At 45.0% G+C, this 203,018-nt stretch carries 188 protein-coding genes, 4 tRNA genes and 2 pseudogenes; 77 read left to right on the top strand and 117 right to left on the bottom strand.

Translation table 11 applies throughout. The features are described from left to right. The 6 genes from CVP04_RS03505 to CVP04_RS03480 form a co-directional block, all read left to right on the top strand. Window positions 1-906: TRAP transporter large permease subunit (locus CVP04_RS03505; protein WP_133118471.1), on the top strand; the 906-nt coding region annotated here is incomplete at its 5' end. 113 nt (window positions 907-1,019) lie between these two features. Continuing rightward, complete coding sequence (locus CVP04_RS03500) at window positions 1,020-2,165, top strand: N-acetylneuraminate epimerase (protein ID WP_100296125.1); 1,146 nt, start codon at window positions 1,020-1,022, stop codon at window positions 2,163-2,165. A gap of 164 nt (window positions 2,166-2,329) precedes the next feature. Continuing rightward, window positions 2,330-2,929 (top strand): GDSL-type esterase/lipase family protein, encoded by a 600-nt coding sequence (locus CVP04_RS03495; protein WP_100296141.1) that lies wholly within the window; start codon window positions 2,330-2,332, stop codon window positions 2,927-2,929. Window positions 2,930-3,082: 153 nt separating this feature from the next. After that, complete coding sequence (gene ftsB / locus CVP04_RS03490; RefSeq protein ID WP_100296124.1) at window positions 3,083-3,361, top strand: cell division protein FtsB; 279 nt, start codon at window positions 3,083-3,085, stop codon at window positions 3,359-3,361. Beyond that, window positions 3,361-4,071 carry a 2-C-methyl-D-erythritol 4-phosphate cytidylyltransferase gene (gene ispD, locus CVP04_RS03485; RefSeq protein ID WP_100296123.1) on the top strand — a complete coding sequence of 237 codons (711 nt, stop codon included), beginning with the start codon at window positions 3,361-3,363 and terminating at the stop codon, window positions 4,069-4,071. Before ftsB ends, ispD begins: the two co-directional genes overlap by 1 nt. Before the next feature lie 13 nt (window positions 4,072-4,084). Next, on the top strand, window positions 4,085-5,896 hold the full coding sequence (locus CVP04_RS03480) for a monovalent cation:proton antiporter-2 (CPA2) family protein (RefSeq protein WP_100296122.1): 1,812 nt from the start codon (window positions 4,085-4,087) through the stop codon (window positions 5,894-5,896). Between the two features lie 48 nt (window positions 5,897-5,944). On the opposite strand, the gene hslU is transcribed toward CVP04_RS03480, so the two are convergent. The 7 genes from hslU to CVP04_RS03445 all read right to left on the bottom strand — a co-directional run bounded on the left by hslU (window position 5,945) and on the right by CVP04_RS03445 (window position 13,561). Further along, window positions 5,945-7,276 carry an HslU--HslV peptidase ATPase subunit gene (gene hslU, locus CVP04_RS03475; protein WP_100296121.1) on the bottom strand — a complete coding sequence of 444 codons (1,332 nt, stop codon included), beginning with the start codon at window positions 7,274-7,276 and terminating at the stop codon, window positions 5,945-5,947. A 26-nt stretch (window positions 7,277-7,302) separates the two neighbouring features. Beyond that, complete coding sequence (gene hslV / locus CVP04_RS03470) at window positions 7,303-7,827, bottom strand: ATP-dependent protease subunit HslV (RefSeq protein WP_100296120.1); 525 nt, start codon at window positions 7,825-7,827, stop codon at window positions 7,303-7,305. Between the two features lie 100 nt (window positions 7,828-7,927). Then, window positions 7,928-8,794 carry a 4-hydroxybenzoate octaprenyltransferase gene (gene ubiA / locus CVP04_RS03465; RefSeq protein ID WP_100296119.1) on the bottom strand — a complete coding sequence of 289 codons (867 nt, stop codon included), beginning with the start codon at window positions 8,792-8,794 and terminating at the stop codon, window positions 7,928-7,930. A 49-nt stretch (window positions 8,795-8,843) separates the two neighbouring features. Beyond that, window positions 8,844-10,250, bottom strand: a complete 1,407-nt coding sequence (locus CVP04_RS03460) for an ABC transporter ATP-binding protein (RefSeq protein ID WP_100296118.1) — start codon at window positions 10,248-10,250, stop codon at window positions 8,844-8,846. After that, window positions 10,250-11,038, bottom strand: a complete 789-nt coding sequence (locus CVP04_RS03455; RefSeq protein WP_243385076.1) for an ABC transporter permease — start codon at window positions 11,036-11,038, stop codon at window positions 10,250-10,252. Before CVP04_RS03455 ends, CVP04_RS03460 begins: the two co-directional genes overlap by 1 nt. Beyond that, window positions 11,038-11,985, bottom strand: coding sequence for an ABC transporter permease (locus CVP04_RS03450; protein ID WP_100296117.1), 948 nt, complete (start codon window positions 11,983-11,985; stop codon window positions 11,038-11,040). Before CVP04_RS03450 ends, CVP04_RS03455 begins: the two co-directional genes overlap by 1 nt. Before the next feature lie 16 nt (window positions 11,986-12,001). Beyond that, window positions 12,002-13,561: an ABC transporter substrate-binding protein gene (locus CVP04_RS03445; protein WP_100296116.1), complete on the bottom strand. Its 1,560-nt coding sequence runs from the start codon at window positions 13,559-13,561 to the stop codon at window positions 12,002-12,004. A 184-nt stretch (window positions 13,562-13,745) separates the two neighbouring features. Here CVP04_RS03445 and glpE point away from each other — a divergent pair, with 184 nt between their 5' ends. Continuing rightward, window positions 13,746-14,078 (top strand): thiosulfate sulfurtransferase GlpE, encoded by a 333-nt coding sequence (gene glpE, locus CVP04_RS03440; RefSeq protein WP_100296115.1) that lies wholly within the window; start codon window positions 13,746-13,748, stop codon window positions 14,076-14,078. A 45-nt stretch (window positions 14,079-14,123) separates the two neighbouring features. Here glpE and CVP04_RS03435 read toward each other — a convergent pair whose 3' ends face one another. Continuing rightward, entirely contained in the window at window positions 14,124-14,438 is a 315-nt protein-coding gene (locus CVP04_RS03435; RefSeq protein ID WP_100296114.1) for a DUF5389 domain-containing protein, read from the bottom strand. 52 nt (window positions 14,439-14,490) lie between these two features. Here CVP04_RS03435 and CVP04_RS03430 point away from each other — a divergent pair, with 52 nt between their 5' ends. Together CVP04_RS03430 and CVP04_RS03425 are read left to right on the top strand one after the other, a co-directional pair. After that, window positions 14,491-15,357 (top strand): rhomboid family intramembrane serine protease, encoded by an 867-nt coding sequence (locus tag CVP04_RS03430; RefSeq protein ID WP_100296113.1) that lies wholly within the window; start codon window positions 14,491-14,493, stop codon window positions 15,355-15,357. Window positions 15,358-15,473: 116 nt separating this feature from the next. Beyond that, entirely contained in the window at window positions 15,474-16,232 is a 759-nt protein-coding gene (locus CVP04_RS03425; protein WP_100296112.1) for a DeoR/GlpR family transcriptional regulator, read from the top strand. A gap of 57 nt (window positions 16,233-16,289) precedes the next feature. On the opposite strand, the gene glpC is transcribed toward CVP04_RS03425, so the two are convergent. The 3 genes from glpC to glpA are packed head-to-tail and all read right to left on the bottom strand — an operon-like array spanning window position 16,290 to window position 20,545. Further along, window positions 16,290-17,561: an anaerobic glycerol-3-phosphate dehydrogenase subunit GlpC gene (gene glpC / locus CVP04_RS03420; protein ID WP_100296111.1), complete on the bottom strand. Its 1,272-nt coding sequence runs from the start codon at window positions 17,559-17,561 to the stop codon at window positions 16,290-16,292. Window positions 17,562-17,571: 10 nt separating this feature from the next. After that, on the bottom strand, window positions 17,572-18,864 hold the full coding sequence (gene glpB, locus CVP04_RS03415; protein ID WP_100296110.1) for a glycerol-3-phosphate dehydrogenase subunit GlpB: 1,293 nt from the start codon (window positions 18,862-18,864) through the stop codon (window positions 17,572-17,574). Continuing rightward, window positions 18,854-20,545, bottom strand: a complete 1,692-nt coding sequence (gene glpA / locus CVP04_RS03410; protein WP_100296109.1) for an anaerobic glycerol-3-phosphate dehydrogenase subunit A — start codon at window positions 20,543-20,545, stop codon at window positions 18,854-18,856. Before glpA ends, glpB begins: the two co-directional genes overlap by 11 nt. Before the next feature lie 293 nt (window positions 20,546-20,838). Between glpA and glpT the strand changes: the two genes are divergently transcribed. Continuing rightward, window positions 20,839-22,284 carry a glycerol-3-phosphate transporter gene (gene glpT, locus CVP04_RS03405; RefSeq protein WP_100296108.1) on the top strand — a complete coding sequence of 482 codons (1,446 nt, stop codon included), beginning with the start codon at window positions 20,839-20,841 and terminating at the stop codon, window positions 22,282-22,284. 139 nt (window positions 22,285-22,423) lie between these two features. Here glpT and uhpC read toward each other — a convergent pair whose 3' ends face one another. The 5 genes and pseudogenes from uhpC to rhlB form a co-directional block, all read right to left on the bottom strand. After that, window positions 22,424-23,695 carry an MFS transporter gene (gene uhpC, locus CVP04_RS03400; RefSeq protein ID WP_100296107.1) on the bottom strand — a complete coding sequence of 424 codons (1,272 nt, stop codon included), beginning with the start codon at window positions 23,693-23,695 and terminating at the stop codon, window positions 22,424-22,426. Between the two features lie 2 nt (window positions 23,696-23,697). Continuing rightward, window positions 23,698-25,227 (bottom strand): signal transduction histidine-protein kinase/phosphatase UhpB, encoded by a 1,530-nt coding sequence (gene uhpB / locus CVP04_RS03395; RefSeq protein ID WP_423738288.1) that lies wholly within the window; start codon window positions 25,225-25,227, stop codon window positions 23,698-23,700. Window positions 25,228-25,356: 129 nt separating this feature from the next. Then, window positions 25,357-25,683, bottom strand: a pseudogene (locus tag CVP04_RS12475) (response regulator); the annotation flags it as partial. Window positions 25,684-25,775: 92 nt separating this feature from the next. Continuing rightward, window positions 25,776-27,158, bottom strand: coding sequence for a hexose-6-phosphate:phosphate antiporter (uhpT, locus tag CVP04_RS03390; RefSeq protein ID WP_100296105.1), 1,383 nt, complete (start codon window positions 27,156-27,158; stop codon window positions 25,776-25,778). A gap of 209 nt (window positions 27,159-27,367) precedes the next feature. Further along, window positions 27,368-28,606 (bottom strand): ATP-dependent RNA helicase RhlB, encoded by a 1,239-nt coding sequence (gene rhlB / locus CVP04_RS03385; RefSeq protein WP_100296139.1) that lies wholly within the window; start codon window positions 28,604-28,606, stop codon window positions 27,368-27,370. A gap of 241 nt (window positions 28,607-28,847) precedes the next feature. Between rhlB and rho the strand changes: the two genes are divergently transcribed. Continuing rightward, entirely contained in the window at window positions 28,848-30,110 is a 1,263-nt protein-coding gene (gene rho / locus CVP04_RS03380) for a transcription termination factor Rho (RefSeq protein WP_100296104.1), read from the top strand. Between the two features lie 152 nt (window positions 30,111-30,262). On the opposite strand, the gene CVP04_RS03375 is transcribed toward rho, so the two are convergent. From CVP04_RS03375 to bioA, 19 genes are all read right to left on the bottom strand, one after another. Further along, the gene (locus CVP04_RS03375; protein ID WP_100296103.1) at window positions 30,263-31,612 is read right to left on the bottom strand and encodes an anaerobic C4-dicarboxylate transporter; all 1,350 of its coding nucleotides are present in this window, start codon (window positions 31,610-31,612) and stop codon (window positions 30,263-30,265) included. 204 nt (window positions 31,613-31,816) lie between these two features. Further along, window positions 31,817-32,047: an acyl carrier protein gene (gene acpP, locus CVP04_RS03370; protein WP_005627318.1), complete on the bottom strand. Its 231-nt coding sequence runs from the start codon at window positions 32,045-32,047 to the stop codon at window positions 31,817-31,819. Between the two features lie 234 nt (window positions 32,048-32,281). Beyond that, window positions 32,282-32,785, bottom strand: a complete 504-nt coding sequence (gene hybE / locus CVP04_RS03365; RefSeq protein WP_100296102.1) for a hydrogenase-2 assembly chaperone — start codon at window positions 32,783-32,785, stop codon at window positions 32,282-32,284. Further along, the gene (locus tag CVP04_RS03360) at window positions 32,782-33,273 is read right to left on the bottom strand and encodes a HyaD/HybD family hydrogenase maturation endopeptidase (protein ID WP_100296101.1); all 492 of its coding nucleotides are present in this window, start codon (window positions 33,271-33,273) and stop codon (window positions 32,782-32,784) included. Before CVP04_RS03360 ends, hybE begins: the two co-directional genes overlap by 4 nt. Further along, window positions 33,273-34,982, bottom strand: a complete 1,710-nt coding sequence (gene hybC, locus CVP04_RS03355) for a hydrogenase 2 large subunit (RefSeq protein ID WP_100296100.1) — start codon at window positions 34,980-34,982, stop codon at window positions 33,273-33,275. Before hybC ends, CVP04_RS03360 begins: the two co-directional genes overlap by 1 nt. Next, a complete protein-coding gene (gene hybB, locus CVP04_RS03350) occupies window positions 34,979-36,175 on the bottom strand; it encodes a Ni/Fe-hydrogenase cytochrome b subunit (protein WP_100296099.1) in 1,197 nt (398 codons plus the stop codon). Before hybB ends, hybC begins: the two co-directional genes overlap by 4 nt. Beyond that, window positions 36,168-37,217, bottom strand: a complete 1,050-nt coding sequence (hybA, locus tag CVP04_RS03345; protein WP_100296098.1) for a hydrogenase 2 operon protein HybA — start codon at window positions 37,215-37,217, stop codon at window positions 36,168-36,170. The genes hybB and hybA overlap by 8 nt, the downstream gene beginning before the upstream one ends. A 5-nt stretch (window positions 37,218-37,222) precedes the next feature. After that, entirely contained in the window at window positions 37,223-38,350 is a 1,128-nt protein-coding gene (hybO, locus tag CVP04_RS03340; RefSeq protein ID WP_100296097.1) for a hydrogenase 2 small subunit, read from the bottom strand. 251 nt (window positions 38,351-38,601) lie between these two features. After that, a complete protein-coding gene (fabG, locus tag CVP04_RS03335) occupies window positions 38,602-39,330 on the bottom strand; it encodes a 3-oxoacyl-ACP reductase FabG (RefSeq protein ID WP_100296096.1) in 729 nt (242 codons plus the stop codon). A gap of 85 nt (window positions 39,331-39,415) precedes the next feature. Continuing rightward, window positions 39,416-40,354, bottom strand: a complete 939-nt coding sequence (gene fabD, locus CVP04_RS03330; protein WP_100296095.1) for an ACP S-malonyltransferase — start codon at window positions 40,352-40,354, stop codon at window positions 39,416-39,418. A gap of 28 nt (window positions 40,355-40,382) precedes the next feature. Continuing rightward, window positions 40,383-41,333 (bottom strand): beta-ketoacyl-ACP synthase III, encoded by a 951-nt coding sequence (locus tag CVP04_RS03325; RefSeq protein WP_100296094.1) that lies wholly within the window; start codon window positions 41,331-41,333, stop codon window positions 40,383-40,385. Window positions 41,334-41,362: 29 nt separating this feature from the next. Then, entirely contained in the window at window positions 41,363-42,397 is a 1,035-nt protein-coding gene (gene plsX / locus CVP04_RS03320) for a phosphate acyltransferase PlsX (protein WP_100296093.1), read from the bottom strand. A gap of 23 nt (window positions 42,398-42,420) precedes the next feature. After that, on the bottom strand, window positions 42,421-42,591 hold the full coding sequence (gene rpmF / locus CVP04_RS03315) for a 50S ribosomal protein L32 (RefSeq protein WP_005544470.1): 171 nt from the start codon (window positions 42,589-42,591) through the stop codon (window positions 42,421-42,423). Between the two features lie 20 nt (window positions 42,592-42,611). Next, window positions 42,612-43,133 (bottom strand): 23S rRNA accumulation protein YceD, encoded by a 522-nt coding sequence (gene yceD, locus CVP04_RS03310; protein ID WP_100296092.1) that lies wholly within the window; start codon window positions 43,131-43,133, stop codon window positions 42,612-42,614. A gap of 84 nt (window positions 43,134-43,217) precedes the next feature. Next, the gene (gene bioD, locus CVP04_RS03305) at window positions 43,218-43,862 is read right to left on the bottom strand and encodes a dethiobiotin synthase (protein ID WP_100296091.1); all 645 of its coding nucleotides are present in this window, start codon (window positions 43,860-43,862) and stop codon (window positions 43,218-43,220) included. Next, the gene (gene bioC / locus CVP04_RS03300) at window positions 43,828-44,631 is read right to left on the bottom strand and encodes a malonyl-ACP O-methyltransferase BioC (RefSeq protein ID WP_100296090.1); all 804 of its coding nucleotides are present in this window, start codon (window positions 44,629-44,631) and stop codon (window positions 43,828-43,830) included. The genes bioD and bioC overlap by 35 nt, the downstream gene beginning before the upstream one ends. Further along, window positions 44,625-45,281: a DUF452 family protein gene (locus CVP04_RS03295; RefSeq protein ID WP_100296089.1), complete on the bottom strand. Its 657-nt coding sequence runs from the start codon at window positions 45,279-45,281 to the stop codon at window positions 44,625-44,627. The genes bioC and CVP04_RS03295 overlap by 7 nt, the downstream gene beginning before the upstream one ends. A gap of 11 nt (window positions 45,282-45,292) precedes the next feature. Then, window positions 45,293-46,465 (bottom strand): 8-amino-7-oxononanoate synthase, encoded by a 1,173-nt coding sequence (gene bioF, locus CVP04_RS03290; RefSeq protein WP_100296088.1) that lies wholly within the window; start codon window positions 46,463-46,465, stop codon window positions 45,293-45,295. Then, entirely contained in the window at window positions 46,449-47,747 is a 1,299-nt protein-coding gene (gene bioA, locus CVP04_RS03285) for an adenosylmethionine--8-amino-7-oxononanoate transaminase (RefSeq protein WP_100296087.1), read from the bottom strand. Before bioA ends, bioF begins: the two co-directional genes overlap by 17 nt. A 139-nt stretch (window positions 47,748-47,886) precedes the next feature. Between bioA and asd (CVP04_RS03280) the strand changes: the two genes are divergently transcribed. The 3 genes from asd (CVP04_RS03280) to CVP04_RS12420 all read left to right on the top strand — a co-directional run bounded on the left by asd (CVP04_RS03280) (window position 47,887) and on the right by CVP04_RS12420 (window position 52,436). Continuing rightward, entirely contained in the window at window positions 47,887-48,771 is an 885-nt protein-coding gene (asd, locus tag CVP04_RS03280) for an archaetidylserine decarboxylase (RefSeq protein ID WP_100296086.1), read from the top strand. Between the two features lie 23 nt (window positions 48,772-48,794). Continuing rightward, window positions 48,795-49,427, top strand: a complete 633-nt coding sequence (gene bamJ, locus CVP04_RS03275; RefSeq protein ID WP_100296085.1) for a BamJ family beta-barrel-assembly machinery protein — start codon at window positions 48,795-48,797, stop codon at window positions 49,425-49,427. A 264-nt stretch (window positions 49,428-49,691) separates the two neighbouring features. After that, on the top strand, window positions 49,692-52,436 hold the full coding sequence (locus CVP04_RS12420; protein ID WP_100296084.1) for a YadA-like family protein: 2,745 nt from the start codon (window positions 49,692-49,694) through the stop codon (window positions 52,434-52,436). 83 nt (window positions 52,437-52,519) lie between these two features. Here the strand turns inward: CVP04_RS12420 and proB are convergent, their stop codons facing one another. Further along, complete coding sequence (gene proB / locus CVP04_RS03265; protein ID WP_100296138.1) at window positions 52,520-53,632, bottom strand: glutamate 5-kinase; 1,113 nt, start codon at window positions 53,630-53,632, stop codon at window positions 52,520-52,522. Between the two features lie 158 nt (window positions 53,633-53,790). Between proB and CVP04_RS03260 the strand changes: the two genes are divergently transcribed. Genes CVP04_RS03260 through CVP04_RS03245 form a run of 4 tightly spaced genes read left to right on the top strand, consistent with a single transcriptional unit; the run spans window position 53,791 to window position 55,957 of the window. Continuing rightward, complete coding sequence (locus tag CVP04_RS03260; protein WP_100296137.1) at window positions 53,791-54,573, top strand: threonine/serine exporter family protein; 783 nt, start codon at window positions 53,791-53,793, stop codon at window positions 54,571-54,573. Between the two features lie 3 nt (window positions 54,574-54,576). Next, window positions 54,577-55,041: a threonine/serine exporter family protein gene (locus tag CVP04_RS03255; protein ID WP_100296136.1), complete on the top strand. Its 465-nt coding sequence runs from the start codon at window positions 54,577-54,579 to the stop codon at window positions 55,039-55,041. Between the two features lie 35 nt (window positions 55,042-55,076). After that, window positions 55,077-55,568 (top strand): type 3 dihydrofolate reductase, encoded by a 492-nt coding sequence (gene folA / locus CVP04_RS03250; RefSeq protein ID WP_100296083.1) that lies wholly within the window; start codon window positions 55,077-55,079, stop codon window positions 55,566-55,568. 23 nt (window positions 55,569-55,591) lie between these two features. Then, window positions 55,592-55,957, top strand: coding sequence for a helix-turn-helix domain-containing protein (locus CVP04_RS03245; RefSeq protein ID WP_100296082.1), 366 nt, complete (start codon window positions 55,592-55,594; stop codon window positions 55,955-55,957). A 15-nt stretch (window positions 55,958-55,972) separates the two neighbouring features. Here the strand turns inward: CVP04_RS03245 and mutM are convergent, their stop codons facing one another. The 4 genes from mutM to radC all read right to left on the bottom strand — a co-directional run bounded on the left by mutM (window position 55,973) and on the right by radC (window position 58,171). Continuing rightward, window positions 55,973-56,785, bottom strand: a complete 813-nt coding sequence (gene mutM, locus CVP04_RS03240; RefSeq protein ID WP_100296081.1) for a bifunctional DNA-formamidopyrimidine glycosylase/DNA-(apurinic or apyrimidinic site) lyase — start codon at window positions 56,783-56,785, stop codon at window positions 55,973-55,975. Between the two features lie 87 nt (window positions 56,786-56,872). Next, window positions 56,873-57,043, bottom strand: coding sequence for a 50S ribosomal protein L33 (gene rpmG / locus CVP04_RS03235; protein ID WP_005542835.1), 171 nt, complete (start codon window positions 57,041-57,043; stop codon window positions 56,873-56,875). Window positions 57,044-57,054: 11 nt separating this feature from the next. Next, complete coding sequence (gene rpmB, locus CVP04_RS03230; RefSeq protein ID WP_005599762.1) at window positions 57,055-57,291, bottom strand: 50S ribosomal protein L28; 237 nt, start codon at window positions 57,289-57,291, stop codon at window positions 57,055-57,057. Window positions 57,292-57,514: 223 nt separating this feature from the next. Then, window positions 57,515-58,171: a RadC family protein gene (radC, locus tag CVP04_RS03225; protein ID WP_100296135.1), complete on the bottom strand. Its 657-nt coding sequence runs from the start codon at window positions 58,169-58,171 to the stop codon at window positions 57,515-57,517. A gap of 160 nt (window positions 58,172-58,331) precedes the next feature. Here radC and coaBC point away from each other — a divergent pair, with 160 nt between their 5' ends. The 5 genes from coaBC to crp are packed head-to-tail and all read left to right on the top strand — an operon-like array spanning window position 58,332 to window position 61,526. Beyond that, window positions 58,332-59,558, top strand: coding sequence for a bifunctional phosphopantothenoylcysteine decarboxylase/phosphopantothenate--cysteine ligase CoaBC (coaBC, locus tag CVP04_RS03220; RefSeq protein WP_100296080.1), 1,227 nt, complete (start codon window positions 58,332-58,334; stop codon window positions 59,556-59,558). Between the two features lie 9 nt (window positions 59,559-59,567). After that, window positions 59,568-60,023 carry a dUTP diphosphatase gene (gene dut / locus CVP04_RS03215; protein ID WP_100296079.1) on the top strand — a complete coding sequence of 152 codons (456 nt, stop codon included), beginning with the start codon at window positions 59,568-59,570 and terminating at the stop codon, window positions 60,021-60,023. Next, the gene (gene slmA, locus CVP04_RS03210; RefSeq protein WP_100296078.1) at window positions 60,023-60,622 is read left to right on the top strand and encodes a nucleoid occlusion factor SlmA; all 600 of its coding nucleotides are present in this window, start codon (window positions 60,023-60,025) and stop codon (window positions 60,620-60,622) included. Before dut ends, slmA begins: the two co-directional genes overlap by 1 nt. 21 nt (window positions 60,623-60,643) lie before the next feature. Continuing rightward, a complete protein-coding gene (locus CVP04_RS03205; protein ID WP_100296077.1) occupies window positions 60,644-60,862 on the top strand; it encodes a YheU family protein in 219 nt (72 codons plus the stop codon). 19 nt (window positions 60,863-60,881) lie between these two features. Further along, window positions 60,882-61,526: a cAMP-activated global transcriptional regulator CRP gene (crp, locus tag CVP04_RS03200; protein WP_100296076.1), complete on the top strand. Its 645-nt coding sequence runs from the start codon at window positions 60,882-60,884 to the stop codon at window positions 61,524-61,526. A gap of 94 nt (window positions 61,527-61,620) precedes the next feature. Here the strand turns inward: crp and ligA are convergent, their stop codons facing one another. Next, complete coding sequence (gene ligA / locus CVP04_RS03195; RefSeq protein ID WP_100296075.1) at window positions 61,621-63,642, bottom strand: NAD-dependent DNA ligase LigA; 2,022 nt, start codon at window positions 63,640-63,642, stop codon at window positions 61,621-61,623. A 160-nt stretch (window positions 63,643-63,802) separates the two neighbouring features. Further along, the gene (locus CVP04_RS03190; RefSeq protein WP_100296074.1) at window positions 63,803-65,185 is read right to left on the bottom strand and encodes a GntP family permease; all 1,383 of its coding nucleotides are present in this window, start codon (window positions 65,183-65,185) and stop codon (window positions 63,803-63,805) included. Window positions 65,186-65,476: 291 nt separating this feature from the next. Between CVP04_RS03190 and CVP04_RS03185 the strand changes: the two genes are divergently transcribed. Genes CVP04_RS03185 through CVP04_RS03175 form a run of 3 tightly spaced genes read left to right on the top strand, consistent with a single transcriptional unit; the run spans window position 65,477 to window position 68,466 of the window. Then, the gene (locus CVP04_RS03185; protein ID WP_100296134.1) at window positions 65,477-65,998 is read left to right on the top strand and encodes a gluconokinase; all 522 of its coding nucleotides are present in this window, start codon (window positions 65,477-65,479) and stop codon (window positions 65,996-65,998) included. A 9-nt stretch (window positions 65,999-66,007) separates the two neighbouring features. Continuing rightward, window positions 66,008-67,804 (top strand): phosphogluconate dehydratase, encoded by a 1,797-nt coding sequence (gene edd, locus CVP04_RS03180; protein WP_100296073.1) that lies wholly within the window; start codon window positions 66,008-66,010, stop codon window positions 67,802-67,804. Window positions 67,805-67,815: 11 nt separating this feature from the next. Continuing rightward, window positions 67,816-68,466 (top strand): bifunctional 4-hydroxy-2-oxoglutarate aldolase/2-dehydro-3-deoxy-phosphogluconate aldolase, encoded by a 651-nt coding sequence (locus CVP04_RS03175; RefSeq protein ID WP_100296072.1) that lies wholly within the window; start codon window positions 67,816-67,818, stop codon window positions 68,464-68,466. 80 nt (window positions 68,467-68,546) lie between these two features. On the opposite strand, the gene zipA is transcribed toward CVP04_RS03175, so the two are convergent. Then, window positions 68,547-69,533, bottom strand: coding sequence for a cell division protein ZipA (gene zipA / locus CVP04_RS03170; protein ID WP_100296071.1), 987 nt, complete (start codon window positions 69,531-69,533; stop codon window positions 68,547-68,549). 146 nt (window positions 69,534-69,679) lie between these two features. On the opposite strand from zipA, the gene cysZ reads away from it, so the two are divergent. Both cysZ and cysK read left to right on the top strand, forming a co-directional pair. Then, window positions 69,680-70,510, top strand: a complete 831-nt coding sequence (gene cysZ / locus CVP04_RS03165; protein WP_100296133.1) for a sulfate transporter CysZ — start codon at window positions 69,680-69,682, stop codon at window positions 70,508-70,510. A 105-nt stretch (window positions 70,511-70,615) separates the two neighbouring features. Then, window positions 70,616-71,563 (top strand): cysteine synthase A, encoded by a 948-nt coding sequence (gene cysK / locus CVP04_RS03160; protein WP_100296070.1) that lies wholly within the window; start codon window positions 70,616-70,618, stop codon window positions 71,561-71,563. Between the two features lie 207 nt (window positions 71,564-71,770). Here the strand turns inward: cysK and glyS are convergent, their stop codons facing one another. The 5 genes from glyS to polA form a co-directional block, all read right to left on the bottom strand. Continuing rightward, entirely contained in the window at window positions 71,771-73,840 is a 2,070-nt protein-coding gene (glyS, locus tag CVP04_RS03155) for a glycine--tRNA ligase subunit beta (RefSeq protein ID WP_100296069.1), read from the bottom strand. 208 nt (window positions 73,841-74,048) lie between these two features. Next, window positions 74,049-75,068: a PDDEXK nuclease domain-containing protein gene (locus tag CVP04_RS03150; RefSeq protein WP_341476047.1), complete on the bottom strand. Its 1,020-nt coding sequence runs from the start codon at window positions 75,066-75,068 to the stop codon at window positions 74,049-74,051. A gap of 218 nt (window positions 75,069-75,286) precedes the next feature. Next, window positions 75,287-75,541 carry a hypothetical protein gene (locus CVP04_RS03145; protein ID WP_100296068.1) on the bottom strand — a complete coding sequence of 85 codons (255 nt, stop codon included), beginning with the start codon at window positions 75,539-75,541 and terminating at the stop codon, window positions 75,287-75,289. A gap of 117 nt (window positions 75,542-75,658) precedes the next feature. Beyond that, complete coding sequence (gene glyQ, locus CVP04_RS03140) at window positions 75,659-76,567, bottom strand: glycine--tRNA ligase subunit alpha (protein WP_100296067.1); 909 nt, start codon at window positions 76,565-76,567, stop codon at window positions 75,659-75,661. A gap of 103 nt (window positions 76,568-76,670) precedes the next feature. Continuing rightward, window positions 76,671-79,547 (bottom strand): DNA polymerase I, encoded by a 2,877-nt coding sequence (gene polA / locus CVP04_RS03135; protein ID WP_100296066.1) that lies wholly within the window; start codon window positions 79,545-79,547, stop codon window positions 76,671-76,673. Between the two features lie 205 nt (window positions 79,548-79,752). On the opposite strand from polA, the gene CVP04_RS03130 reads away from it, so the two are divergent. The 6 genes from CVP04_RS03130 (at window position 79,753) to CVP04_RS03105 (ending at window position 84,402) form a co-directional block, all read left to right on the top strand. Further along, window positions 79,753-79,968 (top strand): YceK/YidQ family lipoprotein, encoded by a 216-nt coding sequence (locus tag CVP04_RS03130; protein WP_100296065.1) that lies wholly within the window; start codon window positions 79,753-79,755, stop codon window positions 79,966-79,968. Window positions 79,969-79,974: 6 nt separating this feature from the next. After that, window positions 79,975-81,996 (top strand): DNA helicase Rep, encoded by a 2,022-nt coding sequence (rep, locus tag CVP04_RS03125; RefSeq protein ID WP_100296064.1) that lies wholly within the window; start codon window positions 79,975-79,977, stop codon window positions 81,994-81,996. Window positions 81,997-82,099: 103 nt separating this feature from the next. After that, window positions 82,100-82,190: transfer RNA gene (locus CVP04_RS03120), tRNA-Ser, on the top strand. Window positions 82,191-82,200: 10 nt separating this feature from the next. Next, window positions 82,201-82,277 (top strand) — tRNA-Arg (locus CVP04_RS03115). Window positions 82,278-82,339: 62 nt separating this feature from the next. Continuing rightward, window positions 82,340-82,416: transfer RNA gene (locus tag CVP04_RS03110), tRNA-Arg, on the top strand. A 270-nt stretch (window positions 82,417-82,686) separates the two neighbouring features. Continuing rightward, window positions 82,687-84,402 (top strand): SWIM zinc finger family protein, encoded by a 1,716-nt coding sequence (locus CVP04_RS03105; RefSeq protein WP_100296063.1) that lies wholly within the window; start codon window positions 82,687-82,689, stop codon window positions 84,400-84,402. Window positions 84,403-85,069: 667 nt separating this feature from the next. Here CVP04_RS03105 and CVP04_RS12305 read toward each other — a convergent pair. From CVP04_RS12305 to CVP04_RS03080, 4 genes are all read right to left on the bottom strand, one after another. Continuing rightward, on the bottom strand, window positions 85,070-86,623 hold the full coding sequence (locus tag CVP04_RS12305) for a lysogenic conversion protein (protein WP_207761607.1): 1,554 nt from the start codon (window positions 86,621-86,623) through the stop codon (window positions 85,070-85,072). 52 nt (window positions 86,624-86,675) lie between these two features. Next, the gene (metH, locus tag CVP04_RS03090) at window positions 86,676-90,359 is read right to left on the bottom strand and encodes a methionine synthase (RefSeq protein ID WP_100296062.1); all 3,684 of its coding nucleotides are present in this window, start codon (window positions 90,357-90,359) and stop codon (window positions 86,676-86,678) included. A gap of 124 nt (window positions 90,360-90,483) precedes the next feature. Then, window positions 90,484-91,356, bottom strand: coding sequence for a DMT family transporter (locus tag CVP04_RS03085; protein WP_100296061.1), 873 nt, complete (start codon window positions 91,354-91,356; stop codon window positions 90,484-90,486). A 112-nt stretch (window positions 91,357-91,468) separates the two neighbouring features. Further along, window positions 91,469-91,843 (bottom strand): hypothetical protein, encoded by a 375-nt coding sequence (locus CVP04_RS03080; protein WP_100296060.1) that lies wholly within the window; start codon window positions 91,841-91,843, stop codon window positions 91,469-91,471. A 207-nt stretch (window positions 91,844-92,050) separates the two neighbouring features. Here CVP04_RS03080 and CVP04_RS03075 point away from each other — a divergent pair, with 207 nt between their 5' ends. The 5 genes from CVP04_RS03075 to purT all read left to right on the top strand — a co-directional run bounded on the left by CVP04_RS03075 (window position 92,051) and on the right by purT (window position 95,779). Next, on the top strand, window positions 92,051-92,650 hold the full coding sequence (locus tag CVP04_RS03075) for a beta-phosphoglucomutase family hydrolase (RefSeq protein WP_100296059.1): 600 nt from the start codon (window positions 92,051-92,053) through the stop codon (window positions 92,648-92,650). Window positions 92,651-92,652: 2 nt separating this feature from the next. Further along, on the top strand, window positions 92,653-93,258 hold the full coding sequence (locus CVP04_RS03070; RefSeq protein WP_100296058.1) for a sugar O-acetyltransferase: 606 nt from the start codon (window positions 92,653-92,655) through the stop codon (window positions 93,256-93,258). Next, window positions 93,259-93,714 carry a YqaA family protein gene (locus CVP04_RS03065; RefSeq protein ID WP_100296057.1) on the top strand — a complete coding sequence of 152 codons (456 nt, stop codon included), beginning with the start codon at window positions 93,259-93,261 and terminating at the stop codon, window positions 93,712-93,714. A gap of 360 nt (window positions 93,715-94,074) precedes the next feature. After that, window positions 94,075-94,581: an S-ribosylhomocysteine lyase gene (gene luxS / locus CVP04_RS03060; protein ID WP_100296056.1), complete on the top strand. Its 507-nt coding sequence runs from the start codon at window positions 94,075-94,077 to the stop codon at window positions 94,579-94,581. A 16-nt stretch (window positions 94,582-94,597) separates the two neighbouring features. Continuing rightward, complete coding sequence (gene purT / locus CVP04_RS03055) at window positions 94,598-95,779, top strand: formate-dependent phosphoribosylglycinamide formyltransferase (protein ID WP_100296055.1); 1,182 nt, start codon at window positions 94,598-94,600, stop codon at window positions 95,777-95,779. Window positions 95,780-95,907: 128 nt separating this feature from the next. Here the strand turns inward: purT and ilvA are convergent, their stop codons facing one another. The 4 genes from ilvA to ilvG all read right to left on the bottom strand — a co-directional run bounded on the left by ilvA (window position 95,908) and on the right by ilvG (window position 101,302). After that, window positions 95,908-97,443 (bottom strand): threonine ammonia-lyase, biosynthetic, encoded by a 1,536-nt coding sequence (ilvA, locus tag CVP04_RS03050; RefSeq protein WP_100296054.1) that lies wholly within the window; start codon window positions 97,441-97,443, stop codon window positions 95,908-95,910. Between the two features lie 56 nt (window positions 97,444-97,499). Next, the gene (ilvD, locus tag CVP04_RS03045) at window positions 97,500-99,335 is read right to left on the bottom strand and encodes a dihydroxy-acid dehydratase (RefSeq protein ID WP_100296053.1); all 1,836 of its coding nucleotides are present in this window, start codon (window positions 99,333-99,335) and stop codon (window positions 97,500-97,502) included. Between the two features lie 85 nt (window positions 99,336-99,420). After that, entirely contained in the window at window positions 99,421-99,642 is a 222-nt protein-coding gene (gene ilvM / locus CVP04_RS03040; RefSeq protein WP_100296052.1) for an acetolactate synthase 2 small subunit, read from the bottom strand. Between the two features lie 13 nt (window positions 99,643-99,655). Further along, window positions 99,656-101,302 (bottom strand): acetolactate synthase 2 catalytic subunit, encoded by a 1,647-nt coding sequence (ilvG, locus tag CVP04_RS03035; protein WP_100296051.1) that lies wholly within the window; start codon window positions 101,300-101,302, stop codon window positions 99,656-99,658. 369 nt (window positions 101,303-101,671) lie between these two features. Between ilvG and CVP04_RS03030 the strand changes: the two genes are divergently transcribed. Both CVP04_RS03030 and crcB read left to right on the top strand, forming a co-directional pair. After that, window positions 101,672-102,490, top strand: a complete 819-nt coding sequence (locus CVP04_RS03030) for a Cof-type HAD-IIB family hydrolase (protein ID WP_100296050.1) — start codon at window positions 101,672-101,674, stop codon at window positions 102,488-102,490. Beyond that, window positions 102,490-102,873 carry a fluoride efflux transporter CrcB gene (gene crcB / locus CVP04_RS03025; protein WP_100296131.1) on the top strand — a complete coding sequence of 128 codons (384 nt, stop codon included), beginning with the start codon at window positions 102,490-102,492 and terminating at the stop codon, window positions 102,871-102,873. Before CVP04_RS03030 ends, crcB begins: the two co-directional genes overlap by 1 nt. Here the strand turns inward: crcB and CVP04_RS03020 are convergent. The 5 genes from CVP04_RS03020 to ftsY form a co-directional block, all read right to left on the bottom strand. Continuing rightward, on the bottom strand, window positions 102,866-103,810 hold the full coding sequence (locus CVP04_RS03020; RefSeq protein WP_100296049.1) for an alpha/beta fold hydrolase: 945 nt from the start codon (window positions 103,808-103,810) through the stop codon (window positions 102,866-102,868). The two genes, crcB and CVP04_RS03020, sit on opposite strands and share 8 nt — an antisense overlap. A 47-nt stretch (window positions 103,811-103,857) precedes the next feature. After that, on the bottom strand, window positions 103,858-104,973 hold the full coding sequence (asd, locus tag CVP04_RS03015) for an aspartate-semialdehyde dehydrogenase (RefSeq protein ID WP_100296048.1): 1,116 nt from the start codon (window positions 104,971-104,973) through the stop codon (window positions 103,858-103,860). Window positions 104,974-105,120: 147 nt separating this feature from the next. Then, the gene (gene ftsX / locus CVP04_RS03010; protein ID WP_100296047.1) at window positions 105,121-106,056 is read right to left on the bottom strand and encodes a permease-like cell division protein FtsX; all 936 of its coding nucleotides are present in this window, start codon (window positions 106,054-106,056) and stop codon (window positions 105,121-105,123) included. A gap of 10 nt (window positions 106,057-106,066) precedes the next feature. Then, a complete protein-coding gene (gene ftsE, locus CVP04_RS03005; RefSeq protein WP_100296046.1) occupies window positions 106,067-106,717 on the bottom strand; it encodes a cell division ATP-binding protein FtsE in 651 nt (216 codons plus the stop codon). Window positions 106,718-106,734: 17 nt separating this feature from the next. Further along, on the bottom strand, window positions 106,735-108,183 hold the full coding sequence (ftsY, locus tag CVP04_RS03000) for a signal recognition particle-docking protein FtsY (protein ID WP_100296045.1): 1,449 nt from the start codon (window positions 108,181-108,183) through the stop codon (window positions 106,735-106,737). A 97-nt stretch (window positions 108,184-108,280) separates the two neighbouring features. On the opposite strand from ftsY, the gene rsmD reads away from it, so the two are divergent. Further along, entirely contained in the window at window positions 108,281-108,895 is a 615-nt protein-coding gene (gene rsmD / locus CVP04_RS02995) for a 16S rRNA (guanine(966)-N(2))-methyltransferase RsmD (protein ID WP_100296044.1), read from the top strand. Here rsmD and dprA read toward each other — a convergent pair. The 12 genes from dprA to CVP04_RS02935 form a co-directional block, all read right to left on the bottom strand. Continuing rightward, the gene (dprA, locus tag CVP04_RS02990) at window positions 108,878-109,978 is read right to left on the bottom strand and encodes a DNA-processing protein DprA (RefSeq protein ID WP_100296043.1); all 1,101 of its coding nucleotides are present in this window, start codon (window positions 109,976-109,978) and stop codon (window positions 108,878-108,880) included. The genes rsmD and dprA overlap by 18 nt on opposite strands. Window positions 109,979-110,167: 189 nt before the next feature. After that, window positions 110,168-110,533, bottom strand: a complete 366-nt coding sequence (locus CVP04_RS02985; RefSeq protein ID WP_100296042.1) for a DUF4870 family protein — start codon at window positions 110,531-110,533, stop codon at window positions 110,168-110,170. Window positions 110,534-110,542: 9 nt separating this feature from the next. Further along, window positions 110,543-111,565 (bottom strand): porphobilinogen synthase, encoded by a 1,023-nt coding sequence (gene hemB, locus CVP04_RS02980; protein WP_100296041.1) that lies wholly within the window; start codon window positions 111,563-111,565, stop codon window positions 110,543-110,545. Between the two features lie 47 nt (window positions 111,566-111,612). Continuing rightward, a complete protein-coding gene (gene tatC / locus CVP04_RS02975) occupies window positions 111,613-112,362 on the bottom strand; it encodes a twin-arginine translocase subunit TatC (protein ID WP_100296040.1) in 750 nt (249 codons plus the stop codon). Between the two features lie 2 nt (window positions 112,363-112,364). Then, window positions 112,365-112,910 carry a Sec-independent protein translocase protein TatB gene (gene tatB, locus CVP04_RS02970; protein ID WP_100296039.1) on the bottom strand — a complete coding sequence of 182 codons (546 nt, stop codon included), beginning with the start codon at window positions 112,908-112,910 and terminating at the stop codon, window positions 112,365-112,367. A 3-nt stretch (window positions 112,911-112,913) separates the two neighbouring features. After that, on the bottom strand, window positions 112,914-113,141 hold the full coding sequence (gene tatA / locus CVP04_RS02965; protein ID WP_100296038.1) for a Sec-independent protein translocase subunit TatA: 228 nt from the start codon (window positions 113,139-113,141) through the stop codon (window positions 112,914-112,916). Between the two features lie 94 nt (window positions 113,142-113,235). Next, the gene (gene ubiB / locus CVP04_RS02960; RefSeq protein WP_100296037.1) at window positions 113,236-114,873 is read right to left on the bottom strand and encodes a ubiquinone biosynthesis regulatory protein kinase UbiB; all 1,638 of its coding nucleotides are present in this window, start codon (window positions 114,871-114,873) and stop codon (window positions 113,236-113,238) included. Further along, entirely contained in the window at window positions 114,870-115,505 is a 636-nt protein-coding gene (locus tag CVP04_RS02955) for a ubiquinone biosynthesis accessory factor UbiJ (RefSeq protein ID WP_243385073.1), read from the bottom strand. Before CVP04_RS02955 ends, ubiB begins: the two co-directional genes overlap by 4 nt. Before the next feature lie 8 nt (window positions 115,506-115,513). After that, a complete protein-coding gene (gene ubiE, locus CVP04_RS02950; RefSeq protein ID WP_100296036.1) occupies window positions 115,514-116,311 on the bottom strand; it encodes a bifunctional demethylmenaquinone methyltransferase/2-methoxy-6-polyprenyl-1,4-benzoquinol methylase UbiE in 798 nt (265 codons plus the stop codon). 96 nt (window positions 116,312-116,407) lie between these two features. After that, window positions 116,408-117,796, bottom strand: a complete 1,389-nt coding sequence (locus tag CVP04_RS02945; protein WP_100296035.1) for a DASS family sodium-coupled anion symporter — start codon at window positions 117,794-117,796, stop codon at window positions 116,408-116,410. A 256-nt stretch (window positions 117,797-118,052) separates the two neighbouring features. Beyond that, complete coding sequence (gene rraA / locus CVP04_RS02940; RefSeq protein ID WP_100296034.1) at window positions 118,053-118,550, bottom strand: ribonuclease E activity regulator RraA; 498 nt, start codon at window positions 118,548-118,550, stop codon at window positions 118,053-118,055. Between the two features lie 50 nt (window positions 118,551-118,600). After that, window positions 118,601-119,506, bottom strand: coding sequence for a 1,4-dihydroxy-2-naphthoate polyprenyltransferase (locus CVP04_RS02935; RefSeq protein WP_100296033.1), 906 nt, complete (start codon window positions 119,504-119,506; stop codon window positions 118,601-118,603). Between the two features lie 108 nt (window positions 119,507-119,614). On the opposite strand from CVP04_RS02935, the gene tsaA reads away from it, so the two are divergent. The 4 genes and pseudogenes from tsaA (at window position 119,615) to CVP04_RS12500 (ending at window position 122,388) form a co-directional block, all read left to right on the top strand. Continuing rightward, a complete protein-coding gene (tsaA, locus tag CVP04_RS02930) occupies window positions 119,615-120,352 on the top strand; it encodes a tRNA (N6-threonylcarbamoyladenosine(37)-N6)-methyltransferase TrmO (RefSeq protein WP_100296032.1) in 738 nt (245 codons plus the stop codon). 410 nt (window positions 120,353-120,762) lie between these two features. Continuing rightward, window positions 120,763-121,797: a porin gene (locus CVP04_RS02925; protein WP_100296031.1), complete on the top strand. Its 1,035-nt coding sequence runs from the start codon at window positions 120,763-120,765 to the stop codon at window positions 121,795-121,797. 213 nt (window positions 121,798-122,010) lie between these two features. Continuing rightward, window positions 122,011-122,133, top strand: a pseudogene (locus tag CVP04_RS12505) (type II toxin-antitoxin system HigB family toxin); the annotation flags it as partial. Window positions 122,134-122,226: 93 nt separating this feature from the next. After that, on the top strand, window positions 122,227-122,388 hold the full coding sequence (locus tag CVP04_RS12500; RefSeq protein ID WP_243385071.1) for a helix-turn-helix domain-containing protein: 162 nt from the start codon (window positions 122,227-122,229) through the stop codon (window positions 122,386-122,388). 51 nt (window positions 122,389-122,439) lie between these two features. Here CVP04_RS12500 and kdgR read toward each other — a convergent pair whose 3' ends face one another. Further along, complete coding sequence (kdgR, locus tag CVP04_RS02915; RefSeq protein ID WP_100296029.1) at window positions 122,440-123,228, bottom strand: DNA-binding transcriptional regulator KdgR; 789 nt, start codon at window positions 123,226-123,228, stop codon at window positions 122,440-122,442. 232 nt (window positions 123,229-123,460) lie between these two features. Between kdgR and kduD the strand changes: the two genes are divergently transcribed. The 8 genes from kduD (at window position 123,461) to CVP04_RS02875 (ending at window position 132,563) form a co-directional block, all read left to right on the top strand. Beyond that, the gene (gene kduD, locus CVP04_RS02910) at window positions 123,461-124,216 is read left to right on the top strand and encodes a 2-dehydro-3-deoxy-D-gluconate 5-dehydrogenase KduD (RefSeq protein WP_100296028.1); all 756 of its coding nucleotides are present in this window, start codon (window positions 123,461-123,463) and stop codon (window positions 124,214-124,216) included. Window positions 124,217-124,263: 47 nt separating this feature from the next. Then, on the top strand, window positions 124,264-124,905 hold the full coding sequence (locus CVP04_RS02905; RefSeq protein WP_100296027.1) for an RpiB/LacA/LacB family sugar-phosphate isomerase: 642 nt from the start codon (window positions 124,264-124,266) through the stop codon (window positions 124,903-124,905). 61 nt (window positions 124,906-124,966) lie between these two features. Beyond that, window positions 124,967-125,908 (top strand): sugar kinase, encoded by a 942-nt coding sequence (locus CVP04_RS02900; RefSeq protein WP_100296026.1) that lies wholly within the window; start codon window positions 124,967-124,969, stop codon window positions 125,906-125,908. Between the two features lie 9 nt (window positions 125,909-125,917). After that, window positions 125,918-126,562: a bifunctional 4-hydroxy-2-oxoglutarate aldolase/2-dehydro-3-deoxy-phosphogluconate aldolase gene (locus CVP04_RS02895; RefSeq protein ID WP_100296025.1), complete on the top strand. Its 645-nt coding sequence runs from the start codon at window positions 125,918-125,920 to the stop codon at window positions 126,560-126,562. A 4-nt stretch (window positions 126,563-126,566) separates the two neighbouring features. After that, window positions 126,567-126,896 (top strand): cupin domain-containing protein, encoded by a 330-nt coding sequence (locus CVP04_RS02890; RefSeq protein ID WP_100296024.1) that lies wholly within the window; start codon window positions 126,567-126,569, stop codon window positions 126,894-126,896. A gap of 182 nt (window positions 126,897-127,078) precedes the next feature. After that, on the top strand, window positions 127,079-129,304 hold the full coding sequence (locus CVP04_RS02885) for a right-handed parallel beta-helix repeat-containing protein (RefSeq protein ID WP_100296023.1): 2,226 nt from the start codon (window positions 127,079-127,081) through the stop codon (window positions 129,302-129,304). Window positions 129,305-129,591: 287 nt separating this feature from the next. Further along, a complete protein-coding gene (locus CVP04_RS02880) occupies window positions 129,592-131,328 on the top strand; it encodes a sodium:solute symporter family protein (protein WP_100296022.1) in 1,737 nt (578 codons plus the stop codon). A 71-nt stretch (window positions 131,329-131,399) separates the two neighbouring features. Continuing rightward, window positions 131,400-132,563: an oligogalacturonate lyase family protein gene (locus tag CVP04_RS02875; protein ID WP_100296021.1), complete on the top strand. Its 1,164-nt coding sequence runs from the start codon at window positions 131,400-131,402 to the stop codon at window positions 132,561-132,563. A 139-nt stretch (window positions 132,564-132,702) separates the two neighbouring features. On the opposite strand, the gene clpB is transcribed toward CVP04_RS02875, so the two are convergent. Then, a complete protein-coding gene (clpB, locus tag CVP04_RS02870) occupies window positions 132,703-135,273 on the bottom strand; it encodes an ATP-dependent chaperone ClpB (protein WP_100296020.1) in 2,571 nt (856 codons plus the stop codon). Window positions 135,274-135,496: 223 nt separating this feature from the next. On the opposite strand from clpB, the gene dapF reads away from it, so the two are divergent. The 4 genes from dapF (at window position 135,497) to CVP04_RS02850 (ending at window position 138,777) form a co-directional block, all read left to right on the top strand. Then, complete coding sequence (dapF, locus tag CVP04_RS02865; protein ID WP_100296019.1) at window positions 135,497-136,321, top strand: diaminopimelate epimerase; 825 nt, start codon at window positions 135,497-135,499, stop codon at window positions 136,319-136,321. Window positions 136,322-136,433: 112 nt separating this feature from the next. Continuing rightward, the gene (locus tag CVP04_RS02860; protein WP_100296018.1) at window positions 136,434-137,147 is read left to right on the top strand and encodes a DUF484 family protein; all 714 of its coding nucleotides are present in this window, start codon (window positions 136,434-136,436) and stop codon (window positions 137,145-137,147) included. Next, window positions 137,147-138,034, top strand: a complete 888-nt coding sequence (gene xerC / locus CVP04_RS02855) for a tyrosine recombinase XerC (RefSeq protein ID WP_100296017.1) — start codon at window positions 137,147-137,149, stop codon at window positions 138,032-138,034. Before CVP04_RS02860 ends, xerC begins: the two co-directional genes overlap by 1 nt. Before the next feature lie 8 nt (window positions 138,035-138,042). Then, window positions 138,043-138,777: an HAD-IA family hydrolase gene (locus tag CVP04_RS02850; RefSeq protein ID WP_100296016.1), complete on the top strand. Its 735-nt coding sequence runs from the start codon at window positions 138,043-138,045 to the stop codon at window positions 138,775-138,777. Here CVP04_RS02850 and CVP04_RS02845 read toward each other — a convergent pair. Both CVP04_RS02845 and folB read right to left on the bottom strand, forming a co-directional pair. Then, window positions 138,736-139,629: a DMT family transporter gene (locus CVP04_RS02845; RefSeq protein WP_100296129.1), complete on the bottom strand. Its 894-nt coding sequence runs from the start codon at window positions 139,627-139,629 to the stop codon at window positions 138,736-138,738. The genes CVP04_RS02850 and CVP04_RS02845 overlap by 42 nt on opposite strands. Next, the gene (folB, locus tag CVP04_RS02840) at window positions 139,626-139,982 is read right to left on the bottom strand and encodes a dihydroneopterin aldolase (RefSeq protein WP_100296015.1); all 357 of its coding nucleotides are present in this window, start codon (window positions 139,980-139,982) and stop codon (window positions 139,626-139,628) included. The genes CVP04_RS02845 and folB overlap by 4 nt, the downstream gene beginning before the upstream one ends. 100 nt (window positions 139,983-140,082) lie before the next feature. Here folB and plsY point away from each other — a divergent pair, with 100 nt between their 5' ends. Continuing rightward, window positions 140,083-140,682: a glycerol-3-phosphate 1-O-acyltransferase PlsY gene (plsY, locus tag CVP04_RS02835; protein ID WP_100296014.1), complete on the top strand. Its 600-nt coding sequence runs from the start codon at window positions 140,083-140,085 to the stop codon at window positions 140,680-140,682. Window positions 140,683-140,686: 4 nt separating this feature from the next. On the opposite strand, the gene pgeF is transcribed toward plsY, so the two are convergent. Next, window positions 140,687-141,424: a peptidoglycan editing factor PgeF gene (gene pgeF / locus CVP04_RS02830; protein ID WP_100296013.1), complete on the bottom strand. Its 738-nt coding sequence runs from the start codon at window positions 141,422-141,424 to the stop codon at window positions 140,687-140,689. A gap of 1 nt (window position 141,425) precedes the next feature. Then, on the bottom strand, window positions 141,426-142,400 hold the full coding sequence (gene rluD, locus CVP04_RS02825; protein ID WP_100296012.1) for a 23S rRNA pseudouridine(1911/1915/1917) synthase RluD: 975 nt from the start codon (window positions 142,398-142,400) through the stop codon (window positions 141,426-141,428). Between the two features lie 101 nt (window positions 142,401-142,501). On the opposite strand from rluD, the gene CVP04_RS02820 reads away from it, so the two are divergent. Beyond that, the gene (locus CVP04_RS02820; RefSeq protein WP_100296011.1) at window positions 142,502-143,290 is read left to right on the top strand and encodes an outer membrane protein assembly factor BamD; all 789 of its coding nucleotides are present in this window, start codon (window positions 142,502-142,504) and stop codon (window positions 143,288-143,290) included. Window positions 143,291-143,712: 422 nt separating this feature from the next. On the opposite strand, the gene CVP04_RS02815 is transcribed toward CVP04_RS02820, so the two are convergent. The 6 genes from CVP04_RS02815 to rpsU all read right to left on the bottom strand — a co-directional run bounded on the left by CVP04_RS02815 (window position 143,713) and on the right by rpsU (window position 149,195). Beyond that, complete coding sequence (locus tag CVP04_RS02815; protein ID WP_100296010.1) at window positions 143,713-144,279, bottom strand: hypothetical protein; 567 nt, start codon at window positions 144,277-144,279, stop codon at window positions 143,713-143,715. A 2-nt stretch (window positions 144,280-144,281) separates the two neighbouring features. Further along, window positions 144,282-144,461 (bottom strand): hypothetical protein, encoded by a 180-nt coding sequence (locus CVP04_RS02810; RefSeq protein ID WP_100296009.1) that lies wholly within the window; start codon window positions 144,459-144,461, stop codon window positions 144,282-144,284. A 486-nt stretch (window positions 144,462-144,947) separates the two neighbouring features. Then, window positions 144,948-145,024: transfer RNA gene (locus tag CVP04_RS02805), tRNA-Ile, on the bottom strand. A 122-nt stretch (window positions 145,025-145,146) separates the two neighbouring features. Then, window positions 145,147-147,015, bottom strand: coding sequence for an RNA polymerase sigma factor RpoD (gene rpoD, locus CVP04_RS02800; RefSeq protein ID WP_100296008.1), 1,869 nt, complete (start codon window positions 147,013-147,015; stop codon window positions 145,147-145,149). A 74-nt stretch (window positions 147,016-147,089) separates the two neighbouring features. Next, window positions 147,090-148,844 (bottom strand): DNA primase, encoded by a 1,755-nt coding sequence (gene dnaG, locus CVP04_RS02795; protein ID WP_100296007.1) that lies wholly within the window; start codon window positions 148,842-148,844, stop codon window positions 147,090-147,092. Window positions 148,845-148,979: 135 nt separating this feature from the next. Continuing rightward, window positions 148,980-149,195 carry a 30S ribosomal protein S21 gene (gene rpsU, locus CVP04_RS02790; protein WP_005717672.1) on the bottom strand — a complete coding sequence of 72 codons (216 nt, stop codon included), beginning with the start codon at window positions 149,193-149,195 and terminating at the stop codon, window positions 148,980-148,982. A 218-nt stretch (window positions 149,196-149,413) separates the two neighbouring features. Here rpsU and tsaD point away from each other — a divergent pair, with 218 nt between their 5' ends. Both tsaD and CVP04_RS02780 read left to right on the top strand, forming a co-directional pair. Next, window positions 149,414-150,448, top strand: a complete 1,035-nt coding sequence (gene tsaD, locus CVP04_RS02785; RefSeq protein ID WP_100296006.1) for a tRNA (adenosine(37)-N6)-threonylcarbamoyltransferase complex transferase subunit TsaD — start codon at window positions 149,414-149,416, stop codon at window positions 150,446-150,448. A gap of 31 nt (window positions 150,449-150,479) precedes the next feature. Further along, window positions 150,480-151,064 (top strand): thymidine kinase, encoded by a 585-nt coding sequence (locus CVP04_RS02780; RefSeq protein ID WP_100296005.1) that lies wholly within the window; start codon window positions 150,480-150,482, stop codon window positions 151,062-151,064. 74 nt (window positions 151,065-151,138) lie between these two features. On the opposite strand, the gene CVP04_RS02775 is transcribed toward CVP04_RS02780, so the two are convergent. From CVP04_RS02775 to napF, 11 genes are all read right to left on the bottom strand, one after another. Continuing rightward, window positions 151,139-151,843, bottom strand: coding sequence for a DUF6882 domain-containing protein (locus CVP04_RS02775; RefSeq protein ID WP_100296004.1), 705 nt, complete (start codon window positions 151,841-151,843; stop codon window positions 151,139-151,141). 122 nt (window positions 151,844-151,965) lie between these two features. Further along, window positions 151,966-153,801, bottom strand: a complete 1,836-nt coding sequence (locus tag CVP04_RS02770) for a DEAD/DEAH box helicase (RefSeq protein ID WP_100296003.1) — start codon at window positions 153,799-153,801, stop codon at window positions 151,966-151,968. Between the two features lie 189 nt (window positions 153,802-153,990). Then, window positions 153,991-154,893: a lipoprotein NlpI gene (gene nlpI, locus CVP04_RS02765; protein ID WP_100296002.1), complete on the bottom strand. Its 903-nt coding sequence runs from the start codon at window positions 154,891-154,893 to the stop codon at window positions 153,991-153,993. Between the two features lie 110 nt (window positions 154,894-155,003). Beyond that, window positions 155,004-157,127 (bottom strand): polyribonucleotide nucleotidyltransferase, encoded by a 2,124-nt coding sequence (pnp, locus tag CVP04_RS02760; RefSeq protein ID WP_100296001.1) that lies wholly within the window; start codon window positions 157,125-157,127, stop codon window positions 155,004-155,006. A gap of 261 nt (window positions 157,128-157,388) precedes the next feature. Further along, window positions 157,389-157,976: a NapC/NirT family cytochrome c gene (locus CVP04_RS02755; RefSeq protein WP_100296000.1), complete on the bottom strand. Its 588-nt coding sequence runs from the start codon at window positions 157,974-157,976 to the stop codon at window positions 157,389-157,391. Between the two features lie 12 nt (window positions 157,977-157,988). Then, on the bottom strand, window positions 157,989-158,417 hold the full coding sequence (locus tag CVP04_RS02750) for a nitrate reductase cytochrome c-type subunit (RefSeq protein ID WP_100295999.1): 429 nt from the start codon (window positions 158,415-158,417) through the stop codon (window positions 157,989-157,991). A gap of 1 nt (window position 158,418) precedes the next feature. Continuing rightward, the gene (gene napH, locus CVP04_RS02745) at window positions 158,419-159,282 is read right to left on the bottom strand and encodes a quinol dehydrogenase ferredoxin subunit NapH (protein ID WP_100295998.1); all 864 of its coding nucleotides are present in this window, start codon (window positions 159,280-159,282) and stop codon (window positions 158,419-158,421) included. Beyond that, the gene (gene napG, locus CVP04_RS02740) at window positions 159,282-160,034 is read right to left on the bottom strand and encodes a ferredoxin-type protein NapG (protein ID WP_100295997.1); all 753 of its coding nucleotides are present in this window, start codon (window positions 160,032-160,034) and stop codon (window positions 159,282-159,284) included. The genes napH and napG overlap by 1 nt, the downstream gene beginning before the upstream one ends. A gap of 43 nt (window positions 160,035-160,077) precedes the next feature. Next, on the bottom strand, window positions 160,078-162,561 hold the full coding sequence (gene napA / locus CVP04_RS02735; RefSeq protein ID WP_100295996.1) for a nitrate reductase catalytic subunit NapA: 2,484 nt from the start codon (window positions 162,559-162,561) through the stop codon (window positions 160,078-160,080). A gap of 45 nt (window positions 162,562-162,606) precedes the next feature. After that, window positions 162,607-162,897: a chaperone NapD gene (locus tag CVP04_RS02730; RefSeq protein WP_165772765.1), complete on the bottom strand. Its 291-nt coding sequence runs from the start codon at window positions 162,895-162,897 to the stop codon at window positions 162,607-162,609. A 2-nt stretch (window positions 162,898-162,899) separates the two neighbouring features. After that, window positions 162,900-163,424: a ferredoxin-type protein NapF gene (gene napF / locus CVP04_RS02725; RefSeq protein ID WP_100295995.1), complete on the bottom strand. Its 525-nt coding sequence runs from the start codon at window positions 163,422-163,424 to the stop codon at window positions 162,900-162,902. Between the two features lie 209 nt (window positions 163,425-163,633). On the opposite strand from napF, the gene narQ reads away from it, so the two are divergent. From narQ to CVP04_RS02690, 7 genes are all read left to right on the top strand, one after another. Continuing rightward, window positions 163,634-165,337 carry a nitrate/nitrite two-component system sensor histidine kinase NarQ gene (narQ, locus tag CVP04_RS02720; protein WP_100295994.1) on the top strand — a complete coding sequence of 568 codons (1,704 nt, stop codon included), beginning with the start codon at window positions 163,634-163,636 and terminating at the stop codon, window positions 165,335-165,337. A 15-nt stretch (window positions 165,338-165,352) separates the two neighbouring features. Then, window positions 165,353-166,378 (top strand): UDP-N-acetylmuramate dehydrogenase, encoded by a 1,026-nt coding sequence (gene murB, locus CVP04_RS02715; RefSeq protein WP_100295993.1) that lies wholly within the window; start codon window positions 165,353-165,355, stop codon window positions 166,376-166,378. A gap of 29 nt (window positions 166,379-166,407) precedes the next feature. Beyond that, window positions 166,408-166,722, top strand: a complete 315-nt coding sequence (locus CVP04_RS02710) for a DUF2322 family protein (RefSeq protein WP_100295992.1) — start codon at window positions 166,408-166,410, stop codon at window positions 166,720-166,722. 131 nt (window positions 166,723-166,853) lie between these two features. Then, window positions 166,854-167,699 (top strand): RNA polymerase sigma factor RpoH, encoded by an 846-nt coding sequence (gene rpoH / locus CVP04_RS02705; RefSeq protein ID WP_100295991.1) that lies wholly within the window; start codon window positions 166,854-166,856, stop codon window positions 167,697-167,699. Window positions 167,700-167,966: 267 nt separating this feature from the next. Next, window positions 167,967-169,973, top strand: a complete 2,007-nt coding sequence (tkt, locus tag CVP04_RS02700; protein WP_100295990.1) for a transketolase — start codon at window positions 167,967-167,969, stop codon at window positions 169,971-169,973. A 122-nt stretch (window positions 169,974-170,095) separates the two neighbouring features. Continuing rightward, window positions 170,096-171,562 carry an McrB family protein gene (locus CVP04_RS02695; RefSeq protein ID WP_100295989.1) on the top strand — a complete coding sequence of 489 codons (1,467 nt, stop codon included), beginning with the start codon at window positions 170,096-170,098 and terminating at the stop codon, window positions 171,560-171,562. Further along, on the top strand, window positions 171,562-172,881 hold the full coding sequence (locus tag CVP04_RS02690) for an McrC family protein (RefSeq protein WP_100295988.1): 1,320 nt from the start codon (window positions 171,562-171,564) through the stop codon (window positions 172,879-172,881). Before CVP04_RS02695 ends, CVP04_RS02690 begins: the two co-directional genes overlap by 1 nt. 160 nt (window positions 172,882-173,041) lie before the next feature. Here CVP04_RS02690 and CVP04_RS02685 read toward each other — a convergent pair whose 3' ends face one another. The 9 genes from CVP04_RS02685 to CVP04_RS02645 all read right to left on the bottom strand — a co-directional run bounded on the left by CVP04_RS02685 (window position 173,042) and on the right by CVP04_RS02645 (window position 182,110). Continuing rightward, window positions 173,042-174,022 carry a peptide ABC transporter ATP-binding protein gene (locus CVP04_RS02685; RefSeq protein ID WP_100295987.1) on the bottom strand — a complete coding sequence of 327 codons (981 nt, stop codon included), beginning with the start codon at window positions 174,020-174,022 and terminating at the stop codon, window positions 173,042-173,044. After that, window positions 174,007-174,996, bottom strand: a complete 990-nt coding sequence (dppD, locus tag CVP04_RS02680) for a dipeptide ABC transporter ATP-binding protein (protein WP_100295986.1) — start codon at window positions 174,994-174,996, stop codon at window positions 174,007-174,009. The genes CVP04_RS02685 and dppD overlap by 16 nt, the downstream gene beginning before the upstream one ends. 9 nt (window positions 174,997-175,005) lie before the next feature. Further along, window positions 175,006-175,905: a dipeptide ABC transporter permease DppC gene (gene dppC, locus CVP04_RS02675; RefSeq protein ID WP_100295985.1), complete on the bottom strand. Its 900-nt coding sequence runs from the start codon at window positions 175,903-175,905 to the stop codon at window positions 175,006-175,008. Between the two features lie 12 nt (window positions 175,906-175,917). Beyond that, window positions 175,918-176,928 (bottom strand): ABC transporter permease subunit, encoded by a 1,011-nt coding sequence (locus CVP04_RS02670; protein WP_100295984.1) that lies wholly within the window; start codon window positions 176,926-176,928, stop codon window positions 175,918-175,920. Window positions 176,929-177,083: 155 nt separating this feature from the next. After that, window positions 177,084-178,685, bottom strand: coding sequence for an ABC transporter substrate-binding protein (locus tag CVP04_RS02665; protein ID WP_100295983.1), 1,602 nt, complete (start codon window positions 178,683-178,685; stop codon window positions 177,084-177,086). Window positions 178,686-178,949: 264 nt separating this feature from the next. Continuing rightward, a complete protein-coding gene (gltS, locus tag CVP04_RS02660) occupies window positions 178,950-180,158 on the bottom strand; it encodes a sodium/glutamate symporter (protein ID WP_100295982.1) in 1,209 nt (402 codons plus the stop codon). Between the two features lie 181 nt (window positions 180,159-180,339). Continuing rightward, window positions 180,340-180,774: a D-aminoacyl-tRNA deacylase gene (gene dtd / locus CVP04_RS02655; RefSeq protein ID WP_100295981.1), complete on the bottom strand. Its 435-nt coding sequence runs from the start codon at window positions 180,772-180,774 to the stop codon at window positions 180,340-180,342. After that, a complete protein-coding gene (locus CVP04_RS02650; RefSeq protein WP_100295980.1) occupies window positions 180,771-181,637 on the bottom strand; it encodes a virulence factor BrkB family protein in 867 nt (288 codons plus the stop codon). The genes dtd and CVP04_RS02650 overlap by 4 nt, the downstream gene beginning before the upstream one ends. Further along, window positions 181,628-182,110, bottom strand: a complete 483-nt coding sequence (locus CVP04_RS02645; protein ID WP_100296127.1) for a YchJ family protein — start codon at window positions 182,108-182,110, stop codon at window positions 181,628-181,630. Before CVP04_RS02645 ends, CVP04_RS02650 begins: the two co-directional genes overlap by 10 nt. A gap of 123 nt (window positions 182,111-182,233) precedes the next feature. On the opposite strand from CVP04_RS02645, the gene CVP04_RS02640 reads away from it, so the two are divergent. Continuing rightward, window positions 182,234-183,733, top strand: coding sequence for a helicase HerA-like C-terminal domain-containing protein (locus CVP04_RS02640; protein WP_100295979.1), 1,500 nt, complete (start codon window positions 182,234-182,236; stop codon window positions 183,731-183,733). A 68-nt stretch (window positions 183,734-183,801) separates the two neighbouring features. Here CVP04_RS02640 and hemN read toward each other — a convergent pair whose 3' ends face one another. The 5 genes from hemN to rapA all read right to left on the bottom strand — a co-directional run bounded on the left by hemN (window position 183,802) and on the right by rapA (window position 189,868). Further along, complete coding sequence (hemN, locus tag CVP04_RS02635) at window positions 183,802-185,169, bottom strand: oxygen-independent coproporphyrinogen III oxidase (RefSeq protein WP_100295978.1); 1,368 nt, start codon at window positions 185,167-185,169, stop codon at window positions 183,802-183,804. Between the two features lie 10 nt (window positions 185,170-185,179). Beyond that, on the bottom strand, window positions 185,180-185,611 hold the full coding sequence (locus CVP04_RS02630) for a DUF2489 domain-containing protein (protein WP_100295977.1): 432 nt from the start codon (window positions 185,609-185,611) through the stop codon (window positions 185,180-185,182). Between the two features lie 3 nt (window positions 185,612-185,614). Beyond that, window positions 185,615-186,184, bottom strand: a complete 570-nt coding sequence (yihI, locus tag CVP04_RS02625) for a Der GTPase-activating protein YihI (protein WP_100295976.1) — start codon at window positions 186,182-186,184, stop codon at window positions 185,615-185,617. Window positions 186,185-186,280: 96 nt separating this feature from the next. Beyond that, entirely contained in the window at window positions 186,281-186,940 is a 660-nt protein-coding gene (gene rluA, locus CVP04_RS02620) for a bifunctional tRNA pseudouridine(32) synthase/23S rRNA pseudouridine(746) synthase RluA (RefSeq protein ID WP_100295975.1), read from the bottom strand. 24 nt (window positions 186,941-186,964) lie between these two features. Then, window positions 186,965-189,868, bottom strand: coding sequence for an RNA polymerase-associated protein RapA (gene rapA / locus CVP04_RS02615; protein ID WP_100295974.1), 2,904 nt, complete (start codon window positions 189,866-189,868; stop codon window positions 186,965-186,967). A 199-nt stretch (window positions 189,869-190,067) separates the two neighbouring features. Between rapA and pnuC the strand changes: the two genes are divergently transcribed. Next, complete coding sequence (pnuC, locus tag CVP04_RS02610) at window positions 190,068-190,754, top strand: nicotinamide riboside transporter PnuC (RefSeq protein WP_100295973.1); 687 nt, start codon at window positions 190,068-190,070, stop codon at window positions 190,752-190,754. 104 nt (window positions 190,755-190,858) lie between these two features. On the opposite strand, the gene rplS is transcribed toward pnuC, so the two are convergent. The 4 genes from rplS to rpsP are packed head-to-tail and all read right to left on the bottom strand — an operon-like array spanning window position 190,859 to window position 192,849. Beyond that, window positions 190,859-191,209 carry a 50S ribosomal protein L19 gene (gene rplS / locus CVP04_RS02605; RefSeq protein ID WP_100295972.1) on the bottom strand — a complete coding sequence of 117 codons (351 nt, stop codon included), beginning with the start codon at window positions 191,207-191,209 and terminating at the stop codon, window positions 190,859-190,861. Window positions 191,210-191,238: 29 nt separating this feature from the next. Further along, on the bottom strand, window positions 191,239-191,985 hold the full coding sequence (trmD, locus tag CVP04_RS02600) for a tRNA (guanosine(37)-N1)-methyltransferase TrmD (protein WP_100295971.1): 747 nt from the start codon (window positions 191,983-191,985) through the stop codon (window positions 191,239-191,241). Between the two features lie 55 nt (window positions 191,986-192,040). Then, window positions 192,041-192,568: a ribosome maturation factor RimM gene (gene rimM, locus CVP04_RS02595; protein ID WP_100295970.1), complete on the bottom strand. Its 528-nt coding sequence runs from the start codon at window positions 192,566-192,568 to the stop codon at window positions 192,041-192,043. A gap of 32 nt (window positions 192,569-192,600) precedes the next feature. Continuing rightward, the gene (rpsP, locus tag CVP04_RS02590) at window positions 192,601-192,849 is read right to left on the bottom strand and encodes a 30S ribosomal protein S16 (RefSeq protein ID WP_100295969.1); all 249 of its coding nucleotides are present in this window, start codon (window positions 192,847-192,849) and stop codon (window positions 192,601-192,603) included. Window positions 192,850-193,065: 216 nt separating this feature from the next. Here rpsP and CVP04_RS02585 point away from each other — a divergent pair, with 216 nt between their 5' ends. After that, window positions 193,066-194,091 carry a glycosyltransferase family 9 protein gene (locus CVP04_RS02585; protein WP_100295968.1) on the top strand — a complete coding sequence of 342 codons (1,026 nt, stop codon included), beginning with the start codon at window positions 193,066-193,068 and terminating at the stop codon, window positions 194,089-194,091. A 30-nt stretch (window positions 194,092-194,121) separates the two neighbouring features. Here CVP04_RS02585 and CVP04_RS02580 read toward each other — a convergent pair whose 3' ends face one another. Together CVP04_RS02580 and yczE are read right to left on the bottom strand one after the other, a co-directional pair. Further along, window positions 194,122-194,883, bottom strand: a complete 762-nt coding sequence (locus CVP04_RS02580; protein ID WP_100295967.1) for a glycosyltransferase family 2 protein — start codon at window positions 194,881-194,883, stop codon at window positions 194,122-194,124. Window positions 194,884-194,966: 83 nt separating this feature from the next. Next, the gene (gene yczE / locus CVP04_RS02575) at window positions 194,967-195,629 is read right to left on the bottom strand and encodes a membrane protein YczE (protein WP_100296126.1); all 663 of its coding nucleotides are present in this window, start codon (window positions 195,627-195,629) and stop codon (window positions 194,967-194,969) included. Window positions 195,630-195,867: 238 nt separating this feature from the next. Here yczE and CVP04_RS02570 point away from each other — a divergent pair, with 238 nt between their 5' ends. The 5 genes from CVP04_RS02570 (at window position 195,868) to dusA (ending at window position 201,725) form a co-directional block, all read left to right on the top strand. Continuing rightward, a complete protein-coding gene (locus tag CVP04_RS02570; protein ID WP_100295966.1) occupies window positions 195,868-197,112 on the top strand; it encodes a NupC/NupG family nucleoside CNT transporter in 1,245 nt (414 codons plus the stop codon). 107 nt (window positions 197,113-197,219) lie between these two features. After that, window positions 197,220-198,461, top strand: a complete 1,242-nt coding sequence (locus tag CVP04_RS02565) for a phosphopentomutase (protein WP_100295965.1) — start codon at window positions 197,220-197,222, stop codon at window positions 198,459-198,461. Between the two features lie 2 nt (window positions 198,462-198,463). Next, complete coding sequence (gene deoD, locus CVP04_RS02560) at window positions 198,464-199,174, top strand: purine-nucleoside phosphorylase (protein ID WP_100295964.1); 711 nt, start codon at window positions 198,464-198,466, stop codon at window positions 199,172-199,174. Between the two features lie 188 nt (window positions 199,175-199,362). After that, a complete protein-coding gene (locus CVP04_RS02555) occupies window positions 199,363-200,733 on the top strand; it encodes a chloride channel protein (RefSeq protein WP_100295963.1) in 1,371 nt (456 codons plus the stop codon). Beyond that, on the top strand, window positions 200,730-201,725 hold the full coding sequence (dusA, locus tag CVP04_RS02550; RefSeq protein ID WP_100295962.1) for a tRNA dihydrouridine(20/20a) synthase DusA: 996 nt from the start codon (window positions 200,730-200,732) through the stop codon (window positions 201,723-201,725). The genes CVP04_RS02555 and dusA overlap by 4 nt, the downstream gene beginning before the upstream one ends. Window positions 201,726-201,785: 60 nt before the next feature. On the opposite strand, the gene CVP04_RS02545 is transcribed toward dusA, so the two are convergent. Beyond that, a complete protein-coding gene (locus CVP04_RS02545) occupies window positions 201,786-202,880 on the bottom strand; it encodes an ISAs1 family transposase (RefSeq protein ID WP_100295961.1) in 1,095 nt (364 codons plus the stop codon). Between the last annotated feature and the right edge of the window lie 138 nt (window positions 202,881-203,018).

The following is a 203,018-nucleotide window of genomic DNA, read 5'->3' as shown; positions in this document are numbered from 1 at the left end:
ATGCGCGACGCCGGTTATGACGATGATATTTGTGGCGGTATTACGGCGGCATCTTGTATTATCGGACCGTTAGTTCCACCAAGCATTGCGATGATCATCTACGGTGTTATCGCTAACGAATCCATTGCCAAATTATTCGTGGCAGGTTTCGTACCGGGTGTGTTAGTCACCATCGCGTTAATGATTATGAACTACTTCGTATCGAAAAAACGCGGCTATCCGAGAACTCCGAAAGCCTCTTTGCAAGAACGTTGCGACGCTTTCAAAAAAGCCATTTGGGCGGTTTTCACCCCGATTTTAATTATCGGTGGGATCTTCTCAGGTTTATTCACCCCGACCGAAGCAGCGGTAATTGCAGCGGCATATTCCATCATTATCGGAATGTTCGTCTATAAAGAACTCACCGTCAAAATGTTATTCCAAAGCTGTGTGGAAGCAATGGCAATTACCGGCGTAACTGCGTTAATGGTAATGACCGTAACCTTCTTCGGCGATATGATTGCGCGCGAACAAGTAGCAATGCGCATTGCGGAACTCTTTATGGCGGTTGCAGACACTCAAATTATGGTGTTGGTGATGATCAACTTACTCCTCCTATTCTTGGGTATGTTTATCGACGCCTTGGCATTGCAATTCTTAGTGTTACCGATGTTAATTCCGATTGCCGTTCACTTCGGTATCGACTTAGTATTCTTCGGCGTAATGACCACCTTAAATATGATGATTGGTATCTTAACTCCACCTATGGGTATGGCATTATTCGTAGTGGCTCGTGTGGGTAATATGTCGGTAAGTACCGTAACTAAAGGCGTACTACCGTTCTTGGTACCGATTTTCTTAACACTCGTATTAATTACTATCTTCCCGGAAATTATTACGTTTATTCCGAATCTTCTAATGCCATAGGCAAAGAAGAAAAAAATTCCGGAACCGGAAAGTGCGATACATACCGGTTCCTATAAACAACCGTGAATAAAAACGGAAAACAACACTTAAACCTAACTACAATAGAGGTGAATATGAAAAAAACAGCTTTACACAGTGCATTATTCGCAGCAATCGCAATGACCGCATTCGCAGCACAAGCAAGCCAATATCCTGATTTACCGGTAGGCATTACCAGCGGTGCCGGTGCATTAATCGGTGATACCGTTTATGTTGGTTTGGGTACCGGCGGTGACAAATTCTATTCTCTAAACTTAAAAGATAAAGACGCGCAATGGCAAGAAATCGCCGCATTCCCGGGCGGTCCGCGTAACCAACCGGTTGCAGCAGCCGTTGACGGTAAACTTTATGTATTCGGCGGTTTCACCAATACCGACGTTGCAGATAACCAATTAATCAACGACGCATACAGCTATAACCCTGCGGATAACACTTGGACTAAACTTGAAACTCGTTCTCCACGCGCGGCAACCGGTGCGACAGGTGTTGCAGACAAAAATAAAGTTTATTTTGTCGGCGGTGTAAACGAAGAAATCTGGAACGGCTTATTCCAAGACGTAAAAGCAGCCGGTGAAGACGAAGCGAAGAAAAAAGCAGTGTTTGACGCATATTTCAACTTACGTTATCAAGATTTCTTCTTCTCATCCGATATCGTCAGTTATGAACCGGCAACCAACACGTGGCGCAACGAAGGTCACTTCCCGTATTCCGGTCGTGCTGGTGCAGCGGTTGAATTAAAAGACAATAAAATTTTAGTCGTAAACGGCGAACTTAAAGCCGGCTTGCGTACCGCTTCAACCGAATTAGGTACTATCGGTAAAAACGGTATCACTTGGAAAAAACTCGGCGATTTACCGGCACCTAAAGGCGCGGCACAACAAGACGGTATTGCGGGCGGTATGGGCGGTTACACCTTCGGTAACTACATCGTTACCGGCGGTACAAACTTCCCGGGTGCACGCGCGAACTATGAAAAAGGTATCACCGATGCACACCGTACCGGCGGCTTGAAAAAAACTTGGCATAGCGAAGTTTACGCTTTAGACGCGAAAAAAGGTACTTGGAAAATCATCGGTAACTTACCGCAAAACTTAGGTCACGGTGTTGCCGTTACTTATAACAACAAAGTATTGCTTATCGGCGGTCAAACCGAAGGTAACAAACCTGTTGCATCCGTCACTACAATGAGCTACGACGGTAAACGTTTAGTGATTGAATAATCAATCCGCATAAAAAGTCTCGTCTCGTGCGGGACTTTTTTATTAAAATGCGAAAAAAAATCACCGCACTTTTTTGCTTATAACACATTTAATTTAGCGGAAGAAAAAATATGCCGATGACACAAGACATTCCACCACGGGTTTTACATATTCAAAAACTCAATATGCTTAGCGATCAAGATATGTTTAACCGTTACAAAGCCAAACAATTTGAATTCGAACAAGACGCCGACGTTTCGCTGCTCGGTCATTCCTTATTTGATATGTGGTCGGATCTTCCGAACTATCAACCGATTTTAGCCGGTCAACGGGTTGCCAATATGGGCTTATCCGGCGTCAGCACCTATCAATATTTGGATATTATCGTCAGACCGCAACGCATTCGCAAACTCGGCAAAACGGTTTTTGTTTTTCTGGGCGTCAACGATATTTTAAAAGAAATCGACTATTCGCCACGCCAAGTGACAGAATGGTTGGCGGAAATTTTTGCCTTACTACAACAACAATCGCCCGACTCCCGTTATTTTCTGCTGGAAACTGCGCCGGTCGCCGCAACCGTTAATATCGATAACCGTGAAATTCGTGCCTTAAACGACTATGTAAAAAATCACTTACCGCCGAACGTCACCTTTATCGAAACCTACCAAGCTTTTAGCGACGCCGAGCAAAATCTGGCAGCTAACTTAACCACCGACGGAGTGCATTTCACTGCGGTAGGTTATGATATTTTAAGCAAATTATTGACCGCACATTTAACACCGTAATCCTTTCTCACGAAAAACCGGTACGCCGAAAAAGCGCCGTACCGGTTTCATAAAAAGTCAAAAAGTGCGGTATTTTTCTTGTCATTTTTCTTCTCATTTTCCGCCGTTTCGCGTTAAACTAAGGATCCTAATCCTATTATAGATAATGACTTTATGCGTTTACTGATTTTTATTTTGATTACTTTATTATTTCTCTTTCAATACGATTTTTGGTTCGGTAAAAACGGTTACACGGATTATAAAAATACCGCCAAAGAAATCGCCGTTCGCCAACAAGAAAACGAAAAATTATCCCAACGTAATCAGGTTATCGCCGCCGAAATCAAAGACTTAAAAGAAGGTGTTGATGCCATTGAAGAACGCGCAAGATTACAACACGAAATGATTAAATCCGACGAAACCTTTTACCGCATCGTGAAAGAGCATAAATAATGACGAATTCCGACTATCAACTCATCGCCGTCGTACCTGCCGCCGGCATCGGTAGCCGTATGCAAGCGGATAAACCGAAACAATATCTTGAAATTCAAGGGAAAACCATTTTAGCCCATACGCTCGGCGTGCTGTTCGCTTATCCGGCGATCAGCGAGATTATCGTTGCCGTCGCACCGAATGATCCCTATTTGCCGCAACTAAAGTTCGATAATGCGGAAAAAATTCGTTTCGTACACGGCGGCGCAACCCGCGCGGAATCGGTGCTAAACGGCTTGCATCATATTAACGCCAAACAACGCTGTCGCGTGCTGGTGCACGATGCCGCGCGCCCTTGCTTGACTCATCAAGATTTGGATCGCTTGTTACAAATCGACGACGATAACGGCGCAATTTTAGCCATTCCCGCAACGGATACAATAAAACGCGCGGACGCGGCGCAACAAATTCATCACACGGAAGATCGCGCAGGCTTATGGCTGGCGCAAACGCCGCAATATTTCCGTGCCGATTTATTACAAAACGCCTTAGAACAAGCGCTTGCCCAAGGTTTAGCCGTCACCGACGAAGCCTCGGCAATGGAATTTGCCGGATTTCGACCGCACTTAGTGCCCGGTCGCAGCGATAATTTGAAAATTACTCGTCCGGAAGATTTAGCGCTGGCGGAATTTTATTTAAACCGAAAAAACACTACAACCTCACAAATCTAAAGGACATTACAATATGGCAGCAGAAGGTGCAAACCAACTTGTCAGCGTCGTTACGCTATTAGCCGCGGCAGTCGTCGCCGTACCGTTATTCAAAAGGCTCGGCTTAGGCTCCGTACTCGGTTATCTCGCCGCCGGTTTGGTCATCGGCCCGTTCGGATTCGGCTGGTTCACCGATTCGCAAGGCATTATTCATATCGCCGAACTCGGCGTGGTAATGTTCTTATTTATCATCGGGTTAGAAATGAAACCTTCGCATATTTGGGGCTTGCGTAATCACATTTTCTGCTTGGGTGCATTTCAAATCGGCTTGTGTACTGCCGCGTTAACGGCTGTGGGTTTAGCCTACGGTTTCGATTGGAAAGTTGCCTTTGTCGGCGCGGCGGGATTCGTATTAACCTCCACCGCTATCGTAATGCAAGAACTCAGCGAACGCGGCGATATTGCCGCACCGCGCGGACAACGCATCGTGTCAATTCTGTTGTTCGAAGATTTGCTTATCGTGCCGTTATTGGCATTCGTCACTTTCTTGGCACCGACCAATCCCGATCTTGCCGCAGCCGAACCTTTATGGCAAAAAATCGCCATTGCCGGCGTCTCCGTCGCCGTACTCGTCGGTGCGGGATTATGGCTACTAAATCCGCTATTTAAAATGTTAGCCAAAACCCATATTCGCGAAGTAATGACCGCCGCCGCATTATTGGTGGTGTTGGGTTCCGCCTTGCTAATGGAAGAAGGCGGTTTGTCAATGGCAATGGGCGCTTTTGTTGCCGGCGTATTGCTGTCCGAATCCAGCTTCCGCCATCAACTCGAAGCGGACATCGAACCCTTCCGCGGCTTATTGCTCGGTTTATTCTTCCTCGGCGTGGGAATGTCTTTGGATCTTTCCGTGGTCGCGCAAAACTGGCTGTTGATTTTATCCGGCGTGATCGCCTTTATGCTGGTGAAAGGTTTGTGCATTTATTTTGTCGCCCGCGTTACGCGCAATAATAATGCCGATTCCATTGATCGTGCGATTATTATGGCGCAAGGCGGTGAATTTGCTTTCGTGCTTTTTTCCGCCGCAACGGTGCAAGGCGTGATCAGCGCAGAAGTGCAAGCCAATATGACGGCGATCGTCGTGCTTTCAATGGTGTTGACGCCGTTATTTATTATTCTGCATAAGAAATATATTATTCCGCGCCTATCGCACAAAAATGACGAACGCGTCGCCGATCATATCGATGAACAACATCCGATCGTTCTCATCGGTTTAGGTCGTTCGGGACAAATTATTAACCGCCTATTAGTGATGACGGGACACCACCCGACCGTGATCGATAAAGATGCAGCGCTTATCGCCGGAATGAAAAAAATCGGTATTAAAAGCTATTACGACGACGCCACCCGACCGGAATTATTGCACGCCGCCGGTGTGGATAGCGCGGAATTATTGATCATCGCCATCGACGATAAAAAGCAAGCCACGCACATTGTGGAAATGGCACGAAAGCTGAATCCGCAAATCAAAATTATCGCGCGCGCCTACGATCGCGTCCACGTTTACGATCTATATCGTGCCGGTGCGGATATTCAAGTGCGCGAAACCTTCGACTCCTCCGTGCGAATGGCGAAAAAAGCCCTACGTCTGTTAGGAATGCATCCGGAAACGGCGGAAGAAGTGACCCGAACCTATTTCTACAAAGATCGTCATAGTTTGAAATTAATGGCGGAAGTCTATGATCCGAATATCGACCGCTTTGAAAACAAACAGTTGATTCAAATCGCCTTGGACGTCAACCAAGAAATTATGGCGGAAGTGCAACAAATTCTAAATAAAGAGCGTTAAAAGCAAAAAAGTGCGGTAAAAATCACCGCACTTTTCCGTTTTTCCCGATTATAAAATAAACCGACTTAAATCTTCGTTTTCAACAACATCGCCCAAGGCGTCGGCAACGTAAGCGCCGTCAATAACGACTTTTTGTCCGTTCATATCGCTGGCGTTAAAGGAGATTTTATCCATTAAACGTTCCATTACCGTATGCAAACGGCGGGCGCCGATATTTTCGGTTTTTTCGTTTACACGGAAGGCGGCTTCGGCGATTTTCTTCACGGAATCCGCAGCAAATTCGATTTCTACGCCTTCCGTCGCCATTAAGGCTTTATATTGCTCGGTGAGCGAGGCGTTCGGTTCGGTCAGAATACGTTCGAAATCATTTGCTGTTAATGCGGATAATTCCACGCGGATCGGTAAACGACCTTGCAATTCAGGGATCAAATCGGACGGACGCGCCACTTGGAATGCGCCGGACGCGATAAACAGAATATGATCGGTTTTAACCATTCCGTGCTTGGTATTGACGGTGGAACCTTCCACTAACGGTAACAAATCCCGTTGAACGCCTTCGCGCGAAACGTCGGCGCCGCTATATTCGCCTTTCTTACAAATTTTATCAATTTCATCGATAAACACGATGCCGTTTTGTTCCACGGCCTCAATGGCTTTTTGCTTTAATTCTTCCGGATTAATCAATTTCGCCGCTTCGTCATCCACCAACACTTTCAACGCATCTTTGATTTTCATTTTGCGCTTTTTGGTTTGTCCACCGGATAAATTTTGGAACATCGATTGTAATTGATTGGTCATTTCTTCCATTCCCGGCGGCGCCATAATTTCTACGCCTACCGACGGCGCAAGCACATCGATTTCGATTTCGCGATCGTCCAGTTGCCCTTCGCGTAATTTTTTACGAAAAATTTGACGGGTATTACTGTTGGAGTCGTGTTCTTCCACTTGTCCCCATTGATTTTTCGCCGGCGGCAATAAGGCGTCTAAAATGCGATCTTCCGCCGCTTCTTCGGCACGAAAACGATTTTTCTCGATTTCCGTTTGACGCACTAATTTCATTGCACTGTCGGTCAAATCGCGAATAATGGAATCCACTTCTTTACCCACATAGCCGACTTCGGTAAATTTGGTCGCTTCCACTTTGATAAAAGGCGCATTGGCAAGTTTTGCCAAGCGGCGCGCAATTTCAGTTTTACCCACACCGGTCGGGCCGATCATTAAAATATTTTTTGGTGTTACTTCGTGGCGTAATGGTTCTTGCAGCTGCATTCTGCGCCAACGATTTCTCAAGGCAATCGCCACCGCCCGTTTGGCGTCCGCTTGCCCGATAATATGTTGATCCAATTCGGAAACTATCTCGCGAGGTGTCATTTCAGACATAATTTATTCCTTACAATAATGCTAAATTAAGGTAATTCTTCGATAGTGAAATTCGTGTTGGTGAACACGCAAATATCACCGGCGATTTTGAGGGATTTTTCAACGATTTCGCGCGCCGAAAGCTCGGTATTTTCCACCAATGCGCGCGCGGCGGATAAGGCGTAATTGCCGCCGGAGCCAATCGCTAAAATTTGATCTTCCTCCGGTTGCACCACATCGCCGATACCGGTGATAATCAAGCTTTCTTTTTCGTCCGCGACGATTAACATCGCTTCCAATTTGCGTAATGCGCGATCGGTTCGCCAATCTTTGGCTAATTCCACCGCACTTTTTAATAAATGTCCTTGGTGCATTTCCAATTTACGTTCGAACAATTCGAATAGCGTAAAGGCATCCGCCGTGCCGCCGGCAAAGCCTGCCAACACTTTTCCGTTGTATAAACGGCGCACTTTGCGCGCGTTACCTTTCATTACGGTATTTCCGAGAGAAACTTGTCCGTCGCCGCCGACAACCACTTTGCCGTTGCGACGAACGCTGACTATCGTCGTCATATTTTTTCCTTATTCTAACTCAAGACTTATGACGATATATTGGGATAGGCGCCTTGATTTCAAGGCAAGTGCGGTGAATATTTTGCGCGAAATGCGCGTTTTAGCGCAGGAAAATTCCGGCTAAAAACGCGATAAAGACACTTAATCCGAAGTAATTATTGTTTAAAAACGCCTTAAAACAATCTTCGCGCGTGCGATGTTTGGTAAGTTTGCATTGATAGATAAAAAACAAGGCGGCAAAAAATAGCAGAATAAAATATGCCTGTCCGAGTGCGGCGAGATGCCCCACGGCGATTAAAAATAACAAGGCGATAAATTGTAATAGCGCAATGATTTTATTGTCGTATTGTGCAAATAAAATCGCGGTGGATTTTACTCCGATGCGTAAATCGTCGTCGCGATCCACCATTGCATATTGCGTATCATACGCCACCGTCCAAGCTAAGTTCGCGATAAAAAGCAACCAACATTCCAAGGGTAATTGTGCAATTAACGCACCGTATGCCATCGGAATCGACCAACCGAACGCCGCGCCGAGAAAAAACTGCGGCAAATGGGTATAACGTTTCATAAACGGGTAAACAAACGCCAAGCCCACCGCGACGAAGGATAGAATCACGGCGTAATAATTCAGAAATAGCACTAAAATAAAGGAGCAGAAAATCAAGCCGGCAAATAAGATTTTCGCTTCTTTTTCCGTCGCTCGACCGGTCGCCAGCGGACGCTGAGAAGTGCGCTTAACTTGCCCGTCGATATGGCGATCGGCGTAATCGTTAATCACGCAACCTGCCGCCCGCATAAAAATTACGCCTAAGACGAACACCGCCAGCACCTTCAAATCCGGCACGCCTTTCGCGGCTAAAAATAACGCCCAAAGGGTCGGCCACAGCAATAACAGTGTGCCGATAGGCTTATCTAAGCGCATCAGTTGGGCATAAGCGATCAGTTTTTCTTTTGATAACGGCATAGTCTTATCGATGAAACATAAAAGATATGCCATTTTACTGCAATTTCGCTTAAATTGCCTCAGAAAATTGCGCTAGATCAATAATCTGATGACAATAATGCCGGATTAAATCAAGATCGTGACTGACAATCACCAACGCACAGCGATATTGACGACATTGTTCGGTCAATAAATCCAAGGTTTCTTTCTGCGTGATCGGATCCAACCTTGAAGTCACTTCATCGGCGAATAGCAATACCGGTTCGAATAATAACGCGCGCAAAATCGCCACCCGCTGCAATTCGCCGCCGGACACATTTTCCGCACTACGTTGTAATAACTCGGGTGATAATTTCAGCTGTTCGAGTAAATACGGTAATTTGCTGCGATCCAAATTGTGCCGTTCAATCACATCATTCAATAAAGTTTGTAACGGAATGTGCGGCGCAAACGCGGAAGGCGGATCTTGATACAGTTTCAGCACTTGATGACGTTTTGTTTTAATTTGCCATGAAATTTGACCGCACTTGGGCTTCAATAAGCCGCATAAAGCATCGCCCAAGGAGCTTTTACCAATACCGCTGTCGCCGACAAGCCCCAACACCTCGCCTTGATGTAAAGAAAAATTGACGTCAGAAAATAAAGTGCGTTTTCCTCGCGCTAAACTTAATTGTTCCGCCTTACACAACAACGGCGTCATTAATTTTGCTTTAGGTTGCGGCAGCCAATTCGCCGGTGCGGCGGCGATTAGTTGACGAGCATAATCGGAACTCGGTGCAGTTAACAAATTCTGCGCGCAACCTTGTTCAAGTAAACGCCCTTTTTTCATCACCATAATTTCGCCGCCAAGCTGCTTCGCCACGTCGATATCGTGCGTAATGGTTAACAGCGCGCCGCCTTGCTGTGAAATTTGTTGTAATTGCCGAATGACGATTTGCTTATTTTTTTCATCCAATCCTTTGGTCGGTTCGTCGGCGATAACCGTTAACGCACCGCCGGAAAACGCCACGGCAAACGCTACGCGCTGTGCCATTCCACCCGATAGTTGATGCGGATAATAAGCGCCGAAAGATTGCAAGCCAAGTGCGGTCAATTTTTCTTGTGTTTTTTGCCGCGCCGCCGATTTTGTCTCGCCGCCGACAAAATACAGAGTTTCGCAAATTTGATTAAAGATATTCATTGTCGGGTCGAGCGATTGACTCGGTTCTTGCGGCAACATCGTCAAGTGCTTTCCCCAAAGCGCACGGCGCTGATTTTCATCACGTTCTTCGCCTTCCCATAAAACGCGGCCTTGCGCACATAATTCCACCGGCAGCGCGCCCATTATGGCTTGCGCTAGCAAACTTTTGCCCGATCCGGTTTCGCCTAAAATGGTTAAATTTTGCCCGCGACATAATTGCAAACTCACCGGCTCGACCAAGACTTCGCCTTGTCGGGTTTTCACGCAAAGCGCTTCCGTTTCAATAAATACGCACATTATTTCATTCTCCCCGACATCAACTGAAAACTGAATACCAATAAACACACTACGATAATCGGCAACATAAAAATATAAGGCGCTTCGTAATAATAAGGGAAAAGTTCGGTCATCATTAAGCCTAATTCCGGTGTCGGCGGACGCAAACCGACATTAATAAATCCCAAAGTCGCCAATGCTAACACGGCATTCGCCGCCGCAAAGGCGCTTAAGGTTAAAATAACCGGTGCAAGTCTTGGGAAAAAATGACGCTTAAAACAATAGAAAAACGACATTCCCATTAAACGAGACGATTGAATTTCATTACTGCCGGCAAGCGTTTGCGTCATTGCGCGCACCACGCGGAAAAATTCCACCCACATCACTAAGGAAATACCCAAATATAACGTCCAAAACGCACCAGGCGATAATGCCGCAAACAGCAGTACAAACAACAAGCCGGGCAACGCCATAATAATGTGGCAAACAAAACTGAAAATTCGGTCGATCCAACCGCCGAATGCGCCCGCCAATACACCGAACAGCAATCCGAACAACAAAGCGCAGCCCACCGACAGCACGATCAGCGAAAAAGAAAGACGCACAGCGGATGCCAAACGCGCTAGCATATCGCGCCCCAGATGATCCGTTCCTAGCCAATAAAGTGCGGAAGGTTTTTGTAAGATTTTGTTGAGGTTTTGAAACGCTTCGTCCATCGGATAATAGTAAGGTTGAAGATAGGCAGCGAGTAATAAAAAAATCAATAAAAAAGCACCGCACTTTTGCGCGCGTGAAAAACCATTCAACATTATTCGTTTCCTCTTGCGGTTTTTATACGCGGATCGATAACGCCGCTTAACAAATCGACAAGCGTATTTAATAAAACAAAAATTCCGCCCATTATTAACGCGGTGCCTTGAATCATCGGCACATCACGTGCAATAACCGCGTGGACTAAGGCGTGTCCGCTGCCCGGCCAAGCAAATAAGGTTTCGACAATTACTACACCTTCAATCAAATACACCAGTTGAACAGAATGATATGCCAGAATCGGGATCGCCGCGTTGCGTAATCCGTGGCGAACAAAGGTCATCGCGGCGCCAAGCCCTTTCAAGCGAGAAAAGCGATAATATTCCGCCTCGGCAACGCTCACCATCGCTTGCCGACTAACGCGAACGGATACCGCGCTCAAGCCTAAGGCTAAGGTCAATGCCGGCAAAATAAAATAAGACCAATTACCATATCCCGCCGCCGGCAACCATTTCAATTTCACCGCAAAGAGGCTAATCAACCCGATACCGATGACAAACGCCGGTAACGAGCGCAAAAAAGTGCTGCCGACCAAGGTGAAACGATCCAAAAGACCGTTCGGTTTACGCGCGGCAAGCAAGCCGAGCGGCGGGCCGATAAGCAGCGCAAAAACTAATGCGACGAATGCTAAGGCTAGTGTATGTCCGAATTGATGACTAATTTCGTGCCAAACGGTTTCTCCGCTGACAAGCGAATGCCCTAAATTGAATTGCAGCAAATCCGCTAACCAATTCGCATAACTTTGCCACCAAGATTGATCCAATGCTAGTTCGCTACGCACGAATTCTGCCGCTGCAGTATCGGTTTGATCATAACCATAACGGCTCGCGGCGATACGATATGCCATATCGCCGGGTAAATTGCGGGTTAAAATAAACGTTAGGGTACCGACCGACCAAATGACCAAAAAGATTTGCCCCAATCGTTTTAAAAGAATATGTAACACGCTCGATTCCTATGATTTATTCTTGCCAAGATAATTTACTCAAGCCGAAATTACGTTCAAAAGGATCGATTTCCAAGCCTTGCAACGTCTTATGCGCGACAGCATTTTGTTGATAATAAACCACCGGAATAATCGGTTTTTCCCGATAAATAATCTCGGCAATTTGCTGTTTGAGCGGATATTGTTGTTTCGGATCCGTCGTTTTCTCCAACTGGGCTAATGCTTGCGTCAAGTTTTCACTTTGCCAATTCATTACGCCCCAATCGCCGCCTTGCGGTGCGAAATCCTGTAATAACGCACCGATCGGATCAGGCACTAAGGCATAATTACGCGCATATAATCCCATTTCCAACGAGCCGTCTTGATGACCGGCGGGAATCTCGGAGAAGTTTCCGACGGAAACAGCAACATCCATTCCGATTTGGCGCCATTGATTTTGCAATGCGGTGGCAATAATCGGCAATTCGGGACGATCGGAGAAAGTTCGCAAAGTAAATTTCACCGGTTTTCCGTCTTTCAATAGCATTCCTTGTTCGTCCGTTTGAAAACCTAAGCGCAGCAATCTTGATTTAATGTCGGCATAATCCGGCGCACTTTGCGTAACATTCAAACGCCAATCGGAAAACGCTTGCGGAAATAATTGATCCGCCGCGCCGTTTTCAATGCGCAAAACGGATTCCGCGATACCGCGACGATCAATGGCGTCGCTTAATGCCTGACGAACTTCCATATCGGCAAATAACGGATGCGTGCCGTTTAGCTTAAATTGAATGGTGCGCGCAATGGAATTCGATTTTAGTTGTAAATTCGGATCCTGACGCAACCGGTTTAAACTCGCCGGTTCAAGATTAAACACCAAATAATTCGGCTCGCTTTGTGCCAATAATGTGCGCATTTCGCTACGACTGTTAGCTAAATAGGACACGTGTTTGATTTTGGCTTTTTCACCCCAATAATCGGCGAAAGCCTCTTGCTCGATTTTTTGCGGCGGCTCGATTTTAAGCGCGCGATAAGGTCCGCTACCGATCAATTTCACCACATTACCTTGTTCGTCAAAGGCGGAATTCGCCAAAATTAAAGCGGAATAATGGGCTAAATAAGCGGGAAAGGCAGCGAGAGGTTTTTCCAGTTCGAATTCAACTTGAAAATCTTCAAGTGCGGTGATTTTTTTAATCAATTTTGCATTTAACACGCTCGGTTTGCTCATTGCCGTCTGTAAACTGTGTAACACGTTATCCGCCGTAAATCGGCTACCGTCGTGAAAAATCACATCACGGCGCAAATTGAATACCCATTTGTCCGCATTTTCATTTGCCTGCCAACTTTCTGCCAAGGAAGGCAATAATTTCCCGTGGCTATCGGTTTCCACCAAGGTTTCCGCTAATTGCAAGCGTTGAAATAAATAGCCCGACTTGCCGGGATCAAGCGAGGTAATCTCCCAAGGCGTTACCACAATCAAAGGTTGTTGTTCGATATTCGCTTGGTTTTCTACCGCACTTTTCGCCCCGTTTTCCGAAAAGAAAAAATATCCGCCGACCGCCAACATTAATAAAAGCAGTAAAATAAGCTTCTTCATTTTGCCAAAATCTCCGTTTTTTTCGCGCTTAAATAAAAATTAGGTCGCTAAATTTAGCATAAATGAGAACTTATTGCATTTATTATTTTTCATTGAAAAACAAGATAACCAATTAATACCATCGCTTTATCTCATATACGAATAATGCTATATTACCATTAAATTCATTAACAAATTTTTAACAATGGAACAATTTACCGAAATCACCGCACAACGTGCGTGGCAAATGATGTGCGAAGAAAACGCCAAGCTGCTGGATGTACGCGATATGCAACGCTTTGTTTATAGTCATCCGAAAGGTGCCTTTCACCTGACCAATCAAAGCTACGGCGAGTTTCAAAAACAAGCGGATTACGAACAACCGATTATCGTCAGTTGTTATCACGGTATCAGTAGCCGTAACGTCGCGGCGTTTTTAGTCGAACAGGGTTATGATAATGTCTATAGCGTGATCGGCGGATTCGAGGCGTGGGTTAAATCAGCATTGCCGCTTGAAACGGCTTATTGCGTCGAGTAAAAAGCGCCTTCACGGCGCTTTTTTATCGGTGAATTTTAAGTTTGATCAATTAAATCCGACGACGGCGACATAACATAAAACCGCATAAAAAATCACCGCACTTATGCCCAAAAGGCGCTTTCCGCTTTGCGGAGCAGTTTGATGTACTTTATAAATGACTCGCGCCATTATTCCCAAAACAAAAGGATACACCCATAAAAAAATCGACATCGCCGTAACTTGAAAATCGGTTAAATTCGTATTTTTCAATAAGTTAGGCGAAATTAACAGCGCCAACGGCCACAGAAAGACCGGTAAGCAAAATCCCATTAGCGCCCAAAAGAAGCCGCTGAATTCCTTCGGCATACTTTGTCTTTTCATTTTTACCACCATTTAGTTAAAATACATAAAATTTATCATAGGAATATAACAAATGGCGTATTTATTTGGTAGCGAAATCCCATTATTAGCGCTACGTTTTCGCGATTATATTCGCGGAAAATACCGGATCGAGCTGGAAATCAAATCGATCCGAGATCAAGCCGGCAACACATTAACAACGGCATTTTTGCCGGAAAATTGCGCTTATCAAGCGGAAATTACGGCGGAAAAAGATCGCTTTTTGACGGAACCTTTCCATTCTCGTTATGAACAAGCCAGCTGGCAAAACGGCGATTTGACGCCGCGCAATCAAGCGCCCGATACGGTTTTTGCCGTCAAACAATGGCTAAGCGCTATAACGAATCAAGGAAAATTCACCTTATTTTTGACCGCACTTTGCGTAACGATTTATGCCTTTCAACTGGTCGGAGCAGAAGATTCGATAATACAAATAATGCATTTCCCCGTAGATAATGAGCAGGCTTGGCAGTTGTGGCGTTACTTTTCGCATACCTTAGTTCATCTTTCGCCTTGGCATTTGGCGTTTAACTTATTGTGGTGGTGGATTTTTGCCGACGCGATCGAGCGTTATTGCGGTGTGAAAAAACTGATTGCACTTTATTTTTGTTCGGCAATTATCAGCGGTGTCGCGCAAAATATTGCCTCCGGCCCGGCGTTTTTCGGCTTGTCCGGCGTGGTGTATGCCGTGCTCGGTTATGTATTTGTGTTGGATAAATTTGATCCGCAACATCGTTTTAATTTGCCGCAAGGCTTTTTTAATGTGCTTTTGGTCGGTATCGGACTAGGTTTTATCAGCCCGTTAATCGGTATTCAAACGGGCAATACTGCGCACATTACCGGCTTGATCGTCGGGTTATCGTTCGGTGTCATTGAAACGAAATTTCGCGCAAACGGATGATTTGAAACAAAAAATACGCTAAAGTAGCCATAGATTGCTCTAAATAAGAAAAAATTATATCTCTCGATTACATTATCCGCCCTAAACGGCGGGTTTTAAGCATAAGGTAGATTTCGATGAAACAATCTATTCGTCATAAAAAAATTATTGAGTTGGTTAAACAGCGCGGTTATTTAAGCACCGACGATTTAGTCAACTTATTGGGTGTCAGCCCGCAAACCATTCGCCGCGATTTAAACGAATTGGCGGAAAATAACCTTATCAGCCGTCATCACGGCGGTGCTGCCTCGCCTTCCACCTCGGAAAACAGCGATTATATCGAACGTAAACAATTCTTTTCTTTAGAAAAACGATTGATTGCGCAAGCAGTGGCAAAAACCATTCCGAACGGTTCCTCATTATTTATCGACATCGGAACCACGCCGGAAGCCGTGGCAAGCGCCTTGTTAGAACATCAAAATTTGCGCATTGTGACCAATAATTTAAATGCCGCTTATATTTTAATGCAAAATAAAACCTTCGATATTACCTTGGCGGGCGGTTCGCTGCGCCAAGACGGTGGCATTATCGGCGAAGCGACCGTCGCCTTTATCGGGCAATTCCGTTTGGATTACGGCATTTTGGGCATTAGCAGTATTGATACGGACGGTTCGTTATTAGATTATGACTATCACGAAGTGCAGGTAAAACGCGCGATTATCGAAAGCTCGCGCAATACGATTTTAGTCACCGACCATTCAAAATTCTCGCGCCGCGCAATGGTGCGTTTGGGTTCGCTCACCGAAGTGGAGTATCTCTTTACCGACAGCGCCCCGCCGCCGGCGATTACGGAATTAATGCAAGGCAGCAACCTGAAGATTCAGATTTGTCGATAAATGCGAAATAAAAAAGCGTGCAGTTTTCAAATGCACGCTTTTCGTTTATTTGATAGCTTATTTCAACGCCATTGCCAACAACGTGATCGGATGCAAACAGGTGGCATTTGTTGACATATCGATTTGCCATTTACAAGTTTCGCACTCGGAAATTACATAATCGAAACCGCCTTGTTCGATATTATCAAATAAGGTCTTACCGATCGCCTGCGCAACGTCGTAGTTTTCCGATTTAAATCCGTAGGTTCCCGCAATTCCGCAACATTGCGACGGCAACATCACGATTTCCAAATCCGGAATTTGTTTCAATACTTCTAACGTATAAGGCGCCCAGCCGGCTTTGTCCACGTGGCAGGCGGTATGATACGCGACGCGCAGCGGCATTGATTTAAAGTGCGGTGCTTTTCCGTCATTAAATAATTGATAAAGATAGCGGGTAACGATATTCACGTGCGGACGAATTTTCGCCGTATCCATTCCCAAAATATGCTGATATTCGTCACGCAGATTCATCGTACAACTGGATGACGTGCCGATGACATCCAAGGTTTTTTGTTCGATCACTTTTTCAATTTGCGCGATATTAAATTGCGCTTGTTTCTTCGCCCGTTCCGGAAATCCGTTCACCATTAACGGCAAACCGCAGCATTTTTCTTTATCCAATAACAGCACGCCGATATCCATCGCATTGAGCAAACGAATCAAATCTTTGCCGAGTTGCGGATTATTGTAATTCACATAGCAACCGTGATAATACACCACTTTCTCACGATAATAGATTTGGCGTTCGAGGGCGTTTTTGTCATACCATTGACGAAACGAACCGAAGGAATATTTCGGTAGGCTACGATGTTGACTGACGTTTAAAGTTTTTTCCAATAAAAAACGCGTGGCTTTTAAGCCGGTGACGGCATTGACGATCGGCGCGAAAGGCGTGTTCATTTTACCCATAATATCGGTGTTGCTTAACACTGCGTCGCGGAGTTTATGCATTAACGGTTTGCGCTGTTGCTCCACATATTTATTGCGTGCCCGAATAATAATGTCACCGATTTTCACATCGGACGGGCACGCGACTTCGCAACGTTTGCAATTCGTGCAGTATTTTAAAGCCTCATCGTATAAAGAAGCGCTTTTTAAGCGCAAACGTTCGCCGTCCGGCCCGGCTTGTTTCGGGCCCGGATAAAACGGATTTTGACGCGAAACCGGACAAACCGCCGTGCACGCGGTACATTTTATGCAACTTTCGAAACTGCTGTCGAACCCGCCGTGGGAAATCGGCAGTCCGGCATTTTGTTTTGCATTTTCAATGAGTTCTTGAATATTCATCCTTTCCCCCTTAGCCTTGCGCCGCCGCAATATTTTCGGCGACCACAAGCGCGGTAATCACGGAGACACCGGAGCTACAACCCAATTCAAGCCCGTTATAACCGCCGATAACATTACCGATCGCATATAAATTTTCAATAAATCGACCGCACTTTTGCACCTGACAAGCCGAATTAATCGCCACGCCCGCCGATTGATAAGGCTGCGGTGCGGCGAAACGATGTGCCGTCCAAGACAAACGTTCGTCTTGTTTAAATTGCGGCGCGCCGATAATATCCGCTTCGAACACCGGTTCGTAAATACGATCGAAATCCGACACCAATCCGTTACTGAAAAAACTGCCCGATGCCAAGACAAAATGATCGGCGAAAATAGCGTCTTTGCGGTGTAAGCGCGTGAAAATTCGGCTGACGCGATTTCCGTCGAATTCCGCACTTTGCGCTTTATCACCGTTAAGCATTAAACCGCCCGCTTGTTCGAAATGCGAACGCAAGGTTTTGTGCTGGCGAATACCCAGTAAAGACGGCGGTAACGTCGGCAATTCATATAAATTCAAGCCGCTCGCTTGCTTTAAGTTATTGAAAAACACAGCGTCGTCAATGCCGAAACAGGCAGGCAAAAAGACCGCTTGCGCACCTGCCGCCGCTTGTTTTATTTCGCGCACCAAATCGCCGAACGCTAATTTGTGTTCCAATAATTGCGAAATATTCACGCTACGAAATTCGCGTGCATTGGTGCGTAAATGATCCAACTCAGGGATATGCAAATACGCGGTGGTGACGCGACAATGCGCAAATTGCGGATTTTGTACCAAATTATCCGCCAATAATTGCGGTTGGAAATCGTGATAACCTTCAATCCCAAGCACGGCAATATGTTGATACGGAAACGCGCTTTCCGTCTCCGCCAACACTGGTAAACTTGCGGCGGATAACCACGCACCGCGCAAACCGCCTAGTGGTGTGACGCGCAGATGATTATGTTCGCTGTCGCCCGCCAAACCTAATTTAATTTGTTGTGCTAATTGTTCGAATCGGCGTGCTTTTTCCAGTACGCGCGCTTTTCCGATTAATGCGTAAGGATGTTGCGGCAGTTGTCGTTCCAACTGCTCGTAAGCCTGTTCAAAGCTTTCGGCTTTTTTTCCGTCGGGCAACTGTGTAAGTAAATCCATCGAACCGGAAGAAAAATCAATCGCCGCCTGACCGTTATTTACAATCACACAACGTTTACCTTGCTGTTGCAGCGCGATCCCACAAGTTAATCCTGCAAGTCCGCCGCCAATAATCGCTACATCAAACTTCATTGCTATCCGTCCCTTGTTGAGCTTGCTCTGCAAGCGGTTGAACATCATTTAATCCCAATAAACCGTAATAAATCCAGCTGCTAAATTCCGCCTCGCGAATGGCGTCGCCCCACGCAATCGGTTCGATACCGCGCCAACGTTCTTCCATAAAGGAAGCCAGTTGCAAAGTGGATTGTCGCGGTGTCGCCACCTTAAAGCGCGACATTAAGCCCGCCGCGCGGCAAGCGCAAAGTTCCGCTTGGCAAGTCCCCATTCCCACACGGGTACGACGGCGTAAATCCACTAAATTATTCACTTTTAGTTCATCGACGGCATAACGCACTTCGCCCGCCGTCACAGCTTCACATTCGCAAACTAAAGAACAATCCAACCGCTCTTTTTCTAATAATCGGGTTGCACGCTGTCCGTGGCGATAAACGGCAGAAATACGAATCGGTGTCGGCAATGAAATAGTTTGGCGATGAACTTCTTCAACGGAACTGCCGGAACCCGGCAACGGTTTTTCCGCCGTGACGCAGCGCGCGGATTTATTTAATTTCTTGCATACCAAATCCGTCGCCCATTCCGCCATTAAGCGATAAGTCATTAATTTACCGCCGGTAATGGTAATAAAACCGTCCAAGCCATCGCGTTCGGCGTGATCTAACAACACGATTCCGCGGCTCACATTACGACCGGAAGGATCGTCATCCGTCGCCACCAACGGGCGAACACCCGCATAGGCGCGCAATACCCGCGTATGACGCAAACTCGGCGCTAATTTTTCCCCTTCGCGGAATAAAATATCCACTTCTTCCGCCGTCACCGTCATATTATCGATTTGATCATAAGGAATGCGGCTGGAAGTCGTTCCGATTACGCAAATGGTGTCGCCGGGCACTAAAATATCCGCATCTGCCGGTTTGCGGCAGCGATTAATCACCAAATTATTAATTCGATGACCCATAATCAACAACGCTCCTTTTGCCGGGAACATTCTGATTTTTAAATCGACGTATTCCGCAATGCCTTGTCCCCAAATACCGCCCGCATTCACGACAATAGGCGCGAAAAATTGCCGTTCGATTTTATTTTTATGATCATAAACGCGCGTACCAATCACACGTCCGCCCTCGCGAATCAGCCCTTTTACTTCGCAATAAGTGAAAATTTTCGCTCCGTGTTCGCCGGCATCCAACATATTCGCCGCCGTTAAACGAAACGGATCGATCGAGCCGTCCGGCACTACGACCGCGCCGACCAAATCAGGATTAACCGAAGGCTCCATTCGTTTCGCCAATGCGGGATCAATGGCGACGGCTTCAATGCCGGAGGCGGTACAAGAATCGATAAACGTCTTTTGAAATGCCATATCGTCTTCCGGCAAGGTGATAAATAAGCCTTTGGTATCTTCGATACAATGCCGTGCGATTCGTTTCAAAATCAAATTTTCTTGAATACATTCGCGCGCCGATTCTTGATCGTTAACCGCATAACGCGCACCGCTATGTAATAATCCGTGATTACGCCCCGTAGCACCCGTGGCGATATCACGGCGCTCCAACAACACGCAATCCAAACCGCGCAACGCACAATCGCGCGCAATACCCGCACCGGTCGCACCGCCGCCGATAATAATGACATCCGTGTGAATAGGAGAGAAATCCGAAGTTTGTTGATAAATCTGAGGTGATATAGGCATAGCTTTTCCCCCACTTTAAATTGAAAAATAAAATCACGATAACTGCTAAACAATTATTATCATAGCTTAAATGTTCGTTTTAGAAAATAAAATGAGTGATTTCATATAAAATATTGTGATATAGATCACTTTATTTTTTCGATTTAATGCCTAACGAAAAATATATTGTGACTTACATCACAATATAACCGAAATAAACTGCAGAGTTTTTTCTTTTGCTATATTATCGCCGCCTAATGTTCGAAAAAGAACATTATTACTGTAAAAAAATAACAACATTTATTGGAGGATTTATGTTTGGTCCATTTAAACCGGCTCCTTATATTGCGGAGCTACCAAAAGACAAAATCGATCCGACTTACAAACGTTTACGTTGGCAAGTCTTTATGGGGATCTTTTTCGGCTATGCCGCTTATTATTTTGTGCGTGCCAATTTCGACTTAGCACAAAAAGGCTTAATTGAAGCAGGTTTATATAACAAAGCTGAATTAGGTATTATCGGTACCGGTGCCGGTCTTGCCTATGGTTTATCAAAATTTGTTATGGCAAGTATTTCCGACCGCTCTAACCCGAAAGTATTTTTACCTTTCGGTCTGTTATTATCCGGTCTGTGTATGACAATGATGGGCTTAATGCCTTGGGCGACTTCAGGCATTGCCGTAATGTTCGTGATGATCTTCTTAAACGGCTGGTTCCAAGGTATGGGTTGGCCTCCGTGCGGTAGAACAATGGTGCATTGGTGGTCAAAATCCGAACGCGGAACCATCGTTTCCATTTGGAACTGTGCTCATAATATCGGCGGAATGATGCCGGGCGTAATGGTTCTACTTGCCAGCGCGATTTATTTTAGTAATACCGGCGTTGAAGCTACGGCGAAAGACGTGTGGCAACAAGCGTTGTACTATCCGGGTATTGCCGCAATGCTTTGTGCAATTCCGGTTTATTTCGTAATGAAAGATACACCACAATCTTGCGGTTTACCGTCGATTGAAAAATGGCGTAACGATTATCCTGACGACTATAACGAAAAAACCTATGAACATAACTTAAGTACAAAAGAAATTTTTGTCACTTATGTGTTAAAAAACAAATTGTTATGGTACATCGCTATTGCCAACGTATTCGTCTATTTAATTCGTTACGGTGTTTTAAAATGGTCTCCGGTCTATTTGGGCGAAGTAAAACACTTCAATATTAAAGGAACCGCTTGGGCATACACCATTTATGAATTAGCCGCCGTGCCGGGCACATTATTGTGCGGTTGGGTGTCCGATAAATTATTCAAAGGTAAACGCGGATTAACCGGATTTATCTTTATGATCCTTACCACAGCAGCTGTGATTGCATTATGGCTAAATCCTGCAACACCGGAAGCAGAATTAGCGCAATATGCAGGCAAAGCGTGGTATGAAAATCCATATCAATTAATGGACTTCATTCTAATGACCACCGTCGGTTTCTTGATTTACGGCCCTGTAATGCTGATCGGCTTACACGCCCTTGAATTAGCACCGAAAAAAGCAGCAGGTACTTCCGCAGGTTTCACCGGTTTATTCGGTTATTTAGGCGGTACGGTTTCCGCATCCGCAGTTGTCGGCTGGGCAGCTGAATATTATGGCTGGGACGGCGGTTTCTATGTAATGATTGCCGGCGGCGTATTAGCGATTCTTCTAATGTTCATCACAATGCTGGAAGAAGGCAAACACAAAGCCAAACTAAATGATCATTATGGTAAATAACCCTTCCTTTACCGCTCGATAGACGCAAATAATTGATCCGCACCCAAAAGTCGAACGAACCTTTCGACCAACTCAAGTGCGGATCATTTATTTACTTTAAACAATTAAAACCAAGCTTCCGAAATGCTCGGAGTTTTTTTTAATTTTGTACTTTTAAAAATGGTAATAATAACAAGACAATACCGGACGCAGCACAGGCGATCACAACAAAAAAGCCATTCCAATGAAAAGACTGCATAATTAGTGCCAAAGGATAACCGGCAAGCGCCGCACCTAAATAGGCAAATAAGCCGACAAATCCCGTTGCCGAACCCGGCATTTTTTTATGTGCACACTCCGCCGCAGCCATTCCGATCAGCATTTGCGGACCAAATACAAAAAAACCGATGGAAAAAAAGACACTTGCCTGCAAAATAAAATTTTCTTTGGTCATCAGCCAAAGTGCCAATATAGAAAAGAAAATACCAATGGCAAACAACAATGCCATTGGACCACGATTGCTGGAAAATAAACGATCTGAGCCCCAACCAGCAACGAGAGATCCCATTAATCCACCAATTTCAAATAACGATAACACAGTGTTTGCCGACACCAAATCATAATGATATTTTTCTGTTAAATAAATATTGCCCCAATCGTTGATTGCTGTGCGCACGATGTAAACTAAGGCATAACTTAATGCCAATAGCCAAATATATTTATTAAAAAAAACATACTGATATAAAATAGCTTTCCAACTTAAATCCGCCCCCTCCTGTTCTTGAGCGAGTTCCAATTTATCATTGCGCCATTTCCCGATACTTGGCAAGCCCATTGATTCCGGCGTATCGCGCAAGCGCCAAAAAAGAAATAACCCGATAATAATCGTAATGATACCGGCAATAGAAAAACCGTGTCGCCAGCTATAATGCAACGTCAAATACCCGACAAGTAACGGAATCAGTGCACCACCAACATTATGCGCAGTATTCCAAATTGACCACCACGATCCTCTCTCCGTGCGGGAATACCACGTTGTTAACAATTTTGAACAAGCCGGCCAGCCCCAACCCTGAAACCACGCATTCAACACCCACAAGCTCGTGAACATAAAAACCGAATCGGACAACCCGAATAAAATATTGGTGATTCCGGTTAGAATCAATCCGATCGCCATAAACAATCGAGGATTGGAGCGATCAGAAAAAATGCCCGAAAAAAATTTCGAAATACCATAAGTGATATAAAACAAGGTTGCCATTATGCCAATGTCGTTTTTATCAATGCCTAAATCCGCAATCAGTGCCGGCACAGCAAAATTTAAACTTTTCCGCGTTAAATAAAATCCAGCATAACCAATATACATCGCCAACATTAAATGAAAACGCCAATAGCGATAAGTTTGATCAATATTTATCTCTGTTTTTTGCATAGTTAATTTCTAGGTAAAGAAACCTTAATCGTTGTACCGTGAAAGTGCGGTGATTTTTCGATTGGATTTGAAATAATCTCGAATGTACCGCATAAAATGCCCGCACGTTCTTGCATTCCGCGAATACCGAAGCCGTTTGAAGTAACATTTTTCACATCAAAACCAATGCCGTTATCACGAATCCTGATATGAACGTTGTCCTCAATACGAATATCAATATAAACATCCGTAGCCTTTGAATATTTAATAATATTATTTAAACTTTCCTGACAAAGACGATAAATTGTAATCTCTAAAATATGTCCCAACTGAGCATTTTGATTATTCTGCCAAGTTAAATGCGTTGCAATTCCCTGATTTTCGAATCCCAATTCAATGAATAAATTTTGTAATGCTTGATGAAGATCTAAATCATCCAATAAGCGTGGGCGAATACGATTTAATAATCCTTTTGTCTTGTCATAAATATTTAAAGATAATTGTTCAATCGTGCCGGCTAATTTTTCGTGCGTTTCAGAATGACCGATACGTTTTAAAATACTCGCTTGAGTACGAATCGCAGTAATATTTTGTCCGATTTCATCGTGTAATTCGCGCGAAATATCTTGCCGAATGGATTCTTCCGTATTAATTAATTGACGAGTTAAATGTTTATTACGATTTAATTCCACCGAAAGACTATAATTTAAATCCCGCTGACGCTGAATACCAACACCTAAAAAGATTCCCGTAATAGTTTGTATTGATAACGTCAATAATAAACCGGTAATTTCCAGATCGGAAAAATGATGTGTCGTACCAATTAATGCGATACTATTTAATAACGTGCCTAATAATGCCCCCTGCCAACCATATTGAAATGCCAACAGAATAATCGGAATAGCCAAATAAAATAACGAAAAACGATTAAAGGCTTCCGGTAACGCCGTTTGAATATAAATATTCAAAATAAACAAAAAGATATAAATTAAAATATGCTTCGTGCGTAGCGTAATCGGCTTTTTCACTAATGCAGCGGTAAGTGGCAACCAATTGGTATTAAATAAAAAATCATTGACCAAATAACAGGCGGGAATAATTAATATTCCGCCAGTAAAACTGACTAAAAAGGTAAAATAAAATTCACCGGAGAAAATACCCAATCCGTTTATTGCGCTGATAATGCCAATTAATAAAAGTTGTAAGCATAAGCATTTTAATTGACTGCCGAAATAATAGCGTTGAAAAATAAAAACTAACGGAAAACTGACTGCACTTAATATAAAAGCCGGTAAATAAGATAACTCCGGAAAAGAAAAGCATAACAAACATAATACGCTATACTCGGCAAAATAGGGAATTACCCAATATTTTTTTGTGATATGTAATGAAATTCCACAGCGCAAGGCAAAGGGTAAAAATAAAAGTGCCAAAACCGGATCGGAAAGCAAATAGTCGGAAATCACCCACAAACAAAAATAGGCGCAAACCACTAAAAACCAACCGTAAATAAAAGCAAAAACAGTTTCCTTGACATCCCATCCTTGAATCAATAATTCGCAAATTTCCCGTTCCCGTTTGGTTAATTGGGTAACCGAATCCGTCGTTTTTGAGGATACCAGTTTTACCGTTAAATCAGGCATTAAATAAACGCCGCCCGCATACACAGTGCGCACCGCTTGCACTAATTCCTCCGGACTACAACGCTTACTTAAATAGCCTTTCGCGCCCAATTCCAAGGCTTTTTTGATCATTAATTCCGTATCGTTCACACTCAACATAATACAGTGAATGCCACTCGGAATATCCTCCAGCAACGCAATGCCGCTTTCTTCCGGCATTGAAATGTCAATAATACAAATGTGCGGCTTTAAACGCGGCAAATTTTGTCGTGTCTCTTTTGCCGAGCCAAATTCGCCGATAACTTGAATATCTTCTTCTAGGGAAAGTAATTGAGCGAATCCGGAACGAACAATAGTATGATCATCGACAAGTACGACATTAATCATCCGTTTATCCTATCAAATGCATAAAAGGGCGTATTGTACACCATATAGCAAAGAAAGTGCGGTGAAAAAATCCACCGCACTTTGTTCCTTGATTAATTTCTTATCGCTTTTTTCTGTTTACGGATTTTCTTTTCTTCGGCAATCGCCACGAAAACCAACAATCCCATACAAACTAAAGCGGAGGTATTTAAAGCAGCGAAGGTACCACTCCAACCGGTTAACCCAAAAATCGGTGTACCGTCGGCAATCATCCCTAAACCGAGTTTAGCAAAGCTATCACCGATTAAGTACGCAAATGTCCCTTTTACTCCGTCGGCTACGGCAATCGCTTTTTTCGGTACAAATCCAACCGCCGCCACGCCGATCAATAATTGCGGACCAAACACCAAAAAGCCGAGCACAAATAAGGCAATCAAATACATATATTCGTTGGTCGCAAATTGATAAAACTCAAGGGTAAAAACGATTAGCACCAAGGCGATACAAGCAGTTAAAGCTCGACGTCCGTTTGCTAAATCCGACAAATATCCCCATAAGAAAGTGCCAACTAAAGCGCCGACTTCAAATAAAGCGAAACCAGAAATTGCTGCATCTTTGGAAAAACCTAGTTCTTGATAAGCATATACCGGTGACCATTGGTCGATACCGATTCGCACGATATAAAGGAAAATATTCGCAAAACACAGCAACCAAATCACTTTATTTCTTAACACATATTGCACAAAAGTTTGCCATTTGGTTAATTGGTTTTCTTCCGCATCACGATCTTCCTCGCTCACTTCTTCACCAAATAATTCTTCTGCTTTACCTAATCCATAAGCTTCAGGTGAATCAGAACCATAACGCAAACCGATAAAACCGATAATTAAAGCGATAATTGACGGGAAAATAAACATCCCGATCACGTGTCCGTTAAACACCACATTCGCACCGAACAACGCCACACCAGCTGCCGCCGCACCACCGACATTATGTGATAAATTCCAAAAACCTAAGAACGTACCGCGTTTTTTACGTGGAGTCCATTTGGTAATGGTTGAGTAACTGGAGGAACCGCCGGTACTTTGGAAAAAACCGCTTAATGCATAAAAGGCAATCATCAAAAATAAAGCCACGCTGCCGCCGCCCATACTCGCACTAAATCCGAGCATACAGATTGCCGATAAAATTAACATAAACGGCACGAATTGTTTCGTATTTTTGCCGTCCGCGTAATAAGACACGACGGTTTTACCTACACCATAAGTAATTGAAAAGCCTAAACCGATCATCCCCAATTCGGTTTTTGTGAGCCCGTAGGTTTCAATCATATCGTTTTGTGCGATATTAAAATTCTTACGAATCAAATACATTGCCATATAACCGATAAAAACCACCAAATAAGATTGCATAAACGGTTTAAACCACATTTTGCGGCGTTCTTCCAACGGAAGAGCCAACACCGGCAATCTAACTTCTTGTAAAAATTTAAGCATAATTTCCTCATCAAATACGATTAAAAAACAATGAGGTTATCTTAGATAAATTTGCGGGTAACGACTTCGGACAAGCACTTAGGAAAAATAGGAAAATTTCTTAGTTTTTGAAAATAACCATAAAGTTTGTGACAAACATCACATTTTAGATAAAAATTAAAAAGGCTTCATTCCTGAAGCCTCAAACAATATTAAAAGTGCGGTCAAAATCAGTAACGTTTTTTAAACGGACGTTGTTGACGATTTGTCGGTGAGGTGTTGCGTTTTACCCGATAAGGTTTCGGCAAGTCGGTAAGCAGGGAATCGGCGTCATATTGACTGACCGGAATGCTGTGTCCGATATATTCTTCGATCGCCGGTAAATTCATTGCGTATTCTTCGCAAGCGAAACTAATGGATACGCCGCTTTCGCCCGCGCGTCCGGTGCGTCCGATTCGGTGTACATAATCTTCGCAATCATCCGGTAAATCGTAGTTGAAAACGTGCGTTACGTCAGGAATATGCAACCCGCGCGCCGCCACATCCGTCGCCACCAAAATATCCAAATCGCCGTCGGTAAATTGTTTTAACAGCGACAAACGTTTTTTCTGCGCCACATCGCCGGTAAGCAAGCCGACGCGGTGTCCGTCCGCCGCCAAATACCCCCAAATGTCTTCGCAACGGTGTTTGGTATTGGCAAAAATAATGCAACGTTCCGGCCATTCTTCTTCCAATAAGGTCATTAATAACGCCATTTTGTCTCGATTGGACGGATAAAATAATTCTTCTTTAATACGATGTCCGGTTTTTTGCAAAGGCTCGATTTCGATATATTCGGGATCGTTCATATCTTCAAATGCCAACTCGCGCACTTTGTAAGACAGCGTGGCGGAAAATAACATCGTCAAACGCTGCGCCGGCGGCGGGCATTTGCGCATAAGATAACGAATATCTTTGATAAAACCTAAATCGAACATTCGATCCGCTTCATCCAGCACCACCACTTGAATATCGGACAGGCGAATTACGCCTTGTTTGACATAATCAATCACACGTCCGGTCGTGCCGATTAAAATATCGATGCCTTGTTCGATAGCTTTAAGCTGTTTGTCATAACCGTCGCCGCCGTAAGCCAAACCGGTTTTTAATCCGGTCGCCGCCGCTAACGATTCCGCATCGTGACTGATTTGCACCGCCAATTCGCGCGTCGGTGCTAAGATCAAAGCGCGCGGTTGTCCTTGGGCGGGATGAGTGACTAAATGATGAAAAACTGCGGTCAAAAATGCGATAGTTTTTCCCGTGCCGGTTTGTGCCTGACCGGCGACATCACGCCCAGCCAAGCTGATCGGCAGTGACAGCGCCTGAATCGGCGTACAATATTCGAAGCCTTTTTGTTGCAAGGCGGATAGGACTTTAGGATCTAAAGTTAAATCGGCGAATCGTTGCCGACTTAAATGGTCATTTTGCATAATACGTTCATTCATTGATGTTTCAATACTCAGCGCGTTACAAAAGTCGGGCGCTATAAAAATTGTGCTAAGAATAGCACGAAGTCGGAAAATCCCCAAAAAACAACCGCACTTTTTTGTAAATATTTCATTCAAAAACTAGACAGAATGCGGATTTAGTGGTAACTTTACGCCCATTCAACCGACCTTTTCGAGGTCTTTTCACTCTAAATCATTACCCAATCTTAATAACATTTCAATTATGCATTTAACAGAACTAAAAAATACGCCCGTTTCAGAATTGGTAACGCTCGGCGAAGAAAAAATGGGGTTAGAAAATTTAGCCCGTTTACGCAAACAAGACATCGTTTTCGCTATTTTAAAACAACACGCTAAAAGCGGCGAAGATATTTTCGGCGGCGGTGTGTTAGAAATTTTACCCGACGGTTTCGGTTTCTTACGTTCCGCAGACAGTTCATACCTAGCCGGTCCGGATGACATTTATGTTTCACCGAGCCAAATTCGTCGATTCAATTTGCAAACCGGGGATAAAATCGAAGGTAAAATTCGCCCGCCGAAAGAAGGCGAACGCTATTTCGCCCTGCTTAAAGTCGATCAAGTCAACGATGACAAACCGGAAGTTTCCCGCAGCAAAATTCTCTTTGAAAACTTAACACCGCTTCACGCAAATTCACGTCTTAGAATGGAACGCGGTAACGGTTCCACCGAAGATTTAACCGCTCGAATTTTAGATTTGGCGTCACCGATCGGGAAAGGTCAACGCGGTCTTATCGTTGCGCCGCCGAAAGCGGGTAAAACAATGTTGTTGCAAAATATTGCCCAAAGCATTACGCACAATTATCCCGAATGCGAGTTGATCGTTCTGTTGATTGACGAACGTCCGGAGGAAGTGACCGAAATGCAACGTTCGGTAAAAGGTGAAGTAATTGCTTCCACTTTTGATGAACCGGCAGCACGTCACGTTCAAGTGGCGGAAATGGTTATCGAAAAAGCCAAACGTTCGGTCGAGCATAAAAAAGACGTGGTGATTTTGTTGGATAGTATTACGCGTTTAGCGCGCGCTTACAACACCGTGACACCGGCATCGGGCAAAATTTTATCCGGCGGTGTGGATGCCAATGCATTACATCGTCCGAAGCGTTTCTTCGGTGCGGCGCGTAACGTGGAAGAAGGCGGCAGCCTCACTATTATCGCCACCGCTTTAGTAGATACCGGTTCGAAAATGGACGAGGTGATCTTCGAGGAATTTAAAGGTACGGGGAATATGGAATTACATCTTTCCCGTAAAATCGCAGAAAAACGCGTATTCCCGGCGATCGATTTCAACCGTTCCGGTACGCGTAAAGAAGATTTACTCACCACGCCTGACGAATTACAAAAAATGTGGATTCTACGTAAAATCCTTAACCCGATGGGCGAAGTGGAAGCGATGGAATTCCTTATCGATAAACTGATGGTTGCGAAAACCAACGAAGAATTCTTTGAAATTATGAAACGCTCATAAGAAATAATTCGATTCAAGGCGCTGATTTCAGTGCCTTTTTTATTGCTTAAAGAAGCAAATCTTTCCGCGATGCAGTATTTATAAAACAAAAAAAGTGCGGTGAAAATTACCGCACTTTTGCCATTCGGGTTTATCCGTCGATTAACGTTGTATTACGCAATAACGATATGCGCAATAGCGTAACCGACTAAACAGGCTGTCACTACACCGATTAAACCCGGTACCATAAAGCTGTGGTTGAAGTAGTATTTACCGATTTTTGTCGTACCAGTGACGTCGAAGTTAACCGTTGCGATATCGGACGGATAGTTCGGAATGAAGAAGTAAGCGTAGGTCGCCGGAATTAAACCGATAAGCACCGGTGCCGGTAAACCTAAGCCGATACCGACCGGAAGCATCATTACGGCGGTCGCAGCTTGACTGTTGATCACCACGGAAACGGCAAATAAGGCGAAGGCGAATGTCCAAGGATAGTGCTCAACCATTGAGGTTACTGCCGCTTTAAATTCCGGCATTGCGTATTGGAAATAAGTGTCGCTCATCCACGCGATACCGAAAATTGCCACACACGCGACCATTCCGGATTTAAATACTACACCGTTCGGTACGGTTTGCGGGTTGGTTTTGGTGGCGATTAAAATGATACCGCCGAAACAAAGCATCATCATTTGGATGATGAAAGACATTGAAATCGGTTTAACCGCTTTACCGTCAACCGGTACGCCGACGGTGCGGATTTCCGGCAACATTGCGATAATTACCACGGAAACCAAAGAAAGTAAGAATAAATACACCGCAAGTTTTGCCGATTTCGGTAATTCGTCATTTAATGAGGTTGCGGTGGTATTCAAAATACGTTCGCGCCATACCGGATCTTGTAAACGACGTTGATATTCCGGATCATCTTCCAATTCTTTCCCGCGACGTAAGCTGTAAAGCGCCATTGCCATTGTGCCGAGGAACGTTGCCGGAACGGTAACGGAGATAATATTCAATAAGCTGATATGTTCATAACCCGGAATTTGCGTGATTTGGGTTAAATAATAGGCAATCGCCGCCGATAACGGGCTGGAGGTAATGGCTAATTGCGATGCCACGGAAGAAACCGCCATCGGACGTTCCGGACGGATTTTATTTTTTAACGCGATGTCACCGATAATCGGCATTACGGAATAAACCGAGTGACCGGTACCCAACATAAAGGTCATTAAATAAGTAACGATTGGTCCAAGGATTGTGACGCGTTTCGGGTTGCTGCGTAAAATACGTTCGGCGATTTGCAGCATATATTTTAAACCGCCGGCTGCTTCTAATACGGAGGCACAAGTTACAACGGCAAGAATCACCAACATTACGTCAATCGGTGCTTTCCCTAACGGCATACGAAGTATAAAAACTTCGATCACTAAACCTATACCTGATATTACTCCAAGACCGATACCGCCGTAACGACTACCGGTATAAAGCATCAAGAGCAGAAATAAAAATTCTAAATAAAGCATAAAATATCCTTCAAAAGAGTTATATGAGAAAGTTAGCGGGTATGATACTGCATTTGGCAAAATGCACAATCGTTTCAACAGGATTTATTACAAAAAATAGCGTTAGATCAATTTTCGCCATAATGTTGTAAGATTAGCCTTAACGGAAGGATTGGATTATTTTGCGGATAAAATAAGGGCGGTAAAAATACCGCCCCGATTAAATTACTGATTGTTTTGAACGTAGTCGATCGCTGATTGAACAGTTGTAATTTTTTCCGCTTCTTCATCAGGAATTTCGATATCGAATTCTTCTTCTAAAGCCATTACAAGTTCAACGGTATCTAAAGAGTCCGCACCTAAATCTTCTACGAAAGAAGCTTCGGATTTCACGTCTTCCTCTTTAACACCTAATTGTTCAACAATGATTTTTTTTACGCGTTCTTCAATGCTCATCTTGCTTTTCCTATTATAGTTAGCCATAAAATAATGGTTTTATAGTGTATGCATTTTTCTCAAAGTTGCAACCGATTTTTACAAGGTCAAACCTCAAACAGAGATAATTCAAACACATACAATAAAAAATAGTTACGTTACCCTGCTAACGCAACAGCCAACGTAACCCGGTTACATCGCTATGCGGATTTTAACATTAACCCTAAGTTTTAGCCAGTTTTTCGAACAAATTCCCTAATCCGCCAAGGCTTTAAAGATATTTCGCTTGCCGAGATCCGGTGTTTTTTGTTTCACCGGCAAGGATAACATCATATATAAACAATCTTTCGCCAGTTTTTCCGCTTGTTCCGCCGTAAGACTCGGATCCAACGGCGATTGCAACGAACAGCTTAAATATTGCGGGATGTCATCCAGATGACTGACCGTAAATACCAGATCTTTATAAGGTAAACGCAGCACCAATTTATCGCCGACAGTGCGATTTTCCCATTGTTGTCCCGGCCCCGGCAACACCACTAAACTTAACGTCCAAGGCGTTAATAAAGCGCCGAGCCATTGATTTTCATACAATGTAAATTTCGGGCAAAAACACGCAATATCGCGACGATAAAAAGGCAAATCCTGCATAGTCGGCACGATTTTTTCCATTGCGCGTTGCAACAACGATGACGGATCTTGATCGAATCCCGTGCAATGAATATCTAAAACCTCCGTAGGTGCAAAACTTTCTCGATTCATACCGCACTTTTCTCGTTATTGTTCGGCATCACGCCGTATTGTCGTAATTGTTCGATAATTTGCGTGCGAATATCCGGCAAGCGTTGTTGTAATAAAGCGCTTAATCCGATCGCCGGTTCGAAACTTTCCGGTTGAATACCAATTAAACATAAATTACGCGGAAATTCATCGGTAAGTTTCAATGCCGACAGCACATCGCAGATCCCCAGTTGGTGCGGCGAGATTTTACGCGAGAAAAACGTTGGTACTTGTTCATCGTATAACACGATGATTTCGCCCGGCGTTTTATTCGCCAATACTGCGTCCACAATAATAATGTGATCGCGGTTCGCCATTATATCCAACAGCTCCATTCCGCAAGTGCCGCCGTCCACAATATCAAAGTGCGGTGAAAAAATCGGATCTTTTTCCAAAGCTTGCACGGCATAAACGCCAATGCCTTCGTCGCTTAATAAAATGTTGCCGACGCCTAAAATTAACGGTTTCATCACAAAATTTTCACCTGTGTCACTTCGCCGTTTTCCGTATTCACAACGTGCACGGCACACGACATACAAGGGTCGAAAGAGTGAATAGTTCGCACCACTTCCAACGGTTTGGACGGATCAGCAACCGGTGTGCCGATAAGCGATAATTCATAAGGTCCCATTTCATCTTTTTCATTACGCGGACCGGAGTTCCAAGTGGACGGCACCACGGCTTGATAATTTTCGATTTTACCGTCTTTAATCACCACCCAGTGCGATAACATTCCGCGTGGCACTTCACCGAAACCAACACCGCGATATTCGCCGTTTGCCGGAATATCCGTTTTCAGATATGCGACGGTATCGCCTTTGCCGATATTTTCGATAAGTTTTTGCCATTGTTCCGCCAAAATATCATTTAATACGCAACAATGCGTCGTGCGGCCGATAATGCGCCCTAATGTGGAATGTAAATCTTCCACCGATAAGCTATTGCCGGTAAGTGCGGTATATAATCCTTTAATTTGATCGAAATGAGTCAAGGTACGTTTGTCTTGCGCGGCGAGACCGGTCATTAGATAAGCCAACGGCCCGACTTCCACCACTTTGCCGTAAAACGACGGCGCTTTAACCCACGAATATTTGCCGTCTTCCTGCCAACCGGTATATTTAGGACGCGTTAACCCCGCCCAAGGCGCAAGCGGTTCATCATCTTCATACCACGAATGTTTACCGCTTTCTTTGATACCTTTAATCACATAATCGTCTTTGTGATTGGTGATCGGGCGGAAAGTGGCGAGATCACCGTTTTCAATATAACCGCCGTAAAGTTCGAAGACTTTATTTTCTTGATCGATCGGATATTCCGGTACGGATAAATAATTGCGTGAGGTCGCACCCAATTTTAACCATTCCGGATAATACGCCGCGATTACCGCAGTATCCACTTTATATACTTGATTTACGAAGTCGTTTAATTTATCAATGCACGCTTTTACGAACATTAAACGTTCCAAATTGAGTACTGCTTGCGAATCCAAATTAATCGGATTCGCTACACCGCCGATCGCCAGATTTTGAATGTGCGGTGATTTTCCGCCGAGTAATGCCACTACGCGGTTGGCATCGCGTTGACATTCCAAAGCCTGCAAATAATGCGCCACGGCGATTAAGTTGACTTCCGGCGGTAATTTCATTGCCGGATGATTAAAATAGCCGTTGGCAAAAATGCCTAGCTGTCCGCTTTCTACCAAAGCTTGAATTTTTTTCTGAACATTACGAAATTCATTGGCGCTGTTTAGCGACCAAGTGGATACGCCTTGCAACATATCCGCCGCTTTTTGCGGATCCGCTTTTAGCGCTTCGGTAATATCCACCCAGTCCATTGCGGATAATTGATAAAAATGAACGATGTGATCGTGCATACTGTGGGCGGCTAAAATCATATTGCGAATGTATTGTGCATTCACCGGCACTTTCGCGTTGATCGCATCTTCTACCGCACGCACGCTGATAATAGCGTGCACCGTGGTACAAACGCCGCAAATTCGTTGCATAATCATCCACGCGTTGCGCGGGTCATTGCCTTTGACGATATTTTCCATTCCGCGCCACATTGTACCGGATGACCAAGCATTCACGACTTTGCCGTCTTCAATTTCACAATCAATCCGTAAATGACCCTCGATACGCGTAATCGGATCAATCGTAATGCGTTGTTTTTCTGTCATACTTTAACTCCATCTTGCACAGTGTGTGTATTTTGTTCTTCTTGCGCTTCTTTAATAACCGGCAATACCGGGAACAATCGAATAATCAGAATGTAAGCACAAATTTCAATAGATATAAAACCGATAGAAATCAATAATTCTTCTGCGGTCGGGAAATAATGATAGCCGTTACCCGGATCGTACATAATCAACGAATAATCCATACGCCATAATGCCGCGCCGATTAACATACTTAATGCCGAAACGAATAACCAACGGCTGTCTTTACGCGGTCGCCCCGCCCCTAAGAAAGAGGTAAAGACCGGCAATAGCAATAAGGAGACTTCCAGCCAGAATAAATAAGCGTGTTTTTCCCATTGCAACACATAATGTAATTTGTCGTGATAAATCAATTCGCCGAAACGCAATCCGACAAAAACCACCATTAACACGCTGGTCGCTTTAATCAGTTGGATAAATAAATGCCGTTCGTCCGGCGCTTTGCCCGCTAATCCCGCTTTCACTAAAGAACCTTCGAACACTACAATGGAAAAGCCCATAATAAAGGCGGTTAAAAGTGAGAAAATCGGTAACATTTCATAACTTTGCCATACCGGATGCACTTTATGACCGGCAACAATCATTAAAGATCCCATTGAAGATTGGTGCATCATCGGCAATAAAGCGCCCAGTGCGACGATAAAAAACATTACTTTATTTAATTTATCGAACCATTTGCGCAAGCCGAAGAAACCTAGTATCACCGGCGCGAATTCCAGCGTGACCACACAAATGTAAATGGTCATACACACCGCGGTTTCAAATAACACGGAGGAGGTGTTAAATTGTCCGGGCACGAAGAAATACGGCATATGCCAATAACGCCCCATATCAATGGTGATAGACAAACCGCCCAAGGTATAACCGAATAAGCTCGCCAGCAATGCCGGACGCACCAACGGGTGATATTTCCCTTTGTTAAAGACATAAACCGTCCACGCCAACGCCCAGCCGCCGCAGGCAAATCCCGTACCGACCAATAAGTCGAAGGCGATCCAAATTCCCCACGGATAACCGCCGTTTAACGCCGTAACCGAGCCGATACCGAAAACCAAACGTTTTAAAATCAACAGTAAACAAATTACCGCAATAGGCGCAAAGACTAAAACGGGAATCGAAATTAATCTTCCGCCGAGAGGACGTGCTCTACCCATTATGTTTCTCCTCCTCTTCTTCCATTTCTTTTTCCATTTCTTTCTTCGCAATCATTCTGGCACGGCGATTAGCTTCGATTTCTTTTTCGTGCATATTACGGTAAGTAATCACCGATAATCCGGCAAGAGCAACCAATGGCAACGCCATTCCGCGATATAAGAAATGTTGTAAGTGTTCCGCGCGCGCACCGGTGGAAAGTTCGTCCAATTTCGGCAAGCCTAAATTTTCATAAGGCACGCCGGCAATCATTAACACTTGCGTACCGCCGGCTTCTTTTTCACCGTAAATATATTGCAAATAGCGCGGAATGCTAGCTTTATAACGATCTTGGCTGTTAACGTGTTGACGCGGATAATAATAATCGGAACCGCGCAATGCGTTTAAACGACGATGGGCTTCTTCCAACAAATCTTCACGCGAGCCGAAAATAATTGCGCCGGTAGGGCAAACATCGCAACAGCCGGGTAATTTGCCGTGATCGATGCGTTCAACGCCTTTTTGGTTACAAAGCTCGCATTTGGAAATTTGCCCGAAAGGATTGTTATAATCGTATTTCGGCACATCGAACGGACAACCAACCATACAATAACGGCAACCGGTACAGATATCAGGATCATAACTCACGATACCTGTTTTAGGATTTTTCGTTAACGCTTGCACCGGACAAACACTGACACAGTTCGGATCAACGCAATGCATACATTGTTTTTTCACATAAGCATAACCGTTTTCCGGCTGGTCTTTAGCAGTACCGTCGCCGTCGCTCCACACTTGAATCACGTTACGCGTATAAGGCGACAATTTATCGTTATTCGACCAACTTTGCTCGCCTTCCGGATTTACCGGCGTATGATTTACCTGTTGACATTCCACCACGCAAGCTTGGCAACCTACGCATAGGGTCGAATCGTATAACATTCCCAAGGCACCCGGAATCGGCTCGCGATTCTGTGCGCCTATCGCACTGGCTTGCGGCGAGACACTCAGTCCGCCCACAAGGCTGCCGGCAAGCCCCGCTTTCAAAAACTTACGTCTATTCATCGTGCTTATCCTTGTTTATCTTGTTCGACTTCAAGTGCTTTACGTTGAATACTTAACTCGCGTAAAGTCATTACGCTGACGCCCGCCAACACACCGGCGGCTCCGCCCAATAAACCGATTGCGGTTTTGGAAATTTCCCCGCCTTCCGTATTCATTACATCCGGTTTATTCACGCGCGGCGTCGGGTTTTCAACGGTTGCCAGTTGGAAAATATCTTTGGTGAAACCGATACCTTTTTCATTACAGCCGTAACAAGGATGTCCGATACCCACCGGCCAGTTATTGCCGCCTACATCGCAAAATTCTAAAGTGGAACAGTTACCATAAGTTTCCGGCCCTTTACAGCCTAAATGATATAAACACCAACCGTTGCGATGACCGTAATCGCCGAATTCTTTGGCGAAGCGTCCCGCATCAAAGTGCGGTCGGCGATAGCAGTTTTCGTGAATTAACCGATCATAGGCAAATAGAGGACGATTTTGTTTGTCCATTGCCGGCAATTTTTTATAAGTGATAATGTAAGCGACAGTGGCAAGGAAGTTATGCGGATTCGGCGGACAGCCCGGAATGTTGATCACAGGAATGCCGGGTAAAATTTCCGATAAACTGACCGCACCTGTCGGATTTTCACCGCTGGAAGGCACACCGCCCCAAGAAGAACAAGAACCGATCGCGATAATCGCCGCTGCATCTTTTGCCGCAGTTTTAATATGTTCGTGAATAGGTTTTCCCGCCACCATACAATACACGCCGCCGTCTTTTAACGGAATGGAACCGTCCACCACCAAAATATATTTGCCTTTATAGTGGTGTATGGCGTTATGTTTATTTTCTTCCGCTTGATCGCCGAATGCGGCGGATAGGGCTTCGTGATATTCTAATGAAATAACGTCAAGCACCAAATTCTCAACGGTCGGGTGAGTAGAACGCAATAGAGACTCCGTACAGCCGGTACATTCCTGCGCCCCGATCCAAATCACCGGCGGGCGTTTCGGCGCGGTGAGCGCATTGCTCATTTCAGCACCCGCCTTTGAACTTAATCCCATTGTCGCCGCAAGTGCGGTACATAATTTCATAAAATCACGGCGGCTGACATCGGCCAGTGAAAATAGTCCGTTCAATTTATCATTCATAATGCACTCCACATTCACCTATAATTTATACGGTTTATTTAATTATCGAATATTACTCCCGTTAGACGAAAAATAATTTGATCTCTGTCATAAATAACAAAATTTTCACAAAATACTTACAAATAGGTAGTTCAATTTAACAAATTAAGAATAATTATCATTAAGAAAAGGTTTTTTATAATAAATCGGATATAAAAAAAGCGATGCATTCTCACGCATCGCTTTAAAAAATAATTCGAAATTTTAGCAAATTACGCCATATATAAACCGCCGTTAACGTGTAACGTCGTACCGGTGATATAACCCGCATCCTCGGAAGCCAAAAACGCCACCGCTTTTGCAATGTCTTTCGGCTCGCCCAAATGACCCGCAGGCACATTAGATAAGATACCGGCTTTTTGCTCCTCGGTTAATACTTCCGTCATATCCGTCGCGATAAATCCCGGCGCTACCACGTTGACCGTAATACCGCGCGATGCTACTTCTTTTGCCAAAGCTTTGCTGAAACCGATTAATCCCGCTTTCGCCGCGCAATAATTGGCTTGTCCCGGATTACCGGACGAACCGACGACAGATCCGATAGTAATAATGCGACCGTAGCGTTTTTTCATCATTGAACGCAACATTGCTTTAGATAAACGATATACCGAAGTTAAATTGGTTTGCAAAATATCGAACCATTCATCGTCTTTCATTCGCATTAACAAATTATCGCGCGTAATACCCGCATTGTTTACCAAAATATCAATGTCACCGAAAGCTTCTTTGATTTGCGCCAGTACGCTATCAATGGATTCTTGATCCGCTACGTTTAACACCAAACCTTTGCCTTTTTCACCCAAATAGGCGGAAATGCTTTCCGCGCCTTTTTCGGAGGTCGCCGTGCCGATCACAAAAGCGCCTTTGGCAACCAATTCTTCCGCAATAGCACGACCGATACCGCGTGTCGCACCCGTAACTAATGCAATTTTTCCGTTCATATTTACTGTTACTCCAACTATTTATGCAATAAGGCAATATTCGTCTGTGGTCGCACCTAGTGCGACCCTGCTTTATTACATTTAATTAAGCCAAAATTTCTTCTACCGAATTTAACGATGCCGGATCATTAACGGCTTTTGACCCTAATTCTTTTACAATGCGACCGGTTAAACCGGTTAACACCTTATTCGGGCCGATTTCAACCAACACTTCAATGCCGCCGCGCGCCATTTTTTCCACGCTTTCCGTCCAGCGAACCGGACTATAAAGTTGGCGCACAAGTGCGGTGCGAATTTCGTGTGTTTCGGTTTCCGCTTTCACATCAACGTTGTTAATCACCGGAATCGTCGGCGTTTTCACCGCAATGCTTTCTAAAGAAACGGCAAGCTGATCCGCCGCCGGTTTCATTAACGCACAATGTGACGGCACGCTCACCGCCAACGGCAATGCACGTTTTGCACCGGCTTCTTTACACGCCGCCGCCGCACGTTCGACCGCCGCCTTGGCGCCGGCGATAACCACTTGTCCCGGTGAATTGAAATTCACGGCGGAAACGACTTCGCCTTGTTCCGCGTTTCTACAAGCATTGATGATACTTTCGTTATCCAAACCGATAATCGCATACATCGCCCCGGTACCTTCCGGCACGGCTTGCTGCATTAATTTACCGCGTAATTCCACTAATTTCACCGCGTCTTGAAAATCAATCGCACCGGCACACACCAAGGCAGAATATTCGCCCAAACTATGTCCAGCCATTACTTCCGGCACTAAAGTCGGATATTTTTGTTGCCAGACGCGATAAATCGCCACGGAAGCCGTTAAAAGTGCGGGCTGAGTTTGCCACGTTTTATTTAATTCTTCCGCAGGGCCTTGTTGAACCAAATTCCATAAATCGTAACCCAAAACCTCGGAAGCCTGTTTAAAGGTTTCCTCTACGATCGGATATTCCGTTGCCAATTCCGCTAACATTCCGACGGATTGAGATCCCTGTCCCGGAAAAACCATTGCAAATTTTTTCATTTTACTTCCCTTCTCACTTCTCTATATATTAAAACCTAACTAATGCAGATCCCCAAGTCCAACCACCGCCGAAAGCTTCCAATAAAAGCAGCTGACCGCGTTGAATACGCCCGTCGCGTACCGCTTCGTCCAACGCTACCGGCACGGTCGCCGCACTGGTATTACCATAACGATCTAAGGTGACGACTACTTGAGACATATCCATATCCAATTTTTTCGCCGTTGCGGCAATAATACGCAAATTAGCTTGGTGAGGAACCAACCAATCAATATCTTTTTTATCCAAGCAATTTGCTGCCAAGGTTTCTTCTACAACGTTAGAAAGTTCGCGCACCGCTAATTTAAAGGTTTCGTTACCTTGCATTTTAATAAAGCCCGATTGCTGTTCGCCGCGTTCAACGTTCGGCAACGAAAGTACGTCGTTTTTATCCGCACTTGCGTGCAAATGAGTGGAGATAATACCTTCCTGTTCCGACGCTTCTAAAATTACCGCGCCCGCACCGTCGCCGAATAAAATCACCGTGCCGCGATCCGTTTCGTCTAATTTGCGCGAATTAAGATCCGCGCCGATGACCAAAGCTTTTTTTACTTTGCCGGTGCGAATAAATTGATCCGCAACGCTCAACGCATAGACAAAACCGGTGCAAGCCGCCGCCAAATCAAAGGAAATCGCATCTTGAACGTCCAACATTCCCTGCACTTGACAAGCTGCACTCGGATAACCGTGAGAATTTGTGGTGGTCGCCACTAAGATTAAATCAAGATCATTAGGATCGATATTCGCTGCTTCCAAAGCGTTTTTCGCCGCTTCAAAGCTCATTGTCGCCACGGTTTCGTGTTCGGAGGCGATACGACGCTCTTTGATTCCGGAACGCGTGGTAATCCATTCGTCGGAGGTATCAACCATTTTTTCCAAATCGGAATTGGTTCTAATATATGCCGGCATATAGCTACCGGTGGATAAGATTCTACTGTACATAACAATCTCGGATCATTAATAAAACGGGTTTAATATTTTTCCAAACCGGCTAAAATTTTCGTCGGAATTTGTTGGCGCGCCTGTAATGCCGCATCCGCAATGGCATAAGCAAAGGCTTCGGAATTTGCACCGCCGTGACTTTTTACCACAACGGAAGTCAAACCGATTAATGACGCGCCGTTATATTGATCGGGGTTGATCTGTTTCAAGCGCTGATAACTGCCTTTTAAGAAAAGTTTTTTCACCAACCACGCGAACAGCGGCTTGCAAATATGATTGGTTTTATTCAAGGCGGCATTTCCTTTAAATAACGAAATCACGTTTTTCGCCGCACCTTCCAGCGTTTTAAGCGCCACATTACCGACGAATCCGTCGTTGACAATCACGTCCGCTTTGCCGTTAAGCAATAAGTCGCCTTCAATAAAACCGATATAATTCAAGGTGGTATTATTTTTTAACATTTCCGCCGCATCGCGAATGGATTTATAGCCTTTAATTTCTTCGATACCGATATTCAACAACGCCACACGCGGGAAAACCAAACCCAAGCGATTTTCGGCAAAAATAGCGCCCATTACGGCGAATTGATATAAATTTTCCGCGCTGCATTCAATATTCGCGCCCAAATCCAACATTACGCTTTGTTCGCCTGTCATTGTCGGGATCACGGAAACCAACGCCGGTCGTTCAATACCTTTTAGCGGCTGTAAAATAATCTTTGCCAATCCCATTAACGCCGCCGTATTACCGCCACTGACGCAACCTTGTGCTTCGCCTTTCTGCACGGCTTCAATCGCCAAACGCATCGACGTGCCTTTGCTACGACGCAATGCATAAGATAATCCTTGCGAATTTTCCACTACGCGCGCGCAATGACAAACGGTTAAACGGGAAAGAATCGATTCGGGAACCTTTTCAAGCAAAGGTGTGATTTGTTGGCGATCGCCGAACAATAATAAAGACAGCATCGGATCATTTTCCAACGCTTTAATTGATGCGGGGATAGTAATACGGGGACCTACGTCCCCGCCCATCACATCTAACGCGAGGGTTAGACGGTTCAAGTGATTACCTTATAAGTAATAAATTACTTATTGATCACTTTACGACCGCGATAGTAACCGTCAGCAGTTACGTGGTGGCGTAAATGTGTTTCACCGCTTGCTTTATCAACGGATACCGCTGCGGTAGTTAAAGCATCGTGTGAACGACGCATATCACGACGTGAACGAGATTTTTTATTTTGTTGAACAGCCATTGGCTATACTCCTAAATTTACTATTTCTTTAAACTAGCTAATACAGCGAACGGGTTCGGTTTTTTTGCCAGTTCTTCCGGCAATTCGCCAAAAACCTGTTCAGCCACGGACACTTCACAGTGTTCAGATGAATGCATCGGAACAATCGGAAGACTGAGTATTAATTCATCTTCAATCGTACCGATTAAATCTATTTCACCGAATTCGTTAAATTCAATCGGTTCATAAATCTCCGGTAATTCATCGGCTTGATCCAAATTAGCCACAGGACTGTAACAAAATTCACAGTGAAGCGTTTGAACGAAAGTTTCCGCACAACGTTGACATTCCGATTCGACGTCAACGCTCGCCTTGCCTTTCATTACCACCAATTTTTGCGGATCAATGAAAAACGATAATGTAACCTGTGCATCGCTGAGCACTTTAACCACCGAATCCGCCAAACGCGTAAGTTGGGACGCGGCGTAATAACCGTTGTAATCCAACCGACGTTGTGCGTCTTTTACCGGATCGGTAGTGAGGGGTAGTTTTACCTTTTGCATAGGGCGTGAATATTACCTTTTGATTGGCGATTAGTCAAAGGAAATTATCATTTTTTATGCGAAAAAGTCGGAATTTCCACCGCACTAATCATCGAGCGACTCCAATATCTCGAATGTCGCTTGCGGAAAATGCCGTTGCAAATAATCCTGCAAATAGCGTTCCGTTTCCGTGCCGATAATTTCATCCGCCGGCGGATAGCGATTATAAATCAACGTATGCAATTCGATACCATACTGGCGGCAAGCGGATAAATTCAATAAAGTGTGATTAATACTGCCCAACTTGCCGGAAGTCACCAAAATCAGCGGATAACCGCATTCGCGCAAATAATCCGCCGTGGTATGCGTTTCGTCATAAGGCACGAACAGCCCGCCCGCGCCTTCTAACAGCACATAATCATATTTCTGCGCCAACTGCGCCGTCGCTGCGCGAATAAGTGCGGTGGAAATTTGCCGATTTTCCATTTTTGCCGCCAAATGCGGCGAGCAAGGATAAGCGAATAAATACGGGCAAGTGATACCTTGCAAATCCTCCGCCGTCGGCGCAATGCCCATTATTTTACGGTGCACCAAAATATCCGACGACATTTCTTCGCAACCGGTTTGAATCATTTTCTGCGTGATGACGGAAAAACCTTGCTGTGCCAACTTTTTGGCATATACGCCCGTCGCCACGGTTTTGCCGATATCCGTATCAATTCCCGAAACAAATAAAATTTGCGCTGTCATTTGTTTTTTCTCCCTGTTTTTGCGCCAAGACAAAAATCGGCTGATAAGTTAACCGCACTTTTCCTGCCGAATCGGCGAAATTATGCCGATAATCTTGCGAAAATTGCTGTAATTGGGTTTTCGTCCAATGCCCTTGTCCCACCGCCGTCACGCCGGTGGCTTTAAGATGTTGCAACACGGCAAGCGGCGAAGAAAAAATTAATCGAATGTTTTGTTGCTGCAAGTGCAGCACCTTGAAATCTTTCTGCAAGGCGTCTTGCCATTGTTGCAAATGCGGATAATTCAAACCGACACTGGTCAAGGCACGAATCTCCGCCAAATTTTGCGGCGCAAAGGTGCTGAATAAAAGATAACCGTCCGGTTTGAGCAAGGCGCGGCTACGCGTCACAAAATCCAAAGGATCATCAAACCATTGCACGGCGGAAGCCGAGACGATCAGATCGTATTGCGCAGGAAAAGTATAATGTTCAGCGTCGGCGCAATAAAAGCGATAATCTTGCCCGTGCAAAATTTCTGCGATTTGCGGCTCCGTGCGACAAAGATCGTTTAAATGCCATTGTTCCACCTGTAATTCGGCGCATAACAGACGGGTGAGTTGCCCTGTACCGCAGCCGATTTCCAATAAGCGGGCAAATTGCCGTGCGCCTTGAGCTAACAAAATGTCCGTCAAGCGACGATTAATTTGTTGTTGCGCCTGCGCTTGCTCGTCATAGGTTGTCAAAGCTTGCGAAAAGCAGCGGCAAATGCGATCTTTATTATGCGTCAACATAATTCCGCCCAATGAGAAAATGCCGCGAAAGGATAATGCGGCAACGCCGATTCGACGATATGATCGCTGTGTTGCCCGAAATAACTTTGCCAATAACGCTGTTGATTTTCCGGCGGAAAAATACGATCTTGCTGCCCGATAACGGCTTTTGTCCAACGAACCGCTTGCGCCGAAGGTTGTTGAATACCTTGATAAAGTGCGGTCAATTCTTGCTGATTTTCCACCGCACTTTGCAGCCCTTCCAGCTGTTGATATTGCTGAAATACAGTTTTATCGCCACACATTCGGCGTTGAAATTTCACCAAATTACTCTCGTTTAATCCCTCCAACGTGCCTTGAAAAATCGCCGTCGGAATACCGAATTGATCGTGACAAGGCGCGCCAGTGCCGTTAATTGCCGTAGCGGAAAGCAAAGGCACGCCCGCCATTACCTGATCCGCCGCCCACACGCCCATTGACCAAGCCACCAGCTTAATGCCTTGGTAAGCGGAAAAATCCACATTAAGGCTAAGATCTTGATAATTATAACAAATCAGCAAATCGGTATCGGGCGGCAAACACAAATGTTCCACGGTGCTCGGCGGCGTTCCCCAACCGGCAAAATAAACGATCAGTTGCGTCCCGTTGTGATAAATTGCTTTTGTTTGCATTTGATAACCTTCTATTTCACTGCCATTTGTTTTAAACAGTCCATAAATTGCACCACTTCGTCCATTGTCATATCCGCCGTTAAAGACAAGCGAATTCTTGACGTTCCTTGCGGCACTGTCGGCGGGCGAATCGGCAGGCAATAATAACCTTGACGCTGTAATTCCAACGCAGTTTCGACGGTTTTTTGATTATCACCGATAATATAAGGCACAATGCAACTTTGGCTCGGCATCGGACGGGCAAAATGCGTACCGATTTGCGCGCGCAGATACTCGCTCAAACGCGCCAAATGCGCGCGTTTCGCGGCAAAGTGCGGTAGTTTTTCGAATAGAAATAAGCTCCACGCAATATTAAACGGCGGCAAGGCGGTAGAGAAAATTAGCGGGCGCATTGTATTGACTAAATAATCTTTCATCACGGCATCGCACACCACATAAGCGCCCATTGACGCCAAGGCTTTACCGAAAGTGCCAACGAGAAAATCGATGTCGCGCAAACAACCCTGCACTTCCGCTTCGCCCAAGCCTTGTTCGCCGTAAGCGCCGATAGCGTGTGCTTCGTCCACATAAAGCAAAATATTGCCGAATCGCTGTTTGAAAGCAACCAGCTGCGCTAAATCCGCCTTATCGCCGTCCATACTGAACACGGATTCCGTCACAATAATAATGCGGCGATAATTTGCCTGATGTTTGTTCAACAGCGATTCCAAATGCGCATAATCATTATGTCGATAACGCAGAAAATCCGCACCGCTTAAGCGAATTCCGTCAATCATACTGGCGTGTACCAATTTATCCGCCAGAATTAAGGTCTTTTTGTCCGCTACAGCCGGTAAAATGCCGATATTGGCGTGATAACCACTGTTGAACAACAACGCGCTTTCTCGCCCGAAACGCTGCGCCAGCAGGCTTTCCAGCGCTTGATATTCGGGAAAGGAACCGGTCAATAATCGCGAGGAAGAAGATGTAAAGTGCGGTAGTTTTTCCGCATATTTTGCCAGAAATTCTTGTTGTAGCGCCGGATCATTCGCCAAACCGAGATAATCGTTCGACGACATATTCAACATTCGGCGACCGTCTTTTTCAATATAACGCCCTTGATGCACCAATTCCGGTAGCGCGCGACATTGCCCGATGTCGCGTAAACGGGCTAAATGTTCGGCATAATCAGCAAGATGATTCATTATAAACGTCCTTGATCACCGCCAATAAACCGGCGGTAAGTGTTGATAATTGCGCCGGTTCGATAATAAAAGGCGGCATTACATAAACCAAGCGTCCGAACGGGCGCAGCCAAATGCCTTTTTCCACGAATTTCGGCTGTAATTGCGCAATATTAACAGGTTCGTGCATTTCAAGTACACCGATCGCCCCAAGAACGCGGACCTCTTTTACCGCGCGAAAACTCGCTGCCGGCGCCAATTCCGCTTTTAATTGTTGCTCAATGCGGCGCACCTTATTTTGCCAATCGCTTGCCAATAATAAATCAATAGACGCACACGCCACGGCGCACGCCAACGGATTACCCATAAACGTTGGGCCGTGCATAAAACATTTCGCTTCGCCTTGGCAAATCATTTCGGCAATTCGTTCGGTCGTCACCGTTGCCGAAAGGGTCATATATCCGCCGGTTAACGCCTTGCCTAAACACATAATATCCGGTTTGATACGGGTGTATTCGGTGGCGAATAATTTGCCCGTGCGCCCGAAGCCCGTGGCGATTTCGTCAAAGATCAGCAATACGCCGTATTGATCGCATAATTCGCGGGCTTTTTCCAAATAAGTCGGCGAATAAAAATACATCCCACCAGCACCTTGTACCACAGGTTCTAAAATTAATCCCGCAATTTCACCGCACTTTTGCGCCAATAAATCGCGCAGCGGTCGGATATCGTCTTCGTTCCAAGATTGATCAAAAGCGGTTTTCGGCTGCGGTAAGAAATATTGCAACGGCAAACGTTGTGCAAACAAGCCGTGCATTCCGGTGATGGGATCGCAAACGGACATTGCGTGCCAAGTATCGCCGTGATAACCGGCGCGGATTGTAGCGAATTTGCAGCGTGTGTTTTCGCCTTTCGCCCGTTGATATTGCAGCGCCATTTTCATCGCCACTTCCACGGCGACGGAGCCGCTGTCGGCAAAAAAGATTTTATCCAAGCCTTGCGGCAACAGCTTAACCAAACGTTGCGCTAATTCGCCGGCGGGATCGTGAGTGAGACCGCCGAACATAATATGGCTCATTTTCGCTAATTGATCGATTGCCGCGCGGTTTAATGTCGGATGATTATAACCGTGCAGCGCAGCCCACCACGAAGACATTCCGTCAATCAGAGTTCGACCGTTTTTCAAGTGAATGGTTACGCCTTCCGCCCGCTCGACGGCATACATCGGCATATCGGCACCCACCGCCGAATAAGGATGCCAAATATGTTGCTTATCCAATTTCAATAAATCTTGCTCGTTCATCTGCGCCTCAATGCGATTCGATTTCAGAAAGTGCTTACCCTAGCGCTATTTTTTCGCGAAAGCAAGCAAGTTCGCCCGATCATTGCACAAGTCGAATAAGTTGTTATAATCCGGATCCGAATTGAAGAAGGAAGATGCTATGTATAATTCAGAAAAAAAACAACCGACGTATTGGCAACGTGTAAAGATTGCGTTTCAATATTTGATGCCGCAGCTTTATTTAACCCGATTAGCCGGTTGGTTTGCAAAACAAAAATGGGGCGCGGTGACGCATTTCGTCATTAAACTGTTCGCCAAAAAATATCAAGTCGATATGACGGAAGCGGCGAAACCGGATTTTAAAGATTACGCCAGTTTCAACGAATTTTTTATTCGCCCGCTTGCGGAAGGCGCGCGAAAAATCGAACAAAATCCGACCGCACTTTGTTTGCCGGCGGACGGACGTATCAGCCAGTTGGGGCATATCGAAGACAATTTATTGTTACAAGCCAAGGGACATTCTTTCCGTTTGGAAGATTTGCTCGCCGGTGATCAAGCTTTAACGGAAGCCTTTAAAAACGGCGAATTCGCCACCACTTATCTTTCACCGCGAGATTATCACCGTGTGCATATGCCGTGCGACGGCACATTGCGCAAAATGATTTATGTACCGGGCGATTTATTTTCGGTGAATCCGTTTTTAAACGAACATATCCCGAATTTATTAGCGCGCAACGAACGGGTGATTTGTGTTTTTGATACCGAATTCGGCACAATGGTACAAATTTTAGTGGGCGCAACCATCACCGCCAGCATTAGCACCGCGTGGGCGGGCATGATCAATCCGCCGCGTCCGAACGAGGTTAAAATTTGGACTTACGACGGCGAAAACGCAATGCAATTACGCAAGGGACAAGAAATGGGCGCCTTCCAACTCGGTTCAACAGTGATCAACCTGTTCCAAGCCGATCGCGTTACTTTGGCGGAATATTTGGATGTGGATGTCCCGACCCGTGTGGGCAATGTATTAGCCTATAAAAAATAATTTTCAACAACAAAGGAAAAACAATGACAAAACAATTTTTCGAACAAGTTTCATTAGACGACGTATCCGCCAAAGGCAGCTACGGCATCGGTTTACAAATCGGTCAACAATTAGTTGACAGCCAATTAGCGGTGAAAGCCGAAGCCGTGGCAAAAGGCATTTACGACGCGCTTAATCAAAACGCACCGGCGTTAGATTTAAACGAAGTCAGCCAAGCGCTACAACAGTTGCAACAACAAGCACAAGAAGCGGCGCAAGCACAATTCAAACAAATTGAAGAAGCCGGTAAGCAATACCTTGAAGAAAATGCGAAAAAAGACGGCGTGAAAGTCACCGATACCGGTTTGCAATATGAAGTGTTGGTCGAAGGCAACGGCGCGGTGCCAAGCCGCCAAGACCAAGTTCGCGTTCATTACACCGGTACATTAATCGACGGCACGGTGTTCGACAGCTCCGTCAAACGCGGTCAACCGGCGGAATTTCCGGTCAGCGGCGTCATCGCCGGTTGGGTTGAAGCCTTATCAATGATGCCGGTAGGCTCAAAATGGAAATTAACCATCCCGCATTTCTTAGCGTACGGCGAACGCGGCGCCGGCGCATCTATCCCACCGTTCAGCACCTTGGTGTTCGAAGTGGAATTATTGGATATTCTGTAAATATTCTTCCGATAAAAAAAGCAAAAACCGTGTCGAAAGGCACGGTTTTTTGTTGTGTTAAAAAATGTATTCCTTGTAAAGCACGTCTATTTCTACACCTTTTCTACCATTCATTTTGATAATCTTTATATATATTTGTAAATATATGTAAAGATTATTTAATCTACTTACTTCTTCAGTCTTTAATTGATTATGCTTTAAACAAAATATAAAGCTATTTTCATCACAATTCGTTTCTATCTGTTAATTTATGAGGCTATCTATATGAACAAGAAATTTGATACTAATATAAATTATTCGATTCTACATACGGATTATTATCACTCTTCCGTAAAACGAATAGGAAAAATCACGTTAACCACTGCTGCAACATTACTGTTATCCATTGGTTATACCAATGCTGCCGATACAGCGACAGGTGCCGGAACTGGTGTAGCTTACGGTACGGGAAGTTCTACTAATGCTGATACCTCCGTTGCGATTGGTAAAAAAGCACAATCCCAAACAGCTTCCGCAATCGCTATCGGTAATGAGTCTAGGGTGGATGGGGATAGCAGTATTGGACTGGGAAACGGCGCACGTGTTGCTTCTAACGGCTATCCATTAACAAGTATTGCTATAGGTAAAAGCGCATATGTACTTAATGGTTCCGGACAACAAGAATATGAACTCAGTTTCGATAAATCCAACTGGAATGTAAGCGGTGGATTTTTCAGTAAAACATATACGCCTAAAGACACTTCACGTATTGCAGGTGGGATTGCAATCGGTACAAACTCTTATGCCCGAACCAGTAGTGTACAAATCGGATCGCATACTTATACAGGGAAAATGGGTGGCATTGATGTTACAGCAGCAACAAATGGTGAAGCCAATATTGTCGGTATGACGACAATAGGAACCAATACCTATAATAAAGGTGCTCTTAGTAGTATGTTGGGCGCATATTCAATTATCACCGGTGATTTCAATAGCTCAGGTGGATTCAATAGTTTATGGTTCGGTTCACAAAACTTTGGTGCCAATGTTTTTGGGTCGCTAAACAGTATTCGTTCTAAAGGACATAATGGTAGTAGCGGCATTGCCAATAGCATAGTTGGTGTTGCAAACACAGCAGAAAATTCGAACGGTGCATTAATTTTTGGTGCCGGAAATAAAATTTCCAACTCTATTCTGTCAATTTCAGGTATTAGCGGAGGAAGCGATACCGTTGATGAAATGTCCGACAAATTAAGATCTACTGTACAATCATCCGAAGGTGGCGCAACACTCGCTATCGGGGGAGGTAATACGGCAGATTATACTCAAGCTTCACAAATGATCGGGGTAAACAACAGCCTAATCGGTACAAACACTTCCGTAAGTAAATATAATTTAATTAACGGTTATAAAAATACCGCATCAAATGTTAATAATATTTCCATTATAGGCACAAAAAATACGATCACGGGAAGTAAAAATATCGTGCTTATCGGTGATAATCATAAGTTAACCGATGTTTCGCATAATATCGTGCTGGGATCTGCCGATACAGAAAATGAAATCACTGCATCCGATATCGTATCTATCGGGCATAACGCGGTAGCCAATATAGCAAAATCCGTTGCGCTCGGTAGTGCCGCCGCAACCACAGGTACGCTAACAGAAAAAACTGCAGGTATAACGGACTACACATCCGTTACTATTCGTAATCAAACCTTCAATAATTTTGCCGGCAGCAAAGCTAGCGGAGTGGTTTCGGTCGGGAAAGTCGGTGAAGAAAGACGAATTCAAAACGTCGCAGCCGGTCTAATTTCAAAAACCAGTACCGATGCAGTTAACGGCAGCCAGCTATACAGTTTAGTCGATACACTCACACCAACTATTTCAATTTATAGTAAAGGAACAAATAGCGGTACTTATACGCAAGGTACAAGCGTGCTATTAAATACGCTAGTAAACGGTTTAAAATTTGATTTTGGTGATGGATTAAGTGCAACTGAAGTAGAAAAAAACGGTGAAAAATATATTTTTGTCGGCTTGGATAAAGATAAAATCAAAACAGATCCTGATCTAAAAGGTCCACAAGGTCCTAAAGGTGACAAAGGCGATACCGGCGCAAGCGGTCCGCAAGGCCCTAAAGGCGACAAAGGTGATACTGGCGCAACCGGTCCACAAGGTCCTAAAGGTGACAAAGGAGATACCGGCGCAACCGGTCCGCAAGGTCCTAAAGGCGACAAGGGAAATATCGGCGCAACCGGTCCACAAGGTCCTAAAGGTGACAAAGGCGATACCGGCGCAACCGGTCCGCAAGGTCCTAAAGGCGACAAAGGTGATACCGGCACAACCGGTTCACAAGGTCCTAAAGGTGACAAAGGCGATACTGGCGCAACCGGTCCGCAAGGCCCTAAAGGCGACAAAGGTGATAAAGGTGATAAAGGTGACGCTGGAACAAGCGCTTTATCAACAAAAGAAGAATCCGTTGTTGCTGGCAGTAAAAATATTCAAGTGAAAAAAGCCGCTAAACCAAATAGTACAGGCGGCAATGAATACGTGGTTGATCTTGCCGATGACGTTAAGGTTAATTCACTCACAGCAGGTAATACTACAATCAACTCTCAGGGCGTAGCAATTAAAGGCGGACCGAGTATGACAGCTTCCGGTATTAATGCTGGCGGACAACGCGTTACTAACGTTGCACGCGGTACAAATCCGACGGATGCAGTGAATGTCAGCCAACTCAATGAAACCAACCAACGCGTTGTTGAATTAGATAATCGCATTAATAAAACACGTAAAGAAATGCGTGGTATAGGCGCCAATGTAGCGGCGGGTATTTCCTTACCTCAAGTAAAAACAGCAGGTAGATCAATGCTTGCTGTTTCGGTAGGGACATACAAAGGCGAGTCCGCCGTTGCAGTCGGTTGGTCAAAAGCGAGTGATAACGGAAAAGTCGTACTTAAATTAACTGGTACGGCAAACACCGCCAGCGATGTGTCTGCGGGGGCTGGTATCGGCTTTGAATATTAATCTCGGTAAAACAGGGAAATAATCGCTTATTTCCCTCCGAATGAAAGCAGGTTGTTGAGATTCGACAATCTGCTTTTTTCGCGTTACAACACAATCATATCATCACGATGCACGGCGACGGAGCCGTATTCATAGCCGAGGATGCGTTCGATATCTTGGGATTTTTGTCCTTTAATGCGGGAAAGGGCATCGCTGTTATAACGCGGTACGCCTAAGGCGATGTCTTTGCCGCTACGGGTGCGGATTTTCACCACTTCGCCGCGCGAAAAACGCCCGTCGATTTCCACAATACCCGCCGGTAATAAAGATTTGTGCTGAATTAACACCGCACTTTCTGCGCCGTCATCAATGACCACAACGCCCGCTGCAGGCGCGGCGAACAACCATTGTTTGCGACTTTCCAAACGATCCGTTTGCACGGTAAATTTCGTGCCGATGGCTTTGCCGTAAGCCAAATCCGCGATCACATTCGGTCGGTTGCCCGGTGCGATAACGGTTTCGACGCCGGAACGCGTAGCGACATCGGCGGCGGTGATTTTGGTGGACATTCCGCCCGTACCTAGATTCGTGCCGCTGCCACCAGCGATCGAACGAATATGATCGGTAATTTTATCCACCACCGGAATCAATTTTGCCTGCGGATTTTTACGCGGATCGCTGTCAAATAAGCCTTGCTGATCGGTGAGTAAATAAAGCTGCTCCGCTTGGGCTAAAATCGCAACGAGGGCGGATAAATTATCGTTATCACCGACTTTAATTTCCGCCGTAGCAACGGCATCGTTTTCATTGATGACCGGAATAATGCGATTATCTAACAGTGCGTGCAAAGTATCGCGCGCATTTAAAAACCGTTCGCGATCTTCGATATCCGCGCGGGTCAGCAAAATCTGCCCGATATGAATATCATACACCGCAAACAACTGCTCCCACGTTTGGATCAACTGGCTCTGCCCAACGGCGGCAAGTAGCTGTTTCGAGGCGATGGTCGGCGGTAATTGCGGGTGATTCAAATAATGCCGCCCTGCCGCCATTGCGCCGGAAGAAACGATAATCACGCGAAATCCCGCTTGGTGTAACTGCGTGATTTGGCGCACGATTTCCATCATATGCGCACGGTTCAACTTTGGCGAACCTTGGGTTAAAGTGCTAGTGCCGAATTTAACGACGATGGTTTTTTCTTTTTTGCTGTTTTCCATAAATTTCATTCTGTAGCCGAAAATGCCCTTAAATTAGCATTAAACCTGTAAAAAATCATCTGATTTCCACCGCACTTCTATGATTTAAAACAAATTTTATTTTGATGAAGGGCATATAATATGCAAGGTTTATTTTTATGAAAGGGTTAACTATGACTATGCAAAACGAACAGCACGCCGAGCGACAACGGGAAGTCACCCGCCTCTGCGTGCAAGCGGCGTTAATGCTGTTGCAGCACGGCGCCGAAAGCACCGTTGTGGTGCAAATGGCGAACCGTTTGGGTTTGGCGCTGGGAATGGAAAGCGTAGAATGTGCGCTGACGCCCAATGCAGTGATTTTAACCACTTTGTGCGACGGACATTGTATTACCACGGCGCGTAAAAACGTCGATAAAGGCATTAATATGCACGTTGTGACCGCTGTGCAACGCATTGTGATTACGGCGGAGCATAAAATTTACGATATGCGTCAGGTGCGCGAGAAATTGGATAAAATCAAACCGCTTAAATATAACCGTTATTTCGTCGTGTTGATGATCGGTTTATCTTGCGCCAGTTTCGCCCATCTTTCCGGCGGTGATCCGATGATTTCGTTGATTACTTTCATTGCCGCCGCCGTGGCGATGTTCGTGCGTCAAAGCCTTGCCGCGCGCCATTATAATCCGCTGATCGTGTTTGCCGTCACCGCCTTTGTCGCCTCAATGGTGTCCGGCGTCGCGTTAAAATATAACCTCGGCAATGATCCGCAAATCGCTTTGGCATCGAGCGTTTTATTGTTGGTTCCCGGTTTTCCGTTGATCAATTCCCTCGCGGATATTCTGAAGGGACACGTTAATATGGGGCTGGGCCGCTGGACCATTGCGACGATCCTGACTTTCGGCGCTTGTCTCGGCATTGTTTTGGCGCTCGCCGTATTAGATATTACCAGTTGGGGGCGCTAAATGATGACATTAATTCTCAGTTTATTAGACGATATGTTTTTCGCCGCGATTCCCGCCGTCGGTTTTGCGCTAGTGTTTAACGTGCCGCCGCAAGCCCTAAAATATTGCGCGATTCTCGGCGCGCTCGGCCACGCATTGCGCACTTTTTTGGTGTATTTTGACGTACCTTTGGTGTTCGCCACCTTTCTCGGCGCAAGCTTAATCGGCTTTATCGGCGTTCACCTGTCGCACCGCTATTTGGCACACCCGAAAGTGTTTACCGTCGCAGCGGTCATTCCGATGATTCCGGGCGTTTACGCTTATAAAGCGATGATAGCCATCGTGCAGATTCATCATTACGGCGCGTCGGATCAACTGTTCAGTCAAATGATCGATTATTTTATTAAAACCGGCTTTATTCTGGGCGCCTTGGTTTTCGGCTTAGCCTTGCCCGGCTTACTGTTCTATCGACAAAAACCTGTGGTATAGTAAGCGCAAGACATCAGCCGAATACAAGGAATCTTATGAGTTTAAGCCTTATCGTCGCAATGACAAAAAACCGCGTGATCGGAAAAGACAATCAAATGCCTTGGCATTTGCCCGCCGATCTCGCGTGGTTTCGCCGCAACACCACGGGAAAACCGGTGATTATGGGTCGCAAAACCTTCGAAAGCATCGGTTTTCCGCTGCCTAAACGCACCAACATCGTGCTCTCCCACCGCCCTTATCAACAAGCGGGCGTTATTTGGAAAAATAGCTTGGAAAGTGCGGTGGATTTTGTCAAAGATTCGGCGGAAATAATGCTTATCGGTGGCGGCGAACTATTTAAACAATACCTTCCGCTCGCCGACCGACTTTACCTGACGGAAATTCAAACGGAACTTGAAGGCGACACCTTCTTCCCCGCGATTAACCCGCAAGATTGGCAAATCGACTTTGAAGAATACCGCCCCGCAGACGAAAACAATCCTTATGATTGCCGATTTTTGATTTTGACGCGGGTAAACCGCGAATAATGTAATTACGCTTATTGTAATCAATGCATACCGAACAAGATAAACTTGGCTTTAGTAAACGATTAAAAGCGGCGCTTGAGTTAGCCGGTTCCGATTCGCTTTCCTTATCGGAGATCGCCAATCGTTTTAATCTTCGTCATCCGAATAACCCGATTACGCCACAAGCCGTACATAATTGGCTAATCGGGCAATCTATTCCTACGCCCGATAAAATTGCGACATTGTCTAAATGGCTGAACGTCAGTCCGGATTGGTTGCGTTATGGGAAAGAGGAAACGGAAGGGCAAAAATTGACGTCGGAAGAATTGTTGCTGCTGAAATATTTTCGTTGTTTAACGGCAAAACAGCAGCAATGCATTATTGCGATGTTGAATGAATTTCAAAAATAATCAAACACGGCGCGATTATTTTTTCTGGCATTTCGGGCAGAAAAAGCTGTTACGTTGACCGATAATTAAACTTTCGATTTTTCCACCGCACTTCGGGCAAGGTTTGTCTTTGTGTCCGTACACTAATAATTCTTGTGCAAAATAACCCGGACGTCCGTCGGGTTGTAAGAAATCTTTTAACGTTGTGCCGCCTTGTTTTATGGCATCACTCAACACTTGTTTGATGGTATCGACCAATAAATCCGCTTGTTTTCGGCTGATGGTTTTGGTTGTTTTTTGCAGGTGAAGTCCGCATAAAAATAAGGTTTCGTTGGCGTAAATATTGCCTACGCCGACCACGACCGAATTATCCATTAAAAAAGTTTTAAGTGCGGTGTTTTTTTGCCGAGATTTTTTAAATAGATACTCGCCGTTAAATTCCTCCGATAAAGGTTCGGGGCCTAATTTCAGGAATAGATAAAAATCCTCAAGATTATTCGTCCATAACCACGCGCCGAACCGTCGCGGATCGTTATAACGCAGCAATTTTCCGTTATTCATTACAATATCAAGATGATCGTGTTTATCAATCGGGCTGTCGTGCGGCACAATGCGCACCGAGCCGGACATTCCTAAATGTCCGATGATATAACCTTGTTCCGTGTGAAAAATCAGGTATTTCGCACGACGGCTAAGTGCGGTGACTTTTACACCGTGAAATCGGCATAATTCCGGACTGACTTCCCAACGTAATTTGGCTTGACGCACCACGATTTTTTCAATGAGAAAACCCTTTACATAAGGGCTTATGCCGTTCAGTGCGGTTTCAACTTCGGGTAATTCCGGCATTGGCGTTTCCTTTTGATTAACAGGGATTATGATAATAACGGATGTAAAAAAACCCGAACAAGTCGGGTTCTTTCATCGAAAACTAAATTATTTGATTTTAGCTTCTTTGTAAATAACGTGTTTACGCACTACCGGATCAAATTTTTTGATTTCCATTTTTTCAGGCATATTACGTTTATTTTTAGTTGTTGTATAGAAATGACCGGTTTCAGCGGTTGAAACTAAACGGATTTTCTCACGAGCACCTTTAGCTGCCATTTTTTAGCTCCTTAGATTTTCTCGCCACGAGCACGGATTTCAGCTAACACTGCATCGATGCCTTTTTTATCAATAATACGCATACCTTTCGCTGTTAAGCGTAAAGTTACGAAACGGTTTTCACTCTCAACCCAGAAACGGTGAGTGTGTAAGTTAGGAAGAAAACGACGACGAGTCGCATTCAATGCGTGCGAACGGTTGTTACCAACTGCCGGACGCTTGCCTGTTACTTGACAGACTCTAGACATATTAATCTCCAATAAATCAAATATAAGCTCGAGCTTAGGGTTCGGATTACTGCAAATCGAAATTTGCAAGCTACCTCGTCAGGTCGCTGTAACCGACCCGCATACTATATTAAAGGTGGCAAATTATACTCACTTTATTAATTATTCTCAAGTCTAATTACGGTATTTCACGAAATAAATGATAAAAAAGTGAGCAACAGAAAAGGATGATCCCCAAAAGATCCTAGATCCAGCCGTTTTCACAAAAAGAAAAATAACAGCCTTTGCCGATAATAAAATGATCCAACACGCGCACTTCCACAATTTCCGCCGCTTGTTTGATTTTGTCGGTAATTAATTTGTCCGATTGACTGGGTTGTGCTTCGCCGGAAGGATGATTATGGGCTAAAATAACCGCCGCCGCATTATAGCACAAAGCGGTTTTAATAATCTCGCGCGGATAAACTGCAGCGCTGTTAATCGTACCGAGAAACATTTCTTCTTTTTTAATTAGGCGATGTCGATTGTCTAAAAATAAAACCACGAAAACTTCCCGTTCTTTGTTTTCCAGTTCCGTTTGTAAATACATTCGCACCGCTTGCGGATCGGTGAATTCATCGGCGATTTCCAGCGTTTGCGATAAATAGCGCTTGGTCATTTCGGTGCAGGCTTGCAGTTGAATAAATTGAGTTATGCCCAAGCCTTTTACCGCGCAAAATGCCTGTTGTTCGGCGCGAATTAAGCCGCGTAGCGAGCCGAAATGCGTTAATACTTCGTGCGATAATTGCATTACCGGACAGCCTTTAATGCCGGTGCGCAAGAAAATCGCTAATAATTCCTCATCCGTTAACGCGCTTGCGCCGAAACGAAGCAGTTTTTCGCGCGGCATTAATTCGTTCATCGCCGTCTGTTTCTCCTCTTTTTGGCAGGACAATAAAGGCTTGGCACGATTTTGTAAAACAAGCCGATGAATTTTGCGTAGCGGATCGCAAAATAAAATTTTTTCTTCGGAAAAATTACAGTAAAATGACCGCACTTTTAATTGTGATTAAGGGCTAACAATGCAAGATCTTCAAGGAAAACGAATTGTCGTCGGCATTACCGGCGGAATCGCCGCTTATAAAACCATTGAATTGATTCGCCTGTTGCGCAAAAGCAACGCGGAAGTGCGCGTCGTATTAACGCCCGCCGCCGCACAATTCGTCACGCCGTTAACTTTGCAAGCCATTTCCGGCAATGCGGTGTCGCAATCCTTGTTAGATCCGCAAGCCGAGCTCGCAATGGGGCATATCGAACTGGCAAAATGGGCGGATCTTGTGGTTATTGCGCCCGCCAGCGCGGATTTTATCGCGCGCTTAAATGCGGGAATGGCGAACGATCTGCTTTCGACCATTTGCCTTGCTACCGCCTCGCCGATTTTGCTGGCGCCGGCGATGAATCAACAAATGTTCGCCCAGTCCGTGACCCAACAAAATTTACGCCAACTCGTTGCGCGTGGCATTCATACCGTCGGGCCGAATAGCGGCGCACAAGCCTGCGGCGACGTAGGTTTCGGGCGAATGTCGGAACCGACGGAAATTTACACCGCACTTTGCGCCGTCGTTGCGCCACGTCGCGATTTAGCCCATTTAAACGTGGTCATCACCGCCGGCCCGACGCGCGAAGCCATTGATCCCGTTCGCTATATCAGTAATCACAGTTCCGGCAAAATGGGATTCGCTCTTGCCGACGCCTTTGCCGAACGCGGCGCGAAAGTCACGCTGATCGCAGGTCCGGTGAATTTGCCGACGCCGCGCAATGTGACGCGTATTGATGTGGTTTCCGCACAACAAATGTATCAACAAGCAATGCAAAGTGCGGTGGAAAATCACATATTTATCGGCTGCGCCGCCGTTGCCGATTATCGCCTTGAACAAATTGCGACGCAGAAAATCAAAAAAACCGCCGATAATGATGAACTCACGCTAAAATTAGTGAAAAATCCGGATATTATCACCAATGTCGCACAATTACGCGAAAAACGACCTTTTGTGGTCGGTTTTGCGGCGGAAACGCAAAATGTGGCGGAGTATGCGAAAGATAAATTACAACGCAAAAATCTGGATATGATTTGCGCTAATGATGTTTCCGACAGCGCACTGGGCTTTAACAGCGAACATAACGCATTGCAACTATTCTGGCAAAACGGCGCGGAAAGTTTGCCGCAAGACACCAAACGCAATCTTTCGGCGCAACTTGTTGAGAAAATAATTGCGCGCTACAATCAGTCTTCCGTTGATAATCGATAAGGAAAAAAAATGAAAAAAATTGACGTTAAAATTCTTGATCAACGTATCGGCACGGAATTTCCGTTACCGACTTATGCCACCTCCGGTTCCGCCGGTTTGGACTTACGCGCCTTGACAGAAGAAAGTTTCGAATTACAACCGGGCGAAACCAAGCTAATTCCGACCGGCTTATCGATTTATATCGCCGATCCGAATTTGGCAGCGGTGATTTTACCGCGTTCCGGTTTAGGTCATAAACACGGCATCGTATTGGGCAATCTTGTGGGTTTAATCGACTCGGATTATCAAGGCCCGCTAATGGTTTCGATGTGGAATCGCGGCGATACGCCGTTTAAAGTAGAAGTCGGCGATCGCATTGCGCAGCTCGTGTTCGTGCCGGTGGTGCAAGCGGAATTTAATATCGTCACGGATTTCGAACAAACGGATCGCGGCGAAGGCGGTTTCGGTCATTCGGGTAAACAATAATGGAAAAACCGATGAAACGCAGCGTCAAAGAACGCCGTCAGCAAGTGCTTACCGTGTTGACCCATATGTTGCATTCCGAACGCGGGATGGAACGAATGACAACGGCACGTTTGGCGGAAGAAGTCGGTGTATCCGAAGCGGCGCTCTATCGCTATTTTCCGAGCAAAACCAAAATCTTCGAGGCATTAATCGATAATATCGAAGGAAATTTATTCAGCCGTATCAATCATTCGATTAAAAACGAAACCAATACGATGAATCGCGTGCGCGATATTTTGCAAATGATTTTGGATTTTGCGCGTAAAAACCCGGGACTGACCCGCGTATTGACCGGTCACGCCTTAATGTTCGAATCGCCGCAGTTGCAAGCGCGCGTAGCGCAGTTTTTTGATCGCTTGGAATTGCAATTCGTGAATATTTTGCAAATGCGAAAATTGCGCGAAGGAAAATCCTTTAGCACGGACGAACGCACCGTTGCCGCGTATTTGGTCACCTTTTGCGAAGGGCAATTTATGCGCTATGTACGTTCGAACTTCCGCCATACGCCGAATCAAAGTTTTGAGCAGCAATGGAAACTTATCGAACTGCTATTTGCATAATTTGAATTTTTAGGTAACATTATGATTATTCCTTGGCAAGAATTAGAAGCGGAAACGTTACAAAATATCGTCGAAAGTTTTATTTTACGCGAAGGGACGGATTACGGTTCCGAAGAGCTTTCTTTAGAACAAAAAACCACCAAACTACTTGATGAAATTCGCCAAGGACGCGCCCTAATAGTTTGGTCGGAATTACACGAATCCATTGATATTAAAAATAAAATGGACTTTCTCAAATAACATCGTTTATGGGGTAATTATGCAAGATCAATCCGGACAACCGACTCAATCAATGGATCCGACTTTGGAATGGTTCCTCTCCCATTGTCATATTCATAAATATCCTTCCAAAAGCACCTTAATTCACGCCGGCGAAAAGGCGGAAACCCTTTATTACTTAATCAAAGGCTCGGTCGCCGTATTAGTCAAAGACGAAGACGGCAAAGAAATGATCCTCACCTATCTCAGCCAAGGCGATTTCTTCGGCGAAGCGGGATTATTTGAAGAAGGTCAAGCGCGTTCTGCGTGGATCAAGGCGAAAACTTCTTGCGAAATCGCCGAAATTTCTTACAAGAAATTCCGCCAACTGATTCAAGTGAACCCTGAAATTTTAATGTATTTATCCGCTCAGCTTGCGCGCCGTTTACAAAACACTTCCCGCCAAGTCAGCAACCTCGCGTTTTTAGACGTAACCGGTCGCATTGCGCAAACCTTGTTGAATTTGGCGAAAATGCCGGAAGCAATGACCCATCCGGACGGTATGCAAATTAAAATTACTCGCCAAGAAATCGGGCAAATGGTGGGCTGTTCGCGCGAAACCGTCGGACGTATTTTAAAAATGCTTGAAGATCAACATCTTATTTCCGCTCACGGAAAAACTATTGTAGTTTACGGTACGCGATAATCCGTTTATAAGAAAACAAAAAGTGCGGTGCAAATAATTTTTATTTTTTGCACCGCACTTTTTTATTCGTTTTTTTACTTGGCTTTGCGCGCGTTTAAACTTCCGCTTGTACTAAAGCGAGGAATTCTTCTTCCGTTAAGATTTTAACGCCGAGTTCCGTAGCTTTAGTCAATTTCGACCCCGCATTATCGCCCGCGATAACAAAATCCGTTTTCGCCGACACGCTGCCGCTGACTTTACAACCGAAACTTTGCAACAAGGCTTTCGCCTCCGAGCGTCCCATTTTGCTCAATGTGCCGGTGAGGACGACAGTTTTATCTTTTAACGGATTATCGGCGATTTCTTCAATCACTACGTCATCCCAATGTACGCCTTGCGCGATTAAATCCGCCACCACATCCACATTATGCGGCTCGCGCCAGAAAACATAAATGCGGTTGGCGACCACCTCGCCGACATCTTGCACTTGCTGCAATGCGTCCAATTCGGCATTTTTCAATGCGTCGAGATTTTTAAAATGGTTGGCTAAATTTAATGCCGTCGCCTCGCCCACCTCGCGAATACCCAACGCAAAAATAAAACGCGCCAAAGTGGTTTTTTTCGCTTTTTCCAAGCTATTTAACGCATTTTCGGCGGATTTCGCACCCATTCGCTCCAAGCGCATTAAGGTAATCAAATCCAATTTGAACAAATCGGCTGGCGTGCGAATCAACTCGCGATCCACTAATTGTTCGATTAATTTTGCCCCGACACCGTCAATATCCATCGCTTTACGCGAAACGAAATGCTTCAGTGCTTCTTTACGTTGCGCGGCACAAATTAATCCGCCGGTACAACGCGCCACCGCTTCGCCTTCAATGCGCACGATTACCGATTCGCAAACCGGACAATGGGTCGGAAACACTATCGGCTTAGCATCCGACGGTCGGCGTTCGTGCAACACGCCGATAATTTGCGGAATCACATCGCCGGCGCGACGAATAATCACCGTGTCGCCGATGGCAATATCCAAACGCGCAATTTCATCGCCGTTATGTAGCGTCGCATTGCTCACCGTCACACCCGCGACAAAAACCGGTTCTAATTTCGCCACCGGCGTAATCGCACCGGTGCGTCCCACTTGAAACTCGACGTCGTTTAAGCGCGTTAATTCTTCTTGCGCCGGAAATTTATAGGCAATCGCCCAACGCGGCGCTTTAGAAATAAAACCCAGTTCTTGCTGCAAGGCAATGTCATTGATTTTTAACACCGTGCCGTCAATATCGTAGCCTAAGCCGCTGCGTTTTTCGCCGATAGTGCGGTAGAAATTCAGCACGTTTTCCACGCCGTCGCACAAGCGAATTTCGTTATTGACCGGAATACCGATAGATTTTAGCCATTGCAACCGAGCGAAATGCGTATCGGGCAAGGTCACGCCTTCGGCAATGCCGATCCCGTAAGCGTTCAACATTAACGGACGCTGGCTGGTGACTTTCGGATCGAGCTGACGCAACGATCCTGCCGCCGCATTACGCGGATTGGCAAAGGTTTTTTCCCCTTTGGCTAAAGCGGTTTCGTTCAATTTTTCAAATCCCGCTTGAGGCATAAACACTTCCCCGCGCACTTCCAAACGCGCCGGCGGATTGTCCGTAAGCAGCTGCAAAGGAATATTACGAATGGTGCGAATATTGGCGGTAATATCCTCGCCGGTCGTGCCGTCGCCGCGCGTCGCCGCTTGGGCTAAACGCCCGTTCACATACAAAATACTTACCGCCAAGCCGTCTAATTTCGGCTCGCAGCAAAAGGTCAACGGCTCAGGCAACAAAATTAGACGATCTTGAATTCGTTTGACAAAAGCATAAAATTCTTCGTCCGAAAAGGCGTTATCTAAAGATAACATCGGAATTTCGTGGGTGATTTGCGCAAATCCCGCCAAAGGTTTCGCACCGACCCGTTGTGTCGGCGAATCCGCCTCGATAAATTGCGGAAATTGTTGCTCCAGCGCTTTCAGTTGATGAAATAAGCGATCATATTCCGCATCAGGAATCTGCGGATTGTCTAAAACGTGGTATTGATATTCGTGATAACGCAATGTTTTGCGTAGCTGTTGAATTTGTGCAGCGACTTGCTCCGACATAATTATTCCCTAGTAAAAATCACCGCACTTCGGCGGCGAGACATAATAAACCGTTGCATTATACAACAACGGCGACCCTTCGTTTAAATAAAAAAAAGATGCCCGAAAATTCGTCGTCGAATCTTCGGGCATCCGAAAGTGCGGTAATTTTTAGCGGAATTTAGAGTAATACGCTACCGATAAAGGCGATGATAAAACCGACAACACCGATTGAAGTTTCCAACAACGTCCAGGTTTTTAAGGTGGTTTTGGTATCCATTTCTAAGAAACGACTGACTAACCAGAAACCGGAATCATTGACGTGCGATAACACGGTGGCGCCGGAGGCAATCGCAATCACGATAAAACAAAGGTCGAATTGGCTGAGTTCAGGAGAAGCGGCGACCATTGGTGCGACTAATGCCGACGCCGTAGTTAACGCAACCGTTGCCGAACCTTGTGCCACGCGCAAAGCAACCGAAATCAAGAAGGCGGCGACAATCACCGGCATTCCGGTGTCGGACAACATTGCGGATAAGGCTTCGCCGATACCGCTGGCGCGCAATACGCCGCCGAACATCCCGCCCGCACCGGTAACTAATACGATGGCGCAAATCGGACCTAATGCGTTGTTACAAATTTTTTCGATTTGGTCGAAACTGCGCTCGTCGCGTAATAATGCGATCGCCACCAACAACGTGATTAATAATGCGATTGGCGTTTTACCGATTAAACGTAAGCTTTGCACCCAAAGTTGCGAACCGTCTATCACTTTCGCTACGGTTAAAGTGTTTAAGCCGGTATCGAATAAAATCAAGAAGATCGGTAACAATAAAACGATTAATACGCGACCGATTGACGGCGGATTTTGTACCGAAGTTTCGTTCACTGCGGTTAAATTTAAAAAGGCTTTCGGCAATTCCACATAGACTTTTTTGCTGATGAACATACTGAACAAATAAGTACCGATATACCACGTCGGAATCGCGCAAATTAAGCCGACGATCACTAACAAGCCGATATTTACGCCCAAAATATCACCGGACGCCACCGGACCCGGATGCGGCGGTAAAAATGCGTGCATTACCGCAAACGCCCCGGCAACCGGAAATGCAAAGCGCAACACGGAACCGCCGAACTGTTTCGCCACGCTAAAGACGATCGGCAACATCACCACCAAACCGGCATCAAAGAAAATCGGGAATCCGAACAATAACGCCGTCACCCCTAACGCCATCGGCGCGCGCTGTTCGCCGAATTTGGCGATTAACGCATCGGCTAACACTTTCGCGCCGCCGGTGATCTCCAAAAGCCGACCGATCATCGCGCCCAAGCCCACTAATAACGCGACCGAAGCCAGCGTGCTGCCGAAACCGTTTAATAAGGTCGGCAAAATTTTGTCAACCGGAATGCCGGCGGCAAGTGCGGTCAATAAACTGACTAAAATTAACGCGACGAAAGCGTGCACTTTAAATCGGATAATTAAAATCAGCAACGCGATTATTGCGCCGAGCGCAATAAGAAGTAAGGACGAAGTATTCGCCGCTGCAGAAAGATTTTCCATAGATTTTCCTTTTTTTAATCAAGCAAAGTAATAACACCGAAAATGTTACCGATAACACGATAATTTTTCCAACAGATAAATTTAATTTTGTGATATTCGTCACAAAATTATTTTTATTGCTCAGAAATAAATCGATTTCATCCTCTAGCTGGATAAATAACGGGCTAATTTTAGTTACTTTACGAAAAAATGATCTTGATCACAAAAAATAAGAAATTTAAATTTTGTTATTGACTGTTACCGATAACATTTATAAAGTAATAAAAAATGATCGTTTCTTGGGAGAAAAAAATGGAAAAACATACAGGTCAATGCTTTATTTTAATGGGTGTCTCCAGTACGGGTAAAACCAGTATCGGCACAGCGATTGCGCAACGATTGGGATTAAAATTAATCGACGGTGACGATTTACATCCGCGCGCCAATATTATCAAAATGAGTTCCGGTCAGCCGTTAAACGATGAAGATCGCGCACCTTGGTTGGAACGTATTCGCGACGCGGCGTTTAGTTTGGAACAAAAATCCGAAAGAGGCATCATCATCTGTTCGGCGTTGAAAAAGAAATATCGCGATCCAATTCGTGAAGGAAATCAAGGTGTTAAATTTATCTTTTTATCCGGCGATTTTGATTTAGTGTTATCCAGAATGCAAAAACGCCAAGGGCATTATATGAAAACCGAAATGTTGCGCAGCCAATTTGCCACCTTAGAAGTGCCGCAACAAGACGAGCAAGACGTTTATCATATTGATATCGATGCCTCTTTCGACGAAGTGGTCGAACGCTGCATTGCGGCGATTAAACCTTTATTATAGGCGGTGCCGATGAATCCGATTTTGTTAGATGTGACGGAAACTATTGCGCGTCGCAGCCAAGCCGCGCGTGAGGCTTATATGCGCAGAATGGAAAAACAAGCCGCCGCCGGAAAATCCCGCGCGAAACTTAGTTGCGGTAATTTGGCGCATACGGTTGCCACTTGCTGCCCGCAAGAAAAACAACAGATTCTCGATTTCACCACGATTAATGTCGGCATTGTCAGCGCTTATAACGATATGGTCAGCGCCCATACGCCTTATGCGGATTATCCGCAGCAAATCAAACAAGTACTGCGAGATAACGGGCATTCCGCCCAAGTCGCCGCCGGCGTACCGGCAATGTGCGACGGCATTACGCAAGGGCAAGACGGAATGGATTTGTCGTTGTTTTCGCGCGATTTAATCGCCCAAGCGACGGCAATCGGCTTAAGTCATAACACCTTCGACGCCGCATTATTACTGGGAATTTGCGATAAAATCGCACCGGGACAGTTAATTGGTGCGCTTAGTTTCGGACATTTACCCGCCGCTTTCGTGCCAAGCGGACCGATGAACACCGGAATATCCAATAAACAGAAAGTGAAAATTCGTCAACAATACGCTGCCGGCGAAGTGGGCAAAGATGCCCTACAAGAAATGGAAAACAGTGCCTATCACAGCGTCGGCACTTGCACTTTCTACGGCACGGCGAACACCAATCAGTTGATTTTCGAGGCAATGGGATTAATGTTACCCGGCTCGGCGTTCGTGCCGGTCAATTCGCCGCTGCGTCCGCATTTAACCGCAATGACCGCTAAACAAATGATCAAAATCAGTGCGCAAGGAAAAGATTTTCGTCCGTTGTATCGCGTGGTGAATGAAAAAAGTATCATCAACGGCTTAGTCGCGTTATTGGCGTCGGGTGGCAGCACGAATCACACCATCCACTTAATTGCCATTGCGCGCGCCGCGGGCATTATCTTAACTTGGGACGATTTTTCCCGACTTTCCGACATCGTACCACTTTTAACGCGTATTTATCCGAACGGAACCGCCGATATTAATCAATTCCACCAAGCGGGCGGCGTGCCATTTTTGCTGAAATCCCTTGCGGATCGCGGCTTGTTGCACTTAGACGCTACGCCGATTTACGGCACGATGCAAGATTATTTCTGCGAACCGAGCTTGGAAAATGGCGAAGTGGTATTCGCGCCGATCACGCAAACCCGCGACGAAAACGTTATCGCTGCGCCGAATACGCAATTCAGTGCGCAAGGCGGCTTAAAAGTGATTGACGGTAATTTAGGTCGCGGCGTGATCAAAATCAGCGCCGTAGCGAAAGAACACCATAAATTAACCGCACCTGCGCTGGTATTCGAATCTCAAGACGAAGTGGTCGAAGCCTATAAAAACGGACGATTGAACCAAGACGCCGTCATTGTGGTGCGCAACAGCGGCCCCGCTGCACGCGGAATGCCGGAATTACATAAATTAATGCCGATCTTAGGCAATGTGATGGAAGCCGGTCATCGGGTCTTTTTAGTCACGGACGGGCGTTTATCCGGTGCCTCCGGCAAAGTGCCGTCCATTATTCATTTATGCCCCGAATCGGTGAACGGCGGGCCTTTAGCCTATATTCGACAAGGCGATATCATCGAAATCGACGCAGAAAAAGGTTCGATGCGTTGTCTCGCCGACTTTGCCGATCGCACGCCGTTTCAAGCGGATTTATCCGCCGATTACGACGGCTGCGGACGGGAATTATTCCGTTTATTCAGAAAAAACGTCTCGCCCGCAGAAGAAGGCGCGAGCATTTTATTTAATTGAGGATACAGATTATGCAATGGACTTTATCTCCGCAACAAATTTTCGCCGCGTCTCCGATTGTCCCTGTGATGGTCATCAAACGCCTTGAGGACGCCGTACCGATGGCGCAAGCGCTGCTTGACGGCGGCATTAATGTGTTCGAAATCACCTTACGCACCGAGGCGGCGCTTGAGGCGATTAAACTGATTCGCCAAGCCTTACCGCAAGCCCTTGTCGGCGCCGGAACGGTGATTAATACGCAACAATATGACGACGTTGTCGCCGCCGGTGCACAATTCGCCATTTCGCCGGGTGCGACGCCTGCCCTGCTCGCTTACGCCGCACAAGGCAAAATCGCATTAATACCCGGTACCGCAACACCGTCGGAAATGATGCAAGCTTTAGAACTCGGCTATGATCATCTTAAATTCTTTCCGGCGGAAATCAACGGCGGCGCGCAGGCATTAAAAGCCATTTCGGCACCGCTGCCGCAACTGAAATTCTGCCCGACCGGCGGTATTTCAGAGAAAAATGCAGCGGATTACGTTAAATTGGATTGCGTTGCCACTGTCGGCGGATCTTGGATGCTGCCGAATGACTTGATTGAGGCGAAAAATTGGGAAAAAATCACACAATTAAGTTATAACGCCGTTCTTGCCGTACAAGCTGTACGCGGGAAATAACGGAAAAATTCGATAAAAAAACACCGCACTTTATCGTGTATTTTGATAAAAGTGCGGTGTTTTTTTGACAATTTTATTCGCTAAGCAACACGACTTAAATAAGCTTTTTCCGCTTGCTCGTCGAAAATTTCTTGTTGATCCGTTAATACAAAACCGTTTAATTCTTCTGCGATCGTTTTCGCTGCTCGAATCATCATCCGTAAGTTCGCCAAATCGCTGCCGTGAGACGGAAGCTGCATAAACAGGGCGATGCCGACGGTATAAAAATCCGCCATATTATAAGGATCAAAGGTTCCCGGTTGTTGAATATTCGCCGCGCTGAATAAAATCGGGCTGGCGACGCTTAAATCCAAATGGCGATGATAAATTTGTTGTGCGCCGAAAATAAAACCGAGATCGTCCAATACTTGCGCCAAATTCGCGCCGTTAAATTCGCGATTTTCCGCAGCCACCACATACAACATAATAAAGGATTTTTCCGCCTGCGTTTCGCTTTCCGTGGCAGTCTCGGCGGCTGAAATCGTCGTTTCCGCTTGCGGCTCCGGTTCAATATGTGCGGAATGCTGGGCGGCTTCGGCTAATTGCTCGCGCAAAAATGCGGAGGAAGAATTGATACCTTCGTTTTCGTCAAGATTCGCTTCCAGATCGGCAATGGTTGCGCGGGTTAAATCTTGCGGCGCTTGCGTATAAACCGCCGGCTCCACGCTTGCCGCGGAAGCTTGCGGCGCATTCGGTAAGCTGATTTTTATGCGGCTAACCGCTTGTTCGAGATTTTGATTGGCGTCCGGCGCTTGCGTTTGATATTGTACGTCGTCGAAATTCAAGCTTTGCTGCGTCGGTTGCGGCGGCTCGATAGGCTGCGGTTGTAGTGAGACCGGTTCGGGAGAAACGGCAATCGGATCTTGCCGGAGATTTTCTTGCGGCTGGCGAACGCGCGCGTCTTTGGTGAAAGTATTTGCATTTTGGAAATATTGGGATTTTTCACGACGATTCGCCCAAAGTCCGTGCGCCACTAAAATCACTAACGCAATTACACCCAAAATAATCAAAATCGTATTTAAATCCATTATTTTCTCCCATTGTCTAGAACATACCGCGACAGTGCAAATGCCGTTAGCTTATCATATTTTGCGATTTCGGTGATATGCAAAAATTGATTTTTTTCACCGCACTTTGTATTCTTATTCCTCGATTTTTATTCAGAGAATGTATTATGTTGCAACAATCCGAACTCAAACAAGGATTTCACTATTTCGTCGTCGGCTGGCACCTTATCGGACAAAAAGGCTTGCGTCGCTTTGTAATAATGCCGATTTTATTAAACGTGTTGTTATTAAGCGGCTTATTTTGGCTGTTCGTATCGCAAATCGGTGCGCTAATCGACGGCATAATGAGTTATATTCCCGCTTGGCTTAGCTGGTTAAGCGCAGTGTTATTATTGTTGTCGATTCTAATGATTCTGACGGTTTTTTATTTCGTTTTCACCACCTTATCCGGCTTTATCGCCGCACCGTTTAACGGTTTGCTCGCCGAAAAAGTAGAAAAAATGCTCACCGGCGAAAGCGGCATTGAAATGAGTACGATGGATTTTATCAAGGATATTCCGAGAATGTTGGGACGCGAATGGCAAAAACTCCTTTACAGTCTGCCGAAATTTATCGGCTTGTTTTTATTGAGTTTTATTCCCGTGGTCGGACAAATTTTTATTCCGATTTTAGCCTTTTTGTTCACTGCTTGGATGATGGCGATTCAATATTGCGACTATCCTTTCGATAACCACAAAATTCCGTTTAAGGTAATGCGCGCCGAACTGACCGAAAAGCAAACCTTAAGCGTTACTTTCGGCACCTTAGTCACGTTATGCACCTTCGTGCCGATTATTAATTTGGTGATTATTCCCGTCGCCGTGTGCGGCGCAACCGCAATGTGGGTGGAACAATATCGCGATAATTTATTATTTAACCTCGATTTAAACCGCACTTCGCGTGAAATTCGCGTGCCCGGTCGCGGCGTGGCGACCAAAGGTTCGCAAATCGTTAAATAGCGTTTGGTTATAAAATATAGCCAATAACTATTTTTTTATTCTGAATCGGTATGCTAAAAATATAACCAATTCGAACACAAAGACCAATTCAATAAGGGGAACAATATGACAATCCACGCAGATAATTCTTACTCTATCGGAAACACTCCTTTAGTGCGTTTAAAAAATTTCGGTAACGGTAATATCGCCGTTAAAATCGAAGGTCGCAATCCAAGCTTCAGCGTAAAATGCCGTATCGGTGCGAATATGGTTTGGCAAGCGGAAAAAGACGGCACTTTAACTAAAGATAAAGAAATCGTCGATGCGACCAGCGGCAACACCGGTATCGCTCTCGCTTACGTTGCGGCGGCGCGCGGTTATAAAATCACGTTAACAATGCCGGAAACAATGAGCTTGGAACGTAAACGCTTGCTACGCGGTTTAGGCGTGAATTTGATTTTAACCGAAGGCGCAAAAGGTATGAAAGGCGCGATCGCAAAAGCGGAAGAAATCGTTGCCTCCGATCCGAACCGTTATGTAATGCTTAAACAGTTCGAGAATCCGGCGAACCCGGATATTCACCAAAAAACTACCGGCCCTGAAATTTGGAAAGACAGCGACGGTCAAGTGGATGTCGTTGTTGCAGGCGTAGGTACGGGCGGTACGATTACCGGTATCAGCCGTTATATCAAACAAGATCAAGGCAAACAAATTATTTCCGTGGCGGTTGAACCGGAAGAATCACCGGTTATCACCCAAACGCTCGCAGGCGAAGAAGTGAAACCGGGTCCGCACAAAATTCAAGGTATCGGCGCGGGCTTTATTCCGAAAAACTTGGATTTGTCTTTAATCGATCGCGTAGAACGCGTAAACAGCGAAACCGCGATTGCAACGGCGCGTCGTTTAATGGCGGAAGAAGGTATTTTAGCCGGTATTTCTTCCGGTGCGGCGGTTGCGGCGGCGGATCGCATTGCGAAATTACCTGAATTTGCGGATAAATTAATCGTGGTGATTTTACCTTCCGCTTCAGAACGTTATCTAAGTACAGCCTTATTCGAAGGTATTGAGGGTTAGTTTTTTCCCCTTTTGCGGTTAGCTTCCCAAGTGGAACTAACCGTCTTTTTTATTCTCCTAATGCGGTCGTTTTGACCGCATTTTTATTGCTCAAAAGTGCGGCCGGTTTTGACGCAATTTTGTTCAAGCCAAAACAAAGCGGATTAATGCGCTGACATTAATTCGCTTTTTTCTTCTTTCAAAGGGCAAATGAACTTGCCCGATGCCTTATTGCAATAAGGAAATATCCGCCACTTCTAAGAATAAGTTACGCAGATTATTTAAAATCGCTAACCGGTTTTGACGCAATTTTTCATCTTCCGCATTAACCATTACTTTATCAAAGAAGTTATCGATCACGCTGCGCAATTCTGCTAAACGATCCAATGCAACGCTATATTCGCCTTTTTCAAATAACGGCTGCAATTCGCTTTGTAGCGCAATCACTCGATCCGCCAACGCAATTTCTTCTGCTTCAACGCATAAAGTGCGGTCGATTTTCGCCGGAATTTCACCTTCAACTTTCGCCAGAATATTGCTGACACGCTTATTCGCCGCCGCTAATGCTGCTGCCGCTTCAAGTGTACGGAAGTGTGAAACCGCACGCACACGGGCATCAAAATCCGCAGGGCGAGTTGGACGGCGGGCAAGCACCGCTTGGATTTCGTCCACCGCAATACCTTCATCTTGATACCACGCACGGAAACGACCGAGCATAAAGTCCACCACCTCTTCAACCACATTAGCGTTTGTAAGTTTATCACCAAATAATGCTGCCGATTTACGCACTAAATCTTCTAAATCTAACGGCAAGTTTTTCTCAACAATAATACGCAACGAACCTAACGCCGCACGGCGTAAAGCGAACGGGTCGGCACTGCCTTTTGGTGCTTGCCCGATACCGAAAATCCCAGTAAGCGTGTCGAATTTATCCGCTAACGCAACCGCACTTGCCACCAAGGATTTCGGCAATTCATCGCCGGCAAAACGTGGCATATATTGTTCGTTTAACGCTACCGCTACTTCTTCGTCTTCGCCGTCTGCACGGGCATAGTGCATACCCATCACGCCTTGGGTGTCGGTAAATTCAAACACCATATTGGTCATTAAATCGCATTTTGAGAGCAAGCCTGCACGTTTCGCTTTGGCTTCGTCCGCACCGATCTGTTTTGCAATTTCGCCTGCAAGCTGTTCAATGCGAGCGGTTTTATCACGCAATGTGCCGAGTTGTTGTTGGAATAACACAGTTTCTAAGCGTGGTAACTGGTCTTCCAAACGCTGTTTTAAGTCGGTTTTGAAGAAGAATTCCGCGTCGGTTAAACGTGGGCGAACCACTTTTTCGTTCCCTTCAATAATTTTGCTTGGGTCGGACGGCACGATGTTCGACACAAAAATAAAGTGCGGTAAAAGTTTTCCGTCTTTATCATAAATCGGGAAGTATTTTTGGTCGCCTTTCATGGTGTAAACAAGGGCTTCTGCAGGCACAGCTAAGAAACGCTCTTCAAATTTCGCCGCCAGCACATTTGGATATTCCACAAGCGAAGTCACTTCATCAAGCAAATCTTCTTCAATATCCGCCACACCACCAAGTGCGGTCGCTTTTTCTTGCGATTTCGCCAAAATTAACGCTTTACGCTCGTTGAAATCAGCAACGACTGAGCCTTTTTCTTTGAGTAATGCAGGGTATTGGTCTGCGTGAGAAATTTGGAACTCACGCTCGCCTAAAAAACGGTGACCGCGAATAGTCGTACCGCTTTGCACGCCTAAAATTTCGCCTTCGATTAACTCATCGCCTAATAATAAAGTCACGGTATGTACAGGGCGAACGAACTGCTCGCTCTTATCGCCCCAACGCATTGTTTTGGGGATTGGTAGCTTGGCAAGGGAATTGCTGATAATGCCCACCAACAAGTTTTTGGTCGGCTGACCTTCAATCACCGCACGGTGAACCAGCCATTCGCCTTTATCGGTGGCAATACGCTCTGCCTGATCAACAGTAATTCCACAACCTTTTGCCCAGCCTTCAGCCGCTTTGGTCGGTTTCCCTTCCGCATCAAACGCCTGTGCTACGGCAGGTCCACGCTTTTCCACTTCTTTGCTCGGTTGAGCCGTGGCTAAACCTAACACTTTAACCGCCAAACGACGTGGTGCTGCAAACCATTCCACTTTCTCAAAAGAAAGCCCTGCTTGGTTTAACTCTTGTTCAACATTATCCGCAAATGCGGTCGCTAATTTTTTGAGTGCCTTCGGTGGCAACTCTTCAGTGCCGATCTCGGCGAGGAAGTTTTGTGTTGTCATTGTTTTCTCTTTCGTTAATTCTCAATAATTAAATTTAATTTTTACAAATTTTTGCGGAAATCTAACCGCTTGCAACCCACGCACGGCAAGCCGTATGTGGTTACTAGGCTCTATGAGCCTGTTGAGCTGCTTCGCAGCTCTTTGTTATCTCTGATTTCCAGCCCCAGCGGGGCTGAACTATGCGTAACTGAGTCAAGGCTTTGCCGTGCTAGGAAATATCCACCAACCTTCTCGCCATTTCCACCTGCTTCTGCAACTCCAACTCCGTTGGTAAATACGGTAGATATTTCGCACTAAAAATCTGTTTTCTATCGGCAAGGACAGAATATTTCGCAATGGCTTCGCTTTGTTCGCTGCATAATACCAAACCAATGGTTGGGTTGTCGTCTTCGCCTTTAAATTGCTCGTCATAAAGGCGGACGTAAGTGTCCATTTGCCCGATGTCTTGGTGTTTGAGTTTGCCGATTTTAAGGTCAATCAACAAAAAGCATTTTAATTTAAAATTGTAAAACACCAAATCAATGTAAAAATCTTCATCATCAAAACGAATACGTTTTTGGCGTTCTACAAAAGCGAAACCTTTACCAAGTTCCAATAAAAATTGTTGAAGATTACCGATAATCGCTTGCTCTACACCGCTTTCTTGATAGGTTTTGTCCTGTAAATTCAAGAAATCTAAAATATAAGGATCTCGCAAATAGTCCTGAATCGTCTCTTTTAGCGGTTCGGTTTTTTCAACAGCTTCTTGTTCAACTAGCGCTTTATTTTGGCTACTCAGTAAACGCTCATAATAAAGTACGCTGATTTGGCGATCTAAAGCTCTAACTGACCAATTTTGTTCTAGGGTTTCTTTTAAATACCATTGGCGAGCTTGATCATTTTCTATTTGCATTAAACGGCGATAATGCGACCAACTCAATTCGGAACACAGTGTGTTCCGAATTGGAAAAGTAAGATAAAACTGTCGCATATTGCGTAAATTGCGAATATCAAACCCTTTCCCAAACATTTCCGTTAAACGTTCGGAAAGATTTTGCAATAAATACTTACCGTATTTTGCCCGCTCTTCGCCTTGTTGCTCGTGTTCAACAATCAACCGACCGATTTCCCAATAGCTTTGCACCATCGCACTGTTCACCGTTTGGCGAACTTGCTGGCGTGCTTGTTGAATAATCTCGGCAATTTGTCCGAGAAGTTGATTATCGGGTGTTTGGAGTTCGTTCATCATCAATCTTCGTTAATTTAATTCGGGACGCAGTGAGTCCCGAATTAGAGATTTTTGTAATTTTGCAGATAGTGTCTGCACAATTTAATCCGTAATATCCAATTTGTGCATACACTGTGTGCACAATTTACCTAAACTGCATTTTCATCAAATTTAAGAGGCTCTATATCTCAAATTGCCCACGCACTGCGTGGACAATTTTGCAATCATTGATTGCAAAATCACAACGACTGTAATTCGTTTTGATCCAAAATCACCCGCTCACCGATCATTAACGCAGGAATCCCAATATAGCCGTTGGCTTTTGCGTCATCAAAAGCCGGATGTGTATCGCGTAATCTTAAAAACGGTTTAAAATTTGCACCGCTCTTTGTGATATCAACCGCTTCATATTCAATATTTAAACGCTGAAGTTCGGCAACAAATGGCTCGGTATCAGGGCACCAATGGGCGAAATATAAAATGGGTTTGGTCATATATATCCAATTTTCGTAGGGGCTGACCGATGTGTCCGCCCGAAAAAATATAAATCAATAAGCTATTTTATGTATATATGGGCGGACCCATCGGTCCGCCCCTACAACTCACATAAATTATTTTTTGCAACCCGGAAAACCTAACGCCTCGCGGCTTGCGTAATAGGCTTCGGCAACGCCTTTGGTTAAAGCACGAATGCGTAAGATATAGCGTTGGCGTTCGGTCACAGAAATCGCTTTGCGAGCATCGAGTAAGTTAAAGCTGTGTGCTGCTTTTAAGATGCGCTCATAAGCTGGCAACGGAAGCGGTTTTTCTAAACTTAATAGCGATTGCGCTTCTTTTTCGTATTGTTCGAAACATTGGAATAGGAAATCCACGTCTGCGTATTCAAAGTTGTAGGTGGATTGTTCCACTTCGTTTTGGTGGAAAACATCGCCGTAAGTGGTTTTACCTAAAGGACCGTCCGACCAAACTAAGTCATACACGCTGTCCACACCTTGAATATACATTGCTAAACGCTCTAAACCGTAGGTGATTTCGCCGGTAACCGGTTTACATTCTAAACCGCCGACTTGTTGGAAATAGGTGAATTGGGTGACTTCCATTCCGTTTAACCACACTTCCCAGCCTAAGCCCCACGCACCTAAAGTCGGGTTTTCCCAGTTGTCTTCCACAAAACGAATATCGTTTTGGGTTGGGTCGAAACCGAGCATTTTAAGGCTGTCTAAATAGAGTTCTTGAATGTTGTCCGGAGAAGGTTTAATCACCACTTGGAATTGGTAGTAGTGTTGTAAACGGTTTGGGTTTTCGCCATAACGTCCGTCTGTCGGGCGGCGTGATGGTTGTACATAAGCAAACGCCATCGGCTCAGGGCCTAATGCACGTAAGCAAGTCATCGGGTGAGATGTGCCTGCACCTACTTCCATATCGAAAGGTTGAACCACGGTGCAGCCTTTGCTTGCCCAGTAATCTTGGAGGGCTAAAATCATACCTTGAAAGGTTTTTACATTAAATTTATCTGACATAATTTCTTCTTCAAAAAGTTAAACAAAATGGAGGCATTATAGCCCAAAATCCGTTGTTATCCCACACACAATGCGCAAAAGTGCGGTCAAATTTAACAAAATTTTAATGCGCTTCATCCCAGTTTTTACCGATACCCACATCCACGATAAGCGGAACTACTAATTTTGCCGCATTTTCCATTAAATTTTTGATTAACGGCGTATATTTCTCGATTTTATCCGACCGCACTTCAAACACCAATTCATCGTGAACCTGCATAATCATTTTAATTTCGTCGGACTGCCCGATAGCGCGATCAATTTCAATCATCGCCCGTTTAATAATATCCGCCGCCGTGCCTTGCATCGGCGCATTGATCGCCACGCGTTCCGCCGCTTTTCGCCGCATTGCGCTTGACGCGTTAATTTCCGGCAAATACAAACGCCGCCCGAACAAAGTTTCCACATAACCTTGCGCTTTGGCTTTTTCGCGAATGTCGGTCATAAAACGTTGCACGCCCGGATAACGTTGGAAATACAAATCCATATATTTTTGCGCTTCCGCGCGCGAAATGCCGAGCTGACGAGAAAGCCCGAAAGCGCTCATTCCGTAAATCAAGCCGAAATTAATCGCTTTGGCGCCGCGGCGTTGTTCGGCGGTGACGGCATCCAACGGCAAACCGAAAATTTCCGCTGCCGTTGAACGGTGAATATCTTTACCTTCGTTAAAGGCGCGGATCAATCCTTCATCTTGCGACAAATGCGCCATAATGCGCAGCTCGATTTGCGAATAGTCCGCAGCGATAATCGAGTAATTTTGCGGTGCGATAAAGGCTTGACGAATGCGTCGCCCTTCTTCGTTGCGAATCGGGATATTCTGCAAGTTCGGATCGCTGGAAGAAAGCCGTCCCGTTGTAGTAATCGCTTGATGATACGACGTGTGAACCCGTCCGGTCGTCGGATTAATCATCTGTGGCAATTTATCCGTATAAGTGGATTTTAATTTTGCCAAGCCGCGATGTTCCATTAACAATTTCGGTACGGAATGTCCTTGCTGCGCCAATTCGTCCAACACATCCTCATTCGTCGAAGGCGCGCCTTTCGGCGTTTTGGCGACAATCGGCAAGCCCAGTTTATTAAACAAAATTTCCTGTAATTGTTTGGTGGAGGCGAGGTTAAAGGTTTCGCCCGCTTCTTGATGAACTTGCGCTTCAAGTGCGGTCAATCTTGCGGCGATTTCCTGCGATTGTGCTGCTAATGTGCGGCTATCGATCAACACGCCGTTGCGTTCGATACGCGATAACACGCCGACCAACGGTAATTCGATGTCGCGAAATAATGTGGCGAGCGTTTCCGTTTGTGATAAATCCGCCCACAGCCGTTGATGTAATTTCATCGTCACGTCCGCATCCTCCGCCGCATATTCCGTGGCGGTCGGAATGTCGATTTGATCAAAGGTCAGTTGATTTTTGCCTTTGCCGGCGATGGTTTCGAAGGCAATGGTGTTGTGCCCTAAATAGCGCGCGGACAAATCGTCCATATTATGCCGACCGGTGCTATCCAGCACATAGGATTCCAACATCGTATCGAAAGCAACGCCAGCCAAATTGATGTGATGATTAGCGAATACGGTTAAATCGTATTTCAGATTTTGTCCGATTTTTTTGATCGCCGGATCTTCCAATAAAGGTTTTAGCTGCGCCAAGCAATCGGCGCGATCTAATTGATTCGGCAAGCGTTCCCGCACAAGCGGCGCCGAAACTTGCACGTCGTCAAATAAATCGCCTTGCGTTTCAAGCGTCGAAACGGCGACCTCGCCGACGTGTGCCAGCGGAATATAACAGGCTTCGCCGTTTTCCAAGGCAAAGGAAATACCGACCAAATTCGCCTGCATTGCATCCAGCGAGTCGGTTTCCGTATCCACGGCGATGTAATCGGCTTGCTTGATTTTTTCGATCCACGCCGACAATTTTTGCGCCGTATCCACGGTTTCATATAAAGTGCGGTCGATTTTTATCGGATTTTTCACCGCACTTTGCGCTTTCTCCATTTTTGTCGGCGTCGGTGCATAATTATCCGTTTTCACGCGCTGTTCCGCGCCGTTGGTAACGGAACTTTCGCCGTTCATCACTTCATTAAGCCAGCGTTTAAATTCATAACGGGCGAAATATTCGATCAATTCGTCTTTATTATGTTGCCCTAATGTCAGCTGATCCGGAGTCACCTCTAATTCCACATCGGTTTTGATGGTAGCTAATAAATAAGACAAATCAGCATCCGCTTTCGCCGCGGCAAGTTTTTCGCCCAATTTTTTCGCCCCGCGAATCGGCAACTCGGCAACTTTATCTAAATTCGCATAAATCTGCGCCATACTGCCAAGCCCTTGCAGCAAGCCGAGCGCCGTTTTTTCGCCTACGCCCGCCACACCGGGAATATTGTCCGAGCTGTCGCCCATTAAGGCGAGATAATCAATAATCAATTCGGGCGGAATACCATATTTTTCAATCACGCCATCGCGATCCAACAAGGTATCGGTCATTGTGTTGATCAACATAATTTTGTCGTTCACCAACTGCGCCATATCTTTATCGCCGGTGCTGATTAACACATTTTTGCCCTGTTGCGCGGCTTGGCGCGCAAGCGTACCGATCACATCGTCCGCCTCCACGCCTTCCACCACCAAAAGCGGAATACCCAAAGCCTGAATCATATTATGCAGCGGCTGAATTTGCCGACGCAAATCATCGGGCATCGGCGGGCGGTGCGATTTATATTGTTCGAACATTTCATCGCGAAATGTTTTGCCTTTAGCATCAAACACCACGGCAATATGCGTGGGTTGCACTTGTGAAATCAAACTTTTCAGCATATTTAACACGCCGTACATCGCATTTGTCGGCTCGCCCAAGGAATTCGTCAAGGTCGGAAACGCGTGAAAGGCACGGTATAAATAAGAGGAACCGTCCACCAAGACGAGAGGATTTTCAGCAATTTTAGCCATAATATTCTCATTTTTATTGATTCGTTTGCGATTATTATAGAGGAAATTTGCCGTTTAACCTAATGCGGCATTGCTTTTTGTACTTAGGCTTAACACAATAAAAAGGCATTTAATTTCAATAAAATACGGAGAAAATATCTTTTTTGCGTAAAAAAACATAAAATAACGCCCTATGATTTCTCGGTATCTTTTATATTGTCACAAAATGCAAAAAATCTGCTTAATTTTCACCGCACTTTTCGTCCTTTCCGGCTGCGGAACGGTGGTGACGTTAATTAATCCGACGGAAAAATATCAGGCGTATGCCGGCACGCAATACGACTGGAAAATGGCGCAAAAATGGGGAATGCCGATCTTGGATTTGCCATTGTCTTTTTTGCTGGATACCGCTTTATTGCCTTATGTATGGGCGCAAGAGTAAGACGCAATGAAATTAAATCTTCAACAACAACAAGCCGTAAATTATGTTTCCGGGCCTTGTCTGGTTTTGGCGGGCGCGGGATCGGGCAAAACGCGGGTGATTATCAACAAAATCGCTTATTTGGTGGAAAAGTGCGGTTATTTACCGAAACAAATCGCCGCCGTCACCTTTACCAACAAAGCGGCGCGCGAAATGAAAGAACGCGTCGCTCATTCGATCGGCAAAGAACAAAGTCGCGGATTAATCGTTTCGACGTTTCATACTTTAGGCTTTGACATCATCAAGCGCGAATATCGGCATTTGGGCTTGAAATCCAATATCACCTTATTTGATGAACAAGATCAACTGGCGCTATTAAAAGAATTAACCGCGGATTTATTGCAAGAAGATAAAGATTTACTGCGCGCGTTGATTTCCACGATTTCCAACTGGAAAAACGATTTGATTATGCCGGAACAAGCGTTAATGACAGCAAAAGATGCCAAGCAGCAGACGTTCGCCCAATGCTACGCGCGTTATACCAAGCAAATTCGCGCCTATAACGCGTTGGATTTCGACGATTTAATTATGCTGCCGACGTTGTTGTTTAAGCAAAATCCGGAAGTGCGGTCGAAATGGCAAGAGAAAATTCGTTATTTGTTAGTCGATGAATATCAAGATACCAATACCAGCCAATATGAATTGATTAAATTATTGGTCGGCGAACGCGCTTGTTTCACCGTGGTCGGCGATGATGATCAATCCATTTACTCTTGGCGCGGTGCAAGACCGCAAAATATGATGCGGCTGAAAAATGATTTTCCCGCGTTGCAAGTGATTAAGCTGGAACAAAATTATCGCTCGACACAGCGCATTTTGCACTGTGCTAATATTTTAATCGCCAATAACGAACACGTTTTTGACAAAAAACTTTTTTCCGCCTTGGATGCCGGCGAAAAATTACAGGTCATCGAAGCGAAAAACGAAGAACACGAAGCGGAACGCGTTGTCGGCGAACTGATTGCTCATCGTTTTATGCGCAAGACCAAATATCGCGATTATGCCATTCTTTATCGCGGTAATCATCAATCGCGATTATTCGAAAAAGTGTTAATGCAAAACCGGATTCCGTACAAAATTTCCGGCGGCACATCTTTTTTCTCCCGCGCTGAAATCAAAGATATGATGGCTTATTTGCGTCTTGTGGTAAACCAAGAAGATGACGCCGCATTTTTACGCATCGTCAACACACCGAAACGTGAAATCGGCGCGGCGACTTTGGAAAAATTAGGTACCTTGGCGCAAGAAAAACATATCGGTTTATTTGACGCGATTTTCGATTTCGAACTGATTCAACGCGTTACGCCGAAAGCCTATAACGCATTGCAAACCTTCGCCCGTTGGATTGTCGAACTGAACGATGAAATTTTACGTTCGGAACCGGAAAATGCCGTGCGCCGAATGTTGTCGCAGTTGCATTATGAAGAATATTTATATGAATACGCCACCAGTCCGAAAGCGGCGGAAATTCAGAGCAAAAACGTCGCTACATTGTTCGAATGGGTGGCGGATATGCTCAAAGGCGATGAATTTAACGAACCGATGACTTTAAACCAAGTGGTGACGCGTTTGACGCTGCGCGATATGTTGGAACGCGGCGAAGACGATGAGGATGACGATCAAGTGCAATTAATGACGTTACACGCCTCGAAAGGATTGGAATTTCCGCACGTTTTTTTGGTCGGAATGGAAGAAAATATTTTGCCTCACCAAACTAGCATTGACGAAGATAATGTGGAAGAAGAACGACGTCTGGCTTATGTCGGCATTACCCGCGCGCAACAAAGCCTCACTTTTTCCTTATGCAAAGAGCGGCGACAATTCGGCGAATTATTGAAACCGGAGCCGAGCCGATTTTTACTAGAATTGCCACAAGACGATGTGCAATGGGAGCGCAACAAACCGGCGCGCACCGAAGCGCAACAAAAAGAAATGACAAAATCGAACATCGCCAATTTACGCGCAATTTTACGCGGCGAACAAAAATGACGGATTGTTTTGTAGATAAATCAGTCAAATGATCGCTTTTTTACAAAAAATGCATTGACTTATTAGAAGGCAATCCGTATTATACCGCCCACAAACCGATTGTGGTGAGATGGCCGAGTAGGCTGAAGGCGCACCCCTGCTAAGGGTGTATATGGGAAACTGTATCGAGGGTTCGAATCCCTCTCTCACCGCCATTTACTCAGGGCACCCGTAGCTCAGCTGGATAGAGTACTCGGCTACGAACCGAGCGGTCAGAGGTTCGAATCCTCTCGGGTGCGCCATTTTATTGAACTCTACAATAAAATTAAAATGAATAAATGACAGGTTAATATCAAACAAACACGCACCCGTAGCTCAGCTGGATAGAGTACTCGGCTACGAACCGAGCGGTCAGAGGTTCGAATCCTCTCGGGTGCGCCATTTCTTACTATCGTTCTTCTTTACCTATCTCAAAACGTTTTTATTACAGATAACTCAAGCATCTTTGTATTTTGTATTTTGTATTTTGTGTTTTATTTTTAGTTTATAACAAAAAACAATTCATATAATTTTTTATGGATATAACCATAAAAAATAAATTAGAAAAAATTTTTGATAGGCAAAAATAATATTACAGCTGAAACAAAAATTTGAGATTTTTATCCTGCCACTTGTGCTAATATTTAATATGAATTTATTGGGAGAAACCTTATGCAACAGCCAAATTCTAAGTTATTGCTTCAATCCGTTACACCCGTTATTGCCGAGCGTGGTTGGGATTTATTTATTAAAGGTAAAGTACAAGACATTTATCAAGAAGGGGAATTTTATTGTACGACAATAAAGGGGACGGAATATTACCCTGTACGGTTGTCATTAAATTCTCGTGGAGCAATTTTAGAAAGTCATTGCGGATGCCCTTGTAATTTCACCTGCAAACACGTTGCTGCCTTATGGTTTGCGTTACAATTTTCGCCAGAAGAAAGACCATCAAAATCTAAATCCAAACCCCAAAAACAAGCGGAAAATCAACCGCACTTACGTCAATTATTAGCCGAACATTCAGCCGAAACCCTATGCGGTTTAATTGAATCAGTGGTGGATCGATTTCCGCAAACAGAAGAGTTTTTTACTGCAAAGCTTTCTCCTAAACAAACGAGTGAAGAGCTAAAATCTTATTATAGTAAGCAAGCAAGATCTCTACTCAGTCGACGTTTTTACGATTTCGGTGAAACAATTGATCTTGCTATGGATGTTGGAGAAATTATTGAAGAAGCCATTGAAAGCGGTGGGGAAGACTTTGCTGTAGCTATCCCGATCTTTTTACCGAAACTGTTCAAAACCTATGAATGTTGCGATGATTCTTCGGGTGAATTTGGTGGCGTGATTGATTATATGATCACAGGAATTAGAGATTACTTTGATCAAAATAAATTTAGCTTAACGCAAAAGAAAACTATCATAAAATTTATTCACAAAGAAATCACTTCAAATAATATTTATTTTGAATTTGATTTTGGTGAAACTTTATATATGGTTTGTGCTAAATTTTATGAACATACCGCACAGTTTGAAAAATTGTCTGAACTTATTGATATTCTTCTCAACCAAGTTGGAGAATATCAATATCCATTCTTTGCCAAAGCAAAACATCAGTTTTTATTGAAGCAAAATAAAACTGAAGAGGCTGAAATCTTTTTTAATCAAAACTTGCATTTATCTGAGTTTCGAAAAATTGCCGTGAATAACGCATTAGTCGAAAAAGATTTTACCAAAGCTGAAACACTATTACTGGAAGCTTATCGACAAACAAAAGGTGGCTTTAAAACAGGCTGGGCAGAAGATTTAATTAAGTTATATCAAATAACAAAGGATAAAATAAAATTACGCCATTTATTAGAGGAGTTATTAAAAGCAGAACAATGGCAATTAAATCTAACTCACTTTAAGTTATGGAAAAATACCTTTGACGAACAGGACTGGATAAGCGAGCGTAATGCACTTATTCAATATTATAAAGAAAATGATGAACCGAAAAAATCCTTAGGCTTTAGCTATAATCAACGTTTATTAGCTAAATTATATGGTGAGGAGAAATTAACCAAAGAATTATATTCATTACTTGTTCATCACGCGAATATTTCTAATTTAAATGAGTTTGCTCATTATCTTGATCCTAAAGATGATGAAAGAATTGTAAAACGCTATATTAAATTATTAGATCCTAAAAATTATTTTAATCTATCGGATAGAAAAGCTTATCAAGGTTATACGAGGGATTTATTAGAAATAGCGAAACGTTATCCAACTTATATTGAACTATTTAAACAATTTGTGGAGCAATTAATTATTCAATTTAGTAGTAAACCAAGAAAACCCGCATTTGTTGAAGAGCTGGAAAAATTACGGAGTGCATTGGTGTTTTAACCAATAAGATCTTGCAATTTTTTTGCAAGATCTTACCGTTTGCGTTAATCCCTAGCACTCCGTGCTAGGTTACATATAATGTTGTCGCCCTGCGACAAATACGGATAGAACATAAGCTTAAGCAAGCAACTCTTTATCGGTAACGAAGTTCACTGTTAAGCAATTATTACTAGGTTATAAACCAAAAAATTAATAAAAAATTAAAGTTTTTATGTGTATAACCATAAATAAATTTTATTTTGCATCAGTAAACTTGGTGATAAATAAGTGGATTTTATCGCCCAAAGCAAGATGAAAAGTTCTATATTCAAGTCGCCTATAAACTAGAAAGTGAACAAACCGTTCAACAAGAATTTTCTCCACTCTTAGCCATTGCCGATAATTACCCGAAATATGTCGTTACAATGGACGAACTGTGGCGAGGAAATATTGAAGGGGTGAGACATTTGCATTTGGTGGAGTTTTTGATGAGTGGAAATGATATGGCAGCTGGGGCAAAAATTTGAGGTTTTTGCGTTGGGTTAGAATGAAATAGAACGAAACGATGGCGCGCGTGTCCTCACGCGTGCCGAAATTTAAGGATAGACAAGCGGTAAGATCTTGCAAATTTTTTGCAGAATCTTACCGCTTGTGTTTGTTATCATACATAAAAACTATTAGTTTAGATTTAATTATCTGGTTCTTTATATTCAATCGTGTATTCATACCCTTCCATTGGTTCTAATAATAACTCTATTTCCATTCCTTCAATAATTGAATCTGGATTAACTGAGATTCTAGGTAATACAGAGTTAAGTTCTATTAATTTCGGTGGTAGCTTTATATCTTGTCTAAATAAAGATAAGACATCGCCTTCATCTTGCCAAAATTTTACACTTGTTGTTTTAAACGATGATTTGAAAATAGAAATGTTTTTTTCATTAACGATAAATGTTGTTTTAGGATATTCTTGAGGAATACTACTATCAATTAATTTACCTTTTAAAATGGTATTGATTTCGGCTATTTCCTGATGTTCTTCTGCAGAAAAACTAACTTGAGTTGTAAATAGAACACTTTTATTTAGTTTTTTACAAATAGATCTACAATAATTTGTATATTGAAGAAAAGTATATATACTATAAAAATATTCATTTTTATTTATTTTAACTTGAATGTTATTTAAAAAAGAATTTCCGTTTAATTCTAAATCAAAACAAATAGAATCACCTTTCTCAGTTTTACTAAATAGTCTCCAAAGTTTTTCAAAAAAAGGTAGTTTTAGAATATTTATATTTTCCCACTGGATTAAAGATGCTGTCATAGTCATTTTAGCACTTTTATTTCTAAAAAACTGAAATTCTAATTTTAATGTATCAGCAAATCCCTTTCCTTTAAAAGAAAAAGATTTTGTTCCAAAAGAAATACTTCCATGAATATCATTAAAAACTTCTATGAATTCAGTCTGCTTTTCAATAGTTTTTAACCTAATAACAGCATCCATTTTAGGTTTGCTAAATTTAATTTTAGATGAAGTATTCGTAATAAAGCTTATTAGCTCTGAACCAGAAAAAGATATTTCTTCAGAACTAACAATGAAATCTTTACCATGCTCAATAAATTCTTTATGATTTTTTATTACTTTGGGTAATGATATTGTATCTAAGAATGAAACTTGAAGACTCACATTCTCTTTAGGAGATAATTCATAACAAATTCCTTCTTTATCAAATTTTGGAAAAACAGAAAATCTGCTATCTTTGCTTTCTAAAAATTGTTTTTCGACATAAATTGCATTATGAACCAAGTTATATCTAGGTTCTACTGGAGCTCTAGTTAGTGCAGATAAAATACTATCTGTAACCGCTTGATTAACATCAGCTTGGCTAAATACGGGTTGATCTAATTCTTCATGAGCTTTTTTCTCTGCGTTAATTTTCCATTCATGCAAAACTTCAGCAGAGTAAGACTTATAGTCTACATCTATTTTTCTAGCGCAGCTCTTACAAAGCCAAATTCCATTTTCTATAGAACGTCGCTCTTCATGAGACATCTTAGGATTATATCGAGGTCCACCTGGTGATGCCGCACAAATATGTGCCGCATCGCCAAGAATAATAGCTTTATTTTTATCATGGGCAGGACCTGTGGTTGCCTTTCTACAATTAGGGTTAGAACATTTGTCCCCAACCCTTGTTCGCAAAGTTATAATATCTTTCCTACTAAAATTATCTCTAGCCATAATCACCTTTTTATAATTCAAAGAGTTATTTTCTTATAAAATTAGTAATATCCTACCCCATCGCCACTCCCAACCACTTAACAATCTCTCTCTCACTCCAGCCCTTACGTTTCGCATAGTCCACTGCCTGATCTTCGTCAATGCGCCCTAACGTAAAGTAGTTACTCGCAGGGTGGGTGAAGTACCAGCCGCAGACGCTTGCGGCTGGCCACATGGCGTAACTTTCGGTGAGTTTCATTCCGATGCGTTGTTCTACTTCGAGCAAGTCCCAAATCAGTTGTTTTTCCGTGTGTTCCGGGCAGCTTGGGTAGCCGGGGGCGGGGCGGATGCCTACGTATTCTTCACGGATTAAGCGGTCGTTGTCTAAAGTTTCGTTGCTGTAACCCCACACTTTTGTACGCAGTTCAAAGTGTAAATATTCCGCCATCGCTTCGGCTAAACGGTCGCCGACAGCTTGGAGTAGAATGGCGTTGTAGTCGTCGCCTGCGGCTTTGTAGCCTTCCACTAAGTCGTGTTCTTCAATGCCGGCACACACGGCGAACATTCCGAACCAGTCTTGTTTGCCGCTCTCTTTGCTTGCGATAAAGTCGCTTAAGGCTAGGTTGTACGGGCTTTTGCTGTTCTTGCCGCGTTCGGCTTGTTGGCGGAGGTTGAATGCCTTGCCGATAACCGAAGTGCGGTCGGAATTTTGATAAATTTCGATGTCATCGCCTACGCTGTTTGCCGGGAAAATCCCCATAATGCCGCTTGGGTTGAGTTTGTGGTTCTGCTCAAATTCGTCTAACACCCGTTGCGCATCGTTATACACTCGGCGTGCTTCTTCGCCGCCTTCTGGGTAGTCAAAGGCATCAGGGTAGCCGCCCATTAAGCCCCAAAGTCTGAAGAACGGCGACCAGTCGATAAATTGGCGTAAGGTTGAAATCGGCACATTTTTATATTCCACAATGCCTGTTTGTTTCGGCACAGGTACTTGGTAATCCGCCCATTCACCGCTGAATGCGTCAAAACGGTTGGCTCGTGCTTCTTCAATCGGCAGCTGTTTGCGTGGGGCTTTTTTATTGGCGAAAGCGTGCTGAATTTGTTCGTACTCTTTCTTCATTCGCTCCCACAATTCGGCCTTGCTTTCAGGGTTCATCAACGCCGCACACACGGTTACCGCACGGGAAGCGTTGGTGGTGTAGATCACTTCGTGCTTATATTTCGGGTAAAGTTTGATCGCGGTATGCTCTTTGGAGGTGGTCGCCCCGCCGATAATCACAGGAATATTTAAGTTTAAGCGGTTCATTTCGCCTAAGAAGTATTCCATCTCGTCAAGAGACGGCGTAATCAAGCCACTTAAGCCGATGATGTCCGCTTTTTCATCAATCGCCGTTTGAATGATTTTATCCGCCGGCACCATTACGCCGAGGTCGATCACTTCAAAGTTATTACATTGCAACACCACGCTCACGATGTTTTTGCCGATGTCGTGCACGTCGCCTTTCACGGTGGCAATCACCACTTTCCCTGCGCTTGAGCCTTTCTGTTTGGTGGCGTTGATAAACGGCTCTAAATAGGCAACGGATTGCTTCATCACACGTGCGGATTTCACCACTTGCGGTAAGAACATTTTGCCGTCACCGAACAAGTCGCCGACCACGTCCATTCCCGCCATTAACGGCCCTTCGATCACTTCCAATGGCGAGCTGAATTGCTGGCGGGCTTCTTCGGTATCTTCAATAATAAAGTTGGTGATCCCTTTCACCAAAGCGTGTTTTAAACGCTCTTCCACAGGCCAAGCCCGCCATTCGGCAACGCTGTTATCCTCGGTGGAAGCGGTCACATTTCGGTATTTTTCTGCAAGTTCGATCAAACGCTCGGTGGCATCAGGGTGGCGGTTTAGCACCGCATCTTCAATCACATCTCGCATTTCCGGATCGAGATCGTCATAAATCGCCAGCTGCCCAGCGTTCACGATCCCCATATCCATACCTTGTTTGATGGCGTGATACAGGAACACGGCGTGAATGGCTTCACGCATTACGTTGTTGCCACGGAAAGAGAAGGACACATTCGACACACCGCCCGAAATTTTGGCGTGTGGCAGGGTTTGTTTGATACGACCGGTGGCGTTGATAAAGTCCACGCCGTAATTGTTGTGCTCTTCAATGCCCGTGCCAATGGCGAAAATATTCGGGTCGAAGATAATATCTTCCGGCGGGAAGCCCACTTGATCCACCAAAATGCGATAAGCACGGGTACAGATTTCCACCTTGCGTTCTTCGGTGTCCGCTTGTCCCACTTCGTCAAACGCCATCACCACAACCGCTGCACCATATCGGCGAACCAATTTGGCTTGATGAATAAACTTTTCTTCCCCTTCTTTTAAAGAAATGGAGTTTACAATCCCTTTGCCTTGAATGGATTGCAGACCCGCTTCAATCACTTCCCATTTACTTGAGTCGATCATCACCGGCACTTTCGCCGCATCGGGTTCGGTTGCCATAATGTTAAGGAAACGCACCATACATTTTTCCGAGTCGAGCAAGGCTTCGTCCATATTGACATCAATCACCTGCGCACCGTTTTCCACTTGCTCAATGGCGATTTCAATGGCTTCGGCAAAGCGTTCTTCTTTAATCAGCTTTTTGAATTTTGCCGAACCGGTCACGTTATTACGCTCGCCCACGTTCACAAATAGGCTGTTTTCATCAATGGTAAGCGGCTCAAGCCCCGACAAACGCATTGCGGTTTTGATTTCAGGTAATTGGCGTGGTTTGATACCTTCAACCGCATCGGCAAAGGCTTTGATATGCTCAGGCGTTGTCCCGCAACAACCGCCGATAATGTTCACAAAACCGCTTTCCGCCCACTCTTTCATATGGGTTGCCATCTCTTCCGCGCCCAAATCGTAATCGCCAAAAGCATTCGGCAAGCCGGCATTCGGGTGAACAGAAACGTAACATTCACAAATTTTTGACATCACTTCCACATATTGACGCAACTCTTTCGGGCCTAATGCACAGTTTAAGCCAAAGGTGAGCGGTTTAACGTGGCGGAGTGAGTTATAGAAGGCTTCCGTCGTTTGCCCTGAAAGGGTACGACCTGAGGCATCGGTAATAGTGCCTGAAATCATAATCGGCAATTCCACGCCCAATTCTTCAAAGGTTTGTTCAATGGCAAAAGCCGCCGCTTTGGCGTTGAGCGTGTCGAAAATGGTTTCGATCATAATCAGATCCGAACCGCCTTCGATTAAGCCTTTGGTCGCTTCCGCATAGGCTTCAACCAACTGCATAAAGGTAATATTACGGAAACCCGGATCATTTACATTCGGGGAAATAGAAGCCGTGCGGTTTGTTGGCCCTAAAATACCTGCTACAAAACGCGGTTTTTCCGGCGTGCTGTATTTATCGGCGGCAAGGCGAGCCAATTTCGCACCTGCAAAATTTAGCTCGTAAGCCACCGCTTGCAAGTCATAATCCGCTTGGGCAATGGTGGTGGAGCTGAACGTATTGGTCTCAATAATATCCGCACCCGCTTCTAAATATTTTTCGTGAATAGCGGAGATTAAAAGCGGCTGAGTAAGGGTGAGTAAATCGTTGTTGCCACGCAGGTCAATTTTGCTGTCTTTAAATCGTTCGCCACGGAAATCCGCTTCGGTGAGTTTATATTTTTGGATCATCGTCCCCATTGCACCGTCTAAAATCAGAATACGTTGGGCAAGGGCGTTTTTGAGAGTTGAGCTTGGGTTTTTCACGGTAAATCTTCCATTGGTTTAGACAATATATTAAACAGGATAATAGGGAGAGGCGATCTGGCTGTCAAATATTATTGGCTATTTGGCGGAATTCGGTTCCGCCAAAAGTGCGGTAGAAATTTTATTATTTTTTCAAAGTGCCTAAATAGATCGCTACTAATGTGCAAAATGCACCGCACCATTGAATTAAGCCGATAGGTTTGTGCAAAAAAACAGTGTCGATAATCAATGCGGCAATGGGTTCGGAAAGCAACAATAAACCGGTTAACGAAAGGGATAACATCGGAATGGCATAAGCAATTAACCCCCACGCGAAACATTGCATTACCGCACCGTAAATTAAAATAAGCTCGATTTCCGTTCCGTTTTTCGGAAAAAAGCGAGCGGAATCAAAAATCATTGAAGGTAAGAAAAGCGCCGCCATTCCGCTTAAGCTTAAAATCAACATTAACGGATAAATCGCCGTGCGTTCAACTTCGTGGGTTTTGCGCACATATACCATCGACAGCGCTAAACACGCACCGGAGACAATACCGGAAATAAATCCCCATAAGGCATTGCCGTTGTGCGAAAATTCCGGACTGCCGATCATCGCCACACCGGTAACGGCTAAAAATAAACTAAAAATTTGTAATTTGGTTTGACGTTCTTTAAACCAAAAGAACCCGATGGCGGAAAGCCAAAAAACTTGTAAGCTGTTTAATAACGTTGAAATACCCGGCCCGACGGCATAAATACTTTCGTGCCATAACGCCAGATCAAAGGCGAGAAAAAAGCCCGAAATCGCGGCATATCGACGGGCGAGTTTAGCTCGCGGAAAAAGTTGACCGGAAAAATAAGTCAATATCCAAAAAATAACCGCCGCCACTGCCAAACGCCAAAAAGCGATGGCATAAGCGCCGACGGACAAAAAGGCGACAATCACACTGCCCAAACCGAATAAAATACAACCGACTACCAAACCTATCCCGGCGGATTTTTCATTTAATTTAATCATTTTGCGACCACCTATACCCGGAGGCAGATATTAGCATAATTTTTGAATCGCTTAAATTTAACCGGAAAAAATTCCTAAAAAACGACCGCACTTTAAGGAAATTGCCTCTTTTCTATGTTTCTAATATTTGCGGCTGCGCTAAGGAGAGTGAATAAATATTTGCGATAAAATGGGTTTGTTCGCTTTCTGGGATTGGGAAAGGAATTTGTCGTAATAATTCTTGGTGGCGTTGTAAAACTTTCGGAAAAGTCACCGCACTTTCCATTTCGGCATAAATATCTTGATGTAATGCCTCCGCTTCATAACCGCGTTTAATGCGTGCCAGCGCCATTGCCAAATGAATAAACAACATTCCGGCTTGTGCCGTTTCGACATTAGCGCGCCATTCTTGTTGTAAATAATCGCGAATAGTTAACACCAATTCGTTGACTTCTTGATCGATCAATCGACGCTGTTCTAAAAAAATAAGGCGTTGCGGTAAATTCATTATCTGATTTGAGTAATTTATCGTGCTATTACTTTAGCCTAATCTTTTTTCAACTGACAGTGCAGCGATCACAAATTACAAAATTTATTGTGAGAAATTCATTTTTTGCATAATAAACTTCCCCGAACGACGAATTTATGAGCTTGATTGCGGGCTTTATGGTATCCTTGCGAACATTTCTACAAGATAATTTTTCAGGATGTAATGATGTTAAATAACGAAATATTCGAAGGCTATGACGGGCTGATTTTCGATATGGACGGCACGGTAATTGACACAATGCCGAGCCACAAGCAAGCTTGGGACAGAGTGGGCAACGAAATGGGCTATCCGCTGGACGGCAATATTATGTATCAACTGGGCGGTGCGCCGGTGCGAACCATTGCGCAAGCGATGATGGAACAAGCAAGAATGCCGTTAGATTTTATCGACGAAGTGATTAGCTTAAAACGCCGATACGGCATCGAGTTAATTATGCAACACGCCACTTTATTGCCGGCGGCAAATGTAGTGAAACATTATACGGGACGCAAACCGCTAGCGCTCGGAACCGGTTCTCATCGTCGAATCACCGAAATGTTATTGGATAAATTCGAGTTGCAAAACCATTTTAATGCGGTGGTTACGGCGGAAGATGTCAGTCGCCACAAACCGGAACCGGATACGTTTTTACGCTGTGCCGAGCTGTTAAAAGTGAACCCGCAAAGTTGCGTGGTTTTTGAAGATGCGGATTTGGGCGTGCAAGCGGGTCTTGCGGCGGGAATGGATGTGTTCGACGTCCGAACTAATCAATTTATTAAGGGATAATGATGTTATCGGAAAAAGAAAAAATGGAACACGGCTTGTCGCACCAAGCTTATGATCCGGAACTCTCTGCAATGCGTTTAAAAATCAAAGAGTTACTCTATGAATATAATATTTTGACGCGTCCTTCCGACAAAGCGACAAAAGCGCGCTTACTGCGGGAAATTTTAGGCAAAGCGGGCAACGATCCGCATATTAACGCACCTTTTTATTGTGATTACGGTGTATATATTGAAGTGGGCGAACGCTTTTTCGCCAATTATAACTGCACGATTTTAGACAGCGGCGGTGTAAAAATCGGTGATGATGTGTTGTTCGGTCCAAATGTGAGCTTATATACGGTTAATCATCCGCTGGATGTCGAACTGCGGAATACCGGCGTGGAATACGGTAAGCCTATCCTTATCGGCAATAATGTATGGATCGGCGGAAGTTCGGTGATTCTCGGCGGCGTGACGATCGGCGATAACGTTGTGATTGCCGCCGGCGCGGTGGTGACGAAAAATATTCCGGCAAATTCGCTTGTCGTCGGCAATCCGGCGCGAGTTCTACGCGAAATTACGGCAAAAGATCGGGAAGATTATCTGAATAATCTCGTCGCAAAAGACTAAATGAGCATTTCTTCTTGGGATTTTTGGCTTGAACATTCAATGTGGCTAATGTTCGGCAGCGCATTTCTCAGTTCAACGGTTCTGCCGGGCAATTCGGAGATTATTTTCGTCGCGCTCGGTAAAACACTTTCTTTAACGCACGGGCTTTATTCATCGGAAATATGCGGTTTACTGTTGGTCGCCACGCTTGGGAATACCTTAGGCAGCGTGACGACCTATTGGATTGGACGTTGTTTTCCGAACTATCACCGCCGCATAAAAACCGCGCGCGCAAAATGGGCAGCAGAAAAAACTCAACGATACGGCGCGCTGATTTTACTCTTCGGTTGGCTTCCTATCATCGGCGACGTTTTTTGCGCCGTAGCAGGCTGGTTAAGACTAAACGCTTGGCACGCCGCTTTTTATATCGCCTTAGGTAAATTAGTGCGGTATGTTTTTTTGTTATTTTTAACCTAAGATGTGTTATTCTAAAACAACGCATTGCTCTGCCGTTGGCGCATTGAGAATAAAAAAAAGCCACTCGTTTCGGAGTGGCAAAATAACCTAAGGAACCAATTTTATTAACAACTGCAAGTTGCCGTTTATTGAGGCTTGAGTATAACACAGAATTTTTAAAAACTTTACATAAATTTACATATTTTTATAAAAATTTATTTTGCCCGAAAAAAAGCCACCCAAATAGGGTGGCGAAATAACCTAAGGAACCAATTTTATATGAAACAACTGCAAGTTGTTATAGCCTAAGACTAACAACTTCTAAAAAAGTTCATAAAAAGTTTAAATTTTTTTACGAAAATTTACAATAAAGGAAAAATTATGCCATTACTTGATAGTTTTAAAGTGGATCACACTCGAATGAAAGCACCTGCCGTTCGCGTTGCAAAAACAATGCGAACTCCAAAAGGTGACGATATTACCGTATTCGACTTGCGTTTTTGTATTCCGAACAAAGAAATTCTACCGCCTAAAGGTATTCATACCTTAGAACATCTATTCGCCGGATTTATGCGCGATCATTTAAATAGCGAAAATGTCGAAATTATCGATATCTCACCGATGGGTTGCCGCACCGGCTTTTATATGTCCTTAATCGGCACACCGAGCGAACAAAATGTCGCGGATGCTTGGCTACTTGCAATGCAAGATATTTTGACGGTGCAAGATCAAAAGGCAATCCCCGAATTAAACGAATATCAATGCGGCACATATACCGAACATTCCTTAGCGGAAGCGCACAACATCGCCCGTCATATATTAGAACGCGGCGTCGGCATCAACAAAAACGCCGATTTGTTATTAGATGAAAATTTATTAACCCCATAACAGAAGGATTACAGTAATGGCGACATTAGGTACGGCATTAACGCCGAAAGCGACAAAAGTAATGTTACTCGGCTCCGGTGAATTAGGTAAAGAAGTAGTTATTGAATTACAACGCTTAGGCGTGGAAGTTATCGCGGTGGATCGTTATGCCGATGCCCCCGCGCAACAAGTGGCACACCGCGCTTACACCATTTCAATGTTAGACGGCGAAGCGCTAAAAACATTGGTTGAAAAAGAAAAACCGGATTATATCGTGCCGGAAGTGGAAGCGATCGCCACTCACACGTTGGTGGAACTAGAGCAAGCGGGATTTAATGTCGTCCCAACGGCAAAAGCCACACAGTTAACGATGAACCGAGAAGGCATTCGTCGTTTGGCAGCGGAAGAATTAGGCTTACCAACCTCGCCTTATCAATTCGTCGATAACTTTGCCGATTTCAAAAGTGCGGTGGAAAAAATCGGTGTTCCTTGCGTCGTTAAACCGATAATGTCCTCCTCCGGACACGGACAAAGCGTACTAAAATCCCTCGATAATTTACAACAAGCTTGGGATTACGCCCAACAAGGCGGACGCGCCGGCGCCGGTCGCATTATCGTAGAAGGATTCGTCAAATTCGATTACGAAATCACCTTATTGACGGTTCGTCATATTGGCGGAACTTCATTCTTAGCCCCGATCGGACACCGACAAGAAAACGGCGACTACCGCGAATCTTGGCAGCCGCAGGCAATGTCATCCGCTGCGTTAGAAAAAGCCCAACATATCGCCGAAAAAATAACTACTGCATTAGGTGGACGAGGTATTTTCGGCGTAGAAATGTTCGTTTGCGGCGACGAAGTAATTTTTAACGAAGTCTCCCCTCGCCCGCACGACACCGGAATGGTTACACTGATTTCTCAAGAATTGTCCGAATTTGCCTTACACGCACGCGCAATCTTAGGTTTACCGATCCCGCAAATCAATTTAATTCGCCCGTCTGCCTCTAAAGCCATCGTCGTAGAAGGCAAATCTACCCAAGTACAATTTGCCAACCTCGCCGAAGTCCTCGCCGAACCGAATACCGACATCCGTTTATTCGGCAAAGGCGAAGTCGATGGCCACCGCCGAATGGGGGTTATTCTCACCGGAGACGACAGCGTTGAAAAAGCACTCGCCAAAGCCGAGCGCGCTTATCAAAAACTTGAGGTTTTGCTTTAAATACAAAAAACCACCGCACATTTTCCCTAAAAGTGCGGTGGTTTTATCATTAATTTCTTAACGTCCAACGGCATCTAATTCCGCTGTTTTTCCTTTCACAATGCGGTAAAAACTCACCGCACTTTCGTTCAACCTAAGAAATATTTATATGCTGGGCTGTCGGTGACGTCTTGGTAGGTGTAGGCAAGTTCTTCCAAGTGGCCGTTGAAGCGGATTTCGTCGTCTTCATTTAGTTGGAAACCTGCCAATACGTTGCCGTAATCGGCGCCGTGAGCGCGGTAGTGGAATAGGGAAATATTCCAGTGTGTGCCGAGCATTTCTAAAAATTTCAGCAAGGCGCCTTTGTGTTCCGGAAATTCAAAGCTGTATAACCGCTCTTTTTGGCGAGATGATGAGCGGCCGCCGATCATATATCGGATATGGGTTTTGGCAATATCATCGTCGGATAAATCCATTACGACATAGCCGTTTTGTTGTAACTGGTTGATAATTTCCGCTTTTTCTGCCTCGCCTGTAATGCGGACGCCAACAAAAATGCAGGCGCTATTTTGATCCGCATAACGATAATTAAATTCCGTAACCGCGCGGTCGCCTAATAAATGACAGAAACGTAAGAAACTGCCTTTTTCTTCCGGAATGGTGACGGCTAAAATCGCTTCGTGTTTTTCACCGATTTCGCAGCGTTCGGAAACATAGCGCAATGTATGGAAGTTTAAATTTGCGCCGGATAACACGTTAACTAGAGTTTCGCCTTGGATATTGTGTTCTTTCGCATATTTTTTCAATCCCGCCAAGGATAATGCGCCGGAAGGTTCCGATACGGCGCGCACGTTTTCAAACATATCCTTCATTGCGGCGCAAATTTCATCACCGTTCACCAACACGACGTCATCCACATACTGTTGGCACACGCGGAAGGTTTCGTCGCCGATTCGTTTCACTGCAACGCCGTCGGCAAATAATCCGACGCGTTCCAAATCCACCGGATGACCGGCTTTTAGCGCGGCATATAAACACGCCGAATCCTTGCTTTCTACGCCGATGACTTTAATTTCCGGCATTAATTGTTTAATTAATACTGCGATGCCGGCAACCAATCCGCCGCCGCCGACCGGAACGAAAATGCGATCGATATGGGTATTTTGTTGCAGCAATTCCATTGCTAACGATCCCTGCCCTGCAATAACCGCCGGATGATCGAAAGGCGGAATGAAAGTCATATTTTTGCTTTGCGACAATTCGATTGCTTTCGCTTTGGCTTCATCAAAATTCGCACCGTGCAACAACACTTCACCGCCAAATCCACGCACAGCATCCACTTTAATGCTCGGTGTATTTTGCGGCATTACGATCAATGCTTTTAAACCTAAGTTTTTTGCAGATAGCGCCACGCCTTGTGCGTGGTTGCCTGCCGATGCTGCGATCACGCCGGCGGCTTTTTGTTCTTCGGTTAAACCCGAAATCATCGCATAAGCGCCGCGTAATTTAAAACTATGCACCGGTTGGCGATCTTCTCGTTTGACAAAAATTTGATTGCCTAACCGTTCCGATAATTTTTCCATTGGCTGCAACGGCGTGACTTGCGCCAATTCATAAACTTTCGAGCTTAAAATTGCTCGAAGATATTCAGCTCCCGTCGGCTGATGTGTGAGAATGTTTACCATTTTTTTACCGCTTATAATGAAAAGTGCGGTAGTTTTTGACCGCACTTTTTTGTTCGTTAAATTTTACTTTTATCGCGCACGGCGCCTTTGTCGGCGGAGGTGGCGAAATGGCCGTACACTTTTAATGCGAAAGAAACTTCGCGTTGGCGATTTGCCGGTTTCCAGCCTTTTTCATCTTGTTCTGCGCGACGTTGTGCTAATTCGGTTTCGCTGACAAGTAATTCGATTTTACGATTCGGAATATCAATTTCGATGGTATCGCCGTCTTTCACTAAACCGATTGTGCCGCCAGCTGCCGCTTCCGGTGAGCAGTGACCGATGGATAATCCCGATGTGCCGCCGGAGAAACGTCCATCCGTCAATAAGGCGCAGGCTTTGCCTAATCCCATTGATTTTAGATAACTGGTCGGATACAACATTTCTTGCATTCCCGGTCCGCCTTTCGGGCCTTCGTAACGAATTACGACGATATGTCCCGCTTGAACTTTACCGCCTAAGATCCCTGCGACCGCGTCCTCTTGGCTTTCGAACACAATGGCTTTACCGCTGAATTTCAAGATCGATTCGTCCACGCCCGCCGTTTTGACGATACAACCGTCCGGCGCGATATTGCCCGATAACATTGCTAATCCACCGTCTTGACTGTAAGCGAAGGCTTTGCTGCGAATACAACCGTTTTCACGGTCGTCATCCACGGAATCCCAACGGCAATCTTGCGAAAAAGCTTCCGTAGTGCGAATGCCTGCAGGGCCTGCGCGGAAGAATTTATGCACGGCTTCGTCTTTGGTTAACACAATGTCATATTTGGCAATTTGTTCCGCCAAACTTAAACCTAACACGGTGCGGGTTTGGTTGTTCAGTAAATTCGCGCGATCCAATTCGCCGAGGATTGCCATAATACCGCCGGCGCGATGAACATCTTCCATATGATATTTTGCCGTATTCGGCGCGACTTTGCTCAAACAAGGCACTTGACGAGAAAGACGGTCGATGTCCGCCATTGTGAAATCCACGCCAGCTTCTTGCGCTGCCGCCAATAAATGCAAGACGGTGTTGGTTGAACCGCCCATCGCAATATCCAAGCTCATCGCATTTTCAAATGCGGCTTTCGTGGCAATGGAACGCGGTAAAGCGGATTCATCGTCTTGTTCGTAATATTTTTTGCATAATTCGACGATTTGCTTGCCCGCGTCGAGGAATAATTGTTTGCGATCCGCGTGCGTCGCCAAACAAGAACCGTTACCCGGTAAGCTTAAGCCTAAGGCTTCTGTCAAGCAGTTCATTGAGTTTGCGGTGAACATTCCGGAGCAGGATCCGCAGGTCGGGCAAGCGGAGCGTTCAATGGCGTCCACATCGGAATCGGACACATTTTTGTCCGCACTTTGCACCATTGCATCCACCAAGTCCAGTTTGATCAACTGATCGGAAAGCTTGGTTTTACCCGCTTCCATAGGCCCGCCGGAGACGAATACGGTCGGAATATTTAAGCGCAAAGACGCCATTAACATTCCCGGTGTGATTTTGTCACAGTTGGAAATGCATACCATTGCGTCGGCGCAGTGGGCATTGACCATATATTCAACGCTGTCGGCAATCAAATCGCGCGAAGGCAAGGAATAAAGCATTCCGCCGTGACCCATTGCAATTCCGTCGTCCACCGCGATGGTATTGAATTCTTTCGCCACGCCGCCCGCGGCTTCAATTTGTTCCGCGACTAATTTGCCGATATTGCGCAGGTGAACGTGTCCCGGTACAAATTGGGTAAAGGAATTCACCACAGCGATAATCGGTTTGCCGAAGTCGTTTTCTTTCATTCCGGTGGCGCGCCACAAGGCACGCGCGCCCGCCATATTGCGACCTTGCGTGCTGGTCGCCGAACGTAATTTAGGCATAATCTCTCCAAGTTAAATTTAAATCGTTTTTCTACTAAAAAATCCACCGCACTTTTAAATAAAGTGCGGTCTTAAATATCAATTTTTATCCTTGTATTTCAAAGACATCGGGTAATTTCGCTAATTGATTGCGCAAAAGATCAATCTCGCGCTCGCTTTGCAAGCGAAGCTGTAAATAAATCCGTTGATCTTGCGTTTCCGTTTGCAATTTAATCACTTCAAACCCGCGGTGACGCATTACACGCAATAAACGCTCTAAGGTTTCGGGCCGTTTATTCGCGATGATTGATAAGTCGAACTGTTGCATATTATCCTCCTATTTATTCTTCAAGCATATCTTTATTACAAGCATTCGGTGGCACTAGCGGCCAAACGTTTTCTTCCGCCGGAATGCAAATATGCAATAAATAGGCGCCTTTGCTCGCAAACAAGCGCGATAATGCGGCATCCACTTCTTCACCGCGTTCAATGCGTTCGCCTTGAATACCGAAGGCGGAGGCTAAGGTGACGAAATCGGGATTATCATCCAGAATCGTATTACTGTGACGCGCTTGGAAGAATAAGGTTTGCCATTGGCGCACCATTCCCAGCCGTTGATTATCCAGCAACAGGATTTTGATCGGCGTTTTCGCCCGTTTAATCGTGCCAAGTTCTTGCACGTTCATCATTAATGAGCCGTCGCCGGTAATCAAAATCACTTCATCCGCCGGACGCGCTTTTTGCGCGCCGATCGCAGCCGGCAAGCCGAATCCCATTGTGCCGAAACCGGCGGAGGTAATGTAATTTTCCGGTGCGTAATGCTGCATATGCTGCGCCGACCACATTTGATGTTGTCCCACATCCGTCACCACCACCGCATTTTGCGCTTTTTGGGCGGAAATCGTATTCAACAACCACCAAGGATTAATCGGTTGAGCCCCTTGATTTTGCGCATAACGAAAATCGAAATCTTGTTTTAAGCGCGAGACTTCCGCCTGCCAAGGCTGAATATTCAACTCAAAGGTTAACGCGCGGAAGGCGTCGGCTAAATCGCCGCACAAGGAGACGTCCGGACGACGTAATTTACCCAATTCGGCAGGATCGATATCGCAATGAATCACTTTCGCTTTAGGTGCGAAGGTGTCTAGTTTTCCGGTGACGCGATCATCAAAACGTGCGCCGAACACCAATAATAAATCCGCTTCCTGAGTGGCTAAATTTGCCGCTTTGGTGCCGTGCATTCCGATCATTCCCATATAATACGACGTTTGCGGCAAAATCGCGCCCAGCCCTTTTAGGGTGGAAACACTCGGAATTTGCGTCACCGCAAGAAATTCGCGTAACGCCGGTACGGCATTCGCCATTCCGACTCCGCCGCCCACATACACAATCGGACGTTCGGCGGCGGCTAATAAATCGCGCGCGCGACGTAATTCTTCCTGACAAAGTGCGGTCGGTTTTTGCATCGGAATCACATAAGGCGGTAAATCCGTTTCGGCAAATTGAATATCTTTCGGAATGTCGATGAGTACCGGTCCCGGACGACCGCTTTGAGCAATATGAAAGGCTTTGGCAAAAATTTCCGGTAATTCGTTAATATGTTGCACGATAAAACTGTGCTTGGTGCAAGCTAAGGATAAGCCCAATACATCGGCTTCCTGAAAGGCGTCGGTTCCCATAAGCGGCGACGCCACTTGACCGGTAATGGCAACAACCGGCACCGAATCCATTAGCGCGTCGCCCAAACCGGTAATCAAATTGGTTGCGCCCGGACCGGATGTCGCGATACACACACCGGTTTTTCCGCTCGATCTGGCGTAACCTATCGCCGCCATTGCCGCACCTTGTTCGTTTCGGCACAATAAATGATCGAGTCCCGAATCATAAATAGCATCATAAACCGGCATAATCGCACCGCCGGGATAACCGAATACCGTGGTAACATTATGCGCTTTTAAACATTCCGTAACTAATCTCGCACCGTTCATTTTCACCCGCACTTATCTTTTCATTTTCTTAATTAATAAAAAACCCCTCGAACGATTACGAGGGGTCATCTAACCTAAAGTTCATTTCACATTCAGAATTAGCAACCTCTCCCTCGCAATGAGAATAATCACCGCGAGGTAAATAATAATGCCAATAATTGAATGATGAACTGTCATTACACTATCCGTTACAAACTTATCAGTGTGAATTTATTTGTTTCTATTGATACCATATTTTGAATATAAATCAAACTATTTTTTGCTTTCTAGCAAACGATTACGTCATCAATCGCCGAATCGTGAAAAAGTGCGGTCTTTTTTAACCTGAATTTGTTATCATAGAACAAGTTTTCACAATGAGGTTTTATTATGCAACAACTTCCTTTCCGCGCCGTCGTGTCCGATATGGACGGCACGCTACTCAACGGCAATCACGTTATCGGCGATTTCACCATTAAAACGTTAGAAAAATTAGTACAAAAAAACGTCGATATTATTTTAGCCACCGGCCGCAATCACACCGATGTTTCCTCCATTTTAAGCAAAGTGAACACCGAACACGCGGTGATGATTACGTCAAACGGCGCGCGCGTACACGATTTGCAAGGCAATTTATTGTTAAGCAACAGCCTGCCCGAAGCCATTGCGGTCGAAATTATGCATATGCCTTTCGATACCAAAAACGTGTGTTTAAACAGCTATCAAGATGACGGTTGGTTTATTAATACCGAAGTACCGAGTTTGCGAAAATATCATCAGGATTCCGGTTTTATGTATGAAGTGGTGGATTTCAAACATCATCACGGACGCGGCACGGAAAAAGTGTTTTTCATCGGTCGCACGGCGCGAGATCTCGCGCCTTTGGAACAACAACTTAGATCCCGTTTCGGCAATACCGTCAATATCACCTATTCCACTCCGGTTTGTTTGGAAGTGATGAATAAAAACGTGTCAAAAGCGACCGCACTTGCGCAAGTGATCGCGCAACGCGATTACGGTTTGAATAATTGCATCGCTTTCGGCGACGGAATGAATGATGTGGAAATGCTCAGCGAAGTCGGCAAAGGTTGCGTAATGGGCAATGCGGATCCACGATTAAAACAAGCTTGCCCGCAACTGGAACAAATCGGCTCGCATCAACACGAAGCCGTGGCATCATATTTGCGCGCGATTTTCGGAGCCTATTAATCGTGCTTTGGCAATCACTCGCCTTAATCAGTCTCGGCGCGGCACTCGGCGCAAGCGCGCGTTGGGCATTGGGTTTATTACTGAACCCGTTGTTCGCCTTTCTGTCTTTCGGCACGCTGATTGCCAATTACTTAGGTTGTTTTTTGATCGGCGTGCTTATCGCCGTATTTTGGCAATATCCGCACATTCCGTCGGAATGGCGGATTTTCTGGATAACCGGCTTTCTCGGTAGCCTCACCACTTTTTCCTCCTTTTCGGCGGAAGTCGTAGAAGCTTTATTAAACGGCAAATGGCTTGCCGGAATCGGCATTATTTCATTGCATTTATTCGGCTGTTTATTATGCACCGCGCTAGGCGTTTTGCTTTGGCGCGCGCTTACTTAGCCATAAACGCCAAAATTTGCTCCAAGGCTTTCATTCGGATCGGATCCCGTTCGAATAAAATTTCGTGCTTGGCATTTTCAACGGTGATTAACTCGCCTTGTTGTAAAAGTGCGGTCAATTTTTCCAACTCGCCGTTGTGAACGATTTTTTCTTTTCCGGCTTGAAAAACCAATGTGGGAATTTCAATGCGCGGCAAAATTTTCTCCAAGCCTTTAATCGCGATTAAGCACAAATGTACCCAACGAAATGTAGGGCCGCCCAAGCTGAGTTCCGGATAATTGCGATTAATGCGATTCATCCATTTCATTCGGGTTTTGCAGAAACTGAGTTCATTAGTATGTAAATTTGCCGGTCGATAGGCGGTTTTACCGAACACATAGCGCCGACCTTGTCCTAATAACACCATTAAATTCAAAATCAATTCATCACGAATCGGATGTTTGGTCGGTAAGCCCCAAAACGGCGAAGAAAACACTGCACTTTTTATCTGATGGTCGCAATTCGCCAAATAATATGCCGAAATCAGCGCGCCGAGAGAATGGGCGACAAGGTGTTGTGCCTGATACTGATATTGCGAGGTGATTTGCGTAATCACTTTGTTCATATCATCCACATAAAAACGAAATTCGTCGATATAACCTTTCTCGTGATCTTTTAATAATCGCTGCGAATAGCCTTGCCCGCGATGATCAAACACCAGCACGTCGTAGCCTTTTTCATAAAAATCGTAGGCGACTTCGCTCCATTTCAAAATGTTTTCCGCGCGCCCGTTGACTAAAATCATTAATTTTCGTACCGCACTTTCCGCCGGATGAATAAAATGCCGATAGGCGATACGGCAATCTTTTTTACCGTTTAAATATTGAATCGGAAACTGAGCGACAAAAGGGACAATTTGCACTAAGGCGAATTGACAGAATCGAGGTTCTCTAATCATAAGAATTTGAATTAAATGATAAAAAGGTGGGTTTCCCCACCTATTTATTATGCCACTAATTGTTTTAAGATACGGCGAACAGGTTCGGCAGCACCCCATAATAATTGGTCGCCGACGGTAAACGCCGCCAAATATTCCGGTCCCATCGCCAATTTACGCAAACGACCGACCGGTACGCTTAATGTGCCGGTGACTTTCGCCGGTGTTAATTCGCGCAATGTGGTTTCTTTATCGTTCGGGATAACTTTCACCCATTCGTTATGGCTTGCCAAAATTTGTTCAATTTCCGCTAACGGTAAATCTTTTTTCAATTTAATGGTGAAGGCTTGGCTATGGCAACGCAACGCACCGATACGCACGCATAAACCGTCAACCGGAATCGGATTATCGCTTAAACCTAAAATTTTGTTGGTTTCCGCATAACCTTTCCATTCTTCTTTGGTTTGTCCGGATTCAGGCAATAATTTGTCGATCCAAGGAATTAAACTGCCCGCTAACGGCGCGCCGAAGTTATCGGTCGGGAACGCGTCATCACGCATTTTCGTCGTTACTTTACGTTCAATATCCAAAATTGAAGATGCCGGATCTGCAAGTTCCGCCGTCACGCTATCTTCTAATTGACCCATTTGTACCAATAATTCGCGCATATTTTTCGCGCCCGCGCCAGATGCCGCTTGATAAGTCGCCACAGAAACCCATTCGACCAAATCGCGTTCGAACAATCCGCCGATCGCCATTAACATCAAACTCACGGTACAGTTACCGCCGACGAAGGTTTTAATCCCGTTTTTCAAGCCTTCGGAAATAACGTGTTGGTTAACCGGATCTAACACGATAATCGCGTCTTTTTCCATACGCAATGCGGAAGCCGCATCTACCCAATAGCCGTTCCAGCCGGTGGCTTTTAATTTCGGATACACTTCGTTGGTATAATCACCGCCTTGGCAAGTCACGATAATGTCGAGTTTTTTCAATTCTTCAATATCAAAAGCATTTTTTAATTCGCCGGCGTCTTTACCGCCGAATACCGGCGCTTTTTGACCTGCTTGAGAGGTGGTGAAAAAAACCGGATTCAAATCCGCAAAGTCGTTTTCCTGTTGCATACGATCCATTAAAACGGAACCGACCATTCCGCGCCAACCGATAAAACCTACGTTTTGCATAAAATTTTCCTTATAAAGTCAATGTTGTGTGTAAAATAAATCGAATGTTAATTAATTACAAGATAGATTAGATAAAAGCAAGCCTTTTTATAAAAAAATCGGATAAAATTGATTTACTATCGGATTTTATCCGATTTTTAACAAAAATTAGCCCTTTTTATCCAATGCGCGAATATACCGAGTTGCCGACAGCCAAGCGCCTACATAACCTACAATCGCGCACACCACCAATAAAAATAAAAATTCACCGAAGGCAATACCGTGTAATTCGAAATTCACCGCAAAAATATCGGTGACATATTTGACCGCACTTGTGAAATATCCGATCAAACTCGCGCTGAAAATGCACGCCAATAGCCCGCCAAGCAGTGCATAAATAATACCGGTGTAAAGATACGGACGTAAAATAAATTGTTCCGTTGCCCCCAATAATTTCATCACTTCAATGCTCGCTTGGCTGCTATAAACATCGGAACGAATACTGTTGCCGATGACTAAAAAGACCGATAAAGTCATTAAAATCGTGCATAAAATCGCCGTATGCGCAATAAGCCAAGAAAGTGCGGTCAGTTTTTCCATCCAATTATTATCTAACCGAACTTCTTGTACCCCTTTGATTTTATTCAAATTATCGCGCAATTCATCACGTTTCTGACTTTCGTTATAGGCTTTGGTCGGTTTAATCATCACCACTGCCGGCAGCGGATTATCGTCCAAAATATCCAATCCTTCGCTAAATCCCGACCAATTCCGAAATTCATTTAAACTTTCTTGGCGCGAAATATAATTTAAACTTTCGATACCTTCTTGCTGACGAATTTTTTCCACCACCAAATTGGCATCTTCTTCGGTTAAATTTTTATGCAAATACACCGTCAATTCCGTTTCCGGATAAAATTGCGTGGTGGCTTGATGAATATTTTTCCACAATAAATAGCTAATCGTCGGGATCGTTAAGGACACGGCGATCACCAACACCGTCAACAACGTGCCGTATTTTTTCTTGAGCAAATCGGCAAAAACCGCACGCAACACATAATTAATTTGCACCAACATTGATGCATTTACCGGACGTGAACCCATAATAACTTCCTTAACGTAAATAACCTTGTTCTAACACCAAGCAAGGTTTTGGTTTTTGTTGCACGATGCCGATGTCGTGCGTGGCGATTAATACCGTCATACCTAAGCGATTAAACTCCTCAAAAATATTAAAAATTTCCAAGGAAAGCGCATTATCCAAATTTCCCGTCGGCTCGTCCGCCAATAATAATTGCGGTTTATGCACCACCGCGCGCGCAATATCCACTCGTTGTTGTTCGCCGCCGGATAAATGTACCGGTAAATGATTGGCGCGATCGCGCAAGCCGACGCGATCCAAGGATGCCAAGGCGCGACTTTCCGCTTCTTTCGGGTGAATGCCGGCAATAATTAAGGGTAACGCCACATTATCCACCACGGAACGTTCCGGTAATAAGCGATAATCTTGGTGTACCATCCCGATTTGGCGACGCAAAAACGGAATTTCATAAGGCGACAGACGCGTGATGTCGTGTCCGTTGAACCAAATTTGTCCGCCGTTGGCGCGTTCCATTCCCATTATCAACTTCAGTAAGGTACTTTTTCCCGCGCCGGAATGCCCGACCAAGTAAGTCATACTGCCGACGGGAAGGTGAAAGCTGAGTCCTTGCAAGGCGGGTTTCCCGCCCAAATAGGCTTTGCTGACATTTTCAAAACGTATCATTTTTTATCTCGATATAATTAGGCTTTGTCGTCATTTTCATTAGAAAATAACGCTTCAATAAATTCGTCCGCACGGAAAGTGCGCAAATCCGCGATTTTTTCGCCGACGCCGATATAACGAATCGGCAAGTTAAATTGATCGGCAATGGCAAAAATCACCCCGCCTTTCGCCGTACCGTCCAATTTCGTTAAACTGATTCCGGTCAAACCGACCGCTTCGTCAAACAATTTGGTTTGGCTGATAGCGTTTTGTCCCGTACCGGCATCTAAGGTCAGCATAATTTCGTGCGGCGCGGTTTCATCGTATTTTTTCATCACGCGCACGATTTTCTTCAATTCGTCCATTAAATTATTTTTATTTTGCAGACGTCCCGCCGTATCGGCGATCAAAATATCAATATTACGCGCCGCTGCCGATTGCATTGCATCAAAAATCACAGAGGCGGAATCCGAGCCGGTGCTTTGTGCAATCACCGGAATATGATTGCGTTCGCCCCACACCTGCAACTGCTCCACCGCCGCCGCGCGGAAAGTATCGCCGGCGGCAAGCATTACGGATTTACCTTGCGATTGAAACTGTCTTGCCAATTTGCCGATTGTCGTGGTTTTCCCCACGCCGTTCACGCCGACCATCAAAATCACATAAGGCTTTTTGCTCTCATCAATCACCAATGGTTGTTCAACCGGTTTTAAAATCGTCGCAAGCTCGGTTTTTAATTGTTGATACAATAAATCCGCATCTTGTAACTGCTTACGACTCGCGTGTTGAGTCAGATTTTGAATAATTTTATTGGTCGTCGGCACGCCTACATCGGCGATCAATAATTGTTCTTCCAGTTCATCGAATAAATCATCGTCAATTTTTTTACCCAAAAATAAACTGCGAAAACCGGCGCCGATATTCTGTTTGGTTTTAACCAACCCTTTAACCAAACGACTGAAAAAACCGCCTTCGCTCGGTTTTTCCTGTTCCTGAAAAACCTCTTTCGTATCCGCTGTTTCCGTTTCCGTTTCCGTTTCCGTTTCCGTTTCCGTTTCCGTTTCCGTTTCCGTTTCCGTTTCCGTTTCCGTTTCCGTTTCCGTTTCCGTTAGGATTTTATCTTCAGCTTCCTCAACCTCAGAAAGAATTTCTTCCTGTAGTTCAACTTCAGCGGGATCATCCGAAATTTCGACAATTTCCACCGAACTTTCTTCTTGTTCTTGCGCGATCTCAACAATTTCTTCAACAGATTCAACTACCGGCAGAACACTTTCTATGGGTTCGTCAACCGCTTGTTCAACATCACTCGGCACTTCATTGCGTTGAGGTTCATCAAATTGCTTTTCCTCAACACGATTATCTTCATTTTGTTCGATCGTCGTCTCACTTTCCGACGGCGTTATCTCGCTCGAATTTTCCTGTTCTTCTTTCTTTTTTCCCAAACCGAACCAAGACCAAAAACCGCCTTTTTTATTCTCTTGTGACATAAATTGCTCGCTATTTCTTAAAAAATTATTGATTTCGTGAATTTTGTACTACACTAAGAAAAATTTTCTATAGTCTATCATAATTTATACTTTCTCTATGAAAAAAAATCGTTTTTCCCAAGCGTCAAACCGTTCGGAAAGCAAGGGCGAAGTCCGTATTATCGCGGGTTTATGGCGCGGACGAAAATTGCCGGTACTTCATCTTCAAGGTTTGCGCCCGACCGGCGATCGGGTGAAAGAAACCCTGTTTAATTGGCTGGCGCCTTATGTGGTTGACGCCGTTTGTTTGGATTGTTTCAGCGGAAGCGGATCGCTCGGATTTGAAGCACTATCGCGCCAAGCAAAACAGGTAACATTTTTGGAATTAGACCGCAATGCCGCGCAGCAACTAAAACAGAATTTGCACGCGTTAAAATGCTCGCCGGAACAAGCGAGCGTGTTCAATCAAGATTGCTTGCAGTTTCTAAATCAAATGCAAAACACACCGCACTTTGATCTGGTTTTTATCGATCCGCCTTTTCATTTTGATCTGGTGGAAAAAACTGTCCGTTTATTGGATCAACATCACTGGCTGCGCCCTGATGCGTTAATTTACATTGAAACGGAACGCGAAAAACCGCTCGACGTTCCGCCTCATTGGCAGCTTTTAAAAGAAAAAACCACGGGAATGGTGAGCTATCGCTTATACCAAAACTCAAGTTCGTCGATATAAGCCATTTTCACTGATCACCAAATCCTGCAATTCCAAGGCAAGGATTTGGGTCAATAACACATCCACCGGCACATTCATTTGCCCCGCCAGTTCATCCAAACTTCTCGGCGTATAACCGATTTGCGCATAAAGTTCGGGATAACTCGGCGTTTCAGGCAAAACAGGCGAAGCAAAAAGCGGTGTTATTTCTTTCTGTTCGCCAATCTCTCGACAGCGCAAAGAAATCGGCAGATTATCCAACACATCCCGCACATCCTCTACCAACATCGCGCCTTGCTTAATTAATTGGTGACAACCTTGACTGAACTGATTTTGAATATTTCCCGGCAAAGCGAAAATCTCTCGATTTTGTTCCAACGCATAGCGCGCCGTAATTAACGAACCGCTTTTTTCCGTCGCTTCAATCACCAGCACGCCCAAAGATAACCCACTGATAATACGATTTCGTCGCGGAAAATTCTCCGCCACCGGCGGTTGATGTGGCAAAAACTCGGAAACCAACGCACCGTCATTGGCTAAAATTTCCCGCGCCAATGCACGATGCTTTGCCGGATACACCTCTTCCAAGCCGCTGCCTAACACGGCGATCGTCTGCCCTTTAATCTCCACCACCGCGCGATGACAAAATCCGTCAATGCCCAACGCCAACCCACTGGTAATAATAAATCCGGCAAGGCTGAGCTCCGTAGCAAAATGTTTCGCCCAATATTCACCGTAATTCGAACAATAACGGCTCCCGACCATCGCAATTTGATTTTGTGCAAGCGCCTCAGGCGCGCCCTGAACAAACAATAGCGGCGGCGCACCGATAATTTGTTTAAGCAAATAAGGATAGCGTTCATCATAACGATTCAACAAATAATTCCCTTCCCGACTCGCCCACAATAACGCCGGTTCAATATATTTCGATTCAGGATTAAACCAACGCTGAATCTGCCCCTCCGTCCACCCCATATTCCGCAGCGCACTAGAATCAAAAGCCATCAAATCTCCAACCGACACTTTTTCAAGTATCCGATTTACCCCATTCGCCCCCAAACGCGGTATTTGCGACAAACGCAAAATAATTTCATCCAAACTCATCCTTCCTCCCATCTAAATAAAATCGATATATCATTAAACGGATAGAAAAAAAGCACGAGTTTTTCTTGAAAAAACGAGTGAATTTTGCGAGGTGGATCGTAAAAATGGACAAAGAATATCCACGAAAAATCATATAAACAAAACCCGCAACTTTTGCTGCGGGCTTTGTAAATCAATCAGCGAGGCGGCTTAACGCAACCACCCCGTGGTCGTAACGCTTTGGCGATCTAATAAGCGGATGAAGCCGTAAATTATACGGAAGAGATACCAGATCCAGAGGAGTGGTAGGAGTAATTTGCCGATGACGACTATCACTAACAATGTGGCGATAAAACCGCCGATGAGGGCGCCCCAGAAGGTGCGGATTAAATAAGTGAGGTGATCGTGGTAGAAAGTGCCGATCACTTCGCTGCGTTTTAAATAAGCCAAAATGACGCCGACAATAGGTAAAAACGGAATAAATATCCCTGCGGCGAATGTCAGGTAAGTGATAAACATATAGTTTTTATCTTTTTCCAAAAAAAGATTGGAGAAATCGACTTCATTTTTGCTCATAATTCGTCCTTATTTATTTTTGCCTTCCAAATATAACCATTCGGCGACTTGTTTGGCGAAATAGGTCAAGATGCCGTCTGCACCGGCGCGTTTAAAGCATAATAAACTTTCCATAATGCATTCTTTTTCTTTCAGCCAGCCGTTTTGGATCGCAGCCATATGCATTGCGTATTCGCCGGACACTTGATAGGCGAATGTCGGTACGCCGAAATAGGTTTTCACGCGATAAACCATATCTAAATACGGCATTCCCGGTTTTACCATCACCATATCGGCGCCTTCTTGAATATCCAGTGCCACTTCTTGCAAGCCTTCGTCGCCGTTTGCCGGATCTAGTTGATAGGTCTTTTTGTCGCCGCCTTTTAAGTTAGAGGAAGAACCGACTGCATCGCGGAACGGGCCGTAATAATTGGAGGCGTATTTTGCCGAATACGCCATAATTTGCGTATTAACAAAACGGTGCTGTTCAAGTGCGGTGCGAATTTTGCCGATTCTACCGTCCATCATATCGCTCGGCGCAACAATATCCGCACCAGCTTCGGCGTGAGAAAGCGCCTGTTTCACCAACACTTCCGTCGTAATATCGTTTAGCACATAGCCTTGTTCGTCGATAATACCGTCTTGTCCGTGAATAGTGTAAGGATCCAACGCCACGTCGGTTAATACGCCCAATTCCGGATAATGCGTTTTCAGTGCTTTCACCGCACGTTGCACCAAGCCGTTCGGGTTATAAGCCTCTTCCGCATTTAAGGATTTTTTCTCTTGGTCGATTACCGGAAACAGCGCGATCACCGGTACGCCGTATTTCACTAACAAGCCGGCTTCGATCAATAATTGATCTAAAGTAAGGCGTTCGATCTTCGGCATTGACGGCACGGGTTCACGGTGATTTTCACCTTCAATAATAAATACCGGATAGATTAAATCATCCACGCTCAGTTTATTTTCTGCCATCAAACGGCGGCTAAAATCCGCTTTGCGCATACGGCGCAAACGACGAGCGGGAAAACCGGTAAAAATCTGTTCTGTCATAATTTACCCTCCAAAAACAAAAGGGACGCGCAGTCCCTATTTTTCCGTTATTCTTGCGGATTAGCTTCGTCTTCATCCTCTTTCGGACGATAAAAACGCGCGAATAATAATCCGACTTCAAACAATAAACACATCGGGATCGCCAATAATGTTTGTGAAAAAACATCGGGCGGTGTGAGTAACATTCCGATAACGAACGCGGCGACGATAATATACGGGCGTTTTTTCTTTAAATCTTCTACGGAAGTGACGCCAGTCCAACATAATAAAATAATCGCCACCGGCACTTCAAAACACACGCCGAAGGCTAAAAATAAGGTGAGGACAAAATCTAAATAGCTGCTGATATCCGTTGCGATCGCCACGCCTTCCGGCGCCGAATGGGTCAAAAAGCCAAATACCAACGGAAACACCACATAATATGCAAACGCCACACCCAAATAGAACAGCACTGTGCTAGAAAACATTAAGGGATATACTAAACGTTTTTCGTGTTGGTATAACGCCGGCGCGATAAACGCCCAAATTTGATACAACAAAAAAGGAACGGAAAGAAAGATCGCCACAACACCGGTTAACTTAATCGGGGTGAAAAAAGGTGTGGCAATATTCGTGGCAATCATACTTGCGCCGCTCGGCATTACCTCAAGTAGCGGTGCGGCAACAAAGTTATAAATATCGTTGGCGAAATAAACCAACGCAAGAAAAACCACCGCAACGACAATAACGCAACGTAATAAGCGATTGCGTAATTCAAGTAAGTGAGTGATTAGAGGTTGAGTTTCTTCAACGGTCATAATTATACTTTTTCCGTTTCTCGATTTGCCGCTTGCGGATTATCGGCAAGCGTATCGTCTTGCGGATAATACTGCTCCGCAAGGTGTAACATCGGCTCGTCTTGCTCGGCGAGCTCCGCTTGTTCCGCAGGTGAAAGATCGCTATCGGCTTGCATATTTTGCACGGCAGTTTGTGCGATTTCATCGTCATTTTGCACCGCACTTTTCAGCGCTTGAACCTGTTGTTCAAAACTGCTATTGGTTTTCGCCGCTTTTTCTTCCAAATCCGCTTTAATTTTTTGTGCCGAGGCGCGTAATTCTTCGACGGTTTTGCCTAATTCCGGCGAAAGCTGTTGTAAATTCAGCTGTTCCGCTTTTTTAATGCTCTGCTGCAATTCTTGCAATTTTAGCTCTTGGCTCAATTCGTTTTGCACGTTTGCTGCCAAACCGCGAATAGTGCGAACCCAGCCCATTACGGTGCGAATCGCCACGGGCAAGCGTTGTGGGCCTAAGACGACCAAGCCCACAATAAAAACCAAAACCAGTTCGGAAAAGCCTATATCAAACACAAGTTACGCCTGTTCTTTTTCTTTTGGTTTTTCGCTTTGCGCCTTTTCCGCGTCGTCATTTAATTGCTTAAATGATGCGTCTTTAGGCTCCTCTTTCATTGCGTCCTTAAAGCCTTTCACCGCCGTGCCCAAATCCGAACCAACATTTCTTAATTTTTTCGTACCAAAAAAAACCAATATGATCAATAAGATAATAAGTAATTGCCAAATACTGATGCCACCTAAACCCATTTTTATCTCCTGTGAAAAAAGGTCGATTATTTGTTGCAAAATATAGCCTTTTTAGGCTATGTGAACAATAGCCAATTTAGATTATTTTCTCTCCTTACGGAAGCAGAAAACCCAATGCCCATAACGCAAAAGCGACGAAAAAAAGCACCGCACTTAATCCGATCGGCAATGTGGCGAACTGCCACAATGTCCCTAAAAACACAATGCTGCCGATTAGTAAAGTTAAGCCTTTTTTCTGCCAACGTTGTTGTCGGGCTAATTTTTTATTAATCTCACGCAGCTGACGGCTAATCAGCTTTTGTTGATTTAAGGCATCCAGCAATTTTTCCGGAAAATCCGCCAAATGTTCGGTGAAATAAGGTAATTTCGCCTGCATTTTGTGTGCAAACGCCTTCACGCCCATTTGTTCGTTCAACCAGTTTTGTAAAAAGGGTTTTGCCGTATCCCATAAATCCAGTTGCGGATAAAGTTGGCGCCCTAATCCTTCGATATAAAGCAAAGTTTTTTGCAATAACACTAATTGCGGCTGCACTTGCATATTAAATTCACGCGCCACATTAAATAAATTCATTAACACTTGCCCGAAGGAAATTTCCGAAAGCGGTTTGGCGAAAATCGGCTCGCACACTTCACGGAAAGCTTGTTCGAATTCGTCAATATCCGTATCTTCCGGCGTCCAACCTGCGTTAATGTGCATTTGCGCGACGCGGCGATAATCCCGATTAAAAAACGCCACGAAACTTTCCGCCAAATAGCGTTTATCGTTATCGTTCAATTTACCCACAATACCGCAATCAATGCCAATATATTGCGGATTTTCCGGATGCTGCGGATTCACGAAAATATTGCCGGGGTGCATATCCGCGTGGAAAAAACTGTCGCGAAACACTTGAGTGAAGAACACTTGCACACCGCGTTCCGCCAGTAATTTCATATCGGTTCCGTTGCGTTCCAAGGCGTCGATATCCGACACGGGAATGCCGTAAATACGTTCCATTACGATGACATTTTGATGACAAAAATCCGCGTACATTTGTGGAATATACAACATCGGGCTGTCGAGAAAATTATTGCGCAATGTCACGGCATTCGCCGCTTCCGTGCGCAAATCCAATTCATCGCGCAAGGTTTTTTCGTATTCGCGAATCACTTCCGTTGCACGCAGGCGATGACCTTCCGCCGACAAACGCGGAATCCAGCCCGCCAATTTATACATCCAGCTTAAGTCTGCGTCGATTTGCGGTTGAATATCCGGACGAAGTACCTTAATCACCACATCTTTACCGGCGAATTGTTGGGTCGAATTAAATTTCGCCGTGTGCACTTGGGCGATAGATGCCGACGCCAAAGCGTTTTCATCAAATTCCGTAAACCACGTTTCCAGCTTTCCGCCCAAGGCTTGTTCAATCAGGGCGCGCGCTTGTTTTCCGTCAAAAGGTGCAACTTGATCTTGCAGCAGCGCCAGCTCGTCGGCAATTTCCGGCGGGAACAGATCTCGGCGGGTGGACAGCATTTGCCCCAGCTTAATCCACACCGGTCCTAATTCTTGCAATGCCAAGCGCAAACGCTCGCCCAACGGCTTGCCTTGATGACGATTGCGCAGCCAAAATAACGTCTTACGCCAACAACGCAACGGTCGCGTATAGCGATTGCGCGGCAGGGCTTCATCAATACCGTAAATCAAAAAGGTACGAAGAATGTGATACAGGCGAAAAATGTCATTCGGTTTCATTGTGCTTGAAAGTGATTTAGTTTTTGTTCAAAAAGTGCGGTCTGTTTTTCCAAGGTTTCTACTTGGCGGCAAAAATCCGCGATGGCAAGCGCCGGCGCAACTAATTCGTATTCTTCGGTTAAACGCTCGCCCCAATAAGTTCGGCTTTGCAGCAAATGATATTTTGCCGTTTGAGCAAAATTGTGCAAAAAAGTCACCACACTTTGCGCGATCACATCGCCCGTATAAGGCGAAAGTAATTCGGCGGGATCTTTTTCCACAAATTCCGCCAAAGCGACAAAATCTTGCAACACTTGCAAATCGCCCTGTAAGCGAATGGATTGATCGTTAATATATTCGCTAAGCTGAGATTTTTTCGGCATTTTTAATAACAACGAAAGCGCCACGCTCACCTCGCAATCCGGCTTGCCTTCATAACGATGAAGCACATCGACGCGCTGCGCGGAAAAGGCTAAATATACCGGAAAATCAATTTGTTGCGGACGAAGTGCCAATACTTTTCCGTTTAATTTGCGCAAATACGGTTCGGTGTGCGCGGTGTGTTGCAACAAGCGATTGAATAAAGTTTCCAAGCCGGCATTAAAAAGTTGCGGCAGCATTAATTGGGTTTTCAAGCTATCGAAAGTGAGCATAATTCGTCCTAAAATTTATAGCCGCGATGCAACGCCACAATACCCGCGCTTAAATTATAATAACCCACTTGTTCGAAACCCGCTTGCGTCATCATTTCTTTTAACAGGTCTTGTTCCGGATGCATTCGAATGGATTCGGCGAGATAACGATAGCTGTCACCGTCGTTTACCACCGCTTCGCCGATTTTCGGCAAAATATTGAAAGAATAAAAATTATAAATTTTACTTAACGGATCCAAAATCGGTTTGGAAAATTCCAACACTAACAAGCGTCCGCCCGGTTTTAACACGCGAAACATCGAACGCAAAGCTTTGTCTTTATCAGTCACGTTGCGTAAACCGAAACTGATAATAACGCAATCGAAACTGTTATCGGCGAAAGGTAATTCCTCCGCGTTCGCTTGAACATAATTCACATTACCGACCACGCCGAGATTGCGCAGTTTTTCCCGTCCGACTTCCAACATTGAAGAATTAATATCCGCGAGCACCACTTCGCCGCTTTCGCCGACCAAGCGGGAAAATTTCGCAGTGAAATCGCCGGTGCCGCCGGCAAGATCCAACACTTTTTGCCCTTTACGCACGCCGCTGCAATCAATGGTAAAACGTTTCCAAATGCGATGAATACCGAAAGATAGCAAATCATTCATTAAATCGTATTTTCCGGCAACGGAGTGAAATACGTTCGCCACTAATTTTTGTTTTTCCGATTTCGCGACGGTTTGAAAGCCGAAATGCGTGGTTTCTTCTTGAGGAGTTTCATTAAAGTGCGGTTGTTTTTCGGTAAGATTTTCTGATGAATTCATATGAATTGTCCGTCAAAGCAAAATTGACCTTAGGATAACAAAAAATAGCGAAGTTTTCTTCGCTATTTTTATTTAAAAGAGGAAAATTCACTGGTTTTAGAACCAGAATGCGTAGGCAATAGTTCCAATCACAAAGACGCAAACCACGTTTAAGATGATACCGGCGCGAACCATTTCTTTTTGTTTCACTTCGCCCGTACCGAATACAATGGCATTCGGCGGTGTGGCAACCGGCAACATAAACGCACAAGACGCCCCTAAACCGATAATTAACGCCAAACCTAATTCCGGCATTCCCAAAGACTGCGCGATAGAAATAAAGATCGGCACTAATAATGCGGCACTGGCGGTGTTTGAAGTAAATTCGGTTAAGAAAATAATAAACGCTGCCACCAATAAACCGATGAGATAGAAATGACCGCCTTCGATCATAAATACGATACCGTCCGCCAAAATTTTGCTCGCACCGGAATCTTTTAACACCGCACTTAGGGTTAAACCGCCGCCGAACAACATTAAAACACCCCAATCGGTGTTATCTTGAATTTGTTTCCAACTGGCAACACCGGTAGCACAAATGGCGACCGCAGCTAATAGCGCAACAACGCTGTCAAAACTGCCGATATTTTTTTCCAAACCTAATGCGGCGGAAAGTATCGGGTTAATCGAGCTACTAAATACCCAGCAAAGTGCGATTGCCGCAAAGATGATTAAAGTAATCACACGCTGACGGTTCATCGCGATTTTTTCAAAGGTTTGCTCAAAATGCACATTAAGTTTCGGTTTAAACACGATGTAAAGCGTTCCGATCATAATCGGCATTAAAATAATCATTACTGGCAAACCGTACCACAACCAATCGGAGAAAGTTAATTTAAGTTGTGAAGCGACGATCGCATTCGGCGGGCTGCCGACTAAGGTTCCCATACCACCGATACTGGCACTGTATGCGATACCGAGTAACACGAAGACATAAGTATTATGCTCGCGCTCACGATCAAGTTGACTTAAAATCCCCATTGCCAACGGCAACATCATTGCAGCGGTTGCAGTGTTACTCATCCACATTGATAAAAATGCGGTGATAGAGAATAAATAAATTACGGCGATAAACAAATTACCGCGCGCCAACGCCATAATCTTATTGGCAATCATTCGATCTAAGTTTTGAATATGTAGCGCCGTCGCCAAAGCGAAACCGCCGAAAAATAAGAAGATGGTCGGATCGGCGAATGCCGCTAAAGCGCTTTTTGTCGTTACCAAGCCCAACGCAATCGCCAACAACGGCACTAATAATGCAGTGATCGTAACGTGTAGCGCTTCGGTTAACCAAAGCACGGCAATAAACACCAAAAGCGCCAAGCCTTTATTGGCTTTAGGATCAAAAGGTAATACGGCAAGCAAAACAAAAAATACGACGATATCGATCAAAAATATCGCGGCATTTTTATTAAATGTCGTGGTTGTAGGAGATGTCGTGTTCATATAATTATCCTTGATAAATAAAAACGGATAGATTTTGCTTTATGGCGAACTTATATAATGAAATTCATTAATATTAGGTCATCACGCCATAATCACGCGTCATCTGACGCATTCGTTTAAAAGTTATCAAGTTGTTAAAAAAAAGCAATGATATTTTTGTGGAATTGTGAAGTTCGTCAGAAAAATGAACAAAAAAAGTACGGTTAAATGTGTATTTACCGTACTTTTTGCGTTCTTTTTAAAGAAAAGTGCGAAACTAAGCGTCGGAATCGTCCACTTCCAGGGGTTCTTGGGATAAAATGATACCGGTTAAATCCGCGTAAACGTAGTCTTCCGGAAAAAAGGTAACGCCGCCGAAATTGACCGGCACGTCGGTTTCGCCCGTCATTCCGTCATCAGCGCCCACCGGAATCGGCGCTAACGCTTGAATACCGATGTCGATATTTTCTAATTGCTGTAATTGACGCACCGCGCCATATACGATAATGCCTTCCCAACCGTTGCTTGCCGCCAGTTGCGCCAATTCGGCGTCAATCAAGGCACGACGCACCGCGCCGCCGCCATCGACCAACAACACGCGTCCGTTGCCGTTTTCTTCTAACACTTCCGCAATCAAACCGTTATTTTCAAAACATTTCACGGTGGTTACTTTACCGTAAAACGAACTCAATCCGCCGAAGCTGGAAAACACGGGTTCCACGACATCCACTTGATCCAGATAAATATCGCAAAGTTCCGAAGTATCAACACACATAAAATCACCTTTTTAAGCTGAAAATGACTGTCTTTAGTATAGTCCGATTTTTATCCCGCAAGCAAGCCGAAACTAAACAGCAAATTGGTCAATAATGCCAGCATCGACATTTGCGCTAACATCGGACGCAACGCCAGCGGATCGCGGCTGCGATAAACGAACAATGCGTGTTTCAGCAAAAACGGATAGCTCAACAGAAAAATAAATCCTAACCAATGAGTAAACGCAAACAGGGCGAAAATGACATAACACAGCGCGCCGACAAACAACAAAGCGCAATGATAAAATCGCCCTTTCGTCGGGCCCAAACGCACGGCGAGCGTGTGTTTTCCGGCTTTCTTATCTTGTTCGATATCGCGTAAGTTATTGATATTTAATACTGCCGTCGCCAATAATCCGGCGGAAAGTGCGGGTAAAAAAATCATCAAATCCAACTGATGTACTTGCAAATAATAGGTGCCGCACACCCCAAGCAAGCCGAAAAAAATCAACACGGAAATATCGCCTAAGCCCATATAACCGTAAGGTTTTTCGCCCACCGTGTAGGTAATCGCCGCAACAATGGCTATAATGCCCAGCAATAAAAATGCGATAAAATCCACCGCACTTTGATAGGCGACAAAAATCAATAATGCGCCGGAAAGCAGGCTCGCACCGATTAAGACGAATAAGGCGGTTTTCAACTGTGCGGCGCTAATCGCCCCTTGCTGAATACCGCGCAGCGGCCCGATGCGCTCCGCCGTATCCGAGCCTTTTCGATGATCGCCGTAATCATTGGCGAAATTGGATAAAATTTGTAATAACAAGGTCGTCAGCAAGCATAATAGCGCCACTTGCCAGCTAAATCCGCCGCGCCAATACGCCAGCGCGGAACCGGTTACAATAGAGGCGGCGGCAAGCGGAAGCGTTTTCGGCCTTGCCGTTTCCAACCACATTTTCAAGCTGTTTTTATTCATCATACTCACTTAAATTCACAAAAAAGTTCTTTTTTCACCGCACTTTTGCGTACAATAGCGCTTATTCTACAAGTTTATTCACTGATTTTTAACTAATTTAAGGAAAATATGTCGGATTTATCACTGAAAATCCAACCCGTTGCGGTTATTCATACGCCTTACAAAGAAAAATTTTCCGTGCCGCGCCAACCGGATTTGGTGCAAGACGGCACGGGTGTCGTCGAGCTGCTGCCGCCGTATAATCAGGCGGAAGCCGTGCGCGGATTAGAAGAATTTTCGCATTTATGGCTTATTTTCCAATTCGACAAAATCCCGACGGGAAAATGGCACCCCACCGTTCGCCCGCCGCGCTTAGGCGGCAATCGGCGTGTCGGCGTATTCGCTTCACGCTCCACGCATCGCCCGAATCCATTGGGTTTGTCTAAAGTCGAATTAAAACGTATCGAATGTTCGGCAGGCAAAGTTTTGCTTCATTTGGGCGCGGTGGATTTAGTGGACGGCACGCCGATTTTCGACATTAAACCCTATATCGCCTATGCCGACAGCGAACCGCAAGCGCGCAGCGGTTTCGCACAAAGCAAACCGCAATGCCCGCTGACGGTCGAATTCAGCCCGCAAGCACAGCTTGAATTGGAAAAAATCGAACGAAATCGACCGCACTTTACCCGTTTCGTGCGCGATGTCATCGCCCAAGATCCGCGCCCCGCCTATTTACAAAACAAAACCGACGAGCGCATTTACGGCATCGCGTTGTATGAATTTAACATTCGCTGGCAAATCAAACAAAGTGCGGTGAATATTGCGGAAGTTTTAACGATTCAAACCGATCTCTCAAACATAAAATAGATTTTAATAAACAACCGGCTTGATTCATCAAAAGCCAGAAAAATTTGACGCTAATCACACATTTAAAACATTGTTTCAATAAAATAATACCAAGAAATAATTTTTATTTTATAAATAAATTTAACTTTCTGAAATTCATTAAAAATCAATATGTTATTTATTATTTCGGTATTTTTTCGCGTAAAGGAATTTATTGAATATGTGACCGAGATCTCATTATAAAACGTCGTTTCAAAATCATACCTTATTGATAAATAAGGATTTTAATCAATTTTTAACATTTGACAGCCATTTTATTTTTGCCTAAATTCCGTATCCGGAATGGAATCCTATCTATTCTTTGTCATCAATTAACTACGATATGCGATTGGTATCGTCCGAATATCATTACATTTTTTAGTGAGGCACTTATGAAGAAAACACTCATTGCGTTCATCTTAACCGCGTTAGCCGCAACGGCGTCCAATGCAACAACCATTTACAGCAAAGACGGTACAAAAATTAATCTTGACGGACGTCTTTCCTTCGAATTATTAAATGCAAAAAATAAACGCACGGATCTCATTGATCGCGGTTCCCGCTTTCGTCTTCACGTTTATCAAGATCTCGGTAATGATTTTACTGCCTTGGCAAACCTTGAATTGCGTTTCAGTGACAAAGAAATCGGCGATAACGTGCACGCAAAACGTCTCTACGCCGGTTTTTTACATAAATACGGAAAACTCACTTTCGGTAAACAAGATTTATTAGGGGATAAAATCGGTTATTCCAACTTTACCTATGAATTAGGCAAAATCGCGAAATTAACTACGGCGGCAGATAAATCCGTACATTTCTTCACCAACGATTTTAACGGATTCCGTTTCGGGGTAGATTATTTGTTCGGTCAAGCGGCGAAACACACCAATAACGATCCGAGTAAAGATAAATTAGCGGATAAAGGTAACGGTTTTACGCTCGCGATGTTCTATAACAAAAAATTCGGCAAATTTGCGGTTGATGCGGCGGGCGGATACGGTGAGAAGAAAGCCGGTACCTTAGAAGCGAAGGAATATCGTCAAAGATTAGCCGGCACTTCTTTCCGCGTGGCTTATGACGCCTTTGCCATCGGTTTTGACTGGGCACACGCCAAATCGCCGGAAGGTTATGCGGATCATAAATTCCGTGTAGGCGATAAAAAATTCGAAAAATTGGATCAGTTTGAAGTGGGGGTTAAATATAATTTAACCAAACAAAATAAGGTTTACGCGGAATATTTGTGGGGAACCGGTAAAACCGAAAATAAACCGGACGGAAAATTCTCCGGCTGGTTCTTAGGCGCGGATCATCAACTCACGAAAACCGTGGTATTTTATTTAGAAGGCGGTTCCTTTAAAACCAAACAAGACGGCAATACCCTTGAAGAAGAAAAACGTATTGCGTTAGGTTCACGCGTTTACTTCTAATTTATTTCCCACAAACAAAAACCGCCGTTTGCTCGGCGGTTTTTTAGTTTTTTGGTTAGGGCTTGTTGATCTTTTGAGTTTAATATTTAATCTAAAACTGCATTGTTTTCCCCCTAGCACGGCAAAGCCGTACTAGGTTACGATCAGCCTACGGCTGACTCAGCCCCTCTGGGGCTGTAAAGAGTGGCGGAGCTACTCCACTATGCGTAGCCGATTGCGACCGCAGGTCGCTGTCGGATAAAAAGTAATATCAAAGGAAATGATTATCGACTTATTGTTGCCGTCGCCTTTAGATTAAGGGCTTTATATATCAAGTTTATCGGCACGCACGCCGAATATGACAAAATTAATGCCCATACTATTGAAAATTATGAAAGTAAGCACTACCCTATTGATCCGCCGAATCCCATTGAAGCCATTAAATTTAGAATGGAACAACAAGGTTTAACGGTAAAAGATATGGAAGATACTATTGGCAAGCCTAACCGTGTTTATGAAGTACTAAACCACACAAGACCGCTTACGCTCAATATGATTAGAAAATTACATCAGAAATTGGGAATTAAAGCGGAAATTCTTATTCAGGCTTAGATAAAACTAAACCGCCGTTTGTTCGGCGGTTTTTTATTTTTAACGAGAATCTTAATTCGATACGGGATAATCGTGAAAACCTAATTGCTCGGACACATTTCTGCCGGCGGTTTGTAGCAATCGGACCAATTCTGGTAACTGTTCTTCCTTGAAACGAATGGTCGGTAGAGAAATAGAAATGCCGGCGATGATTTTGCCGAAACGGTTATAAACCGGTGCGGCGATACATCTTAAGCCCGGTTCTTGTTCTTCGTTATCTTCCGCATAATGTTGCACGCGCACACGATCCAGTTCTTGTTCTAATTGTGCAACATTTTCCAAAGTTTTATCCGTGTGTTTGACAAACACTACGTCTTGTAAAATTTTATGAATTTCATCGCTTTCATAATCGGATAGCAAGACTTTGCCGATCGCCGTGCTGTATAACGGATTACGACGCCCGATACGCGAATGCATTCTGAGGCTGTAATTCGAGTCGATTTTATGCAAATAAATAATTTCATTGCCTTCCAACATTCCCAAATGCAGGGTTTCGTTGGTTTGTTTAGCGATCACCGACATTTCTTTATTCGCCAAGGTGATGAGATCCACATATTCGAGCGATTTCGCGCCGATTTCAAACAACTTTAAGGTTAATCCGTATTTATCGGTTTCTCCTTCTTGGGAGACGAAACCCAATGTTTTCATTGTTTGCAGAAAACGATAAGTCGTACTTTTCGACATCATCAAACGCTGAGCCAAATCGGTGATGCCGATGTCTTTTTGTTCCGCAAGGGCTTCAATAATACCGAACACTTTTAAAACGGAAGACACCGCTTCCGGTTGAGTTTCTTTTTCCATAATGATCGCACGCCGTTAAGGTTAATAAAATTGGTTACAAAAACTGTAGGGATAATATCATAAAAATGACTTTTTAGAAAAAAACTTAGCCTGATTCGGATAAATAAAAATAAAACTGAAATTATGTTTCATATTTATTGCAATATTTTTTTACTATACTATAATACAAATCAAAGCGGGATAGCCGAAGGCTATCGACAATAAATAACACAAACCTAAAAAGGAGTATAATATGAAATTATTCGATTTAACCGATAAAGTTGCTATCGTCACCGGCTGCAATACCGGCTTAGGGCAAGGTATGGCGTTGGGTTTGGCGCAAGCCGGGTGTAACATTGTCGGCGTTAATTTGGTCGAACCTGTCGAAACAAGAGAAAAAATCGAAGCGGTCGGTCGTAAATTCGTCAATATCGAAGCGAACTTAATGCAACAAGAATCTCTTGCCGATGTGGTTGAAAAAGCCGTTGCCGTTTTCGGTAAAGTAGATATTTTGGTCAATAACGCCGGTATCATTCGTCGCGAAGACGCGATCGATTTCTCCGAACAAAACTGGGACGACGTGATCAACATCAACTTAAAAACCGTCTTTTTCTTATCTCAATTAGTCGCGAAACAATTTATCAAACAAGGTCACGGCGGTAAAATCATTAACGTTGCATCAATGTTATCTTTCCAAGGCGGTATTCGCGTGCCTTCTTACACGGCATCGAAAAGTGCGGTAATGGGTATTACACGCGCAATGGCGAACGAATGGGCGAAATATAACATTAACGTAAACGCCGTCGCACCGGGCTATATGGCAACGGATAATACCGCCGCACTTCGTGCCGATGAATCTCGTAGTAAAGAAATTTTAGACCGTATTCCTGCCGGTCGTTGGGGTACACCGGGCGATTTGGTCGGCCCTTGCGTCTTCTTGGCATCCGCCGCAGGCGATTATGTGAACGGTTACACCGTTGCCGTGGACGGCGGTTGGTTAGCACGCTAAGTTCAGATTATCAAATCAATTAATTTTAAGTTGTAGAGGAAGAAAAAATGAAAATTGCATTAATGATGGAAAACAGCCAAGCGGCGAAAAACGCGATCGTTTATAAAGAATTGAAAGGCGTTGCCGATGAGAAAGGTTATCCGGTTTTCAACGTGGGAATGAGCGATGAAAACGATCATCATTTAACTTACATTCACTTAGGCATTATGGCGAGCATTTTGCTGAATTCCAAAGCGGTGGATTTCGTTATCGCCGGTTGCGGAACAGGACAAGGCGCAATGATGTCGTTAAACATTCATCCGGGCGTGGTGTGCGGCTATTGCTTGGAACCGACCGATGCATTTTTATTCAGCCAAATTAATAACGGTAACGCCTTAGCCCTTGCCTTTGCGAAAGGTTTCGGTTGGGGTGCAGAATTGAACTTGCGCTATATGTTCGAGAAAGCCTTTACCGGCGTGCGCGGCGAAGGTTATCCGGTTGAACGTAAAGAACCGCAAGTCCGCAACGCGGGAATTTTAAATCAGGTAAAACAAGCGGTGGTGAAAGAAAACTATTTAGACACCTTACGCGCAATCGATCCTGAATTAGTAAAAACCGCCGTCAGCGGTGAACGTTTCCAAGAATGTTTCTTTGCGAATTGCCAAGATAAAGAAATCGAAGAATTCGTTCGCGGCGTATTAGCAAGCTAATTTGTCTTTCGATAAACCTACTTAATTCGTTAAGTAGGTTTATTTTTAACAGAGGTCAGTTATGAAAAAAATCGCGATTCTAGGCGAATGTATGATCGAATTGAACGGGCAACCTTTCGGTGAAATGCGCCAAGCTTACGGCGGCGATACGCTTAATACGGCGACTTATCTTTCCCGAATCAGCCCACAAGCTCAGGTTGAAATACATTATGTTTCCGCTTTGGGAACGGATAAATTAAGCCGAGGAATGTTGGCGCACTGGCAAGCGGATAACATTAAAACCAATACCGTATTACTTGATGACGCGCACCAACCGGGTTTATATCTGATTCAGCTCGATCAGCAAGGCGAACGCACTTTCTTATATTGGCGCAATCAATCGGCGGCGCGCTATTTGCTAAAACATCACGATTATCCGCAAGTTTTAGCTGCGTTGGCGCAAATGGATATGATTTATTTAAGCGGCATTTCATTAGCGATTTTACCGCCGGAAGATCGCGAAACCTTAATCGCCCAACTGACCGAATTAGCCGAGCAAGGCGTTGAAATTGTCTTCGACAGCAATTACCGCGCGAATTTATGGAACAATGCGGAAGAAACTCGTCGAATTTACACCGCACTTTTGCCGATCGTCAGCCTTGCTTTAGTTACTTTTGAAGATGAACAAGCTGTTTGGCAAGACGAAAGCGTGCAAGCAACGATTGATCGCTTAAGCGCAAGCGGCGTAAAAAATATCGTGGTGAAACAAGGAAAGTGCGGTGCATTTTTCCGCGATTTTTCCGGCAATCAAGCACAAGTAACCACCGTCGCGGTCGATAACGTGGTAGATACCACCTCCGCCGGCGATTCCTTTAACGCAGGTTTCCTCAACGGTTATTTACAAGACAAGCCGTTGGATCATTGTTGCCGACAAGGTAACGCTGTCGCCGCTGTTGTCATTCAACATAAAGGTGCGATCATCACCTCTTCCGCCACGGCACATTTTATTAACGAATTTAATTAGAGGAAGTTTATGAATAGCAAAACGACAGAACTCATTGAGAAATTACGCGCGTTGAAAGTGGTGCCGGTCATCGCGTTAGACAACGCGCAAGATATTATTCCCTTAGCCGACACCCTATGCGCTAACGGCTTGCCTGTGGTCGAAATCACTTTTCGTTCCGCCGCCGCAGAAGAAGCGATTCGTTTATTGCGCGCACACAATCCGGACGTACTCATTGCCGCCGGCACGGTGTTAACGCAAGAACAAGTAGTTCGCGCTAAAAATGCCGGTGCGGACTGGATTGTGACACCGGGATTTAACCCTAAAATCGCGCAACTTTGTTTGGATTTAGATATACCGATCACACCGGGAATTAATAACCCGATGTCCATTGAAGCGGCGTTGGATATGGGATTGGACGCAGTGAAATTTTTCCCGGCGGAAGCCTCCGGTGGCGTAAAAATGATTAAAGCGTTATTAGGTCCTTATGCACAATTACAAATTATGCCGACCGGCGGAATCGGCGTACATAATATCAATGATTATTTAGCCGTGCCGAATATCGTGGCGTGCGGCGGATCGTGGTTTGTAGAAAAATCGCTGATCAACAATCGCCGATGGGATGAAATCGGTCGCTTGGTGAGAGAGGTTTTAGCATTAATTAAACAAGGATAACAAGATGTTTGCATTCGGAAACGACATTCCCTTAGAGGATTTGGGCGGCGGTATTCAACGTAAAATTTTAGCGTATAGCGAAAATATTATGTCCGTTGAAGTTCATTTTGAAAAAGGCGCAGTCGGCACATTACACAGCCATCCGCACGAACAACTGACCTATGTATTATCCGGTCGGTTTGAATTCACTATCGGCGACGAAACCAAAATCGTCAGTGCTGGCGACGCGCTTTATAAACAACCGAACGTTATGCACGGTTGTGTATGTTTGGAAGCCGGCGTGTTGTTAGATAACTTTACGCCGATGAGAAAGGATTTCATCCAAACTAAATAAATCGCCTCCCTTTGTGATGTTACGACACACTGCGTCTTACAAAGCCGGTGTGTCGTAAATCGGCAGAGGTTCCGCCTCCGCCGACTAAGTTGTTCGCCGTAAACGGCAAGGTTTCAACCTATAAAATAGTAAATACGAACTTACCCTCATTTATTGACACGAAATAATTAAGGAGAATTTTTATGCTCAATAAAAAACTCGCATCACTTTTTTATTTAACCTTATTTTCGACTTCCGGTTTTGCCAGCGTCGTTGATCCGAGTACGTTAGTGTGGAAAAGTCTCACTTTCGGGCAATCGACGGATTTGAATTTCGGTTCGACGATTTTACCTGAAAAAGTCGGGCTTAATGAAACCACCGTTGACGGACAACCCGTTCAAGCCGGCGCTTTACAGCCGAAATTTACCATTGAAAGCCGCGGCGGAAAACTGGCTAATTCTCACGAAGGGATGACTTATTATTATACGGAATTGCCGATTGACACGAATTTCGTTTTATCTGCGGACGTTTATTTGGATCAACTCGGGCCGGAAACCGGTGCGAAGCCGAATCGTCAGGAAGGTGCCGGCATTATGGTGCGCGATATTATCGGCAAACCGCGAGAAGTGCCGCAACCGGTCGGTTATGAAGAATTTCCGGCGGCATCCAATATGGTAATGAATTTATTACGCAGCAACGCCAAAGAACACAACGGGAAAATCAATATTAACGCCTCTTTCCGCGAAGGGATTAAAGATCCTTGGGGCACGGCGGGTAATCGCCTTGTGCGCGAAGATTATGCCGAAGGCATTGAATTTGAAAACAAAAAACTGCGCTTAACCTTAGAGAAAAACGACCAAGGTTTTATTTTGACGTCGCAACAAGACGGCAAAGAATATAAAAAAGTGTTGGATAAAGTGAAACCGGGTATTCTTGCCAATCAAAATCCCGATAAACAATACTTAGGTTTTTTTGCTTCGCGTAATGCCAAAATCACTGTAGAAAACGTCGATTTAACCTTAAGCGACGGGAAAAAAGTGAAACCGGCGGATTTTAGCGCAAAACCGCTTCCGTTAGTGGTAAATATCGAATCGTCCGATAAAGCGCTCGGCAATGATTATGTCTTCCAAGCGCGTGCGAATTATAAAGGTCGCTTTATTGTAACTCAAGGTAAGAAAACCTTGTTCGAATCACCGGTGATTAATGCCGGCGATTATTTCCGCCACAACGTAAAATTAAGCGAAAAACAGACCGCACTTCAAGTTCGTTTCGTGCCGCAAACGGCGTTAAAAGAGAAACAATTTGAAACGCAATTAGAGATTTCAAAATACAGCTTGAAAAATCCGTCCTTAATTTATGCAGCGACGCAAGGAACCGCCGAAGGTGACGGTTCGCAACAAAAACCGTTCGATTTAACCACCGCACTTGCGCTTTTACCGCCGGGCGGCACTTTGGTGTTACAAGCGGGTGAATATCCTGCAACCACAATCGCGACGCAACTTAGCGGTCGCAAAGACGCACCGAAAACCTTAAAAGGCGAAGCAGGCAAAGTGAAATTTGTCGGCGAAGTGTTACATCAAGCCAGTTTCTGGAATGTCGAAGATATTGAAGTGGCGGGCGCGAGTTTAATCGTACAAGGCAGCCATAATAATTTCAGCCGGATTATCACGCACGACGCGCCGGATACCGGTTTCCAAATCACTTCGGCGGAAAAAATCGGGCGTCCGCTATGGGCGAGCCATAATGTCGTCACGGACAGCATTAGCTTTAACAATAAAGACGATTCGCAAATTAATGCGGACGGCTTTGCAGCGAAAATGCGAATCGGCGACGGTAACACCTTTATTCGCTGTATTTCCCACCACAACGTGGATGACGGCTGGGATTTATTCAATAAAGTGGAAGACGGCGCGAACGGCGTGGTGACGATTAAAGATTCCATTGCCTTTATGAATGGGCAAACCCTGACACTAAAAAGCAAAAGTGCTTCTATCGGTAACGGCTTTAAACTCGGCGGCGAAGGGATTCCGGTGAATCATATCGTGCAAAATAACCTTGCTTTCCGCAATAATATGGACGGTTTCACCGATAATTTTAATCCGGGTACGCTTGACATAGAAAATAACGTGGCGATTGATAATAAACGCTTTAATTTCTTGTTCAGAAAAAGTCCGTATGAAAACGGTCCGAAACAAGGCACGTTTAAAAACAACCGCTCTTTTAGATTCTATCAGGAAAGTAAATATACCGATGTGGTTAACGGTGAAGTGTTGCAAAACAATGCTTTCCTTGACAGCACGGAAATGACGCCTGCGCAAACGGAAATCCTCAAAAAATTGCAGGCGCTGAGCGACGTGCAAGATGCCGATGGACAAACCGTCTTAGAACAGGTAAAACAAATTCAAGCGCTATTGCGTGAAAATCAATAATCATCGAATCGATTTCCTCTACGCAAAGACCGTCATTGTCGCAATCAATGGCGGTCTTTTTTATTTTTTGTGTTTTTATCACCGCACTTTTTTTGAGTTTATTTACTCAGAAAAACAGTGAGTTACGCTTATAAAACAGACAAATCAAAACGCGAAACATAAAATAATAAAATTGTAAATCTTAAAAATTAAAACAATGTTTCAAATAATAGACTAAGATCACATTTTTTTCATTTTAGCTGTGGTAAATTTAGCGCCGAAATAAAACATTAACGGAGGTATTTCTTATGTATATCGATTATCTTGTGATAGCCGGCTATTTTTGCTTAATCGTCGCTATCAGTCTTGTATTTAAAAAAATGGCGAGTAACAGCACCAGCGACTATTTCCGCGGGGGTGGTAAAATGCTTTGGTGGATGGTGGGCGGTACCGCCTTTATGACCCAATTCTCCGCGTGGACTTTTACCGGTGCGGCGGGTAAAGCCTTTACTGACGGATTTTCCGTGATCGCAGTATTCGTCGGTAATATGGTGGCGTATGTGTTTGCCTATTTCTATTTTGCCAAACGTTTTAGACAAATGCGCGTCGATACACCGACAGAAGCGGTCGGTCGTCGTTTCGGCGGTGGTAACGAACAATTCTTTACTTGGGTGATTATCCCGCTTAGCGTCATCAACGCGGGCGTGTGGCTAAACGGTTTATCCGTATTCGCTTCCGCAGTGTTTGATGCGGACATCACAATGACTATCTACGTCACCGGTATTTCCGTGTTGCTCGTGTCCTTATTAAGCGGCGCGTGGGGCGTGGTAGCGTCGGATTTCGTGCAAATGTTGGTTGTGGCGGTGATTTCCGTTGCTTGTGCGATCGTCGGTTTAGTGGTTGTCGGCGGGCCGGGCGAAATCATTGAAAAATTCCCGGGCGGCTTTATTTCCGGTCCGGATATGAATTATTCGCTGATTTTAGTCTGCACTTTCTTGTTCTTTGTGGTGAAACAATTACAAAGTATCAACAATATGCAAGAATCTTACCGTTTCTTGAATGCGAAAGATTCTAACAATGCTAGCAAAGCCGCTATCTTCGCTTTGGTATTAATGCTTGCTGGTACAATCATTTGGTTTATTCCGCCTTGGGCAACCGCGATTATTTATCCTGATGCGGCACAGGCTTATCCGGAATTAGGTAAAAAAGCCTCCGATGCGGTTTATCTGGTCTTCGCACGTAACGTAATGCCTATCGGTACTGTCGGCTTATTAATGGCAGGTTTATTCGCAGCGACAATGTCTTCTATGGACTCCGCGTTAAACCGTAACTCAGGCGTATTCGTGCGTAGTTTCTATGCACCGATCGTGCGCAAAAACAAAGCAGACGATAAAGAATTACTTCGCGTCGGTCAAATCGTTTGTATCGTCAACGGTCTCTTAGTGATTTTAATGGCGCAATTCTTCAACTCATTAAAACACTTAAGCTTATTCGATCTAATGATGCAAGTGGCGACATTATTACAATCACCGATTTTAGTGCCGTTATTCTTCGGTATGATCATCCGTAAAACACCTAAATGGGCACCTTGGGCGACTGTGGTATTCGGTATGTTCGTGTCTTGGTCCGTCGTTGACTTCTTTACGCCGCAATATGTTGCAAGCTGGTTCGGCGTGGAAGAATTAACCAAACGCGAAATCTCCGAATTAAAAGTGATTATCACCATTGCGGCGCACTTATTCTTCACTGCCGGTTTCTTCTGCTTAACCACCTTGTTCTATAAAGAAGAAAAAGACGATAATAAAGAAAGACGTATTGCCTTCTTCAATGATGTTGATACCGAATGCGTAGCGCAAGAAGGTCAAGACGAAATCGACCGCGTACAACGCAAAAAACTCAGCACCTTAGTGATGATTATGGCGGCAGGTTTATGCTTAATGGTATTAATTCCGAATCCGCTATGGGGCCGTGCGCTGTTCGCCGGTTGCGCCTTGGCAATATTCGCCGTCGGCTACGGATTAAAACGCAGTGCGGAAATAAAATAACAGTTTAATTCTTGCAATAAATGGGGGAAACCTCATTTATTGCCTTTTCTTAATAAAGTCGGAGGATGTTTATGGCTAAAGGAAAGAAAATTCAATTTCAATTCGAATCTTTTATTGATACGGATACGCAAGTTAAAGTCACGCGCTTAACGCCGAAAGACGTCACTTGTCACCGTAACTATTTTTATCAAAAATGTTTTACTCAAAACGGCGATAAATTATTATTTGCCGGCGATTTCGACGGTAATCGCAATTATTATTTGCTGGATTTCGCCACACAAATCGCCACGCAATTAACGGAAGGGAAAGGCGATAATACCTTCGGCGGCTTTATTTCGCACGACGATAAATCCTTCTTCTATGTAAAAAACGAAGCGAATTTATATAAAGTCGATTTAGAAACCCTTGAAGAAACCTTGATCTACACAGTCGATAAAGATTGGAAAGGCTACGGCACTTGGGTCGCCAATTCCGATTGCACGCAGTTAGTGGGAATCGAAATTCTTAAATCCTGCTGGCAGCCGTTAACGGATTGGGAAAAATTTAAAGCGTTTTATCACACCAACCCGACTTGCCGTTTGATTAAAGTAAATATTTTAACCGGCGATGTGGAAGTGATTCATCAAGAAAACGCGTGGCTCGGTCATCCGACTTTCCGCCCGTTCGATGATAGCACTGTCGGTTTCTGTCACGAAGGTCCGCACGATTTAGTAGATGCTCGGATGTGGTTTATCAACCAAGACGGCACAAACGTGCGCAAAGCAAAAACGCACCAACCGGGTGAATCTTGCACGCACGAGTTCTGGGTGCCGGACGGTTCGAAAATGATCTATGTGTCTTATTTTAAAGGACAAACGGAACGGGTTATTTATAGCGTCGATCCGGCTACTTTAGAAAATACGCGTTTGATTACAATGCCGCCGTGCTCGCATTTGATGAGTAACTTTAACGGCAATTTGCTAATCGGCGACGGTTGCGATTCGCCAGTGGATGTGGACGACAGTTCAAGCTACAGCATTGAAAACGATCCGTTCCTGTATTTATTTAACATTGAAAAACAGCAGATAATCAAACTGGCGAAGCACAGTTCTTCTTGGAAAGTGTTGGACGGCGATCGACAAATTACGCACCCGCATCCGTCTTTCACGCCGGATGATTCCGCCGTGTTATTCGGCAGTGATTTCGAAGGCAAACCGGCGATTTACTTAGCGGATATTCGTGCGGTTATGCAGTAAGATTCAACAACGTCTTTACAGACACCTTAAAAGCAAAAGGCTTAACTCCAAGGAAGGATTAAGCCTTTATTTTTCTTGCCGAAATTCCACCGCACTTTGGACAATAATGCCTCCAAAGTGCGGTAATTTTTTCTCAGGTTTATTGTTGTGCGGTAATCTTACCCTCAACATAATCCACATTCACCGTTTTACCCGGCAATAACGCACCGGACAAAATTTGTTGTGCGAGCGGATTTTCGATCTCTTGTTGGATCGCGCGTTTCAACGGTCTTGCGCCGTAAATCGGGTCGTAACCCACTTCGCCGATAAAATCCAACGCCGCATCGGTAAAATGTAATTGATAACCGTGCGCTTCCATTCGTTTCACCAAACGTTGCAACTGAATGGTCGCAATGGCGCGAATGTTTTCCTTGCCAAGCGGGTGGAACACCACGGTTTCGTCAATACGGTTAATAAATTCCGGACGGAAATGTTGACCGACTACCGACATCACCACCTCTTTCATACCCTCATAACCCAGATCGCGATTTTCTTGAATTAAATCGGAACCGAGGTTGGAAGTCATAATCACCACCGTATTACGGAAATCCACCGTGCGACCTTGTCCGTCGGTCAAACGTCCGTCGTCCAACACTTGCAACAAAATGTTAAACACATCGTGATGGGCTTTTTCCACTTCGTCCAACAAAATCACGGAATACGGACGACGACGCACCGCCTCGGTCAAATAGCCGCCCTCTTCATAGCCCACATAGCCCGGAGGCGCACCGACTAAACGAGATACGCTGTGTTTTTCCATAAACTCGGACATATCGATGCGCACCATTGCATTTTCGTCATCGAACATAAAGTTCGCCAAAGTTTTGCACAATTCGGTTTTACCCACACCAGTCGGACCTAAGAACAAGAAGGAACCGATCGGACGATTCGGATCCGCCAAACCGGCGCGACTACGACGAATAGCATTGGCAACCGCCACCACCGCTTCATCTTGCCCGACGACCCGTTTATGCAATGCCTCTTCCATTCGCAATAATTTTTCTTTCTCGCCTTCCATCATCCGCGAAACCGGAATACCGGTGGCGCGCGATAATACTTCGGCGATTTCTTCATCGGTCACACGATAGCGCAACAAGGTCATTTCTTTGCCTTCCGCACTTTCCGCGTGAGCTAATTGTTTTTCCAACTCAGGAATCCGACCGTATTGCAATTCGGACATTTTGCTTAAATCGCCCGCCCGACGCGCTTGTTCCATTTGCGTTTTGGCGTTTTCTAACTCGGCTTTAATATGCTGCGTACCGGACAACGCGGCTTTTTCGCTTTTCCACACTTCTTCCAGTTCGGCATATTCCCGTTCTTTTTCCGCCAATTCGCGTTCAAGCATTTCTAAGCGTTTACGGCTGGCGTCATCGTCTTCTTTTTGTAACGCTTGTTGTTCCAATTTTAATTGGATGATTCGGCGTTCCAAGCGATCCAGCGGTTCCGGTTTCGAATCGATTTCCATACGAATCGAACTTGCCGCCTCGTCGATTAAATCAATGGCTTTGTCCGGCAACTGACGATCGGAAATATAACGATGCGAAAGCGTTGCCGCCGCCACAATCGCAGGGTCGGTAATTTGAACGTGGTGATGAATTTCATAACGTTCTTTTAAGCCGCGCAGAATCGCAATGGTATCCTCCACCGTCGGTTCATCCACGAACACTTTTTGGAATCGACGCTCAAGTGCGGCGTCTTTTTCAATATATTGACGGTATTCATCCAATGTGGTCGCCCCGACGCAGTGCAACTCGCCGCGCGCCAACGAAGGTTTCAGCAAATTGCCCGCATCCATTGCGCCGTCGGTTTTACCAGCGCCGACCATCGTATGAATTTCATCGATAAATAAAATAATGCGCCCTTCTTCTTTAGCGAGCTCGTTTAACACCGCTTTAAGCCGTTCTTCGAATTCGCCGCGATATTTCGCGCCGGCGATTAACGCGCCCATATCAAGAGAAAGCACACGTTTGTTTTTCAAACCTTCCGGCACTTCGCCGTTGACGATACGTTGCGCCAAGCCTTCCACGATCGCGGTTTTACCGACCCCCGGCTCACCGATTAACACCGGATTATTTTTCGTTCTGCGTTGTAATACTTGGATCGCACGGCGAATTTCTTCATCGCGTCCGATCACCGGATCCAATTTGCCGCTTTCCGCTCTGGCGGTTAAATCAATGGTATATTTATCCAATGCCTGACGATTTTCTTCTGCGTTTTGATCGTTCACTTGCTGCCCTCCGCGTACTTGTTCAATCGCTTGTTGTAAACTGTCTTTTTTTACACCGCACTTACGCAAAATGTCGCTTAATCCGCTTTTTTCTTCCATTACCGCCAATAAAAACAATTCGGAAGAAATAAATTTATCCTGTTTGTGCTGCGCCAATTTGTCGCATAAATTCAATAGATTCACCAAAGCGCGGGAAATTTGCACATCACCGCCGTTGCCCGACACTTGCGGCAAGCGATTTAATTCGGCGTTTAATTCGTTGCGTAACAGCGCAAGATTCGCGCCGCTCGCGGTTAAAATCGGTGCAATGGAACCGTCTTGTTGATTTAAAAGTGCGGTCATTAAATGCACCGGTTCGATAAATTGGTTATCTTTTCCCAACGCAAGGGATTGCGCTTCCGCCAATGCCTGCTGAAATTTCGTGGTAAATTTTTCAATATTCATTCTGTCTCTCCTTTCAATCGTGCAAAATTTATTCGCCGTTGTTGTCAACTAAGTAATGGCTTATGCGCAGATTTCAAGTAAAAACGCAAAATATTTTTAAATAAAATCTATTAATTTTAAAAGTTCAATAGGATAAACTTTGCAAAAAAGCGAATCTTTATTTACTCCCTTTCGCTTGCTGATTATAATGAGAACATCTTAACGAATAACGAAGGACGGAAAAATGCAGTTTTCCAAAATGCACGGTTTAGGTAACGATTTTGTGGTGGTGGATGCCGTGACGCAAAACGTTTATTTCCCTACCGAGACCATCAAAAAACTTGCCGACCGCCACCGCGGCATCGGTTTTGATCAACTTCTTGTGGTTGAACCGCCTTATGATCCGGACTTGGATTTTCATTACCGCATTTTCAACGCCGACGGCAGCGAAGTGGCGCAATGCGGCAACGGTGCGCGCTGTTTCGCCCGTTTCGTCACCTTAAAAGGCTTGACCGATAAAAAAGACATCGCTGTCAGCACGGCGAAAGGCAAAATGCTCCTGAGCGTAAAAGAAGACGGAATGATTCGCGTCAATATGGGCGAGCCGATTTGGGAGCCGGCGAAAATTCCGTTCAACGCGAACAAATTCGAGAAAAATTATATTCTGCGCACGGAAATTCAAACCGTGCTGTGCGGCGCGGTGTCAATGGGCAATCCGCATTGCGTGCTGCAAGTGGAAGATATTCGCACGGCAAACGTCGAACAACTCGGCCCGCTGCTCGAAAATCACGAACGTTTTCCGGAACGCGTCAACGTCGGCTTTATGCAAGTGCTAAACCGCAACCACATTAAACTACGCGTTTACGAACGTGGCGCGGGCGAAACCCAAGCTTGCGGCAGCGGTGCTTGTGCCGCCGTGGCAGTGGGCATTATGCAAGGCGTGTTGGATAGCAACGTGCAAGTTGATTTACCCGGCGGCAGTTTGTGGATCGAATGGGCGGGCGAAGGGCAACCGTTATTTATGACCGGCGACGCCACCCACGTTTACGACGGCAGTATCAAATTATAAATCGTCGTCAAAATTCACCGCACTTTTGTTTAAGCGATTCGTTGTTCCGCTTGCGCGCGGAACAACTTCTTTCATTAACAGGACGCGCACTGATTGAAACAAGGATTATGCAATGGCGGAAAACCTCTCTACGGACGAACTAACGGAACGGCAGATTGCGGATTATCTAACCCGACACCCGAATTTTTTCGCCGCGCATTTGGAATTATTAGATCGCCTTACCCTCGTTCATCCGCACAAAGGCACGTTATCTTTGGTGGAAATGCAGCTCGAACGCCAACGCAATCGAATTAAAGAACTGGAAGCGGAACTCAGCATTTTTGCCCGTTTGGCGCAACAAGATCAGGCGATTTTTCTTGCCTTAATGCCGCTTCAACAACAACTTTCGACTTGCACGAATTTGGCGCAAGGTATCGAAGCGCTTAATCAATGGGCGAAACGCTGGGAATTGCAACAAGCGAAAATTTTATTATTCAACGATGCGTGGCAAAAACATCCGAGCCTTGCGCCCTCTTATTGGCTTGATCGCAAAGCTTTCGAATTAATCCGCTTAGAACGCTTCGGCTTGCGTCGATTTTATTTGGGTCAACTCACGGGCAGAGAAAAAGCCTTATTATTTCTGCCGGAAGAATATCCTATCGGCTCCGTCGCTTGTTGTTTGCTCGGCGCAAAAACCGGCGGAAAATCCACCGCACTTTTGCTCTTTTCCGCGCGCGACGGACGGCATTTTCACAACGGTCAGGACACAATGTTTTTGCAACATTTGGTCAATATCGTCGAACTGCATTTAACGCGCTGGCTCGCCAATTATACGGAGAACTTGTAATGCAAAGTTGGCTACAAAAATACGAAAATTATCTGCGCATCGAGCGCCAAGTCAGCCCGCACACGCTAAACAATTATCGCCGTCAATTAGACAAGATCATCGAAATTCTGCAAAAAAATGACATTACCGAATGGCGACAGGTCACGCCGAGCGTGGTGCGTTTTGTGTTGGCGCAAAGTAAAAATGACGGTTTGCACGCCAAAAGCCTCGCCCTGCGTCTTTCCGCCTTGCGTCGTTTTTTGACCTATTTGGTGCAACAAGGCGAGCTGCAAGTGAATCCCGCCGTCGGCGTTTCCGCGCCGAAACAAGGCAAACATTTGCCGAAAAATATCGATACAGAACAGGTACAACAACTGCTCGCCAACGACAGCAAAGAACCGATCGATATTCGGGATCGCGCTATTATGGAATTAATGTACAGCTCCGGCTTGCGTTTGTCGGAGCTGCAAGGCTTAAATTTGAACAGCATTAACACGCGTGCGCGCGAAGTGCGCGTAATCGGGAAAGGAAACAAAGAGCGTATTCTCCCTTTCGGGCGTTACGCCTCGCACGCCATTCAGCAATGGCTAAAAGTGCGGTCATTATTTAACCCGAAAGACGACGCCTTATTCGTCAGTCAACTCGGCAATCGCCTGACTCACCGCGCCATTCAAAAACGCTTGGAAACTTGGGGCGTGCGCCAAGGTTTGAACGCCCATTTGAATCCGCATAAATTGCGTCACTCTTTCGCCACGCATATGTTGGAAAACAGCTCGGATCTACGCGCCGTGCAAGAATTGCTGGGACACAGCAATCTTTCCACCACGCAAATTTATACTCACTTGGATTTTCAACATTTAGCCCAAGTGTATAATTCCGCGCACCCGCGCGCCAAACGCAAAAAATAGGGAATCGAATGAAATTCTACCGCACTTTACAGCCTTTTCAGGTGATCAGTTTCGATTTGGACGACACGTTGTATGATAACACGGAGGTGATTCGCCTCGCCGAACAGCAATGTATCGAGCGGCTTCGCGATTTAAGCGGCATTGCACAAATCGACGTGGCATATTGGTTTGCGTGGAAACAACGCATCGAGCGCGAGCATCCGCAACAATGCGAGGACGTCACTCAATGGCGAATAATGACCATTCGGGCATTATTGCAAACACACCGCAAAAGTGCGGTGGAAATCGAAGGAATTTGTACGCAAACCATTCGGCATTTTTTGCATTGGCGACATAAAATCACTTTGCCGCAATTCAGTGTTGACTTACTCAACCGGTTGAAATCACGTTACAAATTAGCCGTGATTACCAACGGCAATGTCGATCCGCTGCGCTTAGGCTTGAACCAATTCGATTTCGTCCTGCGCGGCGGCGAACAAGGACGCGCTAAACCGCATCGCGAATTATTTCATTTGACCGCCGAACATTTCCGTTGTGATCCGCACGCCGTTTTGCATATCGGCGACAGTTTGATCACCGATGTGCAAGGCGCAATTCAAGCGGGGTGCCAAGCCGTTTGGCTGAATGAATCCGGCAAAGATCTCAACGCATTTCGCGAATGTCGAATTTTGCCGACCGTGGAAATCCGCCGACTTGAGGAATTACTTGCGATTACACAGCACCAAGCCGAAAATAATCAATAACGCGCTGATAATGTGATAAACATAAAGCGGTTCTTGCAGAATTAAAATACCCAACACGGCGGCGAACAACGGCGTGGCGTTAGTAAAGGCGGCGCCTTTGGTTCCGCCGACAATGGACATTCCGTAGTTCCAAAATCCGTAGGACAAAATCGACGGCCCGATGATCAAATACAGAATAATCCACCACTGATTCGCGGTAAAGGCAGAAAACACCGCGCCGTCAATTTGCAGATATTGCCACGCAAACACCGGCGTAAACAGCAGCATTGCGATGACCACTTGCGAAGTCAGCATTACGGCATTCGGCAATGCGGCGGGACGGAAACGAATGATACAACAATAAATCGCCCAACTGATCGCCGAGCCGATCGCCCATAAATCTCCCGTATTCACATTAAACGCCAGCAAGCGGCTCGGTTCACCGTGACTTAACAGCCACAATACGCCGATAAAACTGATCAATGCGCCGATAAGCACCTGCGGACGAATCGGATCGCCGAACACCAAACGATTTAAAAACAGCACCACAATCGGCACTACCGCCAAATAAATACTGGCGTTCAGTGCCGTGGTAGTTTGCAAACCTTGATATAAAAACACAGGGAAAATCACCACGCCGAGCAAGGCAAGTGCGGTTAAAATCGGCAGATTTTTGCCGATCAACGCAGAAAATTGCGGCAACCGTTTGCCGAACAGCAGCAATAAAATCAACGCAGCGGGAAACCAACGCGCATAATTGAGAATTATCGGCGCGATTTCTCGACTGAGCATTTTGCCGAACATATAATTTCCGCCCCAAAACAGCGTGGCGATAATCAAACAAAAATAGCCGTAACCTAACTTTTGCATCAACATTCGCCTTGTTCGATGATAATGCCGACATTACGCGCCTGCGCAACGGCTTTCGGTTTACTCAATTTCAAACGCAACCAAGGAATACCGAAACGCGCGCGTAATTGCTCGGCGACTTCGTAAGCCACGCGTTCGATTAATAGAAAAGGTTTGGATTGCACATAGTCAAGAATAAATTCGCTGACTTCGGCATAATTCAAGCAATATGCAACATCGTCCGTTTTCGCCGCTCTACGAGCGTCCCACGCCATTTCGATATCGAAAACCAATTTTTGTTTGATCTGTTGTTCCCAATCGTAAACGCCGATTTGCGCGAATACGACCAATTCTTCAATAAAAATGCGATCCGTCACTTTATACCTCTGATCAGTAAAATACTATTAGGCGTATGCTATCAACTTTATGTACAATAGACGAACGATTTTTTCTTTTTATACATTCAGGTGTCCGCAAATGAGCCTTTTCGCCCTTTTTTATCTGCTATTCGCCTATTTATTGGGTTCGATTTCGAGCGCCATTTTATTGTGTCGATTGCTCGGCTTGCCGGATCCGCGCGAAAACGGTTCGCACAATCCGGGCGCAACCAATGTATTGCGTATCGGCGGGCGTTGGGCGGCATTGGCGGTATTATTGTTCGATATTTTAAAAGGAATGTTGCCGGTTTGGGCGGGCTATTATTTAGGTTTAACCCAGTTCGAATTGGGAATGGTAGCGCTCGGCGCTTGCTTGGGACATATTTTCCCGATTTTCTTTCAATTCAAAGGCGGCAAAGGCGTCGCCACCGCCTTCGGTGCGATTGCGCCGATTGCGTGGGGTGTTGCGGGTTCGATGATCGGCACTTGGCTGTTGGTTTTTCTGATTAGCGGTTATTCTTCGTTAAGCGCGGTGATTACCGCCTTAGCCGTGCCGTTTTATGTGTGGTGGTTCAAACCGGAATTTACCTTTCCGGTCGCCTTGGTTTGTTGTTTGTTGGTTTATCGACATCACGATAATATTCAACGTTTATGGCGCGGGCAAGAAGATAAAGTGTGGAATAAATTAAAGAAAAAATAACCCGCTATTCTTCAAACCAAATTAACGATGCCATTCTGCCGGTTTTGCTTTCCCGCCGGAAAGAAAAAAAACGTTCCTTTTCCGAATAAGTACAATGTTCACCGCCGTAAATATGACGAATGCCGAGACGATTCAAGCGTTGCGTGGCAAGTTGATATAAATTACCCAAATATTTTCCCGCACAATCCGGATCCGCCACAAATGCCGTTTCCGCTTGCGGATCTTGCGCCATAAATTGATCGACCACTTCGCGCCCTACTTGAAAGCAAGTCGGCCCGATCGCCGGTCCTAACCACGCGACAATTTCCTCACGCGGCGAGTGAAAACACTGCACCGTTTGTTCCAAAATGCCGTCGCACAAACCGCGCCAACCGGCGTGTGCCGCCGCGACTTCATTGCCTTGAGCATTACTCAAAAGCACGGGCAGACAATCGGCGGTCATCACTAAACACACTTGATTCGGCTGATTGGTATAAACTGCGTCGGCTTCCACATTGTCGCCCGCATAAGGCAAACGAATTACTTTCGTGCTGTGGGTTTGGGTTAAAAATAGCGGAAATTGCGGCAAGCCGAAACGTTCGACCAATAAAGTACGGTTAATTTTCACCGCACTTTTTTCATCGCCGACGTGATCGCCTAAATTAAAACTGTCGTAAGGAGCGACACTCACACCGCCGCGGCGCGTGGTGGTGAAAGCGTGCACCTGCGCGGCGACGTTCCAATTCGGTTTGATTGAATCCATTTTAATAATCCAATTCGTCTTTATGTTCAAGATAATCCGCTTTTAACGCTTCGATTAATCGGACGAAATCCTCCGGCAACGGCGCGTACCATTCCATTAATTCGCCGGTAATCGGATGTTCCAAACGTAACATTACGGCATGCAACGCTTGGCGTTTAAATTCGCGCAGCACCGTAGTAAAGGCTTCGCCGGCATTTTTCGGCGGACGCGGACGACCGCCGTAAGTTTGATCGCCCAGCAACGGATGCGCGATATGCGCCATATGCACGCGAATTTGGTGAGTTCGTCCCGTTTCAAGACGTAAACGCAAACGGGTGTAATTACGAAAACGTTCCATAATTCGATAATGAGTCACCGCCGGTTTGCCCAAAGGATGTACCGCCATATGCGTGCGCTTGGTCGGGTGACGCGCCATCGGCTGATCCACCGTACCGCCTTGGGTCATAATGCCGTAAGCGACGGCTTCGTATTCACGGGTAATTTTTCGCTTCTGCAAATCGCGCACCAATTTGGTTTGTGCCGGTATGGTTTTCGCCACCACCATTAAACCCGTGGTATCTTTATCCAAACGATGAACGATGCCGGCACGCGGCACTTCGGCGATCTGCGGATAATGATAAAGCAAGGCATTTAACACCGTGCCGCTCGGATTACCCGCGCCCGGATGCACGACAAAATCTTTCGGCTTATTGATCACCAAAATATGTTCGTCTTCATAAACAATATTTAACGGAATATTTTCCGGCGCAAAACGGTTTTCATCCTCCACTTCAACGCTAATTTCCACCGATTCGCCGCCGTACACTTTCGTGCGCGGTACGGTAATTTTTTCGCCGTTGACTAAGACCAAGCCTTCTTCAATCCACGTTTTTAATCGAGAACGCGAATAATCAGGGAACATTTCCGCTAAAGTTTGGTCTAAACGTTGTCCCATTTGTTCCGGCTGAACTTCAGCCGACAAAGTGATTTGTGCCATAAATAAAAAAATCCGTTAATAGTTTGCTTATTTAGCAATGTTCTATACAATATCGGATTATTGTAACTCATTTATCATTGCTCGTAAAAAAGGATTCATCAATGCGTAAATTTAAATCATTGACGCTCATCGCATTCACCGCATTGGCGGTCGCCGGCTGTTCAAGTTCAGGTAAAGAAGTCGAGGACGGTACCGAACAGGAACTCTACGGTAAAAGCCAAACTTATTTGCAAGACGGGGATTATTCTCAAGCGATTCGTTATTTGGAAGCCGTTAAAAACCGTTTTCCGGGCACGAGCTACAGCGAACAAACACAGTTGAATTTGATTTACGCCTATTATAAATCGCAAGATTACACTAAAACCTTAGTCACGGCGGATCGTTTCATTCAGCAATTTCCGAACAGTCAAAACTTGGATTATGTGCTTTATATGACCGGTTTGACCAACTTTGCCTTAGGTGAAAACTTCTTCCAAGATTTCTTCGGTGTGGATCGCGCCACCCGCGAAAGCACCTCAATCAAAGCGGCGTTTGCCAACTTCCAAACCTTGGTGCAACATTTCCCTAACAGCGCGTATGCACAAGACGCTCTTGCGCGTATGGCATACATCAAAGCAAGTTTGGCGCGCCACGAATTATCTATCGCAAAATTCTACGCGAAACGCGACGCGCACGTTGCCGTGGCGAACCGTGTAGTCGGAATGTTGCAACAATATTCGGATACGCAAGCCACATTAGACGCCTTGCCGTTAATGAAAGAAGCTTATGAAAAAATGAATTTAACTCATTTGGCGAACCAAACGGAAAGTTTAATTCAAGCCAACCAAGGCAAACGCTTTGCCGATGTTGAAAAACCGGCCGAACCGAATTTAACCGTTCCGCAAAAATAATCCTTGATTTGAAAAAAGCACCCGAAAGGCAATATGCCGATTAGGGTGCTTTTTTTGACCGCACTTTTTCTTATCTATATACGTTTTATAATGTTTTGTGCCGATAAACGTCTTTGATATCAAAAAACAATGTTTCCATTTATCCAACGATCAATATTTATTAAGGCGTAATTTTTATTTTCGAGTATCGTTCTAGTTATTTTTTAGTTTTACTAAAATAACGTTTAATAGAATATGAGCTGATTTTACTTTGAAACTTGTTGTAAGTTTCCATATCAAATAAAGAAATACTTAATATTTCAGAAATAGGAAAGGTTATATTAAAGTCATCTAAACTTAACGATTCTGCACTATCAAATAAGAACTCATTGTAGTGATTATAGTAGTTTGTCGTAAAGATAACACCTAAAGTACCGGATTCTCTATACCCACTCAATAATGGTAATAAAGAAATATATTCTATATCGCCCATCTTCAAGTAGAGGAGCCGAAGGGACAATCCCTACATAAACTTTATTAGAGGACAATGTTACCAACACAGGAAAGGATCTAATATGGGATTCTAAAACAAGTGATTCAAATGGATTATTACTAATAAGCTTAGATAAAGATTTTAATTTTCCATCAGCATAGAGTTTATAATATACTCTGTTACCAATACCAACAAGAAATGCCAGTATTATACTTAAAACGCATATAGCTACGAGCTTTAATAGGTTCTTTTTTTCTTCTAAGTTATTAGAAGTCATTACAATCCTATCAACGTTTATTTTCATAGATAACAAATTATAGATCTCTCTAAGCCACCCCAAACTACTCAATAATGAAATAATGCACCAAGCGACGAAGAAAAAACAGACACCCCAACCTGCTACATATAAATAAGCGCTCCAATCTTCGGAGCGCTTAAATTTATATCGAGTAGTTAAGCTTAAATTCACATACAAAAAACCTGTAATTGCAATCACTAAGATACTTAAAGATTCCATATTTATTTAGCTTGAACTTTTACATCCTTTAACTTAATCAATACCGACTTAAATTTTTCATTGGCGTATTCGGGTTTTAGATTCACCTGACCTTTTGAATCGATCGTATAATTATCTTTATTTTCTTTTAACACTCGGTAGAGGCGGTTTTCTGATGTAAGGCTTAATGCTACTGATGTCATAGTGCACCTCCGTTTCCTATACCTATAGTCAACAAAACTCATACTGTTTTAGATATGAGTTAAACCTTTTACATAATTACTAAAGTTGTATTTATAGATTTAGTGTATATGGTACGATATAAAAAATCAATAAAATGTTTAATTTACTGATAACACCTAACATTAACTATTTAACTATAATTCCACACATCGCTTTATGATATCACCTAAAAAATCATTCACCTGATCTTAGCCCATTGCTGCCAGTAAGGAATACATTTTTTCCTTGTGGCTTAGTTTTTTGATTTCGGCATCTAAAAATTTACGTAACCACAAAAGCTAAATAATAACAAGCCTTTGTTTGTAGTTACATCATTGGTTACAAAAAAATACGATTAGCGCCGCTATATCGCGTTAAGCTACGTTAAGAAAAAGAATAGAACTCATTGATTTTACTGATAAAAACAAAGCCTTCAGTTTAGTTACGAAAGGCTTTGTTTAGCTATATGGTGCCCCCAACAGGACTTGAACCTGTGACCAATCGATTATGAGTCGACTGCTCTGACCGACTGAGCTATGGGGGCGGTAAGATTGCGGAATTATAGTGAAATACAGGCTTAAAGTCTAGGATAAGGAGCCCGTCCGAATAAATTTTGAACAAATAAGCCCGATTTCTTATCAGGCTTATTTATTCGGTTAATACGGCTTATTCGTCCAAGAAACTTCTTAGAGTTTCGGAACGGCTTGGGTGGCGTAATTTGCGCAGCGCTTTGGCTTCGATTTGACGAATACGTTCGCGCGTTACATCAAATTGTTTGCCCACTTCTTCCAAGGTGTGATCCGTGTTCATATCGATACCGAAACGCATCCGCAATACTTTCGCTTCGCGCGGCGTTAAGCCTTCGAGCACTTCGTGCGTCGCTGCTTTTAAGCTTTGCGCCGTTGCCGAATCTAACGGAAGTTCCAAGGTGCTGTCTTCGATAAAATCGCCTAAATGCGAATCATCGTCATCACCGATCGGTGTTTCCATTGAGATCGGTTCTTTGGCGATTTTAAGCACTTTACGGATTTTGTCTTCCGGCATACCCATTCTTTCCGCCAATTCTTCCGGCGAAGCTTCGCGTCCCATTTCTTGCAGCATTTGACGTGAAATACGATTCAGTTTGTTAATCGTTTCAATCATATGCACCGGAATACGAATGGTACGCGCTTGGTCGGCGATGGAGCGCGTAATAGCTTGGCGAATCCACCACGTCGCATAAGTCGAGAACTTATAGCCGCGACGATATTCGAATTTATCCACCGCTTTCATTAAGCCGATATTACCTTCTTGAATCAGATCTAAGAATTGTAAGCCGCGGTTAGTATATTTTTTCGCAATGGAGATCACCAAACGCAAGTTTGCTTCGACCATTTCTTTCTTCGCGCGACGCGCTTTCAATTCGCCTTGCGACACGCGTTCGCAAATATCACGAATTTGTTGCACAGATAAACCGGTATCTTGCTCGATTTGAATTAAATTTTCGATAGATTGACGAATCGGTGCTTCGTATTGGGTCAATTTATCCGCCCACGCTTTGCCGGAAGTTAAGGCTTTAACCAACCAAACATCCGTAGTTTCGTGACCGATAAAATCTTTTTGGAACGCCGCTTTCGGCATTTTGGCGTTATCCACTACCATTTTTTGGATATGGCGTTCTTGTTGACGCACGCGTTTCATCATTTCACGCATTGAGATAACCAAAGTATCGAATTGTTTCGGTACCAAACGGAATTGGGTGAAAATATCCGCTAACAGTTGGATTTGGTCTTTCGCTTGTTTTTTGCTACGACCGTGTTTTAAGATCGCGTCCAAGGTTTTTTGATGCTGTAATTTCAATTCGGCGAATTTTTCGCGCGCGACTTCGGGATCGATAGTATTATCGGAATCGCTGTCATCGCCGCCGCTTTCTTCTTCGCTTTCTTCTTCGTCTTCTTCATCCAATTCGGCATCGCTGACTTCGGTGCTTTCTTCATCCTCATCCGACAAAGAGGCGTCAATTTCCGGAATATCCGCTTCCTCCACGGCATTCGGATCGACAAAGCCGGTAATCAAATCCGCCAAACGCATACCGCCTTCTTCGACCAGTGCATATTGCTCAAGCAAATAAGTAATGGATTCCGGATATGCCGCCACCGCACTTTGTACTTCGTTAATGCCTTCTTCGATACGTTTTGCGATGTCGATCTCGCCTTCACGGGTCAATAACTCTACGCTCCCCATTTCACGCATATACATCCGCACCGGATCCGTCGTACGTCCTAGCTCTGCTTCCACGCTGGATAATACTTGCGTCGCTTCTTCAACGGCATCTTCATCGGCGATGTTTTCGTTCAGCATTAAATCATCGGCATCGGGCGCCGTTTCCAGAACCTGAATACCCATATCATTAATCATCTGAATAATGTCTTCGATCTGATCCGCATCGACAAGTTCTTCCGGCAGATGATCATTGACTTCGGCATACGTTAAATAGCCTTGCTCCTTGCCCTGTGCAATTAACAATTTCAACTGAGATTGTGGGTTTTGCTCCATATTAGATATTCGCCTCGATTAATAATTATGGAAGATAAAATACGACTGATTTTATCATTGTTACGATCTATTCACTATTTATTTTGTTGCTTTTTCAGTAATAACTGCGCCAAGTCCTGCTTTTCACTCAGCGTCAGCCCTTCCGTGCGTTCTTTGGCAATCAATCTATCGATATTTTTATCCACTAATTGAAGATAAAAATATTTTAAGGTTTCACGGAAAGTCGTTTCGATTTTTTCATCATCGATTAAATGATCCCAAGTTGCCAAAATTTCAAGGGGGCGAGCAGTTTCCGTATCTCGCCAATATTCCAAAATTTGTCCGGTGGTAATGCCGACTCGTTCGCGACAAAGTGCGGTCAATTTTTCGAACAAATCCAAACCCGGCTCGTTTAAAACGCGCAACGCCGATAAATCCGGCACATTGGCGACCAATTCGGGATTTTGCAGCAATAATGCAATCAATATGCGCATCGGCGTGCGTTTCACCGTCGGCGCTTTATAGGTTTTTCCCGTATTCTCCGTTTGGGTCGGGATCAAATTTTCTAATTGCGATTGATCAAAAATGCCTAATTTTTGCGCTAACATTTGTCGTAAAGACAAGCGCAAGATTTCCCCGGGAATTTGCTTGATCAGCGGTGCTACCAATGCTGCCAACTTGGTTTTTCCTTCTTTGGACGAAAAATCCACCTGCGCGCTTAAATTGGAAAAGAGGAAATCGCTCAAAGATTGAGCGTTATTAAGGTAATCCTCAAAACCGGCTTTTCCGTAACGACGAATAAAACTGTCGGGATCTTCGCCGTCGGGCAAAAAGATAAATTTCAGCTGGCGCCCGTCCTCCAAATAAGGCAATGCATTTTCCAACGCTCGCCACGCAGCGGCGCGTCCGGCACGATCCGCATCATAACAGCACACCACTTGTTCCGTCGAACGAAACGCCAGTTGAATTTGCTCCGGTGTCGTCGCCGTACCGAGCGCCGCCACAGCGTAATCCACGCCGAATTGCGCCAGCGCCACTACGTCCATATATCCTTCCACCACCAACAGCATTTCCGGACTTTCATTCGCCTGCAAGGCTTCGAACAAGCCGTATAATTCGTTCCCTTTGTGGTAGGTCACGCTTTCCGGCGAGTTTAAATATTTCGGTTTTTCATCGCTAATCACCCGCCCGCCGAAAGCGATTGTTCTACCTCGCCGATCGCGAATCGGAAACATAATGCGATTGCGAAAACGATCATAAGCGTCACGGTTATCGTTACGCGACAACATTCCGAGATCAAACAGCTTTTTCAGATCTTCTTGAGTTTTGCCGAAATGTGCCAACAATCCGCCGAACTGATTCGGCGAAAAACCGATTTGAAAGCGTTCGATCACTTCCGGCGATAAACCGCGCTGCTGCAAATAACTTTGCGCGGGAATATTCAACGGCAACTGTTGTCGATAGAATTGCGCGATATCGTGCATTAATTCGTATAAATTACGTTTGGTACGATAATCGGTCTGCGGTTTGCCGTCAAAGTGCGGTGATTTTTCGCGCGGAACTTCAAGCCCGTGCAACACGGCCAATTCTTCGATCGCTTCGACAAATTCCAATTTATCGTATTCCATTAAAAATGAAATGGCGTTACCGTGGGCGTGGCAACCGAAGCAATGATAAAATTGTTTTTTTTGACTCACCGTGAAAGACGGCGTTTTTTCGTGGTGAAAAGGGCAACAAGCCTGATAATCCCGTCCGGCTTTTTTCAGTTTTACTCTCGCATTAATCAATTCGACAATATCGGTTCGCGCCAAAATATCATCAATAAACGAACGCGGAATCATCCCGGCCATTCCATTCCCTCCTATTATTAATGATTAACAGAGAAAATATGTAAGATTATAAGACCCATTTATAGAAAACAAAACCGTGATTCCAATACGGTTTCACGGTCTGCTTAACTCGAGTTTTTAATTAAAAAATTTTAATTAGTATAAACGTGTATTGCGTGCGTTCTCACGAGCTACGCGTTTTGCGTGACGTTTTGCACGAGTTGCGTTTTCACGTTTGCGAATTGTCGTTGGTTTTTCGTAGAATTCGCGGCTGCGAACTTCTGCTAAGATACCCGCTTTTTCACAAGAGCGTTTAAAACGACGTAATGCAACGTCGAAGGATTCGTTTTCACGTACTTTAATTACAGGCATAAGCCATCACCTCAATATGGATTAATATTTTGCAAAATTTAGTGACCGTTTTGATAAACGGCTTATTCAGACTAATAAGGCTCGCAATTTTAATCCAAATCCATAACAAAAGTAAAGGAAAGATTGATCTTTTCTCGCAAAATCCTTCTTCCGGCTGGAGAAACGTAGCCAAACAGGGTAAAATCGGCAACAATTTTAATTTCTACCAGAGAGAAAAAATGCGAATTTTAGGCATTGAAACATCTTGTGACGAAACCGGCGTGGCGATTTATGATGAAGATCGCGGTTTGATCGCCAATCAACTTTACACTCAAATTGCGCTACACGCGGACTACGGCGGCGTTGTGCCGGAATTGGCATCGCGCGATCACATTCGAAAAACCGCGCCGTTGATTCAAGCTGCCTTGCGGGAAGCCGGTTTAACCGCCGCCGATATTGACGGTATCGCTTACACCTGCGGGCCGGGTTTGGTCGGTGCTTTGTTGGTCGGATCTACGATCGCCCGCGCCTTGGCTTATGCGTGGAATGTGCCGGCAGTCGGTATTCATCATATGGAAGGGCATTTATTAGCACCAATGTTGGAAGAAAACGCACCGCACTTTCCGTTTATTGCGCTGTTGGTTTCCGGCGGACACACGCAATTAGTGCGCGTGGACGGCGTCGGGCAATACCGCGTATTGGGCGAAAGCATTGATGATGCCGCGGGCGAAGCTTTCGACAAAACCGCCAAATTGCTCGGTTTGGATTATCCCGGCGGCGCGGCGCTTTCGCGTTTGGCACAGCAAGGACAACCGAACCGCTTTACTTTTCCGCGTCCGATGACCGATAGACCGGGCTTGGATTTCAGCTTTTCCGGCTTAAAAACCTTTGCCGCCAATACCATTCATCAGGCGATCGAACAAGAAGGCGAATTAAGCGAACAAACCAAAGCGGACATCGCTCACGCCTTCCAACAAGCGGTTGTGGATACCTTGGCGATAAAATGTCGCCGCGCCTTGCAAGAAAGCGGGCTTAAACGCCTTGTTATTGCGGGCGGGGTCAGCGCCAATCAGCAATTACGTCGAACACTTGCCGAATTGATGACCCAACTTAAAGGCGAAGTATTTTATCCGCAACCGCAATTTTGCACCGATAACGGCGCTATGATTGCTTACACCGGCTTTTTACGTTTAAAACAAGGCGAACATTCGCCGTTGGAAATCGAAGTCAAACCGCGTTGGCCGATGACCGAACTTAGCGCAATTTCATCTTAATGATCTGCAAATGGATATTAAAGAGTAAATAATGGCTAAATTGTATTTTTATTACTCGACGATGAACGCCGGCAAATCCACGACTTTGCTGCAATCCGACTATAACTATCGCGAACGCAAAATGAACACCTTGGTTTATACTGCGGCGATCGATGATCGTTTCGGTGTGGGTAAAGTGACTTCACGTATCGGCATTAGTCGCCAAGCGAAATTATTCGGTAAAGAAACGGATTTATTTGCCGAAATCGCACAACATTTAGAACAGGAAAAATTACATTGTATTTTGGTGGACGAAGCGCAATTCCTCACCAAAACACAGGTTTATCAATTAAGCAATGTGGTGGATAAATTAAATATTCCGGTGCTGTGCTACGGATTACGCACGGATTTTCAAGCGGAATTATTCGAAGGCAGTCGTTATTTATTGGCGTGGGCGGATCAACTGGAAGAATTAAAAACCATTTGTTATTGCGGCAGAAAAGCGAATTTCGTTCTGCGCTTAAACGAGGAAGGTAACGTGGTAAAAGACGGCGAACAAATTCAAATCGGCGGAAATAACCGCTATGTTTCCGTTTGCCGCCGCCATTACAAAGAAAAAATCGAACAAAGTCTATAATAAAGTGCGGTGAAAAATCACCGATTTTTCCGCCGCATACTCAAGACGCTCCAAAGTCGCCGTCAAATAAAATTTTAACCTTTTAGCTGCAACAGCACGCCTTTTTCGTCGAAAATACCGATGATTTCTCTGCCATTTTTACGCGCAATCAAATGCGTGTCCGTTTCTTCCGTGAATTTGTATTTTTTCGCACTCAAATAATTTTTTAACACTTTTTGTTGCGCTTTGATCTCGAACATTGCGATAAATTGCGGATAAACGGACAGAATACGCAAATGTTCTTCTTCCTCGGAGAGCGCAGCGGGCGATTTCGGCTCGCGAATCGTTACTAACAAGGCGCCTTCGCCGAAATTACCTACATAATAGCCGTCCCCGCCGAACATTCCCAGCGCCACCAAGCCGAAACTGTGTATATCCGTCATCGCCAATTTCAAACTGCCTCTGGTTAATTCACCGATTTTGCGTTTCTTGCCGTAAGCGCGAAATTCTTTTGCGGTCTCCAATAATTTTCTTGGAATTTTCGTCGCCTGATTCGCCCAGCTCCACACCCACATCTTCTCCGCAAAGGAAAAGGAGCCCAATAACTGCACGGGATAACTCAGCTCGTTATTAAAGGTAATAGTGCCGGCATTCAAATCGATATTCCAATCTTTATTCTCCACTTTTTCGGCAAAAACGAGCTGTTTTTCAAACCCCAATGTGGCGTATTGATCATACAAGGTCGAAAAGCTTTTATATAACGTAAAGTTATTGATCCCGAATAATTTTTTAAAAAGCACGGTGTTCTCCTCAACGAGGTTGGATTTATGCTTATTATTCAATAATTTCCGTCCACAAGCAAAATTTATTTCAGTCAAAAAGAAAGGCGCCGAAGCACCTTTCTTAATCTTGATAAAATCACCTATTTTCTGCGATCACGGCGTTCTCTGCGCGGTTTATCGTCAAAAGTGCGGTAATTTTTTTCTTTAAATCTGCGCTCGCCGCGAGCAAAGTCATCACCTCTGCCGCCACGTGAAAAACCACGTTTTTCCTCGCCGCTGCGTCGTCTGCCGCCTTCGCGTTCGTCACGCGAATCGCCGCCTTTCACTTCGCCGATAAAGGACATTCGCATTTGTTTATTCATCACGCGAGTTTTATCGAACATTTGCAACAATTCTTTCGGCATACCTTGCGGCAATTCGATGGTGGAATAGTCATCATATAATTTAATATGTCCGATGTAGCGGCTGTTAATATCCCCTTCGTTGGCAATCGCGCCGACGATATGACGCACTTCCACGCCGTCGCCGCGACCGACTTCGATCCGATATAAATCCATCGGTTGCGGATTACCGTATCCGCGACGTTCCGCCGAACGCGGATTTTCGCGACGATCACGACGTTCGCCGCGCTCGCGACGTCCGCGTTTTTCTATTGGCGGATCCGGCGGTAAAATCAATTTTTGTTTGCCTTGCAACAACATTAACATTGCGGCGGCAATATCTTCTTGATCTTGATCTGCGGTAAACAAATCTTCCAATAAACTGCGATATTGATCCAAATCGTGGTGTTCTAATTGTTTGGTAATCTGCGCCACGAATTTTTTCCGACGACATTCTTGTAATGCGCTATGATTCGGCACTTCGACTTCGTCGATCGGTTTTTTGGTTAATCGTTCGATATTTTTCAGCAAGCGATTTTCTCTCGGTTCGACGAATAACAATGCGCGCCCGGCACGTCCGGCACGTCCGGTTCGACCGATACGGTGAACATAACTTTCCGCATCCAACGGAATATCGTAGTTGACCACTAAGCTAATGCGTTCCACATCCAATCCGCGCGCGGCAACGTCCGTCGCCACTAGAATATCCAAACTGCCGTTGCGTAAACGATCCAAGGTTTGTTCGCGTAGTTGCTGAGTCATATCGCCGTTTAAAGCAGCTGCACGGAAACCGTGTTTTTCCAATAATTCGGTCACGTCTAAAGTGCCGGTTTTGGTGCGGGTGAAAATGATCGCGGCGTCAAAATCTTCCACTTCCAAAAAGCGAAGAAGGGCTTCGTTTTTGCGGAATCCGTGCACATACCAACAACTTTGGGTAATATCCGGCGCGGTACGCTGGGTGGATTGAATTTTGATCTCTTGCGGATCATTCATAAAACGTTTGGTGATACGTCGAATCGGCTCCGGCATCGTGGCGGAGAAAAGTGCGGTCTGATGTTGTTCGGGAAGTTCCGCCATCACGGTTTCCACGTCATCGATAAAGCCCATTCGTAACATTTCGTCCGCTTCGTCCAACACGATAAAGCGCAATTCGGACAGATCCAAGGTATTGCGACGAATATGATCAAGAATACGTCCCGGCGTACCGACCACCACTTGCGCGCCTTGTTTTAACGCGCGTAATTGAATGTCGTAACGTTGTCCGCCGTAAAGGGTCACAATGCGAATACCTTTAGCATATTTCACGAATTGTTCACAGGCATCGGCAACTTGAATCGCCAATTCGCGTGTCGGCGCCATCACCAACATTTGCGGATGTTTTTGTTCCGTGTCGATTTGTGCCAATAACGGCAAAGAGAACGCGGCGGTTTTGCCGCTGCCGGTTTGTGCCATACCAAGCACGTCTTGTCCCGCCAATAAATGCGGAATACAGGTTTGTTGAATCGGAGAAGGCATGCTGAATCCTAAATCGGACACGGCGTTAAGAATAAATTCGGGCAAGCCCAAATCATTAAAAGTCATTGTAGTTTCAGTCATTAAAAATACTCAAATAAAAGGAAAGCGCAACGCGCTTTCGGTTTGACAAAGCATAGGTGTCATAGAAAGAGTAAAGAAGTCCGCGCACGGCGGAATTGATACACTCAATCGGCTACTTTGTGTTTAACATTGTTGAAAAGTCGATACGTTTCACAATACCAAGTTTACGGCGAGAAATTCGCGCCGTTTTTATTCCGCTTGAGCGCGTTTTAATTTCGCTAACTCAAGCACTGCAAAACGATACTCAACAAAGTTATACACCTGATTCGCCACGGCCAATTTAAAGAGCGTTTCCGCTTCTTCCGTTTGACCCGCATTGAGTTTTTGTTTTGCCAGATAAAAATAAGTTTCGGTTAAAATTTCGGCATACTGCGGCGATGCCGGATCAGCGAATTGCTGTGCTTTGCGGAATAAATCCGCCAGCGTCAATTCACCTAAATAATATTGCACGATATAGGTTCCCCAGTAATCCTTGGACAACCCGCCCGCGCGATTCGCTAAATTTTGTCGAGCGTCATTCGGTTTATATTTCAATTCGTTCAAATATAACCACAATACGCGATAAGGATCTGTTTTATCCGCCCGATAAAATTTAATGAAATCTTCTTCGGCTAAATTATTCCGTCCGACGTAATAAAAATTCAGCCCTCGATTTAAGAAAGTATATTCATACGTCGGATCCAAATCCAACACCGCATTGAAAGCCTCCAATGCGCCGTCATAATCCTCATCGAGTAATAAATACAATCCTAAATAATTATACACCGCCGCCATTTTCGGCTGCAGCGCCAACGATTGAGTAAAGTCATAACGCGCCAACGCCCATAAGCCGAGGCTGTCATATAGCACGCCGCGTTCAAAATGCAGGCTTGCGCGTTCTTCGTTACTCATTCGTCCGACAAGCAAAACCTGACTTATCCGCACAATCATCACTTCTTGTTCAAAGTGAACATTCGGGTTTTGTTCCGCTAAGACAACTTTATTCCGCGACACGAAAGTCGAATTTGAATTTACACAACCGGCAAGAAACAAAATAACGAATAAATTAGGTAAACACCACGCGAATGTTAACAACCGTGAGCGTTTGATCATCTCAGATAAGCCTTAAAGCACCGATATTGCTTGTTATTTCTATTGAATCAAATAGAACCGTCGGACGCCGCGCGAATCTTTCCGCACGGCGTACCGAGAGTTAAGTCCGATTACGCTTGTTCGATCTCGTCTTCAACAACGGTTTCTTCACGTTTCGGCGCAAGATCTTTCATCGTTAAACGAATACGACCTTGACGATCGATTTCAACGACTTTTACCGTTACTTCTTGACCGACCGCTAAATAATCGCTGACTTTTTCAACGCGTTCTTCCGCGATTTGCGAAATATGCACCAAGCCTTCTTTATTACCTACGATTGCGACGAACGCACCGAAATCCGCTAAACGGGTGACTTTACCTTTGTAAGTCAAGCCCGCTTCCACTTCGGCGGTAATGTCTTCGATACGCGCCATTACTTCTTTCACGGCGTTGTTATCCACCGCTGCGATTTTCACCGTACCGTCGTCGTCGATGTCGATCGATGTACCGGTTTCTTCGGTCAATGCACGAATTACCGCGCCGCCTTTACCGATGACGTCTTTGATTTTCTTCGGATCGATTTTCATTGTGTGAATACGCGGTGCGAAATCGGAAATTTCCGCACGCGGCGCCGGAATCGCTTGTTCCATTACGCCTAAAATGTGCAATCTTGCGCCTTTCGCTTGATTCAAGGCGATTTGCATAATTTCCGCGGTGATACCTTCGATTTTAATGTCCATTTGAAGTGCGGTCACACCTTCGCGCGTTCCCGCCACTTTAAAGTCCATATCGCCTAAGTGATCTTCGTCACCGAGAATATCGGAAAGCACGACGAATTTATCTTCTTCTTTCACCAAGCCCATCGCGATACCCGCTACGGCGGATTTAATCGGTACGCCCGCATCCATTAATGCAAGGGACGCGCCGCACACGGACGCCATTGAAGAAGAACCGTTGGATTCGGTGATTTCGGATACAACACGCACCACATACGGGAATTCCGCTAACGTCGGCATTACTGCAGCAACACCGCGTTTTGCCAAACGACCGTGACCGATTTCGCGGCGTTTCGGCGAGCCGATCATTCCGGTTTCACCGACGGAATACGGAGGGAAGTTGTAATGGAATAAGAAGTGATCGGAACGTTCGCCGGTCAATTCGTCAATAATTTGCGCATCGCGCTCGGTACCTAATGTTGCCACTGCCAAGGCTTGGGTTTCACCGCGGGTGAAAATCGCCGAACCGTGAGTACGTGGTAAAACGCCGGTGCAAATATCCAAGGCGCGAACGGTATCCACAGTACGACCGTCAATACGCGGTTCGCCGTTTAAAATACGGCTGCGCACGATTTGACTTTCAAGTGCGGTGATAATATCGATAATTTTGCCTTCGCTAAGTTCTTCGTCTTCCGCGGTTAATTGCGCGATAACGTCCGTTTTGATCGCGTCAATTTGTTCGTAACGCGCTTGTTTCTCAGTGATACGGTATGCATCGCCGATACGAGTTTCAGCTAAAGCTTTCACTTTATTGATTAACGCGGTATTCGGTTCCGGTGCGACCCAATCCCAACGCGGTTTGCCCGCTTCTTGAGCGAATTCTTTGATCGCTTCCACCACCACTTGTTGTTGTTGATGACCGAACACGACCGCAGCCAACATTTGTTCTTCGGTTAAAATATCCGCTTCGGACTCCACCATTAATACCGCTTTATCCGTACCGGCGACCACTAAATCCAAACGGCTTTGTTTTTGTTCGTTCATTGTCGGGTTCAACACGAATTGATCGTTGATAAAGCCGACGCGAGCCGCACCGATCGGGCCGTTAAACGGCACGCCGGATAATGAAAGTGCCGCGGACGCACCGATCATCGCCACCAAGTCAGGGCTGATTTGCGGATTGACGGAAACTACTGTCGCCACCACTTGAATTTCGTTAAAAAATCCTTCCGGGAAAAGCGGGCGAATCGGACGGTCGATTAAACGCGCGATTAAGGTTTCGCCTTCGGACGGGCGTCCTTCACGTTTAAAGAATCCGCCCGGAATACGACCAGCCGCATAAGTACGTTCTTGATAATTAACGGTTAACGGGAAGAAATCTTGACCTTCTTTCACGTCTTTTTTCGCAACTACAGTGACGAATACCGTGGTATCGTCCATACTTGCCATTACCGCAGCGGTCGCTTGACGCGCGATGGCGCCGGTTTCTAAAGTTACGGTATACTGACCGTATTTAAACTGTTTTACAACTGGATTCACAATGTTTTTCCTTTACCTATCACGGAAAATTCCGTTATTGAAAAAATAAGGCGGGAATATCCCACCGATGTTATTTGATTGCTCGGTTTTCTCATTGCGACTAGCAAAAATAATCTTAAAATCCACCGCACTTTTGCGCTTTCTTTAGGTGATTTTATTCGGCAAAATTACTTTTGATAGCCGCACGCCGACAAGAAAATCAAAGCCCCATTATTATACAGGGCTTTTGCATTTATTGATACTATTAAAATCAACGGGCGTTTAATTCTCGGTAAAGCCGGATTTTACATTCTTCATATCAGGAAGTTGGTGCGCGATACCTTTGTGACAATCGATACAGGTTTTGCCTTCTTTGATCGCCAAAGTATGCATTCTTTCCGCCACGGTTTTTTGTTGGCTGAAATCCATATCATTGAAATTATGGCAATTCCGACATTCTTGCGAATCGTTGGCTTTCATTCGCGCCCATTCGCGTTCCGCCATTTCCAAGCGCGCCGCTTCGAATTTTTCTTTGGTATCGACGTGTCCCATTATATGCGAATACACTTCGCCCGCCGCTTTAATTTTGCGCGTCCATTTCGGAATAAATTCGTGCGGTAAATGGCAATCGGCACAAATCGCTTTCACACCGCTGCGATTCATATAATGCACGGAATGGCGATATTCCGGCACGACGTCATTCATATGGCAATCGGAGCAAAATTCTTCCGTATTGGTGTGTTCCAACGCCGTATTAAAGCCGCCCCAAAACACGATACCGGCGATAAACGACAACGTAATCAACACGCCGACGGCAATACGGCTCGGCGTGCTAAACCAATGCCAGAATTTTTTAACCAGTTTTAACATAATATCCTCCGATTATTCGCCGTAGCCTTTCATTGGTTTAAATTCATTCGGCACGATAGGATCAACGTCCGATTGAGAAACGTGACATTGTAAACAGAAATAACGACGCGGTGAAGCGGTGCCGCCGACAAAATTCCCCTCGCGATCCATAAAATGCGTCGGGCTGATACGCGTTGCGCCGGTAACGCGCGATGCTTCCACGCTGTGACAATTCAAACATTGATTGGTATTTTTCGTCACTTGATAATTTTTTACGCTATGCGGCACCATCGGCGGTTGATTCACATAATTCAGCGCAGGCAAGGCGCGTTCTTTCACTTCGTTATGAAATGCCGGCGCGACGTTTTCCGCCGAATTTTGCAACTGGCTGTCGATTTGTTGTTCGGCGCCCGCTGTTGCCGCCAAAAGTGCGGTTAAAATTAATACGGTTTTTTTAATCATTTTATTCCCCCGAATGATTAAATCTAGTGGTAAAGGTGAATACATTTTCAGGGCAGGCGTCAATGCAGCGCCCGCAGCTAATACAATCTTTGGAAAGCACCAAAAGGCTTTCATTATTTTTTCCGTGCAACGGCGAGCGCAGCACTTGCGGTTCCGGACACAGATTATAGCAATCCATACAATTATCGCAGCGACTACGATCAATCACTTTGATGCGAATCAGACTTTTCGCGCCGATAATGCCGTAACCGGCGCCGATCGGGCAGAGATGTCCGCACCAGCCGTGCTCGACGATAAATAAATCGAATAAGAAAATCGCTAAAATCAACCAACCCGTTGCGCCGAATCCGTAGATTAAGCCGCGCCCCAACGCCGCCACAGGATTGATCCATTCCCATAATAACATTCCGCTCAAGGCGCTGCCCGCAAGGATCATCAGCAAAATACCGTAACGTAAACCGCGCGGAATTTTCGCACTTTGGCGAATACCTAATTTACGCCGCAACCACGCCGCGCTGTCCGTGACAATATTTAGCGGACAAACCCAACCGCAAAAAATCTTGCTGCCGAGCAGTGCGTAAAACGCGATGACAATCAATGCGCCGAGTAACACCGTGGCATCCGGCAAATAGCCGCTTGCCAAACTTTCCGCCGTCACCAGCGGATCGCTCATCGGGATCGTATCCAACAACAAACTGGCACTGTAATTGCCTTTTAAGATCCAAACGCCCCACCATGGCCCGCTCAAAAACATTGCCAAAATGCCGAATTGAACGAGGCGTCGCCAAAACAAGAAACGGTTGGCGTGCCAAAAACCTAATTTTTCGCGCGCTTCTTTTCCCGCCGCTTTCGGTGAATTTGCCATTAAGGTTCCTCCGGTTTGCGCACAGGCAAGGTGATGATGTCGTCCGGTGCAAGCGAATGTCCCGCTTTGGCTTTTTCTTCCCAGCCTAAACGATAATGCTGACCGATCATTCCTTTGGCTAAGGTCATCGGTAACACCTTGATCGCCGCTTCTTCCAGCACGCAAGCCTCCTCGCATTTTCCGCAGCCGGTGCAGGCATCGGAATGTACGGTCGGAATAAATACCGCGTGCTTGCCGGTACGCTCATTACGGTGCATTTCCAAGGTGATGGCTTTGTCGATTAACGGACAAACGCGATAACACACGTCGCAACGCAAGCCTTGCCAGTTTAAGCAGGTTTCGTGATCCAACAACACCGCCAAGCCCATTCGCGCGTCGTTAATGTTTTCCGCTTGGGCATTCAATGCGCCGCTCGGACAAGCCTTGGCGCAAGGAATATCTTCGCACATTTCGCACGGTTTATCGCGCGCCACAAAATATGGCGTTCCCGCTTCCAAAGGCGACAGCAACGACGCCAAATGCAACATATCGTAAGGGCAAGCTTGTACACATTGCCCGCAACGCACGCACGCGGCGGCAAATTGTTGCGCATTCTCAAGAGCGAACGGCGGACGCAGCGCCACGCCTTCGCGCGCTAAGCTTTGCCGTTGCTGTAAACCTAACAGCAAGCCAAGTCCGGCTAAACCACCGGTCGTGCGAGCGGCATCTTTGAGAAATTTGCGTCTTTCAGGCGTCATCATTGGATTCTTCATCGATTTTCACCGCACTTTTTATGCAAAAGTGCGGTCTCTTTTCTTAGACTTTTTCCACTTTTACCGCACATTTTTTGAAGTCGGTTTCTTTGGAAATCGGATCCGTTGCGTCTAAAGTTAATTTATTCGCCAACTGACCGGCATCAAAGAAGGTGGTATAAATCAAGCCTTCCGGCACTTTATTCCGTCCGCGCGTATCCAAGAAGGAAATCATTTCGCCGCGACGGGAAATCACTTTGATCTTATCGCCGTGACGCAAACCGCGTTTTTTCGCGTCGGTCGGGTGCATCCAAACCAAGTTATTCGGGAAGGAACGGTGCAATTCCGGTACGCGACGAGTCATTGTACCGGTGTGCCAATGTTCCAGCACGCGTCCGGTACAAAGCCATAAATCGTATTCCGCATCAGGCGATTCCGCCGGTTCCTCATAAGGCACGGCTAAAATGACCGCGCGGCCGTCCGGATAACCGTAGAATTTCACGCCTTCGCCCGCTTTAATGTAAGGATCATAACCTTCGCGATAACGCCATAAGGTTTCTTTTCCGTCCACCACCGGCCAGCGCAAACCGCGCGCTTTGTGGTAAGTGTCGAAATCGCTTAAATCGTGCCCGTGACCGCGCCCGAAGGTGGCATATTCTTCAAATAAGCCTTTTTGTAAATAGAAGCCGAAATGATAGGATTCGTCATTCAAGCGATCATTCAATTCGCTCACTGGAAATTTGTTGACTTGATCGTTTTGATACAACACTTCATACAAAGTTTTGCCTTTGTATTGCGGATTTGCCGCTAAAATTTCCGCCGGCCACATTTCATCGGTGGTGAAATATTTGGAAAATTCCACTAATTGCCATAAATCCGATTTCGCCTCGCCCGGCGCTTGCACTTGTTGACGCCAGAATTGGGTGCGGCGTTCCGCATTACCGTAAGCGCCTTCTTTTTCCACCCACATTGCGGTCGGCAACATTAAATCCGCCGCCAACGCGGAAACCGTCGGATAAGGATCGGACACCACGATAAAGTTGTCCGGATTGCGCCAGCCCGGATAGGTTTCTTCATTAATATTCGGCCCGCCTTGCATATTGTTGGTACACATTTGCCACAATACGTTCATCTTGCCGTCTTTCAACGCACGACTTTGCGCCACGGCGTGGAAACCTAATTGATCCGGAATCAGCCCTTCCGGTAATTTCCAGATTTTTTCAGCAATTTTGCGGTGTTCCGGATTAGTGACGACCAAATCCGCCGGTAAACGGTGAATAAAAGTACCCACTTCGCGCGCCGTTCCACAAGCGGAAGGCTGACCGGTTAAGGAGAACGGCCCGCAGCCCGGTAAAGAAATTTTGCCGGTTAATAAGTGAATGTTATAAATCAAATGGTTAGCCCACACGCCACGGGTGTGTTGGTTAAAGCCCATTGTCCAGAAAGACACCACTTTTTTCTTCGGATCCGCATAAATTTTTGCCAAGGATTCCAGTTGATCTTTCGGTACGCCGGAAATTTCGTGTGCTTTTTCCAAAGTATAAGGCGCAACCAAACGTTTAAATTCTTCGAAATCGCTATCGTGCATTTTACCGGCGGTTTTAACGTTTTTCGCCGCTTGTTCTCGCGGTTCTTCCGGACGTAAGCCGTAACCGATGTCGGTTTCGCCGCGTTTGAATTTGGTGTGTTTGGCGATAAAATCTTGATCGATAGCGTTGTTTTGAATCAGATAATTGGCAATGTAGTTTAAAATCGCCAAGTCGCTTTGCGGTTTGAAAATAATGCCTAAATCCGCAAGCTCGAAAGAACGGTGTTCAAACGTGGAAAGCACGTTAACTGTGACGGAATCCGGATTCGCCAAGCGACGATCGGAAATACGCGACCATAAAATCGGGTGCATTTCCGCCATATTGGAGCCCCAAAGCACAAAGGCTTCGGCTTGTTCGATGTCGTTATAACAGCCCATCGGCTCATCCATTCCGAAGGTGCGCATAAAGGCGACTGCAGCGGACGCCATACAATGACGCGCGTTCGGGTCGATATTATTGGAACGGAAACCCGCTTTCCATAATTTCGATTTAGCGTAGCCTTCGAAAATCGTCGATTGACCGGAACTGAACATCCCTACGGCGTTTTTGCCGTTTTTCGCCATTGCCGCTTTGAATTTTTCCGCCATTGTGGAAAATGCCGTTTCCCAGCTCACCGGTGTGAATTCGCCGTTTTTGTCGAATTTTCCGTCTTTCATCCGCAACATCGGTTGGGTTAAACGGTCTTTTCCGTACATAATTTTCGGCAAGAAATAGCCTTTAATACAGTTTAATCCGCGGTTAACTTCGGCATCCGGATCCCCTTGCGAAGCGACGACGCGACCGTCTTTCGTCCCGATTAATACCCCACAACCGGTTCCGCAAAAGCGACAAACGCCTTTATCCCATTTAATCGACGTGTCCGCCGCTTGCACGTTTTTCACCGGAATACTGAGTCCGGCAACCGCCGCCGCGGCGACCGCCGCATTGGTTTTCATAAAGTCTCTGCGACTTAAATTCATAGCGTTTCCCCCACTATTTATTGCATTATTCGTTCGTCCGTTCGATTAGTTTTCGGCGGTTTCATCTTGTTGATGATAAACCAAGGAAAGCGTAATCACGCCGTCGATTTGACGCGCGTTTTCCATATTCTCGAATAAGACGTGTTGATCGTGCGATTGCATCACCACGACCATTTTTCCTTTTTCCGCGTCTTCGGCAGAAATTTCCGTGTGCGGAATCGCCGAAAGTGCGGTGCGAATTTGCGCGATTTTTTGCGGATTCACTTGAACGACCAAGCCGCAAACGTGCCAATCTTTCGCTTCATCCATTGAAATCGTTGTGTTGTTTTGTGACATTGTTATTCCTCAGGATAACTCAATTTAATCGCTGCCACCGGACAGCTGCGGATACAAGCGCCGCAACCGTTACAAGCGCTTTCATCAATCGTCGGTGCGGCAACGCGCCCTAGCGCCAAGGTAAAACGAATGGCGCGCGATTCGCAGCAATCTTGGCAGCTGCGGCAGGCAACATTTTGTCGGGTTAAACAATTCTCGCCGATGTCCGCTTTATGTTGCCAAGGCATTTCATTGGTCGGGCGAAAAACCGATGCGCTGCAAGCACTCACGCATTTTTCGCAAAACGTACATTCGCCGCGCTGAAAATCGATTTCCGGAAAGCCGCCTTCGCCTTGAATTAAAATATGCGTTTCGCACGCTGCCACACAATCGCCGCAGCGCGTACAAGCATCGATAAATGTTTGATTCGCTTTCGCCCAAGGCGGTCGAACGCCTTGAAAACCTTGTAATGCCGTGCGTTCGGATTGCAGCGTGCGAAGAAATTCTCCGCGTAAAAAACGCCGGCGCGGTAAATTTTCATCCGTCATAAGATTAACAAAATACGCTCCGCGAAATCCTCTCCCCCAATTTTTATATTTTCTTGTTCTTAGCGCACGTTTTTAATTACCAGAATTAAGTATTTCCGTGAAAAATGGCATTTTTCTTGCGTTAGATCAAAGTTTATTTCCCTATAAACGGAATGCGTTTTTTTTGCTAAAATGGCGTCATCTTTTCTTTACTTCGGCGGGAGCCTATCGTGGACGACAGAAAAAGTTCGGTTTCAACTAAAATCGCCCATTATTTATTGTTGATCATTATTTTTGCGGCAATCATCAGCGTATTAAGCTTGGGCATAATGCTGAGCAATAAATCCGACGCAAAATTGATTAACGTTTCCGGTTCTTTACGGATGCAAACTTATCGTTTGTTATATGAAATCGAACACGAACCGCAAAAAGTCGAACTGAATTTGCGTCAATATCGTTTAAGCCTACATTCCGCCGCGCTAACCGAAATTAATCATCAGTTCTTTGTGCCGGAAGAAGTAAAACAGGCTTATCAAAATCTGATCAAACGTTGGGAAACGATGGAATCCTACGCGCGCGGCAAAAACTACGAAGCCTATCGCGCCGAAGTGGAAAATTATGTGGATCAAGTGGATCGCTTCGTGAACACGCTGCAATATTTTGCCGAGCGAAAACTGTATATAACCGTTTTTTCCATTTTAGGCGCCTTTCTGTTTATCATCGGCACGGTGTCTTATGTGATTTGGTTTAGTAAAAAACAAGTGGTTAATCCCTTGGAAAAACTGGCGTTGGCGAGTACGCAGGTGCAAATCGGGCAATTCAATCACATTCCGTTGGACACGCAAAAAAACAATGAAATCGGACGTTTATCCGCCGTGTTCACCCAAATGGCGAGCGAGCTGCAAAAACTTTATGCGCAATTAGAAGAAAAAGTGAACGAGAAGACCCAAAAACTCAGCCAAGCCAATCGTTCCTTAACAATGTTATATCATTGTTCGCAGCTGGTCACCACCAACGCCATTACGCCCGATATTCTGCAACAAGTGTTAAAGCACATTATGTTTAACGAACATTTGCATTATATCGAATTAGCTGTGCACGGCGCGGAACATTGGCACATTTGCTTCGGCGAAAAAGATGCGCGGCGACATTGTCAACAAACGGAATTAAGCGTAGAAGGCGATAAACTCGGCGTGCTTTATTGGCAGGCGGGTTTGCCTTGTCCGGATTTGCGTTCAATGCAAAACGTGGCGCAAATGTTAAGCCGTTCGCTGTATTTTCATCAAGCGCAACGACAACAGCAACAACTGCTGTTAATGGAAGAGCGGTCGATTATCGCCAGAGAATTGCACGATTCCCTCGCCCAAGTGTTATCCTATTTACAAATTCAACTGACGTTGTTAAAGCACAATTTGCACAAAAACGACGATAAAGCGACGGAAAAAAGTTTGGCGATTATTCAAGATTTCGAACAGGCGTTGAACGACGGTTATGTGCAATTACGCGAATTACTCGCGACTTTCCGCTTGACGATCCAAGAAGCTAATTTACAATTAGCGCTCGAACAAGTGATCGATTCGCTGCGCAATCAAACCGAAATGCAAATGACGGTCAACTGCGCCTTGCCGTCGCAAGCATTAAACGCACAACAATTAGTGCACGCGTTGCAAATCGTGCGAGAGGCAACTTTAAACGCGATTAAACATTCGCAAGGCTCGCGCATCGAAATTTCCGCGCAAACCGACGAGGACGGCGAATACGAATTGGTCGTGCGCGATAACGGCGTCGGCATTCCGAGCTTGGACGAACCCGTCGGGCATTACGGCTTAAATATTATGCACGAACGCAGCGCGCAACTGAATGCGAAATTAACTATTCGCAATCTACCGAGCGGCGGCACCGAAGTAAAAATTACATTACCGAATACAAGATAAGATTAAGGACAACAAATGGAAAATCTCAACGCCTTTCATACCTTCGGGATCAACGCGAATGCAAAAAAAATCGTAAAAATCACCGCACTTGATCAATTAAAACAAGAATGGGCGGCAGCGAAACAGGATAATCTGCCGGTGCTTTTCTTAGGCCAAGGTAGCAATGTGCTGTTTGTCGAAGATTTTAACGGCGTGGTGTTAGTCAACCGCCTGCAAGGTATCGAACATTCGGAGGACGCCGATTTTCATTATCTGCGCGTGCAAGGCGGCGAAAATTGGCACAACTTGGTGCAATGGAGCTTAGAAAACGGCATTAACGGCTTGGAAAATCTCGCCTTAATTCCGGGCTGCGCCGGTTCCGCACCGATTCAAAATATCGGCGCTTACGGCGTGGAATTTAAAGACGTCTGCGATTATGTGGATGTGTTGGATTTAACCCGCGGCGAATCCTTCCGTTTGTCCAATGAACAATGCCGTTTCGGCTATCGCGAAAGCATATTTAAACACGAATACGCACAAGGTTATGTGATTACGGTGGTCGGCTTGAAATTAGCAAAAAATTGGCAACCGGTATTAAAATACGGTTCCTTGGCGGATTTTGATAAAAGTGCGGTAAATGCAAAGCAAGTTTTCGACGAAATTTGCCGAATCCGCCAAAGCAAATTGCCCGATCCGGCAATATTCGGCAACGCCGGCAGTTTCTTCAAAAATCCGGTGATTAGCGCGCAAAAATTTATTTCCTTACAACAAGACTATCCCGCCATCCCGCATTTTCCACAAGCGGACGGTTCGGTAAAATTAGCCGCCGGCTGGTTGATCGATCAATGCGGCTTAAAAGGTTATCAAATCGGCGGCGCAGCGGTGCATCAACAACAAGCATTGGTGATTATCAATAAAGATCGCGCGACAAGCTCCGACGTGGCGGAACTAGCCCACCACATCCGCCGAACCGTCGCGTTAAAATTCGACGTTTACTTACAGCCCGAAGTGCGTTTTATCGGCGCAAAGGGTGAAGTGGATAGTGAAGATTATATTTCTTAAATTTAAAACCAACACATAGTGAGCAACATATGGATTTCAAAACGATTTTAGAAACCTTACCGACGATCGATCATTTAAGCGGCTTAAACGTCATCAAAGGTGATAAAATCATTCATCACATTCCGGCGATTCAAGGCAAATTAGGATCCTTGCGCGTTTACAATGCGCTGGCGCAGGAATTTAACGGAAAATTCGACCGCACTCGTGCGGAAAGAGGCTTGCAACTATTCGCCGAGCATACCCAAGACGCGCGCGAAAATCCGGCGAAGCACCCGAATATCGATTTATTGTTGCAAGTTATCGAGCAAGGTTTAGAATATCAACTTGTACCGATTCACCGTTAATCTTAAGAACTTCTTAAGATATTTATGGTCTAATCTATCATAAATCGTGAGATTCATCGCTTATAACGATTGATATTCTCGTTAATTATGTTATAACTAAACCCAAAAGGTGATTACTAAGAAGGAATAGAATGAATAAAGAAACACAAACAATGATGCTGGTTCCTCAAGGCAGCTTAGAAGGTTATATCCGAGCGGCGAGCGAATATCCGATGCTAACGGCGGAGGAAGAAAAGGAATTGGCAACACGTTTGTATTATCACGAAGATCTTGAGGCGGCAAAAAAATTGATTTTGTCTCACCTTCGTTTTGTCATTCACGTCGCGCGCGGTTATTCCGGTTACGGTTTACCGCAAGCGGATTTAATTCAGGAAGGCAATATCGGCTTAATGAAAGCGGTCAAACGCTTTAATCCGGAAGTGGGCGTGCGCTTGGTTTCCTTTGCGGTGCATTGGATCAAAGCGGAAATTCACGAATATGTGTTACGCAACTGGCGCATCGTAAAAGTCGCCACCACCAAAGCGCAACGTAAATTATTCTTTAATTTGCGTAAGACGAAACAGCGTTTAGGTTGGTTTAATGACAACGAAGTGGATATGGTCGCCGACGAGCTCGGTGTGTCGAGAGAAGACGTGTTGGAAATGGAAAGCCGAATGAGCGGCGCGGACGTCGGGTTCGATTTATCGAACGATGACGATGATGACGCTTATGCACCGGCATTGTATTTGGAAGATAAACATTCTAACTTTGCCGCCGAGCTGGAAAACGAAAATTACGAAACCCAAGCCGCCGATCAAATCGCCGTGGCATTGGAAAATCTTGACGCTCGCAGCCAAGATATTATCAAAGCCCGTTGGTTGGACGAAAAGAAAGCGACCTTGCAAGATCTTGCCGCGAAATACAATATCTCGGCGGAACGCGTGCGTCAGCTTGAAACCAGCGCATTGAAAAAATTAAAAAGTGCGGTCAGTTTTTAACTGATTTTTCATTGAAGAAAAGATCGAATTCTCATTCGATCTTTTTTTATATCCGATTTAGTGAACTACATCACATTTAGCGCCAATAAGAAAAAACTAATCGAATTAATTCGGTTTTCTTCAAGAAAAATAAGGTAGAATAGTCAACCGAACTATTTTTACGATTTTATTGGGAGAAGTATAAACTCTCCCGATTCGGAGTAACACATAGAACCTAGCCCTTGTGAAGCGCTGTGTGTTGAAACATTTGATAAGCAGGAGAATAAAATGGCAACTCGTAGAGAACTTGCTAACGCGATCCGTTTTTTAAGTATGGATGCAGTACAAAAAGCGAAATCCGGTCACCCGGGCGCACCTATGGGAATGGCGGATATTGCGGAAGTGTTATGGCGTGACTTTTTAAAACATAACCCGAATAACCCGAAATGGGCGAACCGCGACAGATTCATTCTTTCTAACGGTCACGGCTCAATGCTCATTTACAGCCTACTCCATTTAACCGGTTACGATCTTTCTATCGACGATCTTAAACAATTCCGTCAACTTCATTCCAAAACACCGGGACACCCTGAATACGGCTATGCACCGGGCGTAGAAACTACCACCGGCCCGTTAGGTCAAGGTATCACCAATGCGGTGGGGATGGCGATTGCGGAAAAAACGCTTGCGGCGCAATTTAACCGTGAAGGTCACGAGATTATCGACCACCACACTTATGTCTTTTTAGGCGACGGTTGCTTAATGGAAGGCGTTTCGCACGAGGCTTGTTCATTAGCAGGTACGCTCGGTTTAGGTAAATTAATCGCATTTTATGACGACAACAATATTTCTATCGATGGTCACGTTGACGGCTGGTTCACCGACGATACGCAAAAACGCTTCGAAGCTTACGGTTGGCAAGTAATTCCGGCAATCGACGGACACAATCCGGAACAAATCGAACAAGCGGTAAAACAAGCGCAAGCGGAAAAAGATAAACCGACCTTAATTATTTGCAAAACCATTATCGGTTTCGGTTCGCCGAACAAATCCAATTCTCACGATTGCCACGGCGCACCGCTCGGTGACGAAGAAATCGCCTTAACCCGCAAAGCGCTGAACTGGGATTACGCACCCTTTGAAATTCCGGCGGACATTTATGCCCAATGGAGCGCAAAAGAAAAAGGTCAAGCGGAAGAACAAAATTGGAACGATAAATTCGCCGCCTACGCCAAAGCTTATCCGGAATTAAGCGCCGAATTGGTTCGTCGTTTAAACGGCGAATTGCCGGCAAACTGGGCGCAAGAAAGCCAAGCTTTCATTGAAAAATTACAAGCGAATCCGGCAAATATTGCCAGCCGTAAAGCGTCACAAAACGCTATCGAAGCCTACGCACATCTTTTACCGGAATTTTTGGGCGGTTCCGCCGACTTAGCCGGTTCCAACCTCACTTTATGGTCAGGTTCCAAACCGATTCGTGCCACCACCAACACCGACGGTAACTATATTAACTACGGCGTGCGCGAATTCGGAATGTCCGCCATTATGAACGGTATCGCCTTGCACGGCGGCTTTATTCCTTACGGCGCCACTTTCTTAATGTTCTACGAATATGCCCACAACGCAGTGCGTATGGCGGCGTTAATGAAACAACGCAGCTTGTTCGTTTATACCCACGATTCTATCGGCTTGGGCGAGGACGGTCCGACCCACCAACCGGTCGAACAAACTTCCGCCTTGCGTTTAATTCCAAACTTAGAAACTTGGCGTCCTTGCGACCAAGTGGAATCCGCGATTGCGTGGAAAGCGGCGGTGGAACGTAAAGACGGTCCAAGCGCATTAATCTTCACGCGTCAAAATCTCGCACAAATGAACCGCACTTCCGAGCAACTTGCTAATGCGGCACGCGGCGGATATATTTTGCGCGATTGTTGCGAAAAAGGCGATTGTCCGGATCTTATCCTTATCGCCAGCGGTTCCGAAGTGGAATTAGCGATGAAAGCTGCGGAAGAATTGGATGCACAAGGCACCAAAGTTCGCGTCGTATCAATGCCGAGCACCAACGTGTTTGATAAACAAGACGCCGCTTATCGCGAAAGTGTGTTACCGAGCAACGTCACCAAACGCGTCGCCATTGAAGCGGGCATCGCGGATTTCTGGTACAAATACGTCGGTACTCAAGGTCGTATCGTTGCAATGAACACCTTCGGCGAATCCGCACCGGCGGATCAGCTATTCAAACTATTCGGCTTCACCGTTGAAAACGTCGTTGCCAAAGCGAAAGAAATTCTCTAAATTTCTACCGCACTTTTAACGAAAGCACGCTGAAACGGCGTGCTTTTTTATTTTATCGCATATTGTACTCGCATTACGTTAACGCTATAGTAACGATAAGATTCCACTAAAAAAGATATGCTATGCCAACTATTCCTATTACGAATTTAAAATCGCTCATTGATAAAATTAATTCCGATTTAGCGGATTTTATTGATACCTTCCGCTATGCACGAAAAGAATTACTCAACCTAAAACGAGCTCCTGCTCAAAATATATTATTTAAATATAATAACGAAGATCGAAATTGGGCAATTAATGAAGGCGGCGGAACGGAAATACAATATCATATTTATTTAGATGAAGATAAAATAAGATACGGTCTTGCTTTTAGTGCACAATATGTTCCCTTTAAAAATGATAAGTCGCCCGTCGAATATATTCGCCCTTTTGTAAATGCTTACCTACGAATTAAAAATGACCCGATTGCAACCGTTCTGAAACAAAAAGGATTCCATTTTTTATATGACAAAGATGAAAAAGATCTACACGAATTAAAATATGATGATTTTTATTTATTCGGAAAAGTAATTGATGTTATTAACAATCACATTGACGAACTGGAATATACCGAAATGATCGCATATTTTCGTCAAGAACTCTTTCAATTATATTGCGCCGTGATTACAGAGAAAAATAGCCTTTCGGCATTAGGAGAAAATATTGTGGAATATACCGAATTACTAAAACAAAATAAAAACCTTATTTTAACCGGCGCACCGGGAACCGGAAAAACTTTTTTAGCAAAACAAATCGCTATTAACTTATTCTTTAACAAAACGGACGAAAATACATTAAGCGAAGAAGAAAAAGCGATATTCGACCAACATTATACTTTCGTACAATTTCATCCTTCTTACGATTACACCGATTTTATCGAAGGATTAAGAGCGGAAGAAATAAACGGACAAGTCGGCTTTAGCTTAAAAAATGGTATATTTAAGGAATTTTGTAAAAAAGCGATTTCCCAAAAAGCTGAGAATTATCCCTATATTTTTGTCATTGATGAAATTAACCGAGGTGAAATTTCCAAAATATTCGGCGAATTGTTTTATTCCATTGATCCCGGTTATCGCGGTAAAACGGGAAAAGTGAAAACCCAATATGCATCAATTCAAAATAAAGATACGGTTTTTGACGAAACCTTGGGGGCGGGCTGGTTTTATATTCCGGAAAACGTCTATATTATCGGCACGATGAATGACATTGATCGCAGCGTCGAAAATATTGATTTTGCAATGCGCCGTCGCTTTGCGTGGAAAGAAATCAAAGCGGAAGATCAAATTTCAATGTGGAACGGTCATATTGATCCGTGGAAAGAAGAAGCGGAGAAGAAAATGACCGCACTTAACCGAGAAATCGAAAATCTTCCGGGGCTGAATTCCTCTTATCATATCGGGCCGGCATATTTTTTAAAATTAGAACAATATCAAGGCGATTTTCAAAAACTTTGGGCAAATCATATTCGCGGTATTTTATTCGAATATTTACGAGGCTATCCGGATACGGAAGAACGTTTAACCGAACTGGAAAATATATATTTTAGTTAATGATGTTAATAACCACGGATAATAATCAAGGCAATTTAATTTGTGAAGAACGCTATTATGCCGCTCTTCAACGGCTCACCTTGCCTATCGAGCAATTAATCGAAAATAACCCGAATTTATTGATTTTTCCCGAAGTATTAAACCGACATAATGATGATATTCATCAGCAAATCATATTTGATCTTGCGCACCAATCTTCTCACTATAAATTAACGACATATAATGTAATGGGATTTATCGGCGTTAATCAAAGCTTATTAAGTATTCATTCGCGTTTTACGCCTTCGGATCAAGAAGATTATTTTTTGCATTATATGTTACAAAAAGTATTCTGCATTAATATGCTGGATCTTAAATTCGATTCGAATAAGGAAAATATTTTTGATTTCTTACTTTATCTCTTTCCCGCAATGTTAATTAAAGCCTTAAAACAAGGTTTATTTAAACAATATCAATACCGAAATTACAATAATAATCAACTCAAAGGAAAAATTGATCTTTCGACGCATATTAAACGCAATATCCCTTTTCAAGGCAAAATCGCTTATTCATTAAAAGAATATTGTTACGATAATAATGTCACTCAACTTATTCGGCATACTATCGAACAAATTAAACGTCAGGCTATCGGCAGACAGCTTTTGACTGCAAATAGAGAGATTATCGAAGCGGTTCGAAAAATCGAATCCGTCACACCGACTTATTGTAAGAATGAAAAAAGATCCGTTTTAAATAAAAATAATCAACCCATTTCTCACACTTATTTTTCGGATTATGTTCCGTTACAAAAATTATGTAAACAAATATTAAATTACGAAGAAATAAAATATGGAAAAGAAAAAGATAAAATCTACGGAATATTATTTGACGGCGCCTGGCTTTGGGAAGAGTATTTAAATACCCTATTACAATCGCTTGGATTTAATCATCCGAAAAATAAAACCGGCAAAAATGCGTTATATTTATTTGAACATTCGAAAAATTATAAACGCTTTCCTGATTTCTGGTATAAAAATATTATTCTTGATGCGAAATACAAGCGCTTAGAGCGACAAAACGAAATTCATCGGGAAGATATTCACCAACTTATCAGCTATATGTATATTCAAAAAGCAGATATCGGCGCAGTGATTTATCCGACAAAAACCGATTCCGAATGTTTTTCACAAGGCAAATTGAACGGATATGGCGGCAATATTTTTAAAATCGCCTTTTCAATTCCGCAAAACGCCTCCGATTATTTCACCTTCGTGGAAAAAATAAAAGAAAGCGAGCGATTTCTGCAAAACAGCGTTCGATCCTATATTCAAGCGGATTAACCGAATAAAAATATGACGGCAAAAAGCGTATATCTCAATATGTTTAAGACCGATGACAAACCTATATGGCTGTTTATCATCATTTCCCTTCTCCCCTTGTGGGAGAGGGAAAAGTGGGATACAAACTGAAGCATAATCGCCAAACCTTCGTCGGTTTTCTTTATTCCACCATAAAACAAGCGATTTTCGTGCCGTCGGGATAGGTTTTTAACTCCGGTTGCTCTTGCGAACAGCGCGCCGTAGCGAATCGGCAACGGGCGTGAAAAGCACAGCCTTTCGGCGGGTTTAACGGGCTCGGTAATTCGCCTTCCAGCTTAATTCGCTCGCGACGCAAATGCGGTGAAAGTCGCGGTGTGGCGGAAAGGAGCGCTTGGGTATAAGGATGACGCGGATTGTTGAATATTTGTTCGGTATTGCCCTGTTCGACGCAACGTCCCAAATACATCACCATTACCTCGTCGGAAATATGCTCCACCACGGATAAATCGTGCGAAATAAAGATATAAGACAACCCTAATTCTTGTTGCAAGTCCATCATCAAATTCAACACTTGCGCGCGAACCGAAACGTCTAAGGCAGAAACCGGTTCGTCGGCGACGACAATATCCGGATTAAGCATTAACCCGCGTGCAATCGCGATCCGTTGACGTTGACCGCCGGAAAACATATGAGGGTAGCGATCATAAAATTCGGCACGCAAACCGACTTTTTCCATCATCGCCAGCACGCGTTCTTTACGTTCCGAGGCGGAAAGTGCGGTGTTAATCAGCAAAGGTTCTTCCAAAATCGTGCCGATTTTTTTACGCGGATTAAGCGAAGCGTAGGGGTTTTGGAACACGATTTGAATTTTTTGCCGGCGTAATTTTCGCGTCTGGTGATCGTTTTCTAAAAAGTTTTGTCCGTTATAAAACAGTTCGCCGTCCGTCGGCGTTTCAATCATTGTAAGCAAACGTCCGAGCGTGGATTTACCGCAACCGGATTCGCCCACCACGGCTAAGGTTTTACCTTTTTCCAAGCAAAAAGACACGCCGTCTAAGGCTTTTACCGTTTTCGTCGGCGAAAACAAGCCTTTTTTAACCGGATAATGTTTTTTTAAATTGACCGCACTTAACAGCGGTGCGGGCTTTAATTGCTCGGACATAGGGGTTCTCCTTGCGCGTTAAGCGGGGTATGACATTTCACTTGGCGCCCGTCCAAAGCGCGCAGTTGCGGTTCGACTTGGCGGCAATGTTCGGTGGCATAAGGACAGCGCGGATTTAATAAACAACCGGCGGAACGATCATATTTTCCGGGTACGACGCCCGGCAAGGATTTCAAATGCGATTTTCCTTCGGCAAACTCAGGCAAAGATTGCAATAATGCCTGCGTATAAGGATGTTTCGGCGCATTAAAGATTTCTTCCGCCAAACCTTCCTCAACGATTTGTCCGGCATACATCACGATGATACGGTGCGCCGCTTCGGCAACCAAGGCTAAATCGTGAGTAATCAAAATCAGCGCCATATTTTCTTTCTTTTGCAAGTCCAGCAAGAGATCTACGATTTGCGCTTGAATCGTCACGTCCAAAGCGGTGGTCGGTTCGTCGGCGATCAATAATTTCGGCTTGCAAGCAATCGCCATTGCAATCATCACCCGCTGGCTCATTCCGCCGGATAATTGATGCGGATACACCGCCAATCGGGATTCGGCATCGGGAATCCCCACCATTTGCAATAATTCGACCGCTCTTTTACGGCGTTCCGCCTTGCTGCCGCCTTGATGAACTTTCAACGCTTCCATAATTTGAAAGCCAACCGTATAAGCCGGATTCAAACTGGTCATCGGATCTTGGAAAATCATCGACACTTCCGCACCGACTAATTTTTGTTTTTCTTTCGCTCCAAGGGTTAACAAATCGTTACCTTCGAAGGTCAAGGTATCGGCACTGACCCGTCCCGGATAATCGATTAATCCCATTACGGCAAGGGAACTAACCGATTTACCCGATCCCGATTCGCCCACAATACCGAGCACTTCGCCTTTGTCGATTTGATAACTGATGCGATCCACCGCTTTAAACGGCGCATTTTCCTCGCCGAAATGGACGGAAAGGCGTTCTATTTTAAGTAATGACATTGCGCCTCCCTATTGTTTTAATTTCGGATCAAGAGCGTCGCGTAAACCGTCGCCCATTAAGTTGAAGGCTAAAACGGTCAACAAAATCGCTAATCCCGGGAAAGTGACCACCCACCACGCACGCTGTACGAATTGCAAGGCATCCGCCAACATTGCGCCCCATTCCGGCGTCGGCGGTTGCGCACCGATACCGAGGAAGCCTAATGCCGCCATATCTAAAATCGCATTGGAAAAACCTAATGTGGTTTGCACAATCAACGGTGCAACACAGTTCGGTAAAATCACGATCAGCATTAAACGCCACGCGCCCGCACCGGCAACACGCGAGGCGGTGACATAATCTCGGTTGATTTCGTTTAACACCGACGCACGGGTTAAACGCACATAACTCGGCAAAGAAACTAAGGCTATGGCGAACGAAGCGTTGAGCAGCGAAGGACCGAGCACCGCGACAATAGCAATCGCCAATAACAAACTCGGCATTGCCATCATAATATCAATCACGCGCATAATCGCGATATCGACCACTCCGCCGACATAACCGGCGATAAGCCCTAAAGACACGCCCAATACGAAAGAAAGCGACACGACTAATAAGCCGATAAATAAAGATAAGCGTGCGCCGTGAATTAAGCGCGACAAAATATCCCGCCCCACATCGTCGGTACCTAACATATAATTCCAACTTCCGCCTTCCAACCACGCCGGCGGCATTAATAAGGCATCGCGCGCCTGTTCGATCGGATTATGCGGAGCTACCCACTCGGCAAACAGACTGATAAATAAAACGGCGGCGATATAAATCAACCCGATCAACGCACCTTTATTGCGCGTAAAATTCGTCCAAAATTCGCGCAACGGCGTTTGCGGGGCCGGCGCTTGTATTGAAGTTATCACAGATTCTGACATAAAATTTTCCCGTTATTTTTTATGGCGAATGCGCGGGTTCAACACGCCATACATTAAATCGACCAATAAATTCACCAAAATAATAATCGTGGCGATAATTAAAATAGCCCCCTGCACCACCGGATAATCTCTAGCGCGAATCGCCTCGATCACCCATTTACCGATGCCCGGCCAAGCAAAAATAGTTTCGGTTAAAATTGCGCCGGATAATAATTGTCCGATAATCAAACCGATCACCGTGACCACCGGAATAAGCGCATTACGCAAGGCGTGTACGATAATCACGCGCATCGGCGTTAATCCTTTGGCGCGCGCGGTACGAATATAATCTTCGCCTAACACTTCCAACATTGAAGAACGCGTCATCCGCGAAATCACCGCCAAGGGAATCGTCCCCAACACCACGGACGGTAAAATTAAATGGGATACGGCGGATTTAAACGCACCCGGCTCGCCTGACAGCCAGCTGTCGATTAACATAAAGCCGGTGACGTTATCAATCCAAAATTCCGCGCCGATTCGTCCGGAAACCGGCGTAATATCCAGCTGCACGGACATCACCAACATTAATAACAAGCCCCACCAGAAAATCGGCATCGAATAGCCCGTCAGCGACACTGCCATTACCGTATGATCAAATACCGATCCGCGTTTCACCGCCGCCAGAATACCGGCGGGGATCCCGATAATCACCGCAAATAAAACGGCGAATATGGATAATTCGATCGTCGCGGGAAACAGCGATAAAAATTCATCGACCACCGGCTCGTTATTTTTAAAGGAATTGCCCAAATTACCTTGCGCAATGCCTTTGACATAGTCGCCGTATTGAATATACAAGGGTTGATCCAAGCCCAGTTGTTTTTTCATTTGCTCGTGCATTTCCGGATTTAAACCGCGCTCTCCCATCCGAATCTCAATCGGATCGCCGGGAATCAAGTGGATCAAAGCAAAGGTCAAAAGCGTAATGCCGAGAAACGTCGGAATAATCATCGCAATACGCTTGAGAAGAAATTGAAACATAGATTTTCTCTTAAGAATTAGGTTTGTTTATCTTTCGCATTCGCCGAAGATAAAAATTCCCCCAAATAAATTAAAACTAAAAAAACGAAAAAAATCACCGCACTTTTAGAAAAGAAGAAACGCGGGCAAACACCCGCGTTTGCGCTTAATATGAATTATTTGCTTTCTAAATCAATACCATAGAACGGATGCAAACCGAACGGGTTAATGACATAGTTTTTCACTTCCTTACGAACCGGAATATAAGTGGTCGAGTGCGCAATCGTAATCCACGGTGCTTGCTCTTTAAACACTTGTTGCGCTTGTTCGTAAAGTTTGGTGCGTTCCGCTTGATCGGAAATTTGCGAAGCGGTCACCACTAATTTATCGAAGTCCGCATTACAGAATTTCGCATAGTTGGAACCTTGCACCACGGACGCACAGCTTAACAAGGTATTCAAGAAGTTATCCGGATCCCCGTTATCGCCCGTCCAGCCCATCAAACCGGTTTGATGATCGCCGTTACGCATCCGTTTTAAATATTCGCCCCATTCATAGCTGACGATTTTGCTTTTCACGCCGACTTTTTCCCAGTCCGCTTGAATCAATTCCGCCATACGACGCGCATTCGGGTTATACGGACGTGACACCGGCATCGCCCAAATATCCGTTTCGAAACCGTTTTCAAAACCGGCTTCTTTCAACAAGGCTTTGGCTTTTTCCGGATTGTATTCATAATCTTGAATCGCATTGTTATAGCTCCACATTGTCGGTGGAATCGGGTTTTTCGCCACTTGACCGGCACCTTGATAAACCGCGGCGAGAATCGCTTCTTTATTCACCGCATAGCTCAACGCTTGGCGTACTTTCACGTTATCGAACGGTTTTTTCTGCACGTTAAAGTTTAAATAACCGATATTCAATCCCGCTTCGTTTAACAAGTTCACCGAATCGTCCGCTTTCATTTTCTCAATATCCGCCGGATTCGGATACGGCATTACGTGACATTCGCCTTTTTGCAATTTCGCATAGCGCACGGAAGCATCCGGCGTAATGGAGAACACTAAACGATCAATCGGCGCTTTACCTTCCCAATAATCTTCGAAGGCTTTATAGCGCAAAGTAGAATCTTTTTGGTAAGAAACGAATTCAAACGGCCCGGTACCGATCGGCTCGTTATCCACTTTATCCGGCGTACCCGCTTTTAACATTTGTTCCGCGTATTCCGCCGAGAAAATGGAAGCGAAATCCATCGCTAAATTCGCCAAAAACGGCGCGTTCGGCACTTTTAAGGTAAATTTCACCGTATAATCGTCCGTTTTCTCTACTTTATCGATAATATTCGGCATATCCATACCGATAAAATATTCATAGTTACCGCCGGAGACCTTATGGTACGGATGATTGGTATCCAACTGGCGATTAATGGAAAACAGTACATCGTCGGCATTTAAATCGCGGCTCGGTTTGAAGGCTTTATTGCTGTGGAATTTCACCCCTTTACGCAAATGGAAAGTATAAACTTTGCCGTCATCGGAAATTTCCCAACTTTCCGCAAGAGACGGAATTACCTTGGTGCCGCCGTTTTCAAAATTGGTCAAACGGTTAAAAATTTGCTGCCCGCCGGCGTCGATACTTGCACCGTCGGAAACTAATTGCGGGTTTAAATAAGAAGGTGACGCCTCGGAACAATAAACCAAGGTTTTCGGTGCGCCGAATGCCATTGAAGAAGTCAATAAGGCAAGCGCAGTTAATGAGAGTTTTGCAGAACGTTTCATAAAAGCCTCTTAGCAGTGGTTGATATTGTGTTTTACCGCCCGTTTTAAGAAAAGAAATATCCGGCGGTGATCGTTTGCGGCGATAAATTTCGCCGAACAATATCTTCAAGATAAAACAGCATTTAACCTGTGGTCAATATTTTTTACTAAGAAAATCGATTTTTTGAACGAAAATAAAAAATGCGGTCAAAATCGACCGCACTTTTATCGTTTGTTTAGAAAAATCTACGGCTAAATTGTTTTAGCCGCAAATTTTTGTCCTGATTAATGGAAAAATGCCGCCACTTCGACGAACACTTTTAACAAGCTGGCATTTAATAAATCAATGAAAAATGCTCCGACCATCGGCACGATTAAAAACGCTTTGTGAGACGGACCGTAATGAGACGTTACTGCTTGCATATTCGCTACCGCTGTTGGCGTCGCCCCGAGCCCAAAACCGCAATGACCCGCGCTTAATACGATAGCGTCGTAATCTTTACCCATCGCGCGATAAGTCACAAACACGGCATACACCGCCATCACCGCCACTTGAACGATCAAAATCACAAAAATCGGCAGCGCTAAACCGGCAAGTTCCCACAATTTGAGAGACATTAAAGCAATCGCCAAGAAAATGGATAAGCCCACTGTTCCCAATACATCAATGGCTTCATCCGCTACTTTAAACTTAAATAATAACGAAAGAGAATTACGAATAATCACGCCGGTAAACAAACACCAGACGAATGTCGGTAGCTGAAGTGCGGTGCCTTTTGTCCACATATCCAAATGCTGTCCGACAAACAAACAAAGGGACATCATCGTAATGGTTTCGATCACCGAGCGCGTGTTGATCTTACGACGATAAACCGGTTTTTCGAACGCTTCTTCCACGTCGTCCACATTTTCGTCTTCCGGCACTTCGTCTTTATGCAAGCGTTTTAACAAAAAGCTCGCTACCGGACCGCCGATAATTCCGCCCAGCACCAAGCCGAACGTGGCACAAGCCATTGCCAATTCCATTGCGCCTTGAATGCCGAATCGCGCTGTTAAATCTTCCGCCCACGCTGCACCGGTACCGTGTCCGCCGGTTAATGTCACCGAACCGGCGATTAAACCGTATGCCGGATCCAATCCCAATAATATCGAACCGAAAATACCCACCGTATTTTGCAAGGCAATTAATCCGGCGGCGGCAAATAAGAAAATTACCAAGGGTTTTCCGCCTTTCACCAAACGGGCAAAATTGGCGCTTAAACCGATAGAGCTAAAAAATACCAACATCATTGTGCGTTGCAAATCGGTGTCGAAACTAAAACTTAGCCCCCAAATTTGATGAACCACCGTTAAAATTATCGCAACCAGAAAGCCGCCGACCACCGGCTCAGGAATATTATAATAATTAAGAAAGCGAATGCGCTTTACTAAAAAATAACCGACCAACAGCACCAAACAAGCCAGCGCTACGGTTTCATATGTATCAAAAATCATACATCCTCTTTTTTGATTGTTTTCCTAATTCGTATTAATCAAATACTAGGATTGTTATGAGTGTTTTCGAGCAGAAAACACAGAAGGAAAGTTAATAATCTTCACTTATTAACTCACGAAAGGGCATTAATTTAGCAAAAAAACGCGAATTTTTCCAGAAAAACCGACTTTTTCGCTCGGATCAAACGCTTAACCAAAAGGTCACAGGTCCATCATTTATCAAACCGACTTGCATATCGGCGGCGAAAATTCCGCTAGAAACGGCAATTTTTTCACCGCACTTTTGGATAAAATATTGATAAAGTTCCTCCGCCAATGCCGGCGCGGCGCCTTTAGAAAAACTCGGGCGCAAGCCTTTTTGCGTATCCGCCGCTAAAGTGAATTGCGAAACCACTAACAATTCTCCGCCGGCTTGTTGCACGTTTAAGTTCATTTTGCCGTCTTTATCGGAAAATACACGATAATTCAGCACCTTTTCCGCCAAACGATCGGCTTTTTGTTTATCGTCGCCCTGTTCCACCCCAAGCAATACCAATAATCCACCGCCGATTTCGCCGACAATTTCTTGATTCACTTTCACATTCGCCTGAGTCACCCGTTGAATTAACGCAATCATTTTTTATCCTTAATTTGTTCTAATGCCAATTCGCCCTGTTTTAACAAACGCATATCCGCCAACACCGCCGCCAACTGCGCGCCGAGGAGCACGGCAATCCAGCTCAGTTGGAGCCACAATAACATTATCGGCAAAGTCGCCATTGCGCCGTAAATTAACTGATAGGACGGGAAATTGGTGATATACCACGCAAACGCCTGTTTGCCCAAGGTGAAAAATACTGCTGCGACCAAAGCACCTACGGCGGAATGTTTAATGCTGACTTTTTTCGTCGGCACCACGGTATAAATCAGCGTGAAAATAAACCACGTCAACACAAACGGCACGAGACTTAATAACTTCAAGCCGAAAGGCAAAGATAAATCCGTCGCCAAAATATCTTTCGCCAAACCGGTTACATAGGTGCTAATCCCTATACTGGTCGCCATAATCACCGGCCCTAAAGTTAAAATCAGCCAATAAATAGCGAAAGAAAAAACCGTCGGGCGCACGCCGGTGTCCTGCCAAATGGAGTTTAAGGTGCGATCAATGGAATTAATCAACATCAGCGCCACCACAATTAAACTGACGATACCGACCGCGCTCATTTGCTTGGAATTATTCACGAATTGATCGATATATTCCCCCACCGTATCACTGGCGGAAGGTGCAAAATTGGTGAAAATAAACTGTTTTAATTCGCCGGTCACTTCATTAAATACCGGAAAAGCGGAAAACACCGAGAAAATCACCATAATCAACGGCACCAACGCCAACATTGTGCTATAAGTTAAATAACCGGCGGCTTGGGTCAATTTATTTTGATTAAACCGATACCAAAATACTTTCAAAAAAACACTTATCTTTCCGAATGTTATAGGCATAATAATTCCCCGCAACAATGTTTGAATTTCTTCCCCGAACCACACAAGCAAGGCTGTTTTTGCTTAGGCAACGGCACGGTCGGATCCACAAAAAACCAACGATCGGCAATTTTTACGAATAAAGAATTTTCGTGATGGGTTTGTACGCCGTTTTCCGTGGCAAAAAACGCCTCGAATTCCACCGCACTATGCGTTTTACCCAACGCCGGTCGGTGCGACAAAATCTTCAATCCTTGCCAAATCGTATTATCCGCCCATTGTTGCAACGCCTCGCGCTCCAATAACGCCTGCTGCGACGGCACGGTGGTTTGCACGATATAATCAATCTGTTTCAGCACAAACGCCGCATAACGCGAGCGCATTAATTGTTCGGCATTATCTGCTTGCTTGCGTCCGCAATGCAAGGCGCCACAACAGCTTGCATAATCCGCCCCCGATTGACAAGGGCAAAGTGCGGTGGTTTTTGGTGAAATTTCTGACATTTTCCTCATCCTTTTTAGTCGTTCAAGCATAACATAAAACACGGAAATTTTTGACCGCACTTTATTTTTTCCTTATTATGCAACGGAGATTCTTCATCACCTAAGGACAACATTATGCAATATTCATTGGCTCAAACCGAACAAGGTCAAATTTCAGGTATCACGGCAAAAATGGCGAATCGCCACGGCTTAATCGCCGGCGCAACCGGCACGGGCAAAACCGTGACTTTACGCAAAATGGCGGAAGCCTTCAGCGATGACGGCGTACCGGTTTTTTTAGTTGACGTAAAAGGTGACTTATCGGGTTTGGTTAATGCCGGTGAATTACAAGGCAAAATCGCCGAACGGATCGAACAATTTCAGCTCGGCGGGCAAGATTATTTAAGCGGTTATCCCGTTTCCTTTTGGGATGTTTTCGGCGAAACCGGCATTCCGCTGCGCACCACCATTTCAGAAATGGGCCCGCTGTTACTTTCCCGATTGTTAAACCTCAACGCCACGCAAGAAGGTTTGCTCAACTTGGTATTCCGCGTCGCCGATGACAAAGGTTTACTGTTGATCGATTTGAAAGATTTACGCGCAATGTTGAAATATGTGGCGGAAAACGCCAAAACGTTCCAAGTGGAATACGGCAACGTTTCCGCCGCCAGCGTCGGCGCCATTCAACGCGCGTTGTTGACCTTAGAAAACGAAGGTGCAACCAATTTATTCGGCGAACCGGCGTTAAATTTGGAAGATTGGCTACAAACCCGCGACGGACGCGGCGTAATTAATGTGTTGAATTCGGAAAAACTGATCAATTCACCGCGAATGTACAGCGCGTTTTTGTTATGGTTAATGGCGGAATTGTTTGAAAATCTGCCGGAAGTGGGCGATCCGGACAAACCGAAATTCGTGATGTTCTTCGATGAAGCCCATTTATTATTCGACGGCGCGCCGAGCGTATTGGTGGATAAAGTCGAACAAGTGGTGCGCTTAATCCGTTCGAAAGGCGTCGGTATTTATTTCGTCACGCAAAATCCGCTGGACTTGCCGGATACCGTGTTAGGGCAGCTTGGTAATCGCGTGCAACACGCCTTGCGCGCCTTTACGCCGCGCGATCAAAAAGCAGTGAAATCCGCGGCGGAAACCTTCCGTTCTAATCCGAAGGTGAATGTGGTGGAAACTATTTCCACGTTGGGTGTAGGTCAAGCTTTGGTGTCGTTTTTAGATGAAAAAGGTATGCCGACGCCCGTTGAAATCGCTTATATTTATCCGCCGAAAAGCCGACTCAAACCGCTCGGCGCTGAGGAACGCCAAGCGCAAGTGAACGCGGATGATCTGTTCGCTTATTATAATGCTTATGTGGATAACGAATCCGCTTTCGAAGTGTTGAACCAACAAGCGGATCTCGCCGCCGTTGCACAAAAACAAGTGCAACAAGCGCAAGAGGAAAATGACAACGGCATTATGGGCAGCTTAAGCCGAATGATTTTCGGCACCAAGAAAAAAGGCGAACAACTGACCGTCACCGAACAAGTGGTCAGCAGCGTGGCAAAATCCGTCGGGCGGAATATTCGTAACCAAATCACCAAACAAATTATGCGCGGCATTTTGGGCGCGTTGAAAAAATAAAACGGCTTAGTGTGAGTTTGAACAAAAGCGCGGTTAAAAATTTCCAAGATTTTAACCGCACTTTTTGTTTAGATGATACGCGAGAATTGTTGGCGTCGCGCTTGTTGTCTGGAATAAGTGTCGAAACATAAACAAATATTGCGGATTAACAAACGCCCTTTGGCGGAAACTTGCAAGCCGTTCGGTGCAATCGCAATCAATCCGTCTTGCGCCAGCGGTTGTAGCAGTTCCAGATCTTCGGCAAAATGGCTTTTGAAATCAATATGATATTGCCGTTCGATCGGCTGATAATCCAATTTAAAATTACAGATTAATTGTTTGATCACATCGCGACGCAAACAATCTTCCTGCGTCATCACCAAGCCTTTATGCAGCGCGATACCGGTTTCTTCCACCGCGGCATAATAATGTTTCAATTCTTTTTGATTTTGCGCGTAAGTATCGCCCAACAAACTGATTGCCGATACGCCCAAGCCTAACAAATCGCATTCTTCTTGTGTGGTGTAACCTTGGAAATTGCGGTGTAACACGCCGTTTTGCTGCGCAATCGCCAGTTCATCGTCCGGTTTAGCGAAGTGATCCATTCCGATGAAACGATAACCGGCGCCATTTAGCGTTTCGATAGTTTTTTGCAAAATCGTCAGTTTGGTTTCCGGCGCCGGAAGTTGGTGATCTTTAATTTTTGCCTGACCGGCAAAACGGCTCGGCAAATGCGCGTAGTTGAACACGCTGAGACGATCGGGATTGAGTTCGATCACTTTTTGCAAAGTGAACATAAAACTTTCGACCGTTTGCAGCGGCAAGCCGTAAATCAAATCCAAATTGGTGGATTTAAAACCCAGTTCGCGCGCACGCACAAGTAAGGCCTGAATAAAATCTTCGTCTTGCTCGCGGTTCACCGCTTTTTGCACGTCTTTGTTAAAATCTTGCACGCCCATACTAATGCGGTTAAACCCGATACGATGCAAATGTTCCAACATTGATAATTCGATTTCGCGCGGATCCATTTCGATACTGATTTCCGCTTGCGGCGCAATGGTAAAATTCGCGCGCAACATTGCCATTAAACGCGCGGATTGTTGCTCGCTTAAATAAGTGGGCGTGCCGCCGCCCCAGTGAATTTGCGTTACTGTGCGTTGGCGAAATAACGCCGCGCGAGTTTGGATTTCTTTTTCCAAATAATCCAAATAAATATCCGCTTTATGGCGGTGCCGGGTGATAGTTTTGTTGCAGGCGCAGAAATAACAGAGTTTATGACAAAACGGAATATGCACATAAAGCGATAACGGACGTTCAGGATAGCGCGCCGCCGCGTGTTTAAAATCCTCGTCCGTATAATCCGAATTGAATTCCAGCGCGGTCGGGTATGAGGTGTAACGCGGCCCGGATTGATTATATTTTTGAATTAATGCCAAATCCCACATTATTTCCGACATTACCTTCCCCCTACTTTTCCATATCCACTAATAATTGACGTACTTCCGACATTATTTTTTCTTCTAACTCGGCTTCCGCGCTTTCCCGTTGTAAATCCAAGCGCATACGCTCGTTATTTTTCAAATTTCGATGCGCTTCGTGGGTCGGCATATCCGCCACCACGCCGTATAATTCAAACATTGAGGTATAGTTTTTCAAGGATTTACCCAACGGATCCAACAACATTTTTAAACGCAATACGCCTTCGGAATGATTGCAATCGCCATTTTGCATTGCTTTGGCGATAATCACAATACTCTCTTTGAGGCGTTTTTCACGCGCGGCGCGCAGTTGACGAAACGCCAGTTTCTGCTTTTGCAACGCAAGCAACAAATATACGGCATAGCCGGCTAATGCGGCGATAATGCCCGCGCCGAGGAGCAATAATACGGTGGTCCACATAATTTATCTGAATTGATTAATATCGATTGTTTCAAAAGTGCGGTATAAATCTTCCTCGTTTTCTTCGTCGTCTTTAATACCGAGTTCGTCCATTAGTTCGGCGATACGCGCCAGACAATCGTCCACGAATCGTTGATCTTCCGCGCTGAGTTTTTTACCGGCATCCAATTCGTCCAATAATTGATTCAAACATTCGTTGTTTTCTAATTGTTCCAATTCCAACATCGGATCGCGCGCTTTCACGTTTTCTTGCGGCTGCACCGGCGGAATGGTCAAACCTTTTTCCGGTTTGTTGACAAATTCCACCACCAACGGCACTTTTTTACGGCTACCGATTCGCGGATCTTTCACCGTTTTTTGCACGGCGTTTTGCTGATTATCCACTGCGCTGTGACGCGATCCGGAAGCTAAACCTTTGTGTTTTTTCTTTCTTTTTTCTTCACGCGCTTTTTCGTCCAATTCGTAACGCGTCGGTTTGCGCCCGTTGCGGCTTTTCGGCGGCTCGGCGCGCTTATCCGCCTTGCGAGCGGGCATAATATCGGTGATTCGGCGGGTTTTCTTTTGACGTGCCATAATGTTATCTCTTTGTGTTTAATTTGTGCGGAATTGTAACATTCCGACGGACAATTCTCACTATTATTACGCGATTTTTCTCGTTTGTGTCAGCGCCTAGAATTCCGGTGCACACTCGAAATGTAAAATTTCACCGCTTTGCGGATGGGCGATTTGCAAGCTTTGGGCGTGTAAACACAAGCGCGGCGACAAACTTTTTGCCAATGGCGACGCATAAAATTTATCGCCTAAAATCGGGTGTCCCAAGGCTAACATATGCAATCGCAACTGGTGCGAACGTCCGGTAATCGGCATTAAATTCACGCGCGTGGTGTTATTCGGCAAGCGTTGCAAAACTTCATAATTTGTCACCGCACTTTTACCCGTTTCGAAACAAATTTTCTGCCGCGGGCGATTTTCCCAATCGCAAATCAACGGTAAATCCACCGTGCCGCAATCCTGCTCCAAATGCCCCCAAACCAACGCTTGATAGCTTTTTTTCGGTTCGCGTTCGCGGAATTGACGTTTTAATTCTTTATCCGCCAATTTACTCATCGCGAACAACAAAATGCCGCTGGTCGCCATATCCAGTCGGTGTGCCGGTTCGCAAAAACCGTATTTTTCCTTCACCCGCGACATTGCGCTGTCATAATATTGCGGCTGGTTGCCGGGTACGGAAAGCAAACCGCTCGGTTTATTGACCAACAAGATATGATCATCGCGATAAATAATATCCAGCCAAGGTTCCGTCGGCGGATTATATTCGATTAACGCCATTATTTTCTCTTTTTTATCAAATTGTTAGGATTTATTGCTGACGATCACGCGTAAGCAATCCAATCGCCACGTCGCCTGCCGGATCGCTGTTAAAGCTTGTTCGCGTTGCGTTGCCAGCATTTCGATTTCATCCGGACGAATCGCCGGATTCACCGCGCGCAACGCCGTCAGCCGGTTCCATTCTGCCGTTAAGGCTTCGTCCGCCACCCGCTGCGCTTGTTTGATCACCGTATTCGACGCCTTTTTCGCTTTTTGTTCCGCCGTGCGAATCAAACTTTCGATTTGCGGACGTAACATTTTCACCACTTGATTGCCGGTGCTTTTACCCATAGGTTTGAGTTGTTTTTGCAGCTTGGCGAAAGACACTTGCGGCGCCAAATCGTTGCCTTTGGCATCCAACAGCAAGCGAATCGGCGTCGGCGGTAAAAATCGGTTTAATTGTAATCCTTTCGGCGCTTGCGTTTCTACAATAAAAATCGTTTCCAGCAACAATGTTCCCGCCGGCAAGGCATTATTCAGTAAAAAAGCCACCGCACTTTTGCCCAACTCGCCCGATGCGATCAAATCGATGCCGTGACGAATCATCGGGTGATCCCAAGTAAGAAACTCGATGTCTTCTCTGGCAAGCGCCAAGCGGCGATCGAAGGTGACGGTAACGCCCTCCTCTTTCACGCCCGGAAAATTCGGGATCAACATTGTTCCCGTCGGATGTAGCACAATGGTTTTCTCGCCCGAATCTTCTTGTTCGAAACCGATAATATCGAATAAATTCAACGCAAAATCAATCAGTTGTGATTCACAGTCCGTTTCGGCGATACGCTGCGCTAAGCTTTCCGCCCGCTCGCCGCCGTTGGAATTTAGTTCCAACAAACGATCACGACCGGATTCCAATAAGGTTTTTAAACCTTGACGCTCCTCGCGCGTGCGACGAATAAAGACATCGAATTCTTCAAGTGCGGTGGGATTTTGTAAAAAATACTGCAATTTTTCACCGCACTTTGCAAACAAGGTCGCGCCCATCGGACAAGTTTCTTCAAAAGCGTTTAAGCCGTCGTGATACCATTGCGCCAAGCGCGCGGCAGGCGTGTCGGTGAAACAAGGCGCATAAATTTGAATATCGCGCTGCTGCCCGATACGATCCAGCCGCCCGATACATTGTTCCAACAAATCGGGATTATCCGGCAAATTAAACAGCACTAAACGGCAAGCGAATTGGAAATTTCGTCCTTCCGAACCGATACTTGAACTCAATAAAACCTGCGCACCGCCTTCTTGTTGAGCAAAATACGCCGCCGCCCGATCGCGTTCGACAATCGACATTCGTTCGTGAAACACCGCGCAACGCACCGCGTCTTTTTCGCGCAAAATACGTTCCAGTTGAACCACCGTTTCCGCTTGATGACAAATCAGCAGAATTTTTTCATCAGCATAGCGGAGTAAAAAATCCAGCAACCAAGTAATGCGCGGATCGAAATCCCACCAATTTGCTTGCGGATTTAAGCGCTGAAACAGCTGTTCCGGATAAAACTGTTCCGCCGTTTCCAATTCACCGAAACGTGCCAACACATTCAACGCATTGGCATATTGTGCCGGCAACGGCAGATTAATTTGATGATAAACGCGCTGCGGAAAGCCTTTGACACTTTGTCTTGTGTTGCGGAACAATAAACGTCCCGTGCCGTGGCGATCGATTAAATCGCCGATTAAACTTTGCCGCGCTTGCCGACGAAGCGCGTCATCCGCTTGCGATTGAATCACCTTTAAGCTCGGTTCGATATCCTGTTCCGATAATAATTCCGTTAAATGATTTTGTTCTTCTCGACTTAGCGGCTTGTCCGCCAGTAAACTTTGCACCGCTTCGGCAACCGGACGATATTGCCGCTGTTCCTGCACAAAAGCGTCGTAATCATAAAACCGCGCAGGATCCAACAGGCTTAAACGTGCGAAATGGCTTTCTTCGCTGAGTTGTTCCGGCGTGGCGGTGAGCAATAACACGGCGGCGATACGGCGACTTAGGCGTTCGACCAGTCGATAGGCGTCGCTTGCGCCCGTCGGCGACCATTCCAAGTGATGCGCTTCATCGACGATCAATAAATCAAATTCCGCTTCATCCAACTGCGCGGCGCGATGCGGTTGTGCAAGCAGCCAATCTATCGAACAAAGAATCAAGGATTCGGAATGGAACGGATTTTCCGCCGATCGGTTTTCCGTTTGGTCGAAATCCGCGCAGCGTTCTTCATCAAATAAGGCGAAGGGCAAATTAAATCGCCGCAACATTTCCACCAGCCATTGATGTTGTAAATTTTCCGGTACCAAAATCAGTGCGCGTTCCACCCGTTCGGAAAAAAGCTGTTGCTGCAAAATCATTCCCGCTTCAATAGTTTTGCCCAAACCGACTTCATCGGCAAGCAGCACGCGCGGCGCCACGCGATTCCCGACTTCTTGCGCGATATAAAGTTGATGCGGAATTAAACTCGCCCGCGTGCCGCGCAAGCCGCGTAACGACGATTGAAATTGCGCCTGTTGATGACACAAGGTTTGATAACGCAAGGCAAAGTGATCATTACGATCAAGCTGCGCGCTAAATAAGCGTTCTTGTGGTTTACTGAAGGTGATTTGCGCGTTAAGCTCGATTTCACGCACAAGACATTCTTCGGCGTTATCGTTACGGCGAACCCAATAAAAAAGCAGCTCGTTTTTTTCCGTTACATCGAGCACTTGTCCTTGCCAGCCGGTTTGATGGGTAATCTGATCGCCGATTTGAAACGCCACGCGTATCAAAGGCGCACCGGCAAGCGCGTAAATACGCACTTCTTCCGAAGCGGGAAAGGTGATCGTCACCGTGCGGTTATCCCGCGCAGTAATAATACCCAAACCCAGATTATTTTCACTTTCACTGATCCAACGTTGACCGACTGCAAACGACATAACTTCTCTTTTCTTTACTTCATTAACAATAAAACGGGCGGCTATTTTAACGATCTTGGGCTAAAAAAGATATGAAAATATATACTACAATTTTACCGTCAAAATAAAGAAATAAGCCAAAAATGTAGCTTTTACTTGACTTTTTAAAAGTGCGGTGCAAAAATCGGCTCGATTTTATTTTTAAATTAAGGACGGTATTATGAACCTCAGTTTAACCCAACTCAAAAACGAATTCTTCGGCGGCTGGAAACCTTTCGAAGTGATTTGGTTGTTTATTTTCCTCGCGGCGCAAATTTTTGCCTATGTGCAAGATCCGGTTTCCGTTTTAGAAGTTATTGCCGGTATTTCGGGAATTTTATGCGTGGTGTTTGTGGGCAAAGGGAAAATCAGTAACTATTTCTTCGGCTTAATCTTCGCTTACAGCTATTTTTACGTTTCGTTAGACAATAAATTTTATGGCGAAATGACCACCACTTTATATGTGTATATTCCGGCGCAATTTATCGGCTATTTCTTATGGAAAGAAAATATGCGCAATGCAAATAGCGAAAACGAAACCGTAATTGCGAAATTCCTTTCGGTAAAAGGTTGGGCGGTTCTGATTGCCGCCGTGGTCATCGGTTCCTTTGCCTTTATCAGCATTTTAAAAACCACCGACGGTAATTCTATCGGCTTGGACGGTGTGACGACGGTGTTAGTTATCGCTGCGCAATTATTAATGATCTTGCGTTATAGCGAACAATGGATTCTTTGGATTGTAATCAACGTTTTATCCATCGTGCTTTGGGCGGAAACACCGGCAATGTATTTAATGTACGGCGCATATTTGCTCAACTCCCTTTACGGTTATTACAACTGGTCGAAACTGGCGAAAACCACCGTATAAATTTCTTAAAAAAACCACCGCACTTTTAAAAAGTGCGGTATTTTTTATGAAAATTTCGTCATAAAAAAGGCTTAGATACCCAAGCCTTTTCGATTTGCGATAAATTATTCGCCAAGACGTTCTTTGATACGTGCAGATTTACCGCTACGCTCACGTAAGTAGTAAAGTTTCGCTTTACGTACCGCACCTTTACGTTTAACCGCAATGCTGTCAACTGCCGGTGAGTGAGTTTGGAATACACGCTCAACGCCTACACCGTTAGATACTTTACGCAATGTGAAAGCACTGTGCAAGCCGCGGTTACGAATTGCGATAACCACGCCTTCGAATGCTTGCAGACGACGTTTGCTACCTTCAACTACCCATACTTTAACTTCTAAAGTATCACCCGGGCGGAAGCTAGGTACGTTTTGTTTTAACTGTTCTTGTTCGATTTGTTTAATGATGTTACTCATAATAATAACCTTTTAAATTAATCCTAGAGTTAACTGATTACACTGTGTTCGGTTTGAATTAACCTTAACAGTTTCTTTTGTTCGTCAGTCAGAGCTAGGCTTTCCAATAGCTCAGGGCGTCGTAACCACGTTCGTTCCAGCGATTTTTTCAAGCGCCATTTGCGAATTTCTTCGTGATTTCCCGACATCAGCACGGGCGGTACGATTAAACCGTCTAAACTTTCCGGTCGCGTATAATGCGGACAATCCAATAATCCTTCCGCAAAAGAATCCTCTTGCGCGGAGGCTTGTTTACCCAATACGCCGGGAATAAATCGTGCAACGGCATCAATTAATGTCATTGCCGGCAATTCCCCGCCGGTGAGAACGTAATCGCCGATTGACCATTCTTCATCGATTTCAGTTTGAATCAATCGTTCGTCAATGCCTTCATAACGTCCGCAGACTAAAATCATTTTTTGATTTTGTGCGAGTTCCGTTACGCCGGCTTGTTCCAATTTACGTCCTTGCGGTGAAAGATAAATGACTTTCACACCTTCTCCCGCCGCGGCTTTCGCCGCACGGATGGCGTCGCGCAAAGGCTGCACCATCATTAACATTCCCGGTCCGCCGCCATAAGGACGGTCGTCCACGGTTTTATGTTTGTCAAAGGTGAAATCGCGCGGATTCCAACATTGAACTTGCAGAAGATTTTGTTTAACGGCTCGTCCCGTTACCCCGAATTCCGTGACAGCTTTGAACATTTCCGGGAAAAGACTAATAATCCCAATCCACATTTTTATTACCTTTGTGTCAAAATGTTACTGCAAAAGCCGCACGACATACCTGAGGTTAGAAACCGGCATCCCAATCCACTTCAATAGTCTTTGTGGTGAGATCGACTCTTTTAACTACTTGTTCGTACAAAAACGGAATTAACCGTTCTTGTTTTCCGAAAGCATCTTTCATCGACGCGCGTACAACCAATACGTCGTTAGAACCGGTTTCCATCATTTCGCGCACGGTTCCCATTTCATAACCTTGCAAATTCACTACTCGGCAGCCGATTAAATCGTGCCAATAGTAATCGCCGTCATCTAATTGCGGGAATGCGGATAAATCCACGCCGATTTCGACATTAGTCAATGTCTGCGCGGTTTCGCGTTCGTTCACGTTTTTTAATTTCACGATTAATTCGTGATTATGATGTTTCCAGCTTTCTAATTCTGCCGGTTGCCATTGCCCTTTGATTCTTAAAAACCAAGGTTGATAGTCAAAGATACTTTCGGCTTGTTCCGTTGATGAATAAACACGCAACCAACCGCGAATACCGTATGTCGAACCTAATTTGCCAACGACTTCGATTCTTTGTTGTTCCATTTTATTCACCTGTAAAACCGTTCAAAATCCGCTTATGCGGCTTTTTGAGCTTCTTTTACCAATGTTGCAACGCGATCGGATAAAGATGCGCCTTGACCGACCCAGTGATTTACGCGATCTAAGTTGATGCGTACGCGTTCCGCATTACCGGTCGCCAATGGGTTGAAGAAACCGACACGCTCGATAAAACGACCGTCGCGCGGGCTACGGCTGTCAGCTACAACGATTTGATAAAATGGGCGTTTTTTAGCTCCGCCACGAGTTAAACGAATGGTTACCATAACCTTCCTCTAAATGTTTAAACGAAAAGAAAACCCACATCGAAGGCGTGGGAATGCTTACTTTTTTCTCTGTGTATATAGACAAAAAGCCTGTGGATTATACTCTTTTTTATGAAAAAAGCAAGGTAAAAAATCACCGAGGCGCCGCAAGCTGCGCTGTAAAGTGCGGTTAAATTTGTTAGAATAATGTCATTTTTCTCTTTGACTAAAATGACTATGCGAAAACTACTTGTAATCCGTAACGATAAATTGGGCGATTTCGTGCTTTCCTTTCCTGCCTTGGCGCTGTTGAAAAAATCCGATCCGATGCTCGAAATCACCGCACTTGTTCCGCAATATACCGCGCCGTTGGCGGAAATTTGTCCTTATATTGATCAGGTGATAATCGACGCGAAAGATAAAAAAGATCGCGCGGAATTCAATCGCGTGCTTAACGAAATCAAAGCGCAACGATTCGATGCAGTCATCAGTTTTGTGTCCGATTGGTATAATGCCAAACTAACGTGGAAAAGCGCGATTCCATACCGTTTGGCGCCGGCGACGAAATTATTTCAATTTTTATATAACCGCCGCCTGACCCAGCGCCGCTCGCAATCGGCAAAACCGGAATTTGCCTACAATATGGATTTAGCCTATCGTTTTTTGCAGGATCACCATATCACCGCGCAATCGCCCGAACCGCCTTATTTGTCCTTTGACCAAAGTGCGGTGCAAAATCAGCAAGAAATGTTAAGCCGTTTACTGAATATTTCTGCGGACAAAAAATGGATTTTCGTACATAGCGGTTCCGGCGGATCTGCGAATAATCTGTCGTTAGACCAATATACGCAGTTGATTCAAGGTTTACTGGCGGAATTCGATGCCTATGTGGTGTTAACCGCCGGCCCGAATGAAAGCGAAAAAGCGCAGCGATTAGCCGGACAAGTCAATCATCCGAATGTGGTGATTTATGATAAAAACGACGGCTTAGTGGATTTCGCACATTCTTTAGCTTGCGCCGATTTGTTTATCGCCGGCTCCACCGGCCCGCTGCACCTCAGCGGCGCGTTGAATATTGCCACCGTGGGATTTTATCCGAGCCGACGTTCGGCGCTGCCGTTGCGTTGGCAACCGATTAATGAGCCGAACCGCCATATCGCATTTTGTCCGCCGCGCGACAAAGCTGTGCAAATGGATTTGACCGTGATTAATATTGATCAAGCATTACAGGAAATTATTCCGTTTATTCGCGCCCAATGGTAAAAAGTGCGGTATTTTTACCGCACTTTTATGTTATTTATCTTTCGTTCTTAGCCAAAGATCGGCGTATTTCACGAAGGTGGAATGAGTGGATAACAACGCAAGCAAAAAGCCTTGTTTGCCGTCTAAAAATCCGGCTTTGAGAAAATACATTTTTAAGAAACAACCGAGGGCGTGGGTAACGCCTTGCCATAAGCTGCCTTTTTTGCCCGCCTGCGCTTTTTGTTCCGCCCAAGCTTTGGCATAGCCGGCGGATTTGACCAAATAATGATGAATATCTTTATAGGTATAATGGTATAAATCGCCGCTTAATTTTTGTACCGTAGCATCGGCGGGATAATGTACTCTTTCGTGCACCAATTCCTCGCCGTATCGGGCAAAATCGCGTCGATATAATCGCACCACATAATCCGGATACCAGCCGGAATGTTTGATTTGGCGCCCGAACACTTCGCTTAGCCGAGGCAGTTGATAAACCGTATTTTCGGCATCTTTTTCCACCGCACTTAATATGGATTGGCGCAACGTATCGCTCACGCGTTCATCGGCATCCAACCATAAAACATAATCGCCGGTCACGTATTGTTGCGCCAATCGGCGTTGTTTGCCAAAACCTTGCCAATCGGTATTGACATAAAATTTTGCGCCGTATTGCAAGGCGATTTCTTGCGTATTATCCGAACTGCCCGAATCCAAAATCACGATTTCATTCACCCAATCCTTGACCGTATCAAGACAGGCGGCGAGATCTTGCTGTTCGTTTTTTACAATCATTGCAACGCTAATGGTCGGCATAGAGATTCCTTATTTCGATGATATCGGCGTGTATTTTAACCGATTCGCCGAGCGGAAGAAAGTCACGAAAAAATCACCGCACTTTATGCCTGCGGCGGTGCGACGAACCGGTGTAAAAAAACAATGGCGGAAAGGGTTAATTGCATAATCCAACCGATTGAGAAAGCGAAAAACAAAGTGCCGATGCCGACCGTACCGCCCAACAAAAATCCCAGCGCGCACACACCGACTTCCAAGACGGTTCGCACTGTGCCGATTTTCAACCGAAAACGATAACACAGTCCGACCATTAATCCGTCGCGCGGGCCGGCGCCTTGGTGTGCAGTTAAATAAAAAGCGGAGCCGACGCCGAATAATAAAATGCCGATCAGCGCATAAATAAGCCGTTCGCCCAACGTCTCCGGCTGCGGCATATAAGCGGTTGTGGCGCCGAGCAATAACGCGATGACAACGATATTCAACAGCGTGCCGATACCCACGCGCAATTTCAACGGAAACCACATCAACATCACCAAGCAGCTAATAATCAACGACGCCCAGCCGACGCTAAAATGACCTTGCAGCGCCACGCCTTGCGATAATACCGTCCAAGGCGCGGAGCCGAAATTCGATAATAATAGTAGTCCTTCACCGAATCCCATTATGGTCAGCGCAAAAAGTAATACGGCAAGCGGTTTGAATTCAAACGACCAAAACGATCCCGCCGTCCAACTTGTTTTAGGTAAAACCCGAAATTTATGCTTCATATTCTTCATATCATTTTTCTTATCCTGTTCATCATAATGGAAAAACGCATTTATCCCAACAAGATAATCGGAATAAGATATAGCCGAATCGTTTAAAAAATCACACATTCCTTTGCCTGCGCGCCATGACGCAATCGCTTGCTTTCACATTTCTCGGTTTTTTACAAGATTTTGCCTACAAAAGATTGTAGAATTAACGCGTTATTTAAACTCGTTCTTTCTAAAAGGAAACGCTTATATGAATACCTTAATCAGCGTGATCGGTATCTTTGTTTTATTAGGCATCGCGGTGTTGCTTTCCAATAACCGCAAACGGATTAACTTGCGCACGGTCGTCGGCGCGCTTGTGATTCAAATCGCAATGGGCGCATTAATTCTTTATGTGCCGGCGGGTCGTCATATTCTGCAGGCAATGGCGGACGGCGTGGCAAAAGTGATTTCATACGGCAACGAAGGGATTGCTTTCGTATTCGGCGGACTTGCCGATACGAACAATGTCGGTTTTGTCTTCGCAGTGAAAGTGCTACCGAGCATTGTCTTTTTCTCCGCATTAATTTCATTGCTGTATTACGTCGGCATAATGCAATGGATTATTAAAGTGATCGGCGGTGCATTGCAAAAAGCGCTCGGCACTTCGAAAGCGGAATCAATGTCGGCGGCAGCAAACATTTTCGTCGGTCAAACGGAAGCACCGTTGGTGGTGAAACCTTATATCGGCAAAATGACCGAATCGGAATTATTTGCGGTAATGTGCGGCGGCTTGGCGTCTATCGCAGGCTCCGTAATGGCGGGTTATGCCGGAATGGGCGTGCCGCTTACTTATTTAATCGCAGCCTCCTTTATGGCGGCGCCGGCGGGATTGTTGTTCGCCAAAATTATGTTGCCGCAAACGGAAAAATTTAACGATAACATTGAAAACGTCGAATTGGAAAAACCGGCGAATATTTTGGATGCCGCAGCGGGCGGCGCATCTTCCGGTATGCAATTAGCCTTAAATGTCGGCGCAATGTTAATCGCTTTCGTGGCATTAATCGCGTTAATTAACGGTATTTTAAGCGGTGTCGGCGGCTGGTTCGATTTGCCGGAGTTATCCCTTGGAATGATCTTTGGGTGGATTTTCAAACCATTGGCTTGGATTATCGGCGTACCTTGGGAAGAAGCAGAAATCGCGGGACGAATGATCGGCACGAAATTAGCCATTAACGAATTTGTCGGCTATTTGGAATTTACGCCGTATTTGGCGCCGGACGCCGCCGTGCAATTAGCGGATAAAACCAAAGCGATTATCACCTTCGCCCTTTGCGGCTTTGCCAACTTCAGTTCCATCGCCATTTTGATCGGTGGCTTGGGCGGAATGGCGCCGAATCGCCGCGGCGATATCGCTCGTTTAGGGATCAAGGCAGTGATCGCCGGTTCCTTGGCGAACTTAATGAGCGCGACAATCGCCGGATTATTTATCGGATTAAGTGGTGCGGCGCTGTAAAAAGTGCGGTATGATTTAAGCGAGTTTTATTTATACGACACCACGACATTGTTCGTGGTGTTGTCACATTGGCGCTAAGTAAACGTTTGCGAAAGAGGTAAATAAAAATGAAACGTGTATTTATAATGATGTTAGATTCCTTCGGAATCGGCGCCGCCCAAGATGCCGAAAAATTCGGCGATCAAGGCGCAAATACCTTGGGTCACATTGCGCAATATTGTGCGGAAGGCAAAGCGGATACGGCGGAACGTCAAGGTGCGTTGCACATTCCGAATTTAGAAAAATTAGGTCTGGGACTTGCCGCCGAACAAGCCGCCGGCACGCTACCGGCGGGATTAAATCCGACACCGAAACTTCTCGGCGGTTATGCCTATGCGCAAGAAATTTCATCGGGCAAAGATACGCCGTCCGGCCATTGGGAAATCGCCGGCGTACCGGTGTTATTCGATTGGGGTTATTTTCCCGAACGGCAAAACAGCTTCCCGCAAGACTTGCTCGATCGCATTGTGGAAAAGGCAGCAACTCCGGGTTATTTGGGAAATTGTCATTCTTCCGGCACGGTGATTTTGGATCAGCTCGGCGAAGAACATATGAAAACCGGTAAACCGATTTTCTACACCTCGGCAGATTCTGTTTTCCAAATCGCTTGCCACGAAGAAACTTACGGCTTAGAAAAATTATACGAGCTCTGCCAAATCGTGCGCGAGGAACTTGCCGACTACAACATTGGTCGCGTCATTGCACGCCCGTTTGTCGGCGCCAAAGCAGGCGAATTCAGCCGCACGGGAAATCGTAAAGATTACGCCGTAGAGCCGCCGGCAAAAACCGTTTTGCAAAAATTAACCGAAGAAAAACAAGGCGAAGTAGTTTCCATCGGGAAAATCGCCGATATTTACGCCCACACCGGTATCACTAAAAAGGTGAAAGCCACAGGTTTGGCGGAATTGTTCGACAAAACCCTTGTTGAAATGAAAAGAGCGGGTGAAAATACGATAGTTTTCACCAATTTTGTGAATTTCGACTCGGATTTCGGTCATCGTCGCGATGTGGCGGGCTATGCCGGCGCACTGGAATATTTCGATCGGCGCTTGCCGGAATTATTGGAATTGGTCACCGATGAGGATATGATTATTTTCACCGCCGATCACGGCTGCGATCCTACTTGGCAAGGTTCGGATCACACGCGGGAATATATTCCGGTATTAATTTACGGCGCGCATATTCCGAAGCAATTTTTAGGTAAGCGCAACACGTTCGCCGATATCGGACAAACCATCGCCGCTTATTTCGGGTTATCATCAATGGACTACGGAACAGCAATCATTCAATTCAACCAAGAGGATTTTTAGTTATGACTCCACATATTAACGCCCCCGCCGGCGCATTTGCCGATGTCGTGTTAATGCCGGGCGATCCGCTGCGCGCCAAATATATCGCCGAAACCTTTTTAGAAAATGCCGAACAAGTGACCGATGTGCGCAATATGTTCGGCTATACGGGAACATATAAAGGTCGCCGCGTCTCGGTAATGGGGCACGGAATGGGCATTCCGTCTTGTTCCATTTACGCCAAAGAACTCATTACCGAATACGGCGTGAAAAAAATTATTCGCGTCGGCTCTTGCGGCGCCGTGCGCGCGGATGTCAAACTGCGCGATGTCGTGATCGGCTTGGGCGCCTGTACGGATTCCAAAGTCAACCGGATTCGCTTTAAAGACAATGATTTCGCCGCAATCGCAGATTTCGAAATGACCCAAGCGGCGGTCCAAGCGGCGAAAAATAAAGGCGTGGCGGTAAAAGTCGGCAATTTGTTCTCCGCCGATTTATTTTATACGCCGGATGTGGAAATGTTCGATGTAATGGAAAAATACGGTATTTTAGGCGTGGAAATGGAAGCGGCGGGCATTTATGCCGTGGCGGCGGAATACGGCGCCAAAGCCCTTGCCATTTGCACCGTCTCCGATCACATTCGCACGCACGAACAAACCACCGCGGAAGAACGCCAATTAACCTTCAACGAAATGATTGAAATTGCCTTGGAAAGCGTATTGCTTGCGGACTAAATCGACATTCGGGGCGAATTTTCGCCCTGAATTTCTTTGCGCTGGATTTAAGAATAAAAACCTTGCCTTTTTTAACCGCACTTTTAGTATTTCAGCCGATTGCCATTGCCGCGCGACTTATCCGTTGTTATGCAATTCGACGGCAAAACTGATATAATTCCGCCAAAATAATTACGTCATTAAACATTATGACCGATTCAGTAAATTTTAGCGGCAGAATACGTTACGCATTACATAAAAAACTTCGTCAAACACATCGCATTTCGCGCAAAAGTATAGAATTCGCCTGTTTGCTTATCGGCGCCGCCTTAGTTGCGCTGTTTTCTCTCGGCTTTGCTTTACTTGCCGATTTAGGTTTGGAATGGAACGCCCATTGGTCGGCGAAATACCCGCTTGCCGTATGGATCGTTCTGCCTGCCGGCTTGGCGCTGTTGGCTTGGTTCACACCTAAATACACGCCTTATGTGGCGGGCAGTGGTATTCCGCAAGTTATCGCGTCGATTAATTTACCGCACGGTGCGAATAAGCTGCGCTTGGTCGCTTTTTGGCAAACTTTATGGAAAATTCCGCTGACATTTTTGGCGATGTTGCTCGGCGCATCCGTCGGGCGCGAAGGACCATCCGTACAAGTCGGCGCGGCAGTGATGAGTGCGTGGGGAAATTTATGCCGCAAGCACGGCGTCGCTTTTAACGGATTAACCGCTAACGAACTAATGGCAACCGGCGCGGCAGGCGGGTTAGCCGCAGCCTTTAATGCGCCTTTAGCCGGTGTGGTTTTCGCTATTGAAGAACTCGGCAGAGGCGTACTTTTGCGCTGGGAACGCCGCGTGCTACTCGGCGTGCTCGCGGCAGGTTTCATCTTAGTCGCCATTCAAGGAAATAATCCTTACTTTCCGCAATATAAAGGCGAAACCAGTGTGCCTTATATGTTTTTATGGGTCGCCTTATGCGGCGTGGTGTGCGGCGTCTTAGGTGGCATTTTCGCCCGCTTATTGGCAAAAGGTGTTGCCGGCGTGTCACCTGCAAAAATACGCGGTTGGATCCGCCGCCATCCGATTTACACCGCCGCAATGTTAGGCATTTTACTTGCCGCATTAGGCAGTTACACCAACGGGCAAACCTTCGGAACCGGTTATAACGTAGTTGCCGCCGCCCTAGACGGACAACCGACGCAAGCGGATCTTGGCATCAGTAAATTATTCGCCACCGTAGCAACCTATTGGACGGGTATCGCCGGCGGTATTTTTACGCCGTCATTGACCACCGGCGCCGGTATCGGCGTGCAAATTTGGAACTTAACCGGCGGCGTGGTCGATCAACGTTTGCTCGTATTGCTTTGTATGGCGGCATTTTTAGCCGGCGCAACGCAATCGCCTGTCACCGCAAGCGTCATCGTAATGGAAATGACCGGCTGTCAACCCGTTTTATTTTGGCTGTTAATCGGTAGCCTTATCGCTTCGATTATTTCCCGCCAATTCAACCCGAAACCCTTTTATCATTTTGCGGCGGGACGTTTCCGCCAACGCATACAAGAAGAAAGTAAAGAAGAACATAAATGACACAAAATTCTCCTTCAAATTCACCGCACTTTTATCGCGGACGCTTTTCCGTCGCACCGATGTTGGATTGGACAACCCGCCATTGCCGCTATTTTCATCGGCAATTCAGCCGACACGCCTTGCTATACACCGAAATGGTCACCACCGGCGCAGTTATTCACGCCAAATATGATCATCTGGCATTTGACCGCAGAGAAGGTGCGGTCGCATTACAACTCGGCGGCAGCGATCCGCAACAATTACAACATTGCGCCCGTCTTGCCGAACAGCGCGGCTATCAAGAAATTAACTTAAACGTCGGCTGCCCGTCCGATCGTGTACAAAACGGAATGTTCGGCGCTTGCTTAATGGCGAAAGCGGATTTAGTCGCCGAATGTATCGCTGCAATGCAAAGTGCGGTGCAAATTCCGGTCACCGTTAAAACTCGAATCGGTATTGATGAATTAGAAAGCTACGAGTTTCTCTGTGATTTCATCCAAAAAGTGCATAATGTCGGCTGTCAGGAATTTATCATCCACGCCCGCAAAGCGTGGCTTTCCGGATTAAGCCCGAAAGAAAATCGCGAAATTCCGCCTTTGGATTACGACCGCGTTTACCGCCTCAAAGCCGACTTCCCGCAGCTGTACATTAGCATCAACGGCGGCATTAAAACGATCGAAGATATGCAACGGAATTTGCAGTATGTTGACGGGGTTATGGTCGGACGCGAAGCTTATCAAAATCCGGCGCTACTCGGTTATATTGATCAAGCGCTATTCAACCCGAATTGCCGCATCATCACACCGCGTCAAGCGATAGAAAAAATGCTGCCTTATATTGAAGAACAACTCTCCGACGGCGTGTATCTTAACCATATCACCCGCCATATGCTCGGCGCATTCCAAAACTGCAAAGGCGCCCGCCAATGGCGCCGCCACTTAAGCGAAAACGCCCACAAACCTAATGCTGGTATTGAAGTAGTAGAAACAGCGCTCGGATTTGTTGAGGAATAAGAAAAATAAGTGTAAGGGATAATTCACAATGATTTAAACCTTGCACTTTTTTTGGGGTTATTAGTTGGTTTCTTTAAATAGTAAAACTTCCTTGAAACAATCCAATGAGTCAATATGGTAAGTTGTTATATCCGATTCATCTAAATATAGATTAGAAAAGTTTTGTGCAAACTCTTTTAAATGAGTAATCTTTTCCGCTATGCTAGTTTTATTAGCTGAATCATTTTTTTCATATACAATATCCAGTCGCCAAAGTGGCTTGTGGTCTATTGCCCAATGTGTACGGATTCCTTTTATCAGCGTTTTCACATCACTATCTAAACTACTAATATAAAAGGCTTTTTCTTCCTGAATTTTTTCTTTATAGTCTCGTTGGCGAGTAGCTTCAATAACTGATTTAATCCCTTTCCAAGAACGCGCTTCTCGCAACCAGTCGGTTGTAGGTAGTCTCCGATAACTTTGTCGTTCATTTCTACCGTAGAGAGAATAAATCTCGTCAAACTGTTCGATTTTCAAAGATGAATCTCGTTCAACTTTATGAAAATAAGCATTGAGTTCATCAAGAAATTTACTTTGATAACCAATGACTGACAGTACATAATTTGCTTCTTTACTGATTATATTTTCTACTATTTTCTTTTGTGTATTCATTGTATAGATATAAATCACGGTATTTTTCAAAGTTAAGCAATCTAAAATTTCCAACACGCCGGCTTTTTCATTTTTCTTACCGAGTCGCTTCTGTTGCGATAAGGTTAGTTCCTGTTTGTTGTGATAAACGTTAATGCTATGTAAAGATTCTTGAGTTTCCGAAGTGAATGCACTGCGTAGAAGTACGTTGTCAACCTCAATCAGCTTTTTGCCTTTCTTTTGACGTATTTCATTAACGAAATTCAGAAAAATATCATTAAGTTGTACAGGTTCAATTCGATAAATAAAGTCAGCTATAATTGAATCAGAAGGAATGCCTCGTTCAAACGGACTGTATTTCCGCAACTGGTTCAGGTGAATTTTGCCAAAGCGATGAATATCAATGCAATTCTGTGCGCCTGAAAATATTGCACACATAATTAAGAAAACCATATCTAAGAAATTATATTTATTTTGTATAACTTGCTGAGTAGATGAATTAATCAGATCTTCAGGAGGAGTCATTATCTATCCTTATTTTCAAACATTGTTCTCTAAAATTATACTAAAAAAATACAATAAAAAAACCGTTAGTCTTTCAACTCACGGTTTTTCTAAATGTTTTATTAAACTAATAAAACCCAGCGGTGCCCTACTCTCACA

Source organism: Caviibacterium pharyngocola, from assembly GCF_002795405.1.
Classification (GTDB): Bacteria; Pseudomonadota; Gammaproteobacteria; order Enterobacterales; family Pasteurellaceae; genus Caviibacterium; species Caviibacterium pharyngocola.
This window is presented reverse-complemented; position numbering and strand designations above follow the sequence as displayed.

Excerpts from the sequence above, each read along its gene's own strand:
- CVP04_RS03500 (WP_100296125.1), top strand. The coding sequence starts at position 1,020 with ATGAAAAAAACAGCTTTACACAGTGCATTATTCGCAGCAATCGCAATG.
- CVP04_RS03495 (WP_100296141.1), top strand. The coding sequence starts at position 2,330 with ATGCTTAGCGATCAAGATATGTTTAACCGTTACAAAGCCAAACAATTT.
- ftsB (WP_100296124.1), top strand. The coding sequence starts at position 3,083 with ATGCGTTTACTGATTTTTATTTTGATTACTTTATTATTTCTCTTTCAA.
- ispD (WP_100296123.1), top strand. The coding sequence starts at position 3,361 with ATGACGAATTCCGACTATCAACTCATCGCCGTCGTACCTGCCGCCGGC.
- CVP04_RS03480 (WP_100296122.1), top strand. The coding sequence starts at position 4,085 with ATGGCAGCAGAAGGTGCAAACCAACTTGTCAGCGTCGTTACGCTATTA.
- hslU (WP_100296121.1), bottom strand. The coding sequence starts at position 7,276 with ATGTCTGAAATGACACCTCGCGAGATAGTTTCCGAATTGGATCAACAT.
- hslV (WP_100296120.1), bottom strand. The coding sequence starts at position 7,827 with ATGACGACGATAGTCAGCGTTCGTCGCAACGGCAAAGTGGTTGTCGGC.
- ubiA (WP_100296119.1), bottom strand. The coding sequence starts at position 8,794 with ATGCCGTTATCAAAAGAAAAACTGATCGCTTATGCCCAACTGATGCGC.
- CVP04_RS03460 (WP_100296118.1), bottom strand. The coding sequence starts at position 10,250 with ATGTGCGTATTTATTGAAACGGAAGCGCTTTGCGTGAAAACCCGACAA.
- CVP04_RS03455 (WP_243385076.1), bottom strand. The coding sequence starts at position 11,038 with ATGTTGAATGGTTTTTCACGCGCGCAAAAGTGCGGTGCTTTTTTATTG.
- CVP04_RS03445 (WP_100296116.1), bottom strand. The coding sequence starts at position 13,561 with ATGAAGAAGCTTATTTTACTGCTTTTATTAATGTTGGCGGTCGGCGGA.
- glpE (WP_100296115.1), top strand. The coding sequence starts at position 13,746 with ATGGAACAATTTACCGAAATCACCGCACAACGTGCGTGGCAAATGATG.
- CVP04_RS03435 (WP_100296114.1), bottom strand. The coding sequence starts at position 14,438 with ATGAAAAGACAAAGTATGCCGAAGGAATTCAGCGGCTTCTTTTGGGCG.
- CVP04_RS03430 (WP_100296113.1), top strand. The coding sequence starts at position 14,491 with ATGGCGTATTTATTTGGTAGCGAAATCCCATTATTAGCGCTACGTTTT.
- CVP04_RS03425 (WP_100296112.1), top strand. The coding sequence starts at position 15,474 with ATGAAACAATCTATTCGTCATAAAAAAATTATTGAGTTGGTTAAACAG.
- glpC (WP_100296111.1), bottom strand. The coding sequence starts at position 17,561 with ATGAATATTCAAGAACTCATTGAAAATGCAAAACAAAATGCCGGACTG.
- glpB (WP_100296110.1), bottom strand. The coding sequence starts at position 18,864 with ATGAAGTTTGATGTAGCGATTATTGGCGGCGGACTTGCAGGATTAACT.
- glpA (WP_100296109.1), bottom strand. The coding sequence starts at position 20,545 with ATGCCTATATCACCTCAGATTTATCAACAAACTTCGGATTTCTCTCCT.
- glpT (WP_100296108.1), top strand. The coding sequence starts at position 20,839 with ATGTTTGGTCCATTTAAACCGGCTCCTTATATTGCGGAGCTACCAAAA.
- uhpC (WP_100296107.1), bottom strand. The coding sequence starts at position 23,695 with ATGCAAAAAACAGAGATAAATATTGATCAAACTTATCGCTATTGGCGT.
- uhpT (WP_100296105.1), bottom strand. The coding sequence starts at position 27,158 with ATGCTTAAATTTTTACAAGAAGTTAGATTGCCGGTGTTGGCTCTTCCG.
- rhlB (WP_100296139.1), bottom strand. The coding sequence starts at position 28,606 with ATGCAAAATGACCATTTAAGTCGGCAACGATTCGCCGATTTAACTTTA.
- rho (WP_100296104.1), top strand. The coding sequence starts at position 28,848 with ATGCATTTAACAGAACTAAAAAATACGCCCGTTTCAGAATTGGTAACG.
- CVP04_RS03375 (WP_100296103.1), bottom strand. The coding sequence starts at position 31,612 with ATGCTTTATTTAGAATTTTTATTTCTGCTCTTGATGCTTTATACCGGT.
- acpP (WP_005627318.1), bottom strand. The coding sequence starts at position 32,047 with ATGAGCATTGAAGAACGCGTAAAAAAAATCATTGTTGAACAATTAGGT.
- hybE (WP_100296102.1), bottom strand. The coding sequence starts at position 32,785 with ATGAATCGAGAAAGTTTTGCACCTACGGAGGTTTTAGATATTCATTGC.
- CVP04_RS03360 (WP_100296101.1), bottom strand. The coding sequence starts at position 33,273 with ATGAAACCGTTAATTTTAGGCGTCGGCAACATTTTATTAAGCGACGAA.
- hybC (WP_100296100.1), bottom strand. The coding sequence starts at position 34,982 with ATGACAGAAAAACAACGCATTACGATTGATCCGATTACGCGTATCGAG.
- hybB (WP_100296099.1), bottom strand. The coding sequence starts at position 36,175 with ATGGGTAGAGCACGTCCTCTCGGCGGAAGATTAATTTCGATTCCCGTT.
- hybA (WP_100296098.1), bottom strand. The coding sequence starts at position 37,217 with ATGAATAGACGTAAGTTTTTGAAAGCGGGGCTTGCCGGCAGCCTTGTG.
- hybO (WP_100296097.1), bottom strand. The coding sequence starts at position 38,350 with ATGAATGATAAATTGAACGGACTATTTTCACTGGCCGATGTCAGCCGC.
- fabG (WP_100296096.1), bottom strand. The coding sequence starts at position 39,330 with ATGAACGGAAAAATTGCATTAGTTACGGGTGCGACACGCGGTATCGGT.
- fabD (WP_100296095.1), bottom strand. The coding sequence starts at position 40,354 with ATGAAAAAATTTGCAATGGTTTTTCCGGGACAGGGATCTCAATCCGTC.
- CVP04_RS03325 (WP_100296094.1), bottom strand. The coding sequence starts at position 41,333 with ATGTACAGTAGAATCTTATCCACCGGTAGCTATATGCCGGCATATATT.
- rpmF (WP_005544470.1), bottom strand. The coding sequence starts at position 42,591 with ATGGCTGTTCAACAAAATAAAAAATCTCGTTCACGTCGTGATATGCGT.
- yceD (WP_100296092.1), bottom strand. The coding sequence starts at position 43,133 with ATGCAAAAGGTAAAACTACCCCTCACTACCGATCCGGTAAAAGACGCA.
- bioD (WP_100296091.1), bottom strand. The coding sequence starts at position 43,862 with ATGACAGCGCAAATTTTATTTGTTTCGGGAATTGATACGGATATCGGC.
- bioC (WP_100296090.1), bottom strand. The coding sequence starts at position 44,631 with ATGTTGACGCATAATAAAGATCGCATTTGCCGCTGCTTTTCGCAAGCT.
- CVP04_RS03295 (WP_100296089.1), bottom strand. The coding sequence starts at position 45,281 with ATGCAAACAAAAGCAATTTATCACAACGGGACGCAACTGATCGTTTAT.
- bioF (WP_100296088.1), bottom strand. The coding sequence starts at position 46,465 with ATGAATCATCTTGCTGATTATGCCGAACATTTAGCCCGTTTACGCGAC.
- bioA (WP_100296087.1), bottom strand. The coding sequence starts at position 47,747 with ATGAACGAGCAAGATTTATTGAAATTGGATAAGCAACATATTTGGCAT.
- asd (WP_100296086.1), top strand. The coding sequence starts at position 47,887 with ATGTATAATTCAGAAAAAAAACAACCGACGTATTGGCAACGTGTAAAG.
- bamJ (WP_100296085.1), top strand. The coding sequence starts at position 48,795 with ATGACAAAACAATTTTTCGAACAAGTTTCATTAGACGACGTATCCGCC.
- CVP04_RS12420 (WP_100296084.1), top strand. The coding sequence starts at position 49,692 with ATGAACAAGAAATTTGATACTAATATAAATTATTCGATTCTACATACG.
- proB (WP_100296138.1), bottom strand. The coding sequence starts at position 53,632 with ATGGAAAACAGCAAAAAAGAAAAAACCATCGTCGTTAAATTCGGCACT.
- CVP04_RS03260 (WP_100296137.1), top strand. The coding sequence starts at position 53,791 with ATGCAAAACGAACAGCACGCCGAGCGACAACGGGAAGTCACCCGCCTC.
- CVP04_RS03255 (WP_100296136.1), top strand. The coding sequence starts at position 54,577 with ATGACATTAATTCTCAGTTTATTAGACGATATGTTTTTCGCCGCGATT.
- folA (WP_100296083.1), top strand. The coding sequence starts at position 55,077 with ATGAGTTTAAGCCTTATCGTCGCAATGACAAAAAACCGCGTGATCGGA.
- CVP04_RS03245 (WP_100296082.1), top strand. The coding sequence starts at position 55,592 with ATGCATACCGAACAAGATAAACTTGGCTTTAGTAAACGATTAAAAGCG.
- mutM (WP_100296081.1), bottom strand. The coding sequence starts at position 56,785 with ATGCCGGAATTACCCGAAGTTGAAACCGCACTGAACGGCATAAGCCCT.
- rpmG (WP_005542835.1), bottom strand. The coding sequence starts at position 57,043 with ATGGCAGCTAAAGGTGCTCGTGAGAAAATCCGTTTAGTTTCAACCGCT.
- rpmB (WP_005599762.1), bottom strand. The coding sequence starts at position 57,291 with ATGTCTAGAGTCTGTCAAGTAACAGGCAAGCGTCCGGCAGTTGGTAAC.
- radC (WP_100296135.1), bottom strand. The coding sequence starts at position 58,171 with ATGAACGAATTAATGCCGCGCGAAAAACTGCTTCGTTTCGGCGCAAGC.
- coaBC (WP_100296080.1), top strand. The coding sequence starts at position 58,332 with ATGCAAGATCTTCAAGGAAAACGAATTGTCGTCGGCATTACCGGCGGA.
- dut (WP_100296079.1), top strand. The coding sequence starts at position 59,568 with ATGAAAAAAATTGACGTTAAAATTCTTGATCAACGTATCGGCACGGAA.
- slmA (WP_100296078.1), top strand. The coding sequence starts at position 60,023 with ATGGAAAAACCGATGAAACGCAGCGTCAAAGAACGCCGTCAGCAAGTG.
- CVP04_RS03205 (WP_100296077.1), top strand. The coding sequence starts at position 60,644 with ATGATTATTCCTTGGCAAGAATTAGAAGCGGAAACGTTACAAAATATC.
- crp (WP_100296076.1), top strand. The coding sequence starts at position 60,882 with ATGCAAGATCAATCCGGACAACCGACTCAATCAATGGATCCGACTTTG.
- ligA (WP_100296075.1), bottom strand. The coding sequence starts at position 63,642 with ATGTCGGAGCAAGTCGCTGCACAAATTCAACAGCTACGCAAAACATTG.
- CVP04_RS03190 (WP_100296074.1), bottom strand. The coding sequence starts at position 65,185 with ATGGAAAATCTTTCTGCAGCGGCGAATACTTCGTCCTTACTTCTTATT.
- CVP04_RS03185 (WP_100296134.1), top strand. The coding sequence starts at position 65,477 with ATGGAAAAACATACAGGTCAATGCTTTATTTTAATGGGTGTCTCCAGT.
- edd (WP_100296073.1), top strand. The coding sequence starts at position 66,008 with ATGAATCCGATTTTGTTAGATGTGACGGAAACTATTGCGCGTCGCAGC.
- CVP04_RS03175 (WP_100296072.1), top strand. The coding sequence starts at position 67,816 with ATGCAATGGACTTTATCTCCGCAACAAATTTTCGCCGCGTCTCCGATT.
- zipA (WP_100296071.1), bottom strand. The coding sequence starts at position 69,533 with ATGGATTTAAATACGATTTTGATTATTTTGGGTGTAATTGCGTTAGTG.
- cysZ (WP_100296133.1), top strand. The coding sequence starts at position 69,680 with ATGTTGCAACAATCCGAACTCAAACAAGGATTTCACTATTTCGTCGTC.
- cysK (WP_100296070.1), top strand. The coding sequence starts at position 70,616 with ATGACAATCCACGCAGATAATTCTTACTCTATCGGAAACACTCCTTTA.
- glyS (WP_100296069.1), bottom strand. The coding sequence starts at position 73,840 with ATGACAACACAAAACTTCCTCGCCGAGATCGGCACTGAAGAGTTGCCA.
- CVP04_RS03150 (WP_341476047.1), bottom strand. The coding sequence starts at position 75,068 with ATGATGAACGAACTCCAAACACCCGATAATCAACTTCTCGGACAAATT.
- CVP04_RS03145 (WP_100296068.1), bottom strand. The coding sequence starts at position 75,541 with ATGACCAAACCCATTTTATATTTCGCCCATTGGTGCCCTGATACCGAG.
- glyQ (WP_100296067.1), bottom strand. The coding sequence starts at position 76,567 with ATGTCAGATAAATTTAATGTAAAAACCTTTCAAGGTATGATTTTAGCC.
- polA (WP_100296066.1), bottom strand. The coding sequence starts at position 79,547 with ATGGCTAAAATTGCTGAAAATCCTCTCGTCTTGGTGGACGGTTCCTCT.
- CVP04_RS03130 (WP_100296065.1), top strand. The coding sequence starts at position 79,753 with ATGCAAAAAATCTGCTTAATTTTCACCGCACTTTTCGTCCTTTCCGGC.
- rep (WP_100296064.1), top strand. The coding sequence starts at position 79,975 with ATGAAATTAAATCTTCAACAACAACAAGCCGTAAATTATGTTTCCGGG.
- CVP04_RS03105 (WP_100296063.1), top strand. The coding sequence starts at position 82,687 with ATGCAACAGCCAAATTCTAAGTTATTGCTTCAATCCGTTACACCCGTT.
- CVP04_RS12305 (WP_207761607.1), bottom strand. The coding sequence starts at position 86,623 with ATGGCTAGAGATAATTTTAGTAGGAAAGATATTATAACTTTGCGAACA.
- CVP04_RS03085 (WP_100296061.1), bottom strand. The coding sequence starts at position 91,356 with ATGATTAAATTAAATGAAAAATCCGCCGGGATAGGTTTGGTAGTCGGT.
- CVP04_RS03080 (WP_100296060.1), bottom strand. The coding sequence starts at position 91,843 with ATGAATTTACCGCAACGCCTTATTTTTTTAGAACAGCGTCGATTGATC.
- CVP04_RS03075 (WP_100296059.1), top strand. The coding sequence starts at position 92,051 with ATGTTAAATAACGAAATATTCGAAGGCTATGACGGGCTGATTTTCGAT.
- CVP04_RS03070 (WP_100296058.1), top strand. The coding sequence starts at position 92,653 with ATGTTATCGGAAAAAGAAAAAATGGAACACGGCTTGTCGCACCAAGCT.
- CVP04_RS03065 (WP_100296057.1), top strand. The coding sequence starts at position 93,259 with ATGAGCATTTCTTCTTGGGATTTTTGGCTTGAACATTCAATGTGGCTA.
- luxS (WP_100296056.1), top strand. The coding sequence starts at position 94,075 with ATGCCATTACTTGATAGTTTTAAAGTGGATCACACTCGAATGAAAGCA.
- purT (WP_100296055.1), top strand. The coding sequence starts at position 94,598 with ATGGCGACATTAGGTACGGCATTAACGCCGAAAGCGACAAAAGTAATG.
- ilvA (WP_100296054.1), bottom strand. The coding sequence starts at position 97,443 with ATGGTAAACATTCTCACACATCAGCCGACGGGAGCTGAATATCTTCGA.
- ilvD (WP_100296053.1), bottom strand. The coding sequence starts at position 99,335 with ATGCCTAAATTACGTTCGGCGACCAGCACGCAAGGTCGCAATATGGCG.
- ilvM (WP_100296052.1), bottom strand. The coding sequence starts at position 99,642 with ATGCAACAGTTCGACTTATCAATCATCGCGAATAAACGGCCCGAAACC.
- ilvG (WP_100296051.1), bottom strand. The coding sequence starts at position 101,302 with ATGAACGGTGCGAGATTAGTTACGGAATGTTTAAAAGCGCATAATGTT.
- CVP04_RS03030 (WP_100296050.1), top strand. The coding sequence starts at position 101,672 with ATGCAACAACTTCCTTTCCGCGCCGTCGTGTCCGATATGGACGGCACG.
- CVP04_RS03020 (WP_100296049.1), bottom strand. The coding sequence starts at position 103,810 with ATGATTAGAGAACCTCGATTCTGTCAATTCGCCTTAGTGCAAATTGTC.
- asd (WP_100296048.1), bottom strand. The coding sequence starts at position 104,973 with ATGCAAAACGTAGGTTTTATCGGTTGGCGCGGAATGGTCGGTTCCGTT.
- ftsX (WP_100296047.1), bottom strand. The coding sequence starts at position 106,056 with ATGGGTTCACGTCCGGTAAATGCATCAATGTTGGTGCAAATTAATTAT.
- ftsE (WP_100296046.1), bottom strand. The coding sequence starts at position 106,717 with ATGATACGTTTTGAAAATGTCAGCAAAGCCTATTTGGGCGGGAAACCC.
- ftsY (WP_100296045.1), bottom strand. The coding sequence starts at position 108,183 with ATGTCACAAGAGAATAAAAAAGGCGGTTTTTGGTCTTGGTTCGGTTTG.
- rsmD (WP_100296044.1), top strand. The coding sequence starts at position 108,281 with ATGAAAAAAAATCGTTTTTCCCAAGCGTCAAACCGTTCGGAAAGCAAG.
- dprA (WP_100296043.1), bottom strand. The coding sequence starts at position 109,978 with ATGAGTTTGGATGAAATTATTTTGCGTTTGTCGCAAATACCGCGTTTG.
- CVP04_RS02985 (WP_100296042.1), bottom strand. The coding sequence starts at position 110,533 with ATGAGCAAAAATGAAGTCGATTTCTCCAATCTTTTTTTGGAAAAAGAT.
- hemB (WP_100296041.1), bottom strand. The coding sequence starts at position 111,565 with ATGACAGAACAGATTTTTACCGGTTTTCCCGCTCGTCGTTTGCGCCGT.
- tatC (WP_100296040.1), bottom strand. The coding sequence starts at position 112,362 with ATGACCGTTGAAGAAACTCAACCTCTAATCACTCACTTACTTGAATTA.
- tatA (WP_100296038.1), bottom strand. The coding sequence starts at position 113,141 with ATGGGTTTAGGTGGCATCAGTATTTGGCAATTACTTATTATCTTATTG.
- ubiB (WP_100296037.1), bottom strand. The coding sequence starts at position 114,873 with ATGAAACCGAATGACATTTTTCGCCTGTATCACATTCTTCGTACCTTT.
- CVP04_RS02955 (WP_243385073.1), bottom strand. The coding sequence starts at position 115,505 with ATGCTCACTTTCGATAGCTTGAAAACCCAATTAATGCTGCCGCAACTT.
- ubiE (WP_100296036.1), bottom strand. The coding sequence starts at position 116,311 with ATGAATTCATCAGAAAATCTTACCGAAAAACAACCGCACTTTAATGAA.
- CVP04_RS02945 (WP_100296035.1), bottom strand. The coding sequence starts at position 117,796 with ATGAACACGACATCTCCTACAACCACGACATTTAATAAAAATGCCGCG.
- rraA (WP_100296034.1), bottom strand. The coding sequence starts at position 118,550 with ATGTGTGTTGATACTTCGGAACTTTGCGATATTTATCTGGATCAAGTG.
- CVP04_RS02935 (WP_100296033.1), bottom strand. The coding sequence starts at position 119,506 with ATGAATAAAAACAGCTTGAAAATGTGGTTGGAAACGGCAAGGCCGAAA.
- tsaA (WP_100296032.1), top strand. The coding sequence starts at position 119,615 with ATGTCGGATTTATCACTGAAAATCCAACCCGTTGCGGTTATTCATACG.
- CVP04_RS02925 (WP_100296031.1), top strand. The coding sequence starts at position 120,763 with ATGAAGAAAACACTCATTGCGTTCATCTTAACCGCGTTAGCCGCAACG.
- CVP04_RS12500 (WP_243385071.1), top strand. The coding sequence starts at position 122,227 with ATGGAACAACAAGGTTTAACGGTAAAAGATATGGAAGATACTATTGGC.
- kdgR (WP_100296029.1), bottom strand. The coding sequence starts at position 123,228 with ATGGAAAAAGAAACTCAACCGGAAGCGGTGTCTTCCGTTTTAAAAGTG.
- kduD (WP_100296028.1), top strand. The coding sequence starts at position 123,461 with ATGAAATTATTCGATTTAACCGATAAAGTTGCTATCGTCACCGGCTGC.
- CVP04_RS02905 (WP_100296027.1), top strand. The coding sequence starts at position 124,264 with ATGAAAATTGCATTAATGATGGAAAACAGCCAAGCGGCGAAAAACGCG.
- CVP04_RS02900 (WP_100296026.1), top strand. The coding sequence starts at position 124,967 with ATGAAAAAAATCGCGATTCTAGGCGAATGTATGATCGAATTGAACGGG.
- CVP04_RS02895 (WP_100296025.1), top strand. The coding sequence starts at position 125,918 with ATGAATAGCAAAACGACAGAACTCATTGAGAAATTACGCGCGTTGAAA.
- CVP04_RS02890 (WP_100296024.1), top strand. The coding sequence starts at position 126,567 with ATGTTTGCATTCGGAAACGACATTCCCTTAGAGGATTTGGGCGGCGGT.
- CVP04_RS02885 (WP_100296023.1), top strand. The coding sequence starts at position 127,079 with ATGCTCAATAAAAAACTCGCATCACTTTTTTATTTAACCTTATTTTCG.
- CVP04_RS02880 (WP_100296022.1), top strand. The coding sequence starts at position 129,592 with ATGTATATCGATTATCTTGTGATAGCCGGCTATTTTTGCTTAATCGTC.
- CVP04_RS02875 (WP_100296021.1), top strand. The coding sequence starts at position 131,400 with ATGGCTAAAGGAAAGAAAATTCAATTTCAATTCGAATCTTTTATTGAT.
- clpB (WP_100296020.1), bottom strand. The coding sequence starts at position 135,273 with ATGAATATTGAAAAATTTACCACGAAATTTCAGCAGGCATTGGCGGAA.
- dapF (WP_100296019.1), top strand. The coding sequence starts at position 135,497 with ATGCAGTTTTCCAAAATGCACGGTTTAGGTAACGATTTTGTGGTGGTG.
- CVP04_RS02860 (WP_100296018.1), top strand. The coding sequence starts at position 136,434 with ATGGCGGAAAACCTCTCTACGGACGAACTAACGGAACGGCAGATTGCG.
- xerC (WP_100296017.1), top strand. The coding sequence starts at position 137,147 with ATGCAAAGTTGGCTACAAAAATACGAAAATTATCTGCGCATCGAGCGC.
- CVP04_RS02850 (WP_100296016.1), top strand. The coding sequence starts at position 138,043 with ATGAAATTCTACCGCACTTTACAGCCTTTTCAGGTGATCAGTTTCGAT.
- plsY (WP_100296014.1), top strand. The coding sequence starts at position 140,083 with ATGAGCCTTTTCGCCCTTTTTTATCTGCTATTCGCCTATTTATTGGGT.
- pgeF (WP_100296013.1), bottom strand. The coding sequence starts at position 141,424 with ATGGATTCAATCAAACCGAATTGGAACGTCGCCGCGCAGGTGCACGCT.
- rluD (WP_100296012.1), bottom strand. The coding sequence starts at position 142,400 with ATGGCACAAATCACTTTGTCGGCTGAAGTTCAGCCGGAACAAATGGGA.
- CVP04_RS02820 (WP_100296011.1), top strand. The coding sequence starts at position 142,502 with ATGCGTAAATTTAAATCATTGACGCTCATCGCATTCACCGCATTGGCG.
- CVP04_RS02815 (WP_100296010.1), bottom strand. The coding sequence starts at position 144,279 with ATGGAATCTTTAAGTATCTTAGTGATTGCAATTACAGGTTTTTTGTAT.
- CVP04_RS02810 (WP_100296009.1), bottom strand. The coding sequence starts at position 144,461 with ATGACATCAGTAGCATTAAGCCTTACATCAGAAAACCGCCTCTACCGA.
- rpoD (WP_100296008.1), bottom strand. The coding sequence starts at position 147,015 with ATGGAGCAAAACCCACAATCTCAGTTGAAATTGTTAATTGCACAGGGC.
- dnaG (WP_100296007.1), bottom strand. The coding sequence starts at position 148,844 with ATGGCCGGGATGATTCCGCGTTCGTTTATTGATGATATTTTGGCGCGA.
- rpsU (WP_005717672.1), bottom strand. The coding sequence starts at position 149,195 with ATGCCTGTAATTAAAGTACGTGAAAACGAATCCTTCGACGTTGCATTA.
- tsaD (WP_100296006.1), top strand. The coding sequence starts at position 149,414 with ATGCGAATTTTAGGCATTGAAACATCTTGTGACGAAACCGGCGTGGCG.
- CVP04_RS02780 (WP_100296005.1), top strand. The coding sequence starts at position 150,480 with ATGGCTAAATTGTATTTTTATTACTCGACGATGAACGCCGGCAAATCC.
- CVP04_RS02770 (WP_100296003.1), bottom strand. The coding sequence starts at position 153,801 with ATGACTGAAACTACAATGACTTTTAATGATTTGGGCTTGCCCGAATTT.
- nlpI (WP_100296002.1), bottom strand. The coding sequence starts at position 154,893 with ATGATCAAACGCTCACGGTTGTTAACATTCGCGTGGTGTTTACCTAAT.
- CVP04_RS02755 (WP_100296000.1), bottom strand. The coding sequence starts at position 157,976 with ATGTTAAAACTGGTTAAAAAATTCTGGCATTGGTTTAGCACGCCGAGC.
- CVP04_RS02750 (WP_100295999.1), bottom strand. The coding sequence starts at position 158,417 with ATGATTAAAAAAACCGTATTAATTTTAACCGCACTTTTGGCGGCAACA.
- napH (WP_100295998.1), bottom strand. The coding sequence starts at position 159,282 with ATGGCAAATTCACCGAAAGCGGCGGGAAAAGAAGCGCGCGAAAAATTA.
- napG (WP_100295997.1), bottom strand. The coding sequence starts at position 160,034 with ATGAAGAATCCAATGATGACGCCTGAAAGACGCAAATTTCTCAAAGAT.
- napA (WP_100295996.1), bottom strand. The coding sequence starts at position 162,561 with ATGAATTTAAGTCGCAGAGACTTTATGAAAACCAATGCGGCGGTCGCC.
- CVP04_RS02730 (WP_165772765.1), bottom strand. The coding sequence starts at position 162,897 with ATGTCACAAAACAACACAACGATTTCAATGGATGAAGCGAAAGATTGG.
- napF (WP_100295995.1), bottom strand. The coding sequence starts at position 163,424 with ATGACGGATGAAAATTTACCGCGCCGGCGTTTTTTACGCGGAGAATTT.
- murB (WP_100295993.1), top strand. The coding sequence starts at position 165,353 with ATGGAAAATCTCAACGCCTTTCATACCTTCGGGATCAACGCGAATGCA.
- CVP04_RS02710 (WP_100295992.1), top strand. The coding sequence starts at position 166,408 with ATGGATTTCAAAACGATTTTAGAAACCTTACCGACGATCGATCATTTA.
- rpoH (WP_100295991.1), top strand. The coding sequence starts at position 166,854 with ATGAATAAAGAAACACAAACAATGATGCTGGTTCCTCAAGGCAGCTTA.
- tkt (WP_100295990.1), top strand. The coding sequence starts at position 167,967 with ATGGCAACTCGTAGAGAACTTGCTAACGCGATCCGTTTTTTAAGTATG.
- CVP04_RS02695 (WP_100295989.1), top strand. The coding sequence starts at position 170,096 with ATGCCAACTATTCCTATTACGAATTTAAAATCGCTCATTGATAAAATT.
- CVP04_RS02690 (WP_100295988.1), top strand. The coding sequence starts at position 171,562 with ATGATGTTAATAACCACGGATAATAATCAAGGCAATTTAATTTGTGAA.
- CVP04_RS02685 (WP_100295987.1), bottom strand. The coding sequence starts at position 174,022 with ATGTCCGAGCAATTAAAGCCCGCACCGCTGTTAAGTGCGGTCAATTTA.
- dppD (WP_100295986.1), bottom strand. The coding sequence starts at position 174,996 with ATGTCATTACTTAAAATAGAACGCCTTTCCGTCCATTTCGGCGAGGAA.
- dppC (WP_100295985.1), bottom strand. The coding sequence starts at position 175,905 with ATGTCAGAATCTGTGATAACTTCAATACAAGCGCCGGCCCCGCAAACG.
- CVP04_RS02670 (WP_100295984.1), bottom strand. The coding sequence starts at position 176,928 with ATGTTTCAATTTCTTCTCAAGCGTATTGCGATGATTATTCCGACGTTT.
- CVP04_RS02665 (WP_100295983.1), bottom strand. The coding sequence starts at position 178,685 with ATGAAACGTTCTGCAAAACTCTCATTAACTGCGCTTGCCTTATTGACT.
- gltS (WP_100295982.1), bottom strand. The coding sequence starts at position 180,158 with ATGATTTTTGATACATATGAAACCGTAGCGCTGGCTTGTTTGGTGCTG.
- dtd (WP_100295981.1), bottom strand. The coding sequence starts at position 180,774 with ATGATTGCGTTAATTCAACGGGTGACTCAGGCGAATGTGAAAGTGAAT.
- CVP04_RS02650 (WP_100295980.1), bottom strand. The coding sequence starts at position 181,637 with ATGCCTATAACATTCGGAAAGATAAGTGTTTTTTTGAAAGTATTTTGG.
- CVP04_RS02640 (WP_100295979.1), top strand. The coding sequence starts at position 182,234 with ATGCAATATTCATTGGCTCAAACCGAACAAGGTCAAATTTCAGGTATC.
- hemN (WP_100295978.1), bottom strand. The coding sequence starts at position 185,169 with ATGTCGGAAATAATGTGGGATTTGGCATTAATTCAAAAATATAATCAA.
- CVP04_RS02630 (WP_100295977.1), bottom strand. The coding sequence starts at position 185,611 with ATGTGGACCACCGTATTATTGCTCCTCGGCGCGGGCATTATCGCCGCA.
- yihI (WP_100295976.1), bottom strand. The coding sequence starts at position 186,184 with ATGGCACGTCAAAAGAAAACCCGCCGAATCACCGATATTATGCCCGCT.
- rluA (WP_100295975.1), bottom strand. The coding sequence starts at position 186,940 with ATGGCGTTAATCGAATATAATCCGCCGACGGAACCTTGGCTGGATATT.
- rapA (WP_100295974.1), bottom strand. The coding sequence starts at position 189,868 with ATGTCGTTTGCAGTCGGTCAACGTTGGATCAGTGAAAGTGAAAATAAT.
- pnuC (WP_100295973.1), top strand. The coding sequence starts at position 190,068 with ATGAACCTCAGTTTAACCCAACTCAAAAACGAATTCTTCGGCGGCTGG.
- rplS (WP_100295972.1), bottom strand. The coding sequence starts at position 191,209 with ATGAGTAACATCATTAAACAAATCGAACAAGAACAGTTAAAACAAAAC.
- trmD (WP_100295971.1), bottom strand. The coding sequence starts at position 191,985 with ATGTGGATTGGGATTATTAGTCTTTTCCCGGAAATGTTCAAAGCTGTC.
- rimM (WP_100295970.1), bottom strand. The coding sequence starts at position 192,568 with ATGGAACAACAAAGAATCGAAGTCGTTGGCAAATTAGGTTCGACATAC.
- rpsP (WP_100295969.1), bottom strand. The coding sequence starts at position 192,849 with ATGGTAACCATTCGTTTAACTCGTGGCGGAGCTAAAAAACGCCCATTT.
- CVP04_RS02585 (WP_100295968.1), top strand. The coding sequence starts at position 193,066 with ATGCGAAAACTACTTGTAATCCGTAACGATAAATTGGGCGATTTCGTG.
- CVP04_RS02580 (WP_100295967.1), bottom strand. The coding sequence starts at position 194,883 with ATGCCGACCATTAGCGTTGCAATGATTGTAAAAAACGAACAGCAAGAT.
- yczE (WP_100296126.1), bottom strand. The coding sequence starts at position 195,629 with ATGAAGCATAAATTTCGGGTTTTACCTAAAACAAGTTGGACGGCGGGA.
- CVP04_RS02570 (WP_100295966.1), top strand. The coding sequence starts at position 195,868 with ATGAATACCTTAATCAGCGTGATCGGTATCTTTGTTTTATTAGGCATC.
- CVP04_RS02565 (WP_100295965.1), top strand. The coding sequence starts at position 197,220 with ATGAAACGTGTATTTATAATGATGTTAGATTCCTTCGGAATCGGCGCC.
- deoD (WP_100295964.1), top strand. The coding sequence starts at position 198,464 with ATGACTCCACATATTAACGCCCCCGCCGGCGCATTTGCCGATGTCGTG.
- CVP04_RS02555 (WP_100295963.1), top strand. The coding sequence starts at position 199,363 with ATGACCGATTCAGTAAATTTTAGCGGCAGAATACGTTACGCATTACAT.
- dusA (WP_100295962.1), top strand. The coding sequence starts at position 200,730 with ATGACACAAAATTCTCCTTCAAATTCACCGCACTTTTATCGCGGACGC.
- CVP04_RS02545 (WP_100295961.1), bottom strand. The coding sequence starts at position 202,880 with ATGACTCCTCCTGAAGATCTGATTAATTCATCTACTCAGCAAGTTATA.